164 protein-coding genes, 1 tRNA gene and 1 riboswitch (2 of these 166 running past the window's edge) are annotated in these 230,686 nt (G+C 39.5%); of the genes, 87 read left to right on the forward strand and 78 right to left on the reverse strand.

The genetic code is table 11. The annotated features are described in order from the left end of the window. The 10 genes from DVR12_RS03405 to DVR12_RS03450 form a co-directional block, all read right to left on the reverse strand. On the reverse strand, positions 1-677 hold the start of the coding sequence (locus DVR12_RS03405) for a DUF5691 domain-containing protein (RefSeq protein WP_116974040.1). Its footprint begins 784 nt before the window's first position; only the first 677 of its 1,461 coding nucleotides appear in the window; it begins with the start codon at positions 675-677; the stop codon falls past the left edge of the window. Between the two features lie 165 nt (positions 678-842). Then, positions 843-2,156: an SWIM zinc finger family protein gene (locus DVR12_RS03410; protein ID WP_116974041.1), complete on the reverse strand. Its 1,314-nt coding sequence runs from the start codon at positions 2,154-2,156 to the stop codon at positions 843-845. Positions 2,157-2,588: 432 nt separating this feature from the next. Next, positions 2,589-2,900 carry an iron-sulfur cluster assembly protein gene (locus tag DVR12_RS03415; RefSeq protein ID WP_116974042.1) on the reverse strand — a complete coding sequence of 104 codons (312 nt, stop codon included), beginning with the start codon at positions 2,898-2,900 and terminating at the stop codon, positions 2,589-2,591. Continuing rightward, the gene (locus tag DVR12_RS03420; protein WP_116974043.1) at positions 2,897-3,325 is read right to left on the reverse strand and encodes a SufE family protein; all 429 of its coding nucleotides are present in this window, start codon (positions 3,323-3,325) and stop codon (positions 2,897-2,899) included. Before DVR12_RS03420 ends, DVR12_RS03415 begins: the two co-directional genes overlap by 4 nt. A 10-nt stretch (positions 3,326-3,335) precedes the next feature. Then, a complete protein-coding gene (locus DVR12_RS03425) occupies positions 3,336-4,580 on the reverse strand; it encodes an aminotransferase class V-fold PLP-dependent enzyme (protein WP_116974044.1) in 1,245 nt (414 codons plus the stop codon). Between the two features lie 6 nt (positions 4,581-4,586). Next, the gene (sufD, locus tag DVR12_RS03430; protein ID WP_116974045.1) at positions 4,587-5,903 is read right to left on the reverse strand and encodes a Fe-S cluster assembly protein SufD; all 1,317 of its coding nucleotides are present in this window, start codon (positions 5,901-5,903) and stop codon (positions 4,587-4,589) included. 43 nt (positions 5,904-5,946) lie between these two features. Beyond that, positions 5,947-6,711 carry a Fe-S cluster assembly ATPase SufC gene (gene sufC, locus DVR12_RS03435; RefSeq protein ID WP_089763555.1) on the reverse strand — a complete coding sequence of 255 codons (765 nt, stop codon included), beginning with the start codon at positions 6,709-6,711 and terminating at the stop codon, positions 5,947-5,949. 42 nt (positions 6,712-6,753) lie between these two features. Next, positions 6,754-8,199, reverse strand: a complete 1,446-nt coding sequence (gene sufB / locus DVR12_RS03440; protein ID WP_116974046.1) for a Fe-S cluster assembly protein SufB — start codon at positions 8,197-8,199, stop codon at positions 6,754-6,756. Positions 8,200-8,241: 42 nt separating this feature from the next. Then, positions 8,242-8,568: a HesB/IscA family protein gene (locus DVR12_RS03445; RefSeq protein WP_116974047.1), complete on the reverse strand. Its 327-nt coding sequence runs from the start codon at positions 8,566-8,568 to the stop codon at positions 8,242-8,244. 27 nt (positions 8,569-8,595) lie between these two features. Continuing rightward, positions 8,596-9,171, reverse strand: a complete 576-nt coding sequence (locus DVR12_RS03450) for an NADPH-dependent FMN reductase (protein ID WP_116974048.1) — start codon at positions 9,169-9,171, stop codon at positions 8,596-8,598. Positions 9,172-9,312: 141 nt separating this feature from the next. Here DVR12_RS03450 and DVR12_RS03455 point away from each other — a divergent pair, with 141 nt between their 5' ends. Next, positions 9,313-9,954: a helix-turn-helix transcriptional regulator gene (locus tag DVR12_RS03455; protein ID WP_116974243.1), complete on the forward strand. Its 642-nt coding sequence runs from the start codon at positions 9,313-9,315 to the stop codon at positions 9,952-9,954. Between the two features lie 6 nt (positions 9,955-9,960). Here the strand turns inward: DVR12_RS03455 and DVR12_RS03460 are convergent, their stop codons facing one another. The 3 genes from DVR12_RS03460 to DVR12_RS03470 are packed head-to-tail and all read right to left on the reverse strand — an operon-like array spanning position 9,961 to position 11,450. Beyond that, the gene (locus DVR12_RS03460) at positions 9,961-10,377 is read right to left on the reverse strand and encodes an EamA family transporter (RefSeq protein ID WP_116974049.1); all 417 of its coding nucleotides are present in this window, start codon (positions 10,375-10,377) and stop codon (positions 9,961-9,963) included. A gap of 14 nt (positions 10,378-10,391) precedes the next feature. Beyond that, positions 10,392-10,892, reverse strand: a complete 501-nt coding sequence (locus DVR12_RS03465) for a GNAT family N-acetyltransferase (RefSeq protein WP_116974050.1) — start codon at positions 10,890-10,892, stop codon at positions 10,392-10,394. A gap of 3 nt (positions 10,893-10,895) precedes the next feature. Next, on the reverse strand, positions 10,896-11,450 hold the full coding sequence (locus tag DVR12_RS03470; protein ID WP_116974051.1) for a GNAT family N-acetyltransferase: 555 nt from the start codon (positions 11,448-11,450) through the stop codon (positions 10,896-10,898). A 136-nt stretch (positions 11,451-11,586) separates the two neighbouring features. Here DVR12_RS03470 and DVR12_RS03475 point away from each other — a divergent pair, with 136 nt between their 5' ends. The 5 genes from DVR12_RS03475 (at position 11,587) to DVR12_RS03495 (ending at position 19,265) form a co-directional block, all read left to right on the forward strand. Continuing rightward, on the forward strand, positions 11,587-12,270 hold the full coding sequence (locus DVR12_RS03475; protein ID WP_116974052.1) for a response regulator transcription factor: 684 nt from the start codon (positions 11,587-11,589) through the stop codon (positions 12,268-12,270). Further along, the gene (locus tag DVR12_RS03480; RefSeq protein WP_116974053.1) at positions 12,267-13,637 is read left to right on the forward strand and encodes a sensor histidine kinase; all 1,371 of its coding nucleotides are present in this window, start codon (positions 12,267-12,269) and stop codon (positions 13,635-13,637) included. The genes DVR12_RS03475 and DVR12_RS03480 overlap by 4 nt, the downstream gene beginning before the upstream one ends. 73 nt (positions 13,638-13,710) lie before the next feature. Next, complete coding sequence (locus DVR12_RS03485) at positions 13,711-14,991, forward strand: TolC family protein (protein ID WP_116974054.1); 1,281 nt, start codon at positions 13,711-13,713, stop codon at positions 14,989-14,991. Positions 14,992-15,005: 14 nt separating this feature from the next. After that, complete coding sequence (locus tag DVR12_RS03490; RefSeq protein WP_116974055.1) at positions 15,006-16,106, forward strand: efflux RND transporter periplasmic adaptor subunit; 1,101 nt, start codon at positions 15,006-15,008, stop codon at positions 16,104-16,106. Positions 16,107-16,124: 18 nt separating this feature from the next. Further along, a complete protein-coding gene (locus DVR12_RS03495) occupies positions 16,125-19,265 on the forward strand; it encodes an efflux RND transporter permease subunit (protein WP_116974056.1) in 3,141 nt (1,046 codons plus the stop codon). A gap of 214 nt (positions 19,266-19,479) precedes the next feature. Here DVR12_RS03495 and DVR12_RS03500 read toward each other — a convergent pair whose 3' ends face one another. After that, on the reverse strand, positions 19,480-20,610 hold the full coding sequence (locus DVR12_RS03500) for an AI-2E family transporter (protein WP_158563189.1): 1,131 nt from the start codon (positions 20,608-20,610) through the stop codon (positions 19,480-19,482). Between the two features lie 308 nt (positions 20,611-20,918). Between DVR12_RS03500 and porG the strand changes: the two genes are divergently transcribed. The 4 genes from porG (at position 20,919) to DVR12_RS03520 (ending at position 25,322) form a co-directional block, all read left to right on the forward strand. Then, positions 20,919-21,788 (forward strand): type IX secretion system protein PorG, encoded by an 870-nt coding sequence (gene porG / locus DVR12_RS03505; protein ID WP_158563190.1) that lies wholly within the window; start codon positions 20,919-20,921, stop codon positions 21,786-21,788. A gap of 540 nt (positions 21,789-22,328) precedes the next feature. Beyond that, positions 22,329-22,655, forward strand: a complete 327-nt coding sequence (locus DVR12_RS03510) for a hypothetical protein (RefSeq protein WP_116974059.1) — start codon at positions 22,329-22,331, stop codon at positions 22,653-22,655. A gap of 278 nt (positions 22,656-22,933) precedes the next feature. Next, the gene (locus DVR12_RS03515) at positions 22,934-24,853 is read left to right on the forward strand and encodes a menaquinone biosynthesis decarboxylase (protein WP_116974060.1); all 1,920 of its coding nucleotides are present in this window, start codon (positions 22,934-22,936) and stop codon (positions 24,851-24,853) included. Further along, positions 24,825-25,322, forward strand: a complete 498-nt coding sequence (locus DVR12_RS03520; protein ID WP_116974061.1) for a hypothetical protein — start codon at positions 24,825-24,827, stop codon at positions 25,320-25,322. The genes DVR12_RS03515 and DVR12_RS03520 overlap by 29 nt, the downstream gene beginning before the upstream one ends. 39 nt (positions 25,323-25,361) lie before the next feature. On the opposite strand, the gene DVR12_RS03525 is transcribed toward DVR12_RS03520, so the two are convergent. Both DVR12_RS03525 and DVR12_RS03530 read right to left on the reverse strand, forming a co-directional pair. Beyond that, positions 25,362-27,740 (reverse strand): ABC transporter permease, encoded by a 2,379-nt coding sequence (locus DVR12_RS03525; protein ID WP_116974062.1) that lies wholly within the window; start codon positions 27,738-27,740, stop codon positions 25,362-25,364. Positions 27,741-28,059: 319 nt separating this feature from the next. Then, positions 28,060-29,643 carry a peptide chain release factor 3 gene (locus DVR12_RS03530; RefSeq protein WP_116974063.1) on the reverse strand — a complete coding sequence of 528 codons (1,584 nt, stop codon included), beginning with the start codon at positions 29,641-29,643 and terminating at the stop codon, positions 28,060-28,062. 103 nt (positions 29,644-29,746) lie between these two features. Between DVR12_RS03530 and DVR12_RS03535 the strand changes: the two genes are divergently transcribed. The 4 genes from DVR12_RS03535 to DVR12_RS03550 all read left to right on the forward strand — a co-directional run bounded on the left by DVR12_RS03535 (position 29,747) and on the right by DVR12_RS03550 (position 35,540). Then, positions 29,747-30,997: an ABC transporter permease gene (locus DVR12_RS03535; protein WP_233522119.1), complete on the forward strand. Its 1,251-nt coding sequence runs from the start codon at positions 29,747-29,749 to the stop codon at positions 30,995-30,997. 74 nt (positions 30,998-31,071) lie between these two features. Next, positions 31,072-32,076, forward strand: a complete 1,005-nt coding sequence (gene tsaD / locus DVR12_RS03540) for a tRNA (adenosine(37)-N6)-threonylcarbamoyltransferase complex transferase subunit TsaD (RefSeq protein WP_116974064.1) — start codon at positions 31,072-31,074, stop codon at positions 32,074-32,076. 611 nt (positions 32,077-32,687) lie between these two features. Then, positions 32,688-34,814: an alpha-L-fucosidase gene (locus tag DVR12_RS03545; protein ID WP_116974065.1), complete on the forward strand. Its 2,127-nt coding sequence runs from the start codon at positions 32,688-32,690 to the stop codon at positions 34,812-34,814. 3 nt (positions 34,815-34,817) lie between these two features. Further along, on the forward strand, positions 34,818-35,540 hold the full coding sequence (locus DVR12_RS03550) for a tRNA1(Val) (adenine(37)-N6)-methyltransferase (RefSeq protein WP_116974066.1): 723 nt from the start codon (positions 34,818-34,820) through the stop codon (positions 35,538-35,540). On the opposite strand, the gene DVR12_RS03555 is transcribed toward DVR12_RS03550, so the two are convergent. Next, the gene (locus tag DVR12_RS03555; protein ID WP_116974067.1) at positions 35,529-36,749 is read right to left on the reverse strand and encodes an NAD(P)-dependent oxidoreductase; all 1,221 of its coding nucleotides are present in this window, start codon (positions 36,747-36,749) and stop codon (positions 35,529-35,531) included. The genes DVR12_RS03550 and DVR12_RS03555 overlap by 12 nt on opposite strands. Before the next feature lie 143 nt (positions 36,750-36,892). Between DVR12_RS03555 and DVR12_RS03560 the strand changes: the two genes are divergently transcribed. The 4 genes from DVR12_RS03560 to nusG all read left to right on the forward strand — a co-directional run bounded on the left by DVR12_RS03560 (position 36,893) and on the right by nusG (position 41,149). Next, a tRNA-Leu gene (locus DVR12_RS03560) sits at positions 36,893-36,979 on the forward strand. 239 nt (positions 36,980-37,218) lie between these two features. Then, positions 37,219-37,620, forward strand: coding sequence for a hypothetical protein (locus DVR12_RS03565; protein WP_116974068.1), 402 nt, complete (start codon positions 37,219-37,221; stop codon positions 37,618-37,620). A 428-nt stretch (positions 37,621-38,048) separates the two neighbouring features. Beyond that, on the forward strand, positions 38,049-40,550 hold the full coding sequence (locus tag DVR12_RS03570; RefSeq protein WP_116974069.1) for an outer membrane beta-barrel protein: 2,502 nt from the start codon (positions 38,049-38,051) through the stop codon (positions 40,548-40,550). Positions 40,551-40,747: 197 nt separating this feature from the next. After that, entirely contained in the window at positions 40,748-41,149 is a 402-nt protein-coding gene (gene nusG / locus DVR12_RS03575; RefSeq protein WP_147323401.1) for a transcription termination/antitermination protein NusG, read from the forward strand. A gap of 476 nt (positions 41,150-41,625) precedes the next feature. Here nusG and DVR12_RS03580 read toward each other — a convergent pair whose 3' ends face one another. The 11 genes from DVR12_RS03580 to DVR12_RS03630 all read right to left on the reverse strand — a co-directional run bounded on the left by DVR12_RS03580 (position 41,626) and on the right by DVR12_RS03630 (position 55,364). After that, entirely contained in the window at positions 41,626-42,486 is an 861-nt protein-coding gene (locus tag DVR12_RS03580; protein ID WP_116974071.1) for a DUF6625 family protein, read from the reverse strand. Positions 42,487-42,489: 3 nt separating this feature from the next. Continuing rightward, complete coding sequence (locus DVR12_RS03585; protein ID WP_116974072.1) at positions 42,490-43,377, reverse strand: hypothetical protein; 888 nt, start codon at positions 43,375-43,377, stop codon at positions 42,490-42,492. An 11-nt stretch (positions 43,378-43,388) separates the two neighbouring features. After that, positions 43,389-44,447 carry a glycosyltransferase family 2 protein gene (locus DVR12_RS03590; protein WP_116974073.1) on the reverse strand — a complete coding sequence of 353 codons (1,059 nt, stop codon included), beginning with the start codon at positions 44,445-44,447 and terminating at the stop codon, positions 43,389-43,391. Between the two features lie 44 nt (positions 44,448-44,491). Further along, entirely contained in the window at positions 44,492-45,679 is a 1,188-nt protein-coding gene (locus tag DVR12_RS03595; RefSeq protein ID WP_116974074.1) for a lanthionine synthetase LanC family protein, read from the reverse strand. Between the two features lie 17 nt (positions 45,680-45,696). Next, positions 45,697-47,886, reverse strand: coding sequence for a peptidase domain-containing ABC transporter (locus tag DVR12_RS03600; protein ID WP_199417029.1), 2,190 nt, complete (start codon positions 47,884-47,886; stop codon positions 45,697-45,699). Positions 47,887-47,910: 24 nt separating this feature from the next. Continuing rightward, a complete protein-coding gene (locus DVR12_RS03605) occupies positions 47,911-49,215 on the reverse strand; it encodes an HlyD family efflux transporter periplasmic adaptor subunit (RefSeq protein ID WP_116974075.1) in 1,305 nt (434 codons plus the stop codon). A gap of 6 nt (positions 49,216-49,221) precedes the next feature. Next, positions 49,222-50,142: a thiopeptide-type bacteriocin biosynthesis protein gene (locus DVR12_RS03610; RefSeq protein ID WP_116974076.1), complete on the reverse strand. Its 921-nt coding sequence runs from the start codon at positions 50,140-50,142 to the stop codon at positions 49,222-49,224. A gap of 11 nt (positions 50,143-50,153) precedes the next feature. Continuing rightward, entirely contained in the window at positions 50,154-52,913 is a 2,760-nt protein-coding gene (locus tag DVR12_RS03615; RefSeq protein ID WP_116974077.1) for a lantibiotic dehydratase, read from the reverse strand. Between the two features lie 3 nt (positions 52,914-52,916). Then, entirely contained in the window at positions 52,917-54,053 is a 1,137-nt protein-coding gene (locus DVR12_RS03620) for an alcohol dehydrogenase catalytic domain-containing protein (RefSeq protein ID WP_116974078.1), read from the reverse strand. A 17-nt stretch (positions 54,054-54,070) separates the two neighbouring features. Continuing rightward, positions 54,071-55,015 carry a TraB/GumN family protein gene (locus DVR12_RS03625; protein WP_116974079.1) on the reverse strand — a complete coding sequence of 315 codons (945 nt, stop codon included), beginning with the start codon at positions 55,013-55,015 and terminating at the stop codon, positions 54,071-54,073. Between the two features lie 79 nt (positions 55,016-55,094). Further along, complete coding sequence (locus tag DVR12_RS03630; RefSeq protein ID WP_116974080.1) at positions 55,095-55,364, reverse strand: pinensin family lanthipeptide; 270 nt, start codon at positions 55,362-55,364, stop codon at positions 55,095-55,097. Positions 55,365-55,833: 469 nt separating this feature from the next. Between DVR12_RS03630 and DVR12_RS03635 the strand changes: the two genes are divergently transcribed. From DVR12_RS03635 to DVR12_RS03645, 3 genes are read left to right on the forward strand one after another with little or no spacing between them, the layout of a single operon-like run. Continuing rightward, a complete protein-coding gene (locus tag DVR12_RS03635) occupies positions 55,834-57,513 on the forward strand; it encodes a hypothetical protein (protein ID WP_116974081.1) in 1,680 nt (559 codons plus the stop codon). Between the two features lies 1 nt (position 57,514). Beyond that, positions 57,515-59,461 carry a lanthionine synthetase LanC family protein gene (locus tag DVR12_RS03640; protein ID WP_116974082.1) on the forward strand — a complete coding sequence of 649 codons (1,947 nt, stop codon included), beginning with the start codon at positions 57,515-57,517 and terminating at the stop codon, positions 59,459-59,461. Positions 59,462-59,495: 34 nt separating this feature from the next. Continuing rightward, the gene (locus DVR12_RS03645; RefSeq protein WP_147323402.1) at positions 59,496-60,353 is read left to right on the forward strand and encodes a DUF7164 domain-containing protein; all 858 of its coding nucleotides are present in this window, start codon (positions 59,496-59,498) and stop codon (positions 60,351-60,353) included. A gap of 472 nt (positions 60,354-60,825) precedes the next feature. Here the strand turns inward: DVR12_RS03645 and DVR12_RS03650 are convergent, their stop codons facing one another. Beyond that, positions 60,826-62,346 (reverse strand): glycosyltransferase family 39 protein, encoded by a 1,521-nt coding sequence (locus DVR12_RS03650; RefSeq protein ID WP_116974084.1) that lies wholly within the window; start codon positions 62,344-62,346, stop codon positions 60,826-60,828. A gap of 467 nt (positions 62,347-62,813) precedes the next feature. Between DVR12_RS03650 and DVR12_RS03660 the strand changes: the two genes are divergently transcribed. Next, the gene (locus DVR12_RS03660) at positions 62,814-64,877 is read left to right on the forward strand and encodes a CehA/McbA family metallohydrolase domain-containing protein (protein WP_116974086.1); all 2,064 of its coding nucleotides are present in this window, start codon (positions 62,814-62,816) and stop codon (positions 64,875-64,877) included. 14 nt (positions 64,878-64,891) lie between these two features. Further along, positions 64,892-65,920, forward strand: coding sequence for a serine hydrolase domain-containing protein (locus tag DVR12_RS03665; RefSeq protein WP_199417030.1), 1,029 nt, complete (start codon positions 64,892-64,894; stop codon positions 65,918-65,920). 146 nt (positions 65,921-66,066) lie between these two features. Here the strand turns inward: DVR12_RS03665 and DVR12_RS03670 are convergent, their stop codons facing one another. Further along, positions 66,067-66,582: a hypothetical protein gene (locus DVR12_RS03670; protein WP_116974088.1), complete on the reverse strand. Its 516-nt coding sequence runs from the start codon at positions 66,580-66,582 to the stop codon at positions 66,067-66,069. 85 nt (positions 66,583-66,667) lie between these two features. Further along, on the reverse strand, positions 66,668-67,339 hold the full coding sequence (locus DVR12_RS03675; RefSeq protein WP_116974089.1) for an MgtC/SapB family protein: 672 nt from the start codon (positions 67,337-67,339) through the stop codon (positions 66,668-66,670). A gap of 275 nt (positions 67,340-67,614) precedes the next feature. Here DVR12_RS03675 and DVR12_RS03680 point away from each other — a divergent pair, with 275 nt between their 5' ends. Beyond that, positions 67,615-68,670 (forward strand): alpha/beta hydrolase, encoded by a 1,056-nt coding sequence (locus tag DVR12_RS03680; protein WP_116974090.1) that lies wholly within the window; start codon positions 67,615-67,617, stop codon positions 68,668-68,670. 141 nt (positions 68,671-68,811) lie between these two features. On the opposite strand, the gene DVR12_RS03685 is transcribed toward DVR12_RS03680, so the two are convergent. The 4 genes from DVR12_RS03685 to kynU form a co-directional block, all read right to left on the reverse strand. Next, positions 68,812-70,797, reverse strand: coding sequence for a SusD/RagB family nutrient-binding outer membrane lipoprotein (locus DVR12_RS03685; protein ID WP_116974091.1), 1,986 nt, complete (start codon positions 70,795-70,797; stop codon positions 68,812-68,814). Between the two features lie 11 nt (positions 70,798-70,808). Continuing rightward, positions 70,809-74,138 (reverse strand): SusC/RagA family TonB-linked outer membrane protein, encoded by a 3,330-nt coding sequence (locus tag DVR12_RS03690; RefSeq protein ID WP_116974092.1) that lies wholly within the window; start codon positions 74,136-74,138, stop codon positions 70,809-70,811. A gap of 979 nt (positions 74,139-75,117) precedes the next feature. Further along, entirely contained in the window at positions 75,118-76,077 is a 960-nt protein-coding gene (locus DVR12_RS03695) for a tryptophan 2,3-dioxygenase family protein (RefSeq protein ID WP_116974093.1), read from the reverse strand. Between the two features lie 7 nt (positions 76,078-76,084). After that, on the reverse strand, positions 76,085-77,383 hold the full coding sequence (gene kynU / locus DVR12_RS03700; protein ID WP_116974094.1) for a kynureninase: 1,299 nt from the start codon (positions 77,381-77,383) through the stop codon (positions 76,085-76,087). 747 nt (positions 77,384-78,130) lie between these two features. Between kynU and DVR12_RS03705 the strand changes: the two genes are divergently transcribed. The 6 genes from DVR12_RS03705 to DVR12_RS03725 all read left to right on the forward strand — a co-directional run bounded on the left by DVR12_RS03705 (position 78,131) and on the right by DVR12_RS03725 (position 84,559). Continuing rightward, entirely contained in the window at positions 78,131-80,449 is a 2,319-nt protein-coding gene (locus DVR12_RS03705; protein ID WP_158563191.1) for a TonB-dependent receptor, read from the forward strand. A 3-nt stretch (positions 80,450-80,452) separates the two neighbouring features. Then, entirely contained in the window at positions 80,453-81,370 is a 918-nt protein-coding gene (locus tag DVR12_RS03710) for a DUF4249 domain-containing protein (protein ID WP_116974096.1), read from the forward strand. 125 nt (positions 81,371-81,495) lie between these two features. Next, the gene (locus tag DVR12_RS03715; protein WP_116974097.1) at positions 81,496-82,449 is read left to right on the forward strand and encodes a DUF6454 family protein; all 954 of its coding nucleotides are present in this window, start codon (positions 81,496-81,498) and stop codon (positions 82,447-82,449) included. Positions 82,450-82,652: 203 nt separating this feature from the next. Further along, positions 82,653-82,784, forward strand: a complete 132-nt coding sequence (locus DVR12_RS27990; RefSeq protein WP_262511916.1) for a hypothetical protein — start codon at positions 82,653-82,655, stop codon at positions 82,782-82,784. 13 nt (positions 82,785-82,797) lie between these two features. Next, on the forward strand, positions 82,798-83,970 hold the full coding sequence (locus DVR12_RS03720) for a DUF4185 domain-containing protein (protein ID WP_116974098.1): 1,173 nt from the start codon (positions 82,798-82,800) through the stop codon (positions 83,968-83,970). Between the two features lie 136 nt (positions 83,971-84,106). Continuing rightward, on the forward strand, positions 84,107-84,559 hold the full coding sequence (locus DVR12_RS03725) for a hypothetical protein (RefSeq protein WP_116974099.1): 453 nt from the start codon (positions 84,107-84,109) through the stop codon (positions 84,557-84,559). Between the two features lie 98 nt (positions 84,560-84,657). On the opposite strand, the gene DVR12_RS03730 is transcribed toward DVR12_RS03725, so the two are convergent. The 7 genes from DVR12_RS03730 to DVR12_RS03760 form a co-directional block, all read right to left on the reverse strand. Continuing rightward, a complete protein-coding gene (locus DVR12_RS03730; protein WP_116974100.1) occupies positions 84,658-85,653 on the reverse strand; it encodes a YncE family protein in 996 nt (331 codons plus the stop codon). Positions 85,654-85,681: 28 nt separating this feature from the next. After that, the gene (locus DVR12_RS03735) at positions 85,682-88,702 is read right to left on the reverse strand and encodes an efflux RND transporter permease subunit (RefSeq protein WP_116974101.1); all 3,021 of its coding nucleotides are present in this window, start codon (positions 88,700-88,702) and stop codon (positions 85,682-85,684) included. 6 nt (positions 88,703-88,708) lie between these two features. Continuing rightward, the gene (locus tag DVR12_RS03740; RefSeq protein ID WP_116974102.1) at positions 88,709-89,647 is read right to left on the reverse strand and encodes an efflux RND transporter periplasmic adaptor subunit; all 939 of its coding nucleotides are present in this window, start codon (positions 89,645-89,647) and stop codon (positions 88,709-88,711) included. A 14-nt stretch (positions 89,648-89,661) separates the two neighbouring features. Then, complete coding sequence (locus DVR12_RS03745; protein ID WP_158563192.1) at positions 89,662-90,936, reverse strand: TolC family protein; 1,275 nt, start codon at positions 90,934-90,936, stop codon at positions 89,662-89,664. A gap of 309 nt (positions 90,937-91,245) precedes the next feature. After that, the gene (locus DVR12_RS03750) at positions 91,246-92,970 is read right to left on the reverse strand and encodes a CocE/NonD family hydrolase (protein WP_116974104.1); all 1,725 of its coding nucleotides are present in this window, start codon (positions 92,968-92,970) and stop codon (positions 91,246-91,248) included. A 40-nt stretch (positions 92,971-93,010) separates the two neighbouring features. Next, positions 93,011-93,460 (reverse strand): YybH family protein, encoded by a 450-nt coding sequence (locus DVR12_RS03755; protein WP_116974105.1) that lies wholly within the window; start codon positions 93,458-93,460, stop codon positions 93,011-93,013. Positions 93,461-93,526: 66 nt separating this feature from the next. Then, entirely contained in the window at positions 93,527-94,372 is an 846-nt protein-coding gene (locus tag DVR12_RS03760) for a helix-turn-helix domain-containing protein (protein WP_116974106.1), read from the reverse strand. 462 nt (positions 94,373-94,834) lie between these two features. On the opposite strand from DVR12_RS03760, the gene DVR12_RS03765 reads away from it, so the two are divergent. The 3 genes from DVR12_RS03765 to DVR12_RS03775 all read left to right on the forward strand — a co-directional run bounded on the left by DVR12_RS03765 (position 94,835) and on the right by DVR12_RS03775 (position 98,315). Continuing rightward, the gene (locus DVR12_RS03765; RefSeq protein WP_116974107.1) at positions 94,835-96,103 is read left to right on the forward strand and encodes a Gfo/Idh/MocA family protein; all 1,269 of its coding nucleotides are present in this window, start codon (positions 94,835-94,837) and stop codon (positions 96,101-96,103) included. Between the two features lie 94 nt (positions 96,104-96,197). After that, entirely contained in the window at positions 96,198-97,307 is a 1,110-nt protein-coding gene (locus DVR12_RS03770; protein WP_116974108.1) for an alpha/beta hydrolase family protein, read from the forward strand. Between the two features lie 75 nt (positions 97,308-97,382). After that, positions 97,383-98,315 carry a hypothetical protein gene (locus DVR12_RS03775; protein WP_116974109.1) on the forward strand — a complete coding sequence of 311 codons (933 nt, stop codon included), beginning with the start codon at positions 97,383-97,385 and terminating at the stop codon, positions 98,313-98,315. A 60-nt stretch (positions 98,316-98,375) separates the two neighbouring features. On the opposite strand, the gene DVR12_RS03780 is transcribed toward DVR12_RS03775, so the two are convergent. After that, the gene (locus tag DVR12_RS03780) at positions 98,376-98,915 is read right to left on the reverse strand and encodes a YbaK/EbsC family protein (protein WP_116974110.1); all 540 of its coding nucleotides are present in this window, start codon (positions 98,913-98,915) and stop codon (positions 98,376-98,378) included. A 181-nt stretch (positions 98,916-99,096) separates the two neighbouring features. Between DVR12_RS03780 and DVR12_RS03785 the strand changes: the two genes are divergently transcribed. From DVR12_RS03785 to DVR12_RS03795, 3 genes are read left to right on the forward strand one after another with little or no spacing between them, the layout of a single operon-like run. Continuing rightward, positions 99,097-99,612 (forward strand): RNA polymerase sigma factor, encoded by a 516-nt coding sequence (locus DVR12_RS03785; protein WP_116974111.1) that lies wholly within the window; start codon positions 99,097-99,099, stop codon positions 99,610-99,612. Next, the gene (locus DVR12_RS03790) at positions 99,593-99,850 is read left to right on the forward strand and encodes a hypothetical protein (protein WP_116974112.1); all 258 of its coding nucleotides are present in this window, start codon (positions 99,593-99,595) and stop codon (positions 99,848-99,850) included. Before DVR12_RS03785 ends, DVR12_RS03790 begins: the two co-directional genes overlap by 20 nt. A gap of 2 nt (positions 99,851-99,852) precedes the next feature. Next, a complete protein-coding gene (locus tag DVR12_RS03795) occupies positions 99,853-100,470 on the forward strand; it encodes an ATP-dependent Clp protease proteolytic subunit (protein WP_116974113.1) in 618 nt (205 codons plus the stop codon). 39 nt (positions 100,471-100,509) lie between these two features. Here DVR12_RS03795 and DVR12_RS03800 read toward each other — a convergent pair whose 3' ends face one another. After that, complete coding sequence (locus tag DVR12_RS03800; RefSeq protein WP_116974114.1) at positions 100,510-101,106, reverse strand: J domain-containing protein; 597 nt, start codon at positions 101,104-101,106, stop codon at positions 100,510-100,512. A 260-nt stretch (positions 101,107-101,366) separates the two neighbouring features. On the opposite strand from DVR12_RS03800, the gene DVR12_RS03805 reads away from it, so the two are divergent. The 5 genes from DVR12_RS03805 to DVR12_RS03825 are packed head-to-tail and all read left to right on the forward strand — an operon-like array spanning position 101,367 to position 113,137. Continuing rightward, complete coding sequence (locus DVR12_RS03805; RefSeq protein WP_116974115.1) at positions 101,367-104,654, forward strand: caspase family protein; 3,288 nt, start codon at positions 101,367-101,369, stop codon at positions 104,652-104,654. A 13-nt stretch (positions 104,655-104,667) separates the two neighbouring features. After that, entirely contained in the window at positions 104,668-106,341 is a 1,674-nt protein-coding gene (locus DVR12_RS03810) for a hypothetical protein (RefSeq protein WP_147323403.1), read from the forward strand. A 15-nt stretch (positions 106,342-106,356) separates the two neighbouring features. Beyond that, positions 106,357-107,373 (forward strand): AAA family ATPase, encoded by a 1,017-nt coding sequence (locus tag DVR12_RS03815; protein WP_116974117.1) that lies wholly within the window; start codon positions 106,357-106,359, stop codon positions 107,371-107,373. 3 nt (positions 107,374-107,376) lie between these two features. Beyond that, positions 107,377-108,582 (forward strand): hypothetical protein, encoded by a 1,206-nt coding sequence (locus DVR12_RS03820; RefSeq protein WP_116974118.1) that lies wholly within the window; start codon positions 107,377-107,379, stop codon positions 108,580-108,582. Then, the gene (locus tag DVR12_RS03825; protein ID WP_116974119.1) at positions 108,572-113,137 is read left to right on the forward strand and encodes a caspase family protein; all 4,566 of its coding nucleotides are present in this window, start codon (positions 108,572-108,574) and stop codon (positions 113,135-113,137) included. Before DVR12_RS03820 ends, DVR12_RS03825 begins: the two co-directional genes overlap by 11 nt. Positions 113,138-113,381: 244 nt before the next feature. On the opposite strand, the gene DVR12_RS03830 is transcribed toward DVR12_RS03825, so the two are convergent. From DVR12_RS03830 to DVR12_RS03930, 21 genes are all read right to left on the reverse strand, one after another. Beyond that, a complete protein-coding gene (locus DVR12_RS03830) occupies positions 113,382-115,793 on the reverse strand; it encodes an ABC transporter permease (RefSeq protein ID WP_233522121.1) in 2,412 nt (803 codons plus the stop codon). Positions 115,794-115,886: 93 nt separating this feature from the next. Then, positions 115,887-116,417, reverse strand: coding sequence for a GNAT family N-acetyltransferase (locus DVR12_RS03835; RefSeq protein ID WP_116974120.1), 531 nt, complete (start codon positions 116,415-116,417; stop codon positions 115,887-115,889). Positions 116,418-116,440: 23 nt separating this feature from the next. Continuing rightward, positions 116,441-116,893 (reverse strand): DinB family protein, encoded by a 453-nt coding sequence (locus DVR12_RS03840; RefSeq protein WP_116974121.1) that lies wholly within the window; start codon positions 116,891-116,893, stop codon positions 116,441-116,443. A 114-nt stretch (positions 116,894-117,007) separates the two neighbouring features. Continuing rightward, positions 117,008-119,422, reverse strand: a complete 2,415-nt coding sequence (locus DVR12_RS03845; RefSeq protein WP_116974122.1) for an outer membrane beta-barrel family protein — start codon at positions 119,420-119,422, stop codon at positions 117,008-117,010. 59 nt (positions 119,423-119,481) lie between these two features. After that, the gene (locus tag DVR12_RS03850; RefSeq protein WP_158563194.1) at positions 119,482-120,768 is read right to left on the reverse strand and encodes a sensor histidine kinase; all 1,287 of its coding nucleotides are present in this window, start codon (positions 120,766-120,768) and stop codon (positions 119,482-119,484) included. Next, positions 120,765-121,439 (reverse strand): response regulator transcription factor, encoded by a 675-nt coding sequence (locus DVR12_RS03855; protein WP_116974124.1) that lies wholly within the window; start codon positions 121,437-121,439, stop codon positions 120,765-120,767. Before DVR12_RS03855 ends, DVR12_RS03850 begins: the two co-directional genes overlap by 4 nt. A gap of 42 nt (positions 121,440-121,481) precedes the next feature. Continuing rightward, positions 121,482-122,558, reverse strand: a complete 1,077-nt coding sequence (locus DVR12_RS03860) for an FAD-dependent monooxygenase (RefSeq protein ID WP_158563195.1) — start codon at positions 122,556-122,558, stop codon at positions 121,482-121,484. A gap of 4 nt (positions 122,559-122,562) precedes the next feature. Then, positions 122,563-124,467, reverse strand: a complete 1,905-nt coding sequence (locus tag DVR12_RS03865) for a LodA/GoxA family CTQ-dependent oxidase (protein WP_116974126.1) — start codon at positions 124,465-124,467, stop codon at positions 122,563-122,565. A gap of 26 nt (positions 124,468-124,493) precedes the next feature. Continuing rightward, positions 124,494-125,519 carry a catalase family protein gene (locus tag DVR12_RS03870; RefSeq protein ID WP_116974127.1) on the reverse strand — a complete coding sequence of 342 codons (1,026 nt, stop codon included), beginning with the start codon at positions 125,517-125,519 and terminating at the stop codon, positions 124,494-124,496. Positions 125,520-125,797: 278 nt separating this feature from the next. Continuing rightward, entirely contained in the window at positions 125,798-128,908 is a 3,111-nt protein-coding gene (locus DVR12_RS03875; RefSeq protein WP_116974128.1) for an efflux RND transporter permease subunit, read from the reverse strand. Then, positions 128,905-129,210: a DUF190 domain-containing protein gene (locus DVR12_RS03880; protein WP_116974247.1), complete on the reverse strand. Its 306-nt coding sequence runs from the start codon at positions 129,208-129,210 to the stop codon at positions 128,905-128,907. Before DVR12_RS03880 ends, DVR12_RS03875 begins: the two co-directional genes overlap by 4 nt. A gap of 10 nt (positions 129,211-129,220) precedes the next feature. Next, positions 129,221-130,282: an efflux RND transporter periplasmic adaptor subunit gene (locus DVR12_RS03885; protein WP_116974129.1), complete on the reverse strand. Its 1,062-nt coding sequence runs from the start codon at positions 130,280-130,282 to the stop codon at positions 129,221-129,223. A 36-nt stretch (positions 130,283-130,318) separates the two neighbouring features. Next, positions 130,319-131,581, reverse strand: coding sequence for a TolC family protein (locus DVR12_RS03890; RefSeq protein ID WP_116974130.1), 1,263 nt, complete (start codon positions 131,579-131,581; stop codon positions 130,319-130,321). 387 nt (positions 131,582-131,968) lie between these two features. Beyond that, on the reverse strand, positions 131,969-133,336 hold the full coding sequence (locus DVR12_RS03895) for a HAMP domain-containing sensor histidine kinase (protein ID WP_116974131.1): 1,368 nt from the start codon (positions 133,334-133,336) through the stop codon (positions 131,969-131,971). Positions 133,337-133,339: 3 nt separating this feature from the next. Next, entirely contained in the window at positions 133,340-134,023 is a 684-nt protein-coding gene (locus tag DVR12_RS03900) for a response regulator transcription factor (RefSeq protein WP_116974132.1), read from the reverse strand. A gap of 57 nt (positions 134,024-134,080) precedes the next feature. Next, on the reverse strand, positions 134,081-135,319 hold the full coding sequence (locus DVR12_RS03905) for an OmpA family protein (RefSeq protein WP_116974133.1): 1,239 nt from the start codon (positions 135,317-135,319) through the stop codon (positions 134,081-134,083). Positions 135,320-135,329: 10 nt separating this feature from the next. Beyond that, positions 135,330-136,160 carry a carboxypeptidase-like regulatory domain-containing protein gene (locus DVR12_RS03910; protein ID WP_116974134.1) on the reverse strand — a complete coding sequence of 277 codons (831 nt, stop codon included), beginning with the start codon at positions 136,158-136,160 and terminating at the stop codon, positions 135,330-135,332. Between the two features lie 5 nt (positions 136,161-136,165). Continuing rightward, positions 136,166-136,843, reverse strand: coding sequence for a hemerythrin domain-containing protein (locus DVR12_RS03915; protein WP_116974135.1), 678 nt, complete (start codon positions 136,841-136,843; stop codon positions 136,166-136,168). A gap of 124 nt (positions 136,844-136,967) precedes the next feature. Then, positions 136,968-138,758 carry a sensor histidine kinase gene (locus DVR12_RS03920; protein WP_116974136.1) on the reverse strand — a complete coding sequence of 597 codons (1,791 nt, stop codon included), beginning with the start codon at positions 138,756-138,758 and terminating at the stop codon, positions 136,968-136,970. 2 nt (positions 138,759-138,760) lie between these two features. Then, the gene (locus DVR12_RS03925) at positions 138,761-139,393 is read right to left on the reverse strand and encodes a response regulator transcription factor (RefSeq protein WP_116974137.1); all 633 of its coding nucleotides are present in this window, start codon (positions 139,391-139,393) and stop codon (positions 138,761-138,763) included. Between the two features lie 4 nt (positions 139,394-139,397). Beyond that, on the reverse strand, positions 139,398-141,209 hold the full coding sequence (locus tag DVR12_RS03930) for a sensor histidine kinase (protein WP_116974138.1): 1,812 nt from the start codon (positions 141,207-141,209) through the stop codon (positions 139,398-139,400). Positions 141,210-141,369: 160 nt separating this feature from the next. Here DVR12_RS03930 and DVR12_RS03935 point away from each other — a divergent pair, with 160 nt between their 5' ends. Together DVR12_RS03935 and DVR12_RS03940 are read left to right on the forward strand one after the other, a co-directional pair. Continuing rightward, positions 141,370-142,407: a hypothetical protein gene (locus DVR12_RS03935; protein ID WP_116974139.1), complete on the forward strand. Its 1,038-nt coding sequence runs from the start codon at positions 141,370-141,372 to the stop codon at positions 142,405-142,407. A gap of 2 nt (positions 142,408-142,409) precedes the next feature. After that, positions 142,410-142,730, forward strand: a complete 321-nt coding sequence (locus DVR12_RS03940) for a hypothetical protein (RefSeq protein WP_116974140.1) — start codon at positions 142,410-142,412, stop codon at positions 142,728-142,730. A gap of 67 nt (positions 142,731-142,797) precedes the next feature. Here DVR12_RS03940 and DVR12_RS03945 read toward each other — a convergent pair whose 3' ends face one another. Beyond that, positions 142,798-143,316: a DsbA family protein gene (locus DVR12_RS03945; RefSeq protein ID WP_116974248.1), complete on the reverse strand. Its 519-nt coding sequence runs from the start codon at positions 143,314-143,316 to the stop codon at positions 142,798-142,800. A gap of 10 nt (positions 143,317-143,326) precedes the next feature. After that, complete coding sequence (locus DVR12_RS03950; protein WP_233522122.1) at positions 143,327-143,797, reverse strand: redoxin domain-containing protein; 471 nt, start codon at positions 143,795-143,797, stop codon at positions 143,327-143,329. Positions 143,798-144,031: 234 nt separating this feature from the next. Here DVR12_RS03950 and DVR12_RS03955 point away from each other — a divergent pair, with 234 nt between their 5' ends. The 5 genes from DVR12_RS03955 to DVR12_RS03975 all read left to right on the forward strand — a co-directional run bounded on the left by DVR12_RS03955 (position 144,032) and on the right by DVR12_RS03975 (position 154,909). Further along, entirely contained in the window at positions 144,032-144,343 is a 312-nt protein-coding gene (locus tag DVR12_RS03955) for a DUF6660 family protein (RefSeq protein ID WP_116974141.1), read from the forward strand. 110 nt (positions 144,344-144,453) lie between these two features. Then, positions 144,454-148,749, forward strand: a complete 4,296-nt coding sequence (locus tag DVR12_RS03960) for a CusA/CzcA family heavy metal efflux RND transporter (RefSeq protein ID WP_116974142.1) — start codon at positions 144,454-144,456, stop codon at positions 148,747-148,749. A gap of 8 nt (positions 148,750-148,757) precedes the next feature. Beyond that, the gene (locus DVR12_RS03965) at positions 148,758-149,960 is read left to right on the forward strand and encodes an efflux RND transporter periplasmic adaptor subunit (protein WP_116974143.1); all 1,203 of its coding nucleotides are present in this window, start codon (positions 148,758-148,760) and stop codon (positions 149,958-149,960) included. Between the two features lie 8 nt (positions 149,961-149,968). After that, positions 149,969-152,344, forward strand: a complete 2,376-nt coding sequence (locus DVR12_RS03970; protein ID WP_233522123.1) for a heavy metal translocating P-type ATPase — start codon at positions 149,969-149,971, stop codon at positions 152,342-152,344. Between the two features lie 141 nt (positions 152,345-152,485). Next, positions 152,486-154,909, forward strand: a complete 2,424-nt coding sequence (locus DVR12_RS03975) for an ABC transporter permease (protein WP_116974144.1) — start codon at positions 152,486-152,488, stop codon at positions 154,907-154,909. A gap of 57 nt (positions 154,910-154,966) precedes the next feature. On the opposite strand, the gene DVR12_RS03980 is transcribed toward DVR12_RS03975, so the two are convergent. After that, positions 154,967-155,431, reverse strand: a complete 465-nt coding sequence (locus DVR12_RS03980; protein ID WP_199417031.1) for a lipocalin family protein — start codon at positions 155,429-155,431, stop codon at positions 154,967-154,969. A gap of 110 nt (positions 155,432-155,541) precedes the next feature. Here DVR12_RS03980 and DVR12_RS03985 point away from each other — a divergent pair, with 110 nt between their 5' ends. Both DVR12_RS03985 and DVR12_RS03990 read left to right on the forward strand, forming a co-directional pair. Next, a complete protein-coding gene (locus DVR12_RS03985) occupies positions 155,542-157,701 on the forward strand; it encodes an outer membrane protein assembly factor BamB family protein (RefSeq protein ID WP_116974145.1) in 2,160 nt (719 codons plus the stop codon). Positions 157,702-157,841: 140 nt separating this feature from the next. Continuing rightward, positions 157,842-160,193 (forward strand): ABC transporter permease, encoded by a 2,352-nt coding sequence (locus DVR12_RS03990; RefSeq protein WP_116974146.1) that lies wholly within the window; start codon positions 157,842-157,844, stop codon positions 160,191-160,193. A 7-nt stretch (positions 160,194-160,200) separates the two neighbouring features. On the opposite strand, the gene DVR12_RS03995 is transcribed toward DVR12_RS03990, so the two are convergent. From DVR12_RS03995 to DVR12_RS04005, 3 genes are all read right to left on the reverse strand, one after another. Next, positions 160,201-161,505 carry a voltage-gated chloride channel family protein gene (locus tag DVR12_RS03995; RefSeq protein WP_116974147.1) on the reverse strand — a complete coding sequence of 435 codons (1,305 nt, stop codon included), beginning with the start codon at positions 161,503-161,505 and terminating at the stop codon, positions 160,201-160,203. A gap of 49 nt (positions 161,506-161,554) precedes the next feature. After that, positions 161,555-161,618, reverse strand: a riboswitch (Fluoride riboswitch). 170 nt (positions 161,619-161,788) lie between these two features. Continuing rightward, positions 161,789-162,352, reverse strand: a complete 564-nt coding sequence (locus DVR12_RS04000; protein ID WP_116974148.1) for a thioredoxin family protein — start codon at positions 162,350-162,352, stop codon at positions 161,789-161,791. Between the two features lie 21 nt (positions 162,353-162,373). Beyond that, the gene (locus tag DVR12_RS04005; protein ID WP_116974252.1) at positions 162,374-162,985 is read right to left on the reverse strand and encodes a 5'-methylthioadenosine/S-adenosylhomocysteine nucleosidase family protein; all 612 of its coding nucleotides are present in this window, start codon (positions 162,983-162,985) and stop codon (positions 162,374-162,376) included. 125 nt (positions 162,986-163,110) lie between these two features. Between DVR12_RS04005 and DVR12_RS04010 the strand changes: the two genes are divergently transcribed. The 5 genes from DVR12_RS04010 to DVR12_RS04030 all read left to right on the forward strand — a co-directional run bounded on the left by DVR12_RS04010 (position 163,111) and on the right by DVR12_RS04030 (position 172,166). Next, positions 163,111-164,175, forward strand: coding sequence for a helix-turn-helix domain-containing protein (locus tag DVR12_RS04010; RefSeq protein ID WP_116974149.1), 1,065 nt, complete (start codon positions 163,111-163,113; stop codon positions 164,173-164,175). Between the two features lie 1,048 nt (positions 164,176-165,223). After that, positions 165,224-167,587, forward strand: coding sequence for an outer membrane beta-barrel protein (locus DVR12_RS04015; RefSeq protein WP_116974150.1), 2,364 nt, complete (start codon positions 165,224-165,226; stop codon positions 167,585-167,587). Between the two features lie 292 nt (positions 167,588-167,879). After that, a complete protein-coding gene (locus DVR12_RS04020) occupies positions 167,880-170,258 on the forward strand; it encodes a TonB-dependent receptor (protein WP_116974151.1) in 2,379 nt (792 codons plus the stop codon). A gap of 11 nt (positions 170,259-170,269) precedes the next feature. Then, complete coding sequence (locus DVR12_RS04025; protein WP_116974152.1) at positions 170,270-170,986, forward strand: hypothetical protein; 717 nt, start codon at positions 170,270-170,272, stop codon at positions 170,984-170,986. Between the two features lie 10 nt (positions 170,987-170,996). Further along, the gene (locus tag DVR12_RS04030) at positions 170,997-172,166 is read left to right on the forward strand and encodes a PepSY-associated TM helix domain-containing protein (protein ID WP_116974153.1); all 1,170 of its coding nucleotides are present in this window, start codon (positions 170,997-170,999) and stop codon (positions 172,164-172,166) included. A gap of 74 nt (positions 172,167-172,240) precedes the next feature. Here the strand turns inward: DVR12_RS04030 and DVR12_RS04035 are convergent, their stop codons facing one another. Beyond that, entirely contained in the window at positions 172,241-174,997 is a 2,757-nt protein-coding gene (locus DVR12_RS04035; RefSeq protein WP_116974154.1) for a PQQ-dependent sugar dehydrogenase, read from the reverse strand. Between the two features lie 217 nt (positions 174,998-175,214). Here DVR12_RS04035 and DVR12_RS04040 point away from each other — a divergent pair, with 217 nt between their 5' ends. The 9 genes from DVR12_RS04040 (at position 175,215) to DVR12_RS04075 (ending at position 190,022) form a co-directional block, all read left to right on the forward strand. Next, the gene (locus DVR12_RS04040) at positions 175,215-175,499 is read left to right on the forward strand and encodes a hypothetical protein (protein ID WP_116974155.1); all 285 of its coding nucleotides are present in this window, start codon (positions 175,215-175,217) and stop codon (positions 175,497-175,499) included. Positions 175,500-175,680: 181 nt separating this feature from the next. Further along, entirely contained in the window at positions 175,681-178,284 is a 2,604-nt protein-coding gene (locus tag DVR12_RS04045; RefSeq protein WP_116974156.1) for a galactose oxidase, read from the forward strand. 84 nt (positions 178,285-178,368) lie between these two features. Further along, on the forward strand, positions 178,369-180,426 hold the full coding sequence (locus DVR12_RS04050) for a tetratricopeptide repeat protein (protein ID WP_158563196.1): 2,058 nt from the start codon (positions 178,369-178,371) through the stop codon (positions 180,424-180,426). Next, positions 180,426-180,809, forward strand: a complete 384-nt coding sequence (locus DVR12_RS04055) for an SxtJ family membrane protein (RefSeq protein ID WP_116974158.1) — start codon at positions 180,426-180,428, stop codon at positions 180,807-180,809. Before DVR12_RS04050 ends, DVR12_RS04055 begins: the two co-directional genes overlap by 1 nt. 21 nt (positions 180,810-180,830) lie before the next feature. Beyond that, entirely contained in the window at positions 180,831-180,980 is a 150-nt protein-coding gene (locus DVR12_RS28100) for a DUF5989 family protein (protein WP_394337588.1), read from the forward strand. 6 nt (positions 180,981-180,986) lie between these two features. Beyond that, positions 180,987-182,834 carry a carbamoyltransferase family protein gene (locus DVR12_RS04060; RefSeq protein WP_116974159.1) on the forward strand — a complete coding sequence of 616 codons (1,848 nt, stop codon included), beginning with the start codon at positions 180,987-180,989 and terminating at the stop codon, positions 182,832-182,834. 131 nt (positions 182,835-182,965) lie between these two features. Beyond that, positions 182,966-185,977, forward strand: coding sequence for a SusC/RagA family TonB-linked outer membrane protein (locus DVR12_RS04065; protein WP_116974160.1), 3,012 nt, complete (start codon positions 182,966-182,968; stop codon positions 185,975-185,977). A 39-nt stretch (positions 185,978-186,016) separates the two neighbouring features. Further along, a complete protein-coding gene (locus tag DVR12_RS04070) occupies positions 186,017-187,582 on the forward strand; it encodes a RagB/SusD family nutrient uptake outer membrane protein (protein WP_116974161.1) in 1,566 nt (521 codons plus the stop codon). A gap of 190 nt (positions 187,583-187,772) precedes the next feature. Then, the gene (locus tag DVR12_RS04075) at positions 187,773-190,022 is read left to right on the forward strand and encodes a GH92 family glycosyl hydrolase (RefSeq protein ID WP_233522124.1); all 2,250 of its coding nucleotides are present in this window, start codon (positions 187,773-187,775) and stop codon (positions 190,020-190,022) included. 87 nt (positions 190,023-190,109) lie between these two features. Here DVR12_RS04075 and DVR12_RS04080 read toward each other — a convergent pair whose 3' ends face one another. Beyond that, positions 190,110-192,671 carry a TonB-dependent receptor gene (locus DVR12_RS04080; RefSeq protein ID WP_116974162.1) on the reverse strand — a complete coding sequence of 854 codons (2,562 nt, stop codon included), beginning with the start codon at positions 192,669-192,671 and terminating at the stop codon, positions 190,110-190,112. Positions 192,672-192,988: 317 nt separating this feature from the next. Next, positions 192,989-195,427: a TonB-dependent receptor gene (locus tag DVR12_RS04085; protein WP_116974163.1), complete on the reverse strand. Its 2,439-nt coding sequence runs from the start codon at positions 195,425-195,427 to the stop codon at positions 192,989-192,991. A 222-nt stretch (positions 195,428-195,649) separates the two neighbouring features. Between DVR12_RS04085 and DVR12_RS04090 the strand changes: the two genes are divergently transcribed. The 4 genes from DVR12_RS04090 (at position 195,650) to DVR12_RS04110 (ending at position 198,812) form a co-directional block, all read left to right on the forward strand. After that, entirely contained in the window at positions 195,650-196,138 is a 489-nt protein-coding gene (locus tag DVR12_RS04090; protein ID WP_116974164.1) for a 2'-5' RNA ligase family protein, read from the forward strand. 36 nt (positions 196,139-196,174) lie between these two features. Then, entirely contained in the window at positions 196,175-196,678 is a 504-nt protein-coding gene (locus DVR12_RS04095) for a hypothetical protein (protein WP_116974165.1), read from the forward strand. 323 nt (positions 196,679-197,001) lie between these two features. Further along, on the forward strand, positions 197,002-197,676 hold the full coding sequence (locus tag DVR12_RS04105; RefSeq protein WP_116974167.1) for an ATP-binding cassette domain-containing protein: 675 nt from the start codon (positions 197,002-197,004) through the stop codon (positions 197,674-197,676). Continuing rightward, the gene (locus DVR12_RS04110; protein WP_116974168.1) at positions 197,676-198,812 is read left to right on the forward strand and encodes a sialidase family protein; all 1,137 of its coding nucleotides are present in this window, start codon (positions 197,676-197,678) and stop codon (positions 198,810-198,812) included. Before DVR12_RS04105 ends, DVR12_RS04110 begins: the two co-directional genes overlap by 1 nt. Here DVR12_RS04110 and DVR12_RS04115 read toward each other — a convergent pair. Continuing rightward, entirely contained in the window at positions 198,802-199,542 is a 741-nt protein-coding gene (locus DVR12_RS04115) for an XRE family transcriptional regulator (RefSeq protein ID WP_116974169.1), read from the reverse strand. The two genes, DVR12_RS04110 and DVR12_RS04115, sit on opposite strands and share 11 nt — an antisense overlap. A gap of 64 nt (positions 199,543-199,606) precedes the next feature. After that, positions 199,607-200,791 (reverse strand): TlpA disulfide reductase family protein, encoded by a 1,185-nt coding sequence (locus DVR12_RS04120; protein WP_116974170.1) that lies wholly within the window; start codon positions 200,789-200,791, stop codon positions 199,607-199,609. Positions 200,792-201,209: 418 nt separating this feature from the next. On the opposite strand from DVR12_RS04120, the gene DVR12_RS04130 reads away from it, so the two are divergent. From DVR12_RS04130 to DVR12_RS04165, 8 genes are all read left to right on the forward strand, one after another. Continuing rightward, positions 201,210-201,974 (forward strand): helix-turn-helix transcriptional regulator, encoded by a 765-nt coding sequence (locus DVR12_RS04130; protein ID WP_116974172.1) that lies wholly within the window; start codon positions 201,210-201,212, stop codon positions 201,972-201,974. Positions 201,975-202,118: 144 nt separating this feature from the next. After that, positions 202,119-202,730: an RNA polymerase sigma-70 factor gene (locus DVR12_RS04135; protein WP_116974173.1), complete on the forward strand. Its 612-nt coding sequence runs from the start codon at positions 202,119-202,121 to the stop codon at positions 202,728-202,730. A gap of 74 nt (positions 202,731-202,804) precedes the next feature. Next, positions 202,805-203,818, forward strand: a complete 1,014-nt coding sequence (locus DVR12_RS04140; protein ID WP_116974174.1) for a FecR family protein — start codon at positions 202,805-202,807, stop codon at positions 203,816-203,818. Positions 203,819-203,864: 46 nt separating this feature from the next. Further along, complete coding sequence (locus DVR12_RS04145; protein WP_116974175.1) at positions 203,865-207,353, forward strand: TonB-dependent receptor; 3,489 nt, start codon at positions 203,865-203,867, stop codon at positions 207,351-207,353. Positions 207,354-207,371: 18 nt separating this feature from the next. Continuing rightward, positions 207,372-208,979: a RagB/SusD family nutrient uptake outer membrane protein gene (locus tag DVR12_RS04150; RefSeq protein ID WP_116974176.1), complete on the forward strand. Its 1,608-nt coding sequence runs from the start codon at positions 207,372-207,374 to the stop codon at positions 208,977-208,979. Positions 208,980-209,007: 28 nt separating this feature from the next. Then, positions 209,008-210,132 carry a SusE domain-containing protein gene (locus DVR12_RS04155; protein ID WP_116974177.1) on the forward strand — a complete coding sequence of 375 codons (1,125 nt, stop codon included), beginning with the start codon at positions 209,008-209,010 and terminating at the stop codon, positions 210,130-210,132. 8 nt (positions 210,133-210,140) lie between these two features. Beyond that, positions 210,141-211,286, forward strand: coding sequence for a glycoside hydrolase family 76 protein (locus DVR12_RS04160; protein WP_116974178.1), 1,146 nt, complete (start codon positions 210,141-210,143; stop codon positions 211,284-211,286). Between the two features lie 5 nt (positions 211,287-211,291). Beyond that, positions 211,292-212,380, forward strand: coding sequence for a glycoside hydrolase family 76 protein (locus DVR12_RS04165; protein WP_116974179.1), 1,089 nt, complete (start codon positions 211,292-211,294; stop codon positions 212,378-212,380). A gap of 66 nt (positions 212,381-212,446) precedes the next feature. On the opposite strand, the gene DVR12_RS04170 is transcribed toward DVR12_RS04165, so the two are convergent. Further along, the gene (locus DVR12_RS04170) at positions 212,447-213,505 is read right to left on the reverse strand and encodes an AOC03_06830 family ribosome hibernation factor (protein ID WP_116974180.1); all 1,059 of its coding nucleotides are present in this window, start codon (positions 213,503-213,505) and stop codon (positions 212,447-212,449) included. A gap of 231 nt (positions 213,506-213,736) precedes the next feature. Here DVR12_RS04170 and DVR12_RS04175 point away from each other — a divergent pair, with 231 nt between their 5' ends. The 5 genes from DVR12_RS04175 (at position 213,737) to DVR12_RS04195 (ending at position 216,986) form a co-directional block, all read left to right on the forward strand. Continuing rightward, entirely contained in the window at positions 213,737-214,141 is a 405-nt protein-coding gene (locus tag DVR12_RS04175; RefSeq protein WP_116974181.1) for a carbohydrate-binding protein, read from the forward strand. Positions 214,142-214,190: 49 nt separating this feature from the next. After that, positions 214,191-214,637 (forward strand): AAA family ATPase, encoded by a 447-nt coding sequence (locus tag DVR12_RS04180; RefSeq protein ID WP_116974182.1) that lies wholly within the window; start codon positions 214,191-214,193, stop codon positions 214,635-214,637. Next, positions 214,627-215,385: a tRNA(His) guanylyltransferase Thg1 family protein gene (locus DVR12_RS04185; protein WP_116974183.1), complete on the forward strand. Its 759-nt coding sequence runs from the start codon at positions 214,627-214,629 to the stop codon at positions 215,383-215,385. The genes DVR12_RS04180 and DVR12_RS04185 overlap by 11 nt, the downstream gene beginning before the upstream one ends. A gap of 126 nt (positions 215,386-215,511) precedes the next feature. Next, positions 215,512-216,120, forward strand: a complete 609-nt coding sequence (locus tag DVR12_RS04190; protein WP_116974184.1) for an LbetaH domain-containing protein — start codon at positions 215,512-215,514, stop codon at positions 216,118-216,120. Next, positions 216,117-216,986 carry a glycosyltransferase family 2 protein gene (locus DVR12_RS04195; RefSeq protein ID WP_116974185.1) on the forward strand — a complete coding sequence of 290 codons (870 nt, stop codon included), beginning with the start codon at positions 216,117-216,119 and terminating at the stop codon, positions 216,984-216,986. Before DVR12_RS04190 ends, DVR12_RS04195 begins: the two co-directional genes overlap by 4 nt. An 88-nt stretch (positions 216,987-217,074) precedes the next feature. Here the strand turns inward: DVR12_RS04195 and DVR12_RS04200 are convergent, their stop codons facing one another. Then, the gene (locus DVR12_RS04200; protein WP_116974186.1) at positions 217,075-218,238 is read right to left on the reverse strand and encodes a hypothetical protein; all 1,164 of its coding nucleotides are present in this window, start codon (positions 218,236-218,238) and stop codon (positions 217,075-217,077) included. A 187-nt stretch (positions 218,239-218,425) separates the two neighbouring features. Between DVR12_RS04200 and DVR12_RS04205 the strand changes: the two genes are divergently transcribed. The 6 genes from DVR12_RS04205 to DVR12_RS04230 form a co-directional block, all read left to right on the forward strand. Then, the gene (locus DVR12_RS04205; protein WP_116974187.1) at positions 218,426-222,481 is read left to right on the forward strand and encodes a hybrid sensor histidine kinase/response regulator; all 4,056 of its coding nucleotides are present in this window, start codon (positions 218,426-218,428) and stop codon (positions 222,479-222,481) included. Between the two features lie 200 nt (positions 222,482-222,681). Continuing rightward, positions 222,682-225,753, forward strand: coding sequence for a SusC/RagA family TonB-linked outer membrane protein (locus tag DVR12_RS04210; RefSeq protein WP_116974188.1), 3,072 nt, complete (start codon positions 222,682-222,684; stop codon positions 225,751-225,753). A gap of 20 nt (positions 225,754-225,773) precedes the next feature. Further along, complete coding sequence (locus DVR12_RS04215; protein WP_116974189.1) at positions 225,774-227,276, forward strand: RagB/SusD family nutrient uptake outer membrane protein; 1,503 nt, start codon at positions 225,774-225,776, stop codon at positions 227,274-227,276. Between the two features lie 32 nt (positions 227,277-227,308). After that, a complete protein-coding gene (locus DVR12_RS04220) occupies positions 227,309-228,358 on the forward strand; it encodes a glycoside hydrolase family 130 protein (RefSeq protein WP_116974190.1) in 1,050 nt (349 codons plus the stop codon). 5 nt (positions 228,359-228,363) lie between these two features. After that, the gene (locus DVR12_RS04225; protein WP_116974191.1) at positions 228,364-229,677 is read left to right on the forward strand and encodes an MFS transporter; all 1,314 of its coding nucleotides are present in this window, start codon (positions 228,364-228,366) and stop codon (positions 229,675-229,677) included. Continuing rightward, positions 229,622-230,686, forward strand: partial view of a glycoside hydrolase family protein gene (locus DVR12_RS04230; RefSeq protein ID WP_199417032.1) — the 5' portion only. The gene runs 645 nt beyond the window's last position; the window shows 1,065 of its 1,710 coding nt (coding positions 1-1,065); the start codon lies at positions 229,622-229,624; its stop codon lies off the right edge, out of view. Before DVR12_RS04225 ends, DVR12_RS04230 begins: the two co-directional genes overlap by 56 nt.

The raw sequence follows: 230,686 nt of genomic DNA on the forward strand, positions 1-230,686 counted from the left end.
TGGTCATTCGCCTGAATTGTGGGTTCTATAGCGGCCAATAATTCAGTTTTTACACTGGCGCCTTCTTTACTCCATGTTTCCTGTAACCAGCTTAAAGCGGTAACTGGGTCGGCTATACGCAATTCCTTTAGCGCTTCTACACGTTGAGCGGTTGCTCCGTTCTGCCATTTATCGGTTGGAGTTTCAACTACTTTTGAGAAATTCCAGTCGTTGTTGAAGAGGCCAAGCCATTCGGCTCTATGTCCGCCTGCGGTGGCGGTAAGTGTACGAAGGGTTTTATATTTCCAGGCTTTATCGAGCAGTGTAGGTAGCATTGCCGGAGGTATGAGCAATTGATGAAAGGCACAATACTCCAGCCAGGATTGCAGTAAAGGAATACTATCTATCTCTAAAACCTGTTTCAGAACAGAGATGGCAGTATTGGAGCAATACTGTCTTACTTCCTGCTTGCATTCCGGTGCAGGTGCTACTTCTGCCAAGATAGGCTGTGCGCCACTCTGATGGAAGCCATAGGTAAGTGCTGTGAGCTGAAGGAACTGTTCTTCCTTGTCACTATCCTGATTGGCCAGTATTAGCTGGGCTGGTTCCTGCAGGCTACCCTGAAAATCCTGTGTTCCGGGCATTTTCCTGGAGGTACCTAGTAAAGCCGTGTTAACAATATGATTCCAGTGGTCCATTATAAAATAATTATGCTCTGTTGCTTCCTGGTAGCAATTGATCCATAGAAAGCCGTATTAACAATATGATTCCAGTGGTCCATTATAAAATAATTATGCTCTGTTGCTTCCTGATGTCAATTGATCCATAGAAAGCCGTATTAACAATATGATGCCAGTGGTTCATTATAATATATTATATTCCTGTTGTTTCCAGATTCCAATTGGTTCATAGGAAGTTCCTTTGCCAATTACTGCCATGGGCATGGATTGGCCTCCGCTTATAGCCAGTAATTTCCAGATTTCCTTAAATCCTTTTTTCACGGGCATTAGTTGCATCTGACTATCCTGAAGCCACCATTGAGATTGATGAAAAACTGGTGTAATATTATTAATCGTGTATACCTGATCGTTATAGCAGGGCAAAACTTCACTTATTTCAGTTTGAGCCACCATTACCTCTTCCCAGTTACTATAACCTGTGAATGCAGGTTGTAAGCTGATGGTGGAATGTTGTCTGATGACAGCTCTTAGCGGTGCAGCAGAAGGATAAAATGCAACTTCTGCCTGGATGCAGGTTCCGGGCACTAAAGTTAGTGGAGGGAGCCCCTGATTTCTCATATAGAACTGCAATACCAGGGCTTTACGTTTGGTTTGTTGTCCGTATAACCAGTACCGATCGGTTATGAGCCTGTCTTCTTCAGTAGTTTGTTTACCCAGAATCAGCCAGGAATCGGAGATGCCGGGTTGTTCTTTAAGTTCGTCCTGCGACACTGTAAACCCAATGAGGGAACGAAGATCCTGCCGGAGGGGTTCTGGTAGTTGTTCAATATTTTCGAATCCTTTGGTAACCAGGTAAATTCTTGCAAGTTGTTCGAGGAATGGAGATTGCCATCCTTCCTGATAGAAGCTGATTTCGGAGAGTTCTTTCAGCATGTTTGCCAATCCGGGAGCCTGAGCATCTATCATGCGTCTGCTGATGTTTTCGAAAAAGTGCTGATCTTTTTCGGGCAGGTCCATGATCCCGTTTCTAACCATGTCTTTTAGCCATTGGGTTAGTTCTGCAATGCCATCCTGGACTTTTTGAGAGCGGGCTTCCAATCTTTTGGCCTGTGCCTTAGGATCAGGAGCTTTGGGATTAGCAGCAGCAACGGCTTTTTTCTCCTCTTTTTCGGCTCTTTTGGCCAACCATTCACTAACCCAGGCAGGAGGAGCGGTATCGGTAAATGAGTTGGATTGTCTGGAATATAATAGCATTAATCCCAGTCCATGTTTACAGGGAAATTTTCTGCTGGGGCAGCTACATTTAAATGCCATATCATTGATATCGATCTGGGTTTGATATGGTTTGCTACCGCTGCCCTGGCATTCGCCCCATAAAGCCTGCTCATTTACCCCTTTGCTTACCCATTTGGCCGGATTTGCAAGGTCTTTCCCGGATTTACGGGAAGAATCATCAGGTGCTAATGCGAGCACTTGTTCGTCGGATAGGTTTAACATAAAAATTCTCTGATCTTTTGGTTTTGAAAGGTAGAAAGCACAGGATGAAGTGGGACACAGCTATATCTTCCTAAAAAACGACAAAAAAATCTAACTAACTTCTTAATGATTATTTCCACCACAAATTAAATAATTTCATAAAACTTGAGCAAATATCAGAGATTGCTACGCATTGTATTTGGTATTGGCTCGCGTAGCTCGCTTGTATTTCTCGCAGAGGCACAGAGATTAATATTAAGGCGCAAAGATTTTTTATATAAGAAAAAAGGATCGAAGCGAATATTTTAAGGATTTCGGATTAGTTTCAACAATAATAGAAACCTGTCAGAATCCTTAAAATATTCGCTTCGATCCTTAAAAAATTTGTAAAAAAATCTTTGCGCCTTAATATTAATCTCTGTGCCTCTGCGAGAAAAATGCGAGCAACGCGAGCTACAGGAATCCCAGCTCCAGGCGGGCTTCTTCGCTCATCATTTCTTTTGTCCAGGGTGGGTCGAAGGTCAGGTGCACATCTACTTCAGATACGCTTTCAATATTTCTGACTTTCTCATCTACTTCCCTGATGATATCTCCGGCTACGGGGCAACCGGGAGCCGTGAGTGTCATATCTATACCAATGCGGTTATTTTCTTTGACTTTAATAGCATAAACCAATCCGAGTTCCCAGATATTAACAGGGATTTCAGGATCAAAAACGGTTTTTAACTGTGCTATTATTTCTTCTCTTAATTCAGCTTCACTCATTGCTGGTTAATTTTTGCCTGGTAAGCAATTGCATACAGTTTCATTTGTTTCAGCATGCTTAGTAAGCCGTTGGAACGGGTAGGGGAGAGATGACTGCTCAACCCAATAGCTTCAATGAAAAAAATATCTGCAGCAGCGATATCCTTTGGAGTGTGACCGGAAAGTACGTAGATCATCAGGCTAACCAGTCCTTTTGTAATTACAGCATCACTATCGGCAGTAAAGTAAAGTTTACCATCATTGAGTTCTGTATGCAACCACACGCGCGACTGACATCCTTTGATGAGATTATCTGGTGTTTTATGGGCTTCATCGATTAGTGGGAGTTCTTTCCCAAGATGAATAATATATTCATACTTATCTTCCCAATTGCCCATCATTGAAAAATCCGAAATAATTTCTTCCTGTATTTCCTTAATTGTCATAATCACATTTTTACAAAAGCATGGAAGTGGCACGTTTGATACCAGCAACCAGTTTGTCTACTTCTTCTTTAGTATTATAAAAAGAAAGGGAAGCTCTTACTGTTCCGGGAATCTGAAACTGATCCATCAGTGGTTCGGTGCAGTGATGGCCAGTTCTTACAGCAATTCCCTGTTGGTCTAATAATTCTCCCATATCAAAAGGGTGAATATTATGTACCAGGAATGAGATAGCTCCACTTCTATGCGCTGCATCACCTATAAATCTGATCCCTTCAATTGTTCTTAATTCCTGCAGGGCGTAGGCAAGTAATTCTTCTTCCCATTGCTGAATTTTATCCAGTCCCACCTGTTGCAGATATTCGATAGCAGTGCCTAACGCTATTGCACCTGCAATATTGGGAGTTCCTGCTTCAAATTTATAAGGGAGTTCATTATACGTTGTTTTGGCAAAGGTAACAGTCTTGATCATATCACCACCGCCCTGGTAAGGAGGAAGTTTATTGAGCCATTCTGTTGTACCATATAAAACCCCTGTACCTGTAGGGCCATAAATTTTATGACCTGAGAAGGCAAGGAAATCTGGTTTTAAAGCCTGTACATCGATGCTGATGTGTTGGATAGCCTGAGCGGCGTCCAGAAGAACCGGGATATTTCGTGCATGCGCCAACTTTATTATATCCTCAACGGGGTTAATGGTTCCCATTGTATTGGATACATAAGTAACGGCAACGATTTTAACGGAATCATCCAGTAATGCTTCAAAAGCATCCATTTGCAATTCGCCCAGTTCGTTGATAGGAATTACTTTGAGGGTAGCTCCGGTATCTTCGCAGGCGATCTGCCAGGGAACAATATTGCTATGATGCTCCATGGCCGATATGATAACACTGTCACCAGGTTTCAGAAAGCGGCGGCTCATGGCATTGGCAACGAGATTGATGCCATCTGTGGTGCCTTTGGTAAAGATTATCTCATGCGAATGAGCTGCGTTGATGAAGCCAGCAACAATATGGCGGGCTTGCTCATAAGCATTGGTTGCTACCTGGCTCAGATGATGTACCCCACGGTGCACATTACTATTGTAAGTTTCGTAATAATTTGCTTCCGCATCTATTACAACCTGAGGTTTCTGGGTAGTAGCTCCATTATCGAGGTATACCAGTGGTTTACCATGAACCTGTGTATGAAGGATAGGAAAATCTTTTCTTATCCTTTCTACATCAAGTGCGGTAGCTATGTTAGCAATTTGTTCCATTGTAGTTTAGTTGTTCATGATCCCGGCAATCTGATCCTGCAAATGTTGTTGCAGTTCAGGAATGCTAACGTCATTGGTGATGTCGTGAGAAAATGCATTAACCATCAGCGCTTTTGCAGCGTCTTCACCAATACCGCGGGAACGTAGGTAAAACATAGATTCTTCACTGAACTGACCAGCAGTAAAACCATGGCTACATTTAACATCATCGGCATAGATTTCTAACTGAGGCTGAGAGTTGATATCAGCTTTATCGCCCAGCAGCAGGTTATTATTTTGCTGGAAGGCGTTAGTTTTCTGAGCTTCCTGATGTACCAGGATCTTACCGGTAAATACCGCATTGGAGCTATCCAGTAGAACACCTTTGTATAGCTCATTGCTATAGCAGTCGGGCATGATATGATCCATAAATGTATGGTTATCTACATGCTGGTGCTTGTTGGCGAGGTATATACCTTTAAGGTTAGTTTCGGTATGACTGCCTTTCAGTGCAACGCTTAAATTGTTACGGGTGAAAGGAGTATTTGGTAAAGTAAAGTTGTAGTGATGATAGCGGCTATCTTTATATTGTTGAGCTGCGGTGGTATGTACTTCTCGGAAGTTTTCTGCTCCCTGTTGTACATTATAATGCCATAATTCAGCATTTTCCATTACTACGGTTTCGAGCACACTGTTAGCAAAGGTAACAGCCTGGCTGTTTGGATGTACAGTGGTTTCGATAATGGTAGCAGCAGCACATCTGTTTAAAACCCAGAGGTGGCGTGGTTGTACGAATGCCGGAGTGTTGCTGGTATATACATGCACGATATGCACCGGTTTTTCCAGAACAGTATTTGCAGCTAATTCGATATACAGTCCATCTGCAAAGAGGGCAGTATTCAATTGGGCCAATACGGCAGAAGCCAGGTGAGGTTGCTCATTGAACCAGGTAGTGAATCCCGGAGCTGTGGTATGAGCGCTCAGTGCACCGATGGTGATGCCTTTACCGGCAGGTAATTCGGATAATGCTGTTTCCAGGTGTCCGTTTACCAGTACAATCCGGTAACAATCGAGTCCGGCAATGGTAGCAGGAGCTACGGTATCGGCAGAAACCTGAACGGCAGAATGAAGAAATTCGTAAGAGAATTCTTTCAGATAACGTTGAATATTAGTAAAACGCCATTCTTCCGTTTTCAGCGTTGGCAGCCCTATGGCTTTGAAGCGCTCCAGGGCCGTGCGGCGTATGTCCTGCAGGTTATCGCCGGCCAGGGAAACCTGGGCCGAGAGTGCAGTTTCATCTGCGGTCAACGTCTGGTATAACGGCAATGTCATATCGCTTGTCATAATTCTTCCTAACTAATTTTTGTGAAGTAACCGATGATTACTTTTAAACAGATTCTTTCAAATGTAATTCCTCTTTCAACCAATCGTATCCTCTTTCTTCGAGTTCAAGAGCCAGTTCTTTAGTACCGGTTTTAATGATACGACCATTGTAGAGCACGTGAACGAAGTCAGGAATGATATATTCCAGCAAACGTTGGTAGTGGGTAATTACTACGAAAGATTTTTCTGCGTCACGCAATTTGTTTACGCCATTGGAAACGATACGGAGTGCATCGATATCCAAACCGGAATCAGTTTCGTCTAAGATTGCCAGTTGTGGGTCCAGCATGGCTAACTGGAATATTTCGTTACGTTTCTTTTCACCACCGCTGAAGCCTTCGTTGAGGGAACGGTTCATGAGGTTGGAGTGAAAATCTACGAGTTGTTGTTTCTCTTTCGTGAGTTTCAGAAATTCTTTTGCTTCGAGGGGAGGGAGGCCCTTGTAAGTTCTGATTTCGTTCAGCGCAGTTTTAAGGAAGTTGAGGTTAGAAACGCCCGGGATTTCAACGGGATATTGAAAAGCCAGGAAAACGCCTTCACGAGCGCGGTCTTCTGGTGATAATTCCAAGAGATTTTTACCATTGAACCAAACTTCACCTTCAGTAACGGTGTAGTTATCGCGGCCTGCCAGTACAGAAGCCAATGAGCTTTTACCGGAGCCATTTGGTCCCATGATGGCATGTGTTTCTCCTTTGTTGATTTCGAGATTAATGCCTTTCAGAATCTTTTTTCCTTCTACTTCTGCGTGCAGATTTTTAATCGTCAGCATGATTGTTTTTGTTTCGTTCTGTATGTTTAATTGGATAATGAATTATCCAACGCTTCCTTCTAAAGTGATTGATAATAATTTTTGAGCTTCTACTGCAAATTCCATTGGCAGTTGATTCAATACCTCTTTTACGTAACCATTTACGATCAGGGCTACTGCTTTTTCGGAATCTATACCTCTTTGATTCAGGTAGAAGATTTGATCTTCTCCGATCTTGGAAGTTGTAGCCTCGTGTTCGATCATTGCGGTTTTATTTCTCGATTCGATATACGGGAAAGTATGGGAACCGCATTGGTTACCGATCAGGAGGGAATCGCATTGGGTAAAGTTACGGGCATTTTCAGCTCTTGGCCCTACAGCCACCAGTCCGCGATAACTGTTATCGCCATGGCCGGCAGAGATACCTTTAGAGATGATACGGCTTTTGGTGCCTTTACCAATATGATGGATTTTAGTACCTGTATCGGCAATTTGTTTATTGCGTACTACGGCTACTGAGTAGAATTCACCTTCGGAGTAATCGCCCTGCAGAATAACGCTGGGGTATTTCCAGGTGATAGCTGAACCGGTTTCTACCTGGGTCCAGGAAATTTTACTACCAGTGCCTTTACAGATACCTCTTTTAGTTACGAAGTTGTAAATACCACCTTTACCGTCTTTATCACCAGGATACCAGTTTTGAACGGTGGAGTATTTTATTTCAGATTGTTCGAGTGCAACCAGTTCTACTACTGCAGCGTGCAATTGGTTTTCGTCGCGCATCGGAGCAGTACAACCTTCGAGATAGCTAACATAGCTGTTATCGTCGGCAATGATCAGGGTACGTTCGAATTGTCCGGTGTTTTGGGCATTGATACGGAAGTAGGTGCTCAGCTCCATCGGGCAACGTACACCTTTCGGGATGTAAACGAATGAACCATCAGAAAATACAGCAGCATTCAACGCGGCAAAAATATTGTCGGTATGTGGAACCACACTACCCAGATATTTTTTTACCAGGTCGGGATGTTCCTGTACCGCCTCACCGAAAGAGCAGAAGATAACGCCCATTTCTTTGAGTTTGCCTTTAAAGGTGGTAGCTACTGAAACGCTGTCAAATACTGCGTCTACTGCTACACCAGTCAACGCTTTCTGCTCATTTAACGGGATACCCAGTTTTTCGAAAGTAGCCAGCAATTCAGGATCTACTTCGTCTAAACTATTAAGCTGTTTTTTCTTGCGGGGAGCAGCATAATAGGATAAAGCCTGTAAGTCGAGCGTTGGCATTTCGAAATGTTGCCATTTAGGGAACTCCATTTTTTTAAATGCAGCAAAACCTTTCAGACGCCATTCGAGTAGCCATTCTGGCTCATTTTTTTTGGCCGAAATAAAACGGATAATATCCTCATTTAAGCCAGGAGGAGCTATATCCATTTCGATGTCGGTGCTAAAGCCAAACTCATATTCCTTATTGGCTATATCATCTATTATTTCGTTACTGTTGATCATACAAATTTTTAAATTTTGATCGCTTGAGGACTTTGTAGTTAATTATACTGCAAAGCTTTCTCCGCAGCTACAAGTTCTGGTTGCGTTAGGGTTATTAAAGAAAAGGCCTTTACCATTCAAACCATCAGAATAATCCAGTTCTGTACCATATAGGTACAACAGGCTTTTCATTTGAACTACTACCTTAACACCCTTATCCTCAAATATCTGGTCACCTTCTTCTTCTGTTGTTTCAAATTTCATCACGTATTCCAGTCCTGAACATCCTCCACCTTTTACGCCTACACGCACAAAAGTACCAGGAGCATGATGTTCTTTTTCCATCAGATCCTTAATATATATTCCTGCTTTTTCTGAAACGGTAATCATACCCAGCGTTTTTAAGTTTGAATTTGGTTACGATTTGGCTGTCAACCCAGCTTTTACATGCGATTGAGCTGCACTGAGAAGATCTACCATCGTATCCAGTTTATTTTTATAGAACTCTGTAAACTCACTGGTTTGTGGGTCGTACAGGTTATTCTTTAATATTGGCAACGAATATGGGAGTACCCATGCGCGTAATGCCTTTGCTACTGCATCCATGGCGTTGATGCCTTGCATGGCCTGAGTGCCGTCTGCCCAAGAGAGCAAAGCTACGACCTTTCCGGTTAAGTAAGGGCGCTCATGCTTGCTGGTCAGTTCCAGCCAATCCAGGCAATTCTTCATAGCACCAGTCATGCTACCATGATATAACGGCGTCATCCAGATCTGTAGATCTGCCTTAGTAAAGGCGTTGATCATATGGTTAACCGACTCTGGCTTTTTGGCTGCCTCTTCCAAAGAAAAAATTGGAATATGGGCCTCTCCGAGGTTGAAAATCTCGGGGTTTAACCCCCTTTCCTTTATTTGCTCCTCCAGATAGCTGGCTAATCTATTGGAAGTGGCATAGGGCCGGTCATCTATCGCGCCATTAAATATTAGAACGTTCATTAATATTTAATATTTAGAGATTTAAACGATTGTGAGATTATAGATTGATGAATACCCTCTCTAAAATCATCAAAATCTCAAAATCTTTTTTTTAGCTGGTACAAAATTACGACATTCGTGGTTAATAAAACAAGTAAGAACTTGGAAAATTATCCATCACGAATCAGAAATGCTGCAGACCGGTTTTTGACTTTGATCAAAACCAAAGGCCCGTTGTCGACAGCCGAGCTGGCCAGTGAATTGGGTATAACAAGCGAAGGTGCCCGATTACAACTGGTTAAATTAGCAGAAGAAGGCCTCCTGCAGGCAGAAAGCCACTCCAAAGGAGTAGGCCGCCCTGTGCAGGTATGGAGCCTCACAGCCTCCGGAAATTCCCGTTTCCCGGATTCCCATACCGAGCTCACCCTTCAATTTATTCAAACAATCAAAAACGTACTGGGCAAAGAAGCATTAGAGAATGTAGTAAATGCCCGGGAAAAGAATCAGCTGGAAAAATACAGCAACGCGCTGGCCGGGGTAACCGGACTGGAAAACCGGTTAAATTCCTTTGCCGCCATCCGCTCTACCGAAGGCTACCTGGCCGAATGGAGAAAAGAAGGCGATACCTACTACTTTATAGAGAATCACTGCCCAATCTGTTGCGCAGCCACCGAATGTGATAATATCTGTACTTCTGAAATGCGAACCTTTGTGAGTATTCTGGGAGAAGAATTGAATGTTTCCAGAATGGAGCATATTATTAATGGCTCCAGAAGGTGTGTATATAAAATTCAAACACTCTGATTTTTCCTACTTTATTATAAGTACAAGCGTACCGGCTATAATCAACCCGGCTCCAAGTGCTGTTTTTACTGTTATAGTCTCCTGCAGGAACAGTGCTGCCAAAATAATGGTTAATGCAACACTTAGCTTATCTACCGGCGCTACTTTAGATACTTCCCCCACCTGAAGGGCCTTGAAATAAAAAAGCCAGGAACATCCTGTAGCCAAACCAGATAATACCAGAAAGATCATATGATGCCTGGAGAGGTTATGCATTGCTTTAAATTCTCCTCGCGCCAGCACAATGGCCCATGCCATGATCAGAATAATAATTGTTCTGATTGCTGTGGCCAGGTTGGAAGGAATATCTGCCACCCCGATTTTCGCGAAAATGGCAGTCAATGCCGCAAAGAAAGCTGAAAGCAATGCATAAATCCACCACATATTATAAATCAATTTTATTTTGAAACCTTATAACCCAGAATTTTAAGACTTCTTTCTTCTCCATCCAATACAGCAATTTCCGGTAAATGCGCCCATTCTTCAAATCCAATCTTTTTGAAAAGATTTAAACTTGGAAGATTATGCGCAAAGATGAAACCCAATAATGTATGAATTCTGAATTTAGGAGCTATATCAATTGCATAATGCAATATCTCTTTCCCATAGCCTTTTCCCCTTGCAGATTCGTGCAGATAAATGCTGACTTCTACAGTTCCGTCGTAAGCCGGGCGGCCGTAAAAAGATTGAAAGCTGATCCACCCAACATTTTCATTACCATCATCAATCATCCACAATGGTCTGCGGTCTTCACTATGTGCTTCAAACCAGGGTAATCTGCTTTCAACACTAACCGGACTTGTATCTGCTGTAACCATTCTGCCTGGAATAGTGCTGTTATATATTTCTACTATCCTGGGTAAATCTGATACTTTGGCTGTTCTGAACTCTAAACTCATATATTAAAAAATAGCTTCTCTGTTATGATCCCGACGCAAACGACTATAAAGTTCTGCATCCACAAATTTGTTCTTTTCAAAAAATGCATCTCTCAAAAAACCTTCATATTCAAACCCTAATCTTCTTAATAACCTCGATGAAGCCAGATTTGCAGGATCTACAAAGGCTTCAATCCTGTTTAGCTGCATATCTTCATATCCATATGCCAGCATACCATTAATAGCTTCGGTCATAATCCCTTTTCCCCAATACATTGGCAACAGATCATACCCGATTTCGGCTTTATAATGAGTTTTACTAATCCTATGGTAACCACAGGTTCCTATTAGCTCATTTCTACCTTCAATTGTAATTGCCCATCGCATTCCTTCTTCTTTTTCGAGGCTTTCCCTGAAAAATTGAATAATATGAGTGGCTTCACTTACATTTACAAAGGCATCTATATCCATAAACCGTGTTACCTCTTCATCGGAGAAGAGCCTGAATAGGGCGGCAGTATCTTTTTCTTCTATAGGTCTTAATATTAGTTCGCCGGTCTGGATAACAGGTAAATACATGATATTAGGTTACTGGTTAGATGCACGCAAATCTAACAGATATTAAGAAAAAGTCCATATCCTCCCCGATTTTAATCTCGCTTTAATCGCTCCCGAGATAAACTATCCTATTTTTGTTGGAAGCATATAATGATATATGAAAATTTTGGTTATTGAAGATGAAGTAAAAGTAGGGGCCTTTATTAAAAGAGGATTAGAAGAGCATCACCATCAGGTATTTGTTCATACTTCGGCTATTACAGGCCAGCAGGCCGCATTGGAAAACGATCATGATCTGATTATTCTGGATATCATGATGGCTGGTATTAATGGTATTACACTCTGTAAAAACCTAAGGACCCTGGATGTTAGCACTCCAATCCTTATGCTTACGGCATTAAATACCACGCAGGATGTGGTGGATGGCTTAAATGCCGGGGCCGACGACTATTTGGGTAAGCCTTTTCACTTTTCTGAGCTGGTAGCCCGCATCAATGCATTGTCGAGACGCCAGGTACCTTATTATAAGGATGAACCGATCCTGGCATTGAGCGATTTACAACTAAACACACAAACCAAAATGGCTTCCAGGGAAGGCAAGGAAATTGTACTTACAGCCAAAGAATATGCCTTACTTGAGTTATTTTTGAAGAATACCGGGAAAGTACTTTCCAGAGCCCTGATTGCTGAATCGGTATGGGGACTGGAATTCGATACAGGTACCAATACCATAGATGTTTATGTTAACTACCTTCGAAATAAAGTGGAGAAAGGCTTCTCCGGAGATAAATTAATTCATACCGTTGTAGGTATGGGATATGTCATGAAGGAAAAGAAATGAAGATAAGGCACCGTTTATCCTTACAATTTACCTGGCTCTCGGGCATTATTCTCAGCATCGCATTTTTGCTGATTTATCTGCTTTCCGCAAATTCTGTACAAAACAGCTTCTATAAGCTGCTACAAATGCGAGCTTTGGTTACAGCTCAGGTTTACCTCGAAAAAGATGAGCTAACCAAAAAGAAATTCCTTGAAATTGAGAAAAGCTATCGTGAAAAGATTCCGGATGAATCCGGGAATATCTACGATCAGTATAATCGACCTGTTTTTATTGAACAAATTAAGTATGATTGGCCGGCTTCCCTGCTGGAAACGATCAGGAAAAAAGATGTTTACCGTTTCAGGCATGGGGATGTTTTAGGTTTAGGTATTTATTATCCAGACAACCAGGGTGACTTTGTGGTTATTGTAACGGCCAAAAATGTGCTGGGTGAGCAGCAATTAAGTTACCTGAGGTGGATGCTGCTGATAATGTTGTTGATTGCCCTGGCCATTACTTATTTTATGGGGCAATGGTATGCCACTAAGGCTTTGACTCCAATTAACCGGATCAACAGGCAGGTTCGGAAAATTCGAAGCAATAATTTACACATGCGGGTAGAACCCGGAAATAATAAAGACGAAATAAACGAGTTGGCCACCAACTTCAACGGATTGCTGCAACATATGGAGCAGGCATTTGAGTTGCAAAGGACCTTCGTTTCAAATGCATCCCATGAACTAAGAACTCCTCTCACCACCATTATTGGCGAAATTGAGGTGACGTTGCAAAACAGTCGCCAACCCGACTATTACGTACAAACGCTGAACACATTACTGGGAGAGTCGGAGAAACTGAAAGTAATAACAGATAGCCTTTTACAGCTAACAACTATAGATACCATCCTTACCCATACCAATTCAGAGAAAATCCGCCTGGATGAATTGTTATGGGAACTTCAGATTCAATGGTCAACATCCTCTCCCTCGGGTAAGCTAAAAATTAAGCTACCAGATTTGCCGGCCGATGAGAATATGTTATGCATTAGTGGAAATCGGCGACTGCTGACCCTTGCCTTGCAAAATATTATTAGAAACTCCTTTAAATTCTCTCATTATCAGGAAGTCACTGCTTTACTTACCTGCAGTAAGGACGGAATTGTACTTTCTATCAGCGATAAGGGTATTGGCATTGCTATGGAGGATCTGGAAAATATTTTCCTGCCTCTTTACAGGGCCGAAAACGCGCATTCCTTTGAGGGGCATGGAATTGGTCTTTCTATGACACGCAAGATTATGCAAATCCACCAGGCAGTAATTACAGCCAGTAGTGTAGTGGGGCAGGGTACTACTTTTAATATTTTTTTTCCACGTTATCCAAAATTCTAATTTTGTTTTAACTTAGTTCTAATACATCGCTAATAGCCTGGTGCCATCTTTACAACGAAAATTAAATTGTTGTATGATCAATAGACCAGTATTAAGCATTTATCTAGTACTGTTTGCTGTGCTTTTCCGATTCTCGGCCAGTGGACAGTCTACTGATACTCTTCACTTATCCCTACAGGATGCCGAGCAACAATTGTTGCAAAGAAATATCCCGTTATTAGTTCAGCGCTACAATATCGATTCTGCTAAAGCAGGTATTATAACGGCCAGGTTATACGATAATCCGCAGGTTACGTTTGAGAATGTACTTTACAGTCATACCGAAAACAGGTGGTTCGATTTCAGCTACGAAGGGCAAAATGCCTTACAGGTAGAACAGGTAATTAAACTGGCAGGTAAGCGTAATAAAGGCGTAAAATTGGCTCAGAGTGGAGTAAAATTGAGTGAATACCAGTTTTATGATTTGCTTAGAACCCTACGCTTTTCGCTTCGTGATAATTTTTATGATCTCTACTATAAGCAGCAATCCCTTAAAACCTATGGAGCCCAGATTGCATTTCTGCAAAAAGTGGTTAAATCTTTTGAGGAACAGCAACAGCAAGGCAATATAGCTCCCAAAGAAGTTATTCGTATCAAATCTTTATTGTACGACCTGCAACACGATCAGTTACAACTACAACAGGATATCAGGCAAACAATTTCTGATCTTGCCCTATTGATCCGCGTTCCGGCAACTACCATTATTGTACCTGAATTACCGGAAATGACAGGGAAACCCGAGGTATTGCAGTTGAGTTACCAGACTTTGCTGGATACAGCCATCGCCAATCGCTATGATCTGAAGATCGCAAAGGAAACAGTTAATTACAACCAGTTAAACCTGAGATTACAAAAGGCAATGGCCATACCGGATCTGCAGGTTGGGTTTTCATATGATAAACAGGGGAACTTCGAAAGGAATTACAACGGTCTGAATGTATCAATGCCTTTACCGTTTTTCAACAGAAATCAGGGGAATATCAAAACCGCAAAAGTGCTGGTAGAAAGCAGCCAGCTGCAGCTACAAGGCCAGGAAGACCAACTGTCGCACGAAGTGGCAGTGAGCCTTGATGCAGCATTGCGCACTGAAAAATTATTAGAAGCCTTCGATCCTGGTTTCGAAAATGATTATACCAAAATGATGATTGAAGTAGAGAAGAATTTCAGATCCAGAAATCTGGGTCTTCTCGAATTCCTCGATTTGTATGATGCATACCGTAGTAATGTTCTTAAAATGAATGAACTAAAATACGATAGGCTTCATGCTTTGGAAACAATCAATTTCAACACCGGTTCACAACTATTCCATCCCTGATTAAATGCTCGACCATGCAAGTTAAAAATTCAAGTTTCTATATATCTACAATTGTTATTCTCCTGTTTAGTTACGGCTGCGGAAGCAGGAAAGTGGAAGAGCCCCCTTTCGAATGGAAGCTGACCGACTCCCTGCTTCGTACGCTGGTTGTAGACACAGCCACTACCAGAGCGATTGAGAGTGAAGTACTGCTGACCGGTAAGATTTCGGAAAACGAAGATAAAACAGCCCGTATATTCCCAATGGTTAGCGGAATAGTGAAGGATGTACGTGTACATTCCGGCGATTTTGTGAAAAAAGGACAGGTACTGGCAGTCATTAAAAGCCCCGAAATGGCCTCCTTCAGTGCAGATGAAAGGATTTCAGATAACGATATGCGTATGGCACAGAGGGATATGGAAGTGGCAGAATCGTTCTATAAAAGTGGCCTCAATTCGCAGAGAGACTATGAAGAAGCCAAAAGAAATTATGATAAGGCGGTTGCTACCTATAAAAAATCCAAAGCAATTGTGGATATAAATGGAGGTAATCACCATAGTGATTATGCCGTAATAGCTCCGGTTCCGGGTTTTGTTATCAGTAAGAAAGCCGCTGAGAACATGCAATGGAGAGCTGATAATACAGATCCCATCTTTGTGGTGGCAGATCTCAACAATGTTTGGGCGATGATCAACATATTTGAATCCGATATTTCCAGCATAAAAGAAGGAGATCAGGTGCAAATGACAACCTTGTCTTACCCTGATAAAACATTTTATGGAACAATCGATAAGATCTACAATGTACTGGACCCGGATAATAAGGTACTGAAGGCCCGTGTTGTTATTTCTAATCCAGGGTTTCTACTGAAACCGGAGATGTTTGTAAGAGTGAAAGCCAAGAGACATGCCGATTCAAATATTGTAAGTATTCCATCACGTGGTATCATCTTCGATCACGACAAATATTATGTATTGATTAGAACAGATAAAGCACCGGGAGTAAGAATCCAGGAAATCAAAATTGATAAAACAGTTGAAGGTCGTGCTTTTATTTACTCCGGACTTAAGGAAGGCGATAAGGTTATTGGTTCCCGACAGGTATTTATTTATGAAACGCTAAAAGATCAGCAATAACACCTAAAGTCCAACAGTATGAATAAGTTTATTAAGAAGGTCCTGGCCTTCTCATTGGTCCATAAATACTTTATATTTTTTGCAGCAGGTGTTTTAGCAGTTGCGGGTTATATCAGCTTTAAACAAATTGGCGTAGATGCGTTTCCGGATGTAACGAATACATCGGTCACAATTATCACGCAATGGCCTGGCCGAAGCGCAGAAGAAGTAGAGAAATTTGTGACGCGCCCTATTGAGATTGCCATGAACAGGGCCCAGAAAAAGACACATATCCGTTCTTCTTCACTTTTCGGTTTGTCTGTAGTAAAAGTAATATTTGATGATGATGTGGATGATACTTTTGCCAGGCAGCAGATCAACAACAATATTGCGTCGGCCTCCCTGCCAGATGGGATAGATCCCGAAATTGAGCCTCCTTATGGCCCAACCGGTGAGATTTACCGGTATACCCTCCAGAGTAATAAAATGTCTGTACAGGAGTTAAAAACCCTGCAGGACTGGGTGATTGAACGCAATTTACTGGCGGTGCCCGGAGTAGCCGATATCGTTAGTTTTGGTGGAGAGGTTAAAATATTTCAGGTAACAATCAATCCCGATAAGGCTGTTCAATATGATATTACCGCTCAGGAAATGTTTCAGGCTCTCTCCAAGAGCAATATAAATGTTGGGGGAGATGTTATTGTAAAGAATGAACAGGCATATGTAGTTAGAGGTATCGGAATTCTTAATAATGTTGATGAAATTAAGAATATTATTGTCGACCATATCAACGGAACCCCAATCCTGGTTAAGGACGTAGCTGAAGTAACCATTTCTTCGCTGCCACGTTTAGGCCAGGTTGGCAGAGATGCCGATTACGATGTAGTGGAAGGTATTGTGGTGATGCGAAAGGGAGAAAATCCAGCTGTTGTAATTGATGCACTCAAGGGGAAAATTGCAGAATTAAACGGTCGTATCCTGCCGGAGGATGTAAAAATCAAGCCTTTCTATAACCGGGAAGACCTGATCGATTATAGTACACGTACTGTATTGCATAATATGATCGAAGGGATCATTTTTGTAACAGTAATTGTGTTTCTCTTCATGGCCGATTGGCGCACTACCATCATTGTATCCATTGTTATCCCGCTTGCACTGTTATTTGCATTTATCTGTCTTAAGCTCAAAGGAATGAGTGCCAACCTGCTTTCAATGGGCGCTATCGATTTTGGGATCATTATAGATGGAGCCGTTGTGATGATGGAAGGGATTTTCGTGATGCTCGACCGAAAGGCCCACCAGGTAGGGATGGAGCGATTCAATAAGCTGAGTAAGCTGGGAATGATCCGTAAGGCCTGCATGGAAAATGGTAAAGGTATTTTCTTTGCAAAGCTGATAATTATTACGGGGCTGTTGCCAATATTTACCTTCGAGAAGGTGGAAGGAAAAATGTTCTCACCTTTGGCCTGGACATTAGGATTTGCGCTCCTGGGTGCATTGATTTTTACCTTCACTTTAGTACCGGCATTAGCCAGTGTAATGCTCAGGAAAAATGTACGGGAAAAACACAATGTGTTCCTGGAGTTCATACACCGGAATACTATACGCATCTTTAATTATTGCTTTAGGCACAGGAGGCTGGTATTCACATCGGCCATGATAGTGCTGGCATTTGGCTTGTATTGCTTTAAATTTCTGGGAACAGAGTTTTTGCCACAACTGAATGAAGGTGCCATTTATATAAGAGCAACCGGTCCTTTAAGTACTTCCCTGGAAGAATCGGTAAAAATTGCCAACGATATCCGTAAGAAGTTACTGACTTTCCCTGAAGTAAAGCAAGTGCTCTCTCAAACCGGAAGGCCAAATGATGGTACGGATGCAACAGGGTTCTATAACATGGAGTTCCATGTTGATATTTATCCGGAGAAAGAGTGGAAGAGTAAATTGTCTAAACCCCAACTGGTAGAGGCAATGGATAAGAAGCTGGAAGGTATACCTGGTATTACACTGAATTTCTCCCAGCCTATTATGGATAATGTGGAAGAAGCAGTTTCGGGAGTTAAGGGGTCTATTGTTGTGAAATTGTTTGGGGATGATTTTAAATATATAGAAGATAAGGAAGAGCAGATAGAAAAGATCCTGAAAACAGTTCGTGGAATTGAGGATCTTGGTATTCTGAGAAACCTTGGGCAGCCGGAGTTAAGGATTAATCTGGATCAGCAGAAGATGGCCTTATACGGTGTTACCACAGAAGATGCCAACTCGGTAATTGAAATGGCGATTGGAGGAAAGGCTGCTACCAAAATTTATGAAGGAGAGAAGAGCTTCGACCTGAGAATCAGATATCCGGAGAACTTCCGCGAAAATGAAAATGCCATTGGCAATCTTACCATCCCAACCTTAAGAGGTACCAAGATCCCGCTGAAGGAAATAGCAGATATCCAGTATATCGTTGGGCCTAGCATGATTTATCGTGATAAGCATATGAGGTATGGAGCTATCAAGTTCTCTGTAAGAGGCAGAGACTTGGGTAGTACCATTGCAGAAGCGCAGAAGAAGGTGAATAAAGCGATAGAATTACCTAAGGGCTATAATCTTGAGTGGGCTGGTGATTTTGAGAACCAGGAGCGTGCAACCAAACGACTTACACAGGTTGTACCTATTAGTTTGCTCCTGATATTTTTAATTCTGTTTATACTGTTTGGTAAGGTAAAGGATGCATTACTGGTTCTTGGAAATGTACCTTTTGCTATCATTGGAGGAATTTTCTCCCTTTGGTTTACAGATACCAACTTCAGTATTTCTGCCGGTATTGGATTTATTGCATTGTTTGGGATTTGTGTGCAAAATGGGGTGATCTTGCTATCGAAGTTTAAAACGAATATGCGGAGTATGACCCATAATTCCAGTTTTAGCCTGGCACATTCGATATTGGATGGAGTGGGAGCCAGGATACGACCGGTAATAATGACGGCAATGATGGCGGCAATAGGGCTTTTGCCTGCGGCCACCAGTACCGGAATTGGATCAGAAACGGCAAGACCATTGGCCAGAGTTGTGATCGGTGGTTTGATTACCGATACTTTTTTCAACCTGTTTATTTTCCCAATAATATTCTATTGGGCTTACCATAGTGTAATGAGAAAAGACAGCGGAGACCCTGCTAAAGCAAAAGCATAGGAAAAAGTGAGATTGAGATAAATCGAGGCTGAATCAAAAGTAAAAGCCCCCAAAAGCATCTAGCTTTTGGGGGCTTTTTTATTGTTAAAAGAATAAGGTTCAGATTTGTTTTAACTGGTTGTTTGAAGAAGGAATTATTGTTTACAGCTTTCTTACCAACTCTTATTATTCCAGGTTTTATAAGAGAGGTATGTAGTTCTATAAACCTGCTATCTTATTCTTTAGGATCTATATTGTCGATGTTTTCTTCTGCTGTTTTCTCTTTTTGTTCTTTCACTTGTTTAATCCGTTTGGAAGGAGAGGTTTCATCGCCCAGGAGTAGTACCCAGGGGGTAACTTCAGGGATATTTTCACAGATTATTTTAATAATGGCAATAATTGGGATGGCCAGAAACATACCAGGAATTCCCCACAGCATATTGCCGAGAACTACGCCAATAATTGTAACGAGGGCATTAATCCTTACTTTGGAACCTACGATGCTTGGGAATAGTACATTACTATCGAGCAGGTGAACAAGGAACAAAACGATGCCAGCTTGCAAAGCCTGAACCGGAGTGCCGGTAGCCAGGGTAACAAGGATGGTAAGAACAGCGGCTGTCAGAATCCCCACGTAAGGGATAATATTGAAGATTGCTGCCATTACGCCCAGGAGAATTGCATATTTGATACCCAGAATTAGAAACACAGTAGTGTTGAGTACAGCTACGATTACCATTTCAATGACCAGTCCGCCTAAGTAGCTTTTAATGACGCTACGGGTACTTGCAATTACTTTTAAGAGTTTATCCCGATGCTCTTCAGTGAAGAGGCCTATCAGGAAGGCGATAAGCAGGCGTCTGTAATACAGGATAAAAAAGGCATAGAGGAACATGAAAACAATAAATACCAGGAGGGAAGAAACCGACAGGAAAGTCTGGCTAATGAAACTGGTAGCGGTTCCGATTGTTCCGGCCATGGCTTTCTCTATATATGATAGCTGGGTACCGGAATCGACATGAAATTGATGATTGATCCAATCCTGCGTATTGGCGATCAGCTGAAATAGTTTTTGTTCCAGGGTTGGAAAGTCGGAAATGAAGGAGGCCATTTGAGTGCCCAACAACATGGTCACTAAACCTATCATGATAATAAACAGCAGTACCGCTAAAAAGGCTGCCAGGCCTCTTGGGAATCGCCATTTTTCCAATTGATGTACGACGGGTAATAAACCTATGGCTATCAATGTTGCAAAGGTCAGTGGTATGATAATATTACTCCCGGTATGGGCAATATAAATAACCAGAATAATCGAAAATAGGGTAAAGGTGAGTCTTGCATTAAAGGGGAGTTTGAACTCATTCATAGCGATTTGCACTTTTGCCAAAGATATTAAATCCTTTTTTGCAGGCATCAAAAGTATCGTGATTTGAAAAAAACTGCTTGAATTATGAGGGTTTAAAGAATTGAAATCCAGAAGTTAATATGAAAGAAATATAACGTTAATCTAATTGTTTATAAGTAAATTCATTTATTAGTTTATTTTTACATTTTAAAAATGTGATTGGAGATTGGTGACGGTTGGAAAAAATGGTTGCCTGTTACCAAATAAAAAATGTAATGTACCGTTTAATGAATACACGATTCAGGACTAACCTCTTAAAATTAACTACATTGAAACTCGTAAAATCAACCGGAATCCTATTCCTTTTGATGGCAGTGCCTATTTTAACTTTTGCGCAGGACTGGCATATAGGGGCATTTTTAGGTATTTCCAATTACAGTGGGGATCTGACAGAAAAAAGGGTTGACTTTAGATATACCCGCCCGGCACTTGGAGTATTGGTACGTCGTGATATTAATCGTTACTTAACCGTAAGAGGAGGTTTTACCTGGGGTATTGTAGCAGGGGCCGACAGTACAAATACCTCCAAAGATATGATAGCAAGGAATCTCAGTTTCAGATCCAATGTATTTGAAGGTAGTTTAATTGGTGAATTCAATTTTCTGGATATAGAGGAAAAAGGATTTACACCTTATGTTTTTGTGGGAGTAGCAGGCTTTGGTTTTGAACCGATGGCTAAAGATAAGTCGGGCAACTGGGTTAGTTTAAGGCCATTGGGAACAGAAGGACAGGGGCTGCCTCAATATCCTAATCGTTTACCGTATGATTTGTTTTCGTTTTCTTTTCCGTTTGGAGCAGGGGTGAAAGCTATATTAAGCGATACCTGGACGCTGGGAGTGGAATTAGGATTCAGACCAACAACAACCGACTATCTGGATGATGTAAGCACAAGCTATGTAGATCAGAATACTTTACTCTTATACAGAGGCCAGCGTTCTGTAGATATGGCTTTCAGAGGAGGGGAGGTTAATAACAAGCAAGTACCTCCGGGTACTTATCCGGCTGATGGTACGAAGCGCGGATCTGCGAAATATAATGATTGGTATGTTTTCTCTGGCATTACTTTAACTTATCGTTTAGGTGGAGGTAGTGGATGGGGAAATCAGAAAGCCTTGCGTTGTCCGGTATTACGGCCATAATTGATTTACTTTTAACAGATTCTTATACTCGAGATCCCGGTTCAAAAACCGGGATTTTTTTATTGGCATAGTTGTTGAATTTACAAGGCCAAACAGGTAATAGAATCGCCACCAACTTAGGCGGATAGGAGTTATCACAAATCGCGGAGAGAGTATGAAACAAGAGCCGCATTATTAAGTTGGTGAGCAGTGCCTGTGGATTTTTGAACTTTAAATTTTATGCCATGAAAGCGTTATTATTGGCGTCCGTTTTTTTGATCGCAGGAAGTTTAAGTGTCTCAGCAGCACAAGTTAGACCACCAGCTCCACCGCCGCCGCCGGTACCTGGGCAATCACATATGAGACCACCGCATCATTCGCATCGTATGGTCTATAAAAAAAGACATCATCGTCATCATTATAAACATCATTATCATCATCGCAGATATTCAGTTGTAACCTATCCCGGAGCTGCGAACGTTTGATCTTGATTTATAATTACAGATAGTATACACCACAACTTTTATTTGCCAACCAATCTTGAATTTAAAACCAAACAACATGAAAAGAGGGTTCCTAATGATGCTGCTTATCGGCGGCGTTGCACTCACTGCCTCAGCGCAAAGAGGACACGGATATGGACATGATCGCGGCCGTGGCCATGGTTACGACAGATGTGACGACAGAGGTAGAAGAGTCGTTTACTACGAAAGAGGGTATAACGACTGCCGTCGCCCAGCCAGGGTGTATTATCCACGCCCTGTTGCATATTACCCTGCACCTCCGGTAGTGGCAGTTCCCGTTCCGGTTCCACCACCTCCTCCGGTACGTTATTATCCGGCTCGTCCAAGGGTCGTATTTAACGCAGGTGTTACTATCGCCAACTAACATCCACGAAACTTTATTTCTTGAAGCGGGTATCTTAAAAAGACACCCGCTTTTTTATTTCATAAATCCCTGAAAAAATTTTACAGTTTCCCGGGCTGTCTTAAACTTGAGACAGCCCTTTCTTATTTGTGCCGGAAAATCAATTTAAAGACCTTCATTTCAGTTGTAAAACACCTTATTTTCCCTATTATCAGACTTCAATTAATTGCAATAACCGGATATCCTTTCACCTCTCTGTAATTTCCATTACTTTTGTTCCCTGGTAATAAGATTCAAACATGGCATATAAAAATCTAAGGCATTTTATTGAAACGCTGGAACAGGCAGGAGAGTTGGTTCGTATTAAAACGTACGTGGACCCGAAACTGGAAATTGCTGAAATCACCGACAGGGTAAGTAAATCGCCCGAAGGCGGAAAAGCATTGTTATTTGAAAATACAGGTACCGATTTTCCTGTATTGATTAATGCTATGGGAAGCTATCGCAGAATGTGCCTGGCCCTGGGCGTTCAGGAACTGGATGATATTGCCGGAGAAATAGAAAATCTCTTTAAAATGCTTTCAAAACCTAAAGAAAGCATTCTGGATAAATTGTCGTTATTGCCAAAACTGGGTCAATTTGCCAGTTGGATGCCTAAAGTTGTCGGAGGTAAAGGTAGCTGCCAGGAAGTAGTTATGACAAACCCCGATCTGAATAAACTACCTGTATTAACCTGCTGGCCTAAAGATGGCGGACCTTTTATTACTCTACCGGTAATTCATACCAAGGACCCAATTTCCGGCACAAGAAACGTAGGTATGTATCGTATGCAGGTATTTGAAAAAGATATGACTGGAATGCACTGGCATAAACATAAAGTATCTGCCAAACATTTCTCAGAATATAAGAAACTGAATAAGAGAATGCCCGTAGCAGTAGTACTCGGAGGTGATCCGGTATATACTTATTCTGCTACCGCACCTTTGCCGGAAAACGTTGACGAATATATGTTAGCTGGTTTCCTTAGAAAAAAGAAGGTGGAATTGGTAAAATGTATCACTCAGCCTGAAATTGAAGTACCGGCAGATGCAGATTTCGTAATTGAAGGATACGTAGATCCGGCTGAAGAACTGATCTGGGAAGGTCCGTTTGGCGACCATACCGGCTATTATTCACTGGCCGACTGGTATCCTAAATTCCATGTAACAGCCATAACTCATCGTAAGGATGCAGTGTATCCTTCTACTATCGTAGGTATTCCGCCGCAGGAAGATGCCTGGATTGGAAAAGCAACTGAACGAATTTTTCTGGCTCCGATTAAAATGACCCTGGTACCTGAAATTGTAGATATGGAAATGCCTGTAGAAGGAGTTTTCCATAATCTGGTGATCGCTCAGATCAAAAAAGACTATGCTGGTCAGGCTCAGAAAGTCATGAATGCAATGTGGGGGGCCGGACAAATGATGTTCAACAAAATTCTGGTAGTTGCCGACGATGGTGTTAAAATCAATAATTATCTGCAACTGGCCCAATATGTATTCCATAATCTGAACCCGGCTACTGATATATACCTGAGTCAGGGTCCTATGGATGTTCTGGACCATTCCTGCTCTAAAATGGGTTTTGGCGGTAAAATGTGTATCGATGGTACCCGTAAGTATGAGGAAGAAACAGATACTACCTATTTGCAGGTAACAGCTCCTAAATCCCTGGATACTGCCGCTATTATGCAACAATTCCCGGAAATTAAAGGAATCAACAGCCAGCTGTTGCAGCAGGATATATCCTGTATTTTAGTAGCTGTAGAAAAGAACAGACCGTTTCATGTCAGGGAATTAAACGAACAGCTATATACTCTACCAGCCTTAGCAGGCATCAAAATGGTGCTGTATGTAGAACATACAGTTGATGTATCTGACCTGGCATCAGCATTATGGCGTTTCTGTAATAACCTCGACCCTAAACGCGATAGCTTTATTATACGCCAACCTGCCAGCGGTGGAAAATACATTGGTGGTATAGGCATGGATGGCACTTTAAAGAATAAAACGCTCGATAATTTTGAAAGAGACTGGCCAAATATCATTGTAGCAAGCGACGATACAATCAACCAGGTAGATGCTAAATGGTCATCCCTTGGCCTGGGCGACTTTTTACCATCTCCATCTCTGAAATATAAACATCAGATTTATGGAGAAGAAGCTGTTGTTCAACAATAGAACCGGTTTAATACTATTACTGCTGTTGTTAGGTAACTGCCTGACAACAGCAGCACAGGTGCGCCTGGAAGATGCAGCTTTCCTGAATAAGTTAAATGGAACCTGGAGAATGTCGACCCGCCGCAGTGTTATCATTGAAACCTGGCAACAGAAAGATGATTCTACCTGGTTGGGGCAAACCTGGAGAGTGGTAAAAGAAAAGGACAGTACCCTGCAGCAATCTATAATCCTGGCCCGCAGAGGCAATGCCATCTACTTTATGCCAACATATGAAGGACGGGTAGGCAACCCAATTCAGTTAACCCTCCGGGTTTTGAAGCCAGTTGGCTTTGTAGCGGAAGACCTGAACAATGATTTTCCCAAGAAAGTCATTTACCGGTTTAAAGATGCCAGACATCTGGATGCCAGGGTTGAAGGTGCACAACAAGGAACGATCCAGGAGTATATCTTCAATTTTGAAAAACAATAAAAGTTTATCAATCTATCTACCCTTAAAATTCCTGTTTTATTACTCGCTTCGCAATGATTTTACCGGATTACTTGTAGCTGCCCTGATCGATTGATAACTTACTGTAATCAATGCAATTCCAATTGTTACAGATGCAGCCAATACAAATACCCACCAGTTCATTTCTGTCTGGAATGCAAAATTCTGCAACCATTTATTCATAATCCAATAACCGGTTGGTAAAGCAATACAGGTTGCAATGATAACAGGTTTTAATAAGTCTTTCGACAATAAAACAATAATACTCTTTACAGAAGAACCCAATACCTTGCGTACAGCTATCTCTTTAAAACGCTTTGCGGTGGTAAATGATGCTAATCCAAATAAACCAAGACAGGCCACAAAGATGGCCAGGCCTGCAAATACAGATAAAATCTTTTGTTGATAAATATCTTTCTTATATAAATCATCAAACTGCTGATCTAAAAATTTATATTCAAACGGATAGGCAGGAGCTGCCGTGGCGTATGCCTCTTTTACGATATCAATACCTGTCTGTATACTTCCTGGGTTTAGTCTAACTAATATCTGTCTCCTATCCATAGTTGGCGAAATAACTAATCCGTCTACTCCCTGTTTTAATGATTTAAAATTGAAATCAGCCACTACACCAACTATCCGCCGTTTATTATTGTCGTGCACTGTGTTGGATATCCATTTTCCAATTGCCTGTTGAGGTGTCCATCCCAACTTAGTTGCCGCTGTTTTATTTATCAGCACTGCATCCGTGGTATCAGTTGGAAACTGCGAAGAAAAATCTCTTCCTGCAATAATTGTTAGCCCCAAAGTTTTTACAAATTCAAAATCTGCAAATTCTGTGTTGGCATTCCATTTTTCGGCATGATCTTCCACATCAAACAACTGAAAGTCGAAATACCCACCAGGCTCTCCACTCATTGCTGAAACAGATTGTACGGCAGATTGACTTTGCAATTGTCGTTTGAAAGAATTTAAATTATTGTAAATATCACCGTTATCAATTGGAATAATAATCGTTTGCTCTTTATTGTAACCAAGCTGCTTATTTTTTACGTAGCTCATTTGTTTGGTAATAATAATTACACCAACGATGAGGAATACAGAAATGGAAAATTGTACAACTACCAGAATTTGTCTGAATGTTGTTCCTCCTTTGCCCATCTTTAGTTTCCCTTTTATTGCCTGTATTGGTGAGAAGGCAGATAGGATAAATGCAGGATAGCTACCAGCTAAGAATCCAACGATAATAACAATGGCAATCAGAAATAAATAGATAGGGTATTCTTTCCAGGAAACATTTAACGAATAACCTAACACCTGGTTAAACCATGGAATGAGCAGCAATAATAATGCAACTGCCAGTATGCAGGAGATAGCAGTAAGCAATACCGACTCGCCAATGAACTGCCATACCAGGTTGTTGCGTAATGCACCTAAAACCTTGCGTAGGCCCACTTCTTTAGAACGTTCTGCAGCCCTGATAGTAGAGAGGTTCATGAAGTTGATACAAGCTATGAGTAATATTAAGATTGCAATAGAAAGAAAGATATATACAATGGTTTGGTCGCCATGTTTTACATTATCAAACGCTGAACTATCTAAATAGACATCTTTTAAAGGAGTTAAGGCCAGTGTCCATTTAAAGCCATATTTGCTCAGTTCTCCGTCCATATATTTCGCAACATATGACGGTAATTGTTTTTCGATCTGTGCCGGTGTTACGTTTGGGGCCAGTTGAATATAAGTATATACTCCATTGTTTACCCAGTTAGTCATCCAACCAGCATCTTTATATCGTTGGAGAGAAGTAACAAGGTCGAAATACAGATGGGAATTAGCAGGAACGTCTTTCGCAATACCACTTACTTTTAATGGAGTTTCCTTATTGAGCATCACCACTTTTCCAATAGCATTGTCAATGCTGCCAAAGTATTTTCTGGCAGTTGATTCAGTTAGCACCACGCTATTTACATCGTTTAATACGGTTGAAGGATTCCCAATTAATAATGGAAAGGAGAAGAGATTAAAGAAGCCTGAATCTACATCCAGTTCTTTCTTTTCGTGGAAGGATTTGGAACCGACAGTAAAAAGGTTATCGTTTTGGGAAACGCGAACACAACTTGTGATCTGTCCTTTAAAATCATTCATTAGGGCTTCTGCATGCTTTCCGGATAAGAATGCAACCTGCCTGGATTTACCTTCTATAGTTACCCCACGCATAACACGGTAAATGTGGGCTTTATTTTTATGAAACTGGTCGACGCTATATTCGTTCATGATGAACAGATAAATCATCATGCAAACAGCAATGCCTATGGTTAAACCAAGAATATTGATAAAAGAAAAAACTTTATTCTTTATCAAATTTCGCCATGCGGTTTTAAAATAGCTCTGGAGCATTTTTTTTGTTTATATAAGGTCAGCAAAAACAACCCCATAAAATTAAAAGGCTGAGCATTAACAAGTTGTTACCCGGAAGCTGGATAATTATGTACGCTTTTAGTACATAATTGTCCGCTTCTGAACGGGTAATAGCTTCTTTTATTTTAGCTAACATTGGTAGCAGTGGCATCCTGCATGAGAATAAAGATAGGTGTATTCAACAGAAGTCAGAAGATCAATGACAGGTTGTTATTTGAAATTCCGGAAGAATCGGAGAGGGCATAAAAAAAGAGATCGCAAACAGTATTACGATCTCTTTAAATATATTGAATAAGTGTTATTTATGAATTTCTGATGTGAAATTGAACAGTATATCCGGGTTGTTGGTACGTTCGGTATTCAGGTACCATTCCGACTGGGCCAGATAAACGATATGACCGTCTTTATCTTCCACAATGTTGGAGGATTTGAAACGGATAAAATCTTCGATTTTATCTTTAGGACCGGTGAGCCAGCAGGCTTTGTAGAACGGGAGGGTATTAAACTGGCAGGCAGCCCCATATTCCTGTAATAATCTGTATTGAATTACTTCAAATTGCAGGTCTCCAACGCAACCGATAATTTTTCTGTTACCGCCATGTTGAGTAAATAACTGCGCCACACCTTCATCTGTTAACTGGCGAATACCTTTTTCCAGCTGCTTGGTTTTAAGCGGGTCTTTATTTATTAGCTCTTTAAACAGTTCAGGCGAGAAGCTAGGAATACCAGTGAAGTAGAAGTTTTCGCCTTCGGTAAGGGTATCGCCGATTTTAAAGTTACCGGTATCAAATAACCCGACAACATCACCAGGATAGGCGTCGTCGACCACGTTTTTCTCGCGGGCGAGGAAGCTGTAGGGGTTACTGAAGCGCACGTCTTTATCGAGGCGTACGTGGTGATAGAATTTATTACGCTCGAATTTCCCGGAGCATACGCGCAGGAAGGCGATACGATCGCGGTGGCGGGGATCCAGGTTGGCGTGGATTTTAAAGATAAATCCACTGAATTTATCTTCCTGTACATCTATTTCCCGGGAAGAGGACTCTCTGTTTCTGGGGTTTGGTGCAATTTCAACGAAAGTATCCAGCAGGTCTTTTACGCCGAAATTGTTAACAGCGCTACCAAAGAAAACAGGGGCCAGTTTACCTTGCAGGTATTCTTCTGTATTAAAGGTATCATAAACGCCTTCAATCAGTTCTACATCTCCACGCAGTTGGGCTGCATCCTTTTCATTGAAGTTTTCGTCGATATAGCTGCTGCTCAGATCCTCCAGCGGCACTACATCTTCGTCGGTAGCTTTTCTATTAGGCTGAAATGCTACCAGGCTTTTATCATAAAGGTTATAAACGCCTTTAAAGTCGCTACCCATGTTAATAGGCCAGCTAAGGGGGCGTACCCGGATATTTAATTTTTCTTCCAGTTCATCCAGCAGGTCGAATGGGTATTTACCATCGCGGTCCATTTTATTGACGAAGATGATAACCGGGGTATCTCGCATCCGGCATACTTCCATGAGTCTTTCTGTTTGCTCTTCCACCCCTTTAACGCAGTCGATTACCAGCACAACGCTGTCTACTGCGGTGAGTGTGCGGTAGGTATCTTCCGCAAAGTCTTTGTGGCCGGGAGTATCGAGGAGGTTTACCAGGATATCGCGGTATTCGAAGGTCATCACGGAAGTGGCTACAGAGATACCTCTTTGCCTTTCAATTTCCATGAAATCGGAAGTGGTGTGCTTCTTGATCTTATTGGATTTTACCGCGCCGGCAGTCTGAATAGCACCCCCGAAGAGAAGGAATTTCTCTGTAAGGGTGGTTTTACCCGCATCCGGGTGGGCAATAATGGCAAAGGATTTTCTTTTGGTGATTTCGTTAGCGTACTTCATAAAATGTCCGAAAAATGGCTGCAAAGGTAACTAAATTTTTTGTCCGGCTTAATTTAGTGTTTATTGGTGTTGTGAATGTGCATAAATCTGTTAAATTTGGTATATGATAGCAACTCTTAAGATATTATGGAACAGCTTTAAAATGGCCATGCAGGAGCTTAGAGTGAATAAGCTGCGCACATTTCTATCATTGTTTGGCATCACAATCGGTATTTTCTGTATCATAGGAGTATTAACCCTTACCCGTAGTCTTGAATATAATATTAGAAAAGACCTGGCCGATCTGGGAGATGATGTGATTTATGTGCAGAAATGGCCATGGGGCGGAGGAGGAGAGTATCCATGGTGGAAATATATGAACCGCCCGGTACCTAAGTTTAATGAACTCAAAATAATTCAGGAAAAGGTACATAGCGCCAGCTATGCATCGTTCGACTTTGAATCAGGCAATAAGCGGGTAGAATATGGCAATGATTATATGGATGGTGTGAATATGATGGCCGTAACGCATGACTTTAACCAGATTCAAACATTACAAATCCTTGATGGTCGCTATTTTGCGGCAAGTGAAAGTAATACTGGCACCAATGTGGCTATTTTGGGATTTTCGTTATGGGATGGACTTTTTTCCAATCCTGAAGCCGCACTGGGTAAGACTGTGAAAATTGCAGGCCGGAATGTGAAGGTAATAGGAGTATTAAAGAAGAAGGGAGAAAGCATGATAGGAGGGATTGGATATGATAATGCAATTATTCTTCCTTTTAAATTTGGCCGCACAATAGTAGATGAGCGGCATGGAGATCCGTACATCCTGGTAAAAGCCAGACCTTCGGCGTCGATGGAGCAGCTCAAAGATGAGCTTCGTTCTGTAATGAGAGCGCAGCACAGGTTGAAGCCTATTGAGGAAGATGATTTTGCCTTAAATGAGATTAGTACTGCCAATGATAGTCTGAATGCCATGTTTATGAACATCAATATAACAGGAGGGCTGATAGCAGTATTTTCCTTGTTGGTTGGGGCATTTGGGATAGCAAATATTATGTTTGTGACTGTGAAGGAGCGCACAAATATAATAGGCTTAAAAATGGCTATAGGTGCTAAGAGAAAGGTTATATTGATGGAATTCCTGCTCGAATCGGTTTTCCTGTCCTTATTTGGAGGGATAATCGGGTTGATGTTGGTGTATATGCTCACCTTATTGATCAGTAGTTCAGGTGTCTTTGAAATGATTCTTACTCTCAGAACTATAGTAGAAGGACTTTCGGTTTCCGTGGGAGTAGGTATGCTGGCTGGTTTTATACCTGCTTATTCGGCCAGTAAGTTAGATCCGGTAGTGGCTATAAGAAGTAATTAATAACTGTTCATAAATAAGACCAGAGAAGGGATTAGACGGGATTTTCCCGTCTTTTTTCTTTATTTTTGTAGCTTATGTCTGTTAAAATACTTGCAATAGAATCTTCCTGCGACGATACCGGAGCAGCCGTGTTGGTAGATGGTAAAGTCTTATCTAATAAAATTGCCAACCAGAAAGTACATGAACAATATGGTGGAGTAGTGCCAGAGCTGGCTTCCCGTGCACATCAGGAGAATATTGTGCCGGTAGTGGATATCGCATTAAAAACGGCTGGAGTGAAGGCAGAAGAATTAAGTGCAATTGCATTTACTCAATCTCCGGGTTTAATTGGTTCTTTATTGGTAGGTAGTTGCTTTGCCAAATCAATGGCTCTTGCGCTTAATATTCCTTTAATAGGGGTTCATCATATGCAGGCACACGTTTTAGCCAACTTTATTGATGATCCAAAGCCCGACTTCCCATTTTTATGTCTGACTGTTTCCGGCGGGCATACTCAGATTGTATTATGTGAAAGTCCACTTTCGATGAAAGTAATTGGAGCAACGTTAGATGATGCGGCAGGAGAGGCATTTGATAAAACAGCGAAAATACTTGGTCTTCCTTATCCGGGTGGGCCTTTAATTGATAAATATGCGCAAACGGGCGATCAAACAAGATTTAAATTCCCGGAGCCAAAAATACCTGGATTGGATTTTAGTTTCAGCGGGCTAAAAACTGCGATTCTATATTTCCTTCAGGAAAATCAAAAACAGAATCCTGAATTTATACAACAAAACCTGCACGACATCTGTGCATCTATCCAACAAAGAATTATTAGCATCCTTCTTAATAAAGTAGTTAAAGCAGCAGCAGAAACAGGCGTTAAAGATATTGCCATTGCCGGTGGAGTGAGTGCAAACAGCGGACTTAGAAAAGCATTGGAAGAATATGGAGTGCAACATGGCTGGCGCACATTTATTCCCAAATTCGAGTATTGTACAGATAATGCAGGTATGATTGCCATTACTGCATACTACAAATATTTAGCGGGTGATTTTGCAACTTTGGAAGCAGTGCCAACTGCACGAGCGGAGTTTTAATTGCTCGCAAAGAGTATAAGGATGTTTAAGAAGCATAAGTTTTATTTTAACTTCTTAAAACAGTATTTCCTTTGCCCCTCTGCGAGAAACAATGTTTTAATTGCTCGCAAAGAGTATAAGGATGTTTAAGAAGCATAAGTTTTATTTTAATTCCTTAAAACAGTATTTCCTTTGCCCCTCTGCGAGAAACAATGTTTTAATTGCTCGCAAAGAGTATAAGGATGTTTAAGAAGCATAAGTTTTATTTTAATTCCTTAAAACAGTATTTCCTTTGCCCCTCTGCGAGAAACAATGTTTTAATTGCTCGCAAAGAGTATAAGGATGTTTAAGAAGCATAAGTTTTATTTTAATTTCTTAAAACAATATTTCTTATGCTTCTTTGCTTCTTTGCCCCTCTGCGAGAAACAACGTTTAATTGCTCGCAAAGAGTATAAGGATGTATAAGAAGCATAAGTTTTATTTTATCTTCTTAAAACAATATTTCTTATGCTTCTTTGCTGCTTTGCCACTCTGCGAGAAACAACTACCGTTAATTGCTAAAATGCTATCTCTTTTCTTCACTGAATCGATTTAGCTTTATCGCGCCAAAAAATATCTAAAGGCATTTAGCTATGAAAAGAATTGTTGTTACTGCGTTATTAGCGCTATTTTTTGCCAACTTAAGCTTCGCTCAAGCACAATCAGCGCAAGTAGAATGGCGGAATCAAAAGTATTCCATGTTCATCCACTGGGGCGCTATTTACTCTACATTGGGTGGAGTTTGGGATGGCAAACCTGTAACCAGGGGGTATAGTGAGCAAATTCAAGCCCATGCCGGTATTTATAGTGATACCTATGCAAATGTTGCACGCCGCTTTCACCCTGAGCATTGGAATGCAGATTCCATCGTATTATTGGCAAAAGCTGCCGGTATGAAATCTGTTGTAATGACATCCAAACACCATGATGGTTTTTGTATGTTCCATTCGGCCTATACAGATTATAATGTTGTGGATGCTACTCCTTTCAAAAGAGATGTACTGAAAGAATTATCCGACGCTTGTCAACGTCATGGTCTTAAATTCGGTATGTATTTTTCATTGATCGACTGGCATTTCCCTCAGGCTTATCCTATTTCCAGCAATAATAGTGACCCTATTACGCCTGAACATCACGAGTATAATAAGAAGCAGGTAACTGAGTTAATGACCAACTATGGTCCGGTTTCTGAAATCTGGTTCGATATGGGATCGTTGACTGTTCAGCAAAGCCGTGACCTGGCCGATATTGTACATCGTTACCAGCCAGGATGTATGGTGAGTGGCAGATTAGGTAATGATGCCGGTGATTTTTGTGTAATGGGAGATAACCAATACCCTGATTATAAAATTGCTAGTGCATGGCAAACTCCTGCATCTGTTTATGATGAAACATGGGGTTACAGAAGCTGGCAGCAACATGGGCCGGTGGAAGAAAAAGCTCATGAAAAATTATTAGGTCTTATTAAAGTAGTAAGCCGCGGAGGTAATTATTTGTTAAATATCGGTCCACGTGGTGATGGTTCTGTAGTAGATTTCGAAGAGGATGTATTACTGAAAAATGGAGAGTGGCTGAAAGCTAATGGGGAAGCCATTTACAGCAGCACTGCCAATCCATTTGATACTACTTTTGCCTGGGGCGAAATAACTGCTAAACCAGGTAAGCTCTACTTACATTTATTAACTAATCCTGAAAATAATCAGATTGTTTTACCTGGTTTGAAAGGTAAAATCAGCAAGATCAATATTCTGGATAATGGTCAGACAGTTAAAGCAAAGATCAGTCAGAATGCCAATGGTACAACTATCCAACTTCCTTCGGACTTCAAACTAAAAGGTAAAGATGTTAGAGTATTGGCATTAACTTTTAATGGTGGTACAAACATTACTCCATTACACCTGATCAGCAAAGCAACTCTTTTGAATCGTTATAACGCAACACCATTATACAGCTTCTCAGGATCAGACTACGATAGTTATTATCGCAGCCAGGTAGGTAATTTATGGTCATTTACTTCAGCTCCTTCAGCTATCAAACTGGTGTACAGTGAAGAAGAAAAAGGTAAAACCATTAAACTGACTTTAAACGGTAAATCACAGGATGTACAACTGAACGGCGGACAACAGGTTACTTTGCCAAACAACCCGGGCAGCTTACAATGGGGTTCTATGTATACTGTTGGTCCATTCTGGTCGGGAGTTGATGGTGCACATGCCAGCCTTCAACAGATCGATCTTTCTCGTCCTTGGCCTAACAATAATAGTAAGCCATGGAAATTGATGAGTGATTGGAAAAATGATGTGGAAATTCCTGTGCAAATAGACAGATCACATGCTATGTATATTCTGCAGGAGATCACAGCACCAGAAGCCGGTCAGTATTTAGTTGGATTTACCAGTGGAGATGGAATTGCTGTATTTCTGAATGGAGAAGAGCAAATCGTTCATAATAATCCTGACAGAGGTGGAACACAAAGCGAAGTATTGTTGTTAAATTTGAAAGCAGGAAAGAACCAATTGGTAGCTAAATTCTATAACCGTTTTGCTAAAACATCGGTTGCTGGCATCAATCGTAATGTACCACAAGTGATGTATACACAGCCATTGGCGGTGAATCTGCCTACTGGTACACAAACTTTGGAATTGAGAGAAGCTAATCCGGTTTCCGTGCATCGTAACTTAAGAATGCCTAATCTGTCGATCTTATTAGGTTCAAAATAAATAATGGCAAATACCTTTTTTCAATTTAAGCAGTTTACCGTACACCAGGCGTTATGTGCGATGAAAGTATGTACAGATGCCTGTATACAAGGCGCGTATACTGCGAGGTATTTAAATCAAAATAACTTATCAGTACCGGCCATCCTCGATCTGGGAGCCGGTACTGGTTTGTTGAGTTTACTGTTGGCCCAGCAAACTACCTCTGATATAACGGCGGTGGAACTAGATCCCGGAGCCGCAAGGCAGGCCACTGAAAATTTTGCCTTATCTCCCTGGTCAGATCGTTTGCAACTCATGCAAACGGATATACGAAAATTGGAGGCGTCATCAACCTACAACTTCATAATTACCAATCCTCCATTTTATGAAGATGCACTAAAGAGTGGACAAGCCGAAAAAGACCAGGCTATGCATGCCACCAATTTAAGTTATAATGAATTGCTGCGTGCCATCAACAGTTTACTGGCTGCTGATGGAGAAATATCGGTACTATTGCCTTACCAGGCTTTTAATAGTTTTATGACATTGGCTCTGCAGTCAAATTTGTTCCTGAAACAAAGATTAGATATCCGCCAGACTACCAGTCATTCCTATTTCAGGACCGTTGGGATCTTTAGTCGGGTTGCCACGGGAACAGCGGTAGAAGAGTTATCTATCCATGATACATCTCGAAACTATACTCCTGAATTTATTGAATTGTTGAAGCCTTATTATTTATATCTCTGAATTTCCGGAAGCATAATCGTTCAGGTATTCGAAATATGAAGTAAGCTGCCCGTCTTTTGTGATGGTTGCTTTATCTATCATTTCATTCTGAGGCTCGAGCAGGGCTTCAAATACATATTTCATCAGCTGGTCACCAAAATACTGGGAGGCATCTCTTGGTAGTTCGTTAGGAAGATTGCCTACACACATCATATCTACTGTTTCTTTGAGATAAGGTTCTGTGCGTTGCATGGTTGCCTTATCAACTCCATATACCGGTTTTTCTATGGTACTATCACCCAGGTTGCAGGGGATAGATCCTTGTTCATCATCTGTAATATCTGCGATGACTTTGATATTGAAGTTTTCTTTTTTCAGGTCTTGTGCCTGGAAAAGGGGAGGAATATTATGATCCCAGTAAATACCATTAATCAGGATATCACTTACTGTTACATAAGGCAGAAACCTGCATTCATAGCTTTCGGGATGTTGGTGAAAGTCGCTCCGGCTGTATGTCTTATCATTTTTTCTCAGATAAAGCTCTCCGGCTTTTAACTGAGTATAAACCGGATAAGCATATTGATTGATGAGATATTCTTCTGGTGGAATGTATTTGATACCCAGTAATCCCATGATCTCCAGGGCTCCTGCAGCCACTCTTCCGGAGCCGGTAATGATAATCTTTATAGGAGGAAGCTTAATGCCGAAATAATGGCCTATAAGGGCCTGAAAATCGTGCATGGTATATACCCTCTTGAAGTGGAAGCTATGCGTTTTTTCGCCATAGGCCATTAATCCATTATGCGCACCAACGACGCCTGCAAAGAAACCAAAGCCGAGAATTCTTTGTCCATCCGGATGCACCAGGCATTCATAATCGACCAGCGTAATATTTTTTTGTAGGATAGCCTGCAACATTTTCTGGTTATGAGGTTGCTTTTTCTTGGTATGACTGAAAAAGAGATATGTTTTGCCTGGAATTAATTTTTCAGGAGGAATTTCTTTAATGCCAAATAAGATCTGGCAATTGGATAAATCTTCCTGCAGGGGAATTCCTTCCCGGCTATATTCTTCATCGCTGAAAGCCCGGATGGTGGAAGGTTGCACGTATATACGCACCTTAGGGAAGTGGTGCATAATCCACTGACATTGTTTTGGGGTAAAGGCAACGCGATTATCGTGGGGGTGTTTTTCTTCGCGAATCAGGCCTATATGTATGAGGTTCTCCATTTTTTGAAATTACGATATTTCCCTGAGCCAGAAGGAGGGACAGATTTGAGAAATTTTTAAAATAATTTTTTAAAGATGTTGGAGTTTCAAAAAGAGTACCTATATTTGCATCCCGTTTCGGCGGAATAGTTCTTCAAAGTATTGCCCAGATGGCGGAATTGGTAGACGCGCTAGACTCAAAATCTTGTTTTCGAAAGGGAGTGCAGGTTCGATTCCTGTTCTGGGCACCACAAAGGCTTGTAAGTATTTGACTTACAAGCCTTTTTTGTTTGTATGATTGTCAAATTTCTCCGCTTTTTCCCGCTTTCAACCACTATTGTTGACAAGCATTTGACAAGCAAAATGACAAGCAGAATTTTTCTTCTATCATGGCTACTACAAAGCATTCCACTCGTAGCCTCTTCACAAAAAAACAAACGTCAAACCAAAAACACAAGAAGAGCGAAATCACAATAGCGAAACGAAAAAATTGCTGGAGGAAAGAAGGAGCAGGCTATCAATTACTCGTCAGATTTTACGAAAACAGTATGACCGGTTAAAACCTGAGCAGAGAACAGGACTTGTTTTCAAATCACCTGATCTAAGAGCTTGTAATTATGCGTTGGAGGTCTGGTGTAAAAATGCAGGGATAACTGGCATTGCTATTTTATTGCAGGATAATCAGGTAGAAGCTGTAACTGTTGTAATGTTGATGGGGGTAAGTAAGATGAAGCATGTACTGGCTACATATAGGCACTTAAGACCGAAGAATGTAGAGGAGGTATTACGCAAGTTACCTATGCCAATTGATAGTAGTCAAGATGAATATCCGTTTCCCTGGGAGTGGAGCCAACAAATGAGTGTTATAAACACAGGAGGGCTTTGTCAATAGAGGTTTCGGGTTTTAACTGTTTTCTTAAAACCTGAAATATAATTGACGTAATTGTACTATTGTCAACTTTTTTTTTTATTTACCTTTAGCAAGATAATTAGTCCAAGCCATTGTTTTTTGGTTATCTGATCAGGCAAGCGTGTATTTTCTTTGTGGGCAATTATCATTAGTTAACCAGAAAGCAATTGTAAATTATATATTGCTGCCAACAGCAAACCTGAACATTTTTCTCTTTTAAATTACTGTGTAAGATTGAATGGTGTGGAAGTGACCGAAGATAATTACGCTTACTGCCGCGCCATGTTTGCCAATGTGTTCAGCGACTTCTATCTCTTCAGTGATGATGTTCAATTTCTTTAATCCCGTGCTGCGCGCAGATATCATCCGGTCCTGCCACCAATATTCATCTTTCTAACAAAAATTACTATATGCTATATTACCCTCTATTACCTGCTGAAAGAACTACTGTTAACCCATTTCTACGACATCTTATCAAAATATTACTGTTGTTGTTATTGCTTCTTCATTCTTCATTACAGACACTATACGCACAGGCGCCCGCAGCAGCTGATATCAGTGGAACCATTGTGAACAGCGAAGGCACACCCCTGCGCGATGCCGTAGTGTTGCTGAAAAGAACTGCCGACTCGGTTATTTATAAAACAGCCCTGAGCAATGAGCAAGGCGTTTTTGCCTTCAGTGCTGTAAAAACAGATAACTATTTTATAGAGATCAATATCCTTGGGTTTGAAAAATTGCGCCGCTATAATTTACAGATGAGCAGTGCCGCTATCTCACTCGGGAAACTACCGCTGCAGATCGCTTCAAATAATTTAACTGGTGTGGAAGTACGAGCCAGAATACCACTGATAGAACGACAGATCGATAAAACGGTGGTGAATGTAGAGAATAGCATCATCTCGGAAGGCGCCAACGTGCTGGAAGTGATGCAACGCTTGCCAGGCGTGCAGGTGGATCAGAACGGGGCGGTCGCCATTAACGGCAAAAGAGGGGTAATGGTATTTATGGACGGCAAAGCTGTGATGATGTCGCCGGAAGATATTGCGGACCAGCTCCGTGGGATGGCCTCTTCCAGTATTTCGAAGATAGAGATCATTGCCAAACCTGGCGCACGCTATGACGCTGCCGGCAGCGGTGGTATCATTAACATCGTCAGGAAAAAAGTGAAGAAGGAAGGCTTCAATGGTAGCGTGAATGCCGGTTTTGGGCAGAGCTACTACAGCAGGTATAATGCCGGTTTTAATCTCAGCTGGAGAAGCAAATATTATAATTTCTTCTTCAACGGGTCTTATCAGAACAATAAAAATTTTTTCATCAATCATATTACGAATGATATCCTGAACAATGACGGATCTGTTAAGACCAGGCAACATGCGGATAATGATATCACCCGCGTAACAGAGGCCTATAACCCGGCAATTGGCGCCGAGTTTTATTTGTCGAAGCGGACTACCTTGTCGCTCACGGGTATCGGTGGGCTTCAGTTAGCGAAGAACACGACTGATTCAAAGGCGGTTGATTATGACGGCAAATTGTCAACAGGTAGCCAGGATTTTAACAGCATCGTGCACGACAAACCCTTTAACTACACCCTGTCCATGCATCTGGCACACAAGATAGACAGTACTGGCAGGGAGATCTCCGGTGACCTGGACTACTCCAATTACTGGAGCCGGGCTAACCAGGACATCAAAAACCGTTATTACGATGTCAACAGCACACTTAAGAATGAGGAGAACAGTTTCTTCGATCAACACCGTAAATTGAATATCTATGCCGCCAAAATAGATTATATCCAACCATTGAAAAATAATGCCAGACTGGAATTTGGCTGGAAGTCGAGCTACGTGGATATCAAAAACGACAATAAATTCTTCAACAAGGTAGGCGGTCAGAATATCATAGATTCATCGAAGTATGATAATACATTGAACCAGGAGAACATTAATGCGCTCTATGTCAACCTTAATAAAGAATATGAAAAGCTGAGCTTCCAGGTGGGGCTGAGGGCAGAGCATACGTGGAATATCAATGAGCAGCAGGTGCAGCAATTCCGTCTGGAAAGAAACTATGTGCAATTGTTTCCGTCACTGTTTATTGACTACAAACTAAACAAGAACCAGACACTGAATATGAAGATCAGCCGGCGTACCGACCGGCCGGTATATTCTCAGCTCAACCCATTCCGGCGGCCGTTATCGCCGACACTGTTTTATGAGGGGAACCCTAATCTGCAGCCGCAGACCTCTGTGAACAGCGAGCTTACGTGGGCGTATAATAACCAGCTTTTCATTACCTTCGGCTATGATAATTTCCAGAACTACATCGGAACGGTGCCACGGCTGGACAGTAATCTGGTAACGATCACCCGTCTGCCGAGCAATATTCATGGTTCCTATTCTTTCAACTTCGATATAGTATATACGAAACAGTTATTGCCCTGGTGGAATACCTCCAACGCTATCTCTTTTTACCGCCAGGCATTCAAGGGTATGGAAGATGATTTTGTACTGAATAACAATGGTATCCTGTCTTTTAATTTTGATGCCAACAACACTTTTATTTTAAGTAAAACATTTTCTGCCGAGTGTAGCTTCAGGGCGGTATCGAAACACCGGGTGATCGCTACTACTTTCGGTGGCTATTACATTCTCAGTGCCGGTGTCAAACAGATGGTGTTTGGCAACAAAGGATCGGTGGCGCTCAAAGTCACGAATATTCTGCAATCAGAAGATGAGGGATCTACCTACGGTTATAAAAACCTGAATCAGTATTGGCTGATCAACTTTTATTCGAGAGCTGCTTCGATCAACTTTACTTACCGCTTCGGGAAAGGTAAAGCGCCGAAAATGCGTACAGAAAGCGGTTCCGCTGATGAACAACAGAGATCAAGAGGTGGGAGTAACTAAACCATTTGTGAAAAAAATTATGAAACAAATAAAAAAGATCAACAGCAGTGCCCTGTTTCCAATGGTGGCGCTGATCGTTCTGGTATTTGCGTTCTAACAGCAGACGTTTGAGGTGCCACCGCTGGGTAAGCTGTTGGACCCTTTTGTCTGTGCCGTGCAAAACGAAGAGTAGCAGAAGGATGGACTATTGCAGCTGCATGCCGGCAATTTTCCCATCCTATGTTTTTGTGAACCTTAATAACACTCAGGAATATTTCTCGGCGATTGATGCTGATGGTGCTATGAGTTATGTTAAAATGGGTAAGCTTGCATACCGCGTACCACAGACGGTGATAGACAGTTTGAATATCGTGGTAGGACAGGGAGAAAACTTGGCGGTTGCTACCGATCATTATCTGCCTGATGAAATAGTTTTCATTCAGAATTGGCCATTAACCGGGTTGTCTTGCGAAGTAATTAAACACAGTGGAAAAACAAAGGTCCTTGTAAGGGTATATATATTGAACAGAAATGTAATTGCTAATATGTCGCTGCAGATGTTGCAAAATTATTGGTCAGCTGGCATAGACGCAAAGCAGCAGCAGACGCAGAGAAAATAAGAAAGCATAAAAGAGCGAAATTGATGATAATGGTTTATATTATAATATGAGTATACCGGAAAATCATCAATCCTATCATGATTACTAAAATAGACTAATTCACCCAGTTCCTGTTATGCTGCTGAAAAAAATCATCTGTAGTGAAACTGGTAATGATTACACTATAGTAATTCTTCGAAGTATTTGCACGAAAATGTTTCTATCGAGATCCATGAATTCAAATTTTTTGGGATTGTCTGGACAGATCGACCATTACAGTAGAAGTATAAGAAAATATGTAATTAAAATATTATATGAAGAATTCTGAAAAACAGTTTATGTTTAGATTTTATATCAGATTCTTATAAGGCATTTCAGGTTATCTAGTGGCGTAATGGAGCAATTGCAAAGGTCGTGTTTAAGCCAAAGAGTACGACTGACTTTAAGATTGTAAACGAGGTGAAACAGCTGCTCCATCAGGCGAGTGGTAATTATATTCAAAAAAAACCAGTATTAGTAATATAGAATTGTTTTGGAACATTATTCCAGTCTGGAACAATGAATGATCTTTTCTTTTTCAAAAAATGGAAATGAAAATATAGATATTCTTTTTTCTCATTAAAATTAAACAATTTGCCATTGTTCCAGCTAAGTGTGTCATTCCACTCGCTGAAATTCCCTTGATTATCTAACTTATTTTGCTCAAGTACAAGATTTTCGAAATAGATTTTCAGAGAATTTGTCTTCTCTAACCGCTTTACCACATGTGTCATGCTGTCTATTTTAGCAGGGATTGCTGTAATTGGAATACCTTTTAATAAATGTTTCCAAATCGAATTGCATTCATCAAAAGAGAAAATAGTATTGCTTTGAAATACATATTTATAATGAGTGCTTTCAGTAAACAGATTATTTACTTTCGAACAATTTCTAAAGATGGTAAAATGACCTGTTAGGTACTCCTTTTTTGCTGTTATTATATCGTATTCATTCAGAATATTAACGTTTATAAAGGCTTTTAGATTTCCCAATATTAAATCGATATCCAATATTCCCCAATATTGAAAATCTTTAATATAATCTTCGAATATCAATCCATATGCTGGTTTGAGATCACATATTTTGTATGGTTCTGTAATTTGAATATTAAATCCTAATTTTAGAGAGGCTAGACTATTGAAATCGTTTAGCGTAAATGCATTGAAATAAATATTATTTGTTTCAATAGTAACTGGATTGTCAGAGAAAAAGATAAATGAAAAGTCGGAGTTATATGAGCATGTTTTGATAAATATATTAAACCACCTAGGCAATTTGCCAAAGTATGGGATAATAAAAGCAACTTTGGGAAAGATCATTACTTATTGTGTTAATTGTTCCTTCAGATTATTAGTAATTGTAACAGCAATCCATTTGGCAAAAGAGGTACTGTTTATATCGGGCAGATTCAAATGATATTGTAGCATAGATAATATGATATTGTAAGAGTCCATTAAGGATGCATCATTAAAATGCTTACGTAAAAGACTTTTCCACTCAGATATCCAAATTAAAGAGCTGTCTTCTTCCCAAACTTCAAGATAGATTTCATTAATAGCAGGTAAATTTTTTTCATATACTTTTTCTATATAGCCAGATATTTTATTTTTTTCACTTTCTTTAAAAAAGTATCTTTCCTGGTATCTGGACTCCACAGTCGCTATAAGCTGGTTAATAGTATTAATTATTTCTTTATTATCGCCTGTAAGTTTAATCTTAAATAAAACAAATAACAGATAAATTGTAAATGAAAAACAGGTTTCTTCTTCTATCAGATCTTCCTCAAATTCTTTTAGTATTAATGCCGAAATAAATGTCTGTACATCTATATATTGGTCTTGCCACTCTTCCATTACATCTGGAAGGTTAATATTTTCTACTATTGAATTATTGGGATAATTCATAAAAAATTGCTTGATTGGATGAGCTATCTCCTTTGTCTCAGATGGTTTTTCGGTTAAATAGGTCTGGAGACTTTTCCTGATAAAATCCATAAATTCATCTATAGTAAAAGCATTTATTCTGAAAGACAAGCGAATATTATCTCCTTTGTCGGTATTACAATACAGCAATACAGATTCAATTGCATCCCCATTTCGGACCTTAAGTTCTTTTAATAGAGGATTCAGGCAGTTCCGAAAAAATAAGTGCCATTCTGCCTGGTTATAATATACTGATAAGTTGACGATATTTCTTCGTAAGTCATTCATAACAATTAGGTTTATTTTAAAGTCAGAGGTTCAGTAATATTAAAATTTTTGTAAATAAAATCATTTCCAAACCCATGTACATTGACTATCATTTTATTTTCCTGCATGTTCGATTCCATAATTTGCTTGTTGTAAAATTGACTAAATATAAAGATCGCAGTTTGTATCATTGAAGGATCTGATATCTCGTAAAACAGGTTTTGGGTATAGGTACTTTCCCAACCAAGGTCATCTCCGGAGAAAATAAGTCTGTCTGTATTATCCCCTTTTTCGAGTATATTTATATATTCTTCTTCACGTTGCCATTTCCCTTCTTTTATTAGTTGCATTATCTTCCTAGGTTGATGATCTTCAACAATAGCACGATTAAAAGAGTGATCTTTAAAAAGAAATACAAATTCGGAGGTCAAGGGATCAATGTGTCTTAAAAGAAACTTTATCAGATTATTTATTGTATATTCCTGTGAAAGACGGTCTTTGTCAGAATGATAAATTGCGGAGAGAAAGTTTTTATTCTCAATCAAAACCCTTTTCACTCCAAATAGCTCTAAACGATTGATAAAGTCATAATCTTCAAATCCATAGCAATGCATACGCTCATCGAATCCTTTAATCTGTAGGAAGTCGGATTTTCGCACACAGATTCTTCCCAAAGCATCTTTGCCCACAACTCCACCTTTTTCTTTATCCAATGTATTCAGGCAAATGTTTGGATCATTGCTGAATGATTGGTTTATGTATGAAGCAAAACCTTTACCGGTATAATTATCTGCATCAATATTGCAAACAATATCTCCATTAGCTAATTTAAAAGCCAGATTACGACTATGACTTCTATGAAAGAATTGTGGAGTACTCGTTTTCCAGTAAATCAGCTTTTGGCTTTGAATATATTCCTGAAGATTTTCTTTTATGTATTCTTCTAGTCCATCTGTTGAATTATAATCAAGCAAAACAAATTCCAGCTGTTCATAATCTTCATTATCCCTGATATTTTTAATAAGTGTGTCTTTAATATGGTGAAGCCGATTCATTGATACCGTACAGAATGAAATTTTATGATTTGGCATTTGAGTTAATTTTTGATTTTAGCATTAAGAATAGTTACTTTCAATTAGCTTAATCCTATAGCTTCATCCCAATTTAGATAACAATCCGATTGTAGTGATAACAATAAAAGACCTAAGCCTGATAGACCGGCCAGTCCATAATCTCCGGCCCATTTATCTTGTAGATTATAGGTGTTGAAAAGATCCATTTCAAATTGTTTTTTTTCATTTACAAAAGGGGTGAAAATGGCGTTTATTAAGTTACCGATATCTTCTTTATATGCCATTTTCTTTGTTTTATGATAAACCCTTATTAGAGATTGTATGGTACGTATTGTATAAAAGAGGTATTTTCCTCCATTCATATGTATTCCTTTATTTAAAATTTTACTTATATGCCCTTCGATATGTGTCTTGTTAAAAATGTTATGGGGATTTAACTCTAAATCCGAAACGAGCCATAAAGCATATGATAACTCTAATATGAGGCAATCCAGCAAATAACTGTAATTACCAGAATTTATCTTATCGTAATAGTGATCTTCAATAAGCCGTAAACAAAAATCTATTTTACAAACATTTTCTTTTAGCAATGCAGTAGTGACATTTGGATATATACCTAATCTGTAAACTTTATTGAGAAAAATTATAGATTGAGAGATATCCCTAAGTATACTATAATAATGCGGAACCTCACCATTCTTTAATAAATTCTCTATCTCATGGAAATGATACATCCGTAATTCTTCCATCCAATTTTCCTTATTGATATCTATTTCATTGATGATCCTTATAATATCAATTTTAATCGTAGTAGCTTCAAAAGAAGCTTCACTTTTCTGTAATTGTTGAAGCCGGTTACATAGATAAATACCTTTTCCAATTTGACCATGGAATAAGTCAATATTTGTTGGAGAATAATGGATAATAGGGGCATTGAACCTAGTTATAATAAAGTCGTTATCTATGTCTATATACTCATTCGTAGTCAAATAACTAAGTCCCCACCCTATTCCTGATATCCCTAATGCCAATCCTCTGTTTTTATACTCAATATCGGCGACAATATTGAGTATAGCCTTGTCGGCAAGCTCATTGTACTTCTCATTTTTACTGAATTTGGCATAATTATAAAACAGGATGGCGACCCCCATTTTTCCTGAGTACAAACTGTTATCAATTCTCATCAGATTGTGGGACAATGCTTCACACATTGAGTCTAGTAAGATATCTGTTATTCTTGTCAGGTTCATAATTAATCACAATTATGTTAAAGGTTAAGTTGTTCTTTTACCAGTTTGTAGTATTCTCCTTCATTTGCAATTAATTCATTATGAGTTCCGCATTCAACAATTCTACCTTCCCGCATAACTACTATTTGATCTGCATTTTTTACTGTACTTAATCTATGTGCTACAATTACCACTGTTTTACCAGAAAGGAACTCCTCAAGATTTCCTACTATCTCTCTTTCATTATGGGCATCCAACGAGTTAGTAGCTTCATCAAGGAAAACATAATCAGGGTTTTTATAAACTGCTCGGGCGATTAATAATCGCTGTTTTTGTCCTTGGCTAATCCCACTACCATCTTGCCCTATTTTTGTATTAAAAGTAAGAGGAAGTTTATCTATGAATTCTTTTATATTAGCTACTTTGACAGCTTTTAACAGCTTTTTTTTATCCACTATATCATCACTTATAGCAATGTTATTAGCGATTGTGTCAGAAAAGAGATAACCATCCTGAGATACTATCCCACATTTATCTCTCCAGAAGGAGTGATGAATATTTTTCAAGTTGGTTTCTCCAATTCTAAGCTCACCTTCTGTAGGCTCATATACTTTAAGTAATAACTTCAATAATGTTGTTTTGCCTGATCCACTTAGTCCTACAATAGCGGTTTTTTTCCCTTCTGGAATTTTAAGACTGATATTTTCTAATACTTTAGGAGAATGAGGCCCACCATAAGAGAATGTTACATTTTCTAAAATTAAAGTTTTATTGAATGGAAGCTCAGTTACCAATTCAACATCGGCTTCTATTTCATCCTTCTTGTCATGGATTTCACTTAATCTTTCCAGACTGATTTTAGCATCCTGAAATGAATAAATTAATCCAATCAACTGAGAAATAGGACCATTTAACTGGCCTACGATATAAGATATTGACAACATCATGCCTAATGTCATGTTCCCATCAATGACAGCTTTGGCAGCCATGTAAGAAATGAGGATGTTTTTAATTCTATCGATGAAAAAAGCACCGGTTTGTTGATATTGTCCTAGGGCAAGCGATTCTACTGAAATTTTAAATTGTCTGGCCTGTACACGTTCCCATTCCCATCTTTTTTTCTTTTCACAGTTCTGTAATTTTATTTCCTGTACTCCATTCAGCAATTGTAGTAGTACACTTTGATTTGAGGCCGCCTGGTTGAAATGTTTATAATCTAGTGCTTTTCGCTTTTTTAGGAAAATTGCTGTCCAGAGGATATATAAAGTATTTCCAATGAGAAATATGAAGAAGATTTTTATACTATAGAATATCAGTAATATTCCAAAGATTACGAAATCGATAATGGAGAAAAGAATATTCAGTGCTGAAGAGGCTAGAAAACTCTGTATTCGGCTATGATCTCCTATGCGTTGAAGTAAATCTCCAATCGTTTTATTATCAAAAAATGAAAATGGAAGTTTTAATAATTTTATTAAAAAATCAGAAATTATAGAAATACTGATTCTTGTACCCATATGAAGGAAAATCCACCCCCTAATGAAGTCAACTACAACAGTGGCAGTATATAAAAGCAGTTGAGAGATTAAGATGAGATTTATAAATGAGAGGTTTTTATTATTGATTCCAATATCAATAATGGATTGAGATAGGAATGGGAAAACTAGTGCTAAAATGGTACTTATAAGCATACCAACATACAATTGTAAGAAGAATTTTTTGTATGGTTTTAAGTATGAGTAAAAGTATAGTAGCCCTCTTTTTTCATTTTTTTCTCCCTCTTCTTCAAAAAAAGAAGGAGTTGCCTCAAGAAATAATGCGACACCAGTATCTTCGCCTTTATTTTTTGTACTGATCCAGTTTTTCTTAAATTCGTCATGCGATAGTTTTACTAGTCCATGGTTTGGATCGGCAATATGTACATAATTTCTGTCGAGTTTATAGACAACTACAAAATGATTTTGTTTCCAATGGGCAATAAAAGGTAAAGGGGCTTCTTCTTTTAGATTTTCAAATGGAAGAGTAGCTGACAATGTTCTGAACCCTATTGACTCTGCAGCTTCGCTTATGCCTAAAAGAGAAACGCCTTCCCTTGTTATGAAAGATTTTTCTCTTAAAGATTGAAGGGAATAATTCCTGCCGTAAAACGTTGAGATCATTTGTAAACAGGTTGGTCCACAATCCATTTGATCTAGCTGTCTGAAAAACGGAAATTTTTTAGGGATCATTTTGTTATCTTAATAGTAAACTTATTAACGGGAGGCAGTATCAATCAACGATCTGATATTGTTAAAAATTCTCTCGATCAATCTCATATCCCGCGTTATAATTTCTGCATTTCCCTGCATTTCTTGTTTGAATTCTAGGTGCTTATTTTGGGTAGTTAGCAACCCATCAGACAAAACAACATATACAGTATAAACGTTATTAATTGGAACTAGAGAAATAGACTTAATTTTACCTACCAGCATTCCAAATTCATTGTATGGATAGTTGTCCACTTTAATATTAACCTGCTGGCCTATTTCTAATTTACCGGAACCTGAAATGAGTACCATTGCCTGAACCATAATATTTTCCGGTCCTACATCCGGCACAATTTTCATTATTTCCTGATTGTTGTTAACAAATTGATTATCTGTCCATAAATTTGCAAAAGTTGCAGTGCCATTATATTGTGATATCAACAAATACTTTTGCTTCCATTCAGATAATATGCTTTCTAATTGTTTAAGAGAATTTTGTAATGATATATGCAAAGCACTTTTAAGTTGAAAATTTGAATTTGTTACCTGTTTTATTTGGTTCGAAAGTTGTTCGGCCTGAATATTATTATTGATTAAACTAGAATTAATTTCTTCAAGAGCTAATTGAGATTGAAACAATATTCTTTTTGAATTATCTAATTCCAGTGATGCAAATACTTTTTCATTTACCAACATAGAATCCAAAAGAAACTTCCTTCTCGTAATACTTTCATCATTCAGATAAATTTGTTTCTTGATGTTAATTTTCTCGTTGATCTTATGTAACGAAACAATCTGGTTATTGAGTGAGGCGATCTGAATGGAATCTATTTGAAATCTGCTAAAAGCTTTAATATCTTCAATACTTTTCAATAAACTATTATAATAAACTTGCAATTCACCCAGCCTAAGGTTTTTATCGAAGTAGTCTGAATTCAGGATTGAGTCTGTTTGATTGCTGCCAAGATTGAGCTGTTCCAGTTTCATGCTAAGATATTGAACAGCTTCAAGGTCAGTTGTGTTTTTAAGATAACCTAATACCTGACCCTTTTTCACCCTATCATTGTCCAAAACAAGCAACTTTATTTCACCTGCCGAACGGGCAATAATGCTTATCGGTGGGGGAAAAGTAGTTAATGTTACTCTTGAATAAACAATGTCTGGATATTTAATTATGCAAGCCATTAAGAGTAGACTTAAAATAACAAAAAAGATACTAGTTATACCATATCTAATTACCCAATGCGGTATATGCCCAATTATTTCCTGCACTTCCTGGCTCCTTAATTCAATTTTTTCATGCTCGTCCATAATATTTTAGTATACTTTATCAAGAAGTTTTAGAAGTAGAAATGCAATAAAAGCTTCGTCAATGTTTAAGATGCCCAATCGGTTATTAGTCATATGTATGTAACTTCCATATATAAAAATGATTTTATACGATTCCTGTACTTCAAAGTTCCAGTCTGCAAACAATTTTCCCTGATACAAAAGTTTGTTTAAGTCCTTATGTGTTTTTTTACTTGTTGTGATCCAACTTTTTGCCCATCCAATATTTTTAAAATCTTCATTCCGGATTTTTGATAAGAAATTATCCAAACCTATTCCTAAATTTTTTTTTTGCTTATCATAATTATTTTCGAATGCCTGAATAATTGTTTCCGATTTTTCTAAATATGATGTATTATCAATATTTTTCAATATCTGAGTAGCACTAAATAACCAACTTTTAAATACATCCTGAAGTAATATTTCCGCTTCCGATCTGCAAAGTCCGGTTGACATAATAAAACATAAATGCATTTTTAACGCAAATCCGATTGCCCAGGAATTGTAGTCTTCTGACTTATAAGTTATTGCTTTTAGTATTGTTTGAGAGGATGAATAAAACTGAGTTTCAGCAATCGTCATTGCTTGTTCTTCTCCATACCTACTATATTCTGGTTCATAGTCTTGGTATACATATTTTAGGATATTATAGTGTATAACATCCTCTATTTGCAGAGAATTGAGCCATAGCTCCAATTGTGGCTTTACATATCTTTCGATATTATGAGAACTACCATAGAATCGAAGTCGAATATGTGGACCAATATCACTGTATCGAATAAAGAAATATTTATCAATGTACTTTTGCCTCTTTAACTTCCTGGCTAAGGGTAAAACCCTCTTTGATAAATAATATTCAAATGATCCTTCAAGATATATGTATACGGCTAACCATTTTTTTAAATTCATACCATATCTCTTTAATTATACCATTGGAACAAAAATTCAGAAACATACTTTTCTTCATTTACTTTTACCAAATGTTCTGAAGATGGCAGCATTTCTTCTACTATAAGTTCATCACTTACCCTGGTTAATAGTTTTGTTAGTACCATAACTAAAATCGGACTTTTAAAATTGATGTATTGAGGCTTGTAATCATCTCTTTTTTGAATGATTTTAAGATCAATTTCATCATTACTACCAGCTTGAATTTTGTTTATTCTGACAAATACTTCATCAGGTAAATTATTTTTATACTTCCATTGAATGATTGTCTGGTAAATTTCCCAATCCGTACTTAATCCTGTTAATATTGGTAGTGCCTGCAGTTTAATTTTCCAAGTCTTTCTCTGTATAATTATTTTATTATCGATAGAAATTCGTGGATGAAGTATGATATGTTCGGAATAGTTGACATTTTGCTCTTTGAATCTTTTGTCATAGAAACCGTTAACAGTATCATGAATAATATATATAGGAGATGGTGGTTTTGTAGAGAACAGATCTAACAACCTGAATAGTGGTGAACGGCCCAAATGAGCTTGAAATCCAAGATCATGGACATAGACTCGTTTATTTAAAATAGTATGAAATAAAATGAGCTCATCCAGGTCTTTATCATACTTTACAGAAAGTCCGGTGACAGAAATCTGTTTATCCGCTTCCAGAATATTATGTCCTCCAGGTACCTGGATCTCATAGTTGAGTAAAGTTGGATGAACATTAGCTGTAAAATAACTCGCATCAGTATTTTCAAGGTAGATATCTTCGCCCGCATGGGCAGTATTCCAATCTCTTAGTATATCAGTTATCGCTTCTTGTTCAAACAGATGAAGGAATCTGCTCATAAACTTTCCATAACCATGTACTATTCCACTACTTATCAGAGCTTTGGAAGCAATTGTGGGATCGTATGAAATAATTGGTTGTATAAAACAGGATATTGATGATTTACTTTCTGGTAGAATATCCTTTTCGGTAGTCCGCTTATAGGCGTCAAGTAAAAATTCTGATGATATGTCAATGGAATGGTCACTATTCAAATGATGTTCTGAGATTGAATTTTTGAGTGCGTCCGAATAAGTTATATATTGTTCATATAATTTTTCAAGTAAATTTTCTTTTTTTTTATCCTGCTTTTGATGGATTTGGTACTTTTCATAAAAAGTAAGTATATCTATACTTTTTTTATCTGAAAAATTCTCTAAATAAAATTTCTTAATGCTCTCTCGCCTTTCATAAGAATAATCCCATATAGCACATATGTTGTTAAGCTGATTGGCGACCTCAATTGTATTTTTAACGAATGTTTCATCTATTTGCGTTGGCAAAGAGAATTTGCAATCTTCATAGATGAATGATTCTTTTTTGATTAGTAGGAGTGTATTTTTAGTATGTTTGAATTTAACAGTATCCTCATCTACTTTTTCTTTTTTTATACTATTTAATTTATCTACATCTAGTTTAGCGTTAGCCAGAAAATCAGACATTAAATTTCTTTCTTCTTTATTAAGTCCGGCGGCTTCATGTAATGCCAAATACGAATCCATGAACAATTTATATGCTTTTTTTATTATATCCCCTCTTGTTTGTACATCTGCCTGTATATATTGATCAAGTATTTCCTTTATTTCTATTAATGTTGATTTTAATGCTTGGATAGGTTGGTTTTCGCGATAGTTATCTAATAATATTATGAGTTTATGACTCCAATTGGGATCGGTACCGGCAATTGGGATATGAAACTCTAGTAACCCATATTCAAACAACTCTAATAAAAATGATGTAATCTGTAATTCTTGCTCATTTCCAATAGTTCCCAACAAGTCATTATAAATTTCGAAATACTGTATCGGCTTTTGATTAACTTGGTCAACTATATATTCAATCACCTCAGACCTATTGATATGTTGAAATGCTTCTGAATTGTTAGAATTAATCAAAAATTTGTAAGTATTTGTCTCTTTTGTGATTGTTGGGTTCAATCTGACAAATAATTTATTATAGAAAGGTTCATAACTGAGGAGAATATTCAGTAAGTGTTGGTATAAATAGTTGTTTAAACGGATTTGACTTGCAGGTGAATTATCAACACAGTTGTTATCAATTGTAATTGGTATACCATTTAAAGAAGTGTTTTTTGCAAAACCTACTTTGGTAAATGCGCTGAAAGGTGTCGTTTTGGTAGCTGATCTTACAAAATATTTGGCCAGTGCATATTCAGTTTTACTTTCTTTACTACTACGCTGATTAGAGTTGTAAACTTTACCGGCTTCGGTAAGTAAATCCCAACTTGCAAGTAAAAGCCCGCTTACAAAGTTTTCGTCCTTAATAATCGCACTGAATTTTTTTTGAATTTTATTGTATTCATCACTGAATTCTGATTTTCCCAATTCTATTAATGAATTAACTTTATGTTTAAGATTTAAATACTTTGTTAACCTTTCCTTTAATGGAGGGGATGGTAGATTGTTAAGTATTGTTACTTCTTTCTCTGTAAGAGGTTTATCATTATATATTTTTCGCTTAATATTGATTAATGAATTTCGTTCCAATTCATTTATTTGTGTAATTTGTATAAACAATTCATCACAAATCGTATTCTTCATTTGTGGAAGCAAACTTAAAGAATAACATATTTCCAGTACAATATTGTAGATTTTATTACATTCCAAATCGGCAACTTTATCATAGGTTAACCCACCGATTCGTACCATAGATAGAGGGAATATTTTCATACATTAATATTTAAATACTACTTTACCAAACTTGTTACTTTCAGAGAATGACCTGTGAACAAATTTACCAATGTTTGAAAAGTCGAACACTGAATCAATAACAATATTGAACTCATTATCTTGAAAACCGGAAATAGCGTTTATAAGGTCCTGTTTCTCTCCAAGACAATTTCCAATTATTTGCGCATTTCTGATTGTTAGGTTAATCATTAATTCTAAGATCGACTGAACGGATTGATTGGAGTTTGGTTTGTTTTCGTATGGCATTTGTTCAAATATTCCGCAAGTAATATATTTCCCTCCATAATGGAGAGAAGAGATCAATTGTGGAAGATAGACATCTGAAAAAGGGTCCACTATTATATCAAATCCAGAACGTTTCTCTATTTGAATTTTAAGTTGTTCGCTATTCAGCATATTGTAACGATCTTCCATAATAATAACATCATCGGCGCCCAAATCCTTCAGCTTCTGTATACACTCTTTTCTTGAAGTACATACACATATCTTTCCAACTTTATTTTTGATGGCACTTAGTATAGATAATGAGGTACTGGAGGTACCTGAGGTTATTAGAATATCTTCATCTCCTCTTAAATTTAGCTTGTTGATTATACCAAAGGAAGTTTGTGCTCCAATAGTAAATGCACCCCCAATTTCATCAGACATAGATTCAGGAATACTAATTAGCTTTGAATAATGAAAGACTTCATATTCTTTAGATGAACTATTGGTTCCTACACCTGGATAAACATTTGGGAATCCTGAATAGGGATATGCATAGTTAGGGATTACACGATCGCCGACTTTTAAAGTCTTCACCCCTGGACCAACTTTTTCAACTATACCACAAAAATCCGATCCAATTGGCCAATAAGATTGATTACCCTGATTCTGTAAATACCTGGCAGCTGTAAAGCACAGAGCTTTATCTCTGAAATTTAATGAGAAAGCTGTTTTTCTAACATATACTAAATCTTCATTTTCAATATAAGTACTATTGAATTCTGAATTAGGAACATCTAATAGTGATAGATATACAGGTATTCCATTTATATCAATTTCATCTCGACTTATTATTTCACATTCTTCAGGTTTTAAGTTGAAAGTATCTTTAGAAACAATTGCAAGTGCTCGCATAATAATTTATTTTACTGTTATTGGTTTACAAGGGTTAAATTTTCCATTTTTACAGGAGTTACTTTAAATCCCTTTTTTCTAAGCTGAACTATCAACCCTTCTTTGTACATTAAATGCATAATCCCTACTGCCACAAAATTTCTTTTTTTTCTTAGTAAATCAGGTAAGACTTTAATCCAGGCTTTATTTCTGTCAATGAGTAATTGCTGAATAATAGCTGTATTTTTATATGGGGGGGATGAGGTAAATTGATAGTTTATTTCAAAACTTCGGTACTTTTCAAAAGTTTTTATTTCTTCGACCATTCTTGATATTTCTGGCGTGATTGTACCATTTTGTATGTAATCTACAAGAGCCATTATACTCGTTCCAATTTGCTGAGGTGATCCCCATATTTTTGAATTGTCAATTTTTTTTGTCGGACTAAGGTTATCTAATCCAATAATTTCTTTCCCGGATTTACCTGCGAGATCTTGTAAATAGAAATCGATTGCCTGCTCTTCATTCCCGGAAATTTTTAATAACTTGTTAATATAATCTCCTTGAATAAATGCATATAATCTCCATGCTGGAAACTTTGCGCTATCCAATCTATTCAATGGAATATCACCAATTCCAAATAGATAATTCTGTAATGTTTCATAATCCTTAGCTGAAAATATTGAATCGTATTTCACATAAGTATTGATGTTTTCGTTTTCTGGAGTTGCGATTTTTTCGCTGCCGGATTTGGAATTGAATTCACCAACAATAGCATCTACATTATTAAAGTAAGATTGTACATCCATTAATGAATTCCAAAATGCACTACCAAATAAATGGTTCGTACCAAACAAATAAGAGGGTTGTTTTAACCCATTTCCACTAACTTCCCATAATAAGGTACCAGGAATAGAGTCTTGGCAAAAAGTAGCGGTTGTATTAAACAAACATGTACAAATTATAATCACAATCTTTTTCATCTTGGATGAATTCAATGGTTATTCAAAATAATATGGAGATATGGGGCTGCCTCTATATTAAAGGTAGCCCCGGTTTAAATTAAGCTATTAACCTGTTTGTTGTGGTAACCGTTGTGGTGGTTATCTTGGTACACTCGGTAGAGTTTCCATAAGGAGGCCAGGATTGAGCTTTACTGTAATCAGTATAAATTGTCCATGTAAGAGCAGTAACTGCAGCACTAGCTATGACGCACTGAGGAGTCGTAGTGTAGGCATCATCCCCTCCTTTAGCTGTATGTGCTATTTCGGGTTTAAGCTCTGTGATGAAGCTTTGAACTTTAAGTTCATCAAGTTTGAGTTTTTTTTTCATGTTGTTTTGTTTTAAGGGTAAAAAAAAAGCGTGGAATTAGTTTTCTGAAATGGGAGAGTTAATAGCATAGAAACCCTATATATTCTGTTTAAAGAATATAAACTCAATTAGGATTGCATTCTGCAACAGTAACTATATATTTCCTCCAGTCATATTTGGATTGGGAATAATACAAAATGTATAATCTTGTTAACTAAAATCATCATAACGTAGAATTTTTGAAATCAGATAATCAACTAACAGAAATAACGAAAAGAAAGTATTAATATTCGGGTTGCTAACGACTACAGGGTTCTCAACAGCTACAATTTATTATACGTACACTACTAAACTTATCTACACTTATTTAAATATGCAAAAAAGTAAGGCAACACGTTTATTTTTTTATAGATTTAGTATATCATATTTAATACGAAAGAATGTACTAGTTCAAATATAAACAATCAATTAGCAAAACCAAATATTATCAATGATTTTTTTGTCGGCCCAACCTGATTCCCCTGTATTTGTCTGGCAGCTTCAAATTCTTTTAAGAAACCTAAATTATCTTGGGGTACCAAAGCTCAATATTCATGTACTGTTTGGATATAATCCTTATAAAGGTATAGAACCACTGTGTAGAGAATTTATAAAAGAGTATAACGATATAGCTTGTTTTTTTTCGTATCCCGATATCAGAGATAATAAGTTTTATGTCTCATCTATCCGGCCACACATAGTTAAGCAACATTATTCTGCTAATAAGATAGAAAGGCATGAGACAGTTTTTTATCACGATTCAGATATCTATTTTACCAGACTCCCAAGATTCGATGATGTAGAAGATGATAACACATGGTATGTTTCTGATACTAAAAGCTATTTAGATACTAAATATATCAGAAAGCATGGTGAATATGTGCTTGATGATATGTGTAAAATAGTTGGAATTGATAAATCAACTGTAATATCTAATGATGAAAATGCAGGCGGTGCTCAGTATCTTATTCGGAATGTTGATTATGAGTTTTGGAATAAAGTACAAAGAGATAGTGAGAGACTATTCAGTCATTTACTCTCAAATGAACAAAAATATGCATCGCTGTTTGCAAAAGAGAATGCCATACCGGTTAATGAATATAAGTACATCCAGGCATGGTGTAGTGATATGTGGGCTGTACTTTGGAATGGATTGTTTTATGGACATAAAATAAGGATTAGTAAGGAAATGGAATTTAGCTGGCCAACATCAGATGTTCATGAATGGAACCAAATGTGTATTTATCATGATTCAGGAATACTGGAATCAGACTCAGATAAATATTTTTATAAAGGAAGTTTTAAAGAAAATACACCTATTCATAACGACTGGAATCATTTAAGATCAGACAGCTGTAGTGCTAAGTATGCCAATGAAATTAGCGCTGCAGGAAATAATACTTTTTACAAGCTTGATGATGCTGTATTTGTAATACTTGTGGAAACAGATATTAGTGATAATACTGTGAAATTGGATATTTTCATACGATTTATTACAAGATATTTTCAAACAAATATTTTAGTGATTGAGATTGGCAGCGTGCAAAGGCTGGTTCCAGAAAAATGGGAAATAAATATATCGTATGAGTATTACAACAATCTGTCGACTTTACGAAGCTCTAATTGGGTCAGGAAGTTTAATAACGAAATATTAATATTTCATGACTTAGAAACAATCATATCCCCATACCAGCTATACTCAGCTGCGTGCTTAATCAGACATAAGGTAGCCGATCTTGTAATCCCTTTTGATTCTGGAGCATCAATTATAGCTAATGACAAAATAGAAACATTTTCTAAAGAAACAGATATTCGGATTTTAAATACCCATAATTCCAAGACCACGACTCTGAATAATCTTTATGGGGGAAATACATACCTGATTACAACTGAATTATTTATTAAAGGAGAATACAATAGTTTCCTGTTTTCATCCAATTTATACAATGAGCTGAGCCGAATATCAAGAGCTAAGGTGCTTGGATTTAAAGTGAAAAAAATAAAAGGGAAGTTTTTTATTTGGAATGACCAGAGGGTTCTTAATAATGTTGAAGAATCTTCTGAAATTTTAAGAAATAGTCAAACAGAGGCATTAGAGTTAATCGATTATATACATTCAAACGAGCCGTGATATGCCTAATAAAAAATTAATGTTTAAGGATAAGTACTTAAAATTAGCTGAGTATATAGGGAAGATATTAATCGAAGAAGCCTATTGGTCAGAAAGTGGTGTCTGTTGGCCAACAAATAGAAAAGACAGAGATACTCAGGTTGGTTCTGAACGTTTATATATGTATGACGGTGATAGTGGTATAATACTGTTTTTACTTGAACTATACAAATTAACAGGAGAAGAAAAATATATTGATTTAATAAAATCGGCAGCAAATAGGATTGCAAATAATATAGATACCGTTGGAGATCCCGGGTTTTATACAGGAATGGCAGGAATAGCTTACGTACTATTTAAAGTGGGGGAAACATTGAATGAAACAATTTACACAGCAAAAGCAATTGAAATATTATGTATTTACAGACATCCTGATCTGGTGTTACATAATGATGATTTTCTTATGGGTAACGCAGGCATATTACTTTCCCTTACGTATTTATACTCAAGGAGCAAAGATGAACGCTTGTTGGAGATTGTTTTAACTTACATTGAAAGAATACTTACAAATGCACATCATAATAAAGATGGTATTTTCTGGAATAGATATAAACAACAAATAAGAAGTCTCAGTGGATTTTCTCACGGATCCTCAGGAATAGGATTTGTTTTAATAGAGGTTGGAAATTACTTTGATGTCGATCCCCTAAAAGAAATTGGCGCCGCTGCATTTTGGTATGAAAATGCGTCATTTAATCGAAATACCTGTAACTGGCCCGATATGAGACATGGAATATTTGATTTTGATAAAGATTATCCCCGGTTTAAAACTGCATATCTAAAACAAGAATTTGATATCTTCAACGAGTCGGGAGATACAGTTGCATGGTGTCATGGTGCTCCTGGAATTTGCTTGGCAAGGCTAAGAGCATATGGTATTACCAGGGATAAAATCTACAAAAAAGATATTAATAATGCTATTAAGAAGATCAAAATGTATTTAAAGAGTGATGAAGCGAACGAACTAAATCTTTCTTTATGTCATGGATTAGGATCATTAATAAGTGTTTTTATAGAGAAATATAATGTAGATAAAAAAGACTCATCATTAAAGTTCGCCCAAAAAATTGTTTCGAACTACTTACATAAGAATGTTGGAATATTGGATGAAATGAAAGATGACCTAAGTTTATTTAATGGCTTATCAGGTATTGGGTATTTATTTTTACAACTATATTCACCATATTTAGTCATATCTCCGTTAGCACCGAGAATTAATGACCAAAAGAACAATAGCAAAGTGAGTGGATATTTTAGCGAGTCGTTTATTAATGATTTGTTCTCAAGAAAATTATTTCCCATAACAACAAAAATAATAACGGAAAATAAACAAGTAACACATTTAGTACATAAAACTCATTACAGGTATTTCTACAAATCCTTATTACAATCTCTGGAGCAAACGATTAAAGCAAATAGTCCTTTCGCTTTGTTAAAAGAATCTTTTAAAATAGAGTCAACCATAAGAAAAGCTGACAGCAAAGTATTCAACAATTGTTTTTTTCATATCCGGCAATTACATGCAGAAGAACAAACTTTATATTTTAGTCAAACAGATTATAGTTTGTTACTTCACTTAAGAATAAGAAGCGATCCATATATATTAATTAAAAAAGTGTCAAACGAATGGTGTGATTTTCATAGAGTGAATAATAATAAAGGGTCGATTGAAATAAATAATTATGTTTTACTAAACCCTTTATATGATGGTGTTGAAATTAGTTATATTGGAAATTATACAAATAAGTTGTTGTCCATTCTTAGTTCCCCTATGAGTGTAAAGGAGGTAATTAATATTTTGAAATTGGAGACTGATCTAGAAGAAAGAGAAGAAGTAGAATTTCAAAACCTAATTATTTGCCAAATATCTGTACTTCTTCAGAAAAGATGTCTGATAATTGAAAATTAATCACTAAAATTTTATTAATATAAACCAATAGGTTATGAACTCACGAGCAATAGTTATCTACTTGGATTACAAAAAGCATCAATTTAGTATGTTCAAAATGTTGCTACGATCATTAGAATTTATTGATGCGAAAGATACAGATGTTGTTGTCTACTATTCCCCGCAATACAAGATATTTAAAGAAGCAGAGTTGACTTTTTCTACTAGCATTAAGATTATGTTTATTGAAATGGAGCCATTAAATGAAAAGGTTTTACTAGACTACGGATATATTAATAGTATAGCCTGTCTTCAAAATCAAAATTGGTTAAAGCAATATACTTACTTACTTCGTACGGATACTGATACACTTCTTACTCCAAAATGGAATTCTCATTATCCTGAATGCTTTACTATAGGTGGGGGATATTATGTATATGACGATCTTACAAGAAACAGGTTGGAAGAGGTTGGAAATAAATTTGGAATAAATAAGCGTGCTGATTATACGGAAAACCTCGGTTCAACGTGGTATGGCGAATCAGGTACCATGCTGGATCTGTCTACTGAAGTTACTAAATTAACCTCCTATTTTCTAAAGAATGAATTTGCAACCAATGAGGGAACTTGGCCTAGTTATTATCGAGGAGTTTCATTGCTATATGCAAGTGAGATTGCAATTAATAACATGGTTAAAAAATATTTGAAAGATTCAGAAAATTTTGATTTTTGCTCAACTTCCGGAAATCTTATTACAAATCACACGCATATTCACTGTTTTCATACCAATTCCCTGTTCTCTAAATTTCATTTTTTTGATGGTAAATATGTGAATATTGATCCACAAAACCTGGATTTAAGTATAGTTCATAATTATTCACTTTATTGTGCTCTAACTGGCAATACCCAGTGATCTGTATTTTTATGTAAATAAATTGATATTCTGCTTTAGTATAGGTCAAAAATATCCGGCCAGTAACTGTACTGCTTTTTATAAATATAAATGAGGTAATATTATCAGAGATTACCTCATTTATATTTATTTTGCCACGTCGTAAAATTAATTGATACAGAATTAATTACCACGTATGAAATCACCTTACCTGAAGAGGGTAGAGTTGCCCCCAAAAATGGATCTTACACTAAGATTCCCATTGAATTATTAAAAAAGGTGCTATGGTTTCAGGAACACCAAAGAAATTTATAACATCTCTGAAAAAAAGATGAAGGAAAAATATTTTTAATACAGCACCGACAATTTTTACCTGCCATCGGCGAAGTACTTCTGGTTGCAACAATTTAGGCGCCCAATAAAGGCGCCATTTTCTGCAATAAAAATTCAAAAGTACAATAAACAGTGCCAGAATATTTACCTGTTATTTTATCTAATATTTTTTCTCCTCTACAATTTCATCTTTTATTCGCTGCCTTATGTCAATTTTGGCGCCTGTAAAAAGAAAAATTGTTGTTCTATATTCTCTTGCATTCGGATTGGTGATAGAATCAGCTGCCAGTCCGGTACGGAACAAAGCACCTGTTTGTTGAAGTTCATCATCTCTGTCATAATATTCTTTCACTCTAATCAGGTTTTCATACGGCTGATTTAGTACAAACCAATTGATGTAATCGGCGTTAAATGAAACTGCCCGGATACCTTTTTCAGAATAATAATTTATGGCGCCTGCCTGTCCATAATTATCACAAAGCACGAGGGTATTACTCTTAGTAGGAAGCTGCGCATAAATACTATCCACTTTGTGTGCCAGTTCCTTCCATCCAAGCATGTCTGCAAAGTCCTGAGGTAATGCATGGTCTTTACCATCTTCCCAGCGAAGACGTCCTAATCTTTTATATTGCTGCTGGTTTTTCAAGATATATTCGGGACCATTATTTGGAAAAGCAACCTTGTACATTGGAATGAAGACAAGCAGGGGGAAAATAATGACAACAGGACGTAAATATCTTTTCCAGTCTCCTGACAACACCCTTGAAAGAAAAACAGCGCCAAAAGCCATGTAAATCGGATATACTCCCATGGCATAATAATCTTTTGCCTTAAAGTAGATGAAGATAGATAAGGTGAAGATGAATGTCCAGAAGAAGATCCTGTATTTTTGAAACGGTTTGTATAAAGCCAAAGCACCTAATCCGGATAAAATCACAATAGCTGCACCAAAGAAGAAGAGCAACTGGGATTTTAAAAACGTCTGCCTGTCTACATTCACCAATTGGTAGCGCGATAACTCTTTCATGTGGCGTACAACCGGAAAATCATTATTGTATTGCCATAGCAGGTTGGGTAGAATAAGTACTAATGCAAGTAAAGCTGCCAGATAGAATCCCTTCCGGGCAAATACGTTTCGTTGTGGTGATATTAAAAGTGCCGGAAGAAGCCCAAGGAGCAGGAATATTATATTGTATTTATTCAGGAATCCAAAGGCGAAAACAATGGCGGCAACCATCAGCCATTTCTGCTTTTCGGAATTGATATACTTTATGATGCAGTAGTAAAAGGTTGTCCAGCTCAGCACATCTAATGAATTAGGCTGATAGAGGGTATTTAAAGCCAATATGGCTGAAAATAATAAACAGGTTGCTCCTGTGATTAAGGCAAACAGATCTCCACCTAATTCCTCAATTGCCTTCCATACTATAATTATCGTCAAGGCTCCGAATAGCGCAGGAAAGAACTTAATCCAGAAGATTGAATTTCCAAGTAGCATGATCAGAAAGGAAATCCAGGAAGTCACGGGAGGTACCGACAAATAGCCCCACGCCAGGTGATGTGCCTGATCAAGATGTAAATATTCATCCCGTTGTAAATCGTATTCAGGACTTATTAGAATATATTGTAATAAGAATTTTAATATGATGAATCCTACTAAAACTATGGTTCTTTTTCTCATAAGCAATTCAATAATTCGACATTTATCACACTTATCATGTGGGCTTTATACGGGATATAAAAATAAAGTAAGATAAAAAATTTCTTTTAGCAATTGGAGGCAAAAAAAGATAAAGTATGAATGGAGGTAAGCATGTAGTGGATTGATAAACAAGATAATGGCAGTGGTGGTACTGTCATCAGTTTGTTTTATATGAATATTAAATTTTCCTGGTTTACCACTATTGTTAACAAGCAAAAATCCACTCCTTTCAAAGTTACCTGGAAACAATTCCATTCGTAAATGTTTCACAAAAAACTAGCTGGTTTTAAAATTCTACATCTGACAATTCCATTGTAAATCTACCAAGAGATTCCTTTCCATAGTGGCCGGATACACAACAAGTTAGCCGAGGATTCTTTTCAATCCTGTTGTTATACTTGCACTTTCCTATACAATCGCTTATCTTTCATTTATAATTCCGCGGGATGAAGACTCTCTTTTCTTCTATTGTTTTTTTATTTGTTAGTACTGTATGTATTGCACAAATCAAGGCCAACCTGCGAGGGCTTAGCCTTGGTAATGGCGCCTCTGTAAAGCAACAAGACTCATTGCTTGAAATAACCTGGCCGGCCGGCGATAATATACAAGGAAATGTAGTAATAGACCTGCATACATCAGAGCCATTATTTAAAACGATAACTCTTGGGCAACAACAAATTTGTGCGGATATGGACCCGGTTTTTGTGGTTACAGTAGGTAAACGAGATTTGCAGTCGCAAAATGGCTGGAATATATTTTTTGACAAGGTGCCAACGAAACCTTATCAAAGCTATCCATTGATCATAAAGAAAACCAGCGTTTCTGTAAAAACAGATGGTAGTAGAACTATTGCAAGCATAGGTTCTGTGACTGCAGCATCCTTTACTGGCACACTGGAAGTAACTTTTTATAATGGAAGTCCTTTATTTAATATCGCAAGTGTGATCACTACCCGTGATACTGCCAAAGCTATTGTTTTTGATGGGGGTTTAGTAAGTAAAAAACCAAAATGGACCAGTATTTCCTGGATTAATACTGCTGATAGTTTACAACAAATTGCAGTGAATATAACTGATACTGCACAATTGGTTGCATCAAAATATCGCGCCATCGCAGCAGGCGGGAAGTTAAGTTCTATTGCTGTTTTTCCACCACCGCATCAATATTTCTATCCACTTGATGAAGCCTTCAACCTCCGGTTTACCTGGTATGGAAGTGAGTACCGGAAAATGGTAAACGGCAGTGGTATTGGAATACGCCAGGAGTTGGAAGGCGATAAACGTTTTGTACCCTGGTTTAATGCACCCCCAGGTACAGAGCAGCGCCTAAGTTTCTTTTGTTTACTAAGTAAAAACCAGGATGTGCTGACAAGTGTAAAGGCATTCACTCGCAATGACCGTTACGCAACCCTGCCTGGATATAAAACAATGGCGAGTCATTTTCATAATGAATTTGTGATGAAAGTGATGATGGCCGGAAAGCCGATTCCTGTACACCCGGAGTTTGTAGAAGTATTTAAGCGGCTAGGTGTTGATATTGTACATCTGGCAGAATTCCACTATACAGCGGATCCTAAAGGTCCTGATGCGAAACGTTTACCACAACTAAAAGCATTATTTGATTTATGTGAACGGCAGTCAGACAGTCGCTTTCTGCTGCTGCCAGGAGAAGAACCCAATGAATTTTTTGGAGGCCACTGGCTCGATATCTTTCCAAAGCCGGTATACTGGGTGATGTCGCGAAATGCGGGCGAACCATATGTCGAAGAAAAAAGTGGCTACGGTAAAGTATATCACATCGGCAATAAAGAAGAAATGTTGCAACTCCTCAAAGATGAAAAAGGCCTGGCATGGACAGCACATCCACGAACTAAAGGCTCCGTGTCAACCCCCGACAGCTATAAAAATGAAGCCTTCTTTTTATCAGACCGATTTATGGGGGCAGCCTGGAAAGCAATGCCGGCAGACCTTTCACAACCACGACTGGGTAAACGGGTGCTCGACCTAATGGACGACATGAATAACTGGGGGAACAAAAAGACAGTCATTTCAGAAGCAGATCTCTTCACTATAACACATAGTAATGAGATGTATGCTCATATGAATGTCAATTACCTGATGCTAAACAAGTTGCCAGCATTTAAAGATGGCTGGATGCCAGTTCTCGATGCAATGCAGCGGGGTCGATTTTTTAGCAGCACAGGAGAAGTGCTGATGCCACATTTGACAGTAAATGGGCATATCTCCGGAGATAGCCTGAGGTTGCCCGCTAATGGCAATACCATTATTGATATGCAGCTTCACTGGACTTTCCCAATGAGTTTTGTTGAAATCATTTCGGGAGATGGAAAGCAGGTATACAGAGAAAAAATATCGCTGACTGATACTGAAGCTTTTGGTAAGAAAAATTTTCATTTTAATACAAATCTGAAAGGCCGCAGATGGGTTCGTGTAGAAGCCTGGGATGCTGCTGCCAACGGCGCTTTCAGTCAAACATTCTGGTTAATGTAAAATACTGTTTCAACATGAAAAAAGTGATCTCAATGCTTATGCTTGCTGCTACGGTTACTGCAGGTGCACAAGCCCAACAGCTACTACGTAGCACTCCCGCCGCGGAAAAGGTATCTGAAGATGGAATAGAAGCTTATAAAAAAGCAGTAGAGGAAAGTGGGCAACAACTTCATAGTTTTATGATCGTTCGGCATGGTAAAGTGGTTGCAGAACAATATTATGGCGACAACGCAGCAGATAAGCCGCATGTCATGTTTTCTGTGAGCAAAACATTTACTGCTACAGCCATTGGATTTGCGGTACAGGAAAAATTACTAAAGTTGGATGACAAGGTGATAAAATTTTTCCCTGATGATCTCCCTGCTGAGGTGTCTCCCAACCTTGCTGCACTGGAGATCCGCCATTTGCTTACTATGAGCGTAGGGCAGGAGGTAGAGCCAAATGTAAATGCAGGAGGAACACAGCGTTGGGAACGTGTTTTTCTGGAAACACCCATTACACATGCACCGGGTACCAGGTTTTTATATAACAGCATCGCCTCCTATATGCTGTCATCTATCATTCAGAAAGTTACCGGTAAAACCATCTTTGATTATCTGACACCTCGTTTGTTCAAACCATTGCAAATAGATGGTGCAAGATGGGAGAGCAATGCTCAGGGAGTAAATTTTGGAGGATGGGGACTGTTCATCAAAACAGAGGATATGGCTAAAATGGGGCAGTTTATTATGCAGAAAGGCAGATGGAAAAACAAACAGCTGATATCAAAAGAATGGATTGCAGATGCAACCAGTTCTCATATCAAACAACCACCACAATGGATGAAGCCGGATGCCGATCAGACGCAAAGCGACTGGGCTCAAGGATATGGCTATCAGATGTGGAGGTGCCGATTCGGTGCAGTAAGAGCAGATGGAAAAGATGGACAGTTTATTATTATCATCCCCGACAAAGATGCCGTAGTAACAACAACAGCCAATATCCAGAATATGCAGGAAGAAATTAACCTGATTTGGAAGCATATTTTGCCAGCTTTAAATTAAGCTATTGCGCTTTGTTTAAAGCAAAAGTAACAGAGTATTGGAACTTTCCTCGTTTATAAGTAGCAGGGAGTAATGTATGGAAGACCATGGTAGTAAACTATTTGTAATGGAAACCTAGGAGGCCACTAAACCAGGTCTGATTCTTATTAATACTGCATGAATGGATTAATGGGAGAATAACCTGGGAAATTGCCAAAATAGCTACCACGGCTCACACTAACACTACCGGAAACAGAAAAGGTGCGGTCATTGCTGATATACATGATTCCTGCTCTTGCAGAAGGAAGTATGCCGGAGTTATTAATACGCATCATGCCATTATTCTTGTATTGGGCTGCCGGGTAATAAACTCCGTTAAGCTGCATGATATAGGGAGTTGCTGATAGTCCGCCAAATGCAATTAAATTATTGGTAAGCTGTCTGTTGATCTGTACACCCAGGGGTACAGACAGAAAACTGCCACTTCCCACGTTAGACGCCATGAAGCCAGTAGAGAGGCTGGCACTTTTTACAACAAACCATTTCTTGTGGTAATTTGAATCATTAGTCTTTTGCTCAGGTTTGTTTTCAGACCATCTGTTAACTTCTGAGAATGAAGGTAACTGGGCTTTAACAGCCAGGGCAGATAACAACAGCGTTGTAAAAATGATTGTGCGTAACATAGTGTGAAGATAACAAATACATTTTGGTCTGACCTGCTAATAAAATCATAATTTTTTTTAGGTGCCGGAGAAATAAACATCCTTATTAGCCATTCCAGTAAACTTCTTTTACACCATCATCTACCTGAATATCGGCGATAAGTTTCCCAACCTGGGGCTTATTCATGCTTTTAAATCGAATAGTAACAATAAAGATAGTATCTGTTTGTTCAATATTGCAGGCTGTGATATTCAGAGAGGTTGCCTGGAACAATTTATCTACGATCTCAATAGATTTGCTACGATTAAAGGTGATTATCCTGATAGACTTTTGTTCAAAGCGGCTAAGGAATTTCTTTTCAATAGGTTGCAAAAGCCATAATATGATGATTGCGATGCAGGTGGCTAAGAAGCCCGCAAAATACATTCCCCCTCCAGTTGCTAGCCCGATGGCTGCGACTGTCCATAGACCGGCAGCAGTGGTCAAGCCTCTAATTACACCTTCCTTAAGAAAAAGGATAGTGCCGGCTCCAATAAAACCGATACCGCTTATCACCTGCGCGGCCACCCTGGAAGGATCCAGTACAACATTTGGGGTTCCTAAAACATCTGCAAAACCAAAGGCAGAGACCATCATGGTAAGTGCGGCACCTACTGAAACCATCATATGGGTCCTAAGTCCTGCTGCCCAATCCTTTCGTTCTCTTTCAAGTCCTATAATCCCGCCAAAAAGGGCAGCAAGTGATAACCGAAGTATTATTTCTAAAGGAGGTATCATACTCTAATTTAATAATTAATCCCATTTTGAAGGATAAAAACCAATTGCCCGATTATTACAGACGATATAGTATGGCACTGATTATTAATGTATTGTAATATTACTACATGCAGATTAATGTCATATATTCAAAGATGAAAAATACTTATATGTGATAATTTTAATTCATGTAGATTGCCCATGGTGGAAATTATTGCCTATTAGCATCGCATTGTTTTGGATAATATTTGGGGTGTGTTTTTTATCTTACCATAAAACTCTAATACCGCATCACAATGAAAATCAAAACTATTTTTGCCATTGCAATCCTTTCCCTTTTTTTGTTACAAACTTCTGTTGGTGTGGCTCAAAAGAAAGAAGTACCAAAGGGTACTGTACAACGAATAAAAGTTCATAGTAAATTACTGGAAGGAAATCTCAGTGGCGATAGCGCCGATCGTTATGTTTCCATTTATTTACCTGCCAGTTATCAATATGGGAAAAAGCGTTATCCTGTAGTATTTTTTCTGCATGGGTATACAGACAATGATGCCAAGGTATTTGGAATTCAAAACCATTGGATGTCGTTACCCCCTATCCTGGATACAGCATTTTCGAAAGATCCGGCTCATGAAATGATTGTTATTACTCCCGATGCCTACACGCTTTTTCAGGGAAGCATGTATTCCAATTCCGCTACAACAGGAAATTGGGAGGACTTTATAGCAAGTGAACTTGTAACTTATATAGATCAGCATTATCGTACGCTTTCTCAAAAAGAAAGTAGAGGAATCTGCGGCCATTCTATGGGTGGCTATGGCGCCTTGAGGATAGGGGAGAAGAACCCTGAAGTGTTTTCGGCCGTATACCTGTTGAGTCCGTGTTGCCTGAACTCACCTTCTGAGTCTGTAAGCTTGCTTACTTCACAACTCCGGAATGCAGACAATATTAAAACGATAGAAGAGTTCCAGAAGGCCGATTTTTTCACCAAAGCGCTCTTTGCATCGGCAGCGGCATGGTCACCGAATCCGGACAATCCACCGTTTTATCTCGATCTTCCAATAAAAAATGGAAGTCTGCAACCCGAAATATTGCTGAAGTGGGATGCAAATCGTCCTTTGAATAACTTAGACCAGTACATTTATAACATTAGGAAGTTGAAATCTATTGGTTTTGATGCCGGCGATAAAGATAAAGGTATCGCAGAAAGCATTAAAAAATTAAATGGTGAGCTAAATAAATACGGGATTAAGCATTCCTTTGAAATTTATGATGGAGATCATATAAACCGCGTTGCGAAAAGGATGGAAGAAAATATGCTCAGGTTTTTCTCTACAAACTTGTTGTTTTAAGAGGAACCCGTTCTCTTTTACCAGTAATCAGACGAATTCTTTGATTTATGTTTTTCTATTGGCAACATAAGTCCAATGTAACTAACAGCAATAAGGCCGCACAATGGCGGCCTTATTAATTATTCATACTCTTTATCTATTCTACTCCAACGCATTCTTCCATTTGGTAGTACGGCCGGTAAACCATACCGGTAAATCCGGATTGTTGGTTGGACTAATAATAGACCAACCTTCTGGGTCGGAAGCCTGAACGCTGCTTGGATAAGTCATTCTTTCCTTCCATTTATACTTGCTGTACATAGAAGCCGGGTTGGTACCCAGGTATTTAATTAATCTGCGGGCAGCAGTATATGGAATTTCAAAGTTCAACATATTGTAATGCAACTGAAGCTGATCAAAGATAGCCTGAACTTTTTGAGTGCTTGACATAGCATCAAATTTCTCTGCGGCATTCTCTGCATACTTACTTGCATTATATTCCATTGCTGGCTTGTCATTGATTCTGAAATCAGACATAGTTGTTGGCATAGCCGGCATTGTTGTTTTTGAATATTGATTTGAGTTATTCAGTTCATACCAATATTTGCAGGATAAGATAATTGCATTCTTGTAGTGATCACGTGCGCTACCATTCAGCTGGCCCCAACCTCTTACTGCTGCTTCGGCCAATGAAAGCTCTGTTTCAACTGCATGAATAGTTGGATATTTCAATGCAAAGTTGAATTCAGGTCGAACATTATATTCGGCAACCAGGTTATTTTCTGATCCAAGTTGTCCTTCATTATCATCAGTAGCGGCAAGTATGAGGCGAAGTGAATTTAACAGGAAGGCTTCTCTTTTACTCAGATCGGCTTTTGACTCGGCATCCAGAGTAATGGACAGTTTATTATTGGCACCAAAAGTAATTGTGGTTTTTGAAATATCAGTCAGGATAGGATCATTGATATAGATACCACGTAAAACTTTATTTAGATAACTATTTGGATCTGTATTGCCATCCCATTGAGTTTCAGCACCCAGGTATCTGCCTTTCAAGTCAGTAGCAAAGATGTAGGAAACACGTGGGTCAACTGTTCCGTCCAATAAACCCGTTGCAGAATTGTCACCACTAAAATAGTATAATGTTTTTCCATTAACTACCTTGCTGCCAAGGGTAGGTTGACAATTCATTACATCCTGAAGGAATTTTTTCCCTGCACGGAAGTCACCACCTCTTTCTCTGTAAGCACGAGTAATACCTAATTCGTTGCAAATACGATTGAGTGCAATAACAGCTATATCCGCTACCCCTGCCACATCGTTATATTCAGTCAACAAAGGTTTTCCCTGTAATTCAGTAATTACTTTCTTTGTAAGATCTGGCAAAACTTCACTAACAGTTATCGCACAACGCAATCTCAACGAATTAATATACTTGCGCCATTTCAGGATATTTCCGCCAAAGATGATGTCTTGCTGGCTAAATGATGCCTGTTCAGTAGAAGAAAGAGTGAGCGTTGTCAGCACTTCATCTGCAGCTTTGAGATCACCGATTATTTTCTGATAGATTTCTGATTGCCCGATGTATTTAGCTTTAACTCCGTCCAGGCCGCCAGCAGAACCTGTTTCGATATACGGAATTTTATCGTACATGTCGGTTGCTCTTTGGTAGGCATAACCTTTTAAAACATGCATTAAGGTGATGTACAGGCTATCTAAATTCGTCCGTTTAGCCTGTGGAGTATTATTATATTCACGTTGGGCCCAAAGGATAGGTGTGATCCATTGTGTATTAACAAAGTTGAAAATTGATTCGTTAAAACCGCCGGTACCCCAGTCATGCTCTACATCGGCAAGGGTATTACCACCTCCTTCTGTCATTGTGTTGTAAATCTGAACAGCACTTCCGGTAACCCTGCCACCGCTTCTTACCTGGTGGTAAACAGATCCGTAATCACCACTGAGGAAGAAGCCCTGAGTTAACTGAGAAGTAAAGAATCCGGCAATAACACTAACGCCCGATTTATCGGCCATTTCTTTCGAATAACCATCAGGGTTTTGATATAGGTCGTTCAGTTTCTTCTTACATGCTACAGAAGATAGTAACAACGTAAGCAAGAAAAATGATTTGAGTTGTATATATTTCATCTTAGTTGTTTTTAGAATTTAGTTTTGATAGAAATACCTATTGAACGTTGTGCCGGTAAAGCAGTTGTTCCATAGGACCCTACGCCCCAACCGGTTCCGTTGGTTGATTCAGGAATTGAATTAGGAGCGGCTTTATAGAGATAAGCAACATTATTAGCAAAAGCGGAAAGTACCAGACTGCTCATGCGAATTTTTTGAGCAATCTTTGAACTGAAGGTATAATCGATTGCTACGTTACGCAGTGCTACATAATCACTTTTAAAGATTCTGTCTTCCGGGAAGAAACCATTCGAAAAATAAGAATCGTAATAGTAGTTATCAGCCGAAACCACTTTAGTGTTTTGTTTGCCATCAGTGCCAACACCATCCAGTATCACACCATCGTGGAAGGTAGGTCCATTAGGGTTTGTACCTGCTACTTTCTTGGAGTTCGCATCCAAGTAATAGGCAACACCACCATGAGCCTCATCTCTATATTTCAAGGTTTCATTTAATGCACCAGCTGCCATCATATAAGTTTCAGATCCGGAAAGGAAAGTAGCTCCAAACTGATAATCTATGTTGGCAAGAAGACGAAAGTTTTTGTAGGAGAAGGAAGTGAAAAATCCACCGGTAATATCAGGGATTGTTTTACCAACCAGCTTTGCTGTACTCTTATAATCGTAAGCAGATCCGGCAGCATTTACAACTCTTTTTCCATTGCTTGGATTGTTTGGTTGAGTAGGATCGTTATAGGTGTAAGTCGACTTAGTCAGGTACAATTGTCCATATTCTTCACCAACATTAGCTACAGCATTCACAGCTCCGAAGGCACTCCACAAAGTAAGGGATTGCAGTTTACCATCGAGTTTCTGAACATAAGTTTTACCATGTGCAAACATCAGGTTTACATCCCAGGCAAAATCATTAGTTAGAATTGGCTTTGTTTTAATTGCCAGCTCCCAACCTCTGTTCATCACATCACCGGCATTCATACGAATATTTTTAACTCCCATACCCGGAGGGGCAGCTACTGCCATGATCTGGTTGTAGATATTTGATCTGTAATAAGAGAAATCTACACCAATTCTTTTGTTTTGAAGCAGATAGGTTTCAAAGCCTACTTCGAACTCACGTTTACGTTCAGGCTTTAAATTGGGTTGACCATTGGCATCCATCGGAGGAAGGTCAGAAGGAGGGTTGAGTACATATCCACCACCGGTTTGAGAGGTAGAGTAGTTAACATTACTGAAGTAACGAGGGCCCGGACGACCCACATCGGCCCATGATGCTCTAACTTTGGCATATTCAAATACCACTGGCAAATTCAGGGTTTGACTTAATATCCATGAAGCACTAATACCAGGATAGAAATAACTATTCTGATTAGGAGGCAAAATAGATGACCAGTCCTGTCTGGCCTGCGCTTCTAAATATAATTGTCCTCTCCATGCCAGTTGTGCCGATCCCAGTAAGCTATACAGAATATCCTGTCCGTTTACAAACTGGTACTGAGGTTGCACACCTAATGGTAAATTATTAAATGAAAAGTAGTTTGGAATAACAAGTTGTCCGTAACCATTCACAGAAGCACCTTTCCCATCCGTAACATTATTTCTGATAACTCCACCTACAAAACCAGACAAATCGAAATCTGAATCTATTTTGGTATCAAAATTAAGCATACCCTGGCCATAGGTGTTCTTATATATGGTTGTTACATCACTGTACATAAGTCCACTGTTAGGCCCTAATAACTGAGGATCTAATAATTTACCTTTATATTCATTTCTTTCTGTGCTATAATCTATACCCCCCATTAAAGTGGCACTAAATATATTGTCGAGTTTTAGGTCGGCAGACAGAGACTGGATATTGTGCAATCTTGTAAAATTAGATTGATTTTGCAGTTGATCCCAGAGAAAACCTACCACACCTTTTCTACCATTTGATATTAAATTCCTTTGGCTTGGGTTGGCAAAGTAATTATATCCATCGGGCGTAAGCATGTGAGATTTTAATAAACCTACGTTGATATCAGAGCTAAATGCCCCGATTTCAGTCTGCTGGCCTTCACCATTCATGGTACTCAGGTTGGCAGCATTTTTATTTTTTGAGATAAAAAAGTTGCCTGTGTATTTAAGAGTGATGTTGTTATTTAATTTGTATGAGGAGGTAAGACTAAAAGTATTTTTGTTATAGTCTGAACCGGGTCTGATTGGTGTCATACTTAAATTAGTGTATGAAAAACGGATCTGGCCCTGATCGTTACCTCCGCTTAAGGCCACATTTGTTGTGTTTTGATGCCCTGTTTGGTAAAGATCATAATAGATATTTTTGGTTTGTGCTACCCATGGTCTTTCTACTCCATCCCACCACATAACCTTCACACTTGGGTCGAATTTTGGTCCGAATGCGGCTGCACCGAAGCCATCTCCCAATGTAGTAGCCAGGGTTCTTTTGCCATTCACAACATAGTATCCGTCGGCATCATTCCTGGAATTGCTAGGGCTGGAACCTGTTCCATATTCATTTTGTAATTTAGGAAGGAAAGCAGCACGGTCCCACGATGTTGTAAAGGAAGCAGCTACTCCCAGTCCTTTTCCTTTAGCGCCACTTTTAGTGGTAATCAGCAAAACGCCATTGGCGCCTTCACTACCATATAATACTGATGCTTTGGCTCCTTTCAAAATTTCCATTGAGGCAATGTCATCAGGATTGATATCGTTAATGCCGGTACCGTTATCACGGTCAGTAGCCCCGAATCCCATTTGTGTATTCTTGTCGTGAATTGGTACACCATCAACAACAATAAGTGGACGGGTTGAGGAATTCTGATCAAATGATACAGCATTACGAATATTGATTTTCATACCGGCAGATGGACCCGCAGCGGTAGCTGCAACCTGTACTCCAGGTGCGGCACCATATAAAGCCTGTAAAGCATTGGTAGGTGTACCGCTGGCCATAATCCTGTCGTTATCAATTTTGGACACCGCATAGCCCAAGGCTTTAGCTTGTTTTTTGATACCCAGGGCGGTAACTACTATTTCATCAGTAGTTCGCACATCAGCGACTAAAGTTATGTGCATAGAAACTGTAGCCGGTAATTCCTGTGTTTTAAATCCAACGTAAGAAAATACTAGTCTGGCATCTGGTTTTACATTAATGGTAAAGCTACCTCCTTTTCCGGTTGGCACTCCGTTGGAGGTACCTTTTTCGCTTACGGAAGCTCCTTCAAGAGGATTGCCTGTAGCGTCTTTGATGGTTCCTGAAACCGTCATTTTTCCTTGCCCATAGGCAAACATGCTCCCTATGCAAAAGAGCATAAAAAGCAAAAGGCATCTTTTGGTTGACTGCATCGTTGTTTTTGTTTTTAAAATGAATAGACTCGATTAATATAGAATTACAAATGAAGATTTTTAGGTTGTTATTGCTACAGTATAAGTGCCATGTTATTAATTTTTTAGTATCAAAGACATAGTAAAATTGACCGACTTTCTGCTTGTAGTTAAAGCTGGCAGAGAAAGTATTTGTTGAAGATCATGCTACTATTTATTCAATGCAGATTCGATTTCCATAACCGGTATTGGCTGGAATTATATGCATTCTTTTAATCGATGACTTTCCTCAAAGGAATAGCTGGTGAGCTATTTCATAATACAAAAACTAGGTTTAGCTGGCTCAAATTATAACAGCAGGTTTCCTGGTGTAAAGACATTACTTATCGTCCACCAATTTTACTTGATGATAGAGACAATTAGCGTGCATATGTTTTCGAATGACAAGTGATTGATAAAAAAATATGGATACTTATTTTGGTTTAATGTTGCAGTGGCAATCTAAGTTGTCTGATTGTTGCCGATTCCGGTTGAATTTTTAGTTAGGAAATAAATTGTTGTAGGTTTATATATGCTGGATGAAGTATCGCTTTTCTTATTTTATCTGCAGCTTTCTGGTTCAGGGCACTTTATTTATTCCTGATCCCATTCTCTCTCTTCAAGGTTTAAACAACTTCTATCTTTAATTAAACGTTTTAGCTTCAGATAAAATAAAAAAGGAACATTTTTCCTTTAGTTTCTGCTTATTATTCTTACTCAAACCTAGGCAAAGTTTTCAAGCCGCGCAATTTTTTAACAAACATTTTGTAAAAAAAGTCAAGATTGAATTATTATTTATTAAAATAAAATCAGAGGAATAATCACTATCATCAAAATGGAAGAATTTATTAGTGTTTAAAATACAATTATTATTACCTGAATTAAGATCAGATACCCATAACATTGCGAGAGATCATCGAGATATCACACAATATTATGGGTAAAAGGAGAACTTATTACTCTAAGTTCTATAAGCCTTCAATACATTCATGACCCAGGATTTGCCCCATTGCTCTATTTGTTCTTCGGTCCACAGAGCCGGATAGAAAATCCTTTTTTGGAATCTGGGAGGCAGGTATTTCTGCCAGTTGGTGCCACCGGTAGCGGCAATATCCACAGGATCGCGCTCCAGGTATCTTACTGCTGATTTATAATGGGAGAGCGGCCATTCTACATTTACAAAGAGATCCAGCTTTCTGAGTTCTGTTTCCACCTCGCTCATGTCATTCCCCTGTTGTTTAAGGGTGTTGTAATGCGAGGAAAAGTTTTTGTCGATATTATTTTGCGCCAGTTGAAGAAGTTGGTCTGAGTATTTCAGAATGAATTGCTGTAAGGTAAGGGTTTGTTTGCCGGTCGATAATTCTGAAGCCCCATATTTCCAGTAGATATATTCAAACTGTTCTGGTATTGAAGCATGTGTTAATTCGCTTCTTTTGCTATGTGTTACAAGCTTAATGAGGTCTGTTGAGTAGATCTCGATCATTCGGTATTGTGCCGATTGGAAGCCACTTGCAGGCAAAAGCGACATTCTGAATTTCAGGAATTGTTCTTTATCCATTCCATCTATCATAATGTCAAAGGAGGATACTAATGCTGTAAAATAAGCATTGATCCTTTTGAGCCTGGAGGCGAAAAAATCAGGAGTCAGAGAAGTATTCAGACTTATCTGTTTGCATTCATGCAGAATAAGTTTAAAATAAAGTTCTGTGATCTGATGATACATGATGAAAATTTCTTCATCCGGATAGGAGGTTTTCGGATGTTGAAGACTCAGAAGTGTATCCAGGTGAATATAATCCCAATACGTGAGGTAATCGGCATAGAGGAGGCCATCGAGATAAGCATTGATGTCTTGCCCCATGGCTGCGTACTTCTCCTGTAAAAGGAACAATTTATTCTTTATTTCTGGTGTTAGTTCCATTTTAGAATTAGTGTTTTGGCGTAATTAGTTCTTTACTTATTGTCAGGAGTCGGGATGCTGTTGTGAAAACATCTTCAAAACTATTATACAGAGGAACCGGACTCAGCCTGATGACATTTGGTTCGCGCCAGTCGCCCAGGATATTATTGGCGACTAATGAATTAAAAATCTCTTTGGCATTGAACTGAGCAATGATAGACAATTGAGCACCTCTTGCAGATTCAGCTGCAGGGGTGATTATCTTATATTGTTCAAAACCCAATACCTGATTTACTTCAGTGATAAGAAATTGCAGATAAGCTGTGAGCTGCTTGCTTTTTTCTCTAAGAGGGGCAATAAAGCCAGCTTTTTCGAAAAGCTTAAGGGAGGCGTGATACAGGGCCATTGGAATTACCTGTGTGCAGCTTACCTGCCAGCCGTCGGCCCCGGCTTCAGCAGTAAATCCTTTTTCCATTTTGAATCGCAGTTGTTCATTGTATCCCCACCATCCTGCAAATCGATTGATAGTAGTGTCGGAAAAATGTTTTTCGTGTACGAATATCCCGCTGATGCCTCCCGGGCCGGCATTCTGATATTTATATGAACACCAGCATGCAAAGTCAATACCCCAGTTGTGAAGTTCCAGCGGTACGTTTCCAGCAGCATGAGCCAGATCGAAGCCTACAATGGCCCCGGCATTGTGGCCTGCTCTTGTGATAGCTGGCATATCGAACCATTGACCGGTGAAATAATTTATTCCACCAAATAAAACAAGTGCGAGTTGGTCGCCATTTCCGGCAATTTCAGCGAGGATGTCTTCTGTTCGCAAAGTGTTTTCACCTTCACGTGGAGCTACTTCAATAATAGCATCTTTCGGATCATAGCCATGAAACCTTACCTGGCTCTCCACAGCATATTGGTCGGAAGGGAAAGCTCCCGCCTCCATGATGATTTTAAATCTTTGTGCCGTAGGGCGGTAGAAGCTCACCATTAACAGGTGAAGATTAACAGTGAGTGTATTCATTGGGCATACCTCTGCCGGAGTAGCGCCAACTATATTGGCCATCAATTCTTTCAACTCTTTGTGATAGTACATCCAGGGAGAGTTACCTTCAAACCACCCTTCAACGGCTTGGTTTTCCCAGTTGGTCATTTGCTGATCAACATAACTTCGGGCAGTCTTAGGTTGTAATCCTAGCGAATTTCCGCACAAATAAATAAAGGGAGTGCCATGCTGCTTTGGAAAAAGGAATTCATCTCTAAGGTGGTATAAAGGATCTTGCCGATCCAGACTTTGCGCGAAAGCCAGATTGTTTTCAAAAGTCATTTGAATTAGAATATTAATGGTTGGAAATCGCGTCGCCAGGTATTCTTGCTGTAGACGTCAATTTAGTATACTGATTAGTAGAGTAATGGCAGCATATTGCTGCTTGCAGGAGGAGGGCCTGCTAAGAAGGTCTGTTGATAATATTTTTATAAATATTCTCCATTGATAGTAAGAAGAGCAAAGCAAATATTTATTGGCAACATTTCCAAATAATTTTACTAATCACGCTTGGATAGTATTTTAGATAAATCCCCAGAGTTTGGATTGCTATTAAATATTAATTAGCTTATGATTGATAGTGTATAAATTTAACTTCCAACTCCACCTTTCTGGCGTAATTATTGTTAAAAACCGTAACATTATCTTTAGAGAGCAATTTATATAAACCATATCGAGAATCAATTAATAAACGTCGGATTTTAATTGTAGCAATAGATACTTCTATTGATTGTCCTGTTTTTTATCTCTTTTAACTATATACATTAATGTTCATTTGCACCACGCTAATCAGGCACTGATAGTGTTGCTGGATATTAATTTATATCGAATATCCAAATCCTTTGTATCGTTATCTTCCAGGCATTAAATGCATTGAAAAACCTTCTGCCCAATTAATGCCAGGAGTTTTGTAAAACCATATTGAGCTCATTGAAAAGAGCTTGCTGTAAACACCATAATCTTCTAAAAATGGTAAACAGACGGAAAACCATTCTACTTAAACTGTGGAACATTCTATTTTTATTTTTTATGAGCCATAAGGTAGTGGGCCAGGCAAAATTGCTTAAAATAAGTGTCACCGATCCTCAACACCGCGGTATCAGCGCCAGTATTATGGCAGGTACACTCACAGCTGCTACAGATTCAACAGGAACTGCCCTGATGAATCTCTCTTCTGGTCAGTATCTTATCAGGATAAATGCTGTTGGTTTTATTTCTAGTACCCAAAGTATTATACTCAATTGTGATACCTCCATTTTATTCGTACTACAAAAAAATATCAATCTGCTTAAACCCATTACCATTGAAGCAGACAGGCTACAACAACTTAGCCAGATGAGTTCTCATCAGTTGAATAGTGAGCAAATGAAACTATTACCAGCACTATTTGGAGAAGTAGATCCACTTAAATCTATTACCCTGTTTCCGGGTGTTAAGAATGCAGGAGATGCTGGTGGTGGAATATATGTAAGAGGTGGAGGCCCCGATGAAAACCTTGTCTTAATGGATGGTATTACTGTTTATAATCCTACGCATTTACTGGGGGCATTTAGTATTTTCAATGGAGATGCTGTCAGTAATATTTCTGTAATTAAAGGTGGTATACCCGCTGAATACGGTGGGCGACTCAGCAGCGTAATTTCAGTTACTTCCAGGGAAGGAAATAAAGACTCTCTTAAATTTAATGGTGGTATAGGATTGATTTCTTCCCGTATTACGGCGGAAGGCCCCATCACAAAAGGAAAATCTTCGTTTATTATTAGTGCCCGCCGTACATATATTGATCAGCTTGCCAGATGGATTGCACCCGACTCAATAGGTAACAATGGTTATTATTTCTATGATATTAATGCTAAACTGAATTTCGAATTAAATAACAACAATAGTATTGCTCTTAATTTTTATAAAGGGAGTGATAAATTTAATTACGATAAGGATCAATCCAATGGCCGGTTTCGTCATTTTAAAGCAAATTGGGGAAATATGCTTGCCGGAGCTACCTGGAGGTCTGTGATCAGTAAGAAAATTCAACAGGAGCTATCGCTGTTCCATAACTCATTTGAACTTGGCAGTAGTATCACCTACGATACAGATGGTGTACTGTTTTCATCGGGTCTTTTAGATTACCAGTTAAAGAATGATTGGATGTATAGTGTTTCAACCAATCTAAGTGTAAAAGCAGGATGGCAGGCCACCTTGCATCAGTTCAAACCTGGTGGAGGCAATACCAGTGCCGGCGAACAGGAATTTACTTCAAAAATTAATAAACAATATGGCCGCGAAGCCGCCGCTTATCTGAGTGCAGACTGGGATGTAAGTAACAAGTTCAACATCATTGCAGGTTTGCGAATGAGCTACTTCGATCAGATAGGTCCTAAAACGGAGGTAATATATGGCAAAGACGGTGTTCCCACTGGTAAGACAATTAAATATGCCAAAGGTCAGCGGATTGCAAAATATATGTATCCCGAACCTCGCCTTGCCATGAGATACCTCCTCGATCAGGAAACAAGCATTAAACTTTCGTATACCCGTACAATACAATATCTGCACCTGGCTACTACGAGCGCCGCTACCTTCCCAAGTGATTTATGGATACCAGTGAGCCGACTGATAAAACCGGGAGTAGCAGACCAGATAGCCATGGGATTTCTTAAAGAGTTTTCTAAAAAATATGAATTCAGTGCAGAAGCATACTACAAAAAAACAGATAACGAATTAGAGTTTATGCCAGGGGCACAACTACTCCTCAATCAAAACATTGAAGGTGAAATGATCTTTGGTAAGGGAAAGGCATATGGACTAGAATTGCTACTCAGAAAAAAAGCCGGACTATTCAGCGGGTGGATCGGTTATACTCTTAGCCGTACAGAACGCACATTTGCAGCCCTTAATGGAGGGAAGCCATTTCCATACAGGTACGACCGCCTCCATGATCTTAATTTAGTTGCAAACTACCAATTATCGAAGAAATGGTTATTCTCTGGTTTATTTGTCTTCAGCACTGGAAATGCACTCACTATGCCTAACGGTCGGTTTGTTTTTAATCTGGGGTATAATTTCAGAACCGGTTCACCGATCTATACGAATATAGATCGTTATGGTAAAATAAATGATTATCGTATGCCTGCATATCATCGGCTTGATCTCTCTTTTACTTTCACTCCAAATCCTGAAAGTACCAGACGTTTTAAAAGCAACTGGATATTCGGAGTGTATAATGTCTACAATCGTAGTAATCCCTACTTTATTTATATAGATGTGGATGAAAAAAAAGAAACCATTCAAGGTAAACAAGTTATACTGTTTCCTATTCTGCCAAGCATTTCATGGAATTTTAAGTTCTGATTTATGAAAAAAGTGAATTATTTCATTGGTAATATTATTGTTTTACTCTCAATATTTTTTTGTAGCTCCTGCGAAAAGGATATTGACTTGCAACTAGACAAAACGCCTCCAATGCTGGTGGTAGAAGCTTATATCAATAACAATCTCCGTACTTACAACTATGTAATAATCGGAAAAACAGTAAACTTCAACGAATCTCAATTTGCGAATACCGCTGTGGAAAAAGCAACAGTAACTATTACTGAAGGAACTTTCGAAAAAGGAACGGGTTATCGGTGGAATGCCAACAGCAAAGTAACAATGAAGGAAGGTAAAATGCCTTCAATGCGTTCTATGTATATTCCGGGTGTCTACTTTGATCCCAGACTTGTTACAGACTCCTCTCAGGCCTTATTAGGAACCTCTGGAAAATCATATCTGCTCGAAATCGTAGCAGAAGGTAAAAAGTATTCAGCTATTACAACGTTACCAAATCCGGTACCTCTTGATAGTATCACTAATACTACACCCTATACTGATAAGGCCGGAAAAACCTGGGCTCGACTTACTATACATTATACAGACCCCGACACTCTTGGCAATGCGCAGATTTATTACTGGGGAAACCGTTACACCAAAAATACCTTTGGATGGGGGGCGCTCAATACCGACAGGTATTTACCCAATACAGATGAACTGGTAAACGGGCAAGCAATTCATATTACCCATTCGGCACCTCTGGAGGTTGGAGATACTGCTTATTATTATCTTGTTAGTGTAGAACGCCAGGTTTATGATTTCTGGGATAGCTTTAATAAAGCAAGGACTAATAGTGGCCCTTTTACGACTCCGGTTGTATTAAAGAGTAATATCCAGGGAAATAATGTAGTAGGATGTTTTAGCGGTTTTGCAATTAGTTCTATGAGCCATGTTATGAAATAGAGAGTTGTCATCTGCTTTCTTTCTGTTGATATTTTTTATACTTTGTCATTTCCTAACCAGCATTGGTTTCCGAGGTTGGTTTTTATGATAGATTGATTCTATTTTACTTTATACTTATTAATATAATGTCTGCAAGAAGAGATTTTTTGAAGCATAGCCTACTTCCTTTTGGTGTACTTTGTCTAGGTCCAAACCTCGAAGGTTTTTCACAACAAAGAAAATCAGCAAGCCCGTTAAGTAAACGATTGAAATGTATCAACAGGAATACGCAATGGAATCAGGTGGCAGCTATAAAAATCTTATTCAAAACATTCCATTGCCAGGGTATGGTTAAAATAGGATCAGATTTCTGGGTGTCTTCAGTGGAAATGCTGCCAACTCCAGGCGATCCGCGTTCTGCAGGTAAAGGGCACTTATTTAAAATAAGCGCCGATGGAAAACTCCTGGCTGATATTACTATTGGTGAAGGAGTCATTTTTCACCCAAGTGGTATCGATTTCGATGGCACGAATATATGGATTGCAGCAGCAGAATACAGACCAGATAGCCGGTCTATTATTTACCGGTTTAACCCAATAGGAATGGAATTAATAGAAGTATTCAGATGGAATGATCATATCGGAGGAATTTCCAGGAACCCTGACACCAATGTATTGCATGGTATCAGTTGGGGTTCCCGCAAGTTCTATCAGTGGCCTCTGAATGAAACAGGTCGTATTACCAACCCTAATGCTACTCCCGCGTCAATAGCAATATCTAACCATGCGAATTATATCGATTATCAGGATAATCAATACCTGGGGAACGGAGAAATGTTGTTTACAGGACTTACAAAATACAAAAGGCCAGGAAAGTCAACTTTCTCTCTTGGCGGATTTGAACTTGTAGATCTTGAAAAACATCAACCAATTCATCAGGTGCCTGTTGAACTATGGTCTCCTGTTACTGATGCCGTAATGACTCAAAATCCCAGTTTCTTTGAACTTGGGGAGGGCGACAAAGTACGTACTTATTTCATGCCCGATGATGATGAATCTACGCTTTATATTTACGAGGTATCAACGGGAAGTAATGATTGATATGAGATTATTTTGAGCAAAGATTTATTAAGAAGACAGAAATTTTATGTATTTTATGATTCTTAAGGTGTAATTCCATTTATAAATGTTGAAAACCCACGTTAGCCTATGTTCAAGCATAATCTGCTAATAATTTTCAGAAATTTTAAGAAGGATAAGTTTACGTTTATTATTAACCTGGTAGGTTTGTCTGTTGGTCTTGCATGTTCATTGGTCATTTGATATGGTATTTTGCAGGTGCCGGATTGCTGGCCTTGTTTATTGCCTGGTTGACAGTTGGGGTTCAGGCTATTAAAGCTGCCAGTCTTAGCCCTAAAGATTGTTTGAAGGAATAATGTTATTATTTAAATGAAAAAACTGATTTTAACTCTTGCTATATTTTCAATCTTCAACCACCTCGGAGCACAGGATCTTTCCACTCTACGTTTTAAAGTAGAGGAGGCACCTGAATGGTCTGAAATGTTTATCAGGAACAGAGGTTGGTTTGGGGGAGATGGTATTTATAGCATTCCGCTGAATGGAATAGAAAACAGGCGGGCTGGAAGTAAAGACAGTATCCTGTTTATTTTTAGCGATAGTATGATAGGAACTATTACGGGAGATTCACTACATCCTGGATTTGTAATGGTCAACAATACGGTTGGTATTCTAAAAGGTGTCAAACCAATTAAAAACAGATTTCAGTTTTTCTGGAAAGAGAATAGTGAAAATAAAGAACTTTCGGTTTTTAAACCGGCAACTCCAAATACTGCCGGTAATGACTATTATTGGTTGGGTGATGGCTTTGTCAACCAGGAGTTGGCTAATACTATTTATATTTTTGGATACAGGATAAGGAATGTAAACCCCGGTGCTTTTGGCTTCAGAGAGGTTGGAAATACGTTAATTAAAATTCCTGCCGGTTCAAAACCGCCGTACCTCAACTATGAACAGATGGATACTCCCTTCTATTTTCTGGACGAGGATAACGAAATCGGGTCGTATGGCGCAGGTATCTATGTAAATACGAAGAAAGCCGGTGCTCCTAACCCTGATGGATACATATATATCTATGGCGTTCATGGTAAGGCGAAGAAGCTGGTAGTAGCAAGAGTGAAGCCTATTGATTTTGAAGGATTTGGGAACTGGCGATTCTGGAATGGCAAAAGCTGGGATACAGCAATGAACAAAGCAGCTGATATTACAGACAGGGTTTCAAATGAACTAAGTGTTAGTCCGCTTCCCGATGGAAGGTTTGCCCTTGTTTTTCAGGAGAATGGTATGAGTACATCCATTGCTATGAGAATTGGAGCCAGTCCGGTGGGGCCTTTTGGACCGGTGATTAAGCTTTGGGATTGTAAAAGTGATGCTGAAGAAAAGACTTATTTCATGTATAACGCCAAAGCACATCCGGCTTTATCTGATCCGGGGGAGTTGTTGATCAGCTATAATGTCAATTCATTTGACTTCCTGAAAGATTTGGCAAAACATCCGCATTTATACAGGCCAAGATTTATTAGACTTAAATTACTGGATAAGTAATAATATGAATTGAATCTTTGATTTAATTATTGGCTATAAACGCTTAAGAAGTTTTATGTAGTTGTTCTTTTAGTAATTCAGATATTTAGGCCTTATATTCGGGATATATCCCTTAAACGGTAAAAAAAATGTGCCTATGGAGATTATTAATTCGCATAAAATAACTGACCGTTGGATGTTTTATGGCATTGGACTGTTTATTCCTGCTATCTTATCTATAATAGGTGGTCTTTTCATTTCTACCTTAATTTGTGTCATAATATTCTTTTGTTTGGGTTGTCCTAGATTTGTAACAGCACTTCGAATCAATGGAAATCAGTTAGAGGTAGAGTATGTGAAATTTTTTCTCCGGCGTAAAGTCAGTTATAATATCCAGGATACTGTATTAGAGATAAGAAGATATAAAGATTACCCTGTAAAAGTAATACTCCCTGGCCCTACAGTAATTTCCGACTGGTTACATATTATTGTAAATGGGGAGGAAGTAATGAATGTAGATGGCAGAAAAGGGTTTACAACTACTCAATTCATGTCTTTACTGGAGGCTTTTTCCAAAGCTAAAGCGGGTTGTAATACCACGATTGTTTAAACCGTTTTATAAGTTTTATTTGTCCGAAATTTATGGTAAATCTACCTGCAGAAGAGTTGCATGAATATTTAGCAGCACTTCTGCAGGTAGATATTAAACTATTTTACTGCGAGTACTTTAAATGATTTAGCGATAATCTGACCACGTTTCTCATTTGGCGCTTTGGGCCCAAATTCGGCCACTGGTAAGTAAATGGTATGGCTTACTTCGTCCAGTGCAATAGTTCTGGCATTTTTCTGTGTGGTTACATTTTCCAGCACTTCAAAATTGTTAGCTGATTTTTCTTTAATAACAGTAATAGTGCCTTCTCCATTAGCTGTAAATATTACTTTACTTTCGTTATCGAAGGCTACACCATCGCATCCTTCTCCAATTGGTAATCTTGTGATTATTTTTCCATTTGTATTTAGTACAACCAATACTTTTTCACATGCTGCAAATAGTCGACCGGTTGCTCTGTCAATAGCCAGCCCTGTAGGCCCTTCTGCCGGAGCAAGTGACCAGCGATTTGTTACCTGCATTTTCTTCAGATCTATGGCCACAATTTCACTTTTGTCTTCAATATTTACGTATAGCATTCCTTTACCGTCGCTAACTGCAGTTTCGGGTCTTCCTGCAACATTAACAGTTGAAACAACTTTGTCTGTAACCGGATCAATGATCGAGAGATCCTGACTGCGACCATTGCAGGTAATAATTTTTTTTGAGTAGCTCTCATAAAAGATAGCATCAGGGTTTTGACCCGTAGGAATTTTCCCTAATTGTTTATGAGTGGTAAGATCGAAGATGGTGACATTGTTTGCAGCACCATTGCTGGTGTATCCTTTTTTTTGAGGTTCATCAAATGCAATTCCATGCACTCCTTCGGTTCCGGTAATTACCCCCACTGAATCACCTGTGTTTTTATTGATAATATTAACCTGAGAACTGTTGGATACATACAGGTTGTTGTCTGGCCCTACAGCAATGTAATCCCATTTGCCAAGTCCATATACCGGAAAAGTCTGACTCACCTTGTACTTGTGTTGGGCATTCAATTGGGTACTCGCGAATAGCATAGTAGCAAATAGTACTGGAACTCTAATGTGTTTCATATGATTTTATTTAAAAAGGATCTTATCGTTATTGTTTTTTGAATAGTAGTCTGAGTATTGACGGAAATACAATTAGTAGTAGTGGCAACGCCGCAATGAACCCACCAATTACAGCAATGGCAAGGGGTTGATGGAGCTGAGCTCCGGTACCTATTCCTAAAGCCAGTGGAAGCAATGCAATGATTGCACCTAAAGCAGTCATTAATTTTGGTCTCAGCCGAGTGGATATGGAATAAATGATTGCACTATCCGCTCCCTGGGAATGCAGGCTTTCTTTAAATTGGAGAAATGTAAATATGGCATTTTCTCCTATTATGCCTACAATCATAATTAAACCGGTATAGCTTCCTACGTTGAGTGGTGTTCCTGTAAGAAAAAGTGCCATATAGCATCCTGCAATACCTAATACTGAAATGATAAGGATAGTAAATGCAACCTTAAATTCCCTGAATAGAAAAAGTATTACCCCGAATACGAGCAGGCTGGCAATGATAAGAATTGTAAGCAGTTCCCTGAAGGAATTCTGCTGTTCGGCATAGGCTCCGCCATAAGAAATATGATACCCGGCGGGTATGGCGAGCTTACTATCTAATGTTTGCCTGATTTCTTGTATTACTGTACCTAAATCGCGGTTTTCCAATCTTCCGGTTACCACACCCATGGACTGTAGATTTTCTCTCTGTATTTCGGCATCTCCTGCTGTTGTCTTAATATCAGCTAATGCACTGATGGGAAGAAGCGCTCCTGACGGCAGGAAGATTTTTAGATTATTGATACTCGTCAGTGATTGCCTGGTATTGCCGGGGTACAACATTCGCATAGGGGTTAATTGTTCTTTTTCCTGTACTGCTCCAACTACATTTCCTTCCAGTCCGGTTTGAACCTGTTGTTGAAAAGCAGCTGGCGTTAAACCATACAGCGAGAGTTTTGCAAAGTCGGGTTGAATAATTACAGAAGGGCCCGCAATGACAATACCATCAAAAACATCCGCAGTACCTTGTACACCACTCACAAGTACAGCAACTTGCTTTGAAAGTTCTTTCAGCTTCTGCTGATCGTCGCCGAAGATCTTGATCTCAATAGGTTGTACAGATGTCATTAAATCCCCAAGCATATCACCGATTACCTGGCCAAAGTCGATTCGCAGTGCAGGTTGGGTCGATTCAACTTTTTGCCTTATTTCAGAAATTACTTCATCAGTACTTCTGGTTCTGTTTTTTTTGAGTTGTATCAGATAATCTCCGGTATTGGGTTCGGTAATAAAGAATCCCATTTGGGTTCCTGTACGTCTGGAGTAGGTAGCAACCTCCGGTACCTGTAGTATAAGTTTTTCTACCTGCCGAAGCATTCTGTCTGTTTCTTCAAGTGTTGTTCCGGGTGGTGAAGCATAATCCAAAACTATACTGCCTTCATCCATTTCGGGTAAAAATCCGGTATGTAATTTTGGTAAGATGAGATAGATAATTGCACAGAAACTAATACCAATAAGTATACTTATCCACGGACGATAAATAAAAAAAGAAACCCATCTTTGTGTTTTAACATGATGCGCTGGTACCTGGGTTTTACTGATTTTCTTGCCTTTTGTAAAAAAGAGGTAAATCACAGGAAGCCCTATCCAGGTTACAAAAAATGAACAAACCAACGTAATGATCATCGTATCAGTTAACACCTTAAAATAAGCACCTGCCACTCCTGTCATCAAAATAAAAGGAATAAAAATGACAATAGTGCTGATCGACGAGCCTATCATTGCAGGAAACAGGTAGTTTATAGCCTTTTTAACCAGAATTTTATTTTCCTCGTCGGGATGTTCCTCATGCGTGCGGTGTATTTGCTCAACAACCACGATGGCATCATCAATAATTAATCCTATGGCTGCAGCCAGCGCACCAAGTGTCATTATGTTAAGGGTGTAGCCCACAGCATATAAAACAATAAGAGTAAGGCCCAGGGTAACCGGAATAGTAATTAATATTGTGAGGCTGGCCGTAAATGAACGAAGAAATATTATTGCAACAATAATAGCCAGAAACAACCCTATCCAGAGGCTATCGGCAACACTTCTTACCGAGTTTTGTACAAAATCGGATTGCTGGTAATAAGGTTGAATGGTAACATCTTTGGGTAAGGTTTTTCTTAGTTCTGAGACTTTCGTTTCCATATCACCGGATAGCTGAATCAGATTGGCTGTTGGTTGTTTGATGACAGCTACCAGCACGGCATCTTTGCCATTGGCATTGATGCGCGTATATTCTACTGCTTCTTTCACTGCTACCTCAGCAACATCCTGGAGGCGGATTACACGGCCTCCGGCAGTTTTGATAACTATATTTTTCAAATCATCCAGCGTATGAACCGTGGCATCTGTTACGGTGAGGTATAAAAATTTGTAATCAGACAGATAACCATTCGATAAAATGAAATTGGTAGCAGCAAGCGAACTTGAAATAACATCAGTAGTCACTCCGGCAGAAATCATTTTCTGCTGGTCTAATTGTAACCAGTATTCTTTAGTTTTTCCACCTATAATCCTAATTTCAGAAACGCCGGCTACCTGCGATAAAAATGGCTTTATTGTATAATTGGCCAGTAGTTTCATCTCAATGGGTGTTCTCGAATGGCTTTCAAGAGTGTAACCCATAACAGGTAGAATGGAGGGATTCATTTTTTCTACTGTTACCTGTAATCCGGGCGGCAGTTGATTTCTAACCTGACCAATTTTTGATTCTATTTGTTGCAGGCACAGGTTTATATTGGTGTTCCAGTCCAAAAATGCAGAGATTTCACAGGTTCCTCTACTGGTGGTACTTCTGATATACTGCAGACCAGGAACTTGTTTGATCACATTTTCCATTGGTTTGGTAACGGTGATCATCATTTTATCTACTGGTTGTAGGCCGGCATCAGCAATTATTTTGATTTTGGGAAAGGTGATCTCCGGAAAAAGGGCTGTTTGCATTTTACTGTAAGCAAAAAGTCCGCCTCCGATAATTAATACCAGCATTACACTGATCGGATTCTTATATGTAACAAAGAAGTTTTTCACACTACTTTATTTATGTTCAATTATTACATGGGCGGTGTCTGGCAAGCCGTAGTTACCGGATACTAATATTTTATCCTGCTCACTAAATCGTGGATCCGTTATTTCAACAATACCATTCGTTTCAATCCCTTTTTTAACCGGTACTTTCACTGCTGTTGTGCTATCAATCATTTTCATTACCCAAAATTCTGTTTGAGTTTCGTCTGTAAGGATGGCTGCTTTAGGAAGTGTAACAGCAGCGGGCTTCAGGTCTTTTACTATTTTTACCTTTGCAATAAGGTTTTCAGGAATAGGGTGACCAGCATTTACCCTGATTATGATTCGTTGGGTTTGAGTGGCAGAATCCATTACTGGCATTGCCTGGTCTATGCTTCCCATAAGCTTTTCACCATCGGGCAAGGTTAGTTCAAGGCTTCGTTTATTTGCAATAAATGGTCTCAGGTCATAGGGCATATCCAGCAAAAACACAAAGCTGCTTTTATCTGTAATCACAGCAAGTTGTTCTCCATCCTGTACGTAATCGCCGGGTTGGTGGTCTAGCTGCGTGATATAACCGCTGCTACTTGCCCTGATAGTATTTTTACCCAAAAAATGAAAGGAGGTATCCAGGGAGTTGATGGTGTTACCTAATGCTGTTGCTTCTTTTGTTTTTATAGTAAATAATGTTTGTCCACGTTGTACAAATTGGCCCAGCTGAATATTCCCGGAGTTCAGATATCCAATAACGTTAGCTTTCACAAAACTCTTCAACAAATAGGAGGAAATAGCATTTAACTCGATATAGTCGACCATCGGCTGAATGGAAACAGTTGTAACTGTTACGGGGGTAACAACTTTAGCAGCGCCGTTTTCCTCGCTGGTAGATTGTTTGGAATTACAGCTAATAATTCCGCACAGTAGAATCGCAGGAAGAACAGTAAATAGATATATGCGAATTTTATCCATGTTTTATATAGATATTATCTACTCCAATAATTAATCTGATTAATAATTTGCCAACGATTCGTTCGGTTTTGGGCAAGCAAATTTTTTGCAGTCATATAATTATTTAGTGCAATTACCAGGTCTGCAATTCGTACTTCCCCGGTAGTTAGTAATTGTAAATGAGCCCGTACCAATCCTTCCGAATATTTTATCTGGTTATTGATCTCTATAATTAAATCTTCAGTACTGGTCAGTTGAGCGGAAAGTAAGTCGAGCTGCTGTTTGTACTGGTGATTAAAGAATGAACTATATGATTTTCTGGTCTGTTCGGCTATATCAATTTTGCTGTACTTCATTTTTCGCTGCTTACCGTCGTAGATGGGTAGTGTCATGGATATTCCAATGCTGGCACCAAAATTCTTGTAAGGTGTGTAAGCCAGTGATGAATTATAACCACCATCACCAAATACATTGACTTTAGGTCTATAACTAAAATCGATAACCTGGCGGCTGTTGATGTTTTTAAGACTATCTATCACATATTGTTTGAAGAAGATGGAGTTTTCAGCTTCCGGGAATTGATATACCGGTAATATTGGTTCCTGCAGGCCAATAGTTGATGTGTCATTAATGCCACATAGATAGGCCAGCGTTGCGTAATCGCTATGGTATTGAATGTCAGCCTGCTTTAAAGCTAGTTTCTGTTGTTGTAGCGTTACCAGAAAAGTAAGGTAATCGGTTTGCTTATAAATATTGCCCTGGGCCAGTTTTTTTAAGATGATATCCTCTTTTTGCAGCAGATCATAAACCTCCTGTATAAAAGTCAGTTGTTGCCAGTCTCCATAGGTTAGTATATACTGGGCAGTAACGGTTCGCCGTATATCCTGCTCCGAGATCTGGGAGGTATTTTTAATGCCCTGAGCAGTGAGTCTTAAGGCTTCAAATTGGGTCTGAAGGTTTTTCTGACTAACTATAGCCTTGGAAACCCCAACCAGTGCGCTAATATTTGCTCCATTGGTAATAGCGTTGTCATATCCCCATCCTTTAATAACTGGAGCATAGTAGTTATTACTAGTGCCGTTTACCTGTGGTTTGTAGCTGGCCCGAATCATTTCGCTATCAATTCCGATAGTCCGAATCTGGTTGTTATAGTCTTTGATAAGTGGACTGTTGGAAAGGGCTTTAGATACATAGAAGTCTAAGGTATTATTTTGAGCGCTCAGATTCTGAACAAGGAAAAGGAGTAATAAGCAGAATATTGGAGTTTTAAAGGTATAGCCTGTTAACTTTCCATTTAGAGGTAAGTCCACTATCCGTAAGGACTTTGGAAAGGAAAAAGCAATATGTTTATTACCCCATTTTTGCATATAGATAACCGTTATTAATCTATGTCAGACAAATGTAAAGGGCAATTCTGGAGAATTTTTGTACCTGAAGGTTTCCCCTGCCATGCATGACAATTTTTTAATGTACATTAAGATAGGATGGATGTTTGGTTATCTAACAAAATAAGGGGGGATACTGTTGAGTAGGGTTACATAGGTATTATTATATAAATACAGGAAGGGGAGCCGGTTTATGGCACCCCTTCCTGTATTGGCAGCAGGACAATTGGCTGATTATTTTAGAAATTTGAATTTTAAATAGGAATTATTATACCATTTTATTGCTAATGGAACATCGGCATCGCTTATATCCTCCTCGCTAACTTCTTTCCCGATGCCGTAATTAATTTGCCATTTAGGATTTTTGACTACCCCGATAAGGGCAACAAGACGGCTACCAACGCTTAATTGTTTACAGGTAATGTAGGTATTGTTAATCATCACATTTTCGATTTTATTTGGATGCAGCAATTGCCTTTTGGTTCTGTCTTTTGCATAACTTGCCCTTTGAACAGTGTGATTTAGTGCAACAAATTTGCCATTAGGCAACTGTTCATATAATTCAATAGCAATATCAATATCTTTCTTGTTGATACTTAGATTTAAATTGGCTTCATAATTTCCGCTGATGGCCATAGGTGATTCTATGGGTTCGCTTACAAATTTTAGCTGATCTGGAAACCCTGGCAGGCTATCCAAAAGCAAATTGGGGAAATTCATAATAACTTCTCCTGTGGGCTTAATGTATCCTCTATCTTTGAAATCTACAATTTGCTGTGCAAATTGTATAGTTAGAGGTTTGCCTCTTTGCAATGTTCCATTGTTCAGAAATAGTAAAGCAGAGTCATTATACATTTCGTTCAGAGATGCTACATGCTTCCATTCATTTTTTCCTAAAATTTCGAAATTCACTTTATTGCTGAGGAAGGTGGGTTTGCTACTGTCTTTCAGAATATAATCAAACCATTCATACATAACTTTTCTACTACCAAAAATCGCAGCGCTATCAAGAGGTAAACCAGCCAGGGTATCAGTTTCACCCATTATCTGTGATGTTAAGTGGTCGTAGGGGCCTATTACCAGGTAATGATTGGCATTTTTGTTTTGCTGTAAATGTTGTTTATAGTAATGCATGGCGCCAAGTTGGTCGTCGTCCCAATATCCTGTTACCGTTAGTATCGGAATATTGATATTGGCAAATTCCTTATCCTGAGGGGTCATTTTTTGCCAGTACTCATCATAATCGGGATGTTGTAGCCAACGTTGAAATATATTGTGTTTTGTACCTTCTAAGCTGTCGAGTGAGGAGAATTTTATTCCGCTTTGATAATATTTTGTAAAAATGCCATTCCATCTGGTGCTATCTGTGAATACTAAGTCATTCGTAAGCTTTGTGTCGCTGACAGCGTGCAGCCATTGTAGCACCCAGGTCATAAACACGCCATTTTGCCTGGGGAAGTCAATCCCGGGATTTGCAGCAACTGTTGGTATAATGGTTTTTAATGCCGGATGTAAATGCTTGGTAGTAGCCCATTGTGTGAAACCAAGGTAACTACCGAAAAGCATACCTACTTTCCCGTTGCACCAGGGTTGTTTGCTAATCCAGTCAATAATATAATAACCATCTTCGGCTTCGTGCTCAAAAGGTTCTAATGGATCATTGCTACAGTATTTGCCGCGGGTGTTAACTTCAATAGTCGCATACCCTCTGTCCACTACCGCTTCAGCTGAAGCATATCTCCAGGTAGCGGTATCGGAATAAATATTATACATTACCAGGCAAGGCATCTGTACATTGGTATCTTTTCTTATTATCAATGCACAAAGATGGCCCCCGCTGGGGAGGTTTAATAGTACACTATCCTGGATAATATATTTACCAGGGTGACTGTTGGATTGAGCCAGTGTAGTCTGAAGTGTGAGCAGGTATAGCAGAATGGTCAGAGTTGATTTTATCATAATTGGGGTGTTTTTATGAATAAATTAACATGAATCAGATTTATTGATGGTCTGGATACATAATAGAAACTGCTGCTTTCCAATCTCCATTTTCGTTCTTTTTCCAAATCTGTATAATTTGGTTTTTATGACTTTGTATTTTACCAGTTGAATCAGCCATTGATACGGTGTTTTTTGAAAATAGATAGGCCATCTGTCCTTCTTTGGAAATTTCAATTGCAGTTGGGGCTGGATCCCAAGTGATGCTGAATCCGGGAATTTTTTGCAAATCCATAAGCATTTTGGAAAATGCCTCTTTACCTTTCACGGTTGGTATTTCAGAACCCATTATCACAACGTCGTCTGTCCAATAAAAGTTGGGATCGCCAGCTGCTGATTTTTTCTCCCAGTTATTCCAGCACTTGATGATGTTTTCCTTTTCTATATTTAAATTTTGTTGTTTGCATGCCAATAGCAAAATAATGAGTGAAAGAGAAGTAAGAAATTTCATAAAGTATAGTTTAAAGGCTATTAAAAAGTGTGAAGATTAATTTAATATGCTTGTTAATGAACGATTTTATACCCCTCTGAAATCGTGAAAAGTATTAAATGCCCGTTCGGGGTTGTTTAAGCTTTCTTTTATCAAAATATTCGGGGTTGTTCCTGCAAAATGTTTAAAATCTTTAACAAGATGTTGGTAGTCGCTATACCCATTCTGAATGGCTATACTTAACCAATCGAGTTCTGGATTAAATTCCTTCATTACATATGCTTGATAGAATCGGCAAATGCGAGCATAATATTTTGGCGTAACTCCAACAAGTTGTTCAAAACGTTTTTCAAACTGGCGATGACTTAAACATGCCTGTTGTGCTACCTTTGCCAGATTGAAAAGCTGTGGATTTTCCAGAATATGCCGACCAATTTTATCAATGGGCCTTCCTAAAGGTTTTAGTTGGCCGATTTTCTTCTGAAAGTATTTGTCGATCACCGCAATCATTTGTTCATATCCCGAACTATATAAGAGTTGCTCCTGTATTTCGTTGATTTCTTTTCCCATGACGAGTTCAGCTTCATAATTTTTATGCAACATCTCGGTCATTGGAATTTTTAAAAGTTTAAACAATCCACCTGGTTGGAACCGCACATGAAAGATGGTGAAATTGTTGGTGATGATCAGGTTCTGTCTTCGGTTTGGTTGCCCGAAAACCGTAACAGGAGCTCTTTCTTCAACGATATTTGTTTCTGCATCCTGTGACCAGAGTTGTCCTCTGAGAATGAATCGGATTCCTTCTTCAGGATTTACAGGATAAGCCTTTGGAGGAGGTACAAATGTTTTATCATCAAAGGTTAGATCAATGATCATGTACTCTTTGATGTACTCAATTAGCTTAATATCAGGTTTAAAACGTTTGCAAAGCATGAAGCTTTAGTGCTTTTTGATAAAAAATCTACTGGCATTAAACAGTCATTTTATTGCATGGCAATAACAGTTGCCTGTCTTGCAATCATTCGCCAACCTTCTTTTTTTTCCAGAACAAATCTAACAACAGGCTATGTCTGACTAGTGGTAAAAATTCGTCATTTTTTGAAATATGGAGAAAAGTGACGAATTTATACCTATTGGGGATTTTGCTAACGATTCTTAGTGCTTACTCGGGGAATATTAATCTAACAATACTATTAAATTAATCAAAAAAGTTAAGACTTACCTGGCTAGATAAAAATTAGCTTCTTTTAAAGATTGTTTAATAATTACGATAAAATAATATTATATTTTGTTAATTTAGAATGGGTTTTAAATCTGATTCTTATCGATTTAAATTACTGGTTTCCGATCTGGAATTTAATTTCACTCAATCTACATTAAAGTATTATTTCACCTATGAGCAAGACAACAACATCCAGAAGAAAGTTTTTGCAGAATGCTGCTGCATTGTCTACCTTTTTTATTCTACCCCGGCATGTTCTGGGAGGGAAGGGGTACCTTGCGCCAAGTGACCGGATCAACATTGGTTTTATTGGAGCAGGACATCAGGCTATGGGGTTGAGAGACAGGTTTGTGGGAACAAATGAAGTGGAAATCCTGGCGGTAGCTGATGTATATCAGCGAAAGGTAGATGAATTCATCAAAGCGCTGGGAGAGAAGCGTAGCAAGGCATGTGTAGGATATGGAGATTTTAGGGAGATTTTACAGCGGAAAGATATAGATGCGGTAGTGATAGTGACGCCCGACCATTGGCATGCTGTAATGGCTGTTAAAGCTGCTGCAGCAGGGAAGGATATATATTGTGAGAAGCCATTGGCACTATCAGTAATGGAAAGCCGGGCAATGGCAGATGCAGTGAAAAAGTATGGTCGTGTATTCCAGACGGGTAGTATGCAGCGTTCTGCACAGGAGTTCAGGCAAGGAGTAGAATTGGTGCGTAATGGTTATATCGGTGATATTAAAGAAATCAAAATTAGTGTAGGGGATGGGCCCAAGCCCTTTGATCTGGCAGCAGAACCCTTGCCAAAAGATCTGAATTGGGAGATGTGGCTGGGCCCCAATGAATATGTGCCTTACAATAATAAGCTGAATCCTTATCCAAGTAATGCACTATGGGCAGAATGGCGCTTTTATAAAGGTATTGGAGGCGGTTATCAGGCCGATTGGGGAGCACATATGTATGATATAGCACAATGGGGGTTAAACATGGATCATTCGGGCCCGGTAGAAATCTACCCTCCGGATGGTAATGAACATCCTTACCTAACCTATGTTTATGGTAACGGCGTAGTAATGACCCAGCACGATACCGGGAAAAAGAACATCAAATTTATAGGTACCAAAGGAAATATTGTAATAGAGCGCGGAAAACTACATACAGATCCTTCTGAACTCAAGAATATTGTGATTAGCGAAAATGAACAACTATTGCATTTTAGTGATAACCATTATGTTGACTTTTTATCTGCCATGCGTGATCGCTCGAGAGGGGTAGCGGCAGATGCAGAAACCGGACACCGTAGTTCTTCAGTTTGTGCACTGGGCAATATTGCTTATGATCTGAAACGTCCGCTGAAATGGGATCCCGTGAATGAGAAGTTTTTACAGGACAGTGGCGCAGATCTGTTATTGTCGAGGAAGCTAAAAGCGGAATGGAGTATCTGATAGTCCCCCGTATTAACTAACGTTGTAGTATGTATTAGATAAATTGTGTAAATTCAGATGATACAAGATATGCTAACATACTAATTAAACGCCTATGAAATGGTTTTCGATAATTCTAATAATAACTTTAGTTTCATGTTCAGAAAATAAGAATCCATCAAAACCTTTCTACGCGGGAATTACATCTATCCATACAACAGATTCTACCAGGATTTATAAACCTGGAAGTGATACAACAGATTACCTTTATTACAGGCCGGTAGATTTAGATATCTGGTACCCGGCTTATCATGCGAATACAGATACTCAACTTCAGGTTAGATATCTGTTGAACTTACTGGAAACCAGAGCAAATTACTATACCGCATCAAAAATAGCTGATGGGATGTCTGGGCAATTAGCACAATTTTTCTGCAATACATTTAACTGTTCGGATTCCCTCAGTCTTCTTAATTATAAAACAAATAGTTTTAAAAATGCTGCAGCCGCTTCAGATAAATATCCATTGGTGGTTTATATGGCTGCCTTCAACGGAATGAGCTATGAGAATTACTCATTATTTGAATCCTTGGCAAAGAAAGGATTTGTTGTGGTTTCTGTGAGTTCCATAGGCCGTTTTCCCGGTGATATGACTACCAAAAAAGAAGATCTGATGGAGCAGGTGGCTGATGGAATAACAGCCATAAACGAATTAAAAAGACATCCAAATATAGATTCCAACAGAATAGGGATAATAGGATATAGTTGGGGAGGGTTGTCTGGTGCAATTTTAGCAGGGAAATTTGCATCTAATGTGAAGTGCATTGTATCGCTGGAAGGGTCAGAAGTTCATCACTATGGAAATGAAGATGCTGATTTTGATAGAATAAGAGAGAGTGAGGAATTTAAATCACTTAAATTTTCTATACCATATTTAAGAATGGAAAGTGCACCTGCTTCCTTGCCCGGGAAGCAGGATTCCTTGTATAATTTTGCCTTGTATCATGTTAAGGATGCGCAGACTTTTATTATAGATTCAATGCAGCATGAAGATTTTGATTGTTTTTCCAATATCGTAAAAGTAGCAGGTAATTGCCAGACGAATCAACGTCACAATTCAGCAGTGCAGCTAACTGTCGGCTTTTTAGAAGACAAGCTTAAGAATGAGGATAATTTCTTACCAACTGTTAATGCCCTGTTGAATAAAACTATCAGAAAGAAGTAAGACAGCTATAGAATTTGTTGATTGTAGAGCTAGCGATATAATAATTTTATTATTTTCGCTATCTATCCTATACTCATGAGAGCAATATATTTTCTATTCATCTTCCTGTTAATATTAGGCGCCTGTAACATAGGTACCAGAGAGCTAAATATTCCGGATACAGTAGCAGTAACAAAAACATCTCAGCATGTTCAGGTGCCTGGGTCCAGATTATTTATTGTTCCTCCTCCAGGTTTCAAATTCACTAAATCAAATACTTTAAAGAAAGATGATGGTAGTGAAATAATGATTGCAGATTTTCCGGAGAGTAAATTTAACCGGGATAATAGAATTCCTGATAGCCCTGGAGAAACTACATTTTACGAGAAATTATTCGTCATCGGAGGTTACAAGGCCAGGCTCAGTTATGGAAAGGCATTAAAGGAAAATAAGGAAAAGATTGTTTTTGTATTCGGGGATGATCAAAACTCCATTCTTGCTGATTGTACTTTTCCTGTAAATAATAAAAAGTCCAGGGATGAGGCTATCGGGGCAGTATTGTCGATCTTTCTCGATAAGTCTATGGAGCTTGATTATGCAGCTTTAAATAACTACACAATCAATACAGATAATTCTGCATTTAAATTATATGGAAATAATAAACTACTTTTTTATTATTCAATAAATGGTGAAGAAATTAAGGATAATAATAATTATATAACCATTGCAAGATTACCTGCTTTTCCACGAATGGAAGAAATGAAGGCAGTTACCAAAGGCTTTATTAGCAAGATCGAAAAAGGGATGAGAATTGAGAAAATTGATGATAAACCTGTGAAAATTCATGGCCAACCTGCCTATGAAGCCATTATTTCTGCGGTAGCTAATAACGTCTTATCAGAGCGTTTATATCTTCTGGTGATGGGTAATACCAAATCATCCATTTACTATTTGGGCGTTTTTGAGGCTTCCGATTCAACTGTTTTCGAAGAATGTAAAGCTCTTGCTCAAACACTTAGACTTAAATAATTAAAGGGTTGCTAGATAATTTTACTTGTTAGACATGGAGCATATTTTTGATTTCTAAGCTTAGATTTCAATAATCTTAGGGCTATGATTTGCATGCGCAAGGAAATCATTTATGATCCAATCTGTGCTTACTTTCATATAGCTGGTAGTAGTGCCGTCGCTGCATCCATACCATTTTTCCTGTAGCACATCTTTATCTACTACAACCTCCACTTTATTTTCTTTATCCAATAATACTCCGAAAATAGTAGCTGCACCAACCGGAGTACCTAATATATTTTGCAATAGTTCTACTGAAGCAAATGATACCCTGGGAATATCCAACGCACTACTTAAGTCTTTAGTAATAAAGGGTTTTTCGGCTGTAGTGATATATAAGTAGAATTTAGTTTGTTGTCTGTTGCATAACAGGAGGGTTTTTACTGTTCGCATATCCAGTTTATCATCTATCCTTTTACAATCTTCCATTGTAATGGCAGGAGCAGTATCTACACGTTCAAACGCTATCCCGAATTGCTGCAGGGTATTATAGACCATTTCCTGTAGAGGAGTCATGAATTCAGAAGGTGCTGTATCTTTTACTTCGCTTAAATAAAACATGGTTTATATCTTAGTTTACATCTGCGCTGTCGAAATTACGCTAGTTTTTTATGACTTGGAAACAATTTTCCTAATAGAAAAGTAGCTGAAAACACACAAATATTTTTTCTCCCCCGAAATTTATTTAGGAAATTAGGGTGATATTATTGTCGTTTAGGTCACTTATATTAAAACAGGACTTATGCAGGTTCAGGACAATAAACAGCTGGAAGAATTATATCGACTCACTATGCCCCAGGTAGCCAGGTTGGTTGCCCGACTCAATGGCAGGCCAGACACAGCCAGGGATATCTTGCATGATGCAATTATTATCTATCTGGAAAAACAACAAAATAATACTCTCCCTGAATTGAAAGCAGCCAGTGCCTATATTATCGGAATAGCCAGAGTATTATGTGTTCGGCAGTTTAAGCAGCAGATTTCTTCAATACCCTTGGAATGGGCCTCAGAGCAGGTTATCCCCGAAGATTATTTTGAACCTCCTCCTGAGCAACCTGTAATGGAATATTTAAAAACAGCAGGTAAAAAATGTATGGATCTGTTAAAAGCATTCTATTATGAAAGCCGTTCGATCAGTGATATTACTTCAATATTCCATTTTAGAACACTGCATTCTGCAAGCGTTCAAAAATACAAATGCCTGGAAAAGGTGAGAAATCATATTAAACAAACTGATTATGAGGAAAGAATTGGATGAAATACAAGAAATAGAGGCATATCTGCACCATAATATCAGAGGAGTATCTCTGCTCATGTTCAGAGCCCGATTGGCAACTTCGGCAGTTTTAAGAGAAAAAGTGGAGCAGCAACGCCGGATTCACAGGATCATTAACTGGGCTGGGCGAGAAACCAGGCGTAATCAATTAAATGAAATTCATCATAAGTTGATGCGGGAGCCTTCTTTTTATCATTCTATCACTTCAATATTTAAATAATCATGGCATTTATCATACCTACTGTAATAGATGGTGATAGCAGAGGTGCATTCGATATTTATAGCTTACTGCTAAAGGAACGCATTATTTTTCTTGGTACCGCTATAGATGATCAGGTAGCCAATCTGATTGTAGCTCAGCTCTTATATCTGGATGCAGAAAACCATCGCCCCATTAATATGTATATTAATAGTCCGGGTGGTGTAATTTATTCCGGGCTTGCGATTTATGATACCATCAAAATGCTTAAATCGAAAGTCTTTACCATTGCAGTTGGATTTACAGGTAGTATGGGAACTGTGGTATTGGCTGGCGGAGAAAAAGGGAATCGTTATGCATTGCCTAATGCTACTATTCATATGCATCCTGCGGGTGGGGGGGCTAAAGGTTATACTGAAGATATTCGTATAGCCTTCAATGAACAACAACGATTGCAGCATAAAACTTATCAGATCATTGCAGCCGGTGCGGGAAAAACAATGGAGGAAATTGCAAAGGCATTTAATAATGATCATTTTATGTCTGCCGAAGAGGCAAAAGAATTCGGATTGATCGATGAAGTACTAAATAGCGACGCAATTATCCCTCCATTAATTAGTACAGCGTTGTCCAAAAACTAAAGAGTGTAGGTAGCTGCTACAGGTGTTTGGCTTGTAATTTTACTTATGTATTTTTAAATTTTGACTCGTATTTGAGTACTCACTAACGTGGCCATTCCTGAAAGTAATGCTGCTTAATTCATATATCCATATTTCTTCTCCACTACTGGCATTCTTCTGAATGCTGGTAGGTTTGCCCTGAAGCTGCAATACTTCATCTCTCGTAGAACCAAGCTTGAAATATTCTATTGTATAGCTGTTGCTACTGCTAGTACCGCTATTCTCATGAGCCAGTACAATTGCAACCACAACTATGGTTATGATGAAAATGATCATGGGCAAAACAGGTCGGAAATTTTTTTTAGCAGGTTGATTGAAGATCGTATATGTGTTTATGTTTTCGGTTGTATTTGTTTGTTTATTTTCAATAGTATTGAAAGAATAATTATTTTTTAGCTGATTGTCGTGATACTCTTTACGATAGCTGTCACTCAAGGTTTCATAAGCATTTTGTAATTCCTTAAATCTATCTTCAAAGAATTTATCACCATTATTAAGATCGGGATGAAATTTTTTAGAAAGCTTTCTGTATGCTGTTTTTATTTCTTCGGCGGAGGCAAAATCGGGTACGCCCAATATTTTATAGCAATTTGTCATAAAGCATTAAATAGGGAATGTTTTAAGATTAATTGTAATATACATAAAAGCCTTTGAGTTAAAAGAAGTAGAAGCATCTATTTAGGAAGTAGTTTGTAGATAGTGTTATGAAATTTGAACAGCGATTTGCAGACCTCTGCGGATTCAATAAATCTGACTTTCATGCAGCGATAAATAAATTGCTGGAAAAAGCAAAATAGTGCCTTTCTATTTGGTTATGAGAGAGGAAATTTATACATTGTATATGTTAATTTCCCAATATGCACAACCTATACGCACTAATTGTTGGCATCAACAACTATCACCCCGATCTGAATATTCCACCGTTAAGTGGCTGCATCAATGATGCTCTCGACTTTCGTTCCTATCTGGAAAAGATCTTTCCGGAAGAGCGACGCAATATTGTACAATTACTTGGTAAAGAAGCCACCAGAAAAGGAGTTATTGAGACATTTAAAACACACCTGATAGATAATAAGGCGATTCAGAAAGGAGATATAGTCCTTTTCTATTTTAGTGGCCATGGTTCCTTTATGAATACTGCCCCGGAATTTTACCAGTTCGATGCTACCGGAAAAGATGAAACTCTGGTACTTTACGATAGCAGGCTTCCGGGCAACTACGACCTGGCCGATAAGGAAATAGCATTGTTGCTGAATAAGATTCCAAAAGAAACTGATATAGTTGTTATTGTTGATGCTTGCCACTCTGGCTCCATAACAAGGGCATTGGCAGATTCCTATTCTCTGGGAAGAGCAAAATTTGCCTCTTCTCAAAGAACCGCCAGACCACTCAATAAATATCTCTCCCTGGACGATGAGCTTAATTATGAGAAAATGGCGGAAAAGGGAAAACTAAATATCCCGGAAACCCGACATCTGGTCATGAGTGCTTGCAGTAGAGATGAGGTGGCATATGAAAGAGGAGATAAGCCCACAGCCATGTTTACAGATGCGCTCCTGGGTTGTTTGAACGAAGAAGGCGAATTGCCACCTGCTTATTCGCAGGTATTTGAGCACGTATATGCTTTATTACGAAGAAGAGCCCAGCGACAAACTCCCCAACTCAAAGTTTATAACGGCTTTAACCCTGATGCCAGGTTCCTGGGCGAATTACTGCCCGGAAAACAACCATTTTACAAAGTGGTGTATGAGCGGGATCGTGGCATGTGGACAATCAACTGTGGTGCAATTAACGGACTAAGGAATGATACGGCAAGTATGAAAAGTACTGCTGTAAAGATTTATTTCCCAGAAGGAGATACATTAGTTGTACCCCTTGTGGCAGTTGGACTGAATAAAAGTGAATTGCCGGATTTAAAGCTAAAAGACAAGAATAAGCTATATGCTGCCAGTATAGAGTTACCACCGATTATAAGCATTCAGGTAGAAGGTAGTGAAGAAAATATTGCCGAATGGACTACCCTGGTGAGCTCTAAACCCGGCAATAGGATATTTTTCTTTTCTCCGGAGAATAAAGACGGAGCAGACTACACGCTAAGCTTTCATGAAGAAGGATATATAGTGCTTTTAAATGAGCAAAATGACATTGTACATGGGGTAGAAACAATTACTCCTGCTACAATGGAGTATATGTTTAGCTCCTGCAAACAGGTTTGTGACTGGCACCAATTCCAGACAATTGAAAATCATGCAATGACAAATGATGATTTTCAAAAGACCTTCAAAACCAATTTCGAGATTGAGGTATTGACTGACCCTAACTCAGATACCTGGCAATCGATCGTTGAAGAAACAACCTGCTGTTTGATTCCTGGTAAGGAATATCGCAGAAAAATAAATGTCACAAACAATACGGATAGCACCTGGTATGCCTCGGTTTATTTTCTTTCATCGCGTTATGGGCTATCATTAAGAACCAGTGAAGGAAGTGCTGAATTAATGAAGGGGAAAGTGCTTCCCGGGTTGGATAGAACTGGGAGACTGGGAATTACAAGTGGTGATCATGAAACGCTGAGGTTTAAGTTGCTGATTAGTAAAACCCCATTTCAGGATTATACGATCCCGAAGCTCAATGATCTGGAACCAGAGGTAATAGCTCCTGCCGCTTTGAACCTTGTTGGCAATTTTATGGGCGATTTTCCTGATGACAGTCTGGATCAGGAATGGTATGTTAAAACAATTACAATAAATCTCTTATCTGCAGTAGGAAATGTAGGGCCGCAGGAGTCTTACGAACTGGGTGAACTCTCAATTTCATCACATCCGGAGTTCAGTGCCAGTGTAGGCATTTCCGATATAGATTCAAAGAGAAAAGATATCAACTCGGCCGGGGTATTACGGCAGGTGCTAAAAGCAAAAGGCCTGGAAGTCATCGATGTACGGGGAGAGGTAGACCCGGCAGGGCCACTTTTGGGTATTATCACACTTTCAGGATTGGGAGATACCAAAGCACTGAAGGATGAACCATTGGTTTTAAAACTACGTAATGAGTCTGTCTCAAATAATAAAGGGATGATGGCAGTTACCCTGGTGGATGGTATTATTGTGCCGCTGGCCATCGGGGAGGAGGAGAATGGACATACCAGGTTTGAAATAAATGCATTACCAGATGATCAGACAGCTGAAAAGTCTAAAAACCTGATCCGTGCGGTCTGGTTTTGTTTGGTGAAGGTGGTAACAGGTATCAATTTATCCAGGCTGCGTAATGTGGATTTTATTGATGGAATAATGAAATATAGAGATGGAGAAGCAAAGATTCCTCCAGGTGAAAAAGCATTGGTGGTAATCCATGGTATAATTGGTGATACTAAGGGGCAGGCTGCCTGTATGCAATCACTTATTGAGCGTAAGCAATATGACCTATTACTGGCTTATGACTATGAAAATTTAAATCTGCCAATTGAAAAAATAGCGGAAGATTTCATGAAACAGTTAGGTAAAGCAGGAGCCGGAAAGGAAAACCGAAGAATTGATATAGTAGCGCATAGTATGGGAGGACTCGTAAGTCGTTATATGATTGAATATATTAAGGAAGCCGATGGTTGGGTTACCAAGTTGTATATGTTTGGTACTCCAAATGGCGGCTCTGCTTTTGGAATGATACCGGTATGGCGAAACAGAATGCAAGTGATGCTTACACTTGCTGCAAATGTTAGCAAAATCTGGGCAGCAGGTTTGTCATCTTTGCTTTCCGCAATCAATTACGGATTATCTGCTACCCAGGAATTTACAAATACACTCCAGCAGATGAATGAGGATAGTAAATTTTATAAGGATTTAAATGGAAAGGCTGCAAATTTTAAACTGGCAGACTATCATATAATTGCTGGAAATCAGCACGCCTATGTGCCGGAAGACCAAGCCTGGTATAATAGGCTAATGGAGAATATTGAACTCCAGGTTGGTGAATGGGTATACTGGAAAAAAGATAATGATATTGCTGTAGCTGTAGAAAGTATTGAGAAAGTGCCGGAGGATAGACAATCAACCAGCAAAACAGTAGGTTGCCATCATCTGAATTATTTTGAAGCACCTGCATCTGTGAATTATTTTAAGAGCTTAAAAGATAGTGAAGAGAATGCATAAATTGCCAATGTTAATGTTCGCTTTTACTGATTCACAAGGGGATCTCCGTTTTACCTTAGAAGAATATAAAGGGGTGAATGCGATATTTGAGTCGGCAAAAAACGCAGAAAAAAGATCAGAGCATGGCGCTACGAAAGTTTGGATCAACAACACGCTTAATGAGCTTAAGTATAATCCTCCAAGCATACTCCATTTTAGCGGGCATGCCAGCACGCTCGGCCTTAGCATGCAAAATAATGAAAAGCAAACCGGATTGGATTTAGCCGCAATATTAAAGAATAATAAAATCAGAATACTTTTTCTAAATGGCTGTTGTACCAGCTCTCTGGTTAAGGAGATATTTGCTCATGAAAATGCTGTAGAAGCAATCATTGCTACTCGCGTTCCGGTTCAGGATTTTATAGCTTGTGAACTTTCTCTTTCTTTCTACAATGCTTTCATAACAATGGGGGAAACTCTTCAAGGAGCTTTTAATGAAATGTATAGTTTACATAGCAGATATAGTTTAAAGAAGGAGCTTAAAATATGGAGATTCGATGAAGTAGAGGAAGACCTTTATATCGATTTTGATACTGCTGAAAATTTTTCCTGGGTAATTTTTTCAAAAAATGCGAAAATTCTTAACTGTACTATAGATACACTTTTGGATGATTCAAGTAAGAAAGTAGCAGAAATTGATGAAGAAATTAAAAGGTTGAATGACGTTTTAGCAAAAGAAGAACGGGCACTTAATAGAATAGATAAGAATGATGAACAATTGAAGGAAGATCGTGAGTATTGCGAATACAAAGTTGCTTCTTTGTTAGAAGAAATAAGACTGAAGAAACAAAAGAAAAAGAATCTGCTTGATGATAAATTCAGAATTAGTGAAGATGCAATTGCAAATGAACATTCTGCTGCATTTACCATGGCTGTAGAAAACTTGAATTACAAATCTCAAAGAAAAGGATTAAGAATCAATAAAGCAATTGGTGGAATTGTAATGTCAGGGGATGAAGATAGTATGTTGGAATTATTGTTTCGTCATTTTAAGAGTGAGAACAATATTCGTAAAGAAAATACCGAGGTTTATTTATTTGATGATAAGTCTCCTTTTTTTGGAAGTTTTTGGGCAAGAATAGCAATTGGGGATAAAAGAAATATGCAGGATGTTGACTTTACAGTTAGTGATAAGCAAGAAATAGTATACAATATTATGCGTGAAATATTCTGTGCAGGTGGAGATACTCCACATCAGAATATTTTATTCAAAGTAGTATGCACGCACACAGAACTTACTTTGTTGGAGGCTGCATTAGAAGAAATCTGGAAATTGATTCATGAGTATCTGGTAAAGGAAAATTTATCCGAAAAAATGAAAAGTTGGAAATACAAAATTGTTTTTCTATTGATGGATGAAACAGGGGTGCAGGAACGAAAAACAGCTTTTGATGCTTTGGTGAAAAGGCTGAAGTCGAATTCTTATATGACTCATTTTGAAGTACTAGAGAAAGTAGAGTGCATGGAACAGGAAGTAATTTATAAGTGGCTGGATAATCAACAACAACTTTCAAGAATGGGATTTAGACTAGAACATGCAGAAGAATTATTTATTGAAAGTCAGGGTGCTATCAAAAAATTCCTTTCGATCATAAAACGTAGAGTAAACTTTGAAGTTTCTCTTTTAGACGAATTAAAAATACATTAATTAAATCTATCTAATATGTCTCACCGCTCTTATTTAAGTGAGAAACTTGCAAAAACTGAATCAATTAACCGGAAGGGCTATACAGAGAAACTGTATCCTTATTTTGCTGACGATGAGCTTAAAAAGGCCGTTAATCTGGCGCTGTTCCTTAACAGGCCTCTATTGTTAATGGGGGAACCTGGTTGTGGTAAATCATTACTGGCAAAGGCTATTGCTTATGAATGGTATGAGAAGGAGATGTACGACCGCAATAAGTATTTTGAATGGAACGTAAAATCTACTTCCAAAGCCAGGGAAGGATTATATGATTATGATCATTTACTAAGGTTAAGAGATGCTTATGACAAAAGTTCCCAATTAGAGGATAATAATCGTTATCTGAGATATGGTCCAATGTCAGAAGCCATGGTTAATAGCACTAAAGAAGCCAAGGCCGTTTTACTGATCGATGAAATTGATAAAGCAGACATTGATTTTAGTAATGATTTGCTTTTAGAGCTGGAAAGAAATAGTTTTTATATTCCGGAAACTAATAAAACGGTTACTCACGATCAGGATGCAAAGCCATTCATTATAATCACTAGCAATGGAGAAAAGGATCTCAGTGATGCCTTTTTGCGTCGTTGTGTTTTTCATTATATCGATATTTTTTCTTCCAATAAAATCGATTCAAAGGAGACTCGCGATTGGCTGAAAAATATAGTGAAAGCAAGGTTTTATGATGAACAAGAAGTGAATAGTGAGCTGCTCGACAAGGCAATCAATACTTTTGTGAGCCTGCGAAAAGAAATGAATAGAGAAACCAATACCTTCCGCAAGGTCATCAATACCAGCGAATTTTTGGATTGGTATACTATCCTCAAAGCGTGTCTGGAGCAACAAACATCAAACCAGCTTTTAGATCAGGAATATGATAGAATACATGGATGGTTACAAAAACAGGAAGACGAAAAACCGCATATTGGAGTACCATTCGGAAATGTATTATTTAAAACAACAGCCTCATTGTTCAACTTCAAATCAATCTCATAATAGATGTTTGATGATAATATTATAGAAATCCCATTACAGCAGTCATTTTTTGAATTGATGAAGCTGGAGGCAAATCAATCCCGAAGAGGAATTGACCTGGATTCCTATTTATTACTTATTGATACCTGGAAGAGAGGATATGGTCTTTCAACCAAAGAAGAGTTGATATTTCTCTGTAAAAAAATCTGGCTAAAGCCTTTCCATAAAGGTAATCATAAGATTAATGAAAGAGTATTGGAAGAAATATTGGACCGGAACCTTAGAAACTATATTGTAGCTGAAGTATTGAAACCAGAAATTACCTCCGATATCCAAACCAATAATCCGATTGACGATAGTTTAGATAATACTACACAGAAGGAAGATAATTTAAATGATATTCTTAAGAGTAAATCCAAAGCTGAAGAGAATAAAATACAAAATAAAATAGAAGAACAGCAGCAGGAGGGTGAACTAAGCTTATATATAAGCAGCAAACAAAGTGAAGGAAACAAACAGATAGGAACAAAAAATTTTAACAACCTGTTCTCCGATCGCCAGTATACTCTTAATAACAAATATTTGCCGGTTGGTAGCCGGTTTATCGAACAATCGATCCGTTCTCTGAGATATAAGGTAAAGGGTATTGGCTACCCTGTTATTGATATACCCTCAACGGTAAGGGCTGTTGCTAATAAAGGGTATTTCCGGGATTATAAATATCATGATCAGGGAGGATTTGTAACCCGGTGGACACTCCTGATAGATCATCAGGGATCAATGGTGGCATTTAAGGATCTGATAGATGCTTTTGTGCAATGCGCAACGGCAGGTGGACTAAAAAATGAAGGCGAGGTTCTTTATTTCAGGAATTATCCCGATGATCATTTATTCACCAACCCCGAAAGAACCCGTAGTATTAAATTAAACGCATTAGCTTCCAGAAATCCCGGTAATATCCTTATCATTAGTGATGCCGGCGCTGCGAGAGGATATTATAATGAAGAACGGATTAAAAATGTTAATTGGTTACTCTATCGGTTAAGACGGCATAAAATTGCCTGGTTAAACCCTGTTCCAAAGAAACGTTGGAAAGGAACTTCTGCAGATGAAATAAGCAATCTGGTGAAGATGTTTGAAGTAGGAACTGAAACCAGCGATACTTTAGGCAGTATGGTATCTTTCTATAAAGGGAAATCGTTGTACCAAAAAGAAACTGATGGTTATTGATACAGATAAGATGGAAATAGCCGAAAAGTCGGTTGCGGCATTTGATAAACGTTTCAGGGATTATTATCCCAATGGAGATCATATGCAGCTAATTCAACTTGCCGCATTCCCTGTGGCGGTTACCGTACATCTGTTGTACCAGCTATGGGCTAACTTTAACAGTTTCGAAGAAAATGGAGTTATTTGTAAGATAGATGCAATGGTGGTAAATGACTGCATTCTTAGCAATCTATTCCGGCAAACAAGTGCTGAAGTTTATGAACTCGAAGCTGAAGTAAGACATTTCCTATTATTGAAGCTAAGATTAAAAAGGAGTGCGGATGAAATCAGGGAACTTGCCAATTTCTTATATCAATACTCCCGCCACAATACAATGGGTGCTTCCTGGAACAACTATTATGATGCCCAGCAATGGACAGCTATAATGGAAATAGATAAACAGGTTGCAGCAAATGAAATACTTGAATCACTAGCCCGGGAAGTTCAAAGAAACAATACCAGCCGGGGAATTGGAATTGCTAATCTCATTTCTACCCTTCAGTTAAATGATCGCCATTTCGCCAACCTGGTTGGGCAGGCATTCTATGATAAAACAAATGTGGGCTCTGAAAAGCAATTAGTTGTATCCGACCAGAATGATGGGCAAAGTATACGTATAAGTATAAGTCTACCACCAGTTTTAAGCAATAAACTAAGTAAGGTAGTTTCGATGCCAAAAGAAGTGATAGATGTTGCTGATCGCGCCCCTATAGTTTATGGCATTATAGATCTGAGTACCGATAATAAAAATGAACTTAAAGAAGTTACACAGATCGCTGAAATATTACTTCGAAAAAAAGTAATTGAATCAAAAGAGTATTTGAAAATAATAAATGATCGGAAAAGTAGGATGTTTTTTAGTGTGTTAGCTGATCTCTTTAAGGTTTGTAAAGCTCAGGATAGTATTTTTATTTTTATTGATCCCCGAAATAGTTTGATAAATACTTATTCAGATATATTTCAGGGTATGATTAGTGAGATAGGTGAACGATTACCTAGGATATTATTCATATTGGATGGGATAAGGCCAGATTCTCCCTGGTTAATGATAAATCACCCCCGAGTAAGAATACTCCACGTAAGTTCCAGAATTATTGTAAAGACACTTACAAAGATCCAGGATACTTCGATTACCTGCGCTTTATTTTATAAGTTAGTGCTAAATGAGTTTTTGAAAATCTATAGAAAAACCAATATTGATTTCCCTCAGTTTAATATAATGCATGAAGATTGGGAAAAGCCTTTACTTTTAGATTTTCCCCAACCAGACCTCCAGCCACAAATAATGAGTTATTTGGGGTATAAGCAGGAAGAATTTGAAGATTTTACAACTACCCGTAATCGATATCTTAATGATATAGGAGTAACGAATGCTTCAGATGAAATGTTCTTCTTTCGATCAATTGTGAAATTGAAGGCAAGTAAGTTATTGACAGTTGTTTGGTTGACTAAGAATGGAAGACTTGACCTGGATCTGAGAATAGAGCATTGTTCTAACCATTATTATCAATGGAAAGATTTAATAAATCCTGCTTATAGTAGAGCAACCTGGATTAAACTACTCGGTTCTTTACGCTTCGCCAATACTTTTTTTATAGGGATTACCAGAAGTACAGATTTCGAAGAAACCAGCAGAATCATTAGGTTTTTGAAATCAGTTGCTATAGCTTGGGATGTAAAACTACAGTATTTTTTAATGGATGATTTTGAATCATCACCCATTCCTATACCAGAAAATGATGTAGTATTACCGTGTAAATATTATGGAAATACGCAAGATAAACAGCAAACAAAGTATGCGCTAAAGCAGGAGGTAAAAAAACTTGCAAGGTTTGGAAAAAAATACAATGAAACTGATTGGGAGACAAAAACGAATGTACATGGCTTGTTGCTTGGAATAAACGAATATGCAGACAAATTCGTGAATTTAATTTCACCGGTAAATGATGTAAATAAACTTTATGCCGCTTGTACGGAGTCTGGTTTGCTTAAAAGTACAGCTTGTACTTTATTGGTTAATAATGAGGTGAAAAAACACCTTGTTATGCAGCATTTGACGAGTATTTTGAGTGTGGCCAGGGAAGATGAAATAGTGTTATTTTATTTTAGTGGCTATGGAATAAATATGGCTAATGAGAATAAGATATTATTCTACGACTATACGTTAATGAGCAAGGGTGACGAGTCTGATGCCTGCCTTACAGCTGAAGAATTCCGATCCTGTATTACTGCTGCAAAATATAATCCATATATCATATTAATACTGGAAACTCCCAGTGGGAGTCGGGAATGGATTGATGAGAATAATCCGAAGCACTTTGCACTCATGGCTACACAGCTGGAAGAGTTGTGTTATGAAACGGTGCACTCTCAAGGAACTATAACGGATATAGTTTCATCGCTTATTCGTGAAAATGCGAAGATCAGCTATAAACAGTTGCTTCGGAAAGTGATAGAGGCACATATAATGGGGGAAAAGCATTATTGGCAAACACCAATGTTTGTTGTGCATAAAGACAATTGGAACACCTTATTTCTAACAGCAGGAGAAAATTCAACTAGTGAGATTAATTCTGATCTTATAAACCTGAATAAAACTGTATCCAAGGAAAATTTATATGCCCGTTTATATTTTAATCAGGAATTTAAATATGAGAGGTTTGGACTATTAAAAGCAGGACTGGAAAATAAAAATATCAATCTTTCTGTTCGAAAATATATCGATGAAACTGTTAACGTAAATCAATTCAGACGGCCGTTGCCAGATATTGTTTTCTTACAACTCGACGGCCAGATATTACCATATTCAGAACCTTTCAAAGAGATTCATAAACATCTTGTTGTGGCTTTTGCTTTGGATATTCCTATTTTTTGTTTATCTACCAATGCTTATCAATTCCAGTCACTCAAATTCAATATTCCGTGGCCGGTCACAATTTATTCGTATGAAAATGAGGTAGATATAAATGCCGTCATTGACAATGTTTATGAGAAAACCAAACATCTTATTCATCAATCCACGCAGGATTTAACTGAAACATCAAGTGCTGCGTTAGTTTTGGGGATAGATTATAAATATGAAACCTATGCCTCCAGAAATGCCGAGCGCTTCAGAGATTGGCTTGTAAGTCCTGGTGGTGGGAGGCTAGATAAGAAGAATGTAAAGCTGTTAACCTCAGGAACAGAACAATGGGATATGATATCACTCCCAGTTTTAGATCATGTAATTAATGGAGTGAATATTGAAGATGATTCCACAGCTAAAGAAATTCTTTATATATACATTTGTGGTGAAACTACTTCAGAGCAGTTAAACAGATATGGAATTTATATTCCCAACAGGGAAGAGAAGAATTTCTTTTTCGATTTCCGATACATTTTTACCAACTTAGTATCTAAGAATGCATACAAAAAGATAATAATGTTTCTTGATCTGGAAGTTGGTGACATTGGAACCCCTGTATTACCCCAATTTAATGGGCATTCCTTCTCCGGAAATACGATCTTTTCCTCTGCTATATACTTCCAAAAAACTTATCATAGAAGAAATGAAAGAACCTTATTTATAGATAGTTTATTGGCTGGTTTAGAAGGTGAAGCAATTAATGATGCCGGATACCTTACTACTGATAGTCTGAATAATTACCTTAATTCCAGGATAAGTACTGATGTTGTTCAACAATCTTTGCAGTTTAATGCCAATGGAAATATTGAAATTCTATCAGCTGAATTATTAAAGCAAGATATTTATTGCCAATTCGCAGACGAATATATTGGACAGCAATTAGTGATCAGAAAAGGAGATGAAATTGTAGAACAAATACAGATAAAGAGAAAGCTGGAACCTTCTATTCTTCCAACCGGATTATACTCATTCTCTGTAGGTAATGTTCTAACAAAAAGTGTTGAAATTCCAATTAATTATGATCCGGTAAGAGTTAATCTGCATTGGGTTTTCAAAAAGAAATGGGTACTGGTTGTAGGAAATAGAACAGAAGATATTTCACCGGAATTAAAGTATGTGAGTAATGCTATTGGAGCCCAATTGGCTAAAGAAGGATACGGCCTGGTTACAGGCGATTGGCCTGGAATTGTGAATGAAGTATTTAAGGCCTATTCGGCATTTATAGATGAGGAAAGACTGGAAAATAAAGGTTATATAAATTGGGTTCGATTAAGTAATTCAAATACAATTGGATATACTTACAGACAACAGGAAATGTTCAGTACAGATTGGTTTAAGAAGGCAGTAAATTCTGCGGGTGCAGTAATTTTAATTGAAGGGCTAACAGGTACTGAAACCGCTTTTAAATTAGCTCAGGAGGCAGATATTCCAGTAATCCCTATCCCTACAACCGGAGGTTTCGCAGGAAAAGCGTACGAAATAATGTCGGACAATAGAACCTTACCTATGTTCATGGGTGAATTATTCAGGCAAATAACGTCGCCTCAGGAAGCTACAGATATTGCCAGGGTTGTAATAAAAATACTGGAAAGCCTTGATGACAAAAAGTAACTATTACTTCTGATAGGCAAAAAAAATTTCAAAAGATATTAAACCTACGCTATAATAATCAATCAAACTATTACAACAGCAGTTGATTAGAATAATATAGTACAGAATAGAGGTTCAACGGCCAAGAATATAACAATGGTAAGGCTATATATGGTCTGAAACCGGAAGGTATCAAGACATGCATTCATTGAACTTAAAGCCCCAAAGAAAGGATGTCTCAAATCTGAGACATCCTTTAATTATTTTATTCAGTTTTGATACTTTTTACTGGATTGGCAATTGACGCTTTAATCGACTGATAACTAATCGTTAGTATAGTAATGCCAGTGGCTGCAACCCCTGCAAAGAGAAATACTGCCGGGCCAATGTTTACTCTGTACTGATACTGTTGCAACCAATGGTGCATCATCCACCAGGCAAATGGGAAGGAGATCAGCATCGCAATTCCAACCAGTTTCAGAAAATCAAAAGATAGCAATCTCGCTATATTAATAGTAGAGGCTCCAAGCACTTTTCGAATCCCTATTTCTTTTGTTCGGCGTTCTGCTGTGTAAGCAGAAAGTCCGAATAATCCCAGGCAACTAATAATTATGGCAATGGAGGCAAAAATCCTGGAAAGCTTTTGCATCAACATTTCATTCTGGAACATATCATCGAACTGCTGATCGGTAAATTCGTAGGAGAACGGATAAGCCGGGTTATATTTCCTCATAATAGCTCCAATTTTCTCTAACGCCTGTTCTGGAGCTACCTTTGAATTCATTCGCGCATAAATAGTATTTGTACCTGAAGGAATGCCCAGGAACATGACAGGGTCTGGCTTCCCAAACATATCGCCATACACATAATCCTTAACCAGACCTACTATATGAAATGTAATCTTTTGATTCCCGGCTGGCATATATAATGATTTGCCAACCGGACTTCCTGGTCCGATTAGTTTGGCCATTGCTTCATTTACCATCACATTGGTACTATCGTCTGCATCCCTGGTAAAATCCTTACCTTCTAATAGGGTCATTCCTGTAGTGGTCAGGAATCCAGGGCCAATAAACCGCATGGAGGTAATGGTCTTAAGATTGGCAGGTTTACCTTCCCATTCTACTTCATCTGTACTGTTTCCATCGTAAAGGGGATTATGATCTGCTAAAGCAGCCTTATCTATTACGCCAGTATTATAAAGATCCTCTCTTACTGCCGGGAAATTTTTTACTACATCATTGGTAATATCGATAGACAGTAAATGATCTACCTTAAATCCCAGATCACGGGATTTGACATGCTGAATTTGCTGGTAGATAATTAAGGTGGCAATTATTAGAGTAATAGAAATACTGAATTGGGAAATAACCAGGCCACGACGTACAAAAGTGGCTCCCCCCGATTTAATCCTCAAACCTTTAAGGATGATCACCGGATTAAAATTGCTGAGATAGAGCGCCGGATAGCTGCCTGCTATAATACCGCAGAAGAGGGTAAGACTAACCAGGGCAATCAGGTGGCTGGGTTCCAGCAGGTTTAGGGTAAGCGTTTTGCCTACTACTGCATTAAATGCCGGTAATACTGAGGCCAATATTATAATGGCAAGCACAGTAGAAAGAAATGCCTGCAAGACCGATTCTCCAATAAACTGTTTGATCAGCGTATTCTTTCCTGCTCCCAAAGCCTTTCTAACCCCAATTTCTTTAGCTCTTTGTTCACTGTTGGCAGTAGCAAGATTCATAAAGTTGATGCAGGCAATTAAAAGGATTACTCCTGCAATAATGATAAACAGGCGAATGTAAACAATTCGGCCGCCCGACTGCATCCCATCTTTAAAGGAATTGCGTAAACGCCAATCCTTCATATTAAGGATCACAACAGAGTTACCCGGAGTTGCCGGCTGGGCTTTTACAATTTTATCCAGTTTGGTTTTAATCTGCCCGAGATCGGCACCTGGAATGGTCTGAATATAGGTTTCCAGGGAGAAATTATCCCACTTTAAAAGCCTGTCATTGCCTTCATAAGCTAATGACAATGGAGCCAACCAACCAAACCGGACTGATGAGTTATCAGGAATATCTTTCACTAACCCTGTAATAGTATATACCGTTCTGTTATCTACCATGATGGTTTTTCCAACAACATCATTAGGTGTCTTAAAGAATTTTTCAGCTGTCCTTTGGGTAATTACAAGGGAATGCGGATTGCTAAATGCTGTGGTAGGAGAGCCCTCCAGGAAATGGCATTCAAACATTCTGAAAAAAGAGGTATCTACATATCTTCCTCCACTATATACCGGATTATTCTGGTAGTTAAACAGGCTGGTGCTGAGTCCTTCCGTACTGCGGCAAAAGCTGGTTACACCCGGTACTTCAGCCATGGCGGTAGGACCTAATGGGCCTGGAGTGGAGGTATAAGTACGGATTTGATTATTTAACGACCAATTGAACTTAATTAAATGTGTATTATCTTTCTCCTTAAAGTAGTTGTTATAACTCATCTCACTTTCTACCCATAGGAGAATCAGGCTGGTACAAACAATACCGATACTCAATCCGAAAATATTCAGAAAGCTATAAGTTTTGTTCTTCTTTAGATTCCGCAGCGCTGTTTTCAGATAATTCGTAATCATAAATTGGTAAACTTTGTCTACCTGGCTCCAAGACGGTGCCATCTTACGAAAGTATTGAAAATAGGCCATTTGGCCGCAAAAGGAGGTAGGAAATTTGTCCAGTTTCGATACAGCTACGTCCGAAAGTGAACATGACTACTTACGATACTCAGATTTTCTTATTTCATAAACGAAATTAAGTCGGGATGGTTCTCCATAATAAGCAACTGTTTCTTCTCCAACTTTTACCGCCCCTATTCGTGTTATCGCAATTTGGGAACGAAGATTGGATGCACCAATATGAAATAAAACATGGCTAACATATTGGAAAATATAATCCAGCATTAATCTTTTAACAGATGGATTAATGCCGGAGCCCCAATACCTGGTTGCATAAAATGTATAGCCGATCATGATACTATCATGATTTTCATCATAATCATAATATCTGGTACTACCTGCAATTTCACCAGTCGATTTATCTATGATTTTAAAAGCACCTCCACTTTTTAAGGCGCCTTCAAAAAATGATTGAAATACGGTTTTCTGCCAGCGATCCTTATTGGGATGTTGTTCCCATATTTTTTTATCTGAAGCTACTGCATATAATGCTTCAAAATCATCTTCCTGGAGTGGTACCAACTTCACTTTTTCATTTTCAAGTATTGGCTGTATAGAAAATTGCATGGTTCTCGTTTTTGCAAAAGTAACTAGTATTCCATAATCTGCCTGAGATGATGTTCCATATGTGAAACATAATCCTGAATAATATATGCAAGTGTAAATGGAATACCTTCTCCACCTATCCCTTCCCTTGAAAGTGCCGTTACCGGAATCTGTTGTATTATACCTTTCAGAAAAGTATTATAATGTAACCATGCATTAACCAAAACTTCAGCATCCTGTAGCTGATGATTGCTCAATTTGTTCCAATCGTTTTGCTGATAACGGATGGTAGGAGTTTCCTCAAATTGAATCCTTACAAATCGTTGATGATTATTGGCGGCACTGTCGATCAGGTGGCCAAGTATTTCTTTTTTGCTCCATTTACTGGGTTGAGGTTTTAACTCCCAGGCTGTAGGTTCAATGGCAGCAAATTTTGATGGGATATTTTTTAAGAGCCAGTCCAGGCGCTCGATAGAGGGTTGTATAGAATTTTCCATTTGGGTATTAATTTACCCGCAATCTAGTATAATTAGTTTTTACTTTGATATTAGATTGATAGATGGTGGTTTGATGAGACTAAAATAAATCCTCATCAAACCACCATCATCAACCTAAAATTTATAATTATAACCTATCCTCACTACCTGTGTTTCATAAAAGTCCTTACTTGTATATGAGAAACCCTGCCCACGAATTTCCTTTTTAATTACCATAGTATTTAATAGATCTGTTGCATTCAGGAATACTTCTCCTTTGCCTTTTTGAATCACTTTTTTTGTACCCAGGTCTATTGAAAATCGAGATCCTATTTTTCCCTGAGGAATAATATCTGGTGCCAGGTAAATCGCGGTTATCTGAGCTTCTATGTTTTGAGGCAGGCGAATCTGTGTATTTAGTTTGATGTTACCCGAAATTATAGATTCCTTAGCGGCACTGTAGGTATTAGGTTTAGGATATTTATTTTCTACTGTAAATGCATCAATCATATTCCTGTATCCATTCATATTTAGATTAACAGTAACAGTTTTAGAGGCTTTTTGTGAGAAAACGGCTTCCAGGCCACTATTACTGCTTCGGCCGGCATTTTGGAATATTGCATAAATCAAATTACTCTCGGGAATAATACTTGAAATTCTGGTGATGGTGCCATTTGCAAATTTATAATAGGCAGCGCCATAAAAACTTCCATTCTGCCAGCTTGTTTTATATCCCAATTCAATGCTATTGGTAAATTGAGGCCTTAACTCAGGATTACCCACTTTAATGATTTCGGCATCATCATATTTAGGGAATATACGAATGTCAACCTCATTTGGCCTGTCTACTCTCCGGGTATAGAAAGCAGAGATTTTGTTTCTGTCGTTAAATTTATAGGCAAGTCTGATGTTGGGGAAGGGCTGCATATAGTTGTAACCAGAACTTTTATAGGTATTATGCTCCGGATTCACGATATATTCAATATTTACATATTCTACACGCATCCCAATTTCGGCTTCATACTTATTATTCTCAAAAATGTAATTACCATAAATAGCAGGAATTGTTTCCTTGTAGGTAGCCCATCCACCTGCGGTAGTATCCAGGGGAGAATGAATGCCTGGAATGAAAAGCATATCGGTAGGAATATTGCGATATCTGAATTTCAGGCCTGTTTCAATCCTTCCGTATTTTAAGGGTCTTATATAATCTATGTTCAGATCGGCAACATGCTCGTCTGATAAGAGTTTGAAAGCATCTTTACCTGTATAGGCAGGCATTATATTATCGAAGAAATACTTTTCATCTTCCCGGTGGAAGGTGTAATTGAAGCCTGCATTAAACAAATGCCCTGGCTCTTTAAATTTATGTTGCCAGGTTGCAATACCCATGACCGTAGTTTTAAGCTCATCTTCCAGGAATTGCCATAACCTTCTTCTTTCTGTTAGGTTGGCATTGAAAAACGGCTGATCTCCTCTGTCTATGATCTTTTCTGTACCAAATAACCCGGAAAACTGAAATGTATTGCTTTCGTTCATTTGCCAGTCAATCCCCGCCTTGGAGTTAAAGAAATTGGTATTTCTATTCCGTTTGGTTTGTTGTTGCACTACTTCACCATCTTCGTAAGTGCGGGTTACGAATTCATTTTTGTTAAGGGTTTGGGTATATAAATTATCGAGCTGAAGGAAAGTATTGATCTTTTCTTTACGGTAGTTTAAAGAAAGGGATGGATTGATTTTGGGTGTCAGATGATATTGAGGTCTGATGCCTGGTAAATTGGCCTGTCGCTCCCATAGAGAGCCTAGTCCGGTGGCCAATCCCACTTTCCCGTTAAACCCTTCCTCCTTATTCTTTTTCATGATTATATTAATAATACCTGCATTTCCGTTGGCATCGTATTTTGAAGAAGGATTATTGATAATTTCAATTCTCTCTATTGCGGAGGAAGGGATATTATCAAGTGCTGTCTGGCTTCCAAATCCGGTTAATGCCGTTTGTTTTCCATCTATAAGCACCACTACCTTGTCATTTCCCCGTAACTGCACTTTCCCATCCTGTACAGTAACCCCCGGAAGATTTTGCATAGCCTGTAATATTGAACCACCAGCCTGACTAATATTATTGGCTACTGAATAAACTTTCTTATCCATGCGGCTATCAACGTTTTCAGGTTTTCCGGCAACTATATTTACTTCACGGAGCATTTTAACGTTGGGTTGTATTTCAATATTATCCATCTCAATAAATTCCGACAAACTGCCAACAAATATGGGTTGAATTTTATTGAGATAACCTGTATATGTAACGGTAAGCAGATAGTTATCGGGCTTTATGGATGGGAGTGAGAACCTGCCATTTTCATTTGTCACAGAGCCAGTAATGAAGGAGCTGTCTTTGGCCAACTTAAGCACTACATTCACATAAGGCATTGGTTTTTTATTATCGGCGTCTTTAACTACCCCGGATACAGTTACAGATTTAATCTGGGCATTCAGGCCCAGGGAGATGATCAGCAGAGTAAGTAATGAAATGTATTTTTTTCCTGGCATTTTTGTCGGTTATTTATACAAAAATGCTACTCAATTTAGAAGATATTCTGAATGCGAAATTAGAATTCAACCGAAAATCTATGCATTTCATCCTTAAATGAATAAATGATTTTCCATTGATACCGGAGGGTAATTTCTTTTACTATGGCTAATCCCAGCCCGCTGTTGATACTGTCTTTTGAGGAAATGGCAAATCTTTTGAAAAGTTTTTCAGCATCCAGGGGAGCTGTACCTGTATTCTTAATTTCTAAGCTGTTGTTAAACAGATTAATAGTGATCTGACCATTTGCGGGGGTATGTCTGATTGCATTGATCAGCAAATTGTTAATTAATGTTTCAAGTAAAAACTTATTGGCAGAAACCTTTACTCCCGGAGTAATATTTTCAGTTAAGATTAATTTTTTATCCTCCAGATATTCGATCAGCAGATCGAGGCTTTCGTTTACAATATCAGCTATCGAAATTTGTGTGGTATCCTGAAACTGTTTGTTTTCAATTTTGGCCAGTAGTAAAAGATTTTTACTGATCCTGGATACCCTGGCCATTGGAATTTCAATATCGTTGAGCAGTTGTGATTGATCCTGGGTAATATCTTTAGTTTGTAATAATAGGTCGATCTTCGATTTTAGTATAGCCAACGGAGTTTGCAGTTCATGCGAGGCATTTTCCAAAAACCTTCGCTGTTCATTAAAGACGCTGATATTATTCTCAATCAATTTATCGATAGCACTATTTAGTGCGCTGAATTCTTCAATTTCAGAGCTGCCAAGATGCAGTTCCTGATTGGCTGTAAGATCAAAGGCCTGTAGCTTTTCTAATGTTTTACGAAAAGGCGACCAGATTCTTTGGGAGATATTCCTGTTTAGAATGATAAATCCGACTACCAGCATCAGGAAGAAAAATGTGGTAACAATAGCGATAGCAAGGATAATTTCTTCAGTTTCTTCAATATTGGTTTCTATCTCTAAATGATAGGTTTTACCATGAACGGTTAGAAATGAAGACAACCCTCTGAACCGGTCGATTTGCTTATCGCTTCCAAAATCACGTTTTCTGTAAATGGTGTAAATACTATCTGGTCTCACTGCTGTAGCTGGTACAGGATATAATCTGGCTCCGGGTTCCAGCGCATTCCAGATATCCAGTACAGCTTCAATTTGCTGGATATCGAATCGCTCATTTGTAGCATTTTTTTCTATTCTTTCCTTAATAATCAGGTTATGTTCGTCTAATTCACTTTTCCAGATATGATCTACAACCCAATAGTAAACAGGAATACTGGCGGCTAAAATAATCAGCGCGTAGATTGAAAAGGCTTTGAATGGTTTACTTAACAGCTTACTCATATTTCCCATTTATAACCTGTGCCATACACTGTTTTCAAATAATTATTGCTTCCGGCTTCCTGGAGTTTTTTCTTTAGATTTTTTACATGAGCGTAAATGAAATCATAATTATCGAACATATCTGCAAGGTCGCCAGACAAGTGTTCTGCGATGGCGCCTTTAGATAAAACTTTATTTTTATTACCAATAAAGAATAGTAGTAAGTTAAACTCTTTTGGAGTGAGGGTTATTTCCTGATTGTTGACAGTTACAGTTTTTCCGAGCAGGTCGATTTTTATTTCATTTTGTTGAATGACATTCGAATTATTGAATTGTTTGCGACGGATAACTGAATGAATTCTTGCAGATAATTCTGAATGATGAAAAGGTTTGGCCAGATAATCATCTGCCCCGATTCTAAGGCCCTGAACAATATCCTCAGTGGCATTTTTTGCAGATATGATTATAATTCCTGTTTCTATATTTTCCTGTTTCAACAGCGATAATAAATCCATACCATTTCCACCGGGAAGCATGAGATCCAGCAATATACAGTCATAGGTATAGATACCAATTTTTTCGGCAGCCTCCTGGTAGGTGCCGGCAATTTCACAAATGTAGTTTTGTTCTGATAGGTAGGCTACTATGTCCTGTGCTAAAGCCTGTTCATCTTCAATGATCAGAATTTTCATTGATCGAATTTACGACTTGAATTCTGAATTAAATCTGAATGCTTAATTCCGTCTGCTCCAGAAGGGTGAATCATTCCATCTTTTTTCGAGGGTATATTGTCCGATCAGCATTTTGAGATAGGTTGAAAAGGCGGTGCTTATGGCCCAGTCATAGGCAGATAGGGATTCTTTATCTCCGTTTAGATAATCAGCAATCGCATGGCCGGCATAATAGCCTCCTTCCAATGCAGAAGTAATACCATAGGAGGAAATGGGATCATATGAATAAGCTGCATCGCCAACGGCCAGCCAGTTTTGTCCGATCCGTTGGGAAAGGTATCCGGTTGCGGCGCTGGTGATATTGAGTGTATTAGCGGCAGCAGAGCAATTGTCGATGATTTCAGCAATAAGGCTGGTAACAGATGCTGTATGAAGCAACTCTTTAGTTGTGCGTAGGTTGGAGGGTAATAAATCGGTATCGGTCATTAAACTCAATACCAGCTGCTGATCGGCAAGGGGGGCAGCATACCACCAGCCATTTTCTACAGATTCGAGGTAGGTAAATTGTTGTATCTTTTTGGCAAGAGGAATGCAGGCAGTAATCCCTGCCAGTTTATCTATCATTTTTCTTTGGATCCCCAATCTCCTGGCCACTCTCGACTTCCTTCCCGTTGCATCAACAATAAAGGAGCATCTAAGTTCCTGCTTTTGCATATTAGCATCAGAATAGGCAACCGTCCATTCTTCATTATAATAATTTAGAGAAGTCATACTGCAACCACTAAGGTATTTCCCTTTGTTTTTGCTTACCTGATCGGCTAATTGAACTTCAAAGATTTCCCGGTTCAGATGCCAGCCCTGAGTAACGGTATTAAAGAAAAATGATTTATCTGCCGGCTGTTGGCTTCCCCATACAAACCTATTCCCATAACAGGTAAGGTGAGATGGATGATGAAGTAAGGCATCTATTCCTGATTTTTTAAAAATAGAATAGGCCTGCGGGGGTATGGTTTCACCAGGTTTGCGAACAAACGTGGGCGAGGCTTCGAGGATAGTGCATTCATACCCTCTGTTTAGTAACTGCAAGGCAGTGGCGGCACCTGCCGGGCCGCCACCTATAATAATAATCGGAATTTTCATCTGCTTACATTTCGTCTCTTCTAAACGGTTCGCGCTCCAGAATTCTAAGTTTACTTGCATCAACACCTCCGGCTTCCTGCAGAATAACTCTTGTTTTTTGCAGAATTGGTGGCTGAACATTTTCGGCAACCAATACTTGTTCGAAGGTTTGGTCGGCCTGCATAAAGCCTGGTCGGCCTGCTTCTACCCATAAAGAATTAGGCAGGGCCGGATTTTGCATTTGAGGAGAAAGCTTCACTTCAGTGACAATTCCCAGGAAGTGCCATCTTTGTACCATTTTCTTCAGTTTGGACAGATACTGAGTGCCCAAATCCCGGAGCCAATCCTGCCTGTAATCGAAATGTTTCAGGCGTTGCTGGATATTTAAATCCTTATCGGCCAATCTTTGGAAGGAGGATTCAGAAAGTACCTGGTTAGGTACTCTGGCTGCCCAGAAAGAAGGTAACGATAAGTAGGTTGTGGTATCATAACCCGATAAGCAACTGGCTTCATCTGTTTGCCATGGTACTCCCAACCAACGGGTCAGGGAACCCGGACCACTACCATCTATTGGACCTCCGGCGCCTAAGGCAATTTCCGGAGTCAGTTTTTCGCCATAATCATCCTTAGGCTCTTCATTTTCCGGAAGGATTTTAATTCTGAATGGTTCATCCCAGAAAATACGTTGACGGAAAGGCCAGGTAATTTCAATACCTGGATGGAACGGACCTCCCAGGCATTCTTCCAATGGTGCTTCTATTAAAGCCTGTATCTGTTCTGGTAATGTGAAATCCTCAAAGTCTGTTCCTGGTTTGCTACCCTCAACAAAATGACCTTGCGCCCATTGTTCCATTCTTTCATACTGTGTTTGGGTAAGCGGAAGATCTACATTATGTACTTCTTTATAATCTCCAAATGCATCGCCATAGAATGGAGGTATTTTAACAGGCTCGTAATTTTTATTAGCTGGATCTCTGTACCATTGGAAAACCTTTGTGCGCAAGTCTCTATACAGAGGATCAGGGCTCATGAGCTTCATTAAATTTTCTGTAGAGAGGTAGTCACTCGGTGAATTTTGTCCGAACAGCATAAAGAACCCATGATTAACCCATTGTGTTTGAACTGTTCTGGAGATAATTGGGTAAATATGCTTCCAGAATTCAACTTGTTTGGGAGTTGGTATTTCTCCACCCTGAAGAAATAAATCTTCTACCACATCATACATTGTTACCACTGCAAACAAACCCGGACCGTAGTTAGGAGGCGTTACAGCTACCATTGCAGGTGTTACTTCATAAGAAATACCTGCTATAGTTACGGTTGCGTAGATGGTGCCATCAGCGGTGTCGTCGTGCCAGCCAACATTATTGGCAAATGTAGTTGGGTCTTCGTCGAAAGCGGAAGCTGAGGTTCCATCTGCCGGGATTACCAGCAGGCGGCCATCTTCATCTGTTTGGAGCTCTCCCAGTGGTACATTAATATCATAGAAGTAACCTTCATCGAAAAACACACCACTTTGATTAATGCCCTGAATTTTCTTTGGATCAGGCAGGATGTTTAACTTGCTACGGTCTTTCTCATCGCCGTTCCGATGCGTCGAAGTTTTAGGTTGGTTGTCTGGTAAGTCCAACGCATTTTCGAAATTATACCAGCTCGACTTCCTGTTAGCCAGATTTACGCGCCATTCGATAGTGGTATCACTATCTGCTTTTATTTCCTTTACAGGATTACCACTTTCATCAAACGCGTATATTCTGAAGCGTGGTACTTGTTTTTTAATTCGTCCGCGGTCGTCTTTATAGCCATTTTGGTGAGGAGGCTCGATGCCGGGAACATCTGATGCAAAGAAGAATTCGTCTGAATTCCCTAGTCGTGCAATGCCAAGAGGTGGGTAGATCGCTAGTGTAGCGAAATCAGCTTTTCCTGCCATAAAAAATTGTTTTTTAGTTGTGGTATTTATTTTCTTGCTGTATGCGGTTCGGTTAAGGGGATGCCATTTCTGTTTCTGCGCAGGCTGGCGCCTTCTTCATACACTACTTTTCTAACATCGCTGATACTGCCAATAGGTTTGTGAGCTTCGAGTGTATGCCATGGGTTATAGGAAAGGTTTTCTCCATAGGCTACCTGTCCGGGGGCATCTATATCCTGTTTGTGTATGATGAGGGTAGCAAAGAGTTGGGGTGCAGAAATGTTTTCTGGCCAGCGAACCATTGCTTCGTCGAGCGGCATTTCATCTTCATCTGTTCTGAATTGAAGGTAGAATCCCATGTGTACCTCTTCTTTAAGAAGTCGTTGTTTCAACTCGTCTCTTAGGTAACCAGGGTTATTATCCGGAATGGGTGGGGCGGGAGGTACGTTTATTGGAACAAGTTTATATTTTACATAATCGTCGCCTCCGAATGCGTAAGGTAAGCAACTACCATAAACGGCAGTGGCTACACTCGATTCCCGTTTTTGCATTTCATCGAGTATTTGTGCTGTCTCTTCATGATCTTTAAGATATGAATCATAGTCGCGTAACACAACACCTGCATAGGTAAATTCACACATATCCCTGGCCGTATTCACAAAAAAAACATCATGATTTTGCAGGATGAAATCAGCTGTTAATGCGTCAGGTTCACTTTCCATCAACTTTTCACCTGTTACTCCAAAGAGCTTAATTCCAATACCAATAGTAGATTTAAGATCTCCTAATCCCGGTTTTGTATCGCTCGAAAATCTTACCCAGGCATCCAGTTGATCGTACTCAAAAATACCGATACGTTGATGAGCCGGTAATTCTTCATTCACTATAAATGTGGCTTTTGCCATACCATGTTGTTTGGAAAATACCGGGCGCCTGACAGGACATTGGCCATCCAATGCCCGCGGAAATTGTATCATATCGATAAACATTTCCTTTAAACTATTTGTAGGGTTTGCATAACAATTCACAGCTTTTGTAGTATGTGAATGATGCTTTGGGTTCAATAGGTGCATAATTTATTTGGGGATTTGGTTTTATATAGATAGTTTTTTGTTGATGAACAGACTGTTTAGGGATTGATTTGCTATAAATGAAAATGCATATAAATCAAATGCAGTGCTTGTTTCGACGGATCAATATTACATAAAAATAAATTCCTTCCAAAATAAAAGTTAATTATCCTACCAAGTAATTTTTTGATAAATTATAGTGTTTATAATATTATCGTATATGCGTTGAAGTTAAAAATAGGTGTAAAAAAACAGGGCAGAATTTCTGCCCTGTTTTGCTGTTATTTTTTAGATTTAAATACCCAGTAATATAGTGGGGGGATTAGTATAGGTGTGAAGAGTAATGTAAATGTTAATCCACCAATGATTACAGTAGCCAATGGTCTTTGCACGTCGGAACCAATGCCTGTGCTCAGAGCGGCCGGTACAAGTCCGATAATCGCTACCATCAGCATCATCATAATTGCTCTGAATTGTTCCACAGCAGTATGTTCAATGATTTGAGGCAAGTCGTTTGTCGATGCTATTGTATTCCTGTTCAAGGCGGATACCAGCAACACACCAGCCATTACAGAAATACCGAATATAGATACGAATCCAACGCCTGCCGATACATTAAAGTGATATCCTCTTATAAACAAAGCAATAATTCCACCTGCCAGGGCTACCAATATGCAGCTCATGGTAATGAAAGTTTGCTTCATATTCTTGAACAACATAAACAGAAATACAAAAACAATCACAATTGTTAATGGAATAGTAAATGCTAATTGTTTACCTGCTCTTTCCAGATTCTCATATTGTCCGCCATAGATCACTGAATATCCTTTGGGAACATAAATTGCTTTACCGATCTTTTCCTGCAATTCTTCAACAAACGATCCCTGGTCGCGGCCCCGCACATTGGTTCTTACAGTTACCATCCGTTTACCATCGATGCGATAGATGTTTGTTTGGCCATCTATAAACTTCACTTCCGCCAATTGATCCATTGGGATTAAAGCCCCCGTAGCCGATGGAACCTGAAGGTTTTTAATAGCTTCAATAGTATTTCTGTATTCAGGTAAATAACGGATTACGATATCGTATCTTTTAGTACCGTCGTATAATGTTCCAATTGGTTTACCCCCGATAGCCGCTTCTATCATGGCCTGAATATCACTTACATTAATAGCAAACCTGGCTGCATTCTCCCGATTGATATTAATAGCTAATTGTGCTTGTGAGCCTTCCTGTTCAATATTTACAGAAGCAGACCCTTTTGTGGCTTTTACAATATCTGCAATACTATCGGCCTGGCGACGCATAATCGACAAATCATCACCAACCACTGAAATCGCCAGATCGGCCGCACTTCCGGTTACAATCTCCATCACCTGGTCTATAATCGGCTGACCAGAGTTGAAGGAAGCACCAGGGATATTTCTTTCAAGGTCGCTTTGAATCCTTCTAACCAGTTCTTTTTTGGATATTGTGTCACTCCATAATTTGTAATCTTTTAGTCCAACCAGGATCTCTGTTCTGTTTGGTGGAAACGGATCTGTACCATCATCATTTCTACCGGTTTGTGTAATCACATACTTAACCGGAGGATATTTGCCGATGATGTTACGGATTTGCGGGGCAATTTTTGCATTTTCCTGAATCGTTACACCGGCAGGTAAAAATGATCTCATGAAAATTGAACCTTCATCCAGTTCGGGAAGGAATTCTGTTCCCAGACGTGTTCCTAATCCAACTAATGCTACAATCAATACACCGGCAATAATTATAGTACGTTTATAGTTGGGAAGTATAATAGTGAGCATTTTGCGGTACGAACTCTCAAAGAAATCGAGCACCCTGTTTTTAGGCTCTTTCATAGGTTTGTCCGATGAAAGTGCTTTCCTGTAGGCGTAGGATATAAGTACCGGGATTAACGTCAACGCACATATCATAGCCCCAATTACGGCAAAAGCTAATGTTAAGGCCATTGGTGAGAAGAGCTTGCCTTCCACCCTGGTCATTAGCAGAATTGGTGTGTAAGCCAGAACAATAATGGTAACAGAAAAGAATATCTCCCTGCCAACTTCCTGTGCGGCAGCAAGAGTAATTCCTACAATTCCATTTTGCTTTTCGATAGGAGTAGCACTTCTGTATCGTCTGATCAGATGTTCCGCCATTACGCAGGCTCCGTCTACAATGATCCCAAAGTCGATAGCCCCCAGCGATAAAAGGTTTGCCGGTATACCGGTTAAACGCATCAATATAAAAGCAAATAACAAAGAGAAAGGAATAGTTGCTGTAACTACCAGGGCCGAACGAATGCTACCCAGGAAGAAGATCAAAACTATCACAACTATACTGATACCCATAAACAGGGTATGAGATACAGTTTCCAATGAATGGTCGATCAGAAAACTCCTGTCGTATAAGACCCGCAACTTAACTCCTTCGGGTAACTCAGTTTCGGTCAGATCTTCCAGTTTTTTCTTAAGCGCCTTTAATGCATCGCTGGGATTCTCACCCCTTCGCAACAGCACAATCCCTTCCGGTGATCCTACTTTATCGATTCCTTCATCAGGTACGGCATATCCCAAAACCCCGGAAGGAGGAGGTGGTGCTATTTCAACATCTGCAACATCCCTGACATAAATTGGAGTACCGTTTTGGGCCGTCAATACTATATTTTCAATATCCTTTTCCGTTTTTACGGCTCCCAATCCTCTGACTGCAAATCCCTGACCCCCTCTGTCGATCACATTTCCACCGGTATTCTGATTATTCTTCTGCACTGCATCAATTACATCCTGTAATGTGACGTTGTACTTGCGAAGTTTGGTAGGAGAGGGCAGTACATGAAACTCCTTTAGTGGCCCGCCAAAGGTGGTAACATCTGCGATACCCGGAACCTGAAGTATAGCCGGGCGTATTACCCAGTCCTGCAGGTCTCGTAACTGCATGGATGTATAATTTGGGGGAGCTTCTACCACATACCGGTAGATTTCTCCAACCGCTGTAGTAAGCGGCGCCAGTTCAGGTGTTACTCCGTCTGGCAAACTAATGGAGGAAAGGCGCTCAATCACCTGTTGCCTGGCAAAATAGTCGTCTGTTCCATCCTGGAACGTTAACTGAACTACCGAAAGTCCGAAGATGGTCCGACTTCTTCTATCCAATACTCTGGGTACATTATTTAATGCCCTTTCAATTGGTATGGTAACCTGTTGCTCTACTTCCTCTGCGGCCCTGCCGTTAAATGGGGCTACTATAATAACATTCGTATCGGCAATATCAGGATAGGCCTCTATCTTAAGTTGAGTAAAACATAAATATCCCAAAACAGATAATACACCTGCTGCTATTATTACTGCCCATCGGTTACGTAAAGAAAATATTAGAATATTCCTGATCATGCGTCTATTTGATCTACTGAATTAGTAATAATTAATCCGCCTTTATACTTATCTCTCAGCATTTTTAGTACGGTGCGTACTTTTTCATCTTCATCAATGAATGTGATCATCATTGGAGGATCATCGAACGAAAAGATCTGATTAGGGCGTTTAATTCTTTGATTAATTCCAAATCCCATTATACCAGTGAAAGCTGTTGCACCTTTAATGTTGTTCTGCACCAGAAATTGCATAATGAATTCGTATAGTGGTTTGGCCTGAAAGAGGTCGTCTTTATCTATATAGATTTGTGCTTGTAGCATTGTAATGAGTTTAATAGCCAAATGAAATACCTTTTAATTGCATTGCACCGTCTGTAACTACCATATCACCTTCATTCAGCCCGCGATAAATGATTATACGTCCACCAACTTCGGGTCCTGGTAATACTTCCTGCCTGTGAAAGGAGCGATCTGCCGCCTGGGTAAATACATAATTTCCACCCTGTACTGTTACAAGTGCAGATTTAGGGATAGATAAACTATTACCTTCGTTTACTCCGAACTTAACGGAAGCAAACATCCCGGCTTTCAGTTTATTGCCTGTATCCTTAATGCCTATACGTAGTTTTACCATTCTTGTAACGTTGTCAATTACTCCTCCAATGTCTTCAATGGTTCCATTAAAGATCTCACCCGGGTAAGACGTGAATTGAATTTTACAGGCTCCGTTCTTTTTAACTTTTGTAACCTGGTTATCTGGCATTTCACAGATTACCCATGTTTTGTTGAGTGGTGGATGAATTAATTCCTGGGGATCAAATCCGGCGAGTTTGAGCCTTGACAGATGTTCTATAATAGAAGTACGTTCGTTACTTAATTCTGTTTGCGCGATGGCCATATCTGTTTCTGCACTGATAAGGTCTGTTTTCGCATCGGAAACATCTTTACCGGTACCGGCACCATGAGCTGCCAGATCTTTAAATCTGTCGAGCTCAATTTGCTTCTGTGCTACAATGGCTTTACGTTGTTGTACAATGTTACCTTTCTGGCGTATGTTGATGATGTGTTGCAACATCGCTGTATAATTGGCGGTTAATTCGGGGTTATCGAATAATACCAGGTTTTGATCTGAGTTTTCTTTTGAGAAAACAACGGTAGCGGCCACCATACCGGGGGCAGTTAACTCGGCATTCAAATCCTCTCTGGTAACCGGAGCTGTCTTAAAATAACTGAGTGTAACACTGTCCGGCGGGAATTTTATTACCCTTCCGCTATCTCCAACTGTTGGTTTAGTGGAAACAACCGGAGCTTTATTCGTTTGGTTATGCGACCCACAGGAAATTGCCATCCAGGATATAGTGACGATCAAAAGATATTTAGCTGTTTTTTTCATTCGACGATGTTTAACTTTTTGCTGAGAGATTTTGACTTACAATACCTGGTTGTATTGATTGATTAATCCGGTTACTGATAAGAGTTGAAGGTAGTTTTTACGATAATTGTACAATGCCTCATAATATGTTTTCTGGGTATCGAACCAGGTTCTCTGGGCATCAAGAAAATCAATGATAGTGGTACCCCCTCTTGTGTAGGAATACCTTACTGCCTGTAACACCTCTTCAGACTTTTCCAGGATACTTTTATACTTAGCAACTGTTTCCTTACTGAGCTGGTAACTGTTCCAGGCGTTTTTTACTTCTGTTTGCACCTGTTGCTGAATGGCCACCAAAGATTGTTCGGATTGTTGCAATTGAATTTTGGATTTCCTTATCTCCCCCTGGTTCCTGTTGAAGAAGGGAAGGGGTATGGTGCCATACAGCCCGGCGTATTGGATCGTATTTTGCGGATTATAGATGACACCTAATTCGGGAACAGGTTTACCCAGCGCTTTTTGTAGCTTTATATTACTTTTGGCCGACTCTATATTGCTCTGAACAACCTGTACGTCCGGCCTTTGTGCCAGGGAGATTTGTAAGAGCGAATCAACTTTTCCAGTAGCTTCATCATTGATCACGGTATCGGATTCATTAATATCCATATTGTCTGTTCTGCCTAAACTCAGTTTAAGCTGCTGTAATGTATTGGCATATTCCTGGGAGGCAGTTTTGGCCTGTAACTGGTATTGATCCAATAATAGCTGCGTTCTTAGCAGATCGCTGGTACTAATCACCTGATTTTTGAGCCGTATTTGCTGTATTTTCAGAAGGCTATCAATGTTATTTCTGGCTTCCTGCACTATCAGGAGGTTGATTTTGTTATACCAGACATCCAGCCATTTATTACCGGCATCGGTGAGTACATTCCGTTCTATATCTGCATAGCTTTTCTCGGCAGTGATAACATTTTTATTGGCTACCTCCTGTTTAAGTTTACGCTGGCCAGAGAATTGGAACTCTTTAGTTAACTGCCACCATAACTGGTTGTTATGCGAATTATAAAACTTTGTTCCCGGCTCGAAATATTTGCTGCTTAGGAGTTGTAAAGTCTGATTATTTAATACGGGATTAGGCCTGAGTCCAGCCGTCAGCACATCTGATTGGGCTATGGAAATGTCGAGGCTTGCTGGTTTAAGAAATGGGTTATTGTGTTTGGCCGATTCCAATGCCTGTAACAATGTTAAATTGTCCTGGGCTTTGAGGGCCAATGCCATCCCCATTGTACATACGAAGATTAATAAGCACTTTGGTCGCATGCCGGTCTGTTCAGTTTAAATTTGACAAATAATGATAGCAATCTCGGGTTTGAACATTCGATAAGTCAGGGGTAATAAGACGAGAAGAATTGGGTGCTAACCATCGGTTTATGATGGGGTATATTTGCTATATTGAATTTAACGACAAAATTCAACACTACAAAAGGACCTGATTCTAATCTTTTTATCCATTTCTGTTCTTACAGAATGACGAACTCTATTGAAATAATAAATACTGGAAAAAAATAGTCAGTAAACCAGACGTTTTGTTGGCCCGCAGGAGCTATCTTTTTTTGCTTTGTTAATTCGCTGCAAGCTACGCCAGTAAACACAAAGGGGCAGTTATAGACCAGATAGAAAATTATTAGAAATCTATTAGAAAGGAAGTCAGAGATGAGGCAGTTCAATAGTAAAGGAAGTACCTTTATTCAGTTCTGAATGTACGGTAATACTGCCTTTATGGAGCTGAATAATTTTATAGGTTAATGAGAGCCCAATGCCATTACCTTCGGCGTAGGCCTTATTAGCACCCCGGTAAAAAGGCTGGGAGAGATAGGGTAGATCTTCAGCGGGAATTCCAACGCCATTGTCGGAAAATCTGAGAATGGTGCTTTCGTCCTTAAAGGTGATGGTAACCTCAGACTGGTGATTGGGAGAGAATTTACAGCCATTTTCCATTAAGTTGGCAAATGCTACTTTGAGGAGGTATTCATTACCGGAAATGGATATATAATTGTCATTTTCAATTTCCTGCTCAAAAGTAACCAGGATATGATAATCTGAATTAGATTTTAGGATTTGCTGCCGGGCATCCAGCAATACTTCGTCTATGCGGGTAGGCTTAAAGGTAATCTCTGACGGGTCATAGCTTGCCTTTGCCAGATCTAGCAGGCCGTTAGCCAGCCTGGCCATTTTCTTGGCATCCAGCAATGCATTTTTAATGACCGCTTTATATTCTGTAATATTGCGTTCCTTAATGGCGGAAAGTTCTAGTTCAGCTATCACTGTAGCCAAAGGAGTTCTCAGTTCATGAGCAATATTGGAAACAAATTGTTTTTGGGCTTCAAATGAATTTTCCAGCCGGTCCAGCATCTGGTTGAAGGTAATAGCCAGTTCAGCAATTTCATCCCTACGGTTCCCTTCATCTACCCGTAAATCGAGGTTGGTGGCAGTTATGTCTTCCACCCGTTTCACCATCTTTGATACAGGTTTTAGTGCTCTTTGGGCAAATAGACTACCAGCAGCCAGAGTCAGAATAATGGCAATGGAGAAATAGATAATAAGGGTGTATTTAAGATTATTGAGCTTATCTAACCCATACTGGTCAAAAGCCGCAGCTGTAATGATAAGTTGTTTGCCATTATGCTCATATAAAAAACCCACTGCCTGTACCTGTCCGATATAGAAATTGATTTCTTTTAATCTTCGTATGCTATCCAGCATAGCAGGAGTTTCCTTTACTTTATCTATTCCCACCGCATCATGATAAAGTAAATGATGGGCAGAGTCGTAAATCGCTACTTCCTCTTCCGAAAGGGTATTGGGGGCATTCCGGTAAATCAGTTGTAAGACGGCCGGAGTAACTTTAGCTTCCATCCAGAGGTTTGCCCGGGTTATGGCCTGTAATTTCAACCGTTTAAAGTATTCATCTTCCCGGTTTTCGGCATACGAAACATAAATTACCAGCGCAAAGGCAGCCAATATAGCTGCAAATAGTGCGGTAAATAATAAAGTAAGTCGTAGCCTGATTTTCATTGTTTATAAATTCTCTTTAAGGATGAAGCCTATGCCTGGTTTGGTATGTATTAGTTTAACGTCCTGATCTTTATCAATTTTCTTCCTTAAATAATTAATATAAACATCAATAAAATTTGTACCTGTATCAAAAGTAGTGTCCCATACTTTTTCAGCAATTTCAACTCTGGTGAGTACACGGCCACTATTCCGCATCATATACTCCAGCAGTTTAAATTCTTTAGGTGTGAGATTAATCTCCTTACCACTACGTGTTGCCGTCATGGTCTGAAGATTTAGTGCCAGATCAGATATTTTCAGGATATATCCGTTGCTAAAGGTACTGGGAGTTTTACGCTTGGTAACATTCCGGATTCTTGCCAGCAGCTCCCGGAAGTCGAAAGGCTTTACCAGGTAATCATCCGCTCCTGCATCCAATCCTTCCACTTTATCGTCTGTAGTTCCCAGAGCCGTTAGCATAATAATTGGGAGATCCGGACGCACTTCCCTTATTTGTTTACACAAATCTAATCCATTAATCACTGGCAGGATGATATCCATAATAACAACATCATACTGATGCTGTAACAGTAGTTTTTTACCAATCGCTCCATCATAGGCTAATTCAACGGTAAACTGGTGTTCTTCCAATCCTCTCTTCAGCAGATCCGCCACCCGTTGTTCATCCTCTATTACTAGTATATGCATGCCGCCTGTATTTGTATTGCAACTTAAAAAGAAGAATCGACAACACAAAAATAGGCGCTACAACTTAATAAACTCCACTCTTCTGTTTTTAGCCTTCCCTTCCGAGCCAGGATCATTGGTTATGGGCATTGTATCACCTTTTCCGGTTGTTTGAATTCTGCCTGCCTCAATTCCATAAGTTTGTATTAGTTCAATTTTTACAGCATCGGCACGTTGCTGAGATAATTTCAGGTTTGTTTCTGGTCGGCCATCATGGTCGGTATGCCCAATTATCTGGATACGCATATCCATGTTTTGTTTCATCACCTGGGCTACTTCTTTAATGATACCCTGATTATCAGATTGAATTTTTGAAGAATTGGTTGCGAAAAGTATGGTATTACTCTCTAATTTGCCTTCTGTCAACAATTTAGAGCGGGTATCGGCCTTTCCTTCAGCTATCCGTAAATTAGAGAAGTAATATCCCAGTTCCGAATTCTTATAGTTAGATCTGGCCATATCTATCCTCAACTGGTTTAATCCTCCATCTAATGGTACTGCCTGTGGCAAATCAAATACCTTTTCTTTATCGATCCATATCCTGATTCTTTCTTTTTGAATATCTATTGCCAGATGAACTGGTTTGCCCAATTTAGCCGCATAATCAGAAAAGACATATTTATCTGTTTCGATTTTCTTCTTAGCCTCTTCAATAGAGACTAACTTAACATGCAAATCACTTTTGTAGGGAGCAAGAATAATATCCGCTTTGTTTTTAACTGTATAGTCACTACTTAATATATATCCTTTATTACCCCGGTCGTACAGTCCTATATTCAATGATGGTAGAAGAAACCCGCCAGTGGGTGAATAGCTGGTTATTAAGTCAAATTCAATTGTACAGTTTTCTGGTAAAGTAAAAGTTGGACTTAAAAATACCCCGCTGAATAATCGTAGCCATTTACCAGTAATACCATTGAAGGTAACCACCTCTCCACTGCTGCGGGTATACCATTTTAGCGGAAATTGTCCGGTTTCATCCTGAGAGAAATCATCATTGAGCAACACATTCGTGCCTGGTACAAAATCGTAATTGGTATTGGCCTGTAGCGGATTAGAGGCTATTTCAGGGCTGGATATACTGTTTTCGGCAGCCGGCTTGCTGTTTCCGGCTGAAGGTTCCCTTGACGGGTTACCTAATAAGGGATCGAGTTGCTGTTCTATTGATCTTGTCTTCTGCTTTAGTTTTTGCAAAACACTTTGTGAGAATGTGAAATTGCTGAACAACAGCAATAGTATAAGAATGCTGGATTTCATAATGCTGAGATTAAAAAAGCTCCATGAAGAAAGGCGTTTCTATATTGCTTTGTAATCCGCTGTTATAGGAGGTAGCAGGATCAGGTTTAAAAAAATAGGTAAGTGATTCCTTATAGGGTTCTTCCCCATAAATATCTCTGACATCTGTAAGTAAAATGAGTCTGCCATTCGTTTTGGCAGTAATCTTATATTTACATTGTGGAATATCGGTAATGAAGTAATTAAACTGATTTTTTTTGATAGTAAATGTTTTTTCCAGGAACTGTGCTTCACTACCATCAATAAACTTACTTCCTGCAACTGGAGTGAGCGTTATTTTTACTTCAGTACCAGCGGGCATTTGCTGCATTCCTTCAGACGGGAGATTGGTAAAAACCATTGTACCACCATAATACCCGGTAGTCGGAGAATTGTCTGATAAGGGTACATCCTCAATACGGCCGCTCAATTTCAGTTTGAAGTTTTTGGTATAACCTTCCTTATCCAGGCTAAAGGCATTATAATCATTATCTTCCGGGGCTATACGTAAATGGTAGGTCTGTCCTTCATAAGTTATATCCTTCCAGGCATAAATATTCCAACCGCCGATGTCCAGTTTGGGAGTCACATAGGTTCCGTAATTGGTCGAAAATACATCGGAAGATACATCGTAAAGTACATGGTTTACTACTCTTACCTTTGCTCCCGCAATAGCCTGACCTTTGGTGTCTTTTATAATGCCACTTACTTTATATGGATTTTTGGAATCGTTTCCGGGGTTATTATCGTTCTTTTTATCATCTTTTTTGCATGACGAAAGTAATACAAGGGCTACCAGACCCGCTGTTAATTGTTGTCTCATATTATTTAATCTTTATTGTTTAGTTGTTTTTCGATTTTGTTGAACCTGGATGAGGTAAGCACTTCCTTCGATTTATTGTAAAAATGCTGGAAAACATTTGCCGGGGCTTCTTTTCTGATATTTCTGAGCCAGGAAAGTATTTCATAATTATTCAAATGCTCAAGCATCAGGCCCACAAACATTGCATCATGTTTAGGCGGATTATTTCTGACAGCTTCGGCGCTTAGCCTTTCCAATGCACCATCTGAGTATACTGACCATAAATATGGATTGATGATTTCTTCTTCCATATTCATATGATTCAGATTAAAAGCAACAAAACCGATGTATTGCTGCTGAAGTGAAATAGCTGCAATACTCAGTTGTAGTGCTGTTTGGGCATTTTCAATATTATCTAATGCAATACTCAAATCAAGGGTCAGTGCTTCATCTTCTATATGTTGCCTGGCGAAATATGCTCTTATAGATTCAGCATTTGGACATAATAGCGGAAAAATGAAATTGTCCTCCAGTTGTGCATGCTCGTGTAATACTTCAAGTACCAAACGTATTTTGGATATACAACTATCCGATTCTGCAGAAACTGAAAAGTCGGTTTGCTGAAGCTCTATAAGAACATTGCATAGCAAAGCTCTCAGGGCTTTATGAGCCTTGTTAAAGAGATTGAATCTTAAAAGTTCCATTTATTAAAAGTGAATATTTATTAAGGGTTGTTGGTTGGGATTAAGAAATAATTATTACAGTACAAAAGTAGTGGGGAGATAATAGTTCAGGAATAGGCAACAAACCTCAGTTTTGTAGGTATTATTACCTACCGGGATATAGAAGAATCGTAATAACTGTATGCTGTTTCTGATGGATAGTTAGGCTACCATTCATTAATTCAATTCTTTCTGTTATTTCTTCCGGGTAAATATTAAGCATTCCCGAATTGGTGATTAATTCAATGCTAATGGTATGAGTAGTATTCTTGAGAGTAATGCTTACATCTCCGGTTATAGTTGCTTTATTCAGTAATTCACAGATCAACTGTAGGAGCCGATAGATGTTCATTTCTTCTACAGGTTGAAGCATGCTATCGATATTGTCTAACCGTGTAAAGCAAACTGTATTGCAGGGGAAACTGGTTTCTACAAGGCTTTTCAAACTTTGAGTAATGCCAATTAGTTCGAGTTGATAGGGTCTGAGCTGATAGGTGAGATCTCTTACCTGCGTGATTATATTCGCGGTACTTTCGGTAAAGTGCTTCAGTGAGTTATCGTTATCTTTGTTTTGTAATTGCCAGCATTTGTTTTTAATCAGGACCAGTTTCTGACCTATACTATCATGCAATTCCATTGCTATCCTTTTCTTTTCTTTTTCTTGTTCATCTATCAAAGCCATTAAAAATTTCTTTTTCTCACTGATTAAATGCTGCTGAATAAATTCCTGCTCTCCACGGTAATAATTCAGTCTGAATGCCAGGGCGTATGACAATATTATAGCCTCTGAAACGGCCCCCCAGTACATTCCTGTTTGGGTGACAATATTTTCGGGGAGTAATTGCAAATCCATCAGATTTTGAACTGAGTTGCCAATAATAAAACTACCAATTCCCAAAATATAATAAATAGCAGGTTTATACCCATTTCGCAAACAAACAAAACCACAAATCATCAGGTAGCTGAAGAAAAAGTACATGAGGTACTGAATACAAAAAAAAGCATAATGCCCGCCGTTCAGCAACGTAATGGTGATCGGAAGACAACTTACTACAACCAATACTTTTATACCATTATAAAGAATGTAATTATTCTGCTTAAGCTTTAGAAATGAAGCAGTAAATATTAAACTAAGTAAAGCTGCAATTGGAATAATGATACCTGCATTACTTATAAATGCTAATGAGGGAAACAAATAAGTGAGGTAGCCATTGTAAAATATTAAATTAATGCCCCAGGCAAGGATATAGAAGAGATAGTATAAATAAGGGAATTCCTTTGTTTTATAGAATACAAACAGGTTATAAATACCAAACGCCAGAAGTACCCCCCAGGCAATACCATTTGCCCAGTCTATAATACTATTCTGCTCATATACTGTTTCAAGTGTAACTAATTGCAGTTTGCTTCTTAAGATATTATTGCTGGTTAATTTTAAGTAGTATTCCGATTGCCCTTCGCTCTTTAAATTGATTGGCAGTAGCAGCTTATCCGATTGGATGATTCTCCGCTGATCTGGTTGATCGCCCAGGAATTCGCTTAGAACAATTATTTCATTACCTCTTCTTTCATACCATCCTATTTCATGAAAAACAGGCGGCTGTTTTATTTGCAAATACCAGTTGGTAAATCGACTCCTGTTTGTAATATTAAGCTTAATCCATAATGCTGCGCTGGTTGAGCCCAAAGTGATGATTGAACTTGTTGATGGTTTGAAGTAGCCGGATTGGTTGGCAATAGCAAGAGTAGGTTGAGTTCCGGACGAGTCAACCAGCCATTCGAAATGTTCAATTTTCTGGCATACACTATCAACTATCACAATTTGAGAAAAGTCTCTGAATGGTAACAGGATAAGGAATAGCAGAATAGAAAGGTAAGTGATTAGTCGACACATCATACTTATAATTGTTCTATCGCAAAGCGTAACAATGCATTTTTACCAGTAAGGTTTAATTTTTTAGTCATATTCATACGATGATTGGAAACGGTTTTTTCACTGATAAATAATTCATCGGCAATTTCCTTTGTGCTTTTATAACTCCCAATCATTTTAAGGATTTTCTGTTCGGCTGGTGTGAGACTTTTCAGCTGCTCATCGATAGTTTGCATGCGATTTCTTTTTAAATGAAGAAGGAAACTGCTCATTTCCGGGCTGATGTAGGATTGCCCTTTCAGCACAGATTGAATTGAATTGATAATATCAGTAACGGCATTTTCTTTGAGTACATATCCCGAAACCCCCAGTTCCAGGGCATGCAGAAAAGCATCTTTTACCTTGTGCATTGTTAGCAGAATTACCTGAATGGAATTATTCTGCCTGAGGATTTCTGTTGCGGCTGTAAGTCCATTCATAACAGGCATATCTATATCTAATATAACTACATCAGGTTGTAGCTGTTCAGACATTCTAACAGCTTCTTCACCATTTTTTGCAGAAAATATTACCTCGTATTGTTTCTCATATTCAATTACCTCTTTCAGCCCGGTAAGAAAAATAGGGTGGTCATCTGCTATTATTATTTTTATAGACATATTTTTATGATAGTTTGATGTTTTGAACGGGAATTTTGATAATTGCAGTAGTACCCTGATTAACTATACTGAAGAATTGTATTGAGCCCCGTAGTAAGTTTACCCGTTCCTGCAGGTTTTTAAGTCCAAACCCACTTTCCGATTGATTCAATTTGAATCCTATTCCATTATCTTTATAAACTACCTCAATACTATGTTCAATTATTGAAATATGTACTTTGCAATAAACAGCTGATGAATGTTTAATCATATTATTGAGTAGTTCCTGCACTATACGATATACATTGATTTCCTGCTCGAAACTTAAGCAACCATCTATGTTTTCGATTTTAACATCCATTTTTCTGTCTGGAGTATTATCAGCCTCCCTGATCAAAAAGTAAATAGATTTGGTTAGCCCAAACATTTCTATCTGATACGGGCGAAGAGAAAGGGTTATATCATTAATATCAGTTATAGTATCGGAGAGATATGCAGAAAGTTGATTCAGTTCTGAGGTATGAGAATTGGGGTGCCGTTTTTGATATAATAATATTTCATTCTTCATATTTACAAGGCTGTCATTCACCGTTCTGTTTAATTTACCTGCTATATGTCCTCTTTCTGTATCACTGCTACTGATCAACCTTTGAGAAAAACGGGATGCCTGTGCTAAAACCTGCTTTTGTAATAACATGGTTTCCTGCTTGCTTGAATTAAGTTTATCTGCAAGGGCAAATGATAGGATCAATGATTGCAGGCAGGTGCCTATTTGTAATCCTATTGCGCTTTCATAACCGGTAAATAACCAACCATTATCGAATAAATTATATAAGGTACCGCTAAGAAGCAGTACTCCAAAAGCTGTAAGATAATATTTGCCAGGTTTGAACCCCTTTTTTACACTATAAATCCCACTGGTAAGCCAAAACAGGAATACCAGATACATAGAGGTTTGAAAGATAATATAAGCAAGAATGGGATTTCCTAGAATTGATATCAATATGATTCCAATATTCATAACAATTAATGAAAATCCAATTCGTGATAATTTTTTATTGGTACTATTTAATTTTAAGAAAGAAATGGTAAATAGGATGCTGAAAATGATTGAAATACTTAATAGTATTGCCATATGCTCATTGAGAAGATCCAGAAATGAGTTATGGTAATACCCCATCCAGGTTAAATAGAACAGGAGCGTGAAAAATGTATGTAGCGTGAAGTATAAATAGGCTTTATCCTGTATGGAAAAATATATAAACAGGTTGTAAAGCATTAATGCTATTAATAGGCCCTGCAATACGCCCCTTGTCAGATTATATCGGATATTGTGTTCATATAATTTTTGTAAGGTTCCAATACGTACAGGTACTTTTAAGGTATGTGTACTTCTGATCCGAATAAACACTGTAGCAGAATCGTTTTGGGAAAGTTCAAATTGTAGGGTTAGCCCATTAGATTTATTAGCACTAATAGGAAGGATATCGGTCGAATCTGCCGTTCTTTTGATACAAACTTCTAATTCCTGGTAGGCAGGAGGTTCAATCCACATTGCCCATTTGCGATTGGGAGATTTGTTGATCATTTTAAAGTAGATCCACACCGGTGCTTTATTAACCCCAACTGCCGCAATGGGATTCTCTGATTGTTTGAATTTTTCCAGTTCTTTAAAAGCCTGTTCAAATGATAGGTCTCCATTGTTGTCTTTAAGGATATAGGGATTAGAAACATAATACAGCATAGATGTATCCACTAGTCTAACCTGCTGCGCTTGTAGTGGATTCAATATTCCAAACAGTAAAGTAAGTGTGAGCCATATATAGGTTAGGTTCATTATATCGACTTTTTGTGCTGGAAACAGCAAATTTCAATCACAAATATATAGATATGCAGGAGAGGAACATATAGGTAGTATTGCCTATGAAAAATGAATACTATTGCTTATATCAGACCTCCTTTCAGCTTTCTACTTTTGTGTTAGAAAGTTAGTCAAAATGAAGCGAACATTTTTATGGGCAACAACCTCTCTGGTATTTATTTTCAATGATCCTTTGGCCGCCCAGCAAGGTGGATTATTGGGGAAGTCTAATATCTATGCATTAATTGAAGAAGTACCGGCAATCCCGGCTACTACTGCAATTGCTGTAAGCAAAACTTTTGGACCTAATATTTTGAGTGAAGGACATGGGAAACTGGAGGCTCTCTATCAACCTGTCAGGGATAAAGCAACACGGCAAAGAGACGAAATTGCAGCCTATTATGCAAGCCGCCAGAAGAAAGCGAATGGAACCAATGAAGAACTGGAAGCAAGGGCGAAGAAAGATATTAATCAGAATCAGCTACTTGCTGAAATGGGTGGAGTAGATGCTATTTCAAAAATGACCCCTGAACAGGCGGAGCAAGCCGCCAAAAAAGCTGCTGATAAGTTAATGGCTCAATATAGTAATTATCCGGCCACAGCACCGGCCAGACCTATAGCATCAGATTTGAAACAGCGGGATGCTGCCGGTGCAACCATGCAAATAATTGAAAAGCTGGGCGACATTCGAAAACGTATAGTTGCAATTCAGGAACGACTGGATAATAACATTAAATCGTTGCAGCAAAGCCCCGGTAATTTTAATCAGATTGCCAAAGAATACAAGGAGAAATGGGATAAAATTCCAGTGGTATTAATGGGAGAAGTTAGAGATAAAGACCCGGCGAAAACTAAGGCATTAATTGCTGAGTATGTAGAGAAATACAAATCCAGAAATAGTTATGAATTATCGAAAATCGGGGAGTGGTTTAACGATGCCAGGGCAAAGTATAAAGTGGAGCTTAATGAGTATTACCAATTGCTCGAAAAGTATGAAAAAGAACTCAGTTCGAAGTTAGGCGATCCTTACCACCGGTCAAATATGGAAAGCTCGCTGGCCAATTTCGAATCGGATCTGATAACAATTCCTGTATACCTGGCAGATGTAAGTCAGAAAACTACCCAAACAACTGCTATCATGGAACGGGAACAATATTTAAAAACTAATTCGTAGCCATGCCTGGGATTAAATACTTAGTCACTTGTTTATTATTACTAGGGTTAAATGTGGATGCAGCCACGGGAGCCTCTGATAGCTTGTATTGGGTCACGGAAATTGGAAAGGCTCCCAATCCCTATACTGTCATCAGGATTTATAGTTGTAAGGATGAAGTTTTGAAAGAAATATGGGTTAAAGACTACCAGATAGATATATCAAGAAAAAGAACAAGGAGAAAATTGCAGAAGTTATTGGAAAATCATCTGGTGGATGAGCAAGGGGTGGCAGACAGATTAAAAATTCATGTTTCCCGGATTCAGTTTACTGCCAACTTTTGAATGCGTTCAGGTTTGTTCCTCAAAGAATAGGGTGTCTCATTGAGACACCCTTGTTTATTCTATAACATTACATTGAAATAGCATATGATAGAGATTCGTAACTTCCGTCAAATTCATCGAACTGATGGCCATTAACGAAAAAAGTAGGTGTCTCACTAACTCCGCTGCGGAGTCCTCCATCGAAGTCTTTCTCTATTTTAGTCAGTAATTCCTGGCTTTTCCAGTCGGCGGCAAATTGTTGGATGTTCAGGCCTATTTCAGTTGCAAAGACCAGCAGGTTTTCAATGCTAAGTTCATCCTGATTCTCATAGATTATATCATGCATTTCCCAGAACTTCGATTGCCGGGCTGCAGCTTCGGCCGCCAATGCCGCAGGCAAAGCCATCGGATGTTTTTCCTGTTTTGGGAAATTACGAAATACAAAAAGTAATGAATGCTCATGCTTGGCAATCAACTCCTTAATTAAAGGGTAGGAATCGCCACAATCTGGGCATTGATAATCGCAATAGCCAACTAATACTCTCGGAGCATGCAAACTGCCTAAAGTATGATCCTGTGCATTTACCGGTACTTTCAATATTGCCATAAATGTATTTTTATTTTTTTGCCTTATCCATATCATCCAATGCGGCTAAAATGCCTTCAGCACCGGGATTAATGCCATCCGGCGATAAATAGCTCCACTGAATAATTCCATGTTCATCAATTAAAAATATAGCTCTTTTGCTCTCGCCATCAACATCATTATACACTCCGTATTGTCTGGATACTTCTCCCTTTGGTTCAAAATCAGATAATAGCGGAAAATGAAACTTGCGGCTTTGTGCAAAGGCAAGATGGCTCCACTTGCTATCAACGGAAATACCTAATAACACAGCATTTTTAGCTGTAAAAAGCTTTAAGGTTTCATTGAACAGGTTTAGCTCATCGCTGCATATGGGGCTCCAATCGGCAGGATAAAATGCCAGTATCACTCTCTGCCCTTTAAAGTCGCCAAGCTTAAGGCGTTGGTCCGGAGTCGAGTAAAGATTGAACTCCGGAGCAGGTGAATCTTTTTGTAATATCATACTCAAAATTTGGTGCTTGAATAATCTGCAGAACCATTACCTGAGCAACTGTTGTTCCATAATAATACTGCCAGCCTGAATATTTGTTTATCAAGCTACAAAAACTCACGTGTGTATTTATTCTTTATAAAAAATCGTATAGAAGCAGGTGCTAACCGATTTACTGATCTTTATTTGCAACAAATGATCATTAATTCATGCTTGCTTTTTTAATAAATGTTCTAAATTTGCCTTATGCGTTTTTTCATCTATATATTATCTTTTCTGATTTTGTCGCTCAGCTGTATCCCCTGTGCCGACAGTCTGATGGATTTGCCTAAAGGTGAAAATATAGCAGCACAACAGGCAGGAACCACCAATTCTCATCATAAAGATGAGTGTTCTCCATTATGTATCTGCGCTTGTTGCGGAAATGTATCGTTTGTTTCTCTTTATTCTTCTGTTAATACACCGGCTGTACGTTTAATAGCACTACACTATAGCTATAACACAGCAGCCGTTCAGGAAATTCCTCTTCCTATCTGGCAGCCTCCGCAGTTGAGCTAAGCTCGTTCGTTTCCTTTTCATTGATCCTGCCATCGTAGGAGTATTACGCGTATGCCTATACGTTGTTAAGGGAACAGTATTTCTATTCAGCCAGCTCAAAAAAATACGGCATGTTAACTACGATCATTCGATATTCAATTCAACATAAGTTGATTATCGGGTTGCTGACTCTTGCCCTCGTGGTATGGGGAGTTTGGAGCGCCCGGCAATTACCAATAGACGCAGTACCAGATATTACAAATAACCAGGTACAGATTATTACAAATACACCAACCCTTGCCAGCCAGGAAGTAGAACAATTGGTTACCTATCCTATAGAACAAAGCCTTGCTAACTTACCCGACCTGATAGAACTTAGATCTATCTCACGTTTTGGACTTTCTGTAATTACTATAGTTTTTAAGGAAGAAGTTAATATCTATTTCGCGCGACAACTAATAGCAGAAAAACTTCGGGAAGCTGAAGAAAAAATTCCACCCAAAGTAGGAAAACCGGAAATGGCGCCGGTAAGTACCGGTTTAGGAGAAGTTTATCAGTATGTTATTCACCCCAAAAAAGGGAGCGAGAATAAATATTCTGCTATGGAACTGCGTAGTATGCAGGACTGGATAGTAGCCCGGCAACTCTATGGTACTCCTGGTATTGCAGAAGTGAATAGTTTCGGGGGACTGGTAAAACAATATGAAGTGGCTGTAAACCCTGACAGGTTGAAAGCGCTGAATGTTACCATGGCCGAGATATTCCAGGCTTTGGAGAAGAATAATGAGAATACCGGAGGTGCTTATATCGATAAAAAACCAAATGCATATTTCATCAGGGGAATAGGACTTGTGAGTTCTCTGGAGGATATCGGGAACATTGTTATAAAAACAGTAGGAGGCATTCCTGTCCTAATTAAAGATGTTGCCAATGTTCAGTTTGGGCATGCCGTGAGATATGGAGCATTGACCTATAACGGTGAAAAAGAAGCTGTTGGTGGTATTGTAATGATGCTCAAAGGGGCCAACAGCGCAGATGTGGTTTCAAGAGTAAAAGCAAAAATGGAGACCATCAGGAGCAGCTTACCTGCTGATATTGAAGTGGAGTCATATCTCGATCGCACCGGATTGGTAAATCGTGCTATCGATACTGTAAAGCGTAACCTGATAGAAGGAGCGTTGATAGTAATATTCGTACTCGTCATTTTCCTGGGTAATATGCGTGCCGGGTTCATAGTAGCTTCTGCGATTCCATTATCCATGCTTTTTGCACTTGGGCTCATGAATTTATTTGGGGTAAGCGCCAATCTAATGAGCCTCGGGGCAATAGATTTCGGGCTAATAGTAGATGGTGCAGTAATTATAGTGGAAGCAACTATGCATCATCTGGGCTTAAGATCCGGCAGGCATCGGCTTTCCCAACAGGAAATGGATACTGAGGTATTTGAAGCTGCCGCCAAAATTCGTAATAGCGCCGCCTTTGGCGAAATCATAATCCTTATAGTTTATATCCCTATTCTGACACTGGTGGGAATTGAAGGGAAAATGTTCCGCCCTATGGCTCAAACAGTTGGTTTTGCCATTCTGGGTGCATTAATTCTGTCGCTGACCTATATCCCTATGATGTCGGCACTTTTCTTACCTAAAGAGTTCTCAGATAAGCAAACCTTCGCTGATAAAATGATGCTGGCCTTGCAACGTAGATATGAACCTGTATTACGTCGTGCCATCCAGCTCAAATACTATATTGTTTCAGGAGCAGGTGCCCTGTTGATCATTGCTGTTGTAATTTTTACACGGATGGGAGGAGAGTTTATCCCTCAGCTACAGGAGGGCGACTATGCTTTTCACTGCATTCTGCCCCAGGGAACCTCATTATCTCAGAGTATAGAAACTTCCATGCAGGCAAGCCGGATTCTTAAACAGTTTCCCGAAGTAAAAATGGTAGTTGGTAAAACTGGTTCTGCCGAGGTTCCAACAGATCCAATGCCGCCGGAAGCCACAGATCTCATTATTACATTGAAGCCACAAAAGGAGTGGCCTCAGAAAATTAGTTATGCTGCCCTGGCATCCCGGATGTTGAAGGAGCTGGAAGTAATTCCAGGTGTATTCTTCGAGGCTTCCCAGCCTATACAGATGCGATTCAATGAACTAATGACCGGGGTCAGACAGGATGTGGCTATTAAGATTTTTGGTGAAAATATTGATACCCTTGCTGCTTTAGCTCCTAAGGTGGCCTCAGTTGTTCAGCGTGTAAAAGGAGCTACCGCTCCGCAAGTCGAGAGGACGGTGGGGCTCCCCCAAATTACTATTCAATACGATAGGGCCAGGATGGCCGGTTATGGCCTGAATATTCAGGATATTAATAATACAGTAAGTATGGCTTTCGCCGGGAAGGCTGCCAGTGTGGTTTTTGAGAATGAAAGGAAATATGATCTGGTAGTGCGTTTAGACTCTTCCCGCCGCAACTCTATTGAAGATGTAAATAATCTCTACATTTCCCTGTCGGATGGAAATCAGATTCCTTTGTCGCAAATCGCGCAGATCTCCTTCCGGGAAGGACCGGCACAAATCAGCCGGGAACAAGGAAAACGCAGAATTGTTGTAGGGTTTAATGTGAAGGGCCGGGATGTTGCCTCTGTAGTAAAGGATATTCAACAAAAACTAAACACAGCAAATATTCTACCCGCAGGTTATTACTATACTTATGGCGGTACATTTGAAAATTTACAGGAAGCATCCGACAGGTTGCGTATAGCCGTTCCAGTTTGCCTGTTCCTGATTTTTATGCTACTCTATTTCACTTTCCGTTCTCTGAATGAAGCCACTTTAATCTTTACCGCAATTCCAATGAGCGCCATAGGTGGAGTCTTCGCCTTGTTGTTGAGGGGAATGCCATTTAGTATTTCTGCCGGTGTTGGATTTATTGCATTGTTTGGAGTAGCTGTATTAAATGGAATAGTGCTGATCAGCACTTTTAATCAATTAGAAAAAGAAGGAATGACCAATATTATTGATAGGGTAATTGCAGGAACTAAAATTCGCTTACGGCCGGTGTTGATGACCGCAACGGTAGCATCTTTGGGCTTTCTGCCCATGGCACTGTCTACAGGTGCCGGGGCGGAAGTGCAAAAGCCACTGGCAACAGTAGTGATAGGAGGATTGCTAACGGCTACACTGCTAACTTTAATCGTACTTCCTTTGCTTTATATCATTTTCGGACAAAAAAGAATCCCTGGTCTCAAACCTCTTTCCGTGATTGCATTATTACTGGTAAGCGGTACAACCCAGGCACAGAAAAGGATTACTGAACAGGAAGCAATTTCAATGGCTAAAGGAAATCTGCAATTGACCGTCAACCAGCAATTAGTTGAAAAAGGAAAAGCTCAGGTGAAAACTGCCAGCTTAATTCCTAAGACCGGCGTATTTGCGGAGAATGAAGATTACAGACCATCAGATAAAACCGGGATATTAAAAATCGGACTTTCACAAAGCGTTATGTGGCCTGGGTTATACAAATCACAGCGCCAGTTGTACAATGAAACATTAAAGGGATACCAGGCAAACGAAGGTGCTATAATGGCTACACTTACGGCCGATATCAGAAGAACCTACTTTCAGCTATGGTTCCTGGAGGAGAAACAACGATTATATCAGCGGCTCGACAGTATTTACCTGACCCTGGATAAAGCCACCAAATTAAAAGTAAAGACAGGTGATAGCCCCGGGTTGGATAGTATAGCCGCCAACGTTAAGAGTAAAGAGATCAATGCGTTTATTAAACAAATCCGCAATGATGTACTTATTCAACAGCAACAATTGAAACAATTGCTTAATACCGGAGATCTACTGCTACCGCTGGCTGCTCCATTGGAGAAGGTTTCATTGGTAGTAGGACAACCAGATAGCCTGCATCCGCAATTAATCGTTCAGCAACAAAACGTTGCCATTGCCAATGCCGGTGTAAAAGTGATTAAGAATGAGAACAGGCCGGAATTTGCAGGAAGGTTCTTTAATCAGCGGCTATACGGACAACCAGATCCCTATGCCGGATTTTCAGTAACTGCTTCCATCCCTCTTATTGGCATGGGTGCCTATAAAAACAAAGTGAAGACCGCAAAAGCAGAAGCTGATTATCAACAATCACAATTTAATTATGAATTGCAATTGTTCGAAACACAGAAACAACAGGCCCTGGAAGAGGTAAAGAAAAATTTATCTCTCTTACAGTTCTATGAAGAACCAGGATTAAAGCAGGCCGAGGAAATATTAAAAGCTGCAACAATGGCCTATAGAGCAGGACAGATCAGCTTTGCAGAATTATCACAGTTCCTGGGGCAGGCCATAGATATTGAACGGAACTACCTGGATAGTCTCAACGCCTATAATCATGCGGTTATCAACTATAGTTATTTCATCTACCAATAATTTACCATATGCGATATATAATATTTATCATTTGCGGAATGCTGACGTTCGGGATGTATGCATGTAACAGTAAGCAAAATCCGGCAACCGAAGAGCAGGATCATGACCATGGAGCAGAAGGAGAAGAGGAGCATGCTGAAATCCCTTCTCTGACAGCAGCACAGATTAAAAGTATTGGTATTGAATTTGGGAGTATTCAACATAAACAATTAACAGCTTCCTTACGTGCTAACGGTGTGCTTAAAGTTCCCAATCAGAATAAAGCTACCGTAAATACGCTGTATAATGGTGTTGTGAAATCATTGCTTGTGCAAACCGGAAATACGGTGAAGAAAGGTCAGGTTATTGCAACCATTTCAAACCCTCAGTTTATTGTTACCCAGGAAGAATATCTGGCTTTAAAACCAAAAATTACGCTGGCAGAACAGGAGGTAAACAGGCAAAAGGAACTTAACCAGGGTAATGCGGGCGCACTTAAAAATTTACAGGCTGCATCAGCCGATTTAAGTGCCCTGCAGGCACGGGCTTCTGCACTAAAGGAGCAGTTACAGTTAATGGGTATTAGCACCAGTAATTTAACTAATGGGAAATTGATATCCGTAATTGCTATTCATAGTCCTATTACTGGTGTAGTAAGTAAAGTAACCGCCAACGTTGGAAGCTACCTGGATGTAAATACTCCTGTAGCAGAAATTGTTGATAACAGCCAGCTTCACCTCGATCTGTTTATTTATGAAAAGGACCTGGCTAAGCTGAAAACCGGCCAGCTTATTCATTTCACGCTTACCAATGCACCAGGAAAGGAATATGATGCTACGATATTTTCACTGGGTTCTACTTTTGAAGGAGAGAGTAAAGCAATTAGTGTACATGCAAAGGTAAATGGCGATAAAACCGGATTGATAGATGGTATGGGTATTACAGCACTTATTAGTTTAGATAAAGCTGTGGTACCTGCAGTGCCTTCTGAAGCAGTAGTTAATTATCAGAACCAGGATTATATTTTTATTGTTACTAAAGCGCCTGCTGACGCTAAAAGCGAGGATAACACTAAATATTTTGAAAGAATTCCAGTTGCAAAAGGTACTACCGATGTAGGGTATACTGAAATAACTCCTTTGAAGGAGATTTCTGATTCAGCATTGGTGGTTGTAAAAGGAGCATTCTTTATCTTAGCAAAACAGACTAATTCCGGTGATCACGAACATTAATCATGTCTATGGAAAAGATCAAAATTAATCTCCATTTATTACTCCCGGAAGTTCCGGATGAAAGAGATGCCTGTGTGGAGCGGATCATATTTATTATGAGCCATCATAAGGGAGTAAGTAAAGCACATTTAGTTCCGGCTAGTGAGGGAAATGAAGCTCAATTATGTTTCCACTTCAATCCGGACGAAGTTACTTTACAACAGATTCAATCCTATGCTCACGATGCCGGTGCGGCAATTACCAGCAAATACGGTCATCTGAATGTTGAAGTTTCCTATACCAGGGAAATGCTGGAAGATCAAATTATCGAAAAACAACTGAAGAAAGTACCCGGAGTAGTAGATGCATCCGTTTCCGGAACCGGTAACATTAGAATTGAGTATGATCGAAAAGTGACTACGAAAGATCGTTTGCTGGAGGCTATCAGGAAAAATGGAATGACCATAATCGGCGAAACAGAGGTTGTTGAAGAACATGAACATAAACACGAAGAGGAGCATGACCATGTGCATGGAGGTGGAGAAGGCGGTATATTAAGGATTTACGGGCCAGCCATTCTTAGCTTTGTGCTTTTAATGCTGGGGATTTTTGCTGATAACTACTGGAAGCCTACATTTTTTACTGGAATAGTAAGGTTCATATGGTATGCTCTGGCTTATCTGCCTGTTGGGTGGCCTGTTGCTACAAGGGGTATTAAATTGATGTTTAAAGGGGATATTTTTACTGAATTTGTGTTGATGACTATTGCCACCCTGGGAGCATTTTATATCGGAGAATATCCCGAGGGCGTGGCGGTAATGTTGTTCTACACAGTTGGTGAGCTATTTCAGGATAGTGCGGTTAACCGGGCTAAAAGAAGCATTAAGGCATTGCTGGATATTCGCCCCGATACTGCAACACTTGTTGTAAATGGAAATTACCAGGTAGTAGAACCTACCACCGTAAAAATTGGGGATATTATTCAGGTAAAAGCAGGTGAGAAGGTACCGTTGGATGGTGTGCTGATAACTGAAGGCAGTACATTTAATACTGCGGCACTAACCGGTGAAAGTAAGCCATCCTCTTTAAGGAAAGGTGATACGGTGCTGGCGGGAATGATCAACCAGCAACAGGTTATTAATTTACAGGTTACAAGGGCTTTTAATGACAGTTCATTAGCCCGTATACTTACTATGGTGCAGGAAGCCACCACCAGAAAGGCGAAAACCGAACAGTTTATCAGGAAATTTGCACGTATATATACTCCGATAGTGGTATTGTTGGCTGTACTGATTACTTTCCTGCCTTACTTCTTCGTTACTGAGTATCGCTTTAATGACTGGCTTTACAGGGCGCTGATCTTTTTAGTTATTTCCTGTCCGTGCGCTTTGGTGATTTCAATTCCTCTTGGCTATTTTGGAGGTATTGGCGCCGCTTCCAGGAAAGGAATATTATTTAAGGGTTCCAATTATTTAGACCTGATTACAAAGGTCAATAACGTGGTAATGGATAAAACCGGTACCTTAACTAAAGGAGTATTCAAAGTTCAATCTGTAAAAATTGCCACTAATGCTGAGTCCTGGCTTCCTTATGCCGCCGCACTGGAACAGCATTCAACGCATCCCGTTGCTAAGGCAGTAGTAGAATATGCCGGAGAAACTGCGAAAGAACTAAAAGCTGAAGAAGTGGAGGAAGTCAGTGGACATGGATTAAGAGGCAAAATCAATGGTAAAATAGTGCTGGCAGGTAATGCAAAACTCTTAACTAAATATGGGATTCAGTTTCCTTTAGAAATAGAATCCGTAACAGATAGTATTGTAGTTGTGGCAATAGATTCAATTTACCAGGGATATCTGACTATTGCTGATGAAATAAAAGAGGATAGCGCTGCTGCAATATCGGAACTGCATCAACTCGGAATCAAAACTACTATGCTGAGTGGCGATAAACAATCGGTGGTTGATAAAGTAGCTAACATCCTGGGAATAGATAAGGCATTCGGGAATTTATTACCTGAAGATAAAGTAGCTAAAGTAGAGCAGCTTAAACAGTCGCCGGATGCAGTAGTTGCCTTTGTGGGTGATGGGATCAATGATGCGCCGGTACTGGCTTTAAGTGATGTTGGTATTGCCATGGGTGGACTGGGAAGTGATGCTGCCATTGAAACGGCCGATGTAGTGATACAAACAGATCAGCCTTCCAGAATTGTAACTGCAATTAAGATAGGGAAAGCTACTAACAGGGTAGTTTGGCAAAATATAGGCTTCGCATTTGGTGTGAAAGCTATTGTATTGATTCTCGGAGCTGGTGGATTGGCTACCATGTGGGAAGCTGTTTTTGCTGATGTGGGTGTTGCTTTACTTGCCATCCTGAACGCTGTCAGAATACAAAAGATGAAATTCTAGTGTTCATCTTCGAACACTGAAATGATATAAATATGGACATAGTTTAAATTTAATTAATGCAAATTTGATTGTTTATTAATTGATTTGAACTATGTCATCTTTTTTGTAAGCACTATTCTTACAAAAAAGAAATGATACCATATGCAAATACTTTCTTCCTTTAAATTATCCATTAGAACGCTGATGAGAAATCGCGCTTTCTCATTGATCAACATTATTGGATTATCTATAGGTGTTTGTGCCAGCCTGATTATCTTTTTGATTATTCACTATGAGTATAGTTTTGATGTCTATCAGTCGAAACGTGACCGGATTTACAGAGTAGTAACAACTGGATATAGTAATAGCGGAGAAGTATTGTATAACCATAGTATGGTAAATGTGCCGCTTGCCAGAACATTGCGGGCCGAATTTCCTGCATTGGAAAAAGTGGCTGCATTTCAGTCAACCGGTGGTTCACAGATCTACATACCTCGTGCAGGTAAAGAAGAAAAAAGAGTATTGGAAACCAAAGGTATTGGTTTTATTGAACCATCACTTTTTGAAATTTTTGATTTTAAATGGATCAAAGGCAATGCTCAGGGGCTTTCTGACCCAAACACGGTTGTTTTGGCGGAAAGTGTTGCTAAGAATTATTTTGATGATCCCACTTCCGCAATCGGGCAAATCATCCAGCTATGGTCATATCGTATACCCCTCACCGTTGTTGGGGTATATAAAGATTTACCGGAGAATACTGATGTACCTCTTCGTATAGGTATTTCATATACTACAGGGATGAGCGACCTGAATACCAATAACGATTGGCGTTCTCTTAGAGGAGGTTCACAATGTTTTGTGCTGGCCTCGGAAAAGGCGAATATGAAAGAATTACAGGCCCGGCTTCCCGATTTTGTGAAGCGCAACTTTCTGCAGAGAACTGCCGTTGACCCTTTAATGAAGCTTACTTTCCAGCCTCTTAAACAATTACACTCAGATGATAGGTTTGGAACCATAAGGGGTGATGCCCTATCTGAGACTACTATATTCTCACTGGCCATCATCGCCCTTTTTCTCATAATTGTTGCCTGCATTAATTTTATTAATCTGGCAACCGCTCAATCACTTACCCGTGCCAGGCAGGTAGGAATCCAAAAAGTATTGGGCCGTAGCAACAGCCAGTTGATTAAAACCTTTTTAGGAGAAACCGCCCTGCTTACTTTTGCTGCTTTACTTTTAGGTTGTTTAATGACCTGGATTGCTATCCCTTATATTAATCAGCTTACCCAACGGTCATTAACTTTAAATTTGATAGAATCTCCTTCTATTCTCCTATTCCTGATAGTGTTAGGAATTCTGATTACTTTATTGGCAGGTAGCTATCCGGCTATCGTGCTTGTCAGATTTAATCCTGTTGCTGCTATAAAAGATAAGATCACCTCCAGGTCAGTAGGAGGAATTTCCATAAGACGAGCATTGGTTGTCTTACAGTTTGTTGTTGCACAGTTACTGATAATTGGGATGCTGGTAGTAATGAAGCAAATGGACTACTTCAGGAACAGACCTCTTGGATTTCAGAAAGAAGCGATTGTAACTGTAGATCTGCCTAGTGACAGTACCCTGAAGTTGAGATATCAAAACCTGCGACAGGCATTTCTGCAGGTAAAGGGAGTGGAAGATGCATCTATTTGCTCCTCAGAACCGGCTAGTAATGGAGGTCGAATTGTCGATTTTTACTATCAAAGCAATACTGAACGTGTACCATTTAATGTAAAGCTTCTTTCGGGTGATACCAGTTATTTCAATACTTTTAAATTGAAACTGGCTGCCGGCCGAATGCCTTATCAATCTGATACTACCAGGGAAATTGTCGTTAATGAAACGCTTGTCAGAAAATTAGGCATGAAGTCTCCCGATGAAATAATAGGTAAAATGGTTGGTGTTAATAAAGAGAATCGATTCCCTGTTGTTGGTGTATTAAAAGACTTTAACAACAAAACCCTGCATGAAGAGATCAAACCCCTGGTTTTTACTTCCGACTTAAGAGGTGCAGATATTCTGACAGTTCGCCTTAATCCAAATAACCTGGCCACTACTTTAGGAAGCCTCAGGGAAACGTTTGCAGCTATTTACCCTACTTATATTTATGAGATCGATTTCTTTGATCATACGCTGAATAGCTATTATCAGAAGGAAGAAATGACTGGTAGTATGTTTAAAATATTTGCCTTTTTAGCTATACTGATTTCATGCCTGGGTTTATATGGCCTGATTTCTTTTATGACCCTGCAAAGGCTAAAGGAGGTGGGTATACGAAAAGTATTGGGAGCTTCCATTCAAAGTATTGTACTACTATTTTCTAAAGAATTCGCGTTTCTGATTCTCATTGCCTTTTTTATTGCGGCTCCCGTAGGCTATTACTTTATGGAGAAATGGTTGAATAACTTCTATTTTCACACCGGCATTGGCTGGCAGATCTTTTTATTTACTATAATCGTTTCCGTAATAATTACGGCAGCAACAGTAGGAATAAAGTCGATCAGGGCTGCAATGGCAGATCCGGTGAAGAGTTTAAAGAACAGGTAAAATTATTGGAGGATGTATTGATAAATTTTAAGTTTCAATACATCCTCCAAATTTTTATTAATTACCTACTCTTACATAAGTTTCTACAATTTCATGATCTACTCCCAGATTCTCTATCCTCTCTATACCCCGTTGTTCAATCGTATCTTTTTTTATTGTCATGGTAAAAGTAAAGTCCTGGTTCTCCCAATCCCTGAAGCTACAAAATACAAGATGCTCTTTGTAAACATTGCCTTGCAGAGTATAGGTACCGCTACCAGCTGAAAATACAGGTTTCTCGCCTTTGCCTTTATTCAGATCGTGAGTAAAGAAAGAAAATTGGGAATTGGTAAATACTTTGATCATCTCCTGTCCGGCAGGAGGAGTTGTATTAGTCGTATCTCCTTTGCTGATCAATTTACTTGAAATTAATTTCCAGGTTCCTAAAAGAGGAGAAGGCTTGGGCGGATTTGAATTTGCAAACAAAGTGATAGCCAAAAATGAGGTGGCACAGATAACTGACGGGATGAATAATCTTTTCATGAGGGTTTAATAAAGTTTGAATAGTAAGATATTATTTTTTTATCAGGGAATGGCTGGATAAAATTTTTGATTTAAGTGTTATATTCACAATTGTTCTGAAGCTTTTACCCATGCCAATTAGAATTCCACAGTTTTCGTACGCACTTTTCCTTAGTGTTGCTTTTTTAGGTTGCCAATCATCAAACCAGGCAAAACATGAATGGGCCGTTTATGGAGGCAATCATGCCGGTACCAGGTACTCAGATCTAAGACAGATTGATACCAGTAATGTAACTCAACTACAGCCTGTCTGGACCTACCATACCAATGATGCAGATACTGCTCATCATTCACAGATTCAATGTAATCCGCTGGTCATCGACGGTATTTTATATGGTGCAACTCCCCAACTAAAGATTTTTGCATTGGATGCATCAACAGGCAAACAGCTGTGGGTTTTTGATCCATTGGAGAAGAAAAATAGTAACGCCGGTTTTTTCATAATGAATAATATCCGGGGTCTTGCTTATTGGAGCAACAAAAATGATAAACGAATCCTATTCACTGCCGGTTCTTACCTGCATTGCCTGGATGCCATAACCGGCAAACTTATTCCGGATTTTGGTAATAATGGAAAAGTAGACCTGCATGAAGGCTTTTCAAGAGATGTTAGCAAATTATATATTACCAGTACTTCACCCGGAGTTGTACATAAAAACCTGCTCATCATAGGTAGCAGGGTAGATGAAGGCCCCGAAGCAGCACCCGGCGATATCAGGGCATTCGATATTCTTACAGGTAAGAACGTATGGACTTTCCATACCATCCCTCATCCAGGAGAAGAAGGATATGATACCTGGGAAGATTCAGTAGCATATAAACATATCGGGGGCGCTAATTCCTGGAGTGGATTAACGCTGGATAAGGAAAGAGAAGTTGTATTTGCTGCAACAGGTTCGGCTTCCTATGATTTTTATGGAGGAATGAGAAAAGGTGCAAACCTCTTTGCAGATTGTGTTCTGGCTTTGGATGCCAATACAGGCAAACGAAAATGGCACTTTCAACAAATCCATCACGACCTTTGGGATAAAGATTTGCCAGCTCCGCCAACACTTATAACAGTAACGCATAACGGAAAAAAGATCCCCGCTGTGGCCCAGGCTACAAAAACTGGTTACGTTTGGCTGCTCGACAGGGAAACCGGTAACCCTTTGTTTGAAGTGAAGGAAGATTCGGTACCTGCTATCAGTTCACTGGCTGGAGAAAAGGTTTTTCCTACACAACCACGGCCAGTGAAGCCTAAGCCATTTGTAAGACAGCTATTTGAAGATAGTGATGTCAATCGCTTTTTGCCAAAAGCAGAACAGGATTCAGTACTGGCCCAACTAAAAACGCTGGGACATAATCATATGTTTCTGCCTCCGGACGAAAAGGGAACTATTATAATGCCTGGTTTTGATGGTGGTGCAGAATGGGGTGGACAAGCCTACGATGAAACAACAGGACTTTTTTATGTAAATGCCAATGAAGTGCCCTGGCTGCTGAAGATGTTGCCTAAAAAGCAGACAAAAAGTAGTGTTGAAACCAATTTACAGGCTGCAAAAAGATTATATACAACTCATTGTGTGGCCTGCCACGGTGCCCAACTGGCTGGCGGAGGAAATTACCCTTCTATTGCCAATGTAGAAACCAAATATACCAATCAGTCTTTCAATGAATTGCTGATGGGAGGCCGACGTATGATGCCTTCTTTTGCACAGTTGAAGAAAGAAGAAAGGGAAGCACTGGCGTCATTCATTTTGAAACAGGAAAAGAATCAGCAGCAACCCTATAAAGGACCTGCTCCCGAAACAGATCCTTATTTGCAGTTGCCTTATGTTGGTAATGGTTATGTGAAATTTGTTTCTCCGGGTGGAGCGCCTGCAATCAACCCACCATGGGGCACTTTGAGTGCAATAAACCTGAACACGGGAGATATTGCATGGCAAATTCCGCTGGGAGAAGACCCTGAACTTAAAAAGCAGGGCATCATAAGCGGAACCGAGAACTATGGTGGCCCGGTGGTTACTGCCGGTGGATTAGTATTTATTGCCGCAACAGCTGATAGTAAATTCAGGGCATTTAATAAGCTGACAGGTAAACTCTTATGGGAAACCGACTTACCGGCTTGCGGATTTGCCACACCGGCCATTTACGAGATGAATAAGAAACAATACATTGTCATTGCATGTGGAGGCGGAAAGTTAAATAAAGGTAGCGGGGATGCTTATGTTGCCTTTGCATTACCTTAAATCGGATGTTCGCTAATGAACACCGGATGTTCGTGATAGAACAATAAATTGTAGTTTTACCAGGAAGAGGCAATGTGGATAAGGATCTGGCTTTTGGCATATCGATTGAATTCTGCTGTCAACTACTTTGTTATTCTATTATGCTTAGGAATTATCTGCTTATTGCAATTCGGACATTGAAAAATAATCGGTTTTATACTCTGATTAATGTATTGGGTCTTGCCTTTGGGTTGACCATTTGTATGCTGATTTTATGCTGGGTATTTGATGAATATAATGTAAATAAATTCAGCAAAAATGGAGACAGAATTTACCGTCTGCATGCCAACGAACATTGGGGTGGTCTGCAAACTATGACAATAACGCCTATAGTAATGGGAGATAAGTTACAGGGCCATTATCCGGAGATAGAGTCAATAGTTAAGGTATTTGCCAACGAAGACCAATTACTACTTAAAACGCAGAAGCATACCGAAAAGATAGGAAATACAGTTTATGCTACATCAAATTTTCTGAAATATTTTGATTACCCATTACTGGCTGGTAACAGGCAACAAGCCCTGACCCGACCAGATGCGATTGTTATTACAAAAGAGTTGGCCCGGAGCTTCTTTGGAACAACGAATGTTGTTGGCAATGCTATTCAGTTAGAAAATGGAAAGACAGTGCAGGTGACCGGAGTATTGGACGATTTGCCCTCAAATGCAGATTTGAAATTCCAGTGCATCCTGTCATTGGACTATAAGGTTCAGGAGTCACCATGGTTAATGAGGCCGGGAAGTTTTAGCGTTAGTAATTATCTGGTGTTGCACCCGGGTACGGATGTCGCTAAACTCACTGAAAAAATGCAGGAAATTGCTTTCCAGTCTGGTGGTAAGAAGGAATACCTTTGGTTACAGCCATTTGAAGATATCTATTTATATAACAGGTATGACAATGGCAAAATTGCCGGCGGAAGAATAGAATACGTACGATTATTTCTTTTTACAGCATTTATTGTGCTGGCAATTGCCTGTATCAACTTTATGAACCTGGCCACAGCCCAGGCTTCTAAGAGAGGGAGGGAAGTAGGTGTACGGAAATCGTTGGGTGCAGCAAGAAAGACCCTGATTTTCCAGTTTGCAGGTGAAGCAATGGTAATGACTTTAATGGCAGCAATAGTAGCCATGATTGCTGTTCTCTGTATAATGCCCTTCTTCAATAATTTAACCGGAAAGGAAATATCACTGCATGGAATTGTAATGGCAAAATATCTGGCCATATTACTTGGTATTACCCTTATTACAGGCTTACTTGCAGGAAGCTATCCGGCATTTGTACTTTCAGGTTTTTCCCCGCTTAAAGTTTTAAAAGGAGATTTGAGAATGGGAGGTGGAACAATGCTTAGGAAAAACCTTGTAATCCTGCAATTTGTACTCTCATTTGGTTTTATTGTGGGTAGCCTGGGTATTTATTACCAAACCAGCTATATCTATAATCGCAACCTGGGAGTAGACAAAGCCAATATGATGTATGTGCAGTTGGATAATGGGGCAATGGAACATGCGGAGGCGATTGATAATGCAGTAAAGCAGTTGCCACAGGTTAAAGCTGTTACCTACACCAGCTGGATTCCCATTGCACTCGAATCTATGAGTGCCGATCTCGAATGGGAGGGCAAACCAGATAAATTGATTTTATCTACTACCCCTTTATTAGTAGGGTATGATTTTCTCTCAACTATGGGAATTCAGTTAAAAGAGGGAAGGGATTTTTCGAGAGATTTTCCATCAGATAGCAATGCCTATATCATAAATGAATCTGCAGCCAGAGTCATGGGAATGAATGAACCGCTGGGGAAAAGTATTAACTTCTGGCATGGTAAAGGCCAGATAATAGGAGTGGTAAAGAATTATCATTTCAATTCCATGCATAAGGAAATAGGACCTATGGTTTTGATGCTTCAACAGAGGCAAAACCAATATATGATGCTTAAATTAAACCCCGGTGCCGCTTCATCTGCGATAGCGGGTATCAGTGAGGTATTTAAGAAGCAGAATCCTGATTATCCTTTGGTATATCATTTCCTGGATGAGGAGTTCGATCGCTTATATAAGTCCGAATCGATGTTGAAACAGTTGGCAACTATCTTTGCTGTTCTGGCAGTATTCATTTCCTGTTTGGGATTGTTGGGTCTCTCTGTATTTACAGCCGAACAACGCAGAAAGGAAATCAGCATCCGGAAAGTATTAGGAGCCTCCGTAATGAATGTAACTACCACTCTGTCTAAAGAATATTTAAAACCTGTAATTATTGCAATAATTATAGCTACTCCTATTAGCTGGTACTTACTGAAAGAGTGGTTAAATGGTTATGCTTACCATTTTGATCTTACCATCTGGATGTTTGTAGGAGCTGCCCTGCTAGCGGTATTTATCGCACTTGTAACGGTTAGCGTGCAATCGGTAAAGGCTGCATTAACTAATCCGGTAAAACATCTCAAATCAGAATAATCCTTTTCTATTTTTTACGTTTATCCCTAAGCGTTGGAAAAGGAAACTGGATATCAGATTTAGGAACAGCAACTCGTTGCGCACCATAGATACCGGAATGACCGCTAAAATAATAAGCGGTAAAGCAGGCTACGGCATAATAAAGTACATTATCGGCTCCGAATAGTTCTACACCCATAACAGTACATGCAATAGGAGTATTGGTAGCTCCGGCGAATACGGCTATAAAGCCTAAACCAGCCAACAGATCTACCGGTGCTCCTGTATGTATGGCTATAGTATTTCCTAAAGCAGCACCAATGAAAAAGAGAGGGGTTACTTCTCCTCCTTTAAATCCGGTTCCTAATGTAATAGCTGTGAATAACAGCTTCCAAAGCCAGCTGAAATTAGTGGCACCGTTTTCATGAAAGCTGGTAACAATGGTCACCGCATTAGGATCGGGGTTACTAACACCCAGCCCCAAATAGTCGTCGGTTTGTAGTATCCAGGTAAATAAGATCAATATGCAGGCACCTGCAACCGGAATCAACCATTTTTTGGCTATAAACCGATTACTATAATGTTGAATTGTATGGGTGGTAGAGGCAAACATGAAACTGCACAATCCAAATGCGATACTTGCTCCTATTACTTTAAGTAGTAACCAACCATCAAAGATGTGCGTATTGGTGATATAGTTGATTGTGTATTTGGTATGATGAATTCCCCATGCACTACATACAAAATCTGCAAGCACGGCAGCCATGAGGCAAGGGAGCAGCCCTTTATGCTTAATTCTACCAATTGCTAAAACTTCCAGGGCAAAGATAGCGCCGGTAACGGGGGTGCCAAATACGGCTCCAAATCCTGCTGCAATTCCGGTTGTAAGTAAGATACTAATATCCTCTTTTGATAGCCTGAAGAGGCTGGCGAAGTATTGGGCCACACTTCCGCCGATTTGTACGGCGGTGCCTTCCCGGCCGGCTGAGCCACCAAACAGATGGGTAATTACAGTGGTAATAAGGATTAAGGGTGTCATTCTTGCCGGCACTCCGCCTCCCGGCTGATGAATTTCATCAATAATGAGATTATTCCCCGCAGCCGATTGCTGGCCCCATTGCTTGTATAGCCAATAAATAAAAATACCTGCCAGCGGTAACAGATAAAGTAGCCAGGGATGTTCAAGCCTGTAATCTGTGGCTTTCTCCAGTAACCATAAAAATAAAGCTACCAGTGAGCCTGCTACGATAGATACAGGTAACACTAATAAAGTCCACTTCAGTAAGTATTTGGTAATTGCCAGTTGCTCTGGAGAAGTATTCAGCTGTTTCATGCACTACAAATTAATAAGCTATTGCTTTACAAAGCAATAAATATTTAAAAAATTTGTAGGCGCCATCAGCTCTGCGAGCGGTTCAGTAGGAAGACACCATTTCCTGTGCTGCAAAGATAGCAGGAAATTTCAAATTTAACATAGCTGCAATTTAATATCTGCTTCCATTGGCTAATTTAACAGTATGCAGCTAATTTATTAACAGGAGGACTGCTTCCGAGGGGCTTAACGGGTATATAGATGCAAATCTGTTTTGCAGTACCTCCTGTCTTTTTAGTATGATTTATTGTTGAGTAGTTGCCAATAATTGCGTTAATTCTGCCTGGATTAATTTGCCCTGATCTTTATTATACCACTTTTGCAGTTCTGTTTTAAGTGTTTCGAAATCTGCTTTCTCTGCTACTAACTGGTTGTAAAGTTCCTGGCATTCTGCAGGTCTTGGCCCCCAGGTTCCCAAATCCTTGCCATCACTATTACGAATAATTAGCTTGGGAATAGATTTACCTCCGTTTGTCAGATATTCATTGATCAGAAAGGGAGGGCTATCCCTTAATTGATAATCAACTTTAATCATCGGGTTTAATGCCGAAAGTAATTCAAAGAAGGGTACTATATGTGCCGCATCACCGCACCATGGCTCAGTTATAACAATCCAGTTCTGTGGTTGCGTTATTGCCATTACAACTGATTTGGTTTCAGGCGCTATAGTAGCCTGTTTTAACCAACGGTGCATCCTCGACCAGTTCAACTTGGCATAGTTAAAATAATCCGGGTTATCGTAAGGTGCTGGCGGTTGCGGGTTATTTAAGATCTTCTCGAATACATCCAAATAAGAAACAAAATCCATGCTTTCCGTTTTAAAAGGTATTTATGGCACCGATAATTGGTCTATTGCCTGTTTTAGCACTTCAGCCGCAGAGTGTACGGTAACTTGCCAATCCTCTGCTGCCTGACCATCGGCTCCATCTGAAATATATTTTAGGCATAGGAAGGGGATTTTTTCCTCCTGTGCTATCCAGGCCAGTGGATAGGCTTCCATATCTATTACATCATAATCTTCGGTCTGATGCCCCGTTTCAAAGCTATCTCCTGTACCACAGATCCCTGATGGTAATCCGGGTGCTGCAAATCCATATTCCAGCAGTGGTGCCTGACCAGATAACGGGGTCTCATATTTACTGAATCCCAGTGGTCTTACATCCATATCCCGTTGGATGAACCTGTTACAGCAAACTACTGAGCCTTTACTAAATTTATTGCTACCTGCCGATCCCAGGTTTATTATTAATCCAGGCCTCTGCCGGGCAATTCTTTTTGTAAGATGATAAGCTGCATTCACTTTTCCGATTCCAACAAAAAGTGGCTTTACAGATTCAAACAATTCTGTTGCTTCGTATTCCAGTGCAAACACAAATAAAGGGTCCTGTTTCAAGAGTTCTGCAATGTTTAATGTTTGAATATCTGACTGAATTATAGACATGCCTCCGGTATTTTGATCCGCAAAGTTATTCATTGCCTTTAAAATAACCATAGATATAGATTCATAGAATACCCGTATTGAAATCAAAATATTCTTTAATTTCCCGGAATTAAGTAATTACTAGTATGAATATCGGTTACCAGATTTTGTTTTCCTTTAGTGCCTTAGGTGCTTTGAATGGGCTGATATTATGCCTTTACCTGTTTTTAAACAAGCGTAAAAAGTCTGTTTCGGCCTTGCTGCTGGGTACTTTATTGCTTTTGTTCAGTATACGTGTCGGAAAATCTGTTTTGCTTTATTTTAATCCCGACCTGCCAAGGATTTATCTACAAATTGGCTTATCTACCTGCTTTTTGGTTGGCCCATTACTGTTTTTCTATATAAAAACAATTCAGGATAAAGTAGTCAAGGTACCCACTGCCTGGAAGATCCATGGGCTGATTCTCCTGGCTATTGTTGTTGTAGGAGGCGTAATTTTACCATATGAGTCAAATGTTGATCTCTGGAACGTTGTAATAGTTCGAATTTTATACCTGCAATGGGGCATTTACCTTCTTGCAACCGGATATTTGATGAGCGACACCCTGAAAGCCGGATTTACCAGCTTTTCCGACCAGTCGCCGGCTCATAAATTTCAGATCGTACTTTGGCTGGGTAATATGGTGATCTTTATGATCTATGTGCTTACACTTTTCAACCTGATCAAAGGAATGTATATAATTGGCCCCGTTTCGTTCTCCCTTATTTTTTATCTGGTATTATCTTTTTGTTTGAAAGGAAATACCTGGGCCATTATTTCTCCCGAAACTGAAGCACCAAAATCTGAAAAGAAAAGAATAGCCTCCGCCAATGCTGAAATCTGGCTCGAACAACTCAATGAATTTATGTTGAAGAACGAAAGGTTTAAAGACCCTAATCTGAAACTCATAGATTTGGCGCAGGCTATCTCGGTTACACCACATCAGTTGTCTCAACTCTTAAACGAAAACCTGGGTAAAAGTTGTTCAACCTATATCAATGAATATAGAATTGAAGCAGCATGCAAACTTATCATGAACGCCTCTCCACTGAGTTTTGAAGCCCTTGGTTATGAAGTCGGCTACAATTCAAAATCTACATTTTATACTGTTTTTAAGAAAATAACCGGTCATACTCCTTCTTCATATAAGGATATAAGTGGGGTGGCTTGATTCGAAAGGTGTTGAAATATTGACTTTAACTGGCATGGCATGCCAAATATTAATAAGTTACTGATAGGTTGGATTTATTTTCTGTGGCTGCTGGAAGGCCTATGCTATTCAGGGTCAATGAATTGCTTGAATATTGGTTTCAATTTGAAGGATTGGTATGCTTTATTGTCTTTATTTGATTGATAAATTTCCTTTACCGTAGACTGGGCAGGGGTAAACCCTGCCCCTACAGGGCTTCAGCACATTACAGTTTCTATATTGTAGATTTATTTCTTTAAAGAATTGAAATTAGTAGATTGACATTTAACATGAAATATTACTACCAGAAGAAAATATAGTTTCGATGAAACCCTGCCCCTACAGGGCTTCAGCACATTACAGTTTCTATATTGTAGATTTATTTCTTTAAAGAATTGAAATTAGTAGATTGACATTTAACATGAAATATTACTACCAGAAGAAAATATAGTTTCGATGAAACCCTGCCCCTACAGGGCTTCAGCACATTACAGTTTCTATATTGTAGATTTATTTCTTTAAAGAATTGAAATTAGTAGATTGACATTTAACATGAAATATTACTACCAGATGAAAATATAGTTTCGATGAAATCCTGTAGGGGCAGGGTTTACCCCTGCCCAGTCTACAGTACATGAAACCAGTCCTTTAAATTGAATTCAATATTCAATCAACTCCCTTCTCCTTAACTTACTAGCGCTTACGGTAAATGAAATTTATCTATCACATAAAGACAATAAAAACCTATTGCGCTTAATTTAATAGCTAAAGTGAAACTTGTAGATCAACTATTCACCAAAGAGATAAATCGACTATTAAATTCCACCATCATAAAAACTCTTTTCCGCAAATCGACTCAAATCAACACCCAATCCACTATTTAAAATCCTTATATACAAAATTATATCAGATTAATAATCAATTATTTAGATAATAATCGGAGTACGTTTTTATAAATCCGTACTCCGATTTTAAAGGATTCGTACCTCCTTATTAAGTCTCCCGGCTAGGTTTGTGAAAAAGAAAATCTATGATTAACGGAAAGGCTGTTGTATTGCTTTTACTTGGTTGTTTTTTATTTTGTTTCTCCGTACAGGCACAGATTAAGGGCAGGGTATTTGAAAAATCTACCGGAACAGGAATTGCCTTTGTTAATATTGCGCTCTGCAATACTGATTCATCAATATTATCTGGTACAATCAGCGATTCACTTGGACGGTTTAATTTAGATAAAATACCGGATGCCCGGATACTGGTATTTTCTGCTTTAGGATATGAAAGACTTTATTACCAACTGCATCCCGATTCCTTTATTCTTAATATTTCACTAACCGAAAGTAAAACCTCAATAAGTGAGGTAGTTGTAAATGGTAAACAAACAGAGATCGTCCGGCAGGCCGACAGGCTAATTTTTAATATCGGTAGCCCATCATTTAAAGCAGCAGCCAATGCACTGGATATTCTAAAGAAAATCCCGGGAGTACAAGTTGCAAGTGATGGTACAATTTCGCTGTATAATGGAACAGTAACAATATTTTTAGATGGCAAACCAGTACAATTAAGCCCGGATGCATTGCAGCAGCTTCTTAGTACCCTGCAACCTGATGCTATTGCTAACCTCTCTGTAATTCAGCCATCCGCGAAATTTGATGGCGAGTATAAAAATATTATAGACATCAAACTAAAACAAAATAATACAACCGGCTGGAGAGGCAATATCAATCTGCAATTACAACAAAATGAATACAATCTGTCTGATAATAATGTCAATCTTCAATATAAAACCCCAAAGGTTTTATACAAGGTTCTGTTGGGGTATACAACAGGTACAGGAATTTACAGGTATAATGCATTGCAGCATTTACATAATACTAACTACCAGGCAACATCCACAGAAATTCTGACTGGTACCAATCGTTTTAGTTACCAATGGGGAATCGATTACCAGATTACCAAAAATCAGCAGATCGGTGTATTATGGAGAGCATTTTATATTAATAAACAAATAGATTCTCAAAACGATCTCCTTACCAGAAACGATAAACAGTCGGAAACTGTAGCACATTCGGCCAGCTCCAATCTTTCTACCCCCAGGCAAAATAACCAAACAATCGATTTAAGTTATAATGTCAGACTAAAGAAAGGTGAACTTCAGTTGCTGGCATCCATGAGTAATTTTAGCAATAATCAACAGGAAGATATTCAGCATATCGACTTACCATCGGCAGATTTGATTTCTTACTGGAAAACTGCTTTGAAAAACAAAATAGCAATCAGAACCTGGCAGGCAGATTATACAGTGGCCGGAGAAAAATATCTCTTCAATGCAGGCGTCAGATCGGCTTATTCAACCACCGGCAACGACCTGCAATATGACACAATTAATAATAGAAGCATCTTTGAGTTGGATAGCAGCCGCACAAATAGCTTTAGGTATCGTGAATTAATAAATGCGGGGTATCTGACTTATCAGCTTACCAAAGAAAAGTGGCAATTCCAGTTGGGAATAAGAGCCGAACATACCTATAGCAAAGCAGAAGCAATAACTACCAAAGATCTGACAAAACGGAATTTTTTAACCTGGCTTCCCGGAATAGTAGTTAACTGGCATCTAAAAGACAATGATCAAATTGTATTTACTGCAAACAGACGTATTACCAGACCAAATTTCGACATGCTCAATCCATTCAGGTTTTATTTCAGCCCATTGAATTATCGTGTAGGTAACCCATTATTACAACCGGCCATTACCAATAAACTAAGTATAGCCTATAGTCTGAAATCCTATCAGGTAAATGTTTTTGCAGGAAGAGATGAGCATCCTCTCGGGCGTTATCCTGTTTATGATACGGTAACGAATACACTGGCTTATTTGGGAAAGAATTTTGAAAAAACTGATTTCCTGGGGGCAGGAGCAACAATACCTATTCAGGTAAACAGGTGGTGGCAAATGAATTTTAATATTGAAGGATATTACAGGAAAGAACGAACTCCTTACTTGGATACCGTATATGCAATACCTGTTCTGGATGCTGCTGGTAGTGGGAGCCAGACATTTACTTTACCAAAAAACTGGACGCTCGATATTTTCATGTACTATCATACCCGGGGTGGAAATAGCCTGTATTATATAAGACCTTTTGGTAATATAGATATCGGTATCCGGAAAAGTTGGTTAAATAATCGATTGCAAACAAAATTGAATGCTTATGACCTCACGAATTCCAATGTTTCTTCACTTAGGTTCAGAGACAAGAATGTTATGGATAACCGTTTCACCCACTGGTACGGTCAACGCAGAGTTGTATTAACAATGATCCTGAATTTCGGTAAAGTGATCAAAGAGGATAAGATAAAACCTAAAGGAGAGGAGGAGAGGCGTGTGGGTATTTAATAAACTAATAATTGTACTATCACTTAACAAAAAGTAAGGCGTATATCACCGAAAAATTACTTAAGGGTACTGTTTCACAGATTAGGTAACGCAAATACAATGCGTATTGTGAAAATAATTTAGTGAAAAATCGATACGCCTATGGAGTAAATGATGTAGCTTCTTTAATCAATCTGTTAAAAGGTTGGCCCTTAGGCCGGCCTTTTTTATTTTTCCCAATCTCGTAAATCAATTTCCCGTTTGCGTAATATCCTTTTTTTGAAGGCTTATACTTTTGCATTCAAAAAAAATAATGAACCAAATCTACAGGCGATATATACTAATCCCCATTTTATTATTAGCCGTCCTTACCAGCGCCAGTGCTGCCGATATTCTTTCAGCCGTTAAAGGTAAGGTTATTACATCTGATGGAGCCCCAGCCGCTTATGTAACAGTTCGCATCAAAAATACCAATCATGGTGCGCTTACCGATGCAAAAGGAGAGTTTGTAATTAAAAGGGTAAAACCCGGACAATATACCCTGGAAGCATCTTATCTCGGCTATGAAACTATTCATCAGGAAGTAGTTGTGGAAACCGATAAGATTACGCAGGTGCAGCTTCAGCTAAATGCAACCGGCCAGCAAATGAAAGAGTTTACAGTAGTAGGCGAACATAAACGCTATAATGCAGGTACTGTATCCAATTCCTTGCGCCTTCAGTCTCCGATTGTAGAAGTACCTCAGAACATTCAAGAGGTTACAAAAGACGTGCTGGCAGATCAGCAGGTTTTTGATATGCAGGAAGGGGTTACCCGTAATGTTAGTGGTGCTCAGCGAATTGGCCACTGGGATATGTACACAAGAATTAATGTACGTGGCTCTCAGATTACCGCTTTCAGAAATGGTATGAATATAGTCAGCAGCCAGTGGAGCCCTCTGGCCGAAGATATGAGTATGGTCGACCGTATAGAATTTGTAAAAGGTCCTGCAGGTTTTATGCTGTCTAACGGCGAACCGGGTGGATTATATAACGTTGTTACTAAAAAACCAACAGGAACCCAACAGGGTGAAGTAGGCCTGACTCTTGGTAGCTACGATACCTACAGAGCTACTCTGGATCTTGATGGGAAACTATCTAAAGACGGTAAACTATTATATAGATTTAACATCATGGGCCAGCTTAAAAATGGACATCGCGATTATGAATATACAAACCGCTATTCCATAGCTCCTGTGCTGAAGTACCTGATCGACGATAAAAGTAGTGTAACTGTGGAGTACGACCTCCAGTACATGCAATTGCCTGTTATAGGTGGTAACTATTCCTTCTCTAAGAAAGGATATGGTGATCTGCCGAAGAATTTTACATCTATTGAACCCAATATGACCCCCACCAATATCTATGATCATAGTTTAATGGTGATGTTTGATCATCAGTTTAATCAGGATTGGAAACTAACTGCGCAAGCCGGTTATTTCAGATATAATCAAATCGGACAGAGTATGTGGCCAAAAGGCTTCACCACTCCGGGCAACGATAGTCTGGTTCAAAGAAATCTCAGTATCTGGGATGCTTTAGGTGTTAATCGTAGTGGCCAGGTGTTTGTGAATGGAAAGTTTTTTACCGGCTCACTTACTCATAAAGTATTGGCAGGACTGGATATGAAATACAGTGACTACTTTGCTGATTGGAACCAGGCTGCTACACTGGGCGATTCAACGTTTAATATTTATAAACCGGTTTATGGAGGTATTACTATGCCTATTTGGGATCGTAGCAGAAATATCCGCGAAAGGGGCGTGCAATATACCCTTGGTTATAATGCGCTTTATTTACAGGACGAAATCGGCCTGCTGGACGATAAATTACGTGTAACCCTGGCAGGTAGATATACTACCAATAAATATGTCAATCCATACGAAGGATCATATACAGATAGTAAGTTCACTCCACGTTTGGGGCTGAGCTATTCGATAGATAAGCATACCGCTGTCTACTTTATTTATGATGTATTCTTCATGGCCAACCCAGGTCTCGATTACCTGAAAAGAAACTTTAAACCACTGACCGGCGATAACCTGGAAGTAGGACTAAAGCGCGATTGGTGGAATGGAAGAGTAAGCTCTACGATCTCTGTTTATCAGATGGTTAAAAATAATGTGCAGACAGCAGATCAGGACCACCCCGATCCTGTCACGAATAACCCAATTTATATGCGCACAAACGGGCAACAGAAGATCAAAGGAGTAGAGGTAGATGTACAGGGAGAAATCGTGAAAAACCTGAACCTGGTTGTCAACTATGCCTATACCGACGCTATTGTTTCTAAAGATGAACAAAAAGAATTTGTAGGAAATGCTGTTGCCGGAACGGCCAGACATATTCAAAACTCCTGGTTATCCTATACGCTGGGAAATTCACCGCTAAAAGGATTAAGAGCTTCCGTGGGCTATCAGTATATGGCAGGAAGAGTGGCAGGAATGGTTTATGATAAATCTGAAAATCCCCTGCCGGATTATTTCAGACTGGATGCAGGTTTGGGTTACCAGATCAATAAGATTAATGTAAATGTTCTGGTCAATAACCTGCTGGATGCATATCTCTATACTGGCGCTCCTTCCGGAGGTTATTATTACTGGCAAACAGAGCCAGGCCGGAATGTTCGTCTCAATGTTGGATACCGTTTTTAAAAAATAACAATATGCGAAAATTACTATTTACCGTTTTATTCTGTTTCAGTATGCAAGCCCTCTTTGCACATGCTCTGTGGATAGAAACCATTACCACTGGCAAGATCGGGCAAACCCAGGAGGTTAAAGTTTATTTGGGTGAATATGCCGATGGACAAAGAGATTCTACTCAACATTGGTTTAGCAACATGAAAGACTTTACGCTTTATCTTATTGCTCCCGATGGTAAAAAAGAGGCGTTGCAATGCACTGCCAATGGCAATCATTTCAAAGCAACATTTACTCCAACAGTAGCCGGAACCTATACTTTATCTGTAGACCATACTGTACAGGAAGTATATGGCGGAAGCAAAATCCGTTATTACGCCCTGGGATTAGTGAAGGTAAATGGTTCTGCAGAAGGATTGGCACAATTGCCACAGAGAACAGATTTTACATTACTGGCTCAGGAGAATAAAAAGTTTAAGGTGAATCAGCCAACCAACGTAAAGTTTTTGTACAAGCAGGAAAAAACTCCTGAGGCGGCAGAACTGACAGTGCAATCGCCTGCTGGTTGGGCAAAGAAGTTCAAGGCTGATGAGCAGGGTGCTGTTACTTTCCAGCCTTTTTGGAGTGGTAAATATATGCTGGAAGGCACCTTTACAGAAAATATCAGTGGAACACATGAGGGAAAACCATTTGAGCGAATTTGGCATTGCGTTACCTATTGCATGGACGTAGATAAATAGGACCCGCCAAATGAATGTGAAAAAATCTATCCTTCAACTTCACCGCTGGCTCGGACTTCTGTCTGGGCTGGTGGTGTTTGTTATTGCTATTACAGGGTGTCTGTATGCTTTTATTGATGAATTGAAACCTATTTGTTATAAAGAGCGTATGTACGTTACTGTGCCCTCACACGGGCAAAGATTGCCAATAGATCAATTACGGGCAATTGCACAAAAAGCAGTAGGTGAAACTTACCCATTAAAGGCAGTTGAAATCCCGCTGGCAGCCGATAGAAGTATTTATTTCAGAGCTGTTAAGGTAGATCCTGAGGCTATCGGACATGCAAATTATACTAAATACTATTGGCGCGTTTTTATTGATCCCTATACCGGAAAAGTGCTTAAGATTGAAGATACCAAATGGGAATTTTTCAACGTAGTGGTGAATCTTCATATCAATCTTCTTCTTGGAACAAAAATAGGTAAGCCTATTGTCAACTGGAGTGTAGTCATTTTTGTTGTAATGCTGGTTTCTGGTCTTATTTTATGGTGGCCATCAAATAAGGCTGCTGCCAAACAACGTTTTGCTTTTAAATGGAAAGACTCAACGAAATGGAAAAGGAAGAATTATGATCTGCATAATATTCTTGGATTCTATTCATTACTGGTATTATTGATTATCTCTCTAACAGGTTTAGTTATAGCATTTTCATGGTTCGATAATTCTGTTCAATGGCTTGCCAACAAAGGAAAGTCAGCTACTCCGGTTGCTCCGGTCTTTTCAGATACAACTAATACTACAGCCTTTTCCCTCGATCATATGCTCGCTGCTGCAGAACGTCAGTCGCCTGCTGCCAATCTGTTTTTTATATCCATTCCGGCAGATAACAAAAGTCCTGTCCATTCATTTTCCCGAAACGATAAGAAACCTTTATACCTGGCAGATAGAGTGCAGCTCGATCAGCATACTGGTGCTACTCTTAAAGTAAAAGATTGGGCATCTCTTAATAACGGCGAATCAATTCGTGCAATGAATTACGATTTGCATGTAGGTAGTGTGTTGGGAATTCCTGGTAAAATACTGGCATTTCTTGCCTCCTTAATTGCTGCCTCGTTACCTGTTACCGGGTTTTATATCTGGTGGGGAAGGAGTAATAAGAAGAAGGTGCCTGTACGGGCAAAAGCAGTAATGGTGAATTGAGAGATCAACAACGAAATAGAAAGGGGGCTGTCTCATACTTTGAGACAGCCCCCTTTCTCATATTTATTCCATACTTAAGGTTTAAACTCAACCCAATCCAGCGTAAATAAATGCTGATTTGGTTTTTGTTCTTTCTTAAATACAAAGTAAAGGTCATTAACGCCTCCAGGATTCTGGATCGCTACCGTTTGTTCTGTAAACTTATCCCATCCGCCAGTGGCACTATATTGCAGCTCGCTGATCTTAGGGCCATCCGGACTATTAGTATGTACTTCCAATATGGCATCCTGATTTAATGAAGAAAATCTGTAGGTCAGTTGTTTGATCCCTTTCAGATCTATTTGTTTAAATACAAACCAGGATTGGTTATGGATTGAACCGAGTTGATTTGATTGTCTGCTGATGTTATTTACATCATCTGCATCTTCAGCCTCCAGGCGTAATGGACGCAGTAGGAGAATACCACTTGCGCTCAATGGTGCGGCCTTTCCACCACCATCTGTATACGTAGCTGAAAGTATATAGTTACCAAATTTATCTTTTGCAAGATGATCTTTTAATGCTATACTTCCCTGGGCGGGCAGGTTAGCCGGAGTTTTAGGATCTGCAAGCGTAAGAATATATTTAACAATTTGTCCGGCCTCATCTGTCGAGAGTTGTGGATGTGCGGCCATAGAATGTTCTCCCCATACTCCGCCACCACCTTTGATAATCTTATTTGCCAGGTAGGTTGGAGCTTTTTTATCGGTACGGTAACGTTGCGCTACTTTTACGAAGGCAGGCCCCACTGATGGTTTATCGATCTGGTGACATGCCTTACAATCACTTCCTTCCATAATTATTTTTCCGGGATGTACTGGCATTGTAGTAGGCAGCTGATGTCCTTTGGTTGCCTGGTTTTTGGATTTAGGCATATAATGAAGTCCTACTCTCAATCTTGCGAGATTAATGGTAGGATCTTCCTTATCGGTAACAGTTACCTTATAATGAAGAGGTGAGTTATCGAAATAGAATGTGTTGTTGTCGGTAGTCGTTACTTTTACCAGTGGAGCTGTATTGCCGGCATAGATCTTTACTGTATCCCTGCTGCTGGCACCTGATGGATCTGTGATTTTTAAGATGGCTTTATGTACTCCGGGTTTGGTATAAGTATGGGTTGGATTGGCGGAATTATCTTTAGTGCCATCTCCAAATGTCCACTCATATGTTAATGCATCATTATCGAAATCGTAGCTACCCTTACTATCAAAGCTAACCTTGTAAGGTATGGTTCCCGCTGTATCAACAGTGTTGATACGCGCTACAGGCGCACGGTTTCCGCTATTAAATGTTACCTTCACCAGACGGGCATCATCATTGTCAATTCCATATACCGATCCATATTCCAGTACATACATCACCCCATCTTTACTAAATGCCATATCTATTGGTCGTCTGAAATCGCCGTTACTTTCCATAAATGGTTCGTAGCCTACGAAGTTCTGTTGCTCGTCCAGTCGTACTGCAAATACCCAGTTGCGCATCCAGTCATATATAAATAATGCTTTATCGTAGTAGGCAGGAAACCCTTTCTTATTGGCCAGTGTAGTATTATAATGATACACAGGTCCAGCCATCGCGCATCGGCCCCCACTTCCCAGCTCAGGAAATTCAGGTGATTTATCGTAAGGGTACCAGATCATCGCTTTGGTTGCTGGCGGTAAAACTTTAAGACCTGTATTGTAGGGCGACTCATTTACCGGTGCTTCCGCTTTATAATATTGTCCTATTGTTTTTGTAGCAAAATCGTAAGCTGGGTAGACTTTATTATCACCAACTACATATGGCCATCCATAGTTGCCTGGTTTTTTAGCCTGGTTGATTTCATCGTAACCACGCGGACCCTGATCACTATCTCTACCGGCATCCGGACCAACTTCTCCCCAATATACAATGCCAGTTGCCGGATCTACTGAAATTCGGTAAGGGTTACGGCAGCCCATTGTATAGATTTCCGGACGTGTGTTGGCTGTTCCTTTAGGAAACAAATTACCTTCAGGAATAGTGTAGGTGCCATTGGGTTCGGGATGGATTCGCAGGATCTTACCTCTGAGATCATTGGTATTACCGGCTGATCTTTCAGCATCAAATGTGATACGGCCAGGAATACGATCTAATGGTGCATAACCATTGGATGCAAAAGGCACGGTGTTATCTCCGGTAGAAATAAATAGGTTACCTTCTTTATCCCAGTCGAGCGAGCCTCCGGTATGAGCGCTCACTTCCAGCTCAAGAGGAATTGTAATTAATACTTTTTCACTTTTTGGATCTAATACTTCATTACTGGTCATAGTAAACCTGGAAACTCTCTGAGCTGCCGGGAGCTTGTTGGGCGTATAGAAGCAATAGATATAACGGTTCTTATCGAAATTGGGATCTATGGTAACTCCCAGTAGTCCATTTCCAAATCCTTCTTTGGTGTCTGGTAGCACCGGGAAGGTATATACGATTTTTGTCTGGTTGGTAAGCGGATTAAAATAATATAGCTTACCATTTCTCTCAATGAAATATACACCACCGGAATTGGTAACCGCCAATTCCATGGGCTCATTAAGATCGTTCGATAATATAGTTTTTGTAAACCTGTTATCTTCCGGTTTAAGGGTAGTATCTACACTTCTTTTTCGATGTAGCAGATAATTGGTTGATAATACTCCTGTACTCAAATCAGGGGCCGCTAATTTTTCCGTAGAAGCCGTACCCATAGCATTTGAGCATGGATTAATGAATGTCAGACTGACAATAAAACAGGCGGAATATGCGAGTTTTACTTTTTTTAATTGTTCACGCATGAATCAATAAAGGTTTAATTTAGGAAGGCCTAAAATAATAGAATTCAGTATACTTTCTAAGAAATTTGGATAAAAGGTCTCACTAATTCATAAAAAATTAAGGGTCAATACCACTAATTTTTAGCTAATTTCCTGATATACTTGGGTTAAAGTTGTCATTTTGGCTGATGCTTCCGTATATTTGGAGTCACGTTATTATGACTGGTAAACTTTAGAAATGGATTTACTTGACTTTAAGCAGTCTTTACAAGGAGCAACTCCGCCCAAAAACCTGAATGTATATTTAAATGCCTTATGGTATGATGGAAAAGGCGATTGGAAAAAAGCACATGATCTGGTAGATGGATTATCAGGAACAGAAGCAGCCAGAATACATGCATATCTTCATCGGGTGGAAGGGGATCATTGGAATGCAAATTATTGGTACCGTAGAGCCGGGGAAGAAATGCCAGCTTGTTCCCAGGAGAAGGAATGGGAATTATTAGTGGGTCGTTTTCTGTAGAAAAAAAGTTCGTTTAATACCTAAACAGAGGGAGCTAACAGCCAACATTACGTGTGATTTTTACATTTGTCGTTGATTCTTAAGACATAAAAAAGCACTATTTTGTTTATTATTTGTATATTCCACATGGGGTTAAATCGATGAGTTTAATTAGTTAGTATTATTAGTCTTTTAGCGGAGTATGCGGAAATTTATCCTTTTACTATTTATACACATTCACCTGGTTACCATTTCTGGTTTCGCGCAGTCTTATGGCTTGCGCTTTTCCAGCCATGAGGTAGTGCAGGAAAAAAGAACTACACTGAATCTATCTTCTTCAGGTCCGCTGTGCTTTAAAAAGAATACAGAAATTTCATTCGACCTGAATTTCATTCCATATAAAGAAACTTATTTTGGCTATATATTCAGAACAATTGATGCTAATAACCAGAATATCGACCTGGTTTACAATCAAAGAGAACGCACTTTCAATTTCGTAATCGGAGAAAGCTTTTCTAAAACTTTCCTGGTAGATTCTGTAGCACTCCATAATAAATGGGTACATTTTGCGATTAAGTTCGATTTAGATAATCAATCTGCCTCCATTTTAGTAAATGATAAACTCGTAATAAAAGGACCTGCTAAATTTGGTTCCTCTATCTGCGAACGTATCTTCTTCGGTACAAATAGCTTTGAAGGCTTCCAAACCGTTGATATTCCTCCAATGAATATTCGAAATATTCAAATAAAAGAGGGAGATAAGTTAAAATATAACTGGCCGCTGTCTGAAAATGAAGGTAATACCGCCACAGATACTAAAGAAGGAAAAATAGCGCTGATTAAAAATGCCAATTGGATAGGGCCCCGCCATCAAAGCTGGAAACCTGTACATACCTGGGAAATTCAGGGTAATCCCAGTGTGGCATTCGACAAAAATAACGAAGTACTCTATATAGTTTCCTCTGATACGCTTTACAGTATTTCTTTTAAAAGCGAACAGCAGAAGGCCATAAAACTAACTCAGCGATTGGATAGCCTCATGCCAGGTAGCCAGTCTGTTTACAACCCATATAATGACAAGTTGTATAACTTCTATATAGATCAGAAAAAAATTGGAGCCTACGATACAACCAGCCGACGTTGGGATATCAATTACACACCTGATTTACTGACTATCTACTGGCAGGCCAACAAATTTGTTTCGAAAGCCGATTCCTCCTTATATATCCTCTGCGGATATGGTCAGATGCAGTATAAAAATACTGTACAACGCTACCAGTTCTCTACCAAACAATGGGATTCTATCCCGGTTCGCGGTGAAAGACTCACTCCCCGTTATATGGCAGCTGTAGGTGCTAATGAGGATGGTGACACGGCCTATATTCTGGGTGGCTATGGTTCCAACAGCGGTAATCAGGTGGTAAATCCACGACATTATTACGATCTGTTTGCTTTTTCAGTGAAAGATCACTCTTTCTCTAAAATATATCAGTTCCCTGAACCGCCGGAACAATTCTGTTTTGCCAATAGCATGGTAATTGACCCTGAAACACATAATTATTATGCATTAATTTTTCCAAACGATAAATTCAATACCAGTTTACAACTAATAGAAGGTAATTTCCATGAGCCTAATTACAGGCTGCTAGGTAATAGTATCCCTTATTCGTTCCATGATATCAAGTCATTTGCCGATTTATATTACTGTAAGGAAAGCAATAAACTCGTTGCTGTCACACTTTATACTTCCAAGGATAATATAACGGAAGTAAAAGCATATAGCCTCGAATTTCCTCCAAATGCATTGGCCAGCAGTGTTGTTCCTGCTAAATCTATTTCGCACTGGTATTATCTGCTATTGATTCCTGCAGGAATAATAATTCTCATGATCTTCAGGAAAAAGAAACCGATTGCAATTAAAGCAACAGCTCCTGTTCCTAAGCCTGTCAACGATTTACCAGTAGTGAAAAAAGAGGTTGTAATAGCACCTGTACATGAAGCTCCGGTAGATGATATACCTGTAAATGAAGTTGTACATACGCCTGTAGTTACTTCTGATACAGAGGCTATTATATCTGAAACTGATAAAAGAGGACAGGTTTTCTTCTTTGGCCCATTTGAAGTACTGGATAAGGATGGCCAGGATATTACCAGGTTCTTTACTCCATTATTGAAGGAATTATTCCTCCTGATCTCAATTCATACCATCCGTTCAGGAAAAGGTATTTCTTCTGATCGATTATATGCTACACTCTGGCGTGATAAATCAAATAAAGAGGCCCAGAACAACAGGTCTGTTAATATGGTGAAATTAAAAGCCATATTAGATAAATTAGGAGTTTGTTCTTTTGTAAAGGAGGCTGATAGATGGAGTCTTCAATATGATGCATCCGAAATCAGAATGGACCTGGCAGATTTTCAACAATGGATTCAGGGCCCAAGACCTTTGACCCGCCAGGGAGTGAAACAATTACTTCAATTATTACATAGAGGCTCCTTCCTGCCAGATGCTAATTATATCTGGTTGGAGGATATTCAGTCAGAAATCTCAAATATCTCCCTGGATATTCTTACAGAATCTGCGGCTCAATTTAAATCGGACCCTGAACTACTGATAGAAATCGCTGATAGTATTTTCCTTTTCGATCCGGTAAATGAAGAAGCCTTGAGGATGAAATGCAGTAGTTTGGTCGGACTCGGCAGGCATTCTCTCGCTAAAGCTGCCTTCAATAAATTTGCAAAAGAATACAATCATATGTATGGAGAAGAGTTCCCTCATGCCTTCAATGAGTATTCTGTAGAATAAAAATTAAGAATTAATTAAAATTGGCTGGTTTGTTAGTGTATAATTAGTGCCGTTATTAAGGTGGTGGGTCTAAATTGCATGCAAATGAATAAGACTCGATTCCACGACAATGGCACTCAGGCCGTTTTATTACGACAAAGAAGAATACTGATGATTAAAATCATCAGTATTCTTTTTCCTTTTTTTATACTGGGTGCAGTGGAAGGGCTGTTACGTGTTTTTAATTATGGTCATGACCTGCAATTATTTATTACAGCCCCGGGTAAAGAAGATTATTATGTATTGAATCCTTCCGCCTCTCTGAAATATTTCTCTAACGAACAAATTGCAACAACCGGAAATAAGGAACTATTTAAAAAAGTAAAGGATACCAATTCCATCAGAATTTTTGTACTGGGCGAATCTACTACTATAGGCTATCCATATTTTCATAATGGTTCCTTTCATCGGTGGTTGCAATACCGGTTATGGCATAACTACCCTAATAAGCAATTTGAGATCATTAATATTTCACTAACAGGGGTTAATTCCTATACAGTCGCGGGTTTTGCAAAAGAAATAATTCCCTATCAGCCAGATGCGGTACTAATTTATACCGGCCATAATGAATATTATGGCGCACTGGGCGCCGGTAGTACCGATAAAGTTGCAGGTAGCCCTTTTATGATTAAACTGGTCCTGAAACTCAGAGAACTGAGATTAACACAACTTATTAGCAACACTTTTAATAAGATCAGGTTCCTTAATTCTACCACTAATTCCCCTGCCGACGGTAAAACAAGAATGGAATTAATGGTTGCCAATCAGCAAATACAGATCGGATCCGAACTTTATAAACGAGGTATAGAGCAGTTTACTAATAATATGGGCCAGGCACTGGGTGTACTGGATAAGGCTCATATACCTGTTTTTATTAGTAACCTGGTTTCCAGCGAATATGACCTCTTCCCGTTTATTAGTGCTCCGGTAGATAGTATTAAGTATCCCGACTTTAATAAATCATACCGTGAAGGCCAGGATCTTATCGCAAAGGGAGACAGCATCGCTGCACAAAAGGCATTTTTGTCAGCCAACAATATTTTTGGTCAACATGCCGGCTGTAACTATTACCTGGGTTTGCTTAGCTTAAACGCCCGTGATAGTGTTGCCGGCAAAGCTTATTTCGATAATGCAAGAGATTATGATGTGCTTCGTTTCCGCGCACCTTCAAAACTCAATGAAGTAATTGCTCAGTTGTGCACCAGATACAAACAAGCGCACCTGGTAGATGTCAGATCTGTTTTTGAAGTGAATTGCCTGGCACACATTATTGGTGAAAGTTTATTGTTAGAGCATGTGCATCCTAATTTAAGAGGATACTCGTTAATGTCGGATGCTTTTTATCAGGCATTAAAGCAGGAAGGAATATTACCTGAAAATACTGTTGAAACAATGGATTATCACCAGCTCAGAGCTAAAATGCCGCTAACAGCTGTTGATTCTTTGTCTGGTGCCTATAAAATTGCAAACCTTAAGAGAAGCTGGCCTTTCAATCAGGGCACCAATAATGATACTACGATAATCAACGGACCTGAAGAGCAATGGGCCTACGAGATTGCTTTCCGCCATACTTCCTGGGCTACTGTTATGAAAGAATTATTAACTAATTATAGCAGAACCCAGAATTGGAATGCAGCCGCAAAAGTATTATCAGCATTGGCTTTAGAAAATCCAACCGAACCGGTTTATTTCGAAGAAGCCGCCAATAATTATGGAAAGGCCGATAATTTACCTGAAGCAATGTGCTTCTTTCAACGCGCCTTTCTTCTGGCTCCATCATTCGATAAAGCAAGGATGATTTTCGTACTGGCATTACAACTGGATAAGCCTAAAGAAGCATTACCATATCTCGATTATGCCATTGCCAATAATGAACGGAAAATGGAGCTGCAAAAAGTCAGGACGCTGGTGTTGGAAGTGCTGGTATTGCAGGAAACCATCCAAAATGAACCAGGCAACCTGCATTTACTGAATCAGATTGCTACAGCATATTTTAAAATGGGAAATATAACAGGAGCTTCAAGATATGTAGATAAAGTATTGGAGAAAGAACCTAAAAATGCAGAAGCCCTGGCACTAAGTAACCAGTTAAAAAAGGCATAGTGATTAAAGGAGCTATTACGAAATCACAGGCGATGGAATTTGGTCAGGTAGCTGCATTGGCAGCTATGGTGGCCGGACTTTACTATCATAATTGGCAATTTGTGTTATTGGCTGTAACATGCTTGCTGATTACCATTCTGGCGCCGCGACTTTTTTCTCCATTGGCAAGAATATGGTTGGGATTTTCAGAGTTATTGGGGGTCGTTAATGTGCATATTCTACTCACCATAATATTTTCACTGATTGTTCTGCCCATAGGATTATGGAGAAGATGGCGCGGCCGTGATAGTTTATTGTTACGGCAATTTAAGAAAGGTAGTAATTCCGTAATGGTGAATTGCCAGAAAACATATAAACCAGCCGACTTACAACATACTTTTTAGCACAGCAATTATTATCGCGTTATGGAATTTTTACAGGAGCTTTTCTATTTTTTAAAAACGAGGAAGAAATTTTGGTTATTACCATTAATTGTCATTTTACTATTAATGGCAATCCTGGTGGCACTTACAAGCGTATCGGCCCTGGCACCATTTATTTATTCAATATTTTAAAATATTTTGACGGAAATCATTTTAGGGATATCAGCTTTTTATCACGACAGTGCTGCAGCTCTTATAATAAATGGAGAAATAATAGCCGCCGCACAGGAGGAGCGTTTTACCCGAAAGAAACATGATGAATCATTTCCCGTCAATGCTATAAATTATGTTTTACAGGAAGCTGGTATTTCAGCTTCCGATATCACAGCCGTCGCATTTTATGATAAACCACTCCTGAAATTCGAGCGACTGCTGGAAACATACCATGCCTTTGCGCCCAGAGGTCTCAGAAGTTTTCTTAAAGCTATTCCAGTATGGCTGAAAGAAAAAATTTTCATGAAAAGGCTCTTAAAAAAAGAACTTAAGAAATTAAATACCACTAATAAACCACTATTTTTTCCGGAGCATCATTTGTCGCATGCCGCAAGTGCATTTTATCCTTCTCCTTTTTGTGAAGCAGCAATTCTTACGGTAGATGGAGTAGGAGAGTGGGCTACAACTACTATTGCCTATGGAAAAGAAAAAGATATTACACTATTAAGTGAACTGAAATTTCCTCATTCCCCTGGTTTACTTTATGCTGCCTTTACCTATTTTTTAGGATTCAAAGTAAATAGTGGAGAGTATAAAGTGATGGGCCTGGCACCTTACGGACAACCGGATCACTCTCAAACACTATTATTTAAAGAGATAATTCTTACTCACCTGGTAGATATTCGTGAGGATGGTTCCATATTATTAAATATGGATTATTTTGATTTTGCTACTGGCATGACCATGATTGTAAAACATAAATGGGAAAAGCTTTTTGGAATGCCGAAGCGTGAAGAAGAATCAGAGATCACCTTAGTACATCAGAATCTGGCCCTGGCTATTCAACAGGTAATGGAAGAAATAGTAGCGCTGCTTGTACAAACCGCCGCCAGACTAACAGGTAGTAAGAAATTAGTGATGGCAGGAGGGGTGGCACTCAACTGTGTGGCCAATAGTAAAATTGCGGCTGCCGGCTACTTCGATGAAATCTGGATCCAACCGGCTGCCGGAGATGCTGGTGGTTCTTTGGGCGCTGCTTTAGCTGCCCATCATATAGGGTTACAGAAAGATAGAGTTGTTGAAACTACGGATAAAATGAAAGGGGCATTTCTTGGACCAGAATACTCAGGAAAGGATGTACGAAAGTTGATTCAACGATTCGGTGCTACTGCTAATGATGTAACTAATTTTGAAGAATTAACAGCACTAATTAGTGGTCATTTAGCGGATGGTAAAGTGATTGGCTGGTTTCAGGATCGAATGGAATTTGGTCCGCGTGCTTTAGGCAACAGAAGTATTCTGGCCGATCCCCGTCGAATTGAGATGCAACAGCAACTCAATTTAAAAGTAAAATTCAGGGAAGGTTTCAGACCATTTGCTCCTTCAATATTAGAAGAAGATCTGCAGGATTATTTCAATATAACTATTCCATCTCCATATATGCTGCATGTCGGTAAGCTTAAATCCAGCTATCACACACGCACAACAGAAGAACCTGCTACAACAATTTTCGAAAGGTTGTATCAGGAACGTTCAATGTTTCCTGCTATTACGCATGTCGATTTTTCAGCTCGTGTACAAGTCGTTTCTGCCACCATGCATCCAAAATTCTACGAACTTATTAAGAGTTTTAAGAAACTTACAGGATGTCCTATGGTGGTGAATACCTCTTTTAATGTAAGAGGAGAACCAATTGTTAATACTCCTGAAGAAGCATTTCTTGCATTTATGAAATCAGGAATCGACTATTTAGTAATAGGAAACTACGTATTTGATCGCTTGCAACAGCCTACATTGCCAGATTCAGTATTTCCGGTGTTTTCGGCCGACTAATTAAGAAAAAATTTTTAAAAAAAAGTTAACATTAATGGTTTTGTTAGTTCAATATTAGGTCATTTGTTAGGTGTTAGCGGCTTACTTCGCATTCATTATTTTTTCTTATCAATCGAAATATCGCTCGCGTTATGAAAAGATTACTATTGCTGATGCTTCTAGCATCGGGCCTCCTGCAGGCCTATGCCCAAAAGCAGTTGACCAAGGGTAAAGTGACGGATGAAACCGGACAGCCATTACCTGGTGCAACTGTAAGACTAAAGGGGTCAACCACAATCTCAACTTCCACGGATGGAAAAGGTGAATTCCAAATTTCAACAGGCGATCAATCTTCCGCTGTTCTGATCATTTCCTATATTGGATATCTTCAGAAGGAAGTAACCGCAACTCAGGGCGGTTCTGTATCGGTGCAATTGCAATCCGATTCTAAATCCTTACAGGATGTTGTAGTAGTAGGTTACGGTGTTCAAAAGAAAAGAGACGTAACTGGTGCTACAAGTAGCATTAAGGCAGTTGACATTGCCAAGAGACCATTAACAAGAGTAGAACAGGCCTTACAAGGTACTACCTCTGGTGTTACTGTTCAGAGTAACAGCGGACAACCTGGTAGAGGTCTGAGCATCCGCGTTCGTGGTACCAGCTCAATCAGTGGCGGAAACGAACCACTGTATGTAATTGACGGCTATATCGGTGGTAACATCGAATCTGTAAGTATGGCCGACATCGAGTCAATGGAGGTATTAAAAGATGCATCTGCAACTGCTATCTATGGTTCCAGAGGTTCTAATGGTGTTGTATTGATCACCACTAAATCCGGTAAAGTTGGTAAACCAAGAGTAGATGCAAGTGCATGGTTCAGCCAGGCTTCTCTGCCTAAAAAACTGGATCTGTTGAATGCTTATGAATTTGCTGTTCAGGCAAATAAGCAGGCAACTCTGGGTAATACTACTCCTCCTTATTCACAAGCTAAACTGGATGAATTACAAAAGAATCCTAATGGTACCGATTGGCAGGATGCTGTAACTCAGAAACCATTTGTTCAGAACTATCAGGTAAGTCTTTCTGGTGGAAATGAAGGCGTAAAGTATTATTTCTCTTACAACAATATCAACCAACCTGGTTTGATCATTAACCAATGGTATAAGAGAAATACTATCAGAGGTAACGTAGATGCTCAGGTAACTCCGAAATTGAATTTCAAATTTGGTGTTACCGCTGTATTACCTCAGAGCCGTAATACTGGCTATGCTGGTGATATCACCGATCCATTTGCACAATCTTACCAATGGGATCCTACCAGCCCTATTTTCGATGCTAATGGCAACTACATTAAAAGATCCTCAAGAGGTTCTAACCAGTTCAATCCGGTTGCCAATGCAATGAACAGAATGGCTGATGGTACTACCACCAACGTTACTGTAAATGGTGTTGCTACTTATAAGATTCTGAAAAACCTGACTTTCACATCTAATAATAGCTATGAACTGCAGAACCAAATGACTCAAACCGTATTACCTAAATTAACAAATGAAGGTGATGTAGGTAACGATTATGCTCAGGTTGAAAATAGCAGATATCGTAGCTGGCAGAATAGTAACTTCCTGACCTATAACAACCAATTCGGTGATCATAGTCTGACAGTTACTGCATTATTCGAGCAAGCTTCCCGTAATAACAACTACTCTAAAGCACAGGCTAAAAACCTTTCTTCCTACGGTAACGGATACTATAACCTCGGTTTAGGTAAAACTCAGCTCACTACCAGTAGCTTCTGGGAAGATGCTTTGATCTCTTACATGGGTAGAATCAACTATGCTTTTAAAGATAAATACCTGTTGACAGCTTCCGTTCGTACAGATGGTTCTTCCCACCTGACCAACAAGTACTCAACTTTCCCTTCTGTTGCTTTGGGATGGGTGATCGACAAAGAAAACTTCATGCCTGTTAGCAATACACTGACTGGATTGAAACTTCGTCTGAGCTACGGTCAAACTGGTAACCAGGCCGTTCCTGCTTACTCTACAATCGCAAGAGTTAGCTCTGGTGGTCCTTCTTACTACTTCGACGGTGTAACTCCTAGCATCTCTACTCCATTAGGTACTCCTGTTGCTTTGGGTCTGAAATGGGAAAGAACCGCTACTTACGACGTTGGTTTGGATGCAGAATTCTTCAAAGGTCGTTTAACCTTTGTGTTTGATGCTTATGACAGAAAGATTACTGACCTGTTATACGACCGTCCGGTTGATCAGTATAAAGGTGGTGGATCTTACAAAGCCAACATCGGTACTCTCAGCAATAAAGGTCTTGAATTCAATGTTGGTGGTATTCCTGTTATTGCTGGTAAATTCAAATGGAGCAGCAATTTCAACATCTCCTTCAACAGAAACAAAGTGCTTGATCTGGGTGGTTTAGATAAAATCATCGTAAATAACATCGGGTCTGCTCAACAAGGTTCTGCTATCCTGAAAGTAGGTGAATCATTAGGTAGCTTCTATGGCCTGAAATTCCTGGGAACATGGAAAACTTCAGAAAAAGCTGAGGCAGCCAGATATGGTACTTTGCCTGGATATGCTAAATACGAAGACATCGACCAAACTGGCGAATCTAAAGACAAAATTGATGATAAAGACCGTCAGATTATCGGAAATGGTATGCCTAAATACACTTTCGGTTTCAATAACGACTTTACATATGGTAACTGGAGCCTGAACGTATTGTTCGCTGGTTCTCAAGGTAACCAGATTCTCTCTTCTACCTTACCTTATACTATCGGTAACCTGGGTGATGCTCGTGATGCAACTTCTCACCTGGTTGATAATATGTGGAGCGATAAGAACGAAACTGATGTTCCTCTTTACAAATCTAAAAATGAATTAAATAGCAGCCGTTGGGTATTTGATGCTAGTTATATTAAACTGAAAAACATTGCACTGACTTACACTATCCCGGAAAGATTGTTAAGCAGAGTGAAATTCCATAGCCTGGATATCTTCGCAAGTGCTCAAAACATCTGGACAATCACCAAATTCCCTGGTTATGATCCTGAGGTTACCAACAGCACTAACGCTATTACCCAAGGTCTGGAAACCGGTGTGATTCCTAACCCTAAAACCTATACTATAGGATTAAGACTGGGATTATAATTGATTACGAACAGAAAGGTTTTTCTAAAATTTACTACAATGAACGCAAAATATTATTTAATACCGTTAGCAATTGCAGCTGTGCTGGGAACTGCGTCCTGCGTGAAACTGACGGAAGATCCAAAGGGCGATCTTACTGCTAAGAGCTATTTTACTTCACAGAATGATTTGGATGCTTCTGTTAGTTCTATCTATCAAAGATTGAGCGTTGATGGTGCATGGGCTTTTACCAATAAAAGCACTTCCTACTTCGGAGCTGATGACCTTACTACCGATCCGGGTTTGAATAAGCAAGATTTCAGAGAATTCGACAAACTGGAAGGTACTGCTATCAATGGTAGTATCAGAGCTCAGTGGTCTGGCCCCTGGTATGCAATTTACCAGGCCAATAACGTACTGGCAAACTATGAAAGGGTTCCTACCATCGATGATAATGCAAAGCTAGCGGTTACACGCTCTGTAGGTCAGGCTTACTTCCTGAGAGGTTTAAGCTACTTTATGCTGGTAAGAACTTTTGGTAATATTCCATTAGTTACCAAACCACTGGCAACCGACGACAGACCGGTACAGGTTGGTCCTGATAAAATCTATGAATTGATTATCAGCGATCTGAAAACTGCTGCTTCTATGTTACCGGACAAATGGGATGGTAAAGATATCGGCCGCGCTGGTGCTTTAGCTTCAAGAGCTTTGCTGGCAAATGTATACCTGACAATGGCAGGTTGGCCTTTAAACCAGACTTCTAACTTTGCTCTGGCTGCAGCGGAAGCAGATGCTGTTATTAAATCTAAGAAATACGAATTGGTTCCTGAGTATGCTGATGTTTTCACTACTAACTTCAACTCAGAAGCAATCTTTGGTATCGTATTCAATGTAGGTGGTAATGCTCCTAACCGCTCTTTCGGTTCTACTTCCGTTCCTTTGGAAGAAAGTGGTGCTGATGGTTCCGGTGGATGGGATGACTTCTATCCTGAAGTAAACTTCTATCTGGCTGCCCCTCAATGTAAACGTACGGATGCCACTTTCTACACCACTTTCAAATTGAAAGATGATAAAGGAAAGTTCAGACAAGTTCCATGGAGCAGTGCTGAAACCCGCGTACAACACCCTTATTACAAAAAGTTCCGCGCTGGTCTTGCTGGTGATGGTGTGAGAGAAACAGCAACAGAAATCCTGACTATTCAGCCTAGTACAAATAAAACTACAGATGTAATCCGCTATGCTGAAACACTGTTAACCTATGCTGAAGCTTCTGCAATGGCTACAGGAAATCCATCAGGTGATGCTTACAACGCTATTAACCTCGTTAGACACCGTGCCGGATTGCCTGATTTAACACCAGGTTTATCTGCCGCAGCTTTCCGTGATTCTATCACTTTCGAACGTAAATATGAATTTGCCGGAGAATTTGGACAACGTTGGTTCGATATTGTTCGCTTACAATTACTTCCTAAAGTTATCAGCGAACGTAGTAAGGATGATAAAGTTGAGCAAAACCAGTTGAATGAAAAGTATGCTGGTACCCCGGCAACCCGCTATTATGCGCCGATTCCTTTCAACGATTTGGTTCAGAATCCACAATGGAATCAAAACCCAGGATACTAATAAATTCCTGATTTGACCGATGTTTCTCGCAGAGGGGCAAAGCGAGGCAAAGAATGCATAAGATTGTTGATATACTTTAATTACAATAATCATCTTATTATTCTTTGCCTACGTTGCTTCTTTGCGAGAAATATTTTGTTAATTAGAGCCGCGCAGGAATTCTAAGTTTCCCTCGCACAAACTTTAGTGAATGAAAAAAAGAACATGGAAGCTTTGCAACTTAATGTTGCTGGCACCCTTTGCATGCTTCGCTAGTGGTAAAGCTATAGTAAAAGATTCCCTCCCGGCAGGCAAACAAAACATCGATTTTATTGATCCTACTATCGGTAACGTAGGGCAATTACTGGAACCTACCAGACCCACCGTGCAATTACCCAACCAGTTGATCCGGTTTACTCCTCAGCGTAAAGATTATATGGACGATCAGATTTCTGATTTCCCATTAAACGTTGTATCCCACAGGCTTGGTCAGGTTTTCTCTATTAAACCAGCTATCGGTAAAATATCTGCCGCTTCCTGGGCTGATAGATTGGCGTACGATCATAATCTGGAAGTAAACAAACCCTGGTACTACACTACCTGGCTACTTAATGAGGAGGTAAATGTTGAATTTACTGCGGGTAAAAAAACCGGTTTTTATCGTTTCCGATTCCCTCAAGGTAAATCTAAGGCTTTACTGCTCGGTGTATATAATGATGGCAATGCCAATTATCAATTCCTCCCAGGCAATGCAATCAGTGGTCAGGAAACATACAACGGTGATGTAAAGGTCTATTTGTATGGCGTATTTAGTGAAGCTGGTACTCCTGGTACCTTAGAGCAAGGACAACTAACGAACAATAAAAATATTTCAGGTAACGGTATTAAAGCGTATGTTACCTTCCCTGAGCAGACTAAGGAAGTTACCCTGAAATACGCAATTAGTTATATCAGCCCGGAACAGGCTAAAAAGAATTTCGAAGAAATCAGTAAACAAAACTTCGATGCTGTTTCCAATGCCGGCAAAAAAGCCTGGAACGATGTAATGTCTCAAATCCAGGTAAAAGGCGGTACTCCTGCCCAACTCCGGTCTTTCTATACTGCTTTATACCGCTGCTACGAAAGAGCCATAGATATCACAGAAGACGGACAATATTACAGCGGTTTTGATAAACAAATTCATAAAGACACTCGTCCGTTTTATACAGACGACTGGACCTGGGATACTTATCTGGCCCTTCATCCATTACGCACCATCCTCAACCCGTCCAGAGAAGAAGATATGCTGCAATCTTTTGTACGCATGTACGATCAGAGCGGATGGATGCCTACTTTCCCTGTATTGTTCGGGGATCACGCATGTATGAATGGCTTCCACTCAAGCGTTGTTTTACTGGATGGCTACAGAAAAGGCCTCCGTAACTTCGATGTAGAAAAAGCTTACGAAGGGATGCGCAAAAACGCCACCGAAGCTACTATGCTGCCTTGGCGCAACGGTCCTAAAACTTCCCTGGAAGATATCTACTACACAAAAGGATATTTCCCGGCTTTAAGACCTGGTGAGAAAGAAACCGAACCTCTTGTTCACTCCTTCGAAAAAAGACAGGCTGTTGCCGTAACATTAGGCGCCGCATATGATGATTGGGCCCTGGCAGAATTGGCTGGTGATCTTAACAAAAAAACAGATCAACAATTATTTGCTCCACGTGCCAAAAACTATAAAAACCTGTGGAACGCAGATAAACAATTCTTCCTGCCTAAAGATAGCAAGGGTGACTGGATCGATATTAATGTTAAGTACGACGGTGGATTAGGTGGTCGTGAATTCTATGATGAGAATAACGGCTGGACTTACCTCTGGCAGGTACAACAGGATATTCCAGGTCTCATTGGCTTAATGGGTGGCAAGCAATCATTTGAAAACAGATTGGATCAATTGTTCCGCGAGTCACTGGATATGTCGCGCTACCAGTTCTGGAGTAAATTCCCTGATGCAACCGGCCTGGTTGGACAGTATTCTATGGGTAACGAACCTAGTTTCCATATCCCTTATTTATACAACTATACCGGGGCACCATGGAAAACTCAGCAACGTATTCGCTTCCTGTTAGATACCTGGTTTAAAGACAATATCTTTGGTATTCCCGGAGATGAAGATGGTGGTGGAATGTCTGCCTTTGTTGTATTCTCTTCAATGGGTTTCTATCCTGTTACTCCTGGTCTTCCGGAATACACAATTGGTAGCCCGGTATTTGAAAAAGTTAGCATCGCTTTACCAAATAAAAAGCAATTCACCGTTGTTGCTCATAACAGCTCTTCAGTGAATAAATACATTCAGCAAGCTAAATTCAATGGCAAACCATTAAATAAACCAACTTTCACCCATCAGCAACTGGTTGATGGTGGTACACTGGAATTATTTATGGGCCCTAAGCCTAATAAAAGCTGGGGTGTAGAATAAAAAGATTATGTAATGATAAGAGGGGCCGACCAAAAAGTTTTACTTTTTGGTCGGCCCCTCTTTAATTCGGTAATATCTGCCGAAGGCTTAGTTGGAAGGACTGAAGTTATAACGGATAGTGATACCATAAGTGCGCGGATCACCCAGCACTGCGGCATACTGACCAGCATTGCCTGCTGCTACCAGTAATTGTTCGAAGTAATTTTTGTTGAAGAGATTCCGACCCCAAACAAATATGGATACCCCTTTTGCAGCTCTGAATCCAAGGCGTCCATTAACCAATGCATAACCATCAATATTGAGGTAAAGAGAAGGAGAGGGGCTGGATGAAAATTCAGTGCGGTAGTAACCATCAAGTGCTAAGAAGAATCTGCCTCCCTGGCCAAGGAATTTTCCACCAATAGATGCTTCACCGCCAAGTGAACCTGCCCATTTGGAAATGCCTGGTAGTCTGCTGCCTGAAATATCTTTAAAAGCAGAAGGGGCACCAGTTTCCTCCAGCGGCACCGGTGCATTTATAAAGGATTTGTATTTACCATCGGTATAAGATGCAGCACCAAAGAGAGAAAAATGATCATTGAAACGGATACTTCCATCAAGTTCTGCTCCACGTACCTGTACTTTTTCGGCATTTGCCAGATAACCACGGTTTACCCCCAGTTCTGCAGTTTGTACCTGTGTCTGGAAATCTTTGATATCAGTATTGTAAACAGCCAGGTTGAGGGTAGAGGAGGCAGATGGAGTGGTTTTAATACCTACTTCAAAGTGCTGAACATATTCCGGTTTTATTTGTGCCAGTTCAAGCATTGGTTTTCCACCGGAAGTAGGTAATCCTCCAAGGTTAAGTCCTACTGGCTTGTAATTGGTGGAAAAGGTAGCGTAGGTATTGATGTTTTTGTTGGCTTTAAATGCAACGGTTAATTGACCACTCAGGTTGGTGTTGTCGGTGTTTGCTGCAAATACCTGGTCGGTATACACGAGATTTTTTAATGCCAGCAGGGCCGGATCTTCGGTTTGCAGTCCACCATATGTTTTACGGTTGAAGTCAAGCTTTTTTTCATCGTAGTTATATCTTAAACCCGGGAGTACGTGCAGCTTTTCGGTAATGGCCCAATCCAGCTGCCCAAATACTGCCGCGCTGTATGTTTTCAACTGGGATGTGGTACGGATGCCAAAGCCATCGAATAATCCGGGGGTTTTCCATAATTCACTGGTGGTAGATTGGGAGAAACGCCATTGGTCAGATCCTGATTCTTCGATATGTACCGGATCGGTTTTCAGATCCTGTCCGATCACGAATGCACCGATAACGCCACTCAGTTTAGAAGAGAAATTACCGGCATAACGTACTTCCTGCGACCATTGTTGATGCTTGGAAGTTGCCTGAGATAAGGATAGTACAGATAACGCTGTAAAATCACGATCGTTGGAAGGATCCCAGTTCCAGTAACGCCAGGCAGAAGTAGCCGTGAGCGTACCACCACCGATTTTTGCATCCACGTTTACTGATAAGCCACCCTGGTCATTATTAGAGCGCCAGGGGGTATTATGGTCGATCAACCGGTCGAAGGGGTTTCGGCTTGGTAGTTCATAGTGGAGGTCAGCGATAATGTTATCGAACTGTCTGTAAGCAGGGCGTTGTGTTTTCACGACTCCCGCGATTACCTGTGCATATCCTTCCGGACGTTGTCTGGAGGCATCTCCGACCAGGGTGATGTTTACACGTTCTGAAGCGGTATACAGGAGCTGTGCCCGGCCTCCGATATTGTTCAAGCCATTGACATGCCGCTGAGTAAGCACGTTATAAAGGGTACCATCGCGTTGAGTACCGGAAAACGAAATCTTTCCTGCCAGCTTATTCACAATCTTCCCGGTTACGGATGCCTTAGCCTGAATATATCCATAGTTGCCGTAGCTCACCTCCGCGGTAGCACCGGGAGTAAAGGTAGGTTTACGGGTGGTGATGTTCAGAGCACCTGCAGTTGTGTTTTTACCAAACAGGGTACCTTGTGGGCCACGTAATACTTCAATCTGTTCTACATCAACGAAGTCAAATGTGGTGGCTGCCGGACGTGCATAATACACACCGTCAAGGTAAAAGCCAACACCCGGATCAATACCATCGTTAGTGAGGCCAAAGGTGGAACCCAGACCACGAATATTGAGCGTAGTGTTGCGTGGATTGGAGGAATAGAGTTGTACTGATGGAATCAGTTCTTTCACCCTGTTTACGTTAAAAGCGCCGGCATCCTCTACCACGCCACCACGTATAACGGAAATGGCTATAGGAACATTTTGGATTTTCTCATTCCTGCGACGGGCCGTAACAGATACTTCATTAATCTGGCGGTTGTCTATTTTGAGTATCACCTCCAGGTTAGTGTGGTTTTGCTCTGTTACTTCCACTTCACGGGTGGCAAAACCAATGGAACTAACGGTAATGGTAATGGGGAACGGGGCATAGGTCCGCAAACTAAATTCTCCTTTATTGTCTGCAATTGCGTGGTTGGTGGAGCCTTTCAGGCTGATCGTTGTGCCGGGTACCGGGCTGCCTTCTTCTCCTTTTACAATACCCTTAATAACTTTTTGGGCAATGGCGGCATTTACCGCGAAGGTCATAAGGAAAAGTAACGGTAGTAGTCTTTTCATGTTAATTTATATAGGTGATGTAAAAATATTGTTTGGTTGACGCTACATTAGTCTATTTAGTCTACTGATTTAGTGGACAAATATACTAAGGGATGTTTATTTTCATAACTTTTTTTTATCCAATCGTAAATTTTACCGGAAATCGCAGTACTAGTGGTAGGGGGATCAATTCTTTAGGCGGGAAAAAATAAATAGAAGAGGGATGACTAAAAGTTGAAATGCCCCCGAAAGCAACTAACTTTCGGGGGCATTTCAGCCAATTTTTTTCTGGTATTCGATGAAAGCAGCGATTTACGATGCTTTATATTCAAATTATTTTAGAAGTTGAATGTTACGTTGGCAGACAATCTTCTTGGTAATTGCTTCTCTACGGTAGTCCATCCTCCAAAATATTCCTTATTGGTAAGGTTATCCAGTTTCAAGGCAAGTCTGTATGCTTTCACCTGGTAGAAGATGCTGGCATTTAGTACGGTGTAGGATGGTAAGGTGAAAATTCCGGTAACGGCTGAATTGGTGATCATATTCTCACTAGCATAATTACCGCCAAATCCAAAACCTAATCCGTGTACCGCTCCTTTGGTAGCAGTATAGCTCAACCACCAGTTGGCAAGGTGTTTAGGACCTGCACTCACCGGGCGTCTGCCTTCTACATCTTCATCTGCATCTATCATTTTACTATCGTTATATCCATATCCGGCAACAATATTTAAACCTGGAAGCGGATTGGCTACTAAATCAAATTCGGCACCTTTACTTCTTTGTTTACCATCCTGAATAGTATAATTGTAGGTAATTCCATCTTTTACAATGCTGGCACTTCTCGTCATATTAGTTACAAGAATGTTATAGTAGCTTGCTGTCATGGTCAAGCGATTCTTGAGCAGATCTAATTTTACGCCACCTTCAATCTGGTTGGCCTGTTGTGGCTTCAGATTACCGCTTAATTCAGGTAGTGGTTGCACTATAGGAGCCAGATTACTGAATCCGTTCATATAGTTGGCAAACAAACTAACTTTTTCAGGAACGATTTCGTATGATAAACCAAATTTTGGAGATACAGCTGTCTGACTGAAACCATCGTCATATTTCTCACTGGTTGTATAATCTTTGGTAGGCTTGTTTACAAAATGATCTATTCTCACACTGGCCATAGCTGCCAGGTTTTTAGTGATATTCAGAACATCTGAAATATAGGCACTGTAAGTATAGTTGGTGAGATCGTTATGAGAGCCTGGAGAGGTTGCTGCTGCAAGTTTTGCATCTACAGCCTGGCGATTAAGCATAGAATAACGAGGGTCCTGCTTATTTACTGCGCTTACTAAATCGAAGAGCAGGTAAGGGGAATTGTCGTTATACGTATTTACGCTAAGGAAGTCGAGACCCATAACCACCCTGTTGCGTAACGAACCCAGTTTAAAATCACCTATGAAATTCTGTTGTACATCTGTTGTAGTGGTAGTAGAATTTTGATGATAAACAAAGCGGCTCAATAATGAATCATTAGGCTTATGTACTGTATTATCTCCCTGGTCGAGGAACATTACATAAGAAAAATAACCATTACTTTTTCTGCTACTTCTCGAAACATTGGTTTGAGAGGTCCACTTATCTGAGATCTTATAGGTAGCCTGACCGAATAAGTTTACGGTAGGGTTCTTATAGGTAATATCATTGCTGGTAAATGAACGGTTAAAATCCATTCCTAATTCAGCAGGATTGGTTGCAATTAATTTACGGTAACGGTTCAGGAATACCATGAGAGTATTAGTACTCTCTCCATTAAAGAATTCTGTATTCACGTTGAAAGTAAGCCTGTCGTTCACTTTGTAAGTCAGATTGGGAGAAAGGAAGAACGATCTTCTGAATCCTGCATCCTGGAAACTGTTTTCTGAATGATAGGCAGCATTGGTACGTAGGAGTACTGACTTATCTTTAGTTAATGGAGTATTAAAGTCGGCGGTAATTCTGTTTAATCCAAAACCTCCACCAGTGTAGCTGATTTCGCCGCCAAAAACATCATAAGGTTTTTTGGTTACAATATTAATCAACCCGCCGAAGGAGATAAGGCTACTTCCAAACAAGGTTCCTGAAGGGCCTTTGATTACTTCAATCCGATCAACATCTGCCGGATCTATATTTCCATTGGAAATACCGGCAACCCCATTAATCATGGATGGCTGAACGGCGAATCCGCGCATGGAGTAATATCCTGCTCCATCTGTTGGACGGCCGGTAGATGACCATAATTTACTTACTCCCGGTGCATTCTTTAAGGCATCATCAAAACCTGTAATGACTTGTTGTTTGAGCAGGTCTTTACCAATAACATTATAAACCTGTGGATTTTCAAGGTACTTGAGCGGTAATTTTGCTACCTGCTCACTTTCCTTATTGGCCAGTTTATTTTTTCCGATAATTGTTACTTCCGTAAGTTGTGTTTTGGAAACCTGAAGTTGTAAACTAACATCCGAAGTTTGGTTGCCTCCAACTGTAACAGTTTTAGATAAAGGCTCATAACCTACTAATGATACTTCCAGCGTATGTGGCCCTGTGGATACACGTCTGAAGGTAAATTCACCTTTCTCGTCGGTAACGGTACCTCTGCTGTTTTGCTTAATTTGAACGGTTACAAAGGCAGCAGGTTCTCCATCACTGGTAGTGATTTTACCTTTAATTGTACCAGTAGATGTCTGTGCTTTAGTTATAACGGAGAAGCTAAATAATAATAAAAAGAAGGAGGTAAAATACTTTCCCATGATTCTTGATCTTTTGCTTTTTGGACTACTAATCAGGGTGCAAAATTGGAAAGTTAGGATCGCATATAATGGTCCAATCAGGAAAAGTTTTTACGCGATCAGGAAAATCTAAAATTACAAGATGTAGATTTATTTATCCGTAAATAGTTGATTTGTAGGATATAATGAAGATTTTCTCTTTATTTATTTGAAGAATTTCCAGTACCTTCAACTTTTATTTTTATGGCAGCATTAGGAGCTCAAATCACCCTTGAATTATCTGCAACAGATATGTTGTTTTTTAATGAAGAGAGAAAACGATATTATCCGGCGCATGCCAATAAAATGCCTGCACATCTCACCTTAATTTACCATGTATTATTTTCTTCCCTTGAGCAACTCGAAAATTTGACCTGCCGCTCCATTCCGGTTTTCGATATCAGCATCTCCGATTTGGCCTTATTTAAAAATGGAGTAGCTTATTCTATTACCTCAGAAAGTTTAATACAATTACATAGTTGCCTGTGCTCTCAATTAGAATTCGGATTAAGCAGTCGGGATAAAGAAGCGTTCCTCCCTCATATCACCATCTGCAACCAGGTGACTCCTTTTAAAGCCCAACGAACCTACGAACGCCTAAAACAGGAATTCACTCCCTTCACTGCCAGGGCAATTGGAATAACCCTGAACTTTCGAAATCAGGAACCAATCTTCCAACAATTTGATGTATAGAATTTTAATTATATATTTGGCGCCTGAGAAACGCCTATGAAAAAACTTTACCTATTAACCAGCTTTACGCTGTTATTTGCCAATTCCCTATTTGCCCAGCAACAATCAGTTAATCCAGGGCTGAGAGCTAAAGCAATTATCCAGTTCACAAGGGTCTTAACAGAAGCCGCTACGGCCTATCCTCCTCAATTATCCCATGAAACGGATGCCGATGGGAAAATAGATGCCCCATTTCGGATCGATGACAAGGGAATTTTGTCCGTTACTTTCAGATACCCGGTAGGAACCAGTTTTGCGCTAAGCAAAATGACTGTGCCGGTCGATTCTCTGAAAACTGTATTTAACGATTATTATGTAGGATTTGAATGTAGCGCCGATGTTGTTACCATCTCGGAAGGAGAGGTGGGCAGCCGTGAATTAAAGAACTCCTATAATACCATGATGTTTCATATCGCAAGGCCGGGTGACGGGCCACAAGGTGGTAAGATTAAAGCAAGACTCGAACAAGGATTACAAACTTTCAGGGATACATATAAATAGTTATATTGCGATAACGTTATCGGCTATATGAGAATTATATGGTTATTCTTTAAAGGATTATTTCTTGCCAACTTTTCAATCTCATTAATGATTGGTGCTCTGGGAGCCTTGGATGGAGGACTGGATGGCTATTTGACGACTTTTGCAAAAACATTTTTAACTATAGGTTTCGCTTTAACAGTGTTTTTTTATAACCTGAGGTATAAAAATTATTACTTTTTCTATTACAATAATCATTTCTCAAAGATCAGTTTATACGTATATACGTCACTGTTAAATCTGGTGGTTGTAGGACTGATATTTCTGATTAAATATATAATAGGATGGTGCATCAGTTAGTAGCAGATGGGATTGTAAAATCCTGGGATCTCCGTCAATTACTCACCGATTGTTACATGACCTGTTCAACCGGTGAAATAGTTGGACTATTAGGAAGAAATGGTTGCGGAAAGTCTACCATGCTTCAAATTGTATTTGGAACCCTGGAGTCGGAACAATGCAGGGTAAAAGTAGACGGACAGCTTTACAGGAAGCCCTATAAAGCGAGAGATCTTATAGCTTATCTGCCGCAGGGCAACTTTGTACCAAGGCATTTAAAGGTGGCAGATCTGGTAAAGTTATTCCCCGTTTCTGCGGTCAATGCTGCAAAGTTTTTATCCAATCCCCGGATCTCCCAAATTCAGGATCTTAGGATCAGCGAACTGTCGGGCGGCCAGGAGCGATTTGTAGAGATTATGCTAATCCTTCATAGCAGCGCTAAGTTTATTTTGCTGGATGAGCCTTTCAATGCTTTAGACCCTATCATTAAAGAAGAAGTAATAGCTATTATCAGAAGCCATACACACCAGGGAATTATACTAACGGACCATGACTATACGAATGTTTTGGCTGTTAGTACCCGGATTATGTTATTGAATGAAGGGGCATTAAAGCAGATCCAGGATTTGAAGGAGTTGGAATGGTATAAATATTTGCCGGAGAATACTATTTTAGGTTGATGAAAAAGCTATCCATAATATTTTTTCTTTTTGTTGTTTGCATCTCTTCGTATGCCCAATCTGTTGCCGTATTCACCTCCGGTCGGGATGGATATGCCAGTTTTCGTATCCCGGCTGTTATTAAACTGAAGGATGAGATACTAGCTTTTGCTGAGGGGCGTGTAAACAATTCCGGAGATTTTGGCAATATAGATATCGTGATGAAACGGAGTGTTGATGGTGGTAAAACCTGGAGTGCTTTAAATAAAATTGTTGACAATCAGGAATTGCAAGCAGGTAATCCGGCTCCGGTGGTAGACTATCTGGACCCCAACTATCCGGGTGGCAGAATTTTTCTTTTTTATAATACCGGAAACAACGGGGAAGGGGAAGTCAGAAAAGGAAAGGGCAGCAGGGAGGTATGGTTTATTACTTCAACGGATGCAGGTAAAACCTGGTCGGCCCCCCAGAATATAACGGCTTCGGTACATCATTCTTCGGAGTATGAGACAAATGGAGACTGGAGAAGCTATGCCAATACTCCCGGCCATGCCATGCAGATGACTACCGGTAGGTATAAAGGCCGGATTTATGTTGCGGCAAACCATTCAGAAGGTGGGCCCAAGCGCGATTTTACAGATTATAAGGCACACGGATTTTATACAGATGATCATGGAAGTACCTTTCGGCTGGGGGCCACATTACCTTTTGAAGGGTCAAATGAATCAACAGCTGCAGAACTATCAGGAAGCAGATTGATGCTGAACGCCCGTAATCAGCGTGGCAATATCAAAGCCCGGGTCATTGGAATCAGTGACGACGGAGGTGAAACCTGGTCAAAAACCTATGTAGATTATCAGCTTCCTGATCCTGTATGTGAAGGCAGCCTGTTACATATAGGATGGAAAAAAGGAAAATCGGTCTTAGCATTTAGTAATGCAGCAGACACCACGAACCGCGACAGGCTTACTCTTCGTATTAGTACTGACGACGGAAATTCCTGGTCGCAGCATTATCTGGTAGCCGCTGGAGAGCAGCCCGATAATGGCTTTATTGCGTATTCAGATCTGGTACAGATTTCGAAACGCTCGATAGGAATACTGTATGAAGCGCATCACTATAAGGAGATCCTATTTACCAAAGTGGCTATACGTTAGGAATCTCCTTACTTAAATAGCCAATAAAGGTCCATATTTCCAGTACATCCCCGATCGATACTTCCATTTCGGGATAAGCCGGATTCAACGATTGTAAGGTTAATGTTCCGTTCTTACGGATATGATTACCGACAATCTTGAAAACTATATCTTCTTCACTGCCTTTTAATATTAAGACACAAGGAGTGTTGTTTTTAATATCTGACCAGTCTTGCTGATATTGCGCAATAACATGGCTGCCATGAGGAATAGGCTCCATAGAATCGCCCGAGATGGGAAACATACGGATTGTTTTTCCTCTTGGAAGTTCGGGTAATGAAAATTTGGGGAGATTAGCTATGAAATCAGGATCTGTAAATCCGTTTCTGTAGCCCGCTTTAGCCTTAGCAGGCACATATTCCATATTCTCTTCATTCTGCTGATCTACTGTTATAGGTAATACACGTATGTGCTTGCCGGTTAGATCTAGTTGTTTTTTGATGATAGTTTCCAGCTCAGCATCCGGGAAAATGGATAGATCTGTTTTTATGAAATAGTCGATTGGTATTTGAAAGTAGTCTGCAATCAGTACCAGGTCTTCCATGCGTGGATTTTTTGTTTTTCCGCTTTCCTGGGAAGTTATTTTGTTTCTGTTTAATCCTAACAGAACGGCAAGTTTTAATTGCGATAGTTGTTGCTTGTTTCTAAGCCATTTTAGATTTGACGCCCAGTAAAAGGGTTGTTTCCCCATGTATTATATATTTATAATAAATTATATTTATAATAGACAAGGGCAAATGTAGCTTATTTTTGTTTTAATTTGAGCTTTCAGAAGTAGTTTCAGCTGTTTCAGGTTTAGGATATCTCATTTTGGTAAGTTCTGTTTTAAGGCTATCTATAGGAAAGTTTTTATTGAAGATATTTCCGTTATTATCGATCAGGTAAACTTGTGGAAGTGTGAGTATATTATATGTTTTGGCGGCATCATTTCGTTGGTGGGAAGGATCGCCGAGGTTGGTCCATACCATTTGATCTTTATTGATAGCCTCAAGGATGGCATTTTTTTCAGCAGGTGGATCTACAGTTATACTTATAATGGTAAAGTTGCTATCAGCGTACTGTTTATAGGTTTCGGCCATTACCTGATGAGCGCTTCTGCTATAATTATTGTAGGTGGCCCAAAAATCAAGCAATATGTATTTGCCTATGAAATCTGATAGTTTAACTATTTTGCCTGATTTCAGCTCTTTCACCTCAAAGTCCGGAGCTTTAGCACCAATCAGCAGGTTCATTCCTCTATCAAGTTCTTCTTTAAATAAACGTGCTTCAAGTGTATTCTTAACAGAAGGGTCTAGTGTTTCAAAAATTGCTGATACACTAACCGGATCGTAGGTATATCCAGCTATCTCTTCCAGTGCAAATAAACTGTAAAAGGATTTTTTGTGTTCACTTATATATTTTTGCTGAAGCATTTTCCTGGCATTCAGCGATAGTTGATAACGAACATATAGTTCCTGTTCCTTTTCCGGATCGTTTTTCTTCTCAGCCCGCATGGTTGCTATCTGCAATTCCATCTTATCCATGGTTTTGGTAGCGTCTTTCAGGAGTGCCCTGTAGCTCTTTTCCTGGTCATTTATTTTAGAAGAAACAGAAGCATTTTTTAATAAATCTTTGCCACTGACTTTTATTTCACAAGGTTCTAACACAAATATTCGAATGTTGTTCTTATATTGAATTGTGATAGGAGCTTTGTCATTTGGTTGAATATTGTTTATAAACAGAGATGCCTTGATAGGTCCTTCCACAGTGCCTTCAAAGTGAAATTGATGGTCGGTGATTGTTGTTGAGTCCATTGTCATTACATCGTCTATGACTGTAGTAAGATAGATTTTGGTTGGTACATCAATCTTATCCATTCGGCCATTGATAACATATTTGTTTCCCTGTGAAAAACTAAAATAGGGCCAGCTCAACAATGAGATTAATATTATTCTTTTCATAAGATTATGATGTGTTATAAAGTATAAAACTATCAACAAAAATAATTTTAACTGTTAGTCAATAGTTTGTTAATACGTGAATAACAAAAACCTGCTGATATGTCTAATCACAATAGGTCGCCTCATATCCTAAATACATCAACCAATTTATTGGGATTTTGTTTGATTATTATTACATCAATTAAATTAACTGGCTTCAGCCAAACTACAGTAATCGACGATTTTACAGGCGTGGCGGCACTTTTGCTCATGGCGAGCAGTTTATTATCTTTTTTATCAATGAGAAGCCAGCGGCCAATTTTAAGCAGCAGAATGGAAACGATTGCCGACTATACCTTTTTAATAGCACTTATTTGTTTAAGTATTACAATTGTTTTAGTATCTTTTAATCTATTGGGATAAGTAGCCGTTGAAGCCTATGAAAATACAGTTATACGAAGAAGCAAAAAAGATTTGGCGCATAATGTCAGATAGTCAGGAACCCCCTGACCTGTCACTGGGAATGGAAATTCATAAAAAACTCCTTGGCTTTTTTCAGGTAGGTGATTTCTATTATTTCATCTTTAATCTGGTCAGAGGAGAGCTGGATTACATGCACCATGGCATTTCTAAAGTACTGGGGTACTCCCCTGAAAATACCTCAGTTGCCTGGTTAATCGACCTGATACATCCGGACGATCTACCCTGGTTTCTCGATTTTGAAAATACAGTTGTGGACTTTTTCTATAACCTGCCTCCGGATGAAGTGATGCTTTATAAAGTCAGATATGATATACGTTTCAGGAAAGCAAACGGGGAATATATCAGACTGCTGCAACAAAGTATCCCTATTCAGGCAGACGAATATGGAATCTTATTAAGATCATTGGTTGTTCATACTGATATTTCCCATCTCAAAAGTAGCGGGCCTCCTGTTTTATCACTCATCCGACTTGATGAGGATCAGAAGGAAGTTCAGATACCAATTAAAAAAGTCCTTTCCCCGATGCCGGTTAGCCTAACCAAAAGGGAGAAAGAAGTATTGCAACTTATGCTTACCGGAATGACCCGCCATCAGATTGCCGATCATTTATGTATCAGCAAACAAACAGTAGATCAGCATCATAAAAATATGCTCAAAAAAGCTGGCCTCACCACTTCCGCAGCTTTACTTATTAAAGCAGTGCAGGAGGGGTGGCTGTAAGAATTCTTGGTTATATTGTTCCTTTTATTTATTATTGCCACCATAATCATATTATATAGCCAGCGATTATAGGATAGTCAACCAAGCTAGGATAACGCCAGTTTTCCTTTTTTTATCTGTTTTTAGCTTAAACGTTTTAGCCACATGATTAGAGATGAGATTCGTGAATGGCAATTACAAATTTCACGTGAAGACGATGAGCAGGCTTTTGCCAGACTTTTTCGACATTTTTACGAACGAATGCTGAACTTTTGCTTACGATATGTGCCTGCCCGCGAAGCAGCAGAAGAAATCGTGTCAGATGTCTTTGTTAAACTATGGAATAAACGTAGCGATCTCGAAAATATCTCTAACCTGCAAGTATATCTATTCGTTGCCGTTAAAAATCATTCTCTCAATTATCTGGAACAATATAGCCACCTGCGCATTGTGCCTCTCTCTGGTTCTGATACGGCGGACCTGCGTAACAGCGTAGACCTCGAAAAAGATCTGGAGTATAAAGAAATGCGCTTTAAACTGGATAAGATTGTAGCTTCCCTTCCTGCACAATGCCGCCGGATTTTCCAGCTTATTAAAGAAGATGGATTTAAATATAAGGAAGTAGCTGAGATCCTGGGTATCTCCCCAAGAACTGTTGAAACACAGCTCTTCAGGGCTATGCGGCGCCTCAACTCGGAATTAGGTGCCATCACCTCCCGTAAAAGAATTTTACCTCCACTAATTTTTCTTATAGGATTGTCGTCCTGCTTCTACTAAAAAAATTTTTTTTTCTTCTTGTAAGTAATTCGGTTATCGTTTCCTGTCCTTATATCTGAATACGATTCCATTTTATGATTGATGAAGAACAATTTGTTTTATTAGTAACAAGGAAACTAGCTGGTGTAGCCACTTTAGCGGAATTGGATGCATTGAATGACTTATTGCAACAATACCCTGCTTTAAAAGAAAGGTATCTCCAGCTGGAACAATATTTCAACGATACAACTAACCTTACTGCCGAAAATACTGAACTGGCCTTACAAAGAACCTGGTCTAAAATCCGTGCTGCTAAAGAAGAAGACCCTTCACCGGTCAAATTATTCAGGCGGCGGACCTACTATGCAATTACTGCTGTTGCGGCCACTTTAATGATAGGTGCTGCGCTGTTTTTCTTCAACAAAGAAAAAAATCTGGGCACCACTAAACCTATGCAATGGGTAAAACGCAAAAATGGAAAAGCTACCCGCTCCTATATCGAATTGGCCGATGGTAGCAAGATCTGGCTCAATGCCGCCAGTCAGTTGCTTTATCCGGAAAAGTTTGATAATAATAGCAGAACTGTTTATCTCGAAGGGGAAGCATTCTTCGATATTGCAGCCAATCCTAAACGTCCTTTTATTATTCACCTGAAAAAGGGAACCATCAAAGTATTAGGCACCTCTTTTAATATTAAGGCATACGAGAATGAACCTGTACAAACCGCTGTAGTAACAGGAAAGGTTGCTTTCATCCCACGTTATGAAGAAGCCAGGAAAGTTAGTGATACTATTCTTATTACTCCTGAAGTAAAAGTTATTTACGCTTCCAATACCGGTACGCTAATCAAAGCCAATACTATCGGAGGGGAAGATAAAGCCTGGACAGAAGGTCATCTCATTTTTAGAAATGCAACACTGGAAGAAATCGGGGCCAGTTTAGAGCGAAACTTTAATAAGAAGGTCGAATTTGAAGCTTCTGCTCCAAGACAATATCGCCTTACCGGTGCCTTCCACAACAATAGCCTGGAAGATATCATGTACTATTTAAGCAAGTCAAAGGCTTTCCACTATCGGATCACTGATTCAACATTAGTTATAGGAGAATAGAAGCCAACTCTATTAATATTTTATCATTATTAATCACCACTACGTTATGAGAAAGGAACTTCACAGGCCTTCTTTCAGACCGTCATTCCTGCCGCTGGTTCTTGGATTATCAATTGTAAGTGTGCTGGATATCCAGGCTCAGGTTGCCTATGCGTCTGGTATACGGAGGCAACACCAACCAGAAAAGGAACATGACAGACCGCCTGCTTCCGCTAATAACCTGATTAGTCTGAAGGTCGAAAATGCAAATCTCGTTCAGGTCCTCGACCAGATCGAAGCTCAAACATCCCTGGTTTTCGTGTACTCGAACGATGACCTGAAATCTGCTCAAAAGGTTTCACTGAATGTAAAGGATAATAAGTTGGAAGATGTGCTGCAAATGATCTTGCTGCCATTAGACATCAATTATGAATTTATCGCCAATAAGATCATTCTGAAACGAAGCAGCCAGTTAGCCACCACTATTTTTGGCAGCCAGCAACAGGATCTTATCGTCAATGGTCGGGTTGTGGACAATAATGGCCAACCTATCCCTGGCGCAAACATCAGACTGAAAGGACAAACTATCGGAACCGTTACTAATGCGGATGGTAACTATTCCCTTAAAATTCCTGCTGCTGAAGCTAATGGTGTGCTGATTTTTTCTTCTATCGGATACGGTTCTTCGGAAATAGCTATCGGTGGTCGTAAAACCATCGTGGCTATGCTCAGCGCTGATTCCAAAGATCTCGGTGAAGTGGTTGTAACTGCCTATGGCCAACAGAAAAAAGGCCAGGTAACTGCTGCTATCAGCACCGTTTCTTCTAAAGATATCACCGGCCGCCCGGTTGTAAATATGTATCAGGCCTTACAGGGGCAAGCTCCCAACCTGATTATCCAACAAAATACTGCCGAACCTGGTGCTAAATTAACCCTGAATATTCGTGGGGTAGGTAGCTTAACCGGCAACGAACCTTTAATCATTATCGACGGTATTCAGGCCGGTGGTGATGGTTTACGTAACCTGAACCCTTACGATGTGGAGAACATCTCCGTATTGAAAGATGCTGCTTCTGCCGCTATCTACGGTTCTCAGGCTGCAAATGGTGTCATCTATATCACTACCAAAAAAGGAAAGAAAGACGAGCGTCCTTCTGTTCAGTACAATGGTATGTATGGCTGGCAAACTCCAACCACGCTTCCTCGTAACATGGAGGCCTGGCAGTATATGACCCTGAAAAACGAAGCACTGGTGAACTCCGGTAAAACACCTCAGTTCACGCCTTCCGACATTCAATACTGGCACGACCGCGGCTCCGAACCTGCTATGCTTACTGAAATGATTCGCAAATACACTCCGCAGCAGAATCATAGTTTAAGCGTAACCGGTGGCGGTAAATCCAGCAGCTACCTCTTTTCGCTGGGCTACCTCGATCAGGGGAACATGCTTCAAAATAAATATGTACCGCAAGACTTCTATTACAAACGTTATAACGCCCGTTTAAACGTTTCAATAGATGTGAGCAAATACCTGAAAGTTAGCGGTAACGCTGCTTACACCCGCTCTAATTATCGCAAACAGGCTTCCGATATCGGTATGCTCATGCGCGATGCCATGAGGGTGCCTCGTATTTATCCGGTTAAAGATTCTCTGGGCAACTGGGTAGTACCCAGCCTTACCAGCAACAGCGTATTCGCATTGTTGTCGGACTACGGCTATAACACTCAGGGTATCGATAACCTGATGGGTGGACTCGATGTTGTTATCACTCCCGTTAAGCATTTCAAAATCAATTTCAACGCTTCCGCAAACTATGATATTGAAGGAAATGATACACGTATAAACAAATTTAGTTACGCTCCTTATTATACTACAGCTACTCCGCCACTGTATAATGAGCGCCATGTTTCTCAATATAAAAATCTGATTACCAACGTATTTACGACTGCTGAGTATGAAAATACTTTCGGTAAGCATTACGTAAAGGGTCAGATCGGTGTGAGAAGTGATGCAGTGAATGAGCGCTGGGGCCTGCGTGCCGATAGATTCGGAACTACCAACCTGGATCAGGATTGGTCTATCGGTGGTGGTTACATCCCTAAACCTGATGGTACCTACGATTACCGCGACCTGGGCACCTATAATGGTATCGATAATCCGAATTTATATGCCCTGAACTCCATGTTCGGCCGTATGAACTACGTGTATGCCGATAAATACCTGGCAGAATTTACCTACCGCTATGATGGTTCTTCCAAACTGGCTCCGGGTCATCGCTGGCAGTTCTTCCCGGCTTTCTCTCTGGGATGGCGCTTAACGGAAGAAGCATTCATGCAGGACGTGAAAGATCGTATTGGCAACTTTAAATTGCGTTATTCCTGGGGGCAGGTGGGTAACTCCAATATCGGAGGATTCAACTACCTCGCCAGAGTTAAGCTCAATGATGCCAACTACTCTTTCAATAACTCACCTGCAATGGGCTCCACCTTCTCTACCTACAACGATTTGTTGAAGTGGGAAATCTCTACCATGAGCAACTATGGGGTAGATGCAGACTTCTTTAACGGTAAACTGACGGCGACTTTCGATTATTTCGATAAACAAACTACCGGTATCTACTTATTCCAAACAGTACCTGGTACTGCCGGTACTTCTGCTCCTTTGGAGAATGTTGGTAAAGTTGATAACAAAGGATGGGAATTTACAATCAATTACCGCCTGAAAACCGGTGCCTTCTCACATAACTTTGGTTTCAACCTCTCAGATAACCTGAATAAGGTTATTAAGTTTGGCCAGGAATCAGTTCGCGGATCAGATGTGAAATTCATTATCAAGGAAGGGTACCCTATCGCTTCTTACTATGGATATAAATCTGATGGATTGTACCAGAATCTCGATGATATCAAAAATGCACCTAAAGTGCCTTTTGCCTACAATCAACAGGTCATGCCTGGTGATATCAAATACATCGACAGAAACAAGGATGGAATTATAGATGAAAACGACCGCTACATCTTTGGAAATCCTTTCCCTCGTTATACGTTTGGATTTACCTATAACGTAAACTGGAAGAACTTCGATCTTACTATGTTCTGGCAAGGCGTGGGTAAAAGAACCCAGTGGCTGCGCGGTGATATCGTAGAAGCTTTCCACAATAACGAAGATCACGCAATGGTGCAACACCTGGATCGTTGGACTCCTACCAATCCAAATGCCTCTTATCCCAGACTTACAATCGGAGCTGCTGATGCCAACAACTTTGCATATTCTGATTACTGGCTGTTTGATACCAAATATCTGAGATTGAAAAATTTCCAGGTTGGTTACAGTCTGCCTGCTTCTCTGTTGCAAAGAGCACGTATCCAGGGCGCAAGAGTATATTTCACCAGCCAGAATTTAATCACGATTATGCCTAAACGCTTCCGCGAAATTGGTGTAGATCCGGAATTCTCGCAGTTCGACAATAAGATGGAAATGACAAACTACAATCCAATTGCTGGTAGAAACTATCCAAATGCTGCTACGTTTGCTTTTGGAGTAGATCTGAAGTTTTGATCTTAAATAAGACTAGTTATGAAGAAAATTTGTTTATCTATATTACTTGCTTCCAGTTTATTTGGCTGTCGGAAACTCGACCAGCCTATGACGAAGGAATTTACCGAAACATCGTACTGGCGCGATGCACAGGATGGGCTCGATGCCTTAACCGCCTGTTATGAACATCTGTCAAAAGATGATTACTTCTTTGGAGATGAAGCATTAAGTGATAATGCTTACAATAACGGAGGAGGTATGATGAATGTAAATGCTATCTCCAACGGTGGATACGATGGTAATAACGATCGCGTAAAAGATACCTGGTCTTATTATTATACTACTATCCGCAGATGTAATACGGTAACCATGAATATGGACCGTATTCCGAGCATCGATGTTAATTTGAAGAAAAGAATTCTTGCTGAAGCCAGATTTATCCGTGCCTATGCATATTTTCAATTAACATCATGGTATGGTGATGTACCTTTCTATACCGATCTTATATCAATAGATAATTCCCGTACCATTACCCGTACAGACAAAAATACTATCCTGCAGTTTGTACTTTCTGAGTTGCAGGATATCCGTAAAGATTTACCTGTAAATACAGCCCAGGACCAAAAAGACAGAGGAAGAGTAACAAGAGGTGCCGCTATTGCCATGTCGGCCCGCGTACACTTATTCCGTAGCGAATGGCAGGATGTGGTAAATGACTGTGAACTGCTGATCGGCAAAACTACAGATGGTACCTATTCCTTATTCCCTGGCTACAATGCTATGTTCACCGTTGCTAATGAATATAATAGCGAAGTGATTTTAGACCTTCAATACGGTGGTAGCAGAACGTACGACAAACAACGTCAGTTCATGCCTCAAACTATCACTGCCTTAAGAAGCGTGCTGGTACCAACTCAGGATCTGGTTAATGATTATATCATGACCAATGGTAAAGCAATTGGTGAAACAGGTTCAGGATATGATGAAAACAATCCGTATCTCAACAGAGATCCACGCTTTGAAGCCACAATCCTCCACCATGGTTCAAAAGTTACCGACCTGAATGGTACAGTACAAACCATTCTTACCCAACCAGGTTCCAATCCTGCTACTAATACAGTGGACGACCAGGGAGCTTCTCCTACCGGTTACTACTTCTATAAGTACTATGACAGAGCTGCTACCAACTACGCATCCGGACTGAATCTGATCCTGATTCGCTATGCCGATGTATTGCTGATGTATGCTGAAGCTAAAAATGAGCTGGGCCAAATGAATGCAACTGTCTGGAACCAGACAATTCAGCCAATTCGTACTCGCGCCGGTTTTGTAGATCCAGGTGCTACTCAGTTCAATGCTACCTTAGATAAGCCTGCTTTACAAAAGGTAATCCGCCGCGAAAGAAGAGCTGAACTGGCGTTTGAAGGTCTTCGGATTATGGATGTACGTCGTTGGAAAATTGCTCAGGATGTAATGAGCAAACCAGTAAGAGGTATCCGTGTGACTTCAGGAGCATTCAACAAGGATGCAAACGGATACATCATCGTCGAAAACCGCATCTTCACAGATCCAAAGCACTACCTCTGGCCTGTACCAACGGTAGAGCGCGACCAAAACAAGAATCTATCACAAAACCAGGATTGGTAATTCCACAACTGTAAAAAACTGAATTAACATGCAAAAATATTTGTTCTTTATAGCCAGCGTATTATTATTCAGCTGTAAAAAAGATGACTATAAACTGAATACTAATATTCAACCGGTTGCTAAACTAACAGCACCTCTCGATAATAAATACATTAAACTGCAACCATCTACCAGCGCTTCTGTTAGCTTCGAGTGGGATCAGGCCCGCGCTGAAGACGGCTCTCTGGTAATTTATGAAGTAGCATTCGATAAAGAGAACGGTGATTTCTCCAACCCGGTTGCTAAATTTTCTTCAGATGGCGGTGGGGTACAAAATAAACTCACTCTTTCTCATAAGGACCTGAACAGCATCGCTGGTAAAGCAGGTATCCAATCTCTGGCTACCGGTAAAATTAAATGGACAGTTTTAGCTTCCAAAGGATACAACATTCAGAAAGCTGCAGAAAGCAAACTGATTGAAGTAGAAAGACCAAATGGTTTTGCTGAAATCCCTACGGATGTATATCTGACCGGTGAAGCTACTGAAGCGGGTGCCGAATTAGGTAATGCACTGAAGATGAAATCTACCGGTCCGGGTGTTTATGAAATCTATACCTCTCTGAAAAATGGTAAGTATCACTTTACCAACAGAAATACCGGTACTCCAACTACTTATTCAATCGCTGGAACTGCTGTAAAAGAAGCCGGTGAAAACGAGCAAACTGTAGGTACTAAAGTTTACCGCATTCGTCTCGATTTCAACAATGCTGCCGCTAATGTTACAGAAGTTACCACCATCGGTTTATGGTTTGCTCCTCTGAACAAATTCCTCTTTGAAATCAGTTATGCCGGTGGCGGTGTTTGGAGTATCAAAAACCAACCAATCGAATTTAAACAGGAAAGCTGGGGTAGAGATGAGCGCTATAAATTCAGAATTACAACCAAAGACGGCGATGGTAACGCTGGTAGCGAATGGGTTGGTAGCTCAAATGCCGACAATAACCGTCCTACTGCCAACACACCATTAAGCTTCTGGGAATTGCGTCCTATTTCCAATAACGATCAGTGGAATTATTGCTACAAGTTCGCTGCTGAAGCAGATATGAAAAACTGCGACATCAACATCTACTTTACCACCGATAAAAACTACACCCACGAAGTAATAGTAAAATAGAGACGATTATGAAATTATTACGTTTATCAGCACTATTGCTCCCCCTGGCCTTCACTGCATGTTTGAAAGAACCTGTAGATGATGGCCCGGGCCCGGGCGCAGGCAAAGAAAGATATGTTTTTAACTGGCCTCAGATTGCGGATTCTTCCCTGCAGGGTCTTTTAGGCAACTACTGGAACCAGGAAAAATACTTCAACCAGAATAACAGTGGTAATACCACTTTCAACTACTGGCCTAATGCTCACGCATTAGATGTATTGGTGGATGCCTACATACGCAAGAATGATCCTGCCATTAAATCCAGGATGGATGATTTGCTTGCAGGTATGAAAACCAAAAATGGTAATACCTATATCAACTATTTCTACGATGATATGGAATGGATGACCTTAGCATGTCTGAGGGCTTTTGAAGCAACAGGTGATACAAAATACAAGGATGTGGCCATTCTGTTGTGGACTGATATCAAAGGAGGCTGGGATGAAGTATGGGGTGGTGGTATTCACTGGAATAAGGATAAGTCAAAAAATTATAAGAATACACCAGCAAATGCACCCGCATGTATTATCGCGGCACGCATGTATGGCATTACTCAGAATGCAGATGATATTGCCTGGGCTAAGAAAATCTATGACTGGCAAAAATCTGTGCTGGTAGATCCATCCAGTGGTCTGGTATGGGATGGTATTAATCAGGATGGTAGCGGCAACGTTACCAAAAACTGGAACTTTACCTATAATCAGGGCGTATTTATTGGTGCAGGAGTAGAGTTATATAAACTAACCGGACAGGCGGTCTATCTCAACGATGCTTTGAAAACTGCCAATAATGCGCTAGGCGGAACCTTTACCAATACCAACATTCTTAAAAGTGAAGGTGCCGGTGATGGAGGTTTGTTTAAAGGAATTCTGGTTCGTTACCTGATGTTACTGATTACCGATGGTAGTATTAGCAGCACCGATGCAACAAAGTTTGCCAACTTCCTGCAATTGAACGCGGAAACTATCTGGACAAAAGGTACAGCCAAACCACAGGTGATCTTTAACAAAGATTGGACTGCCACCTTGGGGAATAGCGACCTGACCGAGCAGTTGAGTGGTGAAATGGTAATTGACGCGGCTTATCGACTCAAGCAGATGGGATTAATCAAGTAAAGTGAATGATGGGTAGAAGAGTTCTGAGGCTAGCTTTGTGTTGTTTGTTTGGTACTGTAAGTGCAACAGCGCAATCCAATAAGGAAAAAGCACTATTGATACTACAGTCTGTGAATCAATTTTTGTATGAACCAGCAAGTGGTTTGTATATCCAGACCAGCGACCGGACAATGAACCATAATTCACATGCCGATTTATGGTCGGTATGCGGAATGATACAGGCTACCAATGAATTGGAACGTATTGATAACGGGAAGGCATACATGAAACCTGTTATTCATGCAATCAATCAGTATTACGATTCTCAGGCTCCTGCTCCGGGCTATGCTTCTTATATAGTAAAGGAGGGTAGGGAAGACCGCTATTATGATGATAACCAGTGGATAGGTATTGCCTATATGGATGCCTATTCAAGAACCCGTAATAAATGGTACCTAACCAAGGGTATTGAAATTTACAGGTTTATGATGACAGGTTATGATAATGTAACTGGCGGAGGAATCTACTGGAAGGAGAATGATAAGACCACAAAGAACACCCGTTCGAATGGTCCGGGTATTTTACTGGCAATTCAGCTATATGAAGCTACCCATCAGAAAAGCTATCTCGATACCGCCGTCTCGTTATACAATTGGGTAAATCAATACCTGCATAGTGCAGATGGTTTGTACTGGGATGCAATAAAGCCGGCGGAGAACAAGCGGATCGACTCTGCCTTATACGCTTATAATGCTGGAAGTATGTTGCAGGCCAGTGTTAAACTTTATCATCTTACAAAAAAAAATCAATACCTGAAAGCAGCTCAGCAAATTGCAGAAAGCAGCTACCAGCATTTTTTCTACCGAACTAAGGTTAAAGCATCGTATTGGTTTAATGCCGTATTGTTAAGAGGATTTGAAGCCTTGTACAAAACAGATCTTAATCTAAAGTATATTAATGCAATGCAGGAATATGCTGATTGGGTTTGGGAAAGGGAGAGAGACCGGTCTACAAATATGGTTGGAGTGAGGCCGGAGAAGGAATTACTGGGGCAGGCTGGGATGATAGAAATCTATGCAAGATTAGCAGCTATGGCTCGTAAAACAGTTAAATGATTTTTTGCATCAAATAATTAAAAAATAAAGGGCTGTCTCAAAGGTTATGAGACAGCCCTTTTGTTATCAGAATCGTGTGACAAGCGCAATACCATTGTATTTTTCCAATGCCCCTTCATTCATAATTGTTACTTTCCCGCTTTTGTTCAGGATCGTATCAATCGCCACAAGTGTAAGATCTTCCGCAGTGGGGTCTTCAGAGAGGTCTACAATTCCTTCTTCATCCACAGTACCTCTTGCGAAATAGGTTTTTTCTATATAAAGGGTATCTGCTGCTCCCGCTTGGGCAGCCCGATAAATATCTCCAAAATCTGTATTCAGTTTCTGAGCCGATTGTGCTATATCTATGACCTGAAGAGCCTGTTGCTCTTTTTCTTCCAGGTGTTGTTTGACTATCGGATAAGTTATTTTAAGAATTTCATGCGGAGTAGTATCATCATAATTACCATGTGCAGTTCCTATTACAATGTTTTTGATATCCATTTGTTCCTCGTAATAGGCCAGCATCTTGGCATCCCCCAATAGAATGACAGGTAAAGGCTCTGCATAATAATATTCCTTAAACCGCTTATCAGCCACATTGAAATATTCTTTCACCAGGTCATCCAAATAGCTGTCCTGAATGATCTTCATATGATCGGTGGTATAATATTGAGTATTTTCAAAAGGAAAATCCTTATTGCTCACCTCTCTGACAAGCGTATCATTAAAGGCTTCCAGCAGGCGAATTTTGTTTCTTGAAATTGTAAGTACATAATAGTACTCCTTTTGTTCCAGTGCCCTTAAAAGGGGTCTTATTTCAAATCTGTCGCTGATCACAATCCTGTCGGTTACCGGAATAGGCATTTTTACTATTTTCAACACGTCCTTGCTGGCAAAAATAGCCAGGCTATCCAGGTTATATTCGTGATTCACCTCTGCTTCAGCTGATTTTATTTTATCAAGTATTGGCCATACTTCCCGTTTATCATAAGTTTCATAAAGCTGGTTTTCGGCCATGGTGACCAACTTCTTGAGATTAATAGGGTCTTGCTTACTATCGGGGTGAGTACGGTGAGTAGATAATAAAATTGTTACTGCCGGTGCTCCGTAATATTGGCTCAATGTGAGAAGTTCTTGTTCCATGGATGTTGATTTTTTAATGCTTAACAAACTGTCGTTTACAAAGTTTAACAATCATTCAAAGGTCGGAGGCAATAATGGGTTCAAAACTGATATCAGTCAATTAGGTTCCTGATTATCATCATCTTATTATTAAATTTATTAATTAATAATATTTTTATATAACATAATTACTTAATTTTATGGGGATTAATATGTAATTTAAATACCCGGAGCATAGATTTACCCTATCCTATGAGGCTGCTATTTTTGCTGATTATTCTTATCGTGTCGTTGTCCGTACATGGGCAAACGTCCACGCCGTCAGCAAAAAAAGGGAACAGGGCTACGGAATTTCAAATGAAAGAAGGCAGTTATCTGAGCTTTGCCCAGGTAAATTTAAGTTTGGGAGAAATTGGTTTTAGAGTGGAAGTAGCTTCTGAACATAAAAACAGCAAATCTAAGATCGAATTCAGAATAGACAAACCCAAGGGTAAAATAATAGGCACCCTCGAGATCCCTTATACCGGCGACAGCACTTACGCACTTAAACTTACAGGAAACCTGAAACATGCAGAAGGCGTTCACGACTTATACCTGGTAGCACGTGGTGCTTATGGTTTTAGCATCACTTCCTTCGGATTTATTTTCAACTATTAGTATAATCATTACGGTTAGATTCTGTAAATTGCCCGCTTTGCTAATTTTTATGGAAGCAATTATTTTTTGTGGCATTCAGGCGGTAGGGAAGTCGACTTTTTATCAGCAGCATTTTTTTGCTACCCATGTGCGTATTTCCCTGGATCTGTTAAATACCCGGAATAGAGAATCTGTTTTCCTGGATGCTTGCTTTAAAACCCAGCAAAAATTGGTAGTGGATAATACTAATTTAACTAAGGTAGAAAGAGCTAAGTATATAGAACTTGCCCGGCAGAACAATTACAAAGTAATAGGCTATTACTTCAGCTCAAAAGTATCTGAAGCTATCCAAAGAAACAGTAACAGAACCGGAAAGGCTTTTATTCCTGAAAAAGGAATCCGAGGTGCTTATAGTCGCCTTGAATTACCATCTGCCAACGAAGGGTTTGATGAATTATATTATGTAACCCTCGAAAATAACCAGTTTTCAATAAATCCCTGGAGCGATGAAATTTGACGATTTAGACTCAAAAATGAGAATTTATGAAACACAGAATGATATTTCTGTACTTCCGGGAATGTATCTGATTGCCAGAATCGATGGGAGAGGATTCACCAAACTAACAAAGGAGCAACACAACTTTGAGAAGCCCTTTGATAAAAGATTCAATAATATAATGATTGAAACACTGCAACATTTAATGAATTGCGGTTTTAATGTCATTTATGGATATACCCAAAGCGATGAAATCTCATTGCTCTTTCATTTTAATGAAAATTCTTTTGCAAGAAAACGCAGGAAATTTATCTCATTACTGGCAGGCGAAGCAAGTGCAAAATTCTCTGTTTTATTAGGGGATGTTGCCGCGTTTGACTGCAGAATAATTGAACTGCCAAATGCATCCCTGGTGCTCGATTATTTCAGATGGCGTCAGGAAGATGCACATCGTAACTCTTTAAGCGCACATTGTTATTGGTTGTTAAGGCAAAACGGACAAACACCGGTTATTGCCACTCAGCATATTAATAAAATGAGCTCTGCCGACAAAAATGAAATGCTTTTTTCCTATGGAATTAACTTTAATGAACTTCCTTCCTGGCAGAAAAGAGGAATTGGTATTTATTGGAAAAATGTAATTAAAGAAGGATTGAATCCAATAGATAATACTTTAATAAAGGTAGAAAGAAGGAAAATGTTTATTGATGAAGAATTACCAATTAAAGAGAAATATGATCAATTTATAGAAAGCATTTTAAATTCCTGAAACGATCACATCAAATTTTAACTAAAAACGATTAGTCAGAGAACATTTCTTACTTCTGAGGCGTTCAATTTATAGATGGGTATTCAACCAATATCCCGGTATTAAACCCTGAAATCCTCGATAGTTATGAATGTTTATAAGAACGACCCCTATAAGAAAAGTACTTTCCCTTTTAGTAACAGGTTAAGGCGATTTATATGGATTATTAGCTGGAAACTTCTCGGTAAATGGACTCCCATTCCATTTCATAACTGGCGTGTATTCCTTGTAAGACTTTTTGGTGCTAAAATCGGATTAGCCAATGCGATCTATCCGGATTGTAAAATCTGGGCTCCCTGGCTTCTGGAAACTGGTGACGTGGTAACTATTGGTCCCGGTGTGGAAGTCTATAACCCTGGCGGTGTACGTTTAGGGCATCATACTGTCTTATCCCAAAACTCTTATCTCTGTGGTGCTACGCATAATTACAATGATATAAATTTTGCCTATCTGAAAAGAAGAATCGTAACTGAACCATACGTCTGGATTTGTGCAAGAGCTGTTGTTCTTCCCGGAGTTGTGTGCAGAGAAGGAAGTATCCTGGGCGTTTCTTCAGTCATATCTAAAGATATGGAAGCCTGGACTGTCTATAGCGGTCATCCCGCTATTAAAATTAAGAAGAGAAAAAACTTTCTGGAAGCCCCGGTTCCATTACCTGATAAAACTGATATTCTAGATAAAGATCTCATCCCATGATCTCTGTGCTGATTCTCACTAAAAACGAAGCGGCAGATTTACCCGGCTGCCTCGATTCTATCAGTTGGTGCAACGATATTCATATTTTGGATTCTTACAGTGAAGATGCAACTACAAGCATTGCACTTGCAAGAGGAGCTAAAGTAGCTCAGCGGCAGTTCGATGGCTATGCCTCACAACGCAATGCTGGACTACAGTTACCCTTCCGGTATGAATGGATTCTTATATTGGATGCCGATGAAAGACTACCGGAATCATCATATGAGATGCTGGTTGAAGCTGTTAAAAAGGATGGAAACCATATAAATGCTTTCAGCCTTCGGCGGAAAGATTATTGGAATAATTCCTGGCTTAAACATGCTCAATTATGCCCCAGTTATACCCGGTTGCTGAAGAAAGGAAAAGGAACATATATCCGTGAAATTAATGAAGTATTATTGGTTGAAGGACCTGTAAAACAGTTACCTGTAACAATAGAGCATTTCCCCTTTTCCAAGGGGCTGTATCATTGGCAAAAAAAACATATTATTTATGCCACTATGGAAGCAGAACATTGGCTAAATGATACCTACGTTTTCTCATGGCAAAAAGCCTTGTTCTCATCCTCCTTCACTGAAAGAAGATTTCATCTTAAAGGATTATTCTATCAATTACCGGCCAGACCATTCATTAAATGGTGCTATATGATGCTTGTTAAACTTGCTTTTTTAGATGGATGGAATGGTATTGCCTATGTAGGCTTACAAACGATTTATGAACAAATGATTATTCTGAAATATAGAAAATTGAAACGAAGTAAAACTATTAATCAATATTCAGAGAATACCATAAAATACCCAGATACCCCGGATGGAAGTTTACAGTAACGGGGCGTATCCTTCGCCGTCTTAAGTTTTGGTTGGGCCTCCATCAATTGTTTACCAACTTATTTTCTTCCTTCTTCACTTACAGAAATTATTCATTCTCAAATTCATACCAACCAATACCCAAAAAACCTTTATGCAGATAAACTTTGATAGGTTGATTTTTAGATACACTGTCATAAAATGCCAGCGGAACTGACTCTTCATTTTGCCTGGTATGAGGCCCCCATGGCGCTAATTCGACATAATATGAGGAGCTTCTGCTCCCTTTGCTTTTACGTTTATTAGTAACCTGAGTTTGAAAAACAGTAGCATCTTCTTTGTCGAGATACTTATTAATACTGAGTGTAAATCCATAGGCAATACCAAAAAACATAATTGCATAAACTAAGTAATAGCCCCGGAAATACTTAGTTCCTACAGCTTTTTCCCTGGTTAGAGCCACAAAGATTACAAATAAAATAAGTGCAATAATCCCTGAAATAATAAATACAGGCTTATAAGTTAATACATGAACATAAAGTGTAGCAAAAAATAAACCTGCTGTTGTAGCTATTACCGGAATGAATACCCCTGGAAGTTCTGAATCTTTTTTCTCGTCAATAGTGTAGATTCCACGGAAGTAATACATTACTCCAAATAATGGGATCAATGTAAGAAACAGTAGTATATGTAACCAGGAATATGATTGTTTGAAATAAGTTGTTAAAAGTGCCAGAGAAATAATGATTGCGTTACAGACATACATAGTTCTTTTAGCCGCTTTGATTTTTGACGGTCCGTTGTCTCCTAATTTTTCAACTACGCTTTCATACTCATTGGTATTCTCATCTTCAGTAAGGTCTGTAAAAGTTTCAAATATATATTCGTGAAGTATACTGCGGTTTTTAAGATAGGGGCTTACAGAAATACCTTTCTGTCCTTTTACTACACTATATAGCTTAACAGAATTATTTTTTGGATTTATTATGTACCCCTTAATACTGGTTAATGCAAGTTCCCGGGTATATAATCTGCTCTGGAACTTAATGGTAAACTCGTCAATAGTTAAGGTTGCAAAGGTATCATTCAATGCGCCAGTAGTAATTGCAAGTAAACCAAGCCCAATGAGTGAAATGAACAACATGGGTGAATGGCGGGAATATATAAATTCATATAATCCATAACCAATAGCTCCAAATGAAAGGGCCGCAAGTAAGACAACGATAATGCAGAATATTACTTTGGTTGTTTGGGAATACGTATAAGTTTGCATCCTTAAAGACATAGGTTTCCGCAAAAATACAAAAAAGAACCGGCCGGCAAGCCAACCGGTTTCCTTTAAACCATCAACTAAACAACATCTGCTTGTATAACCCTGTGAGCCGGATTTTGTTTAGATACCCGGAAGTATCCAACAACAAACGAAATTTTGTAACTTCAGTTATCAATAATGGCACGTTATGAAAAATTGGATATTCCGCTATCTATTTGGGTGTTGTGTGCTTTTTGCCATGCCTGCTTTCTCTGAAACAGATCCACCTCGTTATAATATCTGGCAACTCGATAACCGTAACGGCCTTTCAAATAGCGCCGTAAATGCTTTATTTATGGATACAGACCAGGTACTTTGGGCCGCTACCTGGGATGGACTAAATATGTACGATGGAAGTTCATTCCGCATATTTAATTACAACAGAGAGGATCCTGGCCAGAGTATCGGAAACAATGTTGTAATGCAGGTAGCAGAAGATGGCAAAGGAAGGATCTGGCTTAGTACCATTGAAGGAGTTTCGATGTACGACAAGCAAACAGGTCGCTGTTCCAATTATATGTATAGCCGCCAGCCAACAGGCAGGATCAGTGAACGTGACTTCTTATTACTGACAGATACCAGTCACCAACTCTATTGTCTGAACCAGGTGCGTGGACTAATAAAATACACAGAAAAAGATTCCTTCGAAGTTTGTAAATGGCCCAAAACAAATAATCGTGTTGTAAAAGCAGTATTCGACGCCGCAAACAGGCTATGGGTACTAAGAGGGGATAATGGATTGGAAGTATATGAACAACAGAACGACCAATGGAAATTACTTCAAAGACATCCCGATGTGCAATCCCTCTTTGTACCAGACGGACGTGTATTTTTCGTTACTTCCGATAGAAATCTAATGGTCGTAGATCCCCGTACCCTAGTTGTACAACAGCGTGGCCAGCTACCTCATACCGTTAATGCTATTATTTATTATAAATCCCATTATTTAGTGGCATGGGGTTCCCAGGGATTTGGAGTCTATGACGATGCTATGCTACCTGACGAATCTTTTCTAAAGGAAACGCAACATCAATTGAAGGATTACAGGATAACTTCCTGGGCATCCGGTAGTGAAGAAGTGTTGTGGTGCGGAACAGATGGAAATGGTATCATGAAAATTGCTCCTCAGGTGGGATACTTTGGAGTAGTTACCCGGAGTTCGGCAGGCACAGCTTTCAGTAAGCCCGTAAGAGCCTTTTGTAATAACGGCAACAAATTATGGGTAGGTACTAAAGGCAGTGGTATTGTAAGTATGTCAAATACCTCCGGTGGCCCGGTAACAGAACAATTACAGTTCTTCACAGAAGAGCTTGACAATAATGCTGTGTTTGCACTTTGTAAAGGGAAAGATAGCCTTATTTATATCGGAACAGATGGAAAAGGACTCACATTATTCGACCAGCAACATCAGAAATTTATTAAATGGTCGCAGATTGAAGGTAATAATCAATATCCCAACTTTGGATCTGTTTATGCGATTGTAGAAGATCATGATAGCTCCCTTTGGCTGGGAACCAGTGGTTATGGCTTAATTCATCTGCGATTGGTAAGAAATGCCGGTAAATTTAAACTGGTATTCTTCAATCAATATATCTACAATGGAACCGATAAAGGTCCTTCTACCGATATTATTTATTCAATTGCCTTAGCTTCCAATAATGGATTATGGATTGGTTGCAGATATGGAGGATTAAATTATTTTAATAAAACAAATGAGCTCTTTACCATATATAAAGCATTTGGATATACTGGTAGTTTGTCGCATAACGATGTTATTGCAGTGTATAAAGACCGGCAACAGCGTTTATGGATTGGTACCAGCTATGGACTAAATTATATCCAGGAAAAGGCTCTAAATACTTCCCAGCCACATTTCGAAAAATTTAGTACAACCAATGGGCTTCCCAATAATACGATTCATGCAATTTCGGAAGACGAACAAGGGCAGGTTTGGGTCAGTACCAACCGGGGGTTAGCAAGAATTAATCCTTTTTCCCGCGAAATTTCCAATTTCCAGGAAACAGACGGACTACAAAGTAATGAATTCAGTGACGGTGCTGTATGGAAAGATGCAGATGGTCGTTTGTACTTCGGTGGCATTTATGGATTCAACTATTTCCGCCCGGCCACGATACAGCAGCGCCGGTGGTTTCCAAATTTATTAATTAATGGGTTGCAGTTAGGGGCAAAAATTAAAAGTGAAGGACTGTTTGTTTTAAAACCGGGAGAGGAACATAAAAACCAATATGCAGTATCTAGAAGTGATAATTTCTTTGAACTCCAGGCCAAAGCACTCAGTTACTTACAGGCAGAAAAATGCGAATATGCCTGGTTCCTCGAAGGATTCGACAAATCGTGGCAATATACTGGTGGCACGGGAAAAGTAGTTTACGGAAACTTACCTCCCGGCCAATATACTTTAAAAGTGAAGTGGAGTAATGGAGAAGGAATATGGACTACATCAGGCATTTTATTACGAATCACAGTTAAGCAATTCTTCTGGTTGACCTGGCCGGCATTTCTCTTATATACTGTCATCTTAAGTGGTATTGGAATAGCATTCTGGCTTTATAGGAAAAATAAACTGGAAATGAAGCACCAGCTTGAAGTAGAACACCTGTTACGTAAAAAGGAAGAAGAGGTTCATGCCTCCCAGCTTCATTTCTTTACAAATATTGCTCATGAACTGCAAACGCCATTAACGTTAATTGTCGGTGCTTCTGAACGAAGCAAGGAAGATCCGGCAGATGCCTATAACTCTGCATTGGTACATCAACAAGCCAGTAGACTTACCTACCTGGTGCAGCAGTTGCTGGAATTCAGAAAAGCCGATGCCGGTTTTATGAAGAGCGACTATGCAACTTTCAATGTTTCGGACTTAATGGAAAGCATCGTAGCATTATTTCAACCATTAGGAAAAAAACAGCTGCTGCATTGGCAGGTAAATATTTTACCTGCAATGGTCATTGGCATGGATAAGGACAAGCTGGAAAAGATCTTATTTAATTTATTGAGCAACGCCTGCAAGTATACAAAAAGAGGTCAGGAAATCATTTTTCGGTCGTGGGTCGGCGATCAGGCCTTACAAATTTACCTGTTCAATAGCGGAAGCCAGTTGTCGGAAGAGCAATTGACCGGCATTTTTACCAGGTTCTTTTCAATAGGAGAGCAGGGCAGAGAGTATATAGGTACCGGAATTGGATTGGCATTTACACAGCAACTGGTAAAATTGCTGAATGGTAATATTTATGCTAAGAATGAAAATAACGGAATTGCATTTTATGTGTCTCTTCCCCTACCGGAGCAAGCCAGCGAAGTTTTAGTTAATGCTACTCCTTCCTATTTATTAAGATCAAGTGTTATTGATTTAGGACAGGATGTAGAGATGAGTGAGCTTTCCAACAAGTTATCCAGGATAGAGAGTAGTAGGGAGGGAAACAGGAAAAGTATTTTATTGGTGGAAGATGAAGGCGCGATTCGTCAATTATTGAAAGAATTGCTTTCCCCCGGATATATTATTTATGAAGCGGGAGATGGGGCAGAAGCTTTGGATGTTATCCGGCGGGCAATGCCTGATTTAATTATCAGCGATATCATGATGCCTGATATGAATGGACTGGAACTTTGTAATAAAATTAAAAATGCTCCTGGAAGTTGCCATATCCCGTTTATTATACTTTCGGCCAGAGGAACCATAGATCAACAAACGGAGGGTTATGAAGCTGGTGCTGATGCTTATTTGCCTAAGCCCTTCCATGCGGCACATTTATTAGTTAGGGTTCGGAAATTACTTGAGTATAGGGATAGATTACATGAAATCTTCAAAGCGCAAACGCCGATGCTGGAGTTAAAGGAAGCCACGATAGAAGATACGGATAAGAAATTTCTGCAGGAGCTGGTAACTTTTATTGAGTCACAGATCGATGAACCGGAATTAAATGCTGAGTTGTTGGAGAAACAGTTTTTGTTAAGCAAAATGCAGTTATATAGAAGATTGAAGACTTTGTCCAATATGACCCCAAATGAATTTATCAGGTACGTAAGGCTACAACAGGCAGCCCAACTTTTAATAAAAACACAGTTGACCGTTGCTGAAATATTTTATAAAACCGGGTTTAATAACCAGTCCTATTTCTTTAGAGAATTTAAGAAAATGTATCAATGCTCTCCAAACGAATATAGGGAACAACAAACGGCAGTATAATTATAACTAGTTGATTGTCAATATTTATTTTTAACAGGTGTACAGTTATTTGCAATAATAGTACAGTCCTTATCCCTTCCATGCACCTATTTTTGAAGCATGATTCCAACGTATGAAATAGAGGGATTCCACTTACCGAAGAAGGTCAACTAACACATTTTTGAAAACCGGTTCTATTAGGGAGCCATAAATTCTTACGAATGAAAAACTGGACAGTTTTCATGACAGCTGCATTCCTGTTGCTTGTCGGAAGTGCCTATGCACAGGTCAAAGTTAGCGGCAAGGTAAATGATGCTCAAGGAACTGCCTTACCCGGGGTAACAGTTGTACAGAGCAACACCAATAATGGCACTGTTTCAGGGCCTGATGGAAGTTACACGCTCACTTTAACAGGGAGCTCTCCCGCAAGTATTCAGTTCTCCTTTATGGGGTTTATTACCAAAACAATTCAGCATTCCGGCAATAGTCCACTGAATGTAGTACTATTAAGAGATGAAGTAGGACTAAAAGATGTGATTGTAATTGGGTATGGAGTTCAGCGAAAAAGCCAGGTTACGGGTGCTATTTCATCTATCGATGGCAAGGCTTTAGCCAAAACCCAGGCGGTTGATTTAAGTACCGCCCTTCAGGGCCAGGCTCCCGGCGTTACAGTGACTTCCCCAACCGGAGCACCTGGTACTGAAGCGGTGATCAGAATTCGTGGTATTGGTACCTTAAATAATAGTAATCCACTCTTTATCGTGGATGGCGTACCCATGACCAACGGTCTTACCACCATTTCCCCTAATGATATAGCTTCCATGGAAGTATTGAAAGATGCTGCCGCCTCTGCCATCTATGGTTCCAGAGCAGCCAATGGGGTAATACTGGTTACCACCAAATCCGGTCAGCCTGGTAAAAACGAAGTAGGTTTGGAAGTTGCATACGGGATTGCTCAGGCTTCCGGACTACCAAAAATGCTGAGTACAGCACAGTTCATTGAATTACAAAATGAAGCGTTTGCCAACGATGGTTCTACTACCAGAAATCAGGATGATGCTGCAAAACTGCCAAATACCAATTGGTTGGATGCCATCTTCCGCCAGGCACTCACTCAAAGATATAATCTTAGTTTTTCCGGCGGTTCGGATAAAACCAGGTATTACTTATCCGGTAACGTATTGAACCAGGACGGAACTATCGTTAATTCGAACTTCAAGCGCTATGGACTTAGAACAAATGTTAGCAGTGATGTAAAAAACTGGCTGAGAATAGGAGAGAACATGAGCCTCACTTTCGATAAAACCCAACAAATTGGAGCAAGCGGGGATGGTGGAAGGCCAGGAAGCCTGCCCGGAATTGTAAGATATGCATTAATTCGCCCGGCAGCTATTCCTTTATATGATAGCAAAACAGGTCTGTATACCGATCTTCCTCCAACAGATTTATACAAAAACTCATTACTCTATGGAGATGGTAAAAATCCACTTGCACTGGCCGACTACCGATCCAGCACCGGCAGTAATTACAGATTACTAGGTAATGTGTTTGCCGAAGCCAGATTTGCCAAAGATTTTAAATTCCGGACAGATGCTGGTGCTGATATCGCTTTTGCAGAACATCAGCAATACAGCGGTCAGATTCCCGGCGACAGAACTACCCTGCAGGATAAGGATAAAGGGCTGGATAAATTCAGGAATCGATCTACCATCATCAACTGGACAAATGTGCTGAATTACAATCACACATTTAACAGAAAACATGATGTCGGAGTAACTTTAGGGTCTGAATACATTACTGCAAAAACTGATTACCTGGCTGCTTCCCGCAATGGGTACGATTCCCGTGCCGATCAGTCGCCAAGCTTACAATATCTTGCCTATGGCTCCGGACAACAGTTTAACGACGGTATCCTGGAAGAATGGGCTTTAATGTCATATTTCGGTAGAGTAACCTATGCCTACGATGGAAAGTATCTGTTGAATGTAAATATGCGTGCAGATGCTTCTTCCCGCTTCTCAAAAGAAAACCGCTGGGGCTATTATCCTTCGCTTTCCGCAGGTTGGAATATTGCCAGAGAAAATTTTATGAAAGAAGTGAATTGGCTGAGTGATCTGAAAATTCGCGGAGGTTGGGGCCAGCTGGGTAACCAAAATATCGGCTTATATCCATTCTCAACTATCTACTCCACTTCCAACAATGTATTACAGGTAATCAGCAGGGGAAATCCTGATGTGAAATGGGAAACAACAACTCAGTCAAACATCGGATTGGACGCAGGTTTCATGAACGGAGCATTGCAGTTGAGTGTAGATTATTTCAATAAACAAACCAGCGATATCCTTATTCAGCTTCCTTCTTCCTACACAAACGGAGATGCAGCTCCAGCGTATGTAAACGGGGCTAAAATGAGTAACAAAGGTCTTGAAATCGCCGCCTCCTTCCGCCAATCTTTATCCAAAGACCTTTCCCTGAATGTTGCTGCAAATGTAACTACGCTACGAAATAAGGTAGTTTCACTATATAAAGGAAAAGAACAAATATTTTCCGCTGGTTCGGGCAGAGTAATACTAAGAGAAGGTGAACCAATCAGCTCCTTCTATGGCTATAAAACAGCAGGGATTTTCCAGAATGAAAAAGAAATCCAGGATTATAAAAACAGTAAGGGCGAATTACTGCAACCTAATGCCAAACCAGGTGATATCAGATTTGTAGACGTTACCAATGATGGTAAAATTGATGATGCAGATCGTACCATTATCGGCAATCCAAATCCTAAATTTTTGTACAGTCTGAATGCTGCTTTGACTTACAAACAGTTTGATCTGACTTTGTTCTTTAACGGTGTGCAGGGCAATCAGATTTATAATGAAGTAGATAATATCATTAATAGCTTCGATGGCAGAGGGTTTAATAGTAAAGAAGATTTTTATAACACCAGATGGCATGGCGAAGGTACCAGCAATACCACTCCACGTGCTACCTTCCAGGACCCTAACAATAATCGTAGGAACTCCGATCGCTATATCCAGAATGGTAGCTATTTAAGATTAAAGAATATAATGCTGGGTTATAGCCTTACTCCCCAATTATTACAACGGATAGGATTCCATCAGGCACGTGTATACGTTAGTGCACAAAACCTTTTTACTGTTACAAAGTATAAAGGCATGGACCCTGAATTGTATACCAATGAAAACCTGGCCAATTACGGCGATCTGGCTGTCGGAATAGATATGGGCACTTATCCGCCTTCCAAAACATTCACGGCAGGAATACAATTAAGTTTCTAACCTATTCAAAACAACAGATCATGAAAAAGATATTAGCGATTATACTGGTTATATTTTCTGTTAGTAGTTGTACTAAACAGTTAGAAAAATTTCCGCAGGGTAAACTTACTGAAGATAATGTTTTCACTCAGCCAAACGATTTCCTGATGGCAATTGATGCCGCTTACCTGCCACTCACCAATAGATTCAGAGGAGACTGGGATTGGGATAACGGAAGTAGTATTCCCCGTGATTGGGTGATTGGAGATGTTATGAGCGATGATGCCGTGAAAGGAGGGGGAAGTCTGGGTGATCAGGAAGATATGCGTAGAATGCAAACCTTTAGCATCTTTCCTGAGAATAATAATGTATTAGGCGTGTGGCGATTTAATTACAAAGGGGTAGATGCCGCAAATACATTGTTATCTCAGGATGGCTCAAAGGTAGCCGGACTAGACGCTGCCCTTTGGAAAAGGATGCAGGGCGAAGCTTACTTCCTGCGCGCATTTTATTATTTCAGATTGGTAATCAACTTCGGAGATATTCCTTTATTAATACCGGAAAAAAATCTGAAAGATAATAGTGTGCGCACTCCCGTTGCTCAGGTATATGAGCAGATAGAAAGTGATTTAAAGCAAGCTATGACTCTTTTACCTCTGTCTTATATCGATAACGATAACTATCATCGTGCTACCACTGGAGCAGCTCATGCATTGCTTGCCAAAACATTCCTTTATCGCAAGCGCTGGCAGGATTGTTTGAATGAAATTGCTGAGGTAGAAAAAGGAAACTATATCCTGTTGGATAAGTTTGCCGACAATTTCAACGGAGCAGGCGAAAGAATGGGCGAAATTATTTTTGCCGCCCGCCATGAATCCGGTAAGACTCCTTCTCAGGGAAGTGTTTTAAATGCTGTATTTGCACCACAGGGCAAAGGCTGGGGCTTTGAAATACCAACTAAAGACCTTGTAAATGCATTTGAACCCGGAGATCCGCGGATCGCTGCAACTCTATTCCAGGCAGGAGATGTATACCTGGATGGCACTAATTATGATCCAACATGGTCGCCAATTACCGGATACAACGTGCGCAAATTTATGAGTAACGTTAGTCCAATCGATGATGGAGGAGTTGATTTTATCTACATCCGACTGGCCGATGTGATTTTATGGAAAGCAGAATGCCACGCAAATCTGGATATGCCCGGTGATGCAAAAACAGATATCGAAAGAGTTCGTGCCCGGGCCCGGAAGTATGCTGCAAACCCGGCTACTAATTTACCAGCTGTCACAACTTCTGATAAGACTCAATTGTTAACAGCCATACAGCACGAAAGAAGAGTGGAACTGGCTATGGAAGGGCACCGCTACTATGACCTGGTAAGATGGGATCTGGCTAAAACTGTTTTGGCAAAGGCGGCAGATGCTGATCCATTGAAAGGGATTCACGACTATGGCAACGGTTGGCAAACTTACCATCAGTTATTACCAATCCCACAAAGAGAAGCAGACTTACTGGGATTGAAGCAGAATACAGGATATTAAGTAATAAATACTATCACCATATATTTTTGGGAATGAGACAAGTTAGTGTAAACAGGTTTGCAGAGAACCCATTGTTGAAACCTGCGGATGTACCACCTAGCAGACCAGGACTGGAAGTAGCGTGTCTGCTGAATCCGGGCGTCTTCGAATTTGATAATAAAATCTGGTTGATCGTAAGAGTAGCCGAACGCCCGCACCAGCAACATGATTATATTTCCTTCCCGGTGTTAGAAGATGAAGGAATAAAGATCATTGAAATATCCCGACATGATCCGGAGCTAATAGCTACCGATCCCCGGGTTATCCGCTATAAAGGAGATGATTACCTTACAACCTTATCGCATCTACGACTTTTCTGCAGTGAAGACGGAATACATTTTTATGAACCTTCCGGATACCCTCAGCTTCATGGATCGGGCCTGCTGGAATCCTTTGGTATCGAAGATTGCCGGGTAACCAAAGTTAATGATACCTACTATCTTACTTATACAGCCGTTTCTCCAAACGGAGTGGGAGTGGGAATGCGTACAACAAAAGACTGGAAGGCATTCACTAAAGAAGGAATGATCATTCCTCCCCATAATAAAGACTGTGCAGTTTTTGAAGAGAAAATCCATGGTCATTATTATGCCTTACACCGCCCAAGCAGCGTAGATCTTGGAGGAAATTACATCTGGTTGGCACAATCGCCCGATGGTAAACATTGGGGTAATAATAAATGCCTGATCAAAACAAGAGATGGATATTGGGATAGCAACCGGGTAGGAGCCGGTGCTGCACCAATTAAAACTGCTGCAGGGTGGTTGGAAATCTATCATGGTGCCAACTCAAAACAACAATACGGACTAGGGGCTTTACTGCTGGATCTGGATGATCCTTCCATCGTTCTTGCCAGAAGTGAAGACCCTATCATGGTTCCGGAAGCTCCTTATGAGCTGACCGGGTTCTTTGGACAAGTGGTATTTACAAACGGACATATAGTCAGAGGAGATGAATTAACCATTTATTACGGAGCAGCCGATGAAGTAGTATGTGCTGCCAGGTTTTCTATTGCCGATATTCTTTCGTCCTTAAATTGGTAGAAACTATGCTAAAAAATATTTCAGCCGAAATCAAGCACTTCAACAGGCAACATCATGATTTTCGTATACTCGTGTTAACTAATATGATCTATGCACTGGTATTACCTGTTATAGATATTTTCGTTGCCGCTTATGTTATGCGTAACTCAAACGATCCTACGAAAGTGGTCATCTATCAGCTTACTATTTATACCGGAATTCCATTGACCTTTTTGATAAATGGGTTTTTACTAAATAAGTTTAGTATTAAAACTTTATACTCAATTGGTATGATGCTGAGTGGTGTAAGTATGATGGTGATGATGTCATTAAAGACGCTCGACCTTACAGGTATTGGGGTTGCCGGTATCATCATGGGTATGTCGTTTGGCTTTTATTGGGCCAATAGAGATTACCTGGCATTAGCTATTACAAATGATCAGAACCGTAATTATTATTATGGGCTTGAAACTTTCTTCTATACAATCATCGCTGTAGTCATTCCTATTTGTATAGGATGGTTTATTGAGATTATGGGAAATAAGGAAAGCGTAAATCTGGCTTATAAGATTATTACGGCTATAGTTTTTGTCATTACAATATTAGCCTCCATCTTTTGCTTCAGAGGGAACTTTTCTAATCCCAAACAACAACGATTTATCTTTTTCAAATTCGATCCGTATTGGAATAAACTATTGTTGCTGGCTTCTTTAAAGGGGCTTGCACAAGGATACCTGGTAACAGCTCCGGCAATGCTGATTATGCTTTTGCTGGGGAAAGAAGGAGCATTGGGTACTGCACAGTCGGTTGGCGCTATTATCGCGGCTGTATTAATGTATATCATCGGCAGGTTAGCGAAACCAGCTCACAGGTTATATATTTTTGGTGCCGGCCTTATTTGCTTCGCATTGGCAGCAATCTTCAACGGAGCATTTTTTAATGCTACCGGTGTCATCATCTTTATGTTGTTCCTGTTGGTGGCAAAGCCATTGTTAGATCTGGCTTATTTCCCAATTCAGTTCAACGTAATTGATATATTGGCCAGAAAAGAAAAAAGAAATGAATTTGCCTATATTCTGAATCATGAGGTAGGGCTATATGCCGGCCGATTTATAGGAGCCGGTACATTTATCTTTTTAGCTTATTATTTTTCTACAGAAGCAGCACTCCGATATGCCATCATTATTATTGCACTGCTTCAATTATTGTCACTTGTTGTTGCGAAAACCATCATTCGCCAGGGTGAAGAAATGATTACAGAACTTAACGAAAAAAATTCACAGCATGGTAAAATTGAAACAGACGGGCATCCTGCTTTGTCTGGCATGGACAGCCTGTAAAGAAGCTCCACCTGTTCCGGTAACACAGCATGTATTAGATCGTGTAGCTCAAATGCCAGAATTGCCACAACCACTTCAGATCATCGATTGGTATACTTTAGCCAGACAGTTCGATAGTACAGCCTATGATTTTAATGCCACGGGCCCTCACTGGCCGGTTGTGTGGTGGGATAGTTCTAAACATAACTTCTCACAACCAGTAGTTGGATTGTACACCGCCATGGATGATCAGCGTCAGGGGCCTGCTCATAACAAAGGTATGTTTCACGAATCCTTAGCCACTATGGGAGCTACCTTGGGGGCTACTCTGGTAGGCATTGATAAAAGCAATCAGCAAGGATTGGATTATGTGAGCATGCTGAAAAACTATTTCAACCGGGAAACGAAGTGGAATATTATGATGAATAATACCAGTCCTGAAGTGGCGCTCTTAGGTGGAGGGTATGGAAGGGATTGGTGGTATGATGTATATCCAAATCTGTTGTTCTACAGCATTTATGATAAGTATCCGCAGGTAGCCGGATTGGATTCTTTAGCCTTTAGCATAGCCGAAAAATTCACAGCGGCCGATTCAGTGCTGAATGGAAATTATAATTATACGTTTTTCGACTACGCTAACCTGGAGCCGAAAACCAATCAGATTTGCCACCAGCAGGATGCTGCGGCGGGCCATGCTTATGTGCTGTATGCTGCCTACAAGAAGTTCAAAGATCCAAGATATCTGAAGGCTGCTATCCACGCCCTCGAAACATTGGAAAAACAGCCACATAATACCTTCTACGAAGTATTTATGCCATTCGGAGCTTTGTTGGCCGCCAGGCTTAATGCGGAGCAGAATACGAGCTTTAAGGTACAACCGTTTCTCGACTGGACGTTCAATGGTGATCCGGAATGCCGTTTAGGCTGGGGTGTATTGGTTGGAAACTGGAATGGCCTCGATATTTCAGGGATTGTAGGCAGTACCACAGATAGAGGCGGATATGGCTTTCTTATGAACACTTTTGATGCT

The sequence above is a fragment of the Chitinophaga silvatica genome, from assembly GCF_003419895.1.
GTDB classification, from domain to species: domain Bacteria; phylum Bacteroidota; class Bacteroidia; order Chitinophagales; family Chitinophagaceae; genus Chitinophaga; species Chitinophaga silvatica.

Excerpts from the sequence above, each read along its gene's own strand:
- DVR12_RS04205 (WP_116974187.1), top strand. The coding sequence starts at position 218,426 with ATGAAAAATTGGATATTCCGCTATCTATTTGGGTGTTGTGTGCTTTTT.
- DVR12_RS03500 (WP_158563189.1), bottom strand. The coding sequence starts at position 20,610 with ATGAATGAGTTCAAACTCCCCTTTAATGCAAGACTCACCTTTACCCTA.
- DVR12_RS03930 (WP_116974138.1), bottom strand. The coding sequence starts at position 141,209 with ATGAACCTAACCTATATATGGCTCACACTTACTTTACTGTTTGGAATA.
- DVR12_RS04165 (WP_116974179.1), top strand. The coding sequence starts at position 211,292 with ATGATGGGTAGAAGAGTTCTGAGGCTAGCTTTGTGTTGTTTGTTTGGT.
- DVR12_RS03900 (WP_116974132.1), bottom strand. The coding sequence starts at position 134,023 with ATGCATATACTAGTAATAGAGGATGAACAACGGGTGGCGGATCTGCTG.
- tsaD (WP_116974064.1), top strand. The coding sequence starts at position 31,072 with ATGTCTGTTAAAATACTTGCAATAGAATCTTCCTGCGACGATACCGGA.
- DVR12_RS04080 (WP_116974162.1), bottom strand. The coding sequence starts at position 192,671 with ATGAAAAGACTACTACCGTTACTTTTCCTTATGACCTTCGCGGTAAAT.
- DVR12_RS03525 (WP_116974062.1), bottom strand. The coding sequence starts at position 27,740 with ATGCTCCAGAGCTATTTTAAAACCGCATGGCGAAATTTGATAAAGAAT.
- DVR12_RS04215 (WP_116974189.1), top strand. The coding sequence starts at position 225,774 with ATGAAAAAGATATTAGCGATTATACTGGTTATATTTTCTGTTAGTAGT.
- DVR12_RS03995 (WP_116974147.1), bottom strand. The coding sequence starts at position 161,505 with ATGAAACAGCTGAATACTTCTCCAGAGCAACTGGCAATTACCAAATAC.
- DVR12_RS03670 (WP_116974088.1), bottom strand. The coding sequence starts at position 66,582 with ATGTTACGCACAATCATTTTTACAACGCTGTTGTTATCTGCCCTGGCT.
- DVR12_RS04195 (WP_116974185.1), top strand. The coding sequence starts at position 216,117 with ATGATCTCTGTGCTGATTCTCACTAAAAACGAAGCGGCAGATTTACCC.
- DVR12_RS04115 (WP_116974169.1), bottom strand. The coding sequence starts at position 199,542 with ATGGGGAAACAACCCTTTTACTGGGCGTCAAATCTAAAATGGCTTAGA.
- DVR12_RS03740 (WP_116974102.1), bottom strand. The coding sequence starts at position 89,647 with ATGGATAAAATTCGCATATATCTATTTACTGTTCTTCCTGCGATTCTA.
- DVR12_RS03620 (WP_116974078.1), bottom strand. The coding sequence starts at position 54,053 with ATGCGAGCACTTGCAATTGTTTCTAAAGATACTTTCAACTTAAAACCT.
- DVR12_RS03985 (WP_116974145.1), top strand. The coding sequence starts at position 155,542 with ATGCCAATTAGAATTCCACAGTTTTCGTACGCACTTTTCCTTAGTGTT.
- DVR12_RS03840 (WP_116974121.1), bottom strand. The coding sequence starts at position 116,893 with ATGGAAAATTCTATACAACCCTCTATCGAGCGCCTGGACTGGCTCTTA.
- DVR12_RS03445 (WP_116974047.1), bottom strand. The coding sequence starts at position 8,568 with ATGATTACCGTTTCAGAAAAAGCAGGAATATATATTAAGGATCTGATG.
- DVR12_RS03830 (WP_233522121.1), bottom strand. The coding sequence starts at position 115,793 with ATGGCACCGTCTTGGAGCCAGGTAGACAAAGTTTACCAATTTATGATT.
- DVR12_RS04130 (WP_116974172.1), top strand. The coding sequence starts at position 201,210 with ATGAAAATACAGTTATACGAAGAAGCAAAAAAGATTTGGCGCATAATG.
- DVR12_RS04070 (WP_116974161.1), top strand. The coding sequence starts at position 186,017 with ATGAACGCAAAATATTATTTAATACCGTTAGCAATTGCAGCTGTGCTG.
- DVR12_RS03515 (WP_116974060.1), top strand. The coding sequence starts at position 22,934 with ATGGCATATAAAAATCTAAGGCATTTTATTGAAACGCTGGAACAGGCA.
- DVR12_RS03530 (WP_116974063.1), bottom strand. The coding sequence starts at position 29,643 with ATGAAGTACGCTAACGAAATCACCAAAAGAAAATCCTTTGCCATTATT.
- DVR12_RS04065 (WP_116974160.1), top strand. The coding sequence starts at position 182,966 with ATGAAAAGATTACTATTGCTGATGCTTCTAGCATCGGGCCTCCTGCAG.
- DVR12_RS03570 (WP_116974069.1), top strand. The coding sequence starts at position 38,049 with ATGCTATATTACCCTCTATTACCTGCTGAAAGAACTACTGTTAACCCA.
- DVR12_RS04085 (WP_116974163.1), bottom strand. The coding sequence starts at position 195,427 with ATGGGAAAGTATTTTACCTCCTTCTTTTTATTATTATTTAGCTTCTCC.
- DVR12_RS03710 (WP_116974096.1), top strand. The coding sequence starts at position 80,453 with ATGAAAAAAGTGAATTATTTCATTGGTAATATTATTGTTTTACTCTCA.
- DVR12_RS03925 (WP_116974137.1), bottom strand. The coding sequence starts at position 139,393 with ATGTCTATAAAAATAATAATAGCAGATGACCACCCTATTTTTCTTACC.
- DVR12_RS03955 (WP_116974141.1), top strand. The coding sequence starts at position 144,032 with ATGCGTTTTTTCATCTATATATTATCTTTTCTGATTTTGTCGCTCAGC.
- sufB (WP_116974046.1), bottom strand. The coding sequence starts at position 8,199 with ATGATCAACAGTAACGAAATAATAGATGATATAGCCAATAAGGAATAT.
- DVR12_RS03650 (WP_116974084.1), bottom strand. The coding sequence starts at position 62,346 with ATGAGAAAAAGAACCATAGTTTTAGTAGGATTCATCATATTAAAATTC.
- DVR12_RS03835 (WP_116974120.1), bottom strand. The coding sequence starts at position 116,417 with ATGCAATTTTCTATACAGCCAATACTTGAAAATGAAAAAGTGAAGTTG.
- DVR12_RS03750 (WP_116974104.1), bottom strand. The coding sequence starts at position 92,970 with ATGATAAAATCAACTCTGACCATTCTGCTATACCTGCTCACACTTCAG.
- DVR12_RS28100 (WP_394337588.1), top strand. The coding sequence starts at position 180,831 with ATGGAATTTTTACAGGAGCTTTTCTATTTTTTAAAAACGAGGAAGAAA.
- DVR12_RS04010 (WP_116974149.1), top strand. The coding sequence starts at position 163,111 with ATGAATATCGGTTACCAGATTTTGTTTTCCTTTAGTGCCTTAGGTGCT.
- DVR12_RS03610 (WP_116974076.1), bottom strand. The coding sequence starts at position 50,142 with ATGAATTTAAAAAAATGGTTAGCCGTATACATATATCTTGAAGGATCA.
- DVR12_RS03820 (WP_116974118.1), top strand. The coding sequence starts at position 107,377 with ATGTTTGATGATAATATTATAGAAATCCCATTACAGCAGTCATTTTTT.
- DVR12_RS03535 (WP_233522119.1), top strand. The coding sequence starts at position 29,747 with ATGATAGCAACTCTTAAGATATTATGGAACAGCTTTAAAATGGCCATG.
- DVR12_RS03635 (WP_116974081.1), top strand. The coding sequence starts at position 55,834 with ATGATTTTTTTGTCGGCCCAACCTGATTCCCCTGTATTTGTCTGGCAG.
- DVR12_RS03695 (WP_116974093.1), bottom strand. The coding sequence starts at position 76,077 with ATGGAACTAACACCAGAAATAAAGAATAAATTGTTCCTTTTACAGGAG.
- DVR12_RS03605 (WP_116974075.1), bottom strand. The coding sequence starts at position 49,215 with ATGGACGAGCATGAAAAAATTGAATTAAGGAGCCAGGAAGTGCAGGAA.
- DVR12_RS03725 (WP_116974099.1), top strand. The coding sequence starts at position 84,107 with ATGGAGATTATTAATTCGCATAAAATAACTGACCGTTGGATGTTTTAT.
- DVR12_RS04185 (WP_116974183.1), top strand. The coding sequence starts at position 214,627 with ATGAAATTTGACGATTTAGACTCAAAAATGAGAATTTATGAAACACAG.
- DVR12_RS04175 (WP_116974181.1), top strand. The coding sequence starts at position 213,737 with ATGAGGCTGCTATTTTTGCTGATTATTCTTATCGTGTCGTTGTCCGTA.
- DVR12_RS04020 (WP_116974151.1), top strand. The coding sequence starts at position 167,880 with ATGAACCAAATCTACAGGCGATATATACTAATCCCCATTTTATTATTA.
- DVR12_RS03685 (WP_116974091.1), bottom strand. The coding sequence starts at position 70,797 with ATGAAATATATACAACTCAAATCATTTTTCTTGCTTACGTTGTTACTA.
- DVR12_RS04025 (WP_116974152.1), top strand. The coding sequence starts at position 170,270 with ATGCGAAAATTACTATTTACCGTTTTATTCTGTTTCAGTATGCAAGCC.
- DVR12_RS03720 (WP_116974098.1), top strand. The coding sequence starts at position 82,798 with ATGAAAAAACTGATTTTAACTCTTGCTATATTTTCAATCTTCAACCAC.
- DVR12_RS03860 (WP_158563195.1), bottom strand. The coding sequence starts at position 122,558 with ATGAAAATTCCGATTATTATTATAGGTGGCGGCCCGGCAGGTGCCGCC.
- sufC (WP_089763555.1), bottom strand. The coding sequence starts at position 6,711 with ATGCTGACGATTAAAAATCTGCACGCAGAAGTAGAAGGAAAAAAGATT.
- DVR12_RS03460 (WP_116974049.1), bottom strand. The coding sequence starts at position 10,377 with ATGTGGTGGATTTATGCATTGCTTTCAGCTTTCTTTGCGGCATTGACT.
- DVR12_RS03910 (WP_116974134.1), bottom strand. The coding sequence starts at position 136,160 with ATGAGACAACAATTAACAGCGGGTCTGGTAGCCCTTGTATTACTTTCG.
- DVR12_RS03940 (WP_116974140.1), top strand. The coding sequence starts at position 142,410 with ATGCCTGGGATTAAATACTTAGTCACTTGTTTATTATTACTAGGGTTA.
- DVR12_RS04160 (WP_116974178.1), top strand. The coding sequence starts at position 210,141 with ATGAAATTATTACGTTTATCAGCACTATTGCTCCCCCTGGCCTTCACT.
- DVR12_RS03660 (WP_116974086.1), top strand. The coding sequence starts at position 62,814 with ATGAAGACTCTCTTTTCTTCTATTGTTTTTTTATTTGTTAGTACTGTA.
- DVR12_RS03815 (WP_116974117.1), top strand. The coding sequence starts at position 106,357 with ATGTCTCACCGCTCTTATTTAAGTGAGAAACTTGCAAAAACTGAATCA.
- DVR12_RS03890 (WP_116974130.1), bottom strand. The coding sequence starts at position 131,581 with ATGCGACCAAAGTGCTTATTAATCTTCGTATGTACAATGGGGATGGCA.
- DVR12_RS03850 (WP_158563194.1), bottom strand. The coding sequence starts at position 120,768 with ATGAGTAAGCTGTTAAGTAAACCATTCAAAGCCTTTTCAATCTACGCG.
- DVR12_RS03415 (WP_116974042.1), bottom strand. The coding sequence starts at position 2,900 with ATGAGTGAAGCTGAATTAAGAGAAGAAATAATAGCACAGTTAAAAACC.
- DVR12_RS03510 (WP_116974059.1), top strand. The coding sequence starts at position 22,329 with ATGAAAAGAGGGTTCCTAATGATGCTGCTTATCGGCGGCGTTGCACTC.
- DVR12_RS03450 (WP_116974048.1), bottom strand. The coding sequence starts at position 9,171 with ATGAACGTTCTAATATTTAATGGCGCGATAGATGACCGGCCCTATGCC.
- DVR12_RS04090 (WP_116974164.1), top strand. The coding sequence starts at position 195,650 with ATGGCAGCATTAGGAGCTCAAATCACCCTTGAATTATCTGCAACAGAT.
- DVR12_RS03485 (WP_116974054.1), top strand. The coding sequence starts at position 13,711 with ATGATCAATAGACCAGTATTAAGCATTTATCTAGTACTGTTTGCTGTG.
- DVR12_RS03420 (WP_116974043.1), bottom strand. The coding sequence starts at position 3,325 with ATGACAATTAAGGAAATACAGGAAGAAATTATTTCGGATTTTTCAATG.
- DVR12_RS03920 (WP_116974136.1), bottom strand. The coding sequence starts at position 138,758 with ATGATGTGTCGACTAATCACTTACCTTTCTATTCTGCTATTCCTTATC.
- DVR12_RS03805 (WP_116974115.1), top strand. The coding sequence starts at position 101,367 with ATGCACAACCTATACGCACTAATTGTTGGCATCAACAACTATCACCCC.
- DVR12_RS03475 (WP_116974052.1), top strand. The coding sequence starts at position 11,587 with ATGAAAATTTTGGTTATTGAAGATGAAGTAAAAGTAGGGGCCTTTATT.
- DVR12_RS03845 (WP_116974122.1), bottom strand. The coding sequence starts at position 119,422 with ATGCCAGGAAAAAAATACATTTCATTACTTACTCTGCTGATCATCTCC.
- DVR12_RS04200 (WP_116974186.1), bottom strand. The coding sequence starts at position 218,238 with ATGCAAACTTATACGTATTCCCAAACAACCAAAGTAATATTCTGCATT.
- DVR12_RS04225 (WP_116974191.1), top strand. The coding sequence starts at position 228,364 with ATGCTAAAAAATATTTCAGCCGAAATCAAGCACTTCAACAGGCAACAT.
- DVR12_RS03630 (WP_116974080.1), bottom strand. The coding sequence starts at position 55,364 with ATGAAAAAAAAACTCAAACTTGATGAACTTAAAGTTCAAAGCTTCATC.
- DVR12_RS04035 (WP_116974154.1), bottom strand. The coding sequence starts at position 174,997 with ATGCGTGAACAATTAAAAAAAGTAAAACTCGCATATTCCGCCTGTTTT.
- DVR12_RS03790 (WP_116974112.1), top strand. The coding sequence starts at position 99,593 with ATGAGGAAAGAATTGGATGAAATACAAGAAATAGAGGCATATCTGCAC.
- DVR12_RS04135 (WP_116974173.1), top strand. The coding sequence starts at position 202,119 with ATGATTAGAGATGAGATTCGTGAATGGCAATTACAAATTTCACGTGAA.
- DVR12_RS03770 (WP_116974108.1), top strand. The coding sequence starts at position 96,198 with ATGAAATGGTTTTCGATAATTCTAATAATAACTTTAGTTTCATGTTCA.
- DVR12_RS03970 (WP_233522123.1), top strand. The coding sequence starts at position 149,969 with ATGGAAAAGATCAAAATTAATCTCCATTTATTACTCCCGGAAGTTCCG.
- DVR12_RS04180 (WP_116974182.1), top strand. The coding sequence starts at position 214,191 with ATGGAAGCAATTATTTTTTGTGGCATTCAGGCGGTAGGGAAGTCGACT.
- DVR12_RS03865 (WP_116974126.1), bottom strand. The coding sequence starts at position 124,467 with ATGGCAGGAAAAGCTGATTTCGCTACACTAGCGATCTACCCACCTCTT.
- DVR12_RS04045 (WP_116974156.1), top strand. The coding sequence starts at position 175,681 with ATGCGGAAATTTATCCTTTTACTATTTATACACATTCACCTGGTTACC.
- DVR12_RS04145 (WP_116974175.1), top strand. The coding sequence starts at position 203,865 with ATGAGAAAGGAACTTCACAGGCCTTCTTTCAGACCGTCATTCCTGCCG.
- DVR12_RS03895 (WP_116974131.1), bottom strand. The coding sequence starts at position 133,336 with ATGAAAATCAGGCTACGACTTACTTTATTATTTACCGCACTATTTGCA.
- DVR12_RS03595 (WP_116974074.1), bottom strand. The coding sequence starts at position 45,679 with ATGAACCTGACAAGAATAACAGATATCTTACTAGACTCAATGTGTGAA.
- DVR12_RS03935 (WP_116974139.1), top strand. The coding sequence starts at position 141,370 with ATGAAGCGAACATTTTTATGGGCAACAACCTCTCTGGTATTTATTTTC.
- DVR12_RS03690 (WP_116974092.1), bottom strand. The coding sequence starts at position 74,138 with ATGCAGTCAACCAAAAGATGCCTTTTGCTTTTTATGCTCTTTTGCATA.
- DVR12_RS03990 (WP_116974146.1), top strand. The coding sequence starts at position 157,842 with ATGCTTAGGAATTATCTGCTTATTGCAATTCGGACATTGAAAAATAAT.
- DVR12_RS04095 (WP_116974165.1), top strand. The coding sequence starts at position 196,175 with ATGAAAAAACTTTACCTATTAACCAGCTTTACGCTGTTATTTGCCAAT.
- DVR12_RS04220 (WP_116974190.1), top strand. The coding sequence starts at position 227,309 with ATGAGACAAGTTAGTGTAAACAGGTTTGCAGAGAACCCATTGTTGAAA.
- DVR12_RS03520 (WP_116974061.1), top strand. The coding sequence starts at position 24,825 with ATGGAGAAGAAGCTGTTGTTCAACAATAGAACCGGTTTAATACTATTA.
- DVR12_RS03545 (WP_116974065.1), top strand. The coding sequence starts at position 32,688 with ATGAAAAGAATTGTTGTTACTGCGTTATTAGCGCTATTTTTTGCCAAC.
- DVR12_RS03875 (WP_116974128.1), bottom strand. The coding sequence starts at position 128,908 with ATGATCAGGAATATTCTAATATTTTCTTTACGTAACCGATGGGCAGTA.
- DVR12_RS03945 (WP_116974248.1), bottom strand. The coding sequence starts at position 143,316 with ATGGCAATATTGAAAGTACCGGTAAATGCACAGGATCATACTTTAGGC.
- DVR12_RS03705 (WP_158563191.1), top strand. The coding sequence starts at position 78,131 with ATGAGCCATAAGGTAGTGGGCCAGGCAAAATTGCTTAAAATAAGTGTC.
- DVR12_RS03785 (WP_116974111.1), top strand. The coding sequence starts at position 99,097 with ATGCAGGTTCAGGACAATAAACAGCTGGAAGAATTATATCGACTCACT.
- DVR12_RS04000 (WP_116974148.1), bottom strand. The coding sequence starts at position 162,352 with ATGGATTTTGTTTCTTATTTGGATGTATTCGAGAAGATCTTAAATAAC.
- nusG (WP_147323401.1), top strand. The coding sequence starts at position 40,748 with ATGCCGGCAATTTTCCCATCCTATGTTTTTGTGAACCTTAATAACACT.
- DVR12_RS04005 (WP_116974252.1), bottom strand. The coding sequence starts at position 162,985 with ATGTCTATAATTCAGTCAGATATTCAAACATTAAACATTGCAGAACTC.
- DVR12_RS03555 (WP_116974067.1), bottom strand. The coding sequence starts at position 36,749 with ATGGAGAACCTCATACATATAGGCCTGATTCGCGAAGAAAAACACCCC.
- DVR12_RS04190 (WP_116974184.1), top strand. The coding sequence starts at position 215,512 with ATGAATGTTTATAAGAACGACCCCTATAAGAAAAGTACTTTCCCTTTT.
- DVR12_RS03590 (WP_116974073.1), bottom strand. The coding sequence starts at position 44,447 with ATGCCAAATCATAAAATTTCATTCTGTACGGTATCAATGAATCGGCTT.
- DVR12_RS03855 (WP_116974124.1), bottom strand. The coding sequence starts at position 121,439 with ATGAAAATTCTGATCATTGAAGATGAACAGGCTTTAGCACAGGACATA.
- DVR12_RS03585 (WP_116974072.1), bottom strand. The coding sequence starts at position 43,377 with ATGAATGACTTACGAAGAAATATCGTCAACTTATCAGTATATTATAAC.
- DVR12_RS04120 (WP_116974170.1), bottom strand. The coding sequence starts at position 200,791 with ATGAAAAGAATAATATTAATCTCATTGTTGAGCTGGCCCTATTTTAGT.
- DVR12_RS03615 (WP_116974077.1), bottom strand. The coding sequence starts at position 52,913 with ATGAAAATATTCCCTCTATCTATGGTACGAATCGGTGGGTTAACCTAT.
- DVR12_RS03480 (WP_116974053.1), top strand. The coding sequence starts at position 12,267 with ATGAAGATAAGGCACCGTTTATCCTTACAATTTACCTGGCTCTCGGGC.
- DVR12_RS03975 (WP_116974144.1), top strand. The coding sequence starts at position 152,486 with ATGCAAATACTTTCTTCCTTTAAATTATCCATTAGAACGCTGATGAGA.
- DVR12_RS03950 (WP_233522122.1), bottom strand. The coding sequence starts at position 143,797 with ATGATATTACAAAAAGATTCACCTGCTCCGGAGTTCAATCTTTACTCG.
- DVR12_RS04050 (WP_158563196.1), top strand. The coding sequence starts at position 178,369 with ATGAATAAGACTCGATTCCACGACAATGGCACTCAGGCCGTTTTATTA.
- DVR12_RS03775 (WP_116974109.1), top strand. The coding sequence starts at position 97,383 with ATGAGAGCAATATATTTTCTATTCATCTTCCTGTTAATATTAGGCGCC.
- DVR12_RS03980 (WP_199417031.1), bottom strand. The coding sequence starts at position 155,431 with ATGAAAAGATTATTCATCCCGTCAGTTATCTGTGCCACCTCATTTTTG.
- DVR12_RS03465 (WP_116974050.1), bottom strand. The coding sequence starts at position 10,892 with ATGAGTTTAGAGTTCAGAACAGCCAAAGTATCAGATTTACCCAGGATA.
- DVR12_RS03490 (WP_116974055.1), top strand. The coding sequence starts at position 15,006 with ATGCAAGTTAAAAATTCAAGTTTCTATATATCTACAATTGTTATTCTC.
- DVR12_RS03640 (WP_116974082.1), top strand. The coding sequence starts at position 57,515 with ATGCCTAATAAAAAATTAATGTTTAAGGATAAGTACTTAAAATTAGCT.
- DVR12_RS03870 (WP_116974127.1), bottom strand. The coding sequence starts at position 125,519 with ATGCACCTATTGAACCCAAAGCATCATTCACATACTACAAAAGCTGTG.
- DVR12_RS03715 (WP_116974097.1), top strand. The coding sequence starts at position 81,496 with ATGTCTGCAAGAAGAGATTTTTTGAAGCATAGCCTACTTCCTTTTGGT.
- DVR12_RS03665 (WP_199417030.1), top strand. The coding sequence starts at position 64,892 with ATGAAAAAAGTGATCTCAATGCTTATGCTTGCTGCTACGGTTACTGCA.
- DVR12_RS03730 (WP_116974100.1), bottom strand. The coding sequence starts at position 85,653 with ATGAAACACATTAGAGTTCCAGTACTATTTGCTACTATGCTATTCGCG.
- DVR12_RS03810 (WP_147323403.1), top strand. The coding sequence starts at position 104,668 with ATGTTCGCTTTTACTGATTCACAAGGGGATCTCCGTTTTACCTTAGAA.
- DVR12_RS03880 (WP_116974247.1), bottom strand. The coding sequence starts at position 129,210 with ATGCTACAAGCACAAATCTATATAGATAAAGACGACCTCTTTCAGGCC.
- DVR12_RS03580 (WP_116974071.1), bottom strand. The coding sequence starts at position 42,486 with ATGATCTTTCCCAAAGTTGCTTTTATTATCCCATACTTTGGCAAATTG.
- DVR12_RS03625 (WP_116974079.1), bottom strand. The coding sequence starts at position 55,015 with ATGAAAAAGATTGTGATTATAATTTGTACATGTTTGTTTAATACAACC.
- DVR12_RS03760 (WP_116974106.1), bottom strand. The coding sequence starts at position 94,372 with ATGCTTTGCAAACGTTTTAAACCTGATATTAAGCTAATTGAGTACATC.
- DVR12_RS03915 (WP_116974135.1), bottom strand. The coding sequence starts at position 136,843 with ATGGAACTTTTAAGATTCAATCTCTTTAACAAGGCTCATAAAGCCCTG.
- DVR12_RS04140 (WP_116974174.1), top strand. The coding sequence starts at position 202,805 with ATGATTGATGAAGAACAATTTGTTTTATTAGTAACAAGGAAACTAGCT.
- DVR12_RS03795 (WP_116974113.1), top strand. The coding sequence starts at position 99,853 with ATGGCATTTATCATACCTACTGTAATAGATGGTGATAGCAGAGGTGCA.
- DVR12_RS03800 (WP_116974114.1), bottom strand. The coding sequence starts at position 101,106 with ATGACAAATTGCTATAAAATATTGGGCGTACCCGATTTTGCCTCCGCC.
- DVR12_RS03600 (WP_199417029.1), bottom strand. The coding sequence starts at position 47,886 with ATGATCCCTAAAAAATTTCCGTTTTTCAGACAGCTAGATCAAATGGAT.
- DVR12_RS03825 (WP_116974119.1), top strand. The coding sequence starts at position 108,572 with ATGGTTATTGATACAGATAAGATGGAAATAGCCGAAAAGTCGGTTGCG.
- DVR12_RS03470 (WP_116974051.1), bottom strand. The coding sequence starts at position 11,450 with ATGTATTTACCTGTTATCCAGACCGGCGAACTAATATTAAGACCTATA.
- DVR12_RS04170 (WP_116974180.1), bottom strand. The coding sequence starts at position 213,505 with ATGGAACAAGAACTTCTCACATTGAGCCAATATTACGGAGCACCGGCA.
- DVR12_RS03765 (WP_116974107.1), top strand. The coding sequence starts at position 94,835 with ATGAGCAAGACAACAACATCCAGAAGAAAGTTTTTGCAGAATGCTGCT.
- DVR12_RS03675 (WP_116974089.1), bottom strand. The coding sequence starts at position 67,339 with ATGATACCTCCTTTAGAAATAATACTTCGGTTATCACTTGCTGCCCTT.
- DVR12_RS03645 (WP_147323402.1), top strand. The coding sequence starts at position 59,496 with ATGAACTCACGAGCAATAGTTATCTACTTGGATTACAAAAAGCATCAA.
- DVR12_RS04150 (WP_116974176.1), top strand. The coding sequence starts at position 207,372 with ATGAAGAAAATTTGTTTATCTATATTACTTGCTTCCAGTTTATTTGGC.
- DVR12_RS04030 (WP_116974153.1), top strand. The coding sequence starts at position 170,997 with ATGAATGTGAAAAAATCTATCCTTCAACTTCACCGCTGGCTCGGACTT.
- DVR12_RS03755 (WP_116974105.1), bottom strand. The coding sequence starts at position 93,460 with ATGAAATTTCTTACTTCTCTTTCACTCATTATTTTGCTATTGGCATGC.
- DVR12_RS03885 (WP_116974129.1), bottom strand. The coding sequence starts at position 130,282 with ATGAAAAAAACAGCTAAATATCTTTTGATCGTCACTATATCCTGGATG.
- DVR12_RS03495 (WP_116974056.1), top strand. The coding sequence starts at position 16,125 with ATGAATAAGTTTATTAAGAAGGTCCTGGCCTTCTCATTGGTCCATAAA.
- DVR12_RS03960 (WP_116974142.1), top strand. The coding sequence starts at position 144,454 with ATGTTAACTACGATCATTCGATATTCAATTCAACATAAGTTGATTATC.
- kynU (WP_116974094.1), bottom strand. The coding sequence starts at position 77,383 with ATGACTTTTGAAAACAATCTGGCTTTCGCGCAAAGTCTGGATCGGCAA.
- DVR12_RS03905 (WP_116974133.1), bottom strand. The coding sequence starts at position 135,319 with ATGAAATCCAGCATTCTTATACTATTGCTGTTGTTCAGCAATTTCACA.
- DVR12_RS03425 (WP_116974044.1), bottom strand. The coding sequence starts at position 4,580 with ATGGAACAAATTGCTAACATAGCTACCGCACTTGATGTAGAAAGGATA.
- DVR12_RS04040 (WP_116974155.1), top strand. The coding sequence starts at position 175,215 with ATGGATTTACTTGACTTTAAGCAGTCTTTACAAGGAGCAACTCCGCCC.
- DVR12_RS03680 (WP_116974090.1), top strand. The coding sequence starts at position 67,615 with ATGAAAATCAAAACTATTTTTGCCATTGCAATCCTTTCCCTTTTTTTG.
- DVR12_RS03965 (WP_116974143.1), top strand. The coding sequence starts at position 148,758 with ATGCGATATATAATATTTATCATTTGCGGAATGCTGACGTTCGGGATG.
- DVR12_RS03780 (WP_116974110.1), bottom strand. The coding sequence starts at position 98,915 with ATGTTTTATTTAAGCGAAGTAAAAGATACAGCACCTTCTGAATTCATG.
- DVR12_RS27990 (WP_262511916.1), top strand. The coding sequence starts at position 82,653 with ATGTTCATTGGTCATTTGATATGGTATTTTGCAGGTGCCGGATTGCTG.
- DVR12_RS04015 (WP_116974150.1), top strand. The coding sequence starts at position 165,224 with ATGATTAACGGAAAGGCTGTTGTATTGCTTTTACTTGGTTGTTTTTTA.
- DVR12_RS04110 (WP_116974168.1), top strand. The coding sequence starts at position 197,676 with ATGAAAAAGCTATCCATAATATTTTTTCTTTTTGTTGTTTGCATCTCT.
- DVR12_RS04155 (WP_116974177.1), top strand. The coding sequence starts at position 209,008 with ATGCAAAAATATTTGTTCTTTATAGCCAGCGTATTATTATTCAGCTGT.
- sufD (WP_116974045.1), bottom strand. The coding sequence starts at position 5,903 with ATGACAAGCGATATGACATTGCCGTTATACCAGACGTTGACCGCAGAT.
- DVR12_RS03550 (WP_116974066.1), top strand. The coding sequence starts at position 34,818 with ATGGCAAATACCTTTTTTCAATTTAAGCAGTTTACCGTACACCAGGCG.
- DVR12_RS04105 (WP_116974167.1), top strand. The coding sequence starts at position 197,002 with ATGGTGCATCAGTTAGTAGCAGATGGGATTGTAAAATCCTGGGATCTC.
- DVR12_RS03410 (WP_116974041.1), bottom strand. The coding sequence starts at position 2,156 with ATGTTAAACCTATCCGACGAACAAGTGCTCGCATTAGCACCTGATGAT.
- DVR12_RS04210 (WP_116974188.1), top strand. The coding sequence starts at position 222,682 with ATGAAAAACTGGACAGTTTTCATGACAGCTGCATTCCTGTTGCTTGTC.
- DVR12_RS04075 (WP_233522124.1), top strand. The coding sequence starts at position 187,773 with ATGAAAAAAAGAACATGGAAGCTTTGCAACTTAATGTTGCTGGCACCC.